The sequence below is a fragment of the Sphingobacterium puteale genome (genome assembly GCF_050986225.1).
Lineage (GTDB): Bacteria > Bacteroidota > Bacteroidia > Sphingobacteriales > Sphingobacteriaceae > Sphingobacterium > Sphingobacterium puteale.
Window position 1 is genome coordinate 403699 of sequence record NZ_CP158959.1, and the last position, 230686, is coordinate 634384.

General features: G+C 40.6%; 173 protein-coding genes and 1 pseudogene (1 of these 174 cut by a window edge). 116 read left to right on the plus strand and 58 right to left on the minus strand.

Annotated features, from left to right (window positions below):
• The 14 genes and pseudogenes from ABTV71_RS01670 to ABTV71_RS01735 all read left to right on the plus strand — a co-directional run.
• A protein-coding gene (locus tag ABTV71_RS01670) for a SusC/RagA family TonB-linked outer membrane protein (protein ID WP_433902075.1) crosses the window boundary here: on the plus strand, positions 1-2655 show its 3' portion. The gene continues 645 nt to the left of window position 1, outside the view; the window shows 2655 of its 3300 coding nt (coding positions 646-3300); its start codon lies beyond the left edge, outside the window; its stop codon occupies positions 2653-2655.
• 13 nt (positions 2656-2668) lie between these two features.
• On the plus strand, positions 2669-4438 hold the full coding sequence (locus ABTV71_RS01675; protein ID WP_433902076.1) for a RagB/SusD family nutrient uptake outer membrane protein: 1770 nt from the start codon (positions 2669-2671) through the stop codon (positions 4436-4438).
• A gap of 163 nt (positions 4439-4601) precedes the next feature.
• Positions 4602-5738 (plus strand): annotated as a pseudogene (locus ABTV71_RS01680) (transposase).
• A gap of 1456 nt (positions 5739-7194) precedes the next feature.
• Positions 7195-10158: a SusC/RagA family TonB-linked outer membrane protein gene (locus ABTV71_RS01685; RefSeq protein ID WP_433902077.1), complete on the plus strand. Its 2964-nt coding sequence runs from the start codon at positions 7195-7197 to the stop codon at positions 10156-10158.
• 18 nt (positions 10159-10176) lie between these two features.
• Positions 10177-11775, plus strand: a complete 1599-nt coding sequence (locus tag ABTV71_RS01690; RefSeq protein ID WP_433902078.1) for a RagB/SusD family nutrient uptake outer membrane protein — start codon at positions 10177-10179, stop codon at positions 11773-11775.
• Positions 11776-11797: 22 nt separating this feature from the next.
• Positions 11798-12499: a hypothetical protein gene (locus ABTV71_RS01695; RefSeq protein WP_433902079.1), complete on the plus strand. Its 702-nt coding sequence runs from the start codon at positions 11798-11800 to the stop codon at positions 12497-12499.
• 2 nt (positions 12500-12501) lie between these two features.
• Positions 12502-13527: a DUF5007 domain-containing protein gene (locus tag ABTV71_RS01700; protein ID WP_433902080.1), complete on the plus strand. Its 1026-nt coding sequence runs from the start codon at positions 12502-12504 to the stop codon at positions 13525-13527.
• Between the two features lie 35 nt (positions 13528-13562).
• Positions 13563-16718, plus strand: a complete 3156-nt coding sequence (locus ABTV71_RS01705; RefSeq protein ID WP_433902081.1) for a SusC/RagA family TonB-linked outer membrane protein — start codon at positions 13563-13565, stop codon at positions 16716-16718.
• 17 nt (positions 16719-16735) lie between these two features.
• The gene (locus tag ABTV71_RS01710) at positions 16736-18253 is read left to right on the plus strand and encodes a RagB/SusD family nutrient uptake outer membrane protein (protein ID WP_433902082.1); all 1518 of its coding nucleotides are present in this window, start codon (positions 16736-16738) and stop codon (positions 18251-18253) included.
• Between the two features lie 4 nt (positions 18254-18257).
• Positions 18258-18965, plus strand: a complete 708-nt coding sequence (locus ABTV71_RS01715; protein ID WP_433902083.1) for a fasciclin domain-containing protein — start codon at positions 18258-18260, stop codon at positions 18963-18965.
• 31 nt (positions 18966-18996) lie between these two features.
• Positions 18997-20664: a DUF5008 domain-containing protein gene (locus ABTV71_RS01720; protein ID WP_433902084.1), complete on the plus strand. Its 1668-nt coding sequence runs from the start codon at positions 18997-18999 to the stop codon at positions 20662-20664.
• 24 nt (positions 20665-20688) lie between these two features.
• Positions 20689-22416 (plus strand): LamG-like jellyroll fold domain-containing protein, encoded by a 1728-nt coding sequence (locus tag ABTV71_RS01725; protein WP_433902085.1) that lies wholly within the window; start codon positions 20689-20691, stop codon positions 22414-22416.
• A 3-nt stretch (positions 22417-22419) separates the two neighbouring features.
• Entirely contained in the window at positions 22420-24354 is a 1935-nt protein-coding gene (locus ABTV71_RS01730) for a M60 family metallopeptidase (RefSeq protein WP_433902086.1), read from the plus strand.
• 64 nt (positions 24355-24418) lie between these two features.
• Positions 24419-26110 (plus strand): alkaline phosphatase family protein, encoded by a 1692-nt coding sequence (locus ABTV71_RS01735; protein WP_433902087.1) that lies wholly within the window; start codon positions 24419-24421, stop codon positions 26108-26110.
• Positions 26111-26191: 81 nt separating this feature from the next.
• On the opposite strand, the gene ABTV71_RS01740 is transcribed toward ABTV71_RS01735, so the two are convergent.
• Positions 26192-26470, minus strand: coding sequence for a DUF4342 domain-containing protein (locus tag ABTV71_RS01740; RefSeq protein WP_121124167.1), 279 nt, complete (start codon positions 26468-26470; stop codon positions 26192-26194).
• Positions 26471-26669: 199 nt separating this feature from the next.
• Positions 26670-28904 (minus strand): glycoside hydrolase family 2 TIM barrel-domain containing protein, encoded by a 2235-nt coding sequence (locus ABTV71_RS01745; RefSeq protein ID WP_433902088.1) that lies wholly within the window; start codon positions 28902-28904, stop codon positions 26670-26672.
• 305 nt (positions 28905-29209) lie between these two features.
• Between ABTV71_RS01745 and ABTV71_RS01750 the strand changes: the two genes are divergently transcribed.
• The 4 genes from ABTV71_RS01750 (at position 29210) to ABTV71_RS01765 (ending at position 37547) form a co-directional block, all read left to right on the plus strand.
• Positions 29210-32467, plus strand: a complete 3258-nt coding sequence (locus tag ABTV71_RS01750) for a SusC/RagA family TonB-linked outer membrane protein (RefSeq protein WP_433902089.1) — start codon at positions 29210-29212, stop codon at positions 32465-32467.
• A gap of 12 nt (positions 32468-32479) precedes the next feature.
• Positions 32480-34222, plus strand: a complete 1743-nt coding sequence (locus ABTV71_RS01755) for a RagB/SusD family nutrient uptake outer membrane protein (RefSeq protein ID WP_433902090.1) — start codon at positions 32480-32482, stop codon at positions 34220-34222.
• A 126-nt stretch (positions 34223-34348) separates the two neighbouring features.
• Positions 34349-35956, plus strand: coding sequence for a beta-N-acetylhexosaminidase (locus tag ABTV71_RS01760; RefSeq protein ID WP_433902091.1), 1608 nt, complete (start codon positions 34349-34351; stop codon positions 35954-35956).
• Between the two features lie 85 nt (positions 35957-36041).
• The gene (locus ABTV71_RS01765; RefSeq protein WP_433902092.1) at positions 36042-37547 is read left to right on the plus strand and encodes an alpha-L-fucosidase; all 1506 of its coding nucleotides are present in this window, start codon (positions 36042-36044) and stop codon (positions 37545-37547) included.
• Between the two features lie 133 nt (positions 37548-37680).
• Here ABTV71_RS01765 and ABTV71_RS01770 read toward each other — a convergent pair whose 3' ends face one another.
• Together ABTV71_RS01770 and ABTV71_RS01775 are read right to left on the minus strand one after the other, a co-directional pair.
• Entirely contained in the window at positions 37681-38325 is a 645-nt protein-coding gene (locus ABTV71_RS01770) for an HAD family hydrolase (RefSeq protein WP_121124176.1), read from the minus strand.
• Between the two features lie 234 nt (positions 38326-38559).
• Complete coding sequence (locus tag ABTV71_RS01775) at positions 38560-40164, minus strand: DNA/RNA non-specific endonuclease (RefSeq protein ID WP_433902093.1); 1605 nt, start codon at positions 40162-40164, stop codon at positions 38560-38562.
• A 373-nt stretch (positions 40165-40537) separates the two neighbouring features.
• On the opposite strand from ABTV71_RS01775, the gene ABTV71_RS01780 reads away from it, so the two are divergent.
• From ABTV71_RS01780 to ABTV71_RS01820, 9 genes are all read left to right on the plus strand, one after another.
• Positions 40538-41242, plus strand: a complete 705-nt coding sequence (locus ABTV71_RS01780; protein WP_433902094.1) for a hypothetical protein — start codon at positions 40538-40540, stop codon at positions 41240-41242.
• A 5-nt stretch (positions 41243-41247) separates the two neighbouring features.
• A complete protein-coding gene (locus tag ABTV71_RS01785; RefSeq protein WP_433902095.1) occupies positions 41248-43221 on the plus strand; it encodes a DUF4836 family protein in 1974 nt (657 codons plus the stop codon).
• 177 nt (positions 43222-43398) lie between these two features.
• A complete protein-coding gene (locus ABTV71_RS01790) occupies positions 43399-44199 on the plus strand; it encodes a tyrosine-protein phosphatase (protein WP_433902096.1) in 801 nt (266 codons plus the stop codon).
• 209 nt (positions 44200-44408) lie between these two features.
• Positions 44409-46001: a DUF3843 family protein gene (locus ABTV71_RS01795; RefSeq protein WP_433902097.1), complete on the plus strand. Its 1593-nt coding sequence runs from the start codon at positions 44409-44411 to the stop codon at positions 45999-46001.
• A 287-nt stretch (positions 46002-46288) separates the two neighbouring features.
• Positions 46289-46843, plus strand: a complete 555-nt coding sequence (locus ABTV71_RS01800) for an RNA polymerase sigma-70 factor (protein WP_121124187.1) — start codon at positions 46289-46291, stop codon at positions 46841-46843.
• Positions 46844-46899: 56 nt separating this feature from the next.
• Positions 46900-47856: a FecR family protein gene (locus ABTV71_RS01805; RefSeq protein WP_121124189.1), complete on the plus strand. Its 957-nt coding sequence runs from the start codon at positions 46900-46902 to the stop codon at positions 47854-47856.
• A 3-nt stretch (positions 47857-47859) separates the two neighbouring features.
• Positions 47860-51225 carry a SusC/RagA family TonB-linked outer membrane protein gene (locus tag ABTV71_RS01810; RefSeq protein WP_433902098.1) on the plus strand — a complete coding sequence of 1122 codons (3366 nt, stop codon included), beginning with the start codon at positions 47860-47862 and terminating at the stop codon, positions 51223-51225.
• A 20-nt stretch (positions 51226-51245) separates the two neighbouring features.
• Positions 51246-52769, plus strand: coding sequence for a SusD/RagB family nutrient-binding outer membrane lipoprotein (locus tag ABTV71_RS01815; RefSeq protein ID WP_433902099.1), 1524 nt, complete (start codon positions 51246-51248; stop codon positions 52767-52769).
• 163 nt (positions 52770-52932) lie between these two features.
• Positions 52933-55404 carry a phosphocholine-specific phospholipase C gene (locus ABTV71_RS01820; protein ID WP_433902100.1) on the plus strand — a complete coding sequence of 824 codons (2472 nt, stop codon included), beginning with the start codon at positions 52933-52935 and terminating at the stop codon, positions 55402-55404.
• Positions 55405-55515: 111 nt separating this feature from the next.
• Here the strand turns inward: ABTV71_RS01820 and ABTV71_RS01825 are convergent, their stop codons facing one another.
• From ABTV71_RS01825 to ABTV71_RS01905, 17 genes are all read right to left on the minus strand, one after another.
• Positions 55516-56862, minus strand: coding sequence for a hypothetical protein (locus tag ABTV71_RS01825; protein WP_433902101.1), 1347 nt, complete (start codon positions 56860-56862; stop codon positions 55516-55518).
• Positions 56863-56948: 86 nt separating this feature from the next.
• On the minus strand, positions 56949-58484 hold the full coding sequence (locus ABTV71_RS01830) for a PKD-like family lipoprotein (RefSeq protein WP_433902102.1): 1536 nt from the start codon (positions 58482-58484) through the stop codon (positions 56949-56951).
• A 21-nt stretch (positions 58485-58505) separates the two neighbouring features.
• Positions 58506-59300 carry a DUF4843 domain-containing protein gene (locus tag ABTV71_RS01835; RefSeq protein ID WP_121124202.1) on the minus strand — a complete coding sequence of 265 codons (795 nt, stop codon included), beginning with the start codon at positions 59298-59300 and terminating at the stop codon, positions 58506-58508.
• Positions 59301-59306: 6 nt separating this feature from the next.
• Positions 59307-60758, minus strand: coding sequence for a RagB/SusD family nutrient uptake outer membrane protein (locus ABTV71_RS01840; RefSeq protein ID WP_433902103.1), 1452 nt, complete (start codon positions 60756-60758; stop codon positions 59307-59309).
• A complete protein-coding gene (locus ABTV71_RS01845) occupies positions 60758-64210 on the minus strand; it encodes a SusC/RagA family TonB-linked outer membrane protein (RefSeq protein WP_433902104.1) in 3453 nt (1150 codons plus the stop codon). Before ABTV71_RS01845 ends, ABTV71_RS01840 begins: the two co-directional genes overlap by 1 nt.
• Before the next feature lie 27 nt (positions 64211-64237).
• The gene (locus ABTV71_RS01850) at positions 64238-65362 is read right to left on the minus strand and encodes a FecR family protein (RefSeq protein ID WP_433902105.1); all 1125 of its coding nucleotides are present in this window, start codon (positions 65360-65362) and stop codon (positions 64238-64240) included.
• Positions 65363-65437: 75 nt separating this feature from the next.
• Positions 65438-65995, minus strand: coding sequence for an RNA polymerase sigma factor (locus ABTV71_RS01855; RefSeq protein WP_121124209.1), 558 nt, complete (start codon positions 65993-65995; stop codon positions 65438-65440).
• 92 nt (positions 65996-66087) lie between these two features.
• Positions 66088-67431, minus strand: coding sequence for a TlpA family protein disulfide reductase (locus ABTV71_RS01860; RefSeq protein ID WP_433902106.1), 1344 nt, complete (start codon positions 67429-67431; stop codon positions 66088-66090).
• A 12-nt stretch (positions 67432-67443) separates the two neighbouring features.
• Entirely contained in the window at positions 67444-68661 is a 1218-nt protein-coding gene (locus ABTV71_RS01865) for a thioredoxin family protein (RefSeq protein WP_433902107.1), read from the minus strand.
• A 36-nt stretch (positions 68662-68697) separates the two neighbouring features.
• On the minus strand, positions 68698-70191 hold the full coding sequence (locus ABTV71_RS01870) for a retropepsin-like aspartic protease (protein WP_433902108.1): 1494 nt from the start codon (positions 70189-70191) through the stop codon (positions 68698-68700).
• A 194-nt stretch (positions 70192-70385) separates the two neighbouring features.
• Entirely contained in the window at positions 70386-71546 is a 1161-nt protein-coding gene (locus ABTV71_RS01875) for a TlpA family protein disulfide reductase (protein WP_433902109.1), read from the minus strand.
• A 38-nt stretch (positions 71547-71584) separates the two neighbouring features.
• Complete coding sequence (locus tag ABTV71_RS01880; RefSeq protein WP_433902110.1) at positions 71585-73108, minus strand: PKD-like family lipoprotein; 1524 nt, start codon at positions 73106-73108, stop codon at positions 71585-71587.
• Positions 73109-73131: 23 nt separating this feature from the next.
• Entirely contained in the window at positions 73132-73899 is a 768-nt protein-coding gene (locus tag ABTV71_RS01885; RefSeq protein ID WP_183078672.1) for a DUF4843 domain-containing protein, read from the minus strand.
• Between the two features lie 10 nt (positions 73900-73909).
• Positions 73910-75340 (minus strand): RagB/SusD family nutrient uptake outer membrane protein, encoded by a 1431-nt coding sequence (locus ABTV71_RS01890; RefSeq protein ID WP_433902111.1) that lies wholly within the window; start codon positions 75338-75340, stop codon positions 73910-73912.
• 10 nt (positions 75341-75350) lie between these two features.
• Entirely contained in the window at positions 75351-78824 is a 3474-nt protein-coding gene (locus ABTV71_RS01895; protein ID WP_433902112.1) for a SusC/RagA family TonB-linked outer membrane protein, read from the minus strand.
• A 162-nt stretch (positions 78825-78986) separates the two neighbouring features.
• Positions 78987-80123 carry a FecR family protein gene (locus tag ABTV71_RS01900; protein WP_433902113.1) on the minus strand — a complete coding sequence of 379 codons (1137 nt, stop codon included), beginning with the start codon at positions 80121-80123 and terminating at the stop codon, positions 78987-78989.
• A 112-nt stretch (positions 80124-80235) separates the two neighbouring features.
• Positions 80236-80808, minus strand: a complete 573-nt coding sequence (locus tag ABTV71_RS01905) for an RNA polymerase sigma factor (RefSeq protein ID WP_433902114.1) — start codon at positions 80806-80808, stop codon at positions 80236-80238.
• A 403-nt stretch (positions 80809-81211) separates the two neighbouring features.
• Between ABTV71_RS01905 and ABTV71_RS01910 the strand changes: the two genes are divergently transcribed.
• The 29 genes from ABTV71_RS01910 to ABTV71_RS02050 all read left to right on the plus strand — a co-directional run bounded on the left by ABTV71_RS01910 (position 81212) and on the right by ABTV71_RS02050 (position 130639).
• Positions 81212-82198, plus strand: a complete 987-nt coding sequence (locus ABTV71_RS01910; RefSeq protein WP_433902115.1) for a LacI family DNA-binding transcriptional regulator — start codon at positions 81212-81214, stop codon at positions 82196-82198.
• 169 nt (positions 82199-82367) lie between these two features.
• Positions 82368-84719: a GH92 family glycosyl hydrolase gene (locus ABTV71_RS01915; RefSeq protein WP_121124235.1), complete on the plus strand. Its 2352-nt coding sequence runs from the start codon at positions 82368-82370 to the stop codon at positions 84717-84719.
• Between the two features lie 19 nt (positions 84720-84738).
• The gene (locus tag ABTV71_RS01920) at positions 84739-85458 is read left to right on the plus strand and encodes a basic secretory protein-like protein (RefSeq protein WP_433902116.1); all 720 of its coding nucleotides are present in this window, start codon (positions 84739-84741) and stop codon (positions 85456-85458) included.
• A 10-nt stretch (positions 85459-85468) separates the two neighbouring features.
• On the plus strand, positions 85469-87769 hold the full coding sequence (locus ABTV71_RS01925; protein ID WP_433902117.1) for a GH92 family glycosyl hydrolase: 2301 nt from the start codon (positions 85469-85471) through the stop codon (positions 87767-87769).
• Positions 87770-88414: 645 nt separating this feature from the next.
• Entirely contained in the window at positions 88415-91333 is a 2919-nt protein-coding gene (locus tag ABTV71_RS01930; protein ID WP_433902118.1) for a SusC/RagA family TonB-linked outer membrane protein, read from the plus strand.
• Between the two features lie 10 nt (positions 91334-91343).
• On the plus strand, positions 91344-92858 hold the full coding sequence (locus tag ABTV71_RS01935; RefSeq protein WP_433902119.1) for a RagB/SusD family nutrient uptake outer membrane protein: 1515 nt from the start codon (positions 91344-91346) through the stop codon (positions 92856-92858).
• Positions 92859-92871: 13 nt separating this feature from the next.
• Positions 92872-93978 carry a fasciclin domain-containing protein gene (locus ABTV71_RS01940; RefSeq protein WP_433902120.1) on the plus strand — a complete coding sequence of 369 codons (1107 nt, stop codon included), beginning with the start codon at positions 92872-92874 and terminating at the stop codon, positions 93976-93978.
• A 121-nt stretch (positions 93979-94099) separates the two neighbouring features.
• Positions 94100-95116, plus strand: coding sequence for a DUF5007 domain-containing protein (locus ABTV71_RS01945; protein WP_433902121.1), 1017 nt, complete (start codon positions 94100-94102; stop codon positions 95114-95116).
• Positions 95117-95127: 11 nt separating this feature from the next.
• Positions 95128-98286, plus strand: coding sequence for a SusC/RagA family TonB-linked outer membrane protein (locus tag ABTV71_RS01950; protein ID WP_433902122.1), 3159 nt, complete (start codon positions 95128-95130; stop codon positions 98284-98286).
• Between the two features lie 12 nt (positions 98287-98298).
• Positions 98299-99846 carry a RagB/SusD family nutrient uptake outer membrane protein gene (locus ABTV71_RS01955; protein WP_433902123.1) on the plus strand — a complete coding sequence of 516 codons (1548 nt, stop codon included), beginning with the start codon at positions 98299-98301 and terminating at the stop codon, positions 99844-99846.
• 13 nt (positions 99847-99859) lie between these two features.
• Positions 99860-100624, plus strand: a complete 765-nt coding sequence (locus ABTV71_RS01960) for a fasciclin domain-containing protein (RefSeq protein WP_433902124.1) — start codon at positions 99860-99862, stop codon at positions 100622-100624.
• A gap of 30 nt (positions 100625-100654) precedes the next feature.
• Positions 100655-102271, plus strand: coding sequence for a DUF5008 domain-containing protein (locus ABTV71_RS01965; protein ID WP_433902125.1), 1617 nt, complete (start codon positions 100655-100657; stop codon positions 102269-102271).
• Between the two features lie 16 nt (positions 102272-102287).
• Positions 102288-104027 carry a hypothetical protein gene (locus ABTV71_RS01970; RefSeq protein ID WP_433902126.1) on the plus strand — a complete coding sequence of 580 codons (1740 nt, stop codon included), beginning with the start codon at positions 102288-102290 and terminating at the stop codon, positions 104025-104027.
• Positions 104028-104043: 16 nt separating this feature from the next.
• Positions 104044-105414 (plus strand): hypothetical protein, encoded by a 1371-nt coding sequence (locus tag ABTV71_RS01975; protein ID WP_433902127.1) that lies wholly within the window; start codon positions 104044-104046, stop codon positions 105412-105414.
• A 49-nt stretch (positions 105415-105463) separates the two neighbouring features.
• A complete protein-coding gene (locus tag ABTV71_RS01980) occupies positions 105464-106507 on the plus strand; it encodes a PKD domain-containing protein (RefSeq protein ID WP_433902128.1) in 1044 nt (347 codons plus the stop codon).
• Between the two features lie 295 nt (positions 106508-106802).
• On the plus strand, positions 106803-109091 hold the full coding sequence (locus ABTV71_RS01985) for a GH92 family glycosyl hydrolase (RefSeq protein ID WP_433902129.1): 2289 nt from the start codon (positions 106803-106805) through the stop codon (positions 109089-109091).
• A gap of 112 nt (positions 109092-109203) precedes the next feature.
• Positions 109204-109584: a hypothetical protein gene (locus tag ABTV71_RS01990; RefSeq protein ID WP_183078679.1), complete on the plus strand. Its 381-nt coding sequence runs from the start codon at positions 109204-109206 to the stop codon at positions 109582-109584.
• Positions 109585-109735: 151 nt separating this feature from the next.
• Entirely contained in the window at positions 109736-110842 is a 1107-nt protein-coding gene (locus tag ABTV71_RS01995; RefSeq protein ID WP_121124264.1) for an efflux RND transporter periplasmic adaptor subunit, read from the plus strand.
• A 13-nt stretch (positions 110843-110855) separates the two neighbouring features.
• Positions 110856-115406 (plus strand): efflux RND transporter permease subunit, encoded by a 4551-nt coding sequence (locus ABTV71_RS02000; protein ID WP_433902130.1) that lies wholly within the window; start codon positions 110856-110858, stop codon positions 115404-115406.
• Between the two features lie 276 nt (positions 115407-115682).
• Complete coding sequence (locus tag ABTV71_RS02005) at positions 115683-117203, plus strand: DUF6377 domain-containing protein (RefSeq protein ID WP_433902131.1); 1521 nt, start codon at positions 115683-115685, stop codon at positions 117201-117203.
• 256 nt (positions 117204-117459) lie between these two features.
• A complete protein-coding gene (locus ABTV71_RS02010; protein WP_433902132.1) occupies positions 117460-120432 on the plus strand; it encodes a SusC/RagA family TonB-linked outer membrane protein in 2973 nt (990 codons plus the stop codon).
• 10 nt (positions 120433-120442) lie between these two features.
• Entirely contained in the window at positions 120443-121963 is a 1521-nt protein-coding gene (locus ABTV71_RS02015; RefSeq protein WP_121124272.1) for a RagB/SusD family nutrient uptake outer membrane protein, read from the plus strand.
• Positions 121964-121974: 11 nt separating this feature from the next.
• A complete protein-coding gene (locus tag ABTV71_RS02020; protein WP_433902133.1) occupies positions 121975-123468 on the plus strand; it encodes a glycoside hydrolase family 30 protein in 1494 nt (497 codons plus the stop codon).
• A gap of 11 nt (positions 123469-123479) precedes the next feature.
• The gene (locus tag ABTV71_RS02025; protein ID WP_433902134.1) at positions 123480-124814 is read left to right on the plus strand and encodes a DUF5125 domain-containing protein; all 1335 of its coding nucleotides are present in this window, start codon (positions 123480-123482) and stop codon (positions 124812-124814) included.
• A gap of 109 nt (positions 124815-124923) precedes the next feature.
• Positions 124924-125304: a hypothetical protein gene (locus ABTV71_RS02030; RefSeq protein WP_108636332.1), complete on the plus strand. Its 381-nt coding sequence runs from the start codon at positions 124924-124926 to the stop codon at positions 125302-125304.
• A 298-nt stretch (positions 125305-125602) separates the two neighbouring features.
• Complete coding sequence (locus ABTV71_RS02035; protein WP_121124278.1) at positions 125603-126547, plus strand: hypothetical protein; 945 nt, start codon at positions 125603-125605, stop codon at positions 126545-126547.
• A gap of 5 nt (positions 126548-126552) precedes the next feature.
• The gene (locus tag ABTV71_RS02040; protein WP_433902135.1) at positions 126553-128541 is read left to right on the plus strand and encodes a TonB-dependent receptor plug domain-containing protein; all 1989 of its coding nucleotides are present in this window, start codon (positions 126553-126555) and stop codon (positions 128539-128541) included.
• 34 nt (positions 128542-128575) lie between these two features.
• Complete coding sequence (locus ABTV71_RS02045; protein ID WP_121124282.1) at positions 128576-129442, plus strand: MbnP family protein; 867 nt, start codon at positions 128576-128578, stop codon at positions 129440-129442.
• Between the two features lie 174 nt (positions 129443-129616).
• Positions 129617-130639 carry a cytochrome-c peroxidase gene (locus ABTV71_RS02050; RefSeq protein ID WP_433902136.1) on the plus strand — a complete coding sequence of 341 codons (1023 nt, stop codon included), beginning with the start codon at positions 129617-129619 and terminating at the stop codon, positions 130637-130639.
• 46 nt (positions 130640-130685) lie between these two features.
• Here ABTV71_RS02050 and folP read toward each other — a convergent pair whose 3' ends face one another.
• From folP to ABTV71_RS02070, 4 genes are all read right to left on the minus strand, one after another.
• On the minus strand, positions 130686-131525 hold the full coding sequence (gene folP / locus ABTV71_RS02055; RefSeq protein ID WP_121124286.1) for a dihydropteroate synthase: 840 nt from the start codon (positions 131523-131525) through the stop codon (positions 130686-130688).
• The gene (locus ABTV71_RS02060; protein WP_433902137.1) at positions 131522-132001 is read right to left on the minus strand and encodes a DUF4920 domain-containing protein; all 480 of its coding nucleotides are present in this window, start codon (positions 131999-132001) and stop codon (positions 131522-131524) included. The genes folP and ABTV71_RS02060 overlap by 4 nt, the downstream gene beginning before the upstream one ends.
• A 241-nt stretch (positions 132002-132242) precedes the next feature.
• Entirely contained in the window at positions 132243-132821 is a 579-nt protein-coding gene (locus ABTV71_RS02065; RefSeq protein ID WP_433902138.1) for an L-threonylcarbamoyladenylate synthase, read from the minus strand.
• Between the two features lie 29 nt (positions 132822-132850).
• The gene (locus ABTV71_RS02070; RefSeq protein WP_108636324.1) at positions 132851-133669 is read right to left on the minus strand and encodes a 2,3,4,5-tetrahydropyridine-2,6-dicarboxylate N-succinyltransferase; all 819 of its coding nucleotides are present in this window, start codon (positions 133667-133669) and stop codon (positions 132851-132853) included.
• 174 nt (positions 133670-133843) lie between these two features.
• Here ABTV71_RS02070 and ABTV71_RS02075 point away from each other — a divergent pair, with 174 nt between their 5' ends.
• From ABTV71_RS02075 to ABTV71_RS02095, 5 genes are all read left to right on the plus strand, one after another.
• Positions 133844-134254 carry an RNA-binding S4 domain-containing protein gene (locus ABTV71_RS02075; RefSeq protein ID WP_108636323.1) on the plus strand — a complete coding sequence of 137 codons (411 nt, stop codon included), beginning with the start codon at positions 133844-133846 and terminating at the stop codon, positions 134252-134254.
• Between the two features lie 89 nt (positions 134255-134343).
• Positions 134344-137484, plus strand: coding sequence for a SusC/RagA family TonB-linked outer membrane protein (locus tag ABTV71_RS02080; RefSeq protein WP_433902139.1), 3141 nt, complete (start codon positions 134344-134346; stop codon positions 137482-137484).
• A 13-nt stretch (positions 137485-137497) separates the two neighbouring features.
• Entirely contained in the window at positions 137498-138928 is a 1431-nt protein-coding gene (locus ABTV71_RS02085; RefSeq protein WP_433902140.1) for a RagB/SusD family nutrient uptake outer membrane protein, read from the plus strand.
• A gap of 4 nt (positions 138929-138932) precedes the next feature.
• Positions 138933-139988 carry an isoaspartyl peptidase/L-asparaginase family protein gene (locus ABTV71_RS02090; protein ID WP_433902141.1) on the plus strand — a complete coding sequence of 352 codons (1056 nt, stop codon included), beginning with the start codon at positions 138933-138935 and terminating at the stop codon, positions 139986-139988.
• Positions 139989-140016: 28 nt separating this feature from the next.
• Positions 140017-140859: a cyanophycinase gene (locus tag ABTV71_RS02095; protein ID WP_121124295.1), complete on the plus strand. Its 843-nt coding sequence runs from the start codon at positions 140017-140019 to the stop codon at positions 140857-140859.
• Here the strand turns inward: ABTV71_RS02095 and ytxJ are convergent, their stop codons facing one another.
• The 5 genes from ytxJ to ABTV71_RS02120 form a co-directional block, all read right to left on the minus strand.
• The gene (gene ytxJ, locus ABTV71_RS02100) at positions 140860-141189 is read right to left on the minus strand and encodes a bacillithiol system redox-active protein YtxJ (RefSeq protein WP_121124297.1); all 330 of its coding nucleotides are present in this window, start codon (positions 141187-141189) and stop codon (positions 140860-140862) included.
• Positions 141190-141191: 2 nt separating this feature from the next.
• Positions 141192-141932 (minus strand): hypothetical protein, encoded by a 741-nt coding sequence (locus ABTV71_RS02105; RefSeq protein WP_433902142.1) that lies wholly within the window; start codon positions 141930-141932, stop codon positions 141192-141194.
• Positions 141933-142078: 146 nt separating this feature from the next.
• Positions 142079-142567, minus strand: a complete 489-nt coding sequence (ribH, locus tag ABTV71_RS02110; RefSeq protein ID WP_433902143.1) for a 6,7-dimethyl-8-ribityllumazine synthase — start codon at positions 142565-142567, stop codon at positions 142079-142081.
• Positions 142568-142650: 83 nt separating this feature from the next.
• Positions 142651-143322, minus strand: coding sequence for a tetratricopeptide repeat protein (locus ABTV71_RS02115; RefSeq protein WP_121124302.1), 672 nt, complete (start codon positions 143320-143322; stop codon positions 142651-142653).
• Between the two features lie 78 nt (positions 143323-143400).
• Complete coding sequence (locus ABTV71_RS02120) at positions 143401-145326, minus strand: polysaccharide biosynthesis protein (protein ID WP_183078680.1); 1926 nt, start codon at positions 145324-145326, stop codon at positions 143401-143403.
• Between the two features lie 225 nt (positions 145327-145551).
• On the opposite strand from ABTV71_RS02120, the gene ABTV71_RS02125 reads away from it, so the two are divergent.
• Positions 145552-146763, plus strand: a complete 1212-nt coding sequence (locus ABTV71_RS02125; protein WP_121124305.1) for an alanine dehydrogenase — start codon at positions 145552-145554, stop codon at positions 146761-146763.
• A 150-nt stretch (positions 146764-146913) separates the two neighbouring features.
• Positions 146914-147765: an alpha/beta hydrolase gene (locus ABTV71_RS02130; RefSeq protein WP_433902144.1), complete on the plus strand. Its 852-nt coding sequence runs from the start codon at positions 146914-146916 to the stop codon at positions 147763-147765.
• Here the strand turns inward: ABTV71_RS02130 and ABTV71_RS02135 are convergent.
• The 3 genes from ABTV71_RS02135 to ABTV71_RS02145 are packed head-to-tail and all read right to left on the minus strand — an operon-like array spanning position 147762 to position 150805.
• A complete protein-coding gene (locus ABTV71_RS02135) occupies positions 147762-148805 on the minus strand; it encodes an ABC transporter ATP-binding protein (RefSeq protein ID WP_121124309.1) in 1044 nt (347 codons plus the stop codon). The genes ABTV71_RS02130 and ABTV71_RS02135 overlap by 4 nt on opposite strands.
• A 23-nt stretch (positions 148806-148828) precedes the next feature.
• A complete protein-coding gene (gene tsaE, locus ABTV71_RS02140) occupies positions 148829-149239 on the minus strand; it encodes a tRNA (adenosine(37)-N6)-threonylcarbamoyltransferase complex ATPase subunit type 1 TsaE (RefSeq protein ID WP_433902145.1) in 411 nt (136 codons plus the stop codon).
• A 12-nt stretch (positions 149240-149251) separates the two neighbouring features.
• A complete protein-coding gene (locus tag ABTV71_RS02145) occupies positions 149252-150805 on the minus strand; it encodes a bifunctional response regulator/alkaline phosphatase family protein (RefSeq protein ID WP_108636311.1) in 1554 nt (517 codons plus the stop codon).
• A gap of 266 nt (positions 150806-151071) precedes the next feature.
• On the opposite strand from ABTV71_RS02145, the gene ABTV71_RS02150 reads away from it, so the two are divergent.
• The 8 genes from ABTV71_RS02150 to ABTV71_RS02185 all read left to right on the plus strand — a co-directional run bounded on the left by ABTV71_RS02150 (position 151072) and on the right by ABTV71_RS02185 (position 159622).
• Positions 151072-152322 (plus strand): HD domain-containing protein, encoded by a 1251-nt coding sequence (locus ABTV71_RS02150; protein WP_433902146.1) that lies wholly within the window; start codon positions 151072-151074, stop codon positions 152320-152322.
• A 33-nt stretch (positions 152323-152355) separates the two neighbouring features.
• Positions 152356-153396: a UDP-3-O-(3-hydroxymyristoyl)glucosamine N-acyltransferase gene (gene lpxD, locus ABTV71_RS02155; protein WP_121124315.1), complete on the plus strand. Its 1041-nt coding sequence runs from the start codon at positions 152356-152358 to the stop codon at positions 153394-153396.
• Positions 153397-153539: 143 nt separating this feature from the next.
• A complete protein-coding gene (locus ABTV71_RS02160; protein WP_183078681.1) occupies positions 153540-154940 on the plus strand; it encodes a bifunctional UDP-3-O-[3-hydroxymyristoyl] N-acetylglucosamine deacetylase/3-hydroxyacyl-ACP dehydratase in 1401 nt (466 codons plus the stop codon).
• A gap of 10 nt (positions 154941-154950) precedes the next feature.
• On the plus strand, positions 154951-155739 hold the full coding sequence (gene lpxA / locus ABTV71_RS02165; RefSeq protein WP_075990789.1) for an acyl-ACP--UDP-N-acetylglucosamine O-acyltransferase: 789 nt from the start codon (positions 154951-154953) through the stop codon (positions 155737-155739).
• A 23-nt stretch (positions 155740-155762) separates the two neighbouring features.
• Positions 155763-156386, plus strand: coding sequence for an ABC transporter ATP-binding protein (locus tag ABTV71_RS02170; protein WP_433902147.1), 624 nt, complete (start codon positions 155763-155765; stop codon positions 156384-156386).
• 84 nt (positions 156387-156470) lie between these two features.
• Positions 156471-157031, plus strand: a complete 561-nt coding sequence (efp, locus tag ABTV71_RS02175; protein ID WP_121124321.1) for an elongation factor P — start codon at positions 156471-156473, stop codon at positions 157029-157031.
• Between the two features lie 126 nt (positions 157032-157157).
• Entirely contained in the window at positions 157158-157733 is a 576-nt protein-coding gene (locus ABTV71_RS02180) for a 5-formyltetrahydrofolate cyclo-ligase (protein ID WP_433902148.1), read from the plus strand.
• 209 nt (positions 157734-157942) lie between these two features.
• A complete protein-coding gene (locus tag ABTV71_RS02185) occupies positions 157943-159622 on the plus strand; it encodes a hypothetical protein (RefSeq protein WP_433902149.1) in 1680 nt (559 codons plus the stop codon).
• 259 nt (positions 159623-159881) lie between these two features.
• Here ABTV71_RS02185 and ABTV71_RS02190 read toward each other — a convergent pair whose 3' ends face one another.
• Complete coding sequence (locus ABTV71_RS02190; protein WP_147430379.1) at positions 159882-160097, minus strand: hypothetical protein; 216 nt, start codon at positions 160095-160097, stop codon at positions 159882-159884.
• A gap of 57 nt (positions 160098-160154) precedes the next feature.
• On the opposite strand from ABTV71_RS02190, the gene ABTV71_RS02195 reads away from it, so the two are divergent.
• Complete coding sequence (locus ABTV71_RS02195) at positions 160155-160409, plus strand: hypothetical protein (protein ID WP_433902150.1); 255 nt, start codon at positions 160155-160157, stop codon at positions 160407-160409.
• Between the two features lie 350 nt (positions 160410-160759).
• On the opposite strand, the gene galE is transcribed toward ABTV71_RS02195, so the two are convergent.
• Both galE and ABTV71_RS02205 read right to left on the minus strand, forming a co-directional pair.
• Positions 160760-161791: a UDP-glucose 4-epimerase GalE gene (gene galE, locus ABTV71_RS02200; RefSeq protein WP_121124326.1), complete on the minus strand. Its 1032-nt coding sequence runs from the start codon at positions 161789-161791 to the stop codon at positions 160760-160762.
• A complete protein-coding gene (locus ABTV71_RS02205) occupies positions 161791-162783 on the minus strand; it encodes a UDP-glucuronic acid decarboxylase family protein (RefSeq protein WP_433902151.1) in 993 nt (330 codons plus the stop codon). Before ABTV71_RS02205 ends, galE begins: the two co-directional genes overlap by 1 nt.
• A gap of 66 nt (positions 162784-162849) precedes the next feature.
• Here ABTV71_RS02205 and ABTV71_RS02210 point away from each other — a divergent pair, with 66 nt between their 5' ends.
• Positions 162850-164094, plus strand: coding sequence for a 3-deoxy-D-manno-octulosonic acid transferase (locus ABTV71_RS02210; protein ID WP_433902152.1), 1245 nt, complete (start codon positions 162850-162852; stop codon positions 164092-164094).
• 149 nt (positions 164095-164243) lie between these two features.
• Here ABTV71_RS02210 and ABTV71_RS02215 read toward each other — a convergent pair whose 3' ends face one another.
• Both ABTV71_RS02215 and hemW read right to left on the minus strand, forming a co-directional pair.
• Complete coding sequence (locus ABTV71_RS02215; RefSeq protein WP_433902153.1) at positions 164244-165692, minus strand: glyceraldehyde-3-phosphate dehydrogenase; 1449 nt, start codon at positions 165690-165692, stop codon at positions 164244-164246.
• Positions 165693-165829: 137 nt separating this feature from the next.
• Positions 165830-167002 carry a radical SAM family heme chaperone HemW gene (gene hemW, locus ABTV71_RS02220; RefSeq protein WP_433902154.1) on the minus strand — a complete coding sequence of 391 codons (1173 nt, stop codon included), beginning with the start codon at positions 167000-167002 and terminating at the stop codon, positions 165830-165832.
• Between the two features lie 180 nt (positions 167003-167182).
• Here hemW and ABTV71_RS02225 point away from each other — a divergent pair, with 180 nt between their 5' ends.
• Positions 167183-168304, plus strand: coding sequence for a glycoside hydrolase family protein (locus tag ABTV71_RS02225; RefSeq protein ID WP_433902155.1), 1122 nt, complete (start codon positions 167183-167185; stop codon positions 168302-168304).
• Between the two features lie 143 nt (positions 168305-168447).
• Here ABTV71_RS02225 and ABTV71_RS02230 read toward each other — a convergent pair whose 3' ends face one another.
• Positions 168448-170325: a M1 family metallopeptidase gene (locus ABTV71_RS02230; protein WP_433902156.1), complete on the minus strand. Its 1878-nt coding sequence runs from the start codon at positions 170323-170325 to the stop codon at positions 168448-168450.
• Positions 170326-170485: 160 nt separating this feature from the next.
• On the opposite strand from ABTV71_RS02230, the gene ABTV71_RS02235 reads away from it, so the two are divergent.
• Complete coding sequence (locus ABTV71_RS02235) at positions 170486-171343, plus strand: hypothetical protein (RefSeq protein WP_433902157.1); 858 nt, start codon at positions 170486-170488, stop codon at positions 171341-171343.
• A gap of 77 nt (positions 171344-171420) precedes the next feature.
• Here ABTV71_RS02235 and ABTV71_RS02240 read toward each other — a convergent pair whose 3' ends face one another.
• The 6 genes from ABTV71_RS02240 to ABTV71_RS02265 all read right to left on the minus strand — a co-directional run bounded on the left by ABTV71_RS02240 (position 171421) and on the right by ABTV71_RS02265 (position 176589).
• A complete protein-coding gene (locus ABTV71_RS02240; RefSeq protein ID WP_433902158.1) occupies positions 171421-172818 on the minus strand; it encodes an MBL fold metallo-hydrolase in 1398 nt (465 codons plus the stop codon).
• A gap of 12 nt (positions 172819-172830) precedes the next feature.
• Positions 172831-173646 (minus strand): sulfite exporter TauE/SafE family protein, encoded by an 816-nt coding sequence (locus ABTV71_RS02245; protein ID WP_433902159.1) that lies wholly within the window; start codon positions 173644-173646, stop codon positions 172831-172833.
• A 58-nt stretch (positions 173647-173704) separates the two neighbouring features.
• Positions 173705-174118, minus strand: a complete 414-nt coding sequence (locus tag ABTV71_RS02250) for a DUF6691 family protein (protein WP_121124344.1) — start codon at positions 174116-174118, stop codon at positions 173705-173707.
• Positions 174119-174613: a YeeE/YedE family protein gene (locus tag ABTV71_RS02255; protein WP_433902160.1), complete on the minus strand. Its 495-nt coding sequence runs from the start codon at positions 174611-174613 to the stop codon at positions 174119-174121. It abuts the gene before it with no gap.
• Between the two features lie 148 nt (positions 174614-174761).
• A complete protein-coding gene (locus ABTV71_RS02260) occupies positions 174762-175202 on the minus strand; it encodes a hypothetical protein (protein ID WP_121124346.1) in 441 nt (146 codons plus the stop codon).
• Positions 175192-176589: a WG repeat-containing protein gene (locus tag ABTV71_RS02265; protein ID WP_433902161.1), complete on the minus strand. Its 1398-nt coding sequence runs from the start codon at positions 176587-176589 to the stop codon at positions 175192-175194. Before ABTV71_RS02265 ends, ABTV71_RS02260 begins: the two co-directional genes overlap by 11 nt.
• A 294-nt stretch (positions 176590-176883) precedes the next feature.
• Between ABTV71_RS02265 and ABTV71_RS02270 the strand changes: the two genes are divergently transcribed.
• The 26 genes from ABTV71_RS02270 to groL all read left to right on the plus strand — a co-directional run bounded on the left by ABTV71_RS02270 (position 176884) and on the right by groL (position 201277).
• Positions 176884-177564 carry a response regulator transcription factor gene (locus ABTV71_RS02270; protein WP_121124350.1) on the plus strand — a complete coding sequence of 227 codons (681 nt, stop codon included), beginning with the start codon at positions 176884-176886 and terminating at the stop codon, positions 177562-177564.
• The gene (locus tag ABTV71_RS02275; protein WP_183078684.1) at positions 177554-178936 is read left to right on the plus strand and encodes a sensor histidine kinase; all 1383 of its coding nucleotides are present in this window, start codon (positions 177554-177556) and stop codon (positions 178934-178936) included. Before ABTV71_RS02270 ends, ABTV71_RS02275 begins: the two co-directional genes overlap by 11 nt.
• Before the next feature lie 152 nt (positions 178937-179088).
• Positions 179089-180297: a porin gene (locus tag ABTV71_RS02280; RefSeq protein ID WP_433902162.1), complete on the plus strand. Its 1209-nt coding sequence runs from the start codon at positions 179089-179091 to the stop codon at positions 180295-180297.
• A gap of 36 nt (positions 180298-180333) precedes the next feature.
• Complete coding sequence (gene ureA / locus ABTV71_RS02285; RefSeq protein ID WP_046674789.1) at positions 180334-180636, plus strand: urease subunit gamma; 303 nt, start codon at positions 180334-180336, stop codon at positions 180634-180636.
• A 14-nt stretch (positions 180637-180650) separates the two neighbouring features.
• The gene (gene ureB / locus ABTV71_RS02290) at positions 180651-181022 is read left to right on the plus strand and encodes an urease subunit beta (RefSeq protein ID WP_121124356.1); all 372 of its coding nucleotides are present in this window, start codon (positions 180651-180653) and stop codon (positions 181020-181022) included.
• A gap of 6 nt (positions 181023-181028) precedes the next feature.
• Positions 181029-182879, plus strand: a complete 1851-nt coding sequence (gene ureC / locus ABTV71_RS02295; RefSeq protein WP_121124359.1) for an urease subunit alpha — start codon at positions 181029-181031, stop codon at positions 182877-182879.
• Positions 182880-182889: 10 nt separating this feature from the next.
• A complete protein-coding gene (locus tag ABTV71_RS02300; RefSeq protein WP_121124361.1) occupies positions 182890-183384 on the plus strand; it encodes an urease accessory protein UreE in 495 nt (164 codons plus the stop codon).
• 100 nt (positions 183385-183484) lie between these two features.
• Positions 183485-184171: an urease accessory protein UreF gene (locus ABTV71_RS02305; RefSeq protein ID WP_433902163.1), complete on the plus strand. Its 687-nt coding sequence runs from the start codon at positions 183485-183487 to the stop codon at positions 184169-184171.
• A 101-nt stretch (positions 184172-184272) separates the two neighbouring features.
• A complete protein-coding gene (gene ureG, locus ABTV71_RS02310) occupies positions 184273-184902 on the plus strand; it encodes an urease accessory protein UreG (RefSeq protein ID WP_120261827.1) in 630 nt (209 codons plus the stop codon).
• Positions 184903-184914: 12 nt separating this feature from the next.
• Positions 184915-185871 (plus strand): urease accessory protein UreD, encoded by a 957-nt coding sequence (locus ABTV71_RS02315; protein ID WP_433902164.1) that lies wholly within the window; start codon positions 184915-184917, stop codon positions 185869-185871.
• Positions 185864-186343, plus strand: a complete 480-nt coding sequence (locus ABTV71_RS02320) for an urease accessory protein UreE (RefSeq protein WP_121124365.1) — start codon at positions 185864-185866, stop codon at positions 186341-186343. The genes ABTV71_RS02315 and ABTV71_RS02320 overlap by 8 nt, the downstream gene beginning before the upstream one ends.
• 106 nt (positions 186344-186449) lie before the next feature.
• Positions 186450-187499 carry an A/G-specific adenine glycosylase gene (gene mutY / locus ABTV71_RS02325; protein WP_433902165.1) on the plus strand — a complete coding sequence of 350 codons (1050 nt, stop codon included), beginning with the start codon at positions 186450-186452 and terminating at the stop codon, positions 187497-187499.
• Positions 187500-187518: 19 nt separating this feature from the next.
• Positions 187519-187977: a single-stranded DNA-binding protein gene (locus ABTV71_RS02330; protein WP_121124369.1), complete on the plus strand. Its 459-nt coding sequence runs from the start codon at positions 187519-187521 to the stop codon at positions 187975-187977.
• Between the two features lie 295 nt (positions 187978-188272).
• Positions 188273-189313: a phenylalanine--tRNA ligase subunit alpha gene (pheS, locus tag ABTV71_RS02335; RefSeq protein ID WP_077438207.1), complete on the plus strand. Its 1041-nt coding sequence runs from the start codon at positions 188273-188275 to the stop codon at positions 189311-189313.
• A 114-nt stretch (positions 189314-189427) separates the two neighbouring features.
• On the plus strand, positions 189428-190003 hold the full coding sequence (locus ABTV71_RS02340) for a TetR/AcrR family transcriptional regulator (protein WP_104385291.1): 576 nt from the start codon (positions 189428-189430) through the stop codon (positions 190001-190003).
• Between the two features lie 267 nt (positions 190004-190270).
• Positions 190271-191683 carry a 23S rRNA (uracil(1939)-C(5))-methyltransferase RlmD gene (gene rlmD / locus ABTV71_RS02345; protein WP_433902166.1) on the plus strand — a complete coding sequence of 471 codons (1413 nt, stop codon included), beginning with the start codon at positions 190271-190273 and terminating at the stop codon, positions 191681-191683.
• Positions 191684-191690: 7 nt separating this feature from the next.
• Positions 191691-192089, plus strand: coding sequence for a hypothetical protein (locus tag ABTV71_RS02350; RefSeq protein ID WP_433902167.1), 399 nt, complete (start codon positions 191691-191693; stop codon positions 192087-192089).
• A gap of 152 nt (positions 192090-192241) precedes the next feature.
• Positions 192242-193003: a hypothetical protein gene (locus tag ABTV71_RS02355; RefSeq protein ID WP_147430383.1), complete on the plus strand. Its 762-nt coding sequence runs from the start codon at positions 192242-192244 to the stop codon at positions 193001-193003.
• 206 nt (positions 193004-193209) lie between these two features.
• Positions 193210-193893: an OmpA family protein gene (locus tag ABTV71_RS02360; protein ID WP_394342593.1), complete on the plus strand. Its 684-nt coding sequence runs from the start codon at positions 193210-193212 to the stop codon at positions 193891-193893.
• A 261-nt stretch (positions 193894-194154) separates the two neighbouring features.
• Positions 194155-195591 (plus strand): tRNA (N6-isopentenyl adenosine(37)-C2)-methylthiotransferase MiaB, encoded by a 1437-nt coding sequence (gene miaB, locus ABTV71_RS02365; protein WP_433902168.1) that lies wholly within the window; start codon positions 194155-194157, stop codon positions 195589-195591.
• 37 nt (positions 195592-195628) lie between these two features.
• Positions 195629-196906, plus strand: a complete 1278-nt coding sequence (locus ABTV71_RS02370; RefSeq protein WP_121124379.1) for a sigma-54 interaction domain-containing protein — start codon at positions 195629-195631, stop codon at positions 196904-196906.
• A gap of 10 nt (positions 196907-196916) precedes the next feature.
• Complete coding sequence (locus ABTV71_RS02375) at positions 196917-197432, plus strand: LptE family protein (protein WP_121124381.1); 516 nt, start codon at positions 196917-196919, stop codon at positions 197430-197432.
• 12 nt (positions 197433-197444) lie between these two features.
• On the plus strand, positions 197445-198518 hold the full coding sequence (locus ABTV71_RS02380; protein ID WP_121124383.1) for a hypothetical protein: 1074 nt from the start codon (positions 197445-197447) through the stop codon (positions 198516-198518).
• A gap of 12 nt (positions 198519-198530) precedes the next feature.
• Positions 198531-198950, plus strand: coding sequence for a preprotein translocase subunit SecG (secG, locus tag ABTV71_RS02385; protein WP_121124384.1), 420 nt, complete (start codon positions 198531-198533; stop codon positions 198948-198950).
• Positions 198951-199250: 300 nt separating this feature from the next.
• Positions 199251-199526, plus strand: coding sequence for a co-chaperone GroES (locus tag ABTV71_RS02390; RefSeq protein WP_121124386.1), 276 nt, complete (start codon positions 199251-199253; stop codon positions 199524-199526).
• 113 nt (positions 199527-199639) lie between these two features.
• Positions 199640-201277: a chaperonin GroEL gene (groL, locus tag ABTV71_RS02395; RefSeq protein WP_121124388.1), complete on the plus strand. Its 1638-nt coding sequence runs from the start codon at positions 199640-199642 to the stop codon at positions 201275-201277.
• Positions 201278-201344: 67 nt separating this feature from the next.
• Here groL and ggt read toward each other — a convergent pair whose 3' ends face one another.
• The 4 genes from ggt to ABTV71_RS02415 form a co-directional block, all read right to left on the minus strand.
• A complete protein-coding gene (gene ggt / locus ABTV71_RS02400) occupies positions 201345-203042 on the minus strand; it encodes a gamma-glutamyltransferase (protein WP_433902169.1) in 1698 nt (565 codons plus the stop codon).
• Between the two features lie 67 nt (positions 203043-203109).
• On the minus strand, positions 203110-203436 hold the full coding sequence (locus ABTV71_RS02405) for a nucleotide pyrophosphohydrolase (RefSeq protein ID WP_121124392.1): 327 nt from the start codon (positions 203434-203436) through the stop codon (positions 203110-203112).
• Positions 203437-203454: 18 nt separating this feature from the next.
• On the minus strand, positions 203455-203913 hold the full coding sequence (gene dtd / locus ABTV71_RS02410; protein ID WP_433902170.1) for a D-aminoacyl-tRNA deacylase: 459 nt from the start codon (positions 203911-203913) through the stop codon (positions 203455-203457).
• Between the two features lie 135 nt (positions 203914-204048).
• On the minus strand, positions 204049-206505 hold the full coding sequence (locus ABTV71_RS02415; RefSeq protein ID WP_433902171.1) for a TonB-dependent receptor: 2457 nt from the start codon (positions 206503-206505) through the stop codon (positions 204049-204051).
• Positions 206506-206918: 413 nt separating this feature from the next.
• Here ABTV71_RS02415 and ABTV71_RS02420 point away from each other — a divergent pair, with 413 nt between their 5' ends.
• The 3 genes from ABTV71_RS02420 to ABTV71_RS02430 all read left to right on the plus strand — a co-directional run bounded on the left by ABTV71_RS02420 (position 206919) and on the right by ABTV71_RS02430 (position 209922).
• Positions 206919-208094 carry an amidohydrolase family protein gene (locus ABTV71_RS02420; protein ID WP_433902172.1) on the plus strand — a complete coding sequence of 392 codons (1176 nt, stop codon included), beginning with the start codon at positions 206919-206921 and terminating at the stop codon, positions 208092-208094.
• 37 nt (positions 208095-208131) lie between these two features.
• Positions 208132-208413, plus strand: coding sequence for an acylphosphatase (locus ABTV71_RS02425; protein WP_121124398.1), 282 nt, complete (start codon positions 208132-208134; stop codon positions 208411-208413).
• A 72-nt stretch (positions 208414-208485) separates the two neighbouring features.
• Positions 208486-209922, plus strand: coding sequence for a lipopolysaccharide biosynthesis protein (locus ABTV71_RS02430; RefSeq protein ID WP_245971326.1), 1437 nt, complete (start codon positions 208486-208488; stop codon positions 209920-209922).
• Between the two features lie 51 nt (positions 209923-209973).
• On the opposite strand, the gene dusB is transcribed toward ABTV71_RS02430, so the two are convergent.
• The 6 genes from dusB to trmD all read right to left on the minus strand — a co-directional run bounded on the left by dusB (position 209974) and on the right by trmD (position 215611).
• Positions 209974-210969, minus strand: coding sequence for a tRNA dihydrouridine synthase DusB (dusB, locus tag ABTV71_RS02435; protein ID WP_121124403.1), 996 nt, complete (start codon positions 210967-210969; stop codon positions 209974-209976).
• A 405-nt stretch (positions 210970-211374) separates the two neighbouring features.
• Positions 211375-212157: an indole-3-glycerol phosphate synthase TrpC gene (gene trpC / locus ABTV71_RS02440; protein WP_433902173.1), complete on the minus strand. Its 783-nt coding sequence runs from the start codon at positions 212155-212157 to the stop codon at positions 211375-211377.
• A gap of 266 nt (positions 212158-212423) precedes the next feature.
• On the minus strand, positions 212424-212996 hold the full coding sequence (locus ABTV71_RS02445; protein WP_433902174.1) for an anthranilate synthase component II: 573 nt from the start codon (positions 212994-212996) through the stop codon (positions 212424-212426).
• The gene (locus ABTV71_RS02450; protein ID WP_121124409.1) at positions 212983-213276 is read right to left on the minus strand and encodes a chorismate mutase; all 294 of its coding nucleotides are present in this window, start codon (positions 213274-213276) and stop codon (positions 212983-212985) included. The genes ABTV71_RS02445 and ABTV71_RS02450 overlap by 14 nt, the downstream gene beginning before the upstream one ends.
• Positions 213273-214676 carry an anthranilate synthase component I family protein gene (locus ABTV71_RS02455; RefSeq protein ID WP_121124410.1) on the minus strand — a complete coding sequence of 468 codons (1404 nt, stop codon included), beginning with the start codon at positions 214674-214676 and terminating at the stop codon, positions 213273-213275. Before ABTV71_RS02455 ends, ABTV71_RS02450 begins: the two co-directional genes overlap by 4 nt.
• 257 nt (positions 214677-214933) lie before the next feature.
• Positions 214934-215611: a tRNA (guanosine(37)-N1)-methyltransferase TrmD gene (trmD, locus tag ABTV71_RS02460; protein ID WP_433902175.1), complete on the minus strand. Its 678-nt coding sequence runs from the start codon at positions 215609-215611 to the stop codon at positions 214934-214936.
• Between the two features lie 84 nt (positions 215612-215695).
• Here trmD and ABTV71_RS02465 point away from each other — a divergent pair, with 84 nt between their 5' ends.
• Complete coding sequence (locus tag ABTV71_RS02465; protein WP_433902176.1) at positions 215696-217327, plus strand: ABC-F family ATP-binding cassette domain-containing protein; 1632 nt, start codon at positions 215696-215698, stop codon at positions 217325-217327.
• A gap of 273 nt (positions 217328-217600) precedes the next feature.
• Here the strand turns inward: ABTV71_RS02465 and ABTV71_RS02470 are convergent, their stop codons facing one another.
• Positions 217601-217903 carry a hypothetical protein gene (locus ABTV71_RS02470; protein WP_433902177.1) on the minus strand — a complete coding sequence of 101 codons (303 nt, stop codon included), beginning with the start codon at positions 217901-217903 and terminating at the stop codon, positions 217601-217603.
• 11 nt (positions 217904-217914) lie between these two features.
• On the opposite strand from ABTV71_RS02470, the gene ABTV71_RS02475 reads away from it, so the two are divergent.
• Both ABTV71_RS02475 and ABTV71_RS02480 read left to right on the plus strand, forming a co-directional pair.
• Positions 217915-219426, plus strand: a complete 1512-nt coding sequence (locus ABTV71_RS02475; RefSeq protein WP_433902178.1) for a gluconokinase — start codon at positions 217915-217917, stop codon at positions 219424-219426.
• A 16-nt stretch (positions 219427-219442) separates the two neighbouring features.
• Positions 219443-220765 (plus strand): gluconate:H+ symporter, encoded by a 1323-nt coding sequence (locus ABTV71_RS02480; RefSeq protein WP_121124419.1) that lies wholly within the window; start codon positions 219443-219445, stop codon positions 220763-220765.
• A 75-nt stretch (positions 220766-220840) separates the two neighbouring features.
• Here ABTV71_RS02480 and ABTV71_RS02485 read toward each other — a convergent pair whose 3' ends face one another.
• Positions 220841-220996, minus strand: a complete 156-nt coding sequence (locus tag ABTV71_RS02485) for a hypothetical protein (protein ID WP_220700064.1) — start codon at positions 220994-220996, stop codon at positions 220841-220843.
• Between the two features lie 137 nt (positions 220997-221133).
• Between ABTV71_RS02485 and ABTV71_RS02490 the strand changes: the two genes are divergently transcribed.
• From ABTV71_RS02490 to ABTV71_RS02530, 9 genes are all read left to right on the plus strand, one after another.
• Complete coding sequence (locus tag ABTV71_RS02490) at positions 221134-222609, plus strand: TPM domain-containing protein (RefSeq protein ID WP_433902179.1); 1476 nt, start codon at positions 221134-221136, stop codon at positions 222607-222609.
• Positions 222610-222773: 164 nt separating this feature from the next.
• On the plus strand, positions 222774-223379 hold the full coding sequence (locus ABTV71_RS02495) for a CDP-alcohol phosphatidyltransferase family protein (RefSeq protein WP_433902180.1): 606 nt from the start codon (positions 222774-222776) through the stop codon (positions 223377-223379).
• On the plus strand, positions 223372-224217 hold the full coding sequence (locus ABTV71_RS02500; RefSeq protein ID WP_433902181.1) for a phosphatidate cytidylyltransferase: 846 nt from the start codon (positions 223372-223374) through the stop codon (positions 224215-224217). The genes ABTV71_RS02495 and ABTV71_RS02500 overlap by 8 nt, the downstream gene beginning before the upstream one ends.
• Positions 224218-224252: 35 nt before the next feature.
• Positions 224253-225284, plus strand: a complete 1032-nt coding sequence (locus tag ABTV71_RS02505; RefSeq protein ID WP_433902182.1) for a patatin-like phospholipase family protein — start codon at positions 224253-224255, stop codon at positions 225282-225284.
• Positions 225285-225495: 211 nt separating this feature from the next.
• A complete protein-coding gene (locus ABTV71_RS02510; protein WP_433902183.1) occupies positions 225496-226251 on the plus strand; it encodes an SDR family NAD(P)-dependent oxidoreductase in 756 nt (251 codons plus the stop codon).
• Positions 226233-227618, plus strand: coding sequence for a hypothetical protein (locus tag ABTV71_RS02515; protein WP_433902184.1), 1386 nt, complete (start codon positions 226233-226235; stop codon positions 227616-227618). The genes ABTV71_RS02510 and ABTV71_RS02515 overlap by 19 nt, the downstream gene beginning before the upstream one ends.
• A 95-nt stretch (positions 227619-227713) precedes the next feature.
• The gene (locus tag ABTV71_RS02520; protein ID WP_433902185.1) at positions 227714-229420 is read left to right on the plus strand and encodes a bifunctional alpha/beta hydrolase/class I SAM-dependent methyltransferase; all 1707 of its coding nucleotides are present in this window, start codon (positions 227714-227716) and stop codon (positions 229418-229420) included.
• 338 nt (positions 229421-229758) lie between these two features.
• Positions 229759-229992: a hypothetical protein gene (locus ABTV71_RS02525; protein ID WP_077438171.1), complete on the plus strand. Its 234-nt coding sequence runs from the start codon at positions 229759-229761 to the stop codon at positions 229990-229992.
• Positions 229976-230275: a type II toxin-antitoxin system RelE/ParE family toxin gene (locus ABTV71_RS02530; protein WP_121124427.1), complete on the plus strand. Its 300-nt coding sequence runs from the start codon at positions 229976-229978 to the stop codon at positions 230273-230275. Before ABTV71_RS02525 ends, ABTV71_RS02530 begins: the two co-directional genes overlap by 17 nt.
• A 206-nt stretch (positions 230276-230481) precedes the next feature.
• On the opposite strand, the gene ABTV71_RS02535 is transcribed toward ABTV71_RS02530, so the two are convergent.
• On the minus strand, positions 230482-230607 hold the full coding sequence (locus tag ABTV71_RS02535) for a hypothetical protein (RefSeq protein WP_262707638.1): 126 nt from the start codon (positions 230605-230607) through the stop codon (positions 230482-230484).
• Positions 230608-230686: the final 79 nt, after the last annotated feature.

The following is a 230686-nucleotide window of genomic DNA, read 5'->3' on the forward strand; positions in this document are numbered from 1 at the left end:
AGTTTCTTGAAAGATGCCGGAACTGCCGCTGTCTATGGTACCAGAGCGGGTAATGGCGTTGTACTGGTGACAACAAAAAAAGGAACAGCCCAAGCGCCGGTGTTCAATGTGCAGAGTAATTATTCCTTTAGCTCACCCACGCAGACCTTATTAGCTAACCTGACTACCGCTACAGATGAATTGACTTACCAGAATCGGGTTTCCCAATTCCGCTGGGAACAGGGAAGCAAGAGTACGCCTTGGGTAGCGCCGAATGGACAGCGCGAATTTGACTACTTTAAAGACAAAAATTACAATGCCAACGATGTCATCTGGCGAAACCCTTTTAGCCACCGACAATCTATTGCGGTCAATGGTGGGGGAGACAAGATTACTTACTATGCATTGCTGAGTTACAGAAAGGAAAATGGTTCTTACAAATCACTGGATCATGAAAAATTCAATCTACGTAGCAATATTTCGGCGAAAATCAGTGATGCATTTAGCATGGATTTTAATATATCGGCCAACCAGACAAACTCAAACAGGTTCTTCTGGCCATTTAGTACTTCATCCAACGATGATGATTTCGATGTTTCGGATTTTTATCGGGTTACTTTCAACTGGCCTAAAATGTATCCCTTTTATCTGACGGCAGACGGGACACCGAGCAATACCCCAACAGCTTATCCGGTGCAGACACCAATGGGAAGCTGGCAGGCTTGGAATGTAATTGACCAGGTGATCGGCGACCGGTATATCGATCGTAAGGTGCGTCAGGTAAATCCGATAATGACACTGAATTTGAAATTGGATAAGCTGTTGGAAGGACTTTCAACTAAATTGGTGGGAAGTTATGTGGCAGAAGATTATATGCGCAAGCGATATATGAGTTTCCAAAAGAATTATACATTCACCTCATTGAATCCGGATGGAAACCGTTTTATACCGGCACCGCCCTCAGAAGATAGGACCAATGTATTTACTTTCAGCCAGGCCCAGCCATTTATGGACTACAATCCACAGCGAAAATGGCAATACCAGGTGGACTGGTTTTTGAACTATAACCGCAAGTTTGGTAAACACACTGTGGATGGTCTAGTGGTTTATGAGCAGTTTAAATCGGGTAATACCAACATAACATCACGGGCAGAAAATCCAATTATTCCTTTAGATCAAATGTATATTTATCCGACCGACAGGAGTATGCGATCGACAGATGCTTTTGAATTAATGGATGCGCGACGCGGAGTAATCGGTCGGGCGAACTACAACTATGCGGATAAGTATATTGCAGAATTTTCCTTTCGTTACGACGGTTCGCCTTTATTCCCAAATGATAAGCGTTGGGGATTTTTTCCATCGATGTCTCTTGGCTGGCGCATCTCGGATGAAAATTTCTTTTCATCCATCAAGAATACGGTCAGTGATTTAAAACTACGGGCATCGTACGGAAGCTCGGGCAACTTTGTGGATGTCGACGGCAATTCGATATTACCTTATTCGTATATGGAAAAATATAGTTCGATCATCACTTCACGGACGGGAACCCGAACCCCGGTACCTGGATATATTTTTGGGGATAGCTATTACACTGGGGTAACCTATCTGGATAATCCGACAACAAATCTGACCTGGACAAAATCAAAGAGCTATAACGTAGGGATCGACTTTGGTTTTGTTCAGAATAAGCTAACGGGTAGTTTGGATGGATTTATCCGGAAGGAATCCGATATCCTCGGAACGAGGGGGATAAAGGTGCCGGATAATTATGGACGTGCGCTGGCACCGGAAAATTATGCTGCCCGAAGCTTTCGGGGAGGGGAGATTTCATTCAACTGGAACGACCGGATCGGGGAGGTTTCTTATGGTCTGAATGCGAATATGGGCTATGCGAAAGACCGCTGGGATATTTTTGATGAAGAACCCTCTTATGCAGTAGGTGGAAGAGAAAATTTCCGTTCCAAAGTAGGACGGCCTGAAAATCGTATTGTTGGTTTAGAAGCTTCGGGGCTGGTCCGCACACAAGCCGAGGCCGATGCGCTGAAAGCGAAAGGTTTTAAGACCTATGGTCGTGACCCTTATCCCGGGATGATTCTTTATAAAGATATCCGTGGACAGAATTATGCCGACCAGCCTGATGGCATTATTGATGACAATGATATGCAGTTGCTTTCAGAGAATAACACGCCTCGCATCAACTATGGATTTGGGTTTAATGCCAGCTGGAAAGGTTTCTATGTTTCGGCCTTATTTCAGGGGGTTTTGGCCTATGATCGTGTAATCAGTAATCAGGAAGGGGCCGGGATGCGCCAACATGGGGATACCTTTAGACCTTATTATCCGATCTGGACTTCAGATGTCTGGACACCTGAAAACACGGATGCCAAATACCCGCGTCCTGTAGGTTATAACTGGCAGGAATCTGGGGCCGCTTCTTCATCATTCTGGATTCGCAACGGAGCTTATATGCGGTTGCGGGATTTAAATATTTCGTATACGCTGCCACAGGCAATGATGGAAAAAATCAAAATGAAGAGTGTAAACGTATTCTTAAATGGTACCAATCTATTTGTTTTCTCACCAATGAAGGAATTTCATGATCCGGAACAGAAAATGTACGATTCTTATCCAGTGATGAAAACGTTCACCTTGGGCCTAGATGTTAAATTTTAATTGATTTTTAAAGATGAAAAAAATATTTTATCCCTTAGTTGCTCTGTTGTTGACAACGGCTTCTTGTAAAAATGTGCTGGATATTGAGGATCTTAATTCGGTGAACGAAGATAAGGTGTGGAATGACCCTAATCTCGTCAATGCCTATCTGGCTAATTTATATACCTTATTTGGGAACTGGAACAGCGCTGCTGATAATAACTCACAACAGCTGGCCGGAATCAACTTTCCCTTGAATGCCGTTACCGTTAATAATACCGCCTATAAGGCATGGGATTATACAACCATGCGCAAGATCAATACCGCCATCCAGAAGGTATCAGAAAGTACCGGATTAAATGAAACTACCAAGAAGTCCATCTTAGGTCAGGCACTTTTCATGCGCGCTTACATGTATTTCAATATGGTCAAGTATCATGGCGGGGTGCCCTACATCACCAAACCACAGGATTTGGAAAACGATGAACTGAAAGTTCCGCGCAACAGCACCAAGGAATGTTTTGATTTAATTGTAAAAGATCTCGATGAAGCGATGACCTATCTGCCTATGACAATTGGAAAGGGCGCTGCGGATTATGGACGTATTGACGGTAATTTCGCACTGGCTTTTAAAGCGAAAATATTGTTATACAAGGCTTCACCACAATTTAATCCTTCAAACCCTTATGGCAATGCCTATTGGGCGGAAGCCAACACTGTGAATAAAAAAGCTTATGAACAGTTGAAGGCACAAGGCTATAGTTTGACCGCTGACTATTACAATATTGCCTTAGTGGAAAAAGGTCCTGAGGTGATCTTTGCCGTGATCAACTCCTATCCCAACAAGGTCGCTAACTGGGATAATGGGGTGCGGCCGGGGTCTGAAAGCCGTGGAACTGCCAGTGCTGTCCCCACATGGGATTTTGTGAAAGAATTCCCGATGAAAGATGGCAAACTCTACACCGATCCAACGGGTAAATACCATAAAACAGATGAACAATTCTTACAGTCATATTGGGAGAATCGCGATCCTCGTTTTGACAAATCTATCGTCTGGAACGGAAAAATCTACGAAGTTTCGGGTAAAACCGGAAAAAGGCAATACACTTCATTGGGTATTGCGGATGCCCTGGACAATTTTGGTGAAAATCCGAAAGCCGGAACAACTTCTTCGAACAGGGATCGTTATACGGGATTCTTTATTCTAAAAAACTCAAAACTCTCTTTACGGCAAACACAGGTAGAAACCCAGTATGATGTGGATTTCGTACTGATGCGCTATGCAGAGGTGCTATTGAATTATGCTGAAACAGCGAATGAAACCGGTGATCTCGCCACAGCAATGTCGCTTTTAAAGCAGATCCGAATGCGTGCGGGCATCGAACCAGGAACAGACAATAATTATGGTATTACAGCGGGTAATAGAGCAGACATGCGGGAAGCTATACTCGCCGAACGCAATATCGAATTCTGTTTTGAAGGCCATCGCTTTTGGGACTTACGCAGATTGCGCAAGCTTGCTGTCTTGAATAATAAAACCAAACAGGGCGTGGAAGCAATCGCTATAAATTCAAACGGAACGGATATGGATCTAAAGGCAGCAGCAGATCTGGCCAAAACGTATCAATTGAAGGAAAATCAATTTAAGTATACGATACTACAGGTGCCTAGTACCGGAAATAAAATCAATCTGGTGCCCGATACGTACTATTTCTTTCCGATTGCACAATCGGTGATAGACAAGAATCCGAATATCAAACAAAATAAGGATTGGGGCGGAGAATTTAATCCAACGCTGGAGTAGTTAGGTTAAGTGTTTGTAAAGTTTGTTTAATTGAGCGAACTACAAAAAGGACCGGAGGATAAATGAGGGGCACTGAAAAAATCCTTTATTAAAAACGGGGTTGAAAATTTAGGTTTTCAAGCCCGTTTTTGTATCTTATGGTATCGAAAGGAAAGACAACAATATGTTTTGTCACCAACAAAAAATCCAATTCAGTTCTTTTTCAGGCTTGTACGATCTGATCGTTCCCAAAGATAACCTGTTGCGCAAGATCGACGATCTTATAGATTTCACTTTTATCTATGAAGAGTTGGTGACGAAATATTGTATGGATAACGGTAGGACAGCTGAAAGCCCAGTGCGGATGTTCAAATACCTGCTTTTGAAAACCATCTATACCGTTTCAAATGTTGATGTGGTGGAACGTTCGCAACATGACATGTCCTTCAAGTATTTCCTGGGGATGTCTCCAGAGGAAGGGGCATTGATCCCAGTTCTTTGACCAAGTTCAGGAAACTAAGGCTGAAAGATAACGACCTTTTAAATCTTCTTATCAATAAAACGGTTGCCATAGCCATTGAAAAAGGTATCATCCGCTCAAGGTCGATCATTGTAGATGCGACGCATTCCCTATCAAGATCAAATCCCCATTCCGCATTGGCAGTATTGCGGGAGCGCTCGAAACTACTTCGCAAAGCGGTCTATGCGATAGATGAGGAGATCAAGGCTGGTATGCCCAAAAAGAACGCAACGGACGAACTGGAAAAGGAAGTAGCTACGATCATCGGCGATGCCGCTCATTGGGCAAAGAAAACCTTGAACTGACAGCTGAAAAGGATATAAAAGTTGTAGCGAAGCTGAAACCATCAATAAGTCAGGGGGTTAGAAAAGATGGAGAGAAGTTTGACTATAATAAGGATGCGGGAATGTTTGTGTGCCCCGGGGGCATTTGGCTACCCGTCGAGCACGTACGGGGAAGAAAAATATGGGAGAGAATCAGTTGGACACTTATTACTTTGACATTGAAAAGTGCAAGGTATGTCCACTAAGGGAAAATTGCTATAGGCCGGGGGCAAAGTCCAAAACCTATTCGGTTACCATCAAATCAGGCACAGACCTAAAGCAGATGGCATTCCAGGAAACCGCAGAATACAAAGAAAACATCAAACATAGATATAAGATCGAAGCAAAGAACAGTGAGCTAAAGAACGTTCATGGCTATGCCCGTGCGATAGCCTATGGTATTGAAAACATGCAAATGCAGGGCGCATTAGCAATCTTTACCGTAAATCTTAAAAGGATCATCAAGTTGATGAACTAAGTTTTAGAAAATGATCCCAAGTTGTCCATTAAATCGGTAATACAGCTAGGTTGACTCCATCAAATCACCCAAGCAAATATAATCGGATAAAAGAAAAGCGACCAAGTAAAAGTTGCCTTTTCCTGATCGCTTTCAGAACTCATCAGTATTGAGCTACTTTTTCAGTGCCCTCCGGTAAAGCACTGGCCCTTTTTGTAGTTTTAGCTAAGTTCAACTTTTCTTTCGGTGAAAATTAACGATATGTTTGGGGTTATATCATTGGCTATGCTAAGATTTAAACTTACATTCAAGATGCTGTAGATCATATTGTTTAGGGGTAGAAATAGATAAGCTATATCAATTTTAATAGGAAAGAAGTATGATATTGAGCGGATCAAAACGATTTTCTAATAACCAATAATTTACAAAAAAGTCTTTTGATAAAATACTTTATAGCGATTAGTAATTAATTTATATTCAGAAATGCTATATTCAGTCATTGCTTTATAGAGGTCAATAGATGAACTTTTGCCTATTTTATAGCATTCACTAATAGCATTGTAGCTTATTTTGTTTGTCTCACAAGCGATTTCTAAAGCATTTAACTATTCTTTCGATGCTCTATATTCTAGAAGAGCTTGTCGACGTATCTGGTTACGTTCAACGATTTGTTTTTCTTTTTCATGCAGCAATGAATGCTTTGATAATTTAGTTAAATTGCATTGAAAACCATCTTTCGAGAGCTCTTTTCTACTAAAGAAATTCAGATAAATTCCGCCTTCGAATTTCGGAATTGGAATACATTACAGACATATTTTGAGCCGTAACAATATGTTTATATTAAAAAACTATTATATAAATAATTCCTTTTTTTGATTTTTCTTTTATAAAATTTTTTGATTACTCAAATAGTATAATCAAAAGTTTCTATATGTTGTAACATAATCCATGTTTTTTTACGATTTGATTTTATTAAAATTTATTTATAGTTAAATAATATCTCCGTTTGTTTTTAATATGTTTTTTAGGGGATTTTTTTTAATTAATGATGTTTTTTTGATTTAGTGCAATCGTTTGTGTCGATTACGCAATCGATTTCGTTTCAGATGCCTTACTTGTTTTTAAATCAAATACTATATTATTGTTTTAGACTTATAAATTATATCTGATCTAGAAACCAAAGTTTAGCTGCTGTTGCAAAGTACTTTTAAAATCAAGACCTAATCAAAATGTGAATTTAATAATCTTTAGAAAATGAAAAGAAAGACATAGTTACTATATCAAAAATTAGTGCTCCAGAAGGTTCACTATAAACATATTGATAGCTGTAAAAACAAACATCACAAAATGTTTGACTAACCAAAAAAATAACGATCAACTTACAGCATCATTGATGGAGCTTTCCTTCCATAACAAAACCTTAAATGCTTGCTATCAATAGTAGCACTATAAGTTCAAACTTAAATTATAACAAATAATGGTTAAAAATTATACAAGCCTATCATTTGCTTTGTTTTTATCTGCTGTTGGTTCACAATCTCTTTATGCGATGGATCTTGTGCCCAATTGTCGGGCTAACAGTAACAACGGCCTCCTTTATGATACTGTTGCGAATGTCTCCAATACAGATACGATAGGGCGGATGATCCAATCACTGCAAAAATTTAAGAATTCAAGGGATACAGTCAATATCCGCTCCGTAAATGTCGTACCCAATCTATCTTTACAGCAGATCGTTAAGGGGAATCTGGCGGGAGTATATGTCCAAGAATCTAGTGGTGAGCCGGGGAGTATGCAGAGTATGATTATCCAGGGGGCATCCGGACCTTTGTTCAATAAAAGAGATATGTATGCGCTCCAGCCTGCTGTATATTTGAATGGGGTACCTTTGGTACAGGATAACCCTTTCGCATTTGACATTCAAAAATATGATTTTAATAGAATAGGACCTGCTACAAATCTATTTTCTCAAATTGATATCAGTAATATTCAATCCATTGTAGTTATAAAAGACCCATACGAGCTGGCCAAACTGGGTCCGAATGCGGCGAATGGTGCCATATACATCACGACCAAAAATGCGAAGGCTGGCGTGCGGGATATAAGTGTCAATTCTTATTTTGGCTATGCAACTAAACCAAAAGTATATACAGTAAATGGAGAATATGAAAATAATTTCCGGAAACAATTCTACCAAAAGTATGCTAATCAAGAGGAATATGATAATTACGCAGCTTATCTGCGGGACTCAACTAATCTAGCCTATTTTGGGCCTTCCAATTGGAATGACCTGTATTATAAGAATACACCCACATATTCTGCGGATCTGGGGATAATCGGTGGTAGCGAGCGGGCAAGTTTCAGATTTTTTGGATCAGGAACTAAAAGTGCCGGAAATGCTGACGATACCAACCTCAAAAGATACAATGTCCTTTTTGGAATAAATATGGCTCCTTTTAGTTGGTTGACTGTTTCGAGTAATGTGAATGCGGTACGTTTGGATAGAGACCGAAATCGAAGCTTGCGTGATCGTTTTGCTGAGGCAAGATATATTCCTGATTTATCAAGTCCATTGTCTCCCAATGCGATAAATTTTGGATCTTATTTGGAAGAAAGTAAAAAAAGTGTCGACGACAATCGGACAACAGCAATAAACGGAAACCTCACCATCAGCGCAAAAATTAACGAACTCATTCTTACTTCGAGCCTCATGTTTGATTATAATGAAGGAATTCGTGATTTTTTTGTTCCATCTACCCTAATGGGCGGAATTAGTTATCTGTCTAATTATTTTGGGTATAATCAACGCCTTATTTTAAATAATTCCGCGGCTTATAAATTCGATTTTAAAGAACAACATTCTTTTGATCTTGAGTTAGGACAGACCTTCCAGGGCGATACTTATAAATATAATTATTCCCAGGCATACAACGGGCCCAATGATTATGTGAAGCTGAATAAAATCAATGGCAATCCACAGAGTGATGATTATCTCAATGCATTGGCTGCCAGTGGTTTTTATGTCTTTCGGTTTATCGATAAAGAAGTCAGCAATTTGCTGTCTTTTTATGGATCTGCCAAGTATCGGTATAAAGACATTTTAACATTAAGCGGCATTGTCAGGAGAGACGGAGCTTCAAATGGACAACCCGATAGCCGCTGGATAACTTCGCCTTCGTCCTCCGTTTCTTATAACTTGAAACAGCATTTGCTAAAAGACAATAGCACGTTCGATCAATTGAATATAACGGCCGGATGGGGAAGATCCGTTCGCGTATTCTTAGACGATAGGTATGCTGCAGGACCTCAATACAGAGCTGAAAATGGATGGTTCGAAGAACCTACAATTCCGGGGTATGGACCCGTTCTTGGGATAAATCGTCCATACGAAAGTGGGTTTATTGGTTATGGGATTAAATTGCCACAAGCAGAAAGAACCAATTTAACGGTGGATGTAAGTTTCTTGAAAGATAGATTGCATGTCAGTGTCTCTGCTTATAATCGAAACGATAATGATCAGGTAATCGGAATCCCTGTGGCTACGGAAACTGGATACAATGTGAATTATAAGTCGGGTATGAAAATCAATAACAAAGGCTTGGAACTGCTATTGAATGGACATGTCATCAAACATCAGGACGGACTTAACTGGAATACGGCGGTGAATGTGAATTACAACAAAAATAAAGTCAAGGCCCTGCCTGATGGACTCCATGAGTTGATTGTAGGCGATAATAGGCTGGAGGTTGGCAAGTCGGTAGGCAGCTTTTGGTTGTATAATAATACGGGAATTTATAGTTCAGCAGAACAGATTCAGGAGGGGCGCACTTTTAATGGCATCTCCATCAATGTCGGAGATCCTATTTGGGCAGACCACAATAAGGATAATCGGATAGATAATAAAGACAAAGTCATGGTAGGAGATCGGCTTCCCAAGTTTTCGGGGGGCTGGAACAATACGTTTTCATACAAAAATTTTGACCTTGGATTCAATTTTATTTTTGCTGCTGGGCAAAAAGCGCTCAATCAATATGAAGCAACTAAATATGGATTTATTAATCGCGAGGCTGGAAATGATATAAATTCAGTGAAAGAGGTTTCTTCTTGGCAAAAGATTGAAAATGAAAAACAATACCCAATATACAATCCCTGGAGTGATGTGGATCCATATCGGATAGATCAGGACCTTTTTCTTGAGAATGCTTCGTATATAAAACTCCGGTCGTTGTCGATCGGATATGATCTGAAGGATCTTAAGATCTTCAATCATGGCAATAAATCCTTGAGACGCTTATATCTATATGCAACTGCGACGAATTTGTTAACAATATCTAAGTTTTCGGGGGTTGATCCGGAATTGGCCAATGTCAATGGATATTATGACGGAGCTAATTTAACAATTCCTAAAACGTTTGTATTGGGCTTTAAACTAGACTTATAATAGCAATTATTACTTATCATGAATTATAAAAAAAATAAACGGAATTGGATTTCCAAATCGGCAATTGCAGTCCTGATTTTTACGATCCTTTTTGGAAATTCAGCGTGTAATAAGATCAATGATGTCTCTTCCACCAGATTGGCCACAGAAGAAACGAATTGGAAAACACTGGAAGATGCGAAAGCAAATTTGATGTCAATTTATGGGCTTTTACGATCGGCAACTGTCGCGGACAATGGGCATTGGATTATGGGCGATCTCCGTATGGGGGATTTTACGATCACAAATAGATCTGATTTAAAAGCTGTGGTAAAAGGGCAGCTTAATGCTTCCTATCCAGTCATTAATAGAATTACAAACTGGAGACGTTTTTATGCTGGTATAAATGCGGCTAGCCTTTTTATCGAACGTGCTGGTAAAATATTGGAATTGGATCAACGTTATACAAAACTAAATTATGACGTTGATGTTGCCCAAGCGAGGATGTTGAGAGCGTTCGCTTATTTTTATATGGTTCGCATCTGGGGCGACGTTCCTCTGTTGACATCTTCGCATGATGGTGATTTTATTAAATTACCGCGAACTTCGAAAGAAAAGGTATTGGCCTTTGCAACGGAAGAGCTACTCTCGGCCGCCAAAGTTGTGCCATTTAGATACGGTGGTACCGATCCAATTATGCCTGGATTATATTATGGCGAAGGCTGGCCCTCTTGGAATGGGAATATCTTTACAAGATTATCCGCTTATATCATTTTAGCGCATATTGCAGCTTGGCAAGGAAACTATGTGGATGCGGCAAACTACGCAAAGTTTGTCTTGGATAATCAGTCAACACAATACTATGTCGATGGTGCAAATCCTTTGGACTATATCAACATGGATGGCTTGACCGAGAACAATAACAGCATGAGTCCTTTCGCCTATAAAAGAGCAACGGTTATGGTTGGTTTTCCTTTTGAGTCAGGTAATGGCCTCTCTACAGCCAATGGTCATATAGAACAGTTAACGTTGGCCGCTCCCTTTATCCCAAAAACAAAACCTGAGATGTATGTTCCGAAGGATAGTATAATCAAAATATTCACAGATCCAAAGGACTTAAGATTCAGTATTGATCCAGCGACAAAGCTTTATAGGACAAATTATTTTTATGATTTTCAATCTGAGCTACCAATTTTCAATAAAATCAAAGTGATCTATACCGCAAATACCTCGGGCAATTTTACCATGTTTAGTTCTTCTCTGGTTTTTAGTAGAATGGAAGAAATTACGTTGTTGAGAGCTGAGGCATTAGCTGCTCTGGGGGATAAGGATGGTGCTTTTAGTGCATTAAATAAAGCCTGCGATCTACGTGGAATCACTTTTACATCGGAAAATACACCGGATCTTATCAAGGCGATATTCGAAGAAAGAAGACGGGAATTAATGGGCGAGGGCTGGAGATGGTACGATATGGTCAGATACAATAGACTGAAGAAATCTGAAAAGACCTTTATTGTTAAAAATGGGAAACAATTGACATTTAGAGAATTTGAGCATGAAGGCGGGATTTATTGGCCGGTATCGCAAGATGTTATTAATGCGAATACAATGATTATTCAAAACCCTTATTGGCAATAACCTAATCGTAATTGAAATGTGTATGAAAAGAATAATGAAAATAAGTAGGCTGTTCATGATCTCGGGAATTTTTTCTCTTGGTTTGTGCGCTTGCAGCAAAAGTGAATCGCCTTTTTATGACTATGTAAATACTGTACAAGTGTATAAAGGCACTGCATTACAATATCTGAAAGATCAGCCTAGTGGTACATTTGATTCGTTACTGCTGGTTCTGAAACGTTATCCCAATCTGGAAGACTCTTTATCAAAGGAGCAATTGACCGTATTTGCTCCAGTAAATAAAAATTTCGAAGCATCTATCAAGTATTTAAATATCAGACGAAAGAATATTGGAATGGCTCCGGTGTATCTCTCGACTGCCGACGAGCAGCAGCTCAGTGTCATGCTCTGCAAATATTTTATCCGAGGCAGTAAATCAACAGATAATTATATCAATGATTCAGATGGAGTTTTGGTAAGAAGTATTCTGTACAACTATCCGATGCATGTTAAATATGAAAAAATGAGCTCCTCGGGTTACGTCGAGGGTGGGGCAAGTGCTTTGCGATTCAGTGATACATTTGGCTCCTCTTTTTCCAAAGATTGGGTGCGTACAAAGGCCAATACCGTAAATATTCGGACGGATAATGCGACAATAAATATTCTTGAATCCATCCATAATTTCGGATTTGATGAATTTACCGATCGTTTATCTACTGATTTTGAAACCGATTTAGCCAATTAGAGATGATGAGACTAGTAAGAAAAAAAATTAAACGGAGTGCTGCTGTATTGTTGGGAATCCTGTTTTTGGGGTCTTGCACAAAAAATTTACCCGATGAACGCCTTTCTATCGCAAGTGACTCCAAATATATAACAACTGAATTTAGACCTGTTTTAGGGAGAAACACCTTATTTGACAAGATATTCCAATATGGCAATTCCAGCAGACCGCTTGATTTCAAAATTGTGAATATGCGAAAGTTCAATGGTGATCCAGCACCGGAGCTGAGTCAATTGTACCCCGTCACCGTATGGAAAGGTATCTATGATGGTACTGAAACCTCGATTGCTGAAATAGAAGCAAAAAGAACCACAGAAAATCATCCGCTATTTGAAATTAGGCCCCATTCTGGTGAATTTATGATGTGGCAGGCGGCGAATTCCAATATGATCAGCGCCCAGCCCGATTCAGGCTATATCTTTGATGTCGAGATGTCTAATTCAGGTGGACGAAGATATTTTCAGAATATGCGTTTGCGACCATTTAGGGAGAGACCTTATGAGCCATCTAATTTAGATCCAATCACCGGGCAGGGAACCGGGATTTCTGTTAATCCCTCCGGGATCAACATAACCGGGGAGCGTGGACAGCCATTAAATACGATCAGTGATGTTCAGGTACTGTTTAAAAAAACCGGAAATGGCAATAGTATCACCTTTAAATTTATAGACTCTTTGTCCAACCCGATAGATCCGAACAAATTTGCTACGACCGATTGGAAAAATCTGGTTCATGGATTTAATATGGTCAAAGATGACAAAAAAGTGTCTTATGACGTTGCTTATCCAATCCCGCTGAGTGCGTATCCTACACGATATACAACCCTCTCCGGTGAACAGGCGCGAACTGTATTTAGTTTTAATCGTATGGCTTTTGGCAACGTTCTTCAGCAATGTTACCTCGCGTTCAACTTTAATATCTATGAAAAGGGGGACTGGGAATTGACATTCTGGTTCAAACGTGATAAACCAAAATTTGATAATGATTAATGAATCAATGTAAACTTAAATTAATAATATTTCAAATGAAGTATATATATACGATAGTCATTTTGTTGATTATTGGTGCTCATCAAGTCGCCCACGCTCAGCAACAGGTGAAGGTGACGGGGATTGTGCTTGACGGCGCATCCAGTACCAAAGAATCTATTCCCGGAGTGAATATTTATGTTGGATCGAAATCAATTGGGACAACAGATAGGTTAGGTAAATTCATCATTACAGTTGCCAATAATGAGACATTGACTTTCAAAGCGATAGGGTATAAATCTACTACGGTGAATGTGGATAAACGTACGAACATCACTGTGATACTGAATAGCAACAATGAAATGCTACAGGAGGTGCAGGTGACTTCTGGATACCAAACCAAATCGAGAGCACTGAGCACGGGCTCGGCAGTGACTATTTCCGGTAAGGATATCCAGGGAGTACCGGCGGGAGATCTAATGTCACTACTGCAGGGACGTGTCGCTGGTTTAAATATCCAGAATAATACCGGAGCTCCAGGATTCAGAGGGAGCGTTACAATTCGGGGGATTTCTAATATCAATGTATCTGGAGATGGCAACTCGGCATTTCTTACGCCGACCTCGCCTTTGTATGTTATCGATGGGGTACCCGTGGATGACAATTCCAATTTTTCCTACGGTTTTCAGCAAGCCGGGCCGGGGGTTTCTCCCGCATCTCAAATTCCTCCGGAAGATGTTGAAAATATAACGGTGTTAAAAGACGCTGCGGCAACAGCACTGTATGGATCACGGGGAGCATATGGGGTTATCTTGATCACAACAAAACGAGGCAATTCTAAAGTTCCTATCGTTCGATATAACGGAGCGGCTTTTATGGCGACCGTACCTAAATTAAGAGCTGTCATTGGAGGTAAGGACGAACGTTTATTGCGGATAGACCAGATTATGCGCTTCGATACATCATGGACGCATGCTATTGACCTGATCAATTCAACGCCATTTCTGTCGGATAGTCTCAACGCATATTATAATAATTCTACAGACTGGCAATCCTATTTTTACAGACCAACTTACAATCAAACACACAATTTAAATGTGTCTGGTGGTGACGTTCGGTTCAACTACAAAGTCGCATTAGGTTTATATGATGAGAAGGGGATTCAGGCGAATACGGGATATGGACGTTACAACCTGAATATGAATATGATTTATAACCCAACGGATAGATTTAAGCTGGAAGCTCAGCTAAACAATTCAATCCAGCGTCAGCGAATGGGAAGTGGAAACGGGTTGATAAATACCGGTGTCGCAGATGCGGGAAGCGCTTCATCCTTATTGCCGGCACCATCTTTATATTCCTCTGTAAACGGTGTTTTAGGCGCGATGGAAATCGATGATGACAACAAAGTGTTGATAACGACCGCTACAGTAAACTTGAGCTACGATCTATTCAAGAACTTTAAAATAGGCTCTTATCTAAGTTATACAGGACAGTCCGGTACAAAGGACAATTTTACGCCGGCCATACTCAATTCCAACCAAGCGAAATACTATACTTACAACGATCGTGCGACAACGTTGTACAATCGAAATCAAATTTCTTACGTCTACTCGATTAAAGAAAATGGCGAGGATGCACATAACTTTTCTTTGTTTGGTTTCTCTGAATTACGGGCTTCTTATTTTAAGGCGGATGCTATTTTGAATAATAAAGTGGTCAATGATCAACTACGGGGTCCGTTAACGAAAATGACAAACTATTACACCTCGCTGGGCGGAACTACTGATTTTACGGATCTAAGGACGGTGGCATTTGCAGGACAGTTTTCCTACAATTATAAACAGCGATACGTTTTGGATTTCAATTATCGAATTGATGGGCTTTCTACAAATGGGCCAAATGCCGGATATAAGAAAAATCCTTCCGTAGCTGTAAAATGGAATATAGATCGCGAGAATTTTATGGAGGATGTGAATTGGTTGGATTATGGTTCTGTGCGCTTAAGCTATGGCTCAAATATTACTCCAAATGGAAACATCTATCAGGCTTACGGTAAATATTATGGTGGTGAGAAATATAATAACAAACAGACGGTTGTTACGGATCTTAACTATTTGCCAAATTTGAGTTTGGAGCCATCAAGGGCAACTACTTATAATGCCGGTCTTGATTTTTCACTCTTTAAAAATCGGCTTTCACTGGCGATAGATAGCTACTATAAACAAAATGATAATATCTTCCAGGAGAAGAAATTATCGACGTCAAATTCCTTTAATACAATTGCCTCCACAGAAATTAGCAACGTTAATTATGGATGGGAATTCCAGGCTACCGGACGGCCATTGAGTAATTCCAGCCGGTTAAAATGGACAATGTCAGCATCTTTTGCAATCAATAAAGAAATTTTGGCGGCCCTTCCTGACGGTTTGCGAGAAAAGATTTATTATGATGCTGTCAACAAACAGGATATATATTACCGCTTGGGGATCAATTCTTTGTCAAACTATTTATTCAATACAAAAGGGGTATATGCGACCAATGCACAAGTTCCAGTAGATCCATTAACAGGGCTTCCGTATCGGGTGGGAGGAAAAGGTATTCTGAACTATTTTAAAGAGGGAGATCCGATTTTTACGGATTTGGATGGTAATTATGTTTTGGATGAATATGACCGGGTTATCGCTGGTAATTCTCAACCGCAGATCACTGGTGGTTTTGTATCGATGTTACAATATAAAAATTGGAGCCTCGAGCTCAATACATCTTTCACATTAAAAAGGGATATCCTAAATAATAACCTCGCGAGTCAATTTGCTACGTTCGGGGACCCGACTAAAATGGGATACTTAGTTCCGCTTTCGCAGCTTAACTATTGGCAACAAACAGGAAACATTGCTGATTACGCTAATCCCTTAGATTTTGTTCGCTCGAAAATCATGGATCCATTTCGGTTTAACCAAACGCTCTTCCAAGAGGATGGATCATACTTTAAGCTGAATGCGATTAAAGTTTACTACAATTTTAACCAAGATCTGACTCGTCGTTATGGCATGAACCGGATCAGTATCAACTTTACTGCGGCCAATTTGGGTTATATCACGCGTTATTCTGGACCAAATCCCGAAAATGTAAGCGCTCTAGGCCGGGATTTTGGCGGTAACTACCCCTTACCAAAAACCTTTGCGCTCGGTTTAAACGTTGAATTTTAATTTTTGAAATTATGAAAATGAGAAGTTTAAAATATTTATTTCCAATAGCAGCACTCATGCTGTCCTTGTCAAGCTGTGAAAAATTTCTAAATGTGACACCTATAGATGCTTTGTCTGGTAATAATTTTTGGAAGACAAAAGCAGATGTTGAGGGGTATGCAAATGGCATTTACATGAAATTGAGAAATAAAATCGGCCGAGAGATGCTATTTCCTACCATAGATATACGCAGCAATTTCGTACGAATTGCCGTGAACTTGGACAACAATGGAAATATACCTATTAATAATTTAATTAATCACAATCTTAATCCCGTGGTCAGCGGTACAACGACTTACGACGAGAGATTAAAGTCGGTCATGACCTGGAAAGGATGGTATGATGTCATCGCTGCCAGTAATATATTGTATGCTGAAGTGGCAAATGTTCCATCGGATCAAATTTCGGAGACGGAACGCAAAAGGTATCAGGCCGAAGCAACTTTTACACGTAATCTAAGTTACATGTATATCTGCAAGCTTTTTGGTGATGCGATTTATTATACGGATGCGTATCATAGTGAAGCTTTGGCAAGAACCACGCAATTGGAAGTTGTCAAGAAATGTATCGCAGATATGTTGTCTGTAAAAGACAATTTACCGGTTAAATACGATGATTCATCCTTAATGGGGATCCGTCCTACCCGCGCAAGTGCAGTGGCATTGTTAATGCACCTGAATATGTGGGCAGCCGCTTGGGAAAATGGCGACAAAACACCTTATTATAAAGCCGTTTTGGACCTCTCGGAAGAATTAGCAAACTATAAGGATTATTATTTACTGCCTGTTTCGACAGAAAATACGAAAAGGATTTTTAAGGGAAGATCCCCAGAGAATTTATTCAGCCTATTGCAGGAATATAATTATGGAGAAACATTTGAGTCATTCGCCAATTATTCCTTTTTCTTTTCACATTATCCGTATCGCGGAAACTCTTCCAAAACGGAGAGTTATATGACTTATGAGAAGGAGTATATTGATAAATTATTTCCGGTGTCTGCGACTGATTTGCGCCGTATTACTTGGTTTGAGCGTATAGATGCGAATGGCGGAGCGTTCCAATTTAAAAAATATGTGAACACATATTCTACAGGTACGGGGAGTGCTGTTACGATGAATAGTGATGATTGTGCGATCGTCTTCAGACTATCCGATGCTTTCCTTTTGGTCGCAGAAGCAGCCGCTGAAATGAGCGATGAAACAAAAGCTAAGGAGTATCTAAACAGCGTTCGGTTAAACGCAGGGGCTGCCGCATTTGTTGGTGGGGGACAGGATTTAAAGGATGAAATATTTAGAGAAAGGTGCCGGGAATTAATAGGAGAGGGACAATTTTATTTCGACCTGGTGCGAACGAAACGGGTCATTAGCAGTGACTTTTCGAAAACTGTCATGAGTGTTGGGAATTTTAACAGTGGAGCTTGGACGTTTCCGCTGATTATCACTAGTGATGAGCGCTCGGCAAACCCTAATCTTAATGGTAACACTTTTTGGAATTAATCGCATGAAAAGAAATAGAAAAACGCTATTATTTGTATTTGTAGTCTTGTTATTGACGGCCTGTAATAAGTATTATTACGATACTGGCGTACATGAAGCAAAATATAATGGATCAACATTGGCTTACCTAAAATCAAAGGCGCCATTTTTTGACAGTACACTCATGGTCATCGATTTAGCCGGTATGAACGATGTCTTGGACAAGGAAGATGTTACATTTTTTGCGCCTCCAGGTGGATCGATTAATAAATCCATCATAGGGTTAAATAGATATCTCAAGTTTAACGGGAAAGACACGGTGTCAAGATTGGATCAAATCAAGCCAAAAGTCTGGCGAAATACGCTTTCGCAGTATATTTTTAAGGGAACCTCTCTATTAAAGGATTATCCGCAACGGGATACATTGTCGTATGTCGCCTATCCGGGGCATAATTATACAAGTTATAGCGGTCGGATTATGAATATTGGAGTTATTTTTAATGATGCGGGCGGTGTGCAATATGCGGGTTATCGCCAGCTATTTCTGGCTTATATCCCCGATTTGTCAAATCCACAGGTAGCCTTACAGAATAACCCAATAGCAACATCTGATATTCAAACAAACAATGGTGCGATCCATGTTTTGAACCGGGCTAAACATAATTTTGGTTTTAATACCCAAAAGTTCATCGATGAGGCTATTGCCGAAGGTATTGGTCCCGCGAAACCCTAATTAATTATTTATTCAATTAATCATTTAATAGATGTTAAAGTATAGAAAATACAAGGTAAGCTTTTTGGTGGCGATCTGTTGGATGGCCTTGATCGCCTCTTGTAGTAAAAGCAAAGAACTGGCGGAGGATCCTTATGCTGGCGGAAAGCAAGTCCTGCCGATCAGTTTCGTTTCGAAAACAACAGATCCAGATATAGTTGATCCAGGGTATACACTGGATCTAAAAGTTAATGGCTTGCTAAAATTTAAAGATAAGTTCAAATTATACATCAATGAAATTGAAGCAGAGGTTGTTAATTTTTCAGATTCTACGATCCGATTTATTGTGCCTGAAAAAGCCAGTACGGGTAGTATCTGGATTACGGTTGATGAGCAGACTTTTTTTGGTCCTATAATCAAGATCGGGGGGAAGGTAGCTGTGGATCAGACATTCAAAATTGTTAATGGTGCCGGCCGACTTTCGGGATCTGGTCAAGCGACTGTCTTTGATGCTGAGCAGCTGCCGAACGGAAGATTTTGGCTGGTTGGAGCCTTTGATAATTTTGAACTGAAAGGAACAGAATTAGTGCCAAACGGGGGGATAGCTCAGATAGATGGAGCCGGAGCCTATTCGACCAGCGATATTAATTTTGGGAAAGGTGTATTTGGTGGGATGAAGACTATTTACTCTATTAATCGTATTAATAATGGTACACAAAATGGTAGTTATATCATCGCAGGTAACTTTTCGGCGTACAATAGTACACGGAGCAACCGGCAGACCATTAGTAATATCACCCGTTTAACTGCCAAGGGAGAATTGGATACAATCGTAACAAACGCGATCGTAAATCCAAAACCCAGTGAAACCTGGAAAAATATAGATACGGTACCTAGTTTCAATGGTGGCGTGGACGGAGTCATCAGAAAGACGTTCATATTCGACGAAAAAATCTATGCTGTCGGAAACTTCCAGAACTATAGAAGAATATATTACCCGAATTCGACTTACGATGACAAGGTTTATGATGTGACACGTATGTTGCAAATGGTCCGGATGAACATGGATGGCTCCATGGACTCCACGTTTCATTATAATGAAAGCACGCATCAGAGCGCCATGGCAGGAAATGGTGTCATTACTGACGCAATGATGCAGTCGGATGGGAAATTAGTCCTGGTTGGAAATTTTACGACATTCAATGGGATAAGTGCCAATCGTATTGTACGGATCAATCTGGACGGCTCGGTTGATCATACTTTTCAGGCAGGTACTGGTGCTGACGGAGATATTTATTCGATTCGTTATAGTGAAAACTCCAAAAAGATCATATTGAGTGGCGTCTTCAAATCATTCAATGGGAAATCCGCATCGGGCATTACTTTATTAAATGCTGACGGATCGTTGGATAACACGTTCCGGGGCGAAGAGATCAGTGGCGGATCCGCGACATTTGCGGCGCAGCTGAACAGTGGAAAGATATTGGTGACGGGATCTTTCAATAAATATGGCGATTATTTACGCCAGGGTTTCATGGTTTTAAATCCGGATGGAACACTGGCGCAGGGTTACAATAATACGGGTGGTTTTCAAGGTCGAGTTTATGATATGATTGAGAGTTTAACTTCAGCAGGCTCACAGGTTGTGTTAGTGGGGGATATTATTCGATTTAATTCGATGCTACCACATAATGTACTTCGAATAGATATAGAAAATTAAAGCGGATATTTTTAGAAAACGAATATGAAAAATAATAATTCTAAATGGCAAATGCGGTTCTTGTTACTACTCTTGGCTACAGTTTCCCTAACAGTATCGTGCAATAAAGAGTTTGAGAATGTTTTGCCTACTTCGTATGGAAATGATACATTAAACGTAGGAGATGGTTCTCGACGTGTGCTCTACATTATTCTTGACGGAGTAAAAGGAAGCGCCATTAAGGACATTGCTCCTCAAAATTTAACAGAACTGACAAAGCGTTCGATCTACACTTACGATGGAATCGCAGACTACCAGCGTAACAATTTAACATTTGCTTCCGCTTGGACAACCATGTTAACTGGGGTTGACTATACGAAACATCAGGTGGTTTCGGAAGATTTTTCTGGATTTGACAATAGCAAAACACCGACCTTGTTCACTGTATTGAAATCCGAAATAAACAATGTTCGTTCAGTGGCCTTTTCAACGGAAAACTCATGGAACACCAAACTGGCTAAAGATGCTACGTTGGCAAAAAATCTGGCAGATGATAACGAACTAAAAACAGCTGTCGTAAATGAGTTGAAATTGGAAAATCCGAATTTGCTTGTTGCACAGTTTCATAGTGCGGACAAAGCGGCAAACAAGGACTACACCGTTAGTAATACAGCTTATGTAAACGCTATTAAAACGATTGACGGTTATATCGGGGAAATCTTGACCACATTGAGAGCACGTAAGACTTTCAGCGAGGAAAATTGGTTGGTCGTAGTCGCCTCCAGTAAGGGCGGCGGCGTTTCTGGAGGATCAGATGGATCTAACATTTATGCCGATGAATCAAGAAATACCTTTGTAGCTTATTATAATCCAAAATTTAGTCCAGTTGCCTATAAGAAACCGGATGTTGGTTCATTGCCTTATGCTGGATCATCGCCGAAATTTGTTGGCAATGGCTCGAATGCGGCGCAAACCGATGCGCAACTTGCGAATTTTGGTTCCGATAAAGATGCGACTATTCGTTTCAACATCCGCTGGGACTATGGGGCGACTTTCTATCCTAGTTTTGTGACAAAAAGAGCGAGTTTTAGCTCCGGTGTGGTGGGATGGACATTCTTTATGGAGTATGGTGGCGGTGTGGGGATAAACTTTAGTCAGTCAGGACAGGGAAATACACAACGGACGCATAGTCGTATTATCTCAGACGGAAAATGGCATAACATTTCCGCTAGGTTTTGGAAAGAAGGATCCACACGTTACGTGTCTTTGTATGTCGACGGTATTCCAGCTTCTCAAGGACGGTTAAACATTACAAATTTGGGGAATATTGATACCCAAAGTCCATTACGTTTAGGGTCTATTGGAGACAATAATGTCAATTGTATTATTAATGACCTCGCTATTTATGATGTTGCTGTTCCCGAAGATATCCTAATAGCGAATAGTAAAAAAACGCCATTAACGCCTAATAATGATCCTTATTACAACAATTTAATAGGTTACTGGAAGGGAAATGAGGGTGCGGGAACGGAAATCAAAGATGTTTTGGGTAAATCGAGCGCGTTTAAACTTTCCGAAAATACTTCATGGAGTTCATTTAGTGATATTTCACCTAATATATCACCGGAAATTTCTCCTTCGGCTTTTATGGCTGTACCCAATGGAGTGGATATTCCGGTTATGATCTATACATGGATGAATGTGACTATTCCAAGCAATTGGGGGTTAATGGGCAAATTTTATAACCCAATTATTAATTTACCAAAAGACTAATTTATGAAATTTCAACAGTTCACAATATTATGTGCGATGACGGTATTGCTATCACTATCGTCTTGTTCAAAATATGGATATAATATACCGGATGGATATCCTGACAATTCAAATAATCCAAAGGAAGGTGAGATAGACACTAACCTCCGGGAAATAGATAAATCCATGTATGCTAAGGCCCGCGTTTTTCCAGGTCTTGTTGACCAATCGGAACCCCGTGTCAAGGATGCCAAGTTTACTTTAGATTTGAATTTCACAGATCAAACTGCACAAAACTTACGGATTTCTGTTGCTCCGGAACCCCAGTATAGCACGGGGTATTATGCTGCACCGGGAGAATTGGTTAAGATTGTCGTTCCAGCGGGGATTGAAGGGCTGACCGTTCAGATCGGAGGTCATACAGACAATCTGGGCGGAAAATTTCCGCTTTTGAGAGATCCGGTAATCTATATGCGTCAACGTTTGTATGCAGGTGTGAATTATGTACGGAATCTGTATGGCGGTACAATTTATATAAGACCTAATAGAGCGTATTCTACACCGGTAGAGTTTACGATTACGAATGCATGTGTATCTCCGGATTTTATTTTGGGGAAAACGAATGACGCAGAATGGGTTCAAGCGGTGAAAGCTTCACAGGTTCCTTGGCTGGAGTTAAGGACAAAACGTGTTGTTTTCCTTATTCCACGCGATAGGGTAGTCCGATCATTTACTTCGGGCGAACCATTTACTAATCCGACGGCGGTCATGACACGCTGGAATGATGTCTTTGATTTAGATTATAATGGCTGGATGGGGCTGTCCGATAATGCCCAGGATATCAAGGATCAAAGCCCTCAGGGAGCTTGGCGAGGAGTCTTAGACATTCAACTTTCAGTTGGGTACGGACATAGTGGTTTTCCTTTTGTTGGATTAAATGATGCAGAATGGTTTGGAGGTATGACCAGCCTGAAAGCGATCAGTACAAGTGAGGGTATGTGGGGTTCATACCATGAATTTGGGCATAACTGTCAACAGGGCTCCGTCTGGAGCTGGAGTACACTTGGTGAAACAACAAATAATCTTTTCAATTTTAAGGTTGCCAATCGTATTGGTGCTAATTATAGTAATTTACACCCCGCGGTAACAAGCGGATTTCCGCAAGCGATCAGTTTTGCCAGTCAAACTGGGGTAGTTAAAAACTTTGATGCTGATGCGGCGATGGATGATCCGTTTAAAAGGATGACTCCATTTGTTCAGATCTTTGAATTATTTGGCTATGATGCGATGACTTATTTATATCGCGAAGCGAGACATGCATCACGATTAAATCCAAATGATATTACCAAGCATAATTGGGTCTATGAAAAGCTTTCAGCATATGCAAAGACAGATCTGGCTCCTTTTTTTGATGCTTGGGGGATTACCTATAGTCCTAATGTGGCGGTCGGTGTGGCTAGTAAATACCCCTTATTGAAGAAGGCCATTTGGACCTATAATCCCCTGACCAAATCAGGCGGAACAGGAGATATCGTGTTTAAAACGAGCGTTGTTTCTGTTTCCTCGCCTGCAGAAGAGGGCTCGTTTGCTAATTTGGTTGATGGAGATCCGAATACTTTTTATCATTCAAAATATAGTGGTCCTACCGCGGCGGAAACTTATCCATTTAAGTTTGTGTTTAATGCGGGTGCTATTATGCCGGTGAAAGGTATGTATTTTAATGCAAGACCGGGGGGTAACCGTGCTGGAGATGGCAAAGAAATAGAGATCTACTATAGCCAAGATAATGTTTATTACACGAAAATCGGGGCGGCTACTTTGCCTAATAATAACAGTGAGTTTGAATATATATTTCCAAATGGGAATGTAACGGCCAAGTACTTTCAGGTGATTGTGAAGAACGGTTATTCGACTAATCCCTATGTTGTATTCGGTGAAATGAACTTGATTAAACCATAATTGTTGATTTAGGATGGAAGATGTGATCCCTTTGGGAGCTATTCTCCTTCAAAAAAATATGTAGATGAAATTAAATGCTAAATTTATCGCAACAGTCTGTTTAGCCATAGTGGCGGCGGCACTATATTCAAGTTGCAAGAAATACGATAATCCTCCTCCCGTGTACGAGGAGATCAAAGATTTGACAGCGTCTCAGCGCAAAGTACTGGTCGTTAGTATCGATGGATTATCTGGCGCGGATCTTATTAAAGCTTTGCCAGCTAATATGGCGAAATTACAAAAGAATGCCAAGTTTTCTTATAATACATTGATTACCGCCTCGAGTACGGGGGGATGGGTGTCTATGTTAACAGGGACGGGTTTTTCTAAACATAAAATAAGCAATGAAAATTTTGAAAGGGAGCAGGATGGTAGTGATAATGAGCATGAGGATTTGGTGTACTTTAGAAATGTTCTCGATTATGTTACTCAATATAAATCTGTGACAACAGCGTTGATAACGCCATGGAAAAATTTGAGAGATTATGTGAAAAATTCAGATTATGCCCCTGTCGTAAATACCGATCAAGCGGTGCAGGACAGTGCTGCGTCTCTTCTCAGTAAGGTAAATAACCTCGGAACCGTTTTTGTTAATTTCAAAGATGTGGAATATGCAGGCGAAGATGGTGGGTATACGCTTTCAAATGATACGTATAAAAATGCGATTGTCCAGGCCGATACGCGTGTGGGAAAGTTATTGGAAGCATTACAAACGAGGAAAAATTATGCGGGTGAAGACTGGTTAATTATTGTGACAACCAACCATGGGGGTAGCCTTTCTGAACCTCAGAATGGATTTGTAATTGTTTATAACCCCTCGTTTAAAGAGTTTGAGCTTAAAAAATCAGGATTTAACCCTGTGTTATTTAATACAAAAACGTCCCGGGCAGTTCTGGACAAGGATAATGGCTTATATGATGCCGGCGAAACAAAAAGTTTTTCGGTACAGATGGACGTTAAATTCAATGCGACGCCTAACGGATATTCGAGTTTTTTTAGTAAAAGCACGAACCTGAGTGGGCAACGTATAACAGGTTGGCAGTGGGCCTATTATCCGGGCGGAAAATGGGTAGTTACCGTCGGGGGGACTTTAAACGGAGGCCAGGGCAAACAGGAAGCCGCATCAGCTGATGCTCCGGGAACGACGGATTGGCATACCTATACAATGACGGTAAATTATGTTAATTCCAGTACAAGGAATCTGGTTATGTATATGGATGGTAAACAGCAAAATAGCATAAATATCAGCAACCGTAAAAGCCTAAGTACAGCTGAAGCATTTCGGATTGGTCATCGTGAAGGGGATAATGATGTGGTTACCCCATTTTATAGTGCCAATTTAGCGTATTTTAATACTGCATTGAGCGAAGAAACGATACAGAAAACGATGGGATTGACTGATATCACCAAACATCCAAATTATGGAAATTTAATTGGATTTTGGCCAATGGACGAAGGAACAGAAGGGACATTCTTTAATACTGCTCCGGGGGGATATAATATGGGGTTGTCCGGTGGTTATACATGGACAAACTTAAATTCTTTCTATGCTCCGGGGACTAAACCGGAACCGATTACATCGGTTCTCTCAATTCCTTCTACAGCGAGTGATATTGCCGCATTGACCTTATATTGGATGAATATAGATATTCTTGCGGATTTTAATTATGATGGAAAACCCTATCTGAAAAACTTTGAAATTGAATTTCTAAAATAAAGGGATTTTTTCGCTGCATAACAAACGGGAGCCATCAAATTTTGATGGCTCCCGTTTGTATTAAATGATGTTAAGTACAGCTTATTTTAATTCAATCATTTTTTGTTTTTCATCTTCCTGCTTGTCTTCTTGTAAAATAGCTACTTGAAGGTTGCAAACTAGCATAAGGATAATAAGAACGACAAAAGCGATAGGAAAAATAATACCGATGATTACCGCAAGCAGTAAAGATATATTTAGGTATTCCTGCCCATTTTTGGAAGAAACCTTTAAGCGTGAGCTTTTAAATGAATCAAAAAGGTCTTGAAAAGCTTTTGTGATCGTTTTGCTGTTGATGCTGAATGTTGTTTTAGTTGCCATGATGTTTATTTTTTAATGTTTTTATTTCTTATTTGATATCTCAAAGGTAGGGGAGATTTGCTGAAGGGGGGAGCATCATTAGGCTAATCAGGAAAGAATCTCGGTAAATGACGGGCATGCGTCGGTCAGTGGCGAAAGAAGCACCAATAATACAGGGACTATTGGTGCTTCTTTTGAGTAGTGTTATGTCGTATTGGAATTAAAGACCCACATGCTCTGTTTTGGATTTTGTTGGTCCAGCGGCATTTTGTTTATAAGAGGGGTCGTAATTCCAATGAATACGATCTGTTAATACCTTTCCGTCTTTTTGTACAATCTTAGCTTCGATGGTGTTCGCTCCCTTCGTGAGCTTGACGTTATCAAAAATGTAGTGCACATCTGTTTGCCCTTTTCTAACGCCTTTGATAACAGTTCCGTTAACGGTTAAAGTTGGTTCACCTCTATTGGAATAAATAGTTACAGGGGTGATTTCATTTCCGCGATTGATCATACGGCGTTGGGTGACATACAATACCGATTCTTTGCTCCAATTTGCTTTATACCAGTAAAATCCATCTTTTTTCAATTTTCTATCAAAAGAAACCAGTCCTTTATAATTTCTTGGATTAACGTTCAGTGCGGTAATCGGTGTGGCGAAATCAAAAGTATTCCACACGTATGACCCTAGAAAAATAGGGCTTTTGGAGATTACGCCCCAATGGACTTCATGGAATTTTGTTGCATATTCTTCTGGGAAAAATGATGGATTGCTCCATTGGTTGCCGAAATTGCCTACCTCTTCCGCCTGATCTTCGGGAACTGCTTCGGCACCGTATTCAGAAAAGATAATCTTGTAGTCTTTGAACTCTTTACTTATCCGTTGCACCCAAGTGGCTACATCGTCATCCTTTGAGGATTTGTCTTCCAGTTCACCGTTATACCAGCCGAAATAGTGGTTGATCCCTTGTACATCGGCGTTGTTGTTAACCGGATGATCAATTACATTGTATCCGCTTACGGAGACGGTGTAACGATCCGGATCTTCGGATTTAGCGAGATCATTTAGTTTGGTCGTGAGTTCTACGGTGTAGGCAGACGGGGAGTAAACTTCGTTATGCATCCCCCAGATATAGATGGAAGGATGATTAAAATTTTGTCGAATTAGTTCTTTCAACTGCTGTTGGGCGTTATTGTCTTCCAATGTCGTCACGCGATTCACAAATGGGATTTCAGCCCAGATCACAAGCCCGATACTATCGCATTTGGAATAGAAATATGCTGACTGCTGATAGTGTGCCAGACGGATGGAAGTGGCTCCCATTTCTTTGATAATGGATAGATCTTCATCGTGGTCGGCGTTGCTCAAGGCTGAGCCTTTGCCCCAGCGGTCCTGATGCCGGCATACGCCATATAGAGGATACTTGATGTCATTTAAAAAGAAACCTTGGCCAGTACGCAATTCAAACTTGCGAATACCTAAAGGTGTCGTCACTTCATCGATGATTTGGCCATCTTTTTTAATCTGTGTTACCACACGGTAGAGGTAAGGATCATCCAATCCTTGCCATAGATGTGGATTTTTGACTGCAATTTGTTGTGATAATACCTGACGGCCCTGAGGCGGTAATGTATAAGCCGTTTGTTGCTTTGCTTTTATACTGCCATTTTTTTCAAAAATGGTTGTTAGCAATTCGATCGGTTGTATTTTTCCAGACTTGTTGTCAATTTTTATCTTCAAAGCGATATCCGCAGCTTTTTTCGAAACATTTTGCTGCGTGACATAGATTCCTTGGGAAGCAAAATCATTCACGGCAACATGGATATCTTCAGTAATAATAAGTTCAACAGGCCGATAAATGCCTCCGTACATGGGGAATAGAGTATGGTTGACCGGAATAACCTGAGGGCTTGCTTCGTTATTTACTTTGACCAACAGCTCGTTGTCCACTCCCGATTGAAGCATATTGGTTAATTCAAAGACAAAAGCGGAATAGCCTCCCTGATGCCGGCCAACAAAATTGTAACTGCCATTTCGTAGCGCGTTATCATAAGTGATATCATTTTTCCCCGTTTTGGCAGGAAGGGGTTTATTATTTAAATAAACCTCGGTATTTGTGTTAACTCCCTCAAATCGGATGAAAATGCGTTTACCTTTCCAATCTGATCCAGGAACAAATGTTTTGCGGTAATAAGCGTCACCAGTATAAAAGCGTTCGTTTTTTCCAAGGCTACCTGGTTTGATTTCGTTTGTCTGCATATCTGTTGCATTCCAGGTATGTGGTAAGGTAACAAGCTGCCATTTTCCATCAAACGTGAGGTTATAGTCAAGGGCTGAGCTGGAAAATGGACCTTTTTTGAACGACCAGTTTGCATTGAACGGAATGACGGTTCTGGCATGCAGGTTCAGCATCGTTATCCCGATTAAGAAGAGCGTATAAAAAATCCTTTTGATCATGTGGTTTTAAACTTAGGGTATTTGTTTCGTTTTCAAATATAACCAACAAAAAGACAATGCCTAATCCCGCCTTTTTTTTGAAAACAATTTATTGAAAACAAATTAACTTTATGTAGTTTATTTTTCTGTGAAAACATTTTTTATTTCTTTATTTATCTATTTGTATGATATACACTACAACGTTTTCGAGAGTTGCGCAAACGATTGACTGAATTTGGCTTTGGGTAATAACTTAATAATTTCTTTACAATTGCATCGGATATAGAACCAAATTACCAACACTAACAAACCTTAGAAAACATAATATGAATAGACCTTACTTGCACCAATTTAGAAAAACCAGGTTGTATTGTCATCTCGCATTCTTGACGCCGGTGGTCGCATTTTCGGTAATGGGCACTGCGCAGGCTAAAAATTCCCATCTATCAACAGTAAAAAATAACACTTCAATGTCTGCTTTTCAGCAGAAAATCAATGGTACAGTTGTTGATGAAAATGGAAAACCTATCGCGGGTGTGACGGTCTCCGAGAAAGGAACTTCGCATTCTACATCAACGGATGGTCAGGGGAAATTCTCGTTAGCTGTGACCTCCTCGAATGCAGTGCTACTTTTTAATTTTGTTGGTTACGTCGCTAAAGAAGCCGTAGCGAATCAATCATCTTTAGTGAAACTTGCGAAATCGGAAGATATGCTGGAGGAAGTCGTGGTGGTCGCCTATGGAACCCAGAAGAAAACGAATATGACCAGTGCTGTGACACAGGTAGACACCAAGGTCTTACAAAACCGTCCCGCACCGACAGTGGCAAATATGCTTCAAGGAGCGGCTCCCGGCTTGGTCGTTACCAGGCAATCGGGTAAACCAGGGGGACAGGGCCTAACGATCCAGTTGCGGGGCGCTTCTTCCGCTACGGATAATGTGCCGCCTCTGTATGTAATCGATGGTGTGATCAGTTCTCCCTCAACATTTGAAGGGTTAAATCCGAACGATATTGAAAATATCAGCGTACTAAAAGATGGTGGAGCAACAGCGATTTACGGCTCTCAATCTGCGGGCGGTGTTATTCTGATTCAGACCAAAAGAGGAAAAACTGGCCCTGGCCGTATTACTGTGATGAGCAATATGGGTATCCAGATGCCTTCGAATATGCCTGACCGTCTTTCGCTGGTTGAAGAGATGAAATATATGAATCTTGGTCGCGCAAATGCCGGTTTAGCACCAGAGTATAATGATGAGGATCTAAACTACGCGGTTAACGGTCCAACATTCGTTTTGGGCGCGAACGGACAATGGCGTACCTATAATCAAAAGAATCTAATTGATGAGGTTGCTAAGAAGTCCTATAATCTGTACAATAACAATATCCAATTTTCGGGAGGTAGCGAGAAAATTACCTACATGGCCTCACTTGGTAATATGAGCCAGGCGGGTATGTTCAAAGTGGGTGAAGATCATTTCACACGCTGGAATGCCCGTGCAAATATCTCAGCTCAGGTAAATAAATATTTAAAATTGGATATTGGGTCTGCCTATATCAATCAGGCAACCGATAATCCACAGGATGGTGGCTATGGTATTGATGGTGGTGGAAATGGAATCTTGCGCCAGTTTTACTCTTCACGTATGCGTTTTCCGCTTTATAACGAAGATGGTACTTACTATCGGAGCGGTACCTCGTCAGCTATCGGTTACGCTTTAATGAAAGATGGTGGATTTAACCGGGACCGAAAAGATACCTATTTCAATAATGTAACGGCGACGTTGAGTAATTTTGTAAAGGGCTTAAATGTCAAATTGATGTATAGCCGCGAGAACACAAACCAACAAAATCGCAATTTTAGAAGGACTGTTACCTATTATTCTGGTCCAGATCCCAAAACGGCAAGTCAATTGAATAATCCGAATAACTATGCTGTCACGGACTATAAGACATTATCGCTAAATTATCAGGCCATTGCGGATTATGATTTCAAGCTAGCAGAGAAACATAATTTTCATCTTATGGGTGGTTATCAGTTTCAGTCTTACGATTTTGGACAGATTACCGCGAGTGCAAAGAACTTGTATGTCAATGATAATCCAAGTTTAAATTTTACCTCTGATCCCTTGAATAAATCACACGAACAGCGCGCTGAACGTGGGAAGATGCAAGCATATTTTGGACGGTTTAACTATAACTATGATGAAAAATATCTTTTTGAGGCCACCGTTCGAAGTGATGAAAGTTCACGTTTATTTCCAGGTGTCCGTGTGAAGGTATTTCCATCCTTTTCTGCGGGGTGGAATATGAGCCGCGAAGCGTGGTTTGAATCAATTTCTGATGTCGTGAGTGAATTGAAGCCACGTGTATCATGGGGTAAAGTCGGTTCTCAGGTTGGGATTGGTTATTATGATTTTCTGGCGCAATTAAAGATCGGACCTAATACAGACCCAGGAAGAACTGGTGTTGTTTTGGGTGATACCAAACAATCTTATATTTATCAGGATATGCTTCCTGCTTTGGGAATTAGCTGGGAAACCGTTGAAACGCAGAATTTTGGATTAGATTTTAGCTTTTTGAAGCGTAAACTTAGAGGTTCGTTCGACTATTACAACAAATATAACAACAATATGTTGGTGGCGGTTGACCTGCCCGAAACGTTGGGTATAAAAATCCCGCGGTCAAACGATGGAAAGCTCAAAACTTGGGGTTGGGAATTCAACCTTGGCTATAGCGATAAGGTCGGTGAGGACTTCTCCTATAACGTAAATTTCAACCTCGCAGACAATCAGAATAGGTTGGTAAGATATGGAGGAGCCGGTAATATCATCAAAGCTGGTGTCAATCCACGGGTTGAGGGCTATGCACTGAATTCAATCTGGGGTTACCAGGCGGATGGCTATTTCCAAACCGAAGCAGATCTTGCACAAGCACCGAGTTATAAAGAGCTCTTGAACAAAGCAGGAGTTCCCGGATTGGGGGATGTCAGATATGTCGATGTCAATGGTGATGGAAAAATAAGCCCAGGTGGTGGTCGACTGGGAGATTCTGGTGACTTAGTATATCTGGGGGATATCAATCCAAGGTATCAGTATGGCTTTAATATCAATTTGAGCTATAAAAACTTTGATTTGGGTATGTTTATTCAGGGAATTGCCAAACGAAAATTTAAACCTAGCAATGAACTGATTCAACCTTTACTGGCTTCTTGGTATATGCCTATGTCTTTCCAAACTGACTATTGGACACCGGATAATATCAATGCAGCTTTCCCAAGACCTTATCTTGAGGGAACGCAGAATTTCCAGGAGTCAAGTAAATGGTATCTGAGCGGTGCTTATGCCCGTTTGAAAAACGTTCAGATCGGCTATACATTGACAAAAGATCAGATGAAGAGACTGCCGTTTGAACGGATTAGATTTTATGCTTCAGGAGAGGATTTGTTGACATTATCCAAAATGGGGGTATTCAAAGGTGTAGTTGACCCTGAGATGAAACCAACGAGAGAAGGTTCAACGACGGAGATCGCTTCCCCTTATCCATTTGCTCGGACAATATCGTTTGGAATAAACCTTGATTTTTAAGAATTGATTACCATGAAAAGAAAATTTATATATATACTACTCGCTTCACTTACACTTGGCTCGGTGCAATCGTGTAAAATTGATGAATTGCCAGAAACGACTGTACCAGATGTCGGTTTTTGGAATACAGTCGCTGATTTACGCTTGGCGGCAAACTATTTCTATACAACATTGCCGGGACTGACACAAAAGGAAGTAAATATGGACAACTGGTCGACTTTTGCTTATCCCAATGACAAAGGAGATCCTATTTCGGACGGCTCCCGTGTAAAACCCGCAACAAGTGATGACTACGACTACTCCAATATTTTTCAGGCAAATAAATTGATTGAAAAGTCCAAAGAAGTATTGGCAAAAGGGGGGGATCCTACACAGGTGAATTGGTATGTCGGTGAGGCTCACTTTTTTAGAGCGTGGTATTATTTTGAGATGTTCAAGCGCTTTGGCGGGGTTCCATTGATTACTAAAACCATGTTGGTGGATGATCCTGATGTCTATTTGCCAAGAGCCTCGAGAGAGGAGATACTGCAATTAATTTTTGACGATCTGGATTATGCGATCGAGGCCTTGCGTACTGCTGATGAGATTAATACCGCAAAAGAATATGGTCGTGTTTCGAAAACGGCAGCGCTGGCTTTTAAGTCGCGGGTCGCATTATTTGAAGGGACACGGGAAAAGTTTCATAAATATGGCGAATTTCAGAAACACCTTTTAATGGCAAAAGAAGCGGCAGAAGCTGTGATGAGCTCTAATATGCATGCTTTGTTTTCTCAACCGGCGACAGTAAATGGTCAAATTACAAACAATGCCTATTTCAACTTATTCCAATTGGCTGGAGAAGGCCGGGCAAACAGAGAAAATATTCTGGTCAGGGGTTATGGTATCAGTCAGGATAATAGTATCGTTTCTACGCCTGTGCAACGCTATTATGAAGGGAATTCTATTGTGCCCACCCAGAATTTCGTTGATAATTATGTGATGGTAGATGGGCTTCCTACGAATAAGTCACCCCTGTATCAAGAACCCGATAAGACGATGACACATGCCGAATATTTTAACAAACGTGATCCGCGGATGGCTTTTACTTTGTTTAAAAGAGGAGATGAATATATTTCAGGTGGTAACTATACGATTCCTAACCCAAGCAAACAACGAAGCGGGTTTGGAATCCGTAAGTATGCTAATGAGCAGTTCTGGGCAAGACAGGCATCCTATATAGATAAACCTGTTTTGCGCTATGCAGAGGTGTTATTGAACTATGCTGAAGCTGTTTATGAATTGAAAGAATCGGACGAATTTATTGATGATGTAGATTTGGATAAAACAATTAATCAGTTGAGAGCACGTTTGCCACAGGTGAATATCGGTACAGCTGCTGCACCTAATTTTGTTTCTATGGGCAAATTAACTAATGCTTTGGTCTCAAGTCATGGCTTGAATATGCGCGAAGAAATACGCCGGGAGCGAAATGTAGAATTGGCTTTTGAAGGATTTGCCTATTGGGATTTAATCCGCTGGAAAACAGCGGAAGTTGAATTGCCAAAAACGTTGTTGGGAAGTTATCTATTCACAGAGTATCTGACTGATAAAGACCAAAAATGGGATGCAAAGACTCCGATAAATGACAAAAATTATATTATTTTACAGGATGCTTCTTTAAGAAGGTTTGAGACTCCAAGAGATTATTTGTGGCCAATCCCGACTTCAGAGATTGCAAAAAATCCCAAAATTACACAGAATCCCAAGTGGGATTAAGAACGAGGAAGATATCTTTGGATATCTTCCTTTTTTTGTTTTCCGTGGATGATTAAATTTGATAAACAGTATCTCCGATGATGATATGTTGGAATATTGTTTAGAAACTTATAAAACCAAATTTTGATGAACTTAAATCGCTTCTTTCTTTTCTGTTTTTCTTTTTTTGTCTTGCAACATGTTCAGGGGCAAGTTGATATTATTCCAAAGCCTCTGTATGTGAAAGTCTCGGATAAACAGATTGTAGTAAAGAATACACTCCTTGTTTTTGCTGATCCGGTATTCGGAGCAGGAAGACAGTACTTTCAAAGACTTGTATTAGCCAAATATGGTCTGACCAGTTCTATTACAGACCAACGAGATGCTGCGAATATCTGTTTGCTAATAGACGATAAATTGGCTGAAGAGGCTTACAAGCTTTCGATTAAAGGTACAGCTATAAAAATTTATGCCTCCGGTCGGGCGGGCATGCTCAACGCTGTATCGAGTATTGACCAATTACTCGCTGCGGCTGAACACAAAGGTGATCAGATTCGATTACACACAGTAGAGATCGAAGACAAACCGCAATTTGCCTGGCGCGGGTTTATGCTGGACGAATCGCGCCATTTTTTCGGCAAGGAGAAAGTGAAATCTCTACTGGATTGGATGGCTTTTTATAAGTTGAATAAGTTCCATTGGCATCTGACAGATGAACCGGCATGGCGCCTGAGCATACAAAAATATCCTTGGTTAACTCAGGTTGGCGGGATAGGCAATTATCTTGATCCTTATGCCTCGGTACAGTATTATAGTCAGGCAGATATCAGCGAAATCATTGCCTATGCTGCTGAGCGAAATATTGAGGTCATTCCTGAAATTGATATGCCAGGACATGCAACAGCCGCAAACCGGGCTTATCCTTTTCTCTCTGGTGGGGGGAACGAAAAGCACCCCGATTTCACTTTTCACCCCGCCAAGAATACAACATATACATTTTTGACCGATGTTTTGCGTGAAGTGAAATCGCTGTTTCCCTCTGTCTATATTCATTTGGGAGGAGATGAGGTTGCCTTTGGCAGCGATGCATGGGATAATGATGCTAAAGTTCAGGAACTGAAAAAGACAGCAGGTCTAAAGTCCAACAAAGAAGTTGAAGAATATTTTATTCGCCGTATGGCTGATTCTGTGGCGGGGATAAACGGAAAGATTATTGTTTGGGACGAAATGGTGGATGCCAAGTTGGCCAAAGATCAGACGGTCATGATGTGGTGGCGTCATGATAAGCCGGAGCAGCTGAACAAAATTCTGGATAAAGGCTATCAGACTATATTAACTCCCAGGCTGCCCATGTATTTTGACTTTGTGCAACAAGAGAATCATAAGTATGGCCGTAAATGGGGGAAAGGATTTAATCCTTTGCAGGATGTGTACAATTTTGCCGGAAGTCAATTGGATAGTTTGGGCAATAGAAAAAAACAGGTTTTGGGTATTCAGGCTAATCTGTGGACAGAGACAGTGACGAATGTCAATCGTTTGGATTACCTTGTGTTTCCAAGAATAGCGGCATTGGCGGAGGCGGCATGGGTGCCGGGAACAGGTCGAAATTTTGATGAATTTGCAAAAAAATTAAAAAAGCATTTACCCTTATACCGCGATCAGGGGCTTTATTACTTTGATCCCTTTAAGGATAGTAATCCAGAGCCTGCGGTAATTAAGAAATCACAAAAACAATATATAGATCATCCAAAGTGATCTTCGGACGGGCAACATATAACTGGTTAATAAACACCGATTCAATCTTTCGTTGGGTGGAGTCGATTTTTAAAGAAATGATAAGATGAAATATAATAAATTGATCACAGCATTGATTCTCGGCAATATATTGCTTGGGATAAAAACTACTTCGGCACAGTGGACTGGTCCTCGCAAGAAAGTAGAAAACAAAGTAGACGTAAAATATGGACCTTTAACGCCCGCACATCGGACAGATGAAGCGATGGAACGGTTCCGAAACTATGGATTGGGACAATTTATCCATTGGGGTTTGTATGCTATTCCCGGTAATGAATGGGAAGGAGTGAGTGCGCGGAAAGGAGCGGCGGCATCCGAATGGATACGTACCTGGAGCGGGCCAACTGCACCGAAAGATTGGAAGAATACTTATGATAACCTTTATAAACAGTTTAATCCTACAGGTTTTGACGCAAAAAACTGGGCTAAACAGGCAAAAGAAATGGGGGCGAAGTATCTTATTTTTACCACAAAACATCATGATGGATTTGCCCTATGGCCATCTAAGTATACAGATTATACAATCAAAAAGAGCCCTTATAAAAAAGATATTGTCAAGCAGGTCGTAGATGCTTATACAGCAGAAGGAATAGATGTATTTTTGTATTTTTCAATTCTCGAATGGAATAATTCAAACTATATGTCCAAAGCACCCTCTACCTCTGAAGAGAAGGCTAAATTCAATAAATTTTTGGAATATACGCGTAATCAGCTGCTGGAACTTTTACAAAACTACCCGCAGATAAAAGGTTTTTGGTTTGATGGTACCTGGGATCAATCGTGGATCCAGGCGTATGATTTTACGTATAAATTAGAAAAGGAGCTGCGTGAAAAACATCCGGGATTGATTATCGGAAGCCGATTTAGAAATGACGAATTTGGAAAACGGCATTTCGACTCCAATGGTGAAATGTTAGGTGATTATGAACAAGGTTGGGAACGCAAAATGCCGAAGGAATTTGAATGGTTGGAGGGACGTGACTGGGACTGTGTCATGACGATCCCTCCGAATGGTTGGGGTTATATGAAAGATTGGTCTGGAATTTATACGAAGACCTCAGAAGATCTGATCGATATGTTGATGAATTGTGTCTCCATGAATGGCAATTTTGTATTGAACTTTGGGCCTGATGGGAACGGTCTTATGCGTCCGGGAGAGGATAAGCTAGCCAAGGAAATCGGGGACTGGATCAAAATAAACGGAGAAGCCGTGTATGGTGTCAGACATGCGGGGCTTGCGCCATCCAAGTTGGGGTATTTCACGAAAAAGGCCGACAACCTCTACCTTACTGTGTTTAACCGCCCTGTCAACAACATTGTACGTATTGCTGTTCCTAAAAACGCTGCGGAGGTTCCGGTGGAAGCTGTATTGTTGCAAGATGGTCAATCTTTGGATCTTAAACGTTCCGACATTGGATTGGATCTTGACAGGAATACCTACTATGATGTTGTTCTTCCGGGGACATTTCGTGCAGATCAAGCTTTTGTTGTAAAAATGAAACTAGGTAAACCAAAATCGCAAAGTGATAAATTAATGGATGCAAAGATGTAATTTCCTGCATTAGGTTGGATTTCACAATTTCATTTCATTTTAAATGCGTATGAACCCTACTCCAGCGGACGATTGGGAGTGATCGAAAAAAGCGGGATTTAAATCAGTGTTGATTTAGATTCCGCTTTTTCTTTTATACAATAGCCGACAGTTCCTGTGGATGGTGGATAATATGCTTTGCGCCGTGCTGTCTCAATTCGTTCTCCTCGCGAAAGCCCCAAGTCACACCAATTGCAGTCACAGCAGCGTTATTGGCGGTGTCCATATCAATGGAAGAATCACCGACATAGTAACAGTTCTCTTTTGCTATGCCTAATTTTCGTAGGGTTTCCAGGACAATGTCTGGATCAGGTTTGGGCGGATGTCCTGTGCGGTGACCAAGGACGAGATCAAAAGCGATCGTGGGAAAATATTGTTTAATTAAAGGAATAACCGCCTCATGATATTTATTGGATGCTATTGAGATCAAATAACCCGACGATTTCAATTCTTCTAGTAGCGGTATAATTCCGGCATATGGTTTTGTGTGCGAGACAGGCTTTTGCTCGTAATATGCTTTAAATGCAGTAAGCAAAGTAGTAATTATGTTTTCTGATCGTGCTTCTTCAGGTAATGCGCGTTCAATCAATTTTTGTACCCCATTGCCTACAAATTTCTTATAGGCGGACAGTTGATGTATGGGATAGCCGTATCGTTGAAGAATGGCATTACAGCTGTCCCCAAGATCTTGCAAAGTATCCAGCAATGTACCGTCCAGATCAAATATTATTAGCTTCATGGGCTAAATCTAATAAAAACCGCGATGGATTTATAGTGATATTCATCTATAAAATGGTGTTTTTTTAGGAATGTCAAGTTTTTTGGAGCACAAGTGGTGATACGGTTAAGTAAAAAGTCAAAGCACAAATAATCGTGCTTTAACTTTTAACAGTAGAAATCTTCGGATTTTTTTGTTTTATCCAGGCCAAACGGCTGTTTTAATCTGAATGAAATAGTATAATTAAACGATGAATTATTTCCAGATACGGCTATCTATACTCCCTTTTTTTGCGTTGTCTAAATCGGGAAAGAAAGTAAAGCCTGTTGCTTTTTCCAGTTCGCTTACCGTTAATCTGTAACTGTCAAAAGTACTTCCTGATGGCGGGGTAATATTGTCGATCTTATAGCCAATGGTATAGTATTCGTTCCCTTTTTTCATGGCCAATGCTTTGAAATAGTACTTTGGCTTTGCAATGTCTTTCCCGTCATTGTCCGTGGCAAAGTCAAGTAGGTTGTCCATCTCACTTGTAGGCATTGCTCCTGTTACAACATACATGGTGTCACACTGTGCGGTCCAGGTTCTCACCTTTGTTTCCAGATTTGCCCAGAGTCCCTGATTGAGACGGGATGCTTGTGCTGTCATATTGGTGAAGTAAAATGTTGTTTTATTCTGCGTTATATTCAGGTTTCGATCCGCGCTGGGAAGTTGATGGCCGCGGTCATAACCTGAGGGCTGAAATCCTTTAAATAGCGTTGGTTGAAATGCTGTTGATACGGCGGGGTCATATGCCCATGCATCGGTGCGATTGCCAGAGCCTAAAATATCACGGTATAACGGATAAGCAACCCAGTAAGCCATTTTAAGTGTTTTATTGTACAACATCGCATAGTTTCTTTCGGTTTTTGCGTCGGGAAGAAAGTGCTGTACAAAGACCTCATCATTACTCAGATCGTTCATTTTGGGGATTTCAAGATAAGCTTGAGAGTTGCCGGTTTCACCACTTAGTTTACCATTGTTAATGCTGATATTAAAACGATAAAGATTCCCGCCGATCAGTTTTTTTAGCTGTTCATTTTGCGGTGTTGTCCAGGTATAACGATCGCCATTCGGAGCTATAAATTTAATTGTCTTTTGGGTGATGTTCTCTCCGGGAAGAAGTATGAATTCTATTGTAGCGGTTTGCGTGCTGCTCGCCATTACGTTTGCTTGAATATCTTTTTTTTCATTCGTATTGATATTCAATTTGCCTGTTGAGAGATCAAATCCTGCTGTTGTATGTACTGATGGAATACTTACTGTGATCGGTCCGGCTTCCAAAGCGGCCGTATTTGTTATGGAAAGGTGAATAGAAATCTTGCTTAACTGTCTTACAAAATTAAGCGGGACGGTATTGTTCGTTTTGCTGATGTTTTTTGTATTGCTTGCATACATGAAGTCCAATGCCGATAGGTTCGTTTGATCACTTACATCAAGAGGATATTTAAAATCGCTAATGGGTCTGTAAGGATAATAGGCAATGAAATCTACTGGTTCATTGGGTAAATAACTGGGAGTTTTGCTTTGAAATACTTTGCCATTAATGGTAAATAGGTGATTATTAATTTCATTCATAATAGAACTTGAACTTAATGGCTGTCCGTTTCTGATCATATAAACGCCAATTTGATCATTCTTATTCCAGGGGCTTTCTATCGCATTCGTGTTTATTTGCCCCACGATGGTAGGTGTAAATTGTAGCGCAGTATGTTCAATTCGGGAATTATTTTTTTGACATGCGTTGAAGGTAAGTAATGCGGTCATCAGGTAAACTATCCGACACATGGTATGCTGTGGAATAGCCATTAGCTTGTAAATCATTTCGATCGTTAGTGTTTGTAAATAATGAGACGGCAAAAGTAACTAGAAAAACTAAACAAAAAGAGCACTAACCTGCATTTTTGCTTCAATAAATGTTTCGCAAAAGTATGTGTTTGATTCTTAGATGTAATTATTTTTTTTGATTGGCTTCAAATGGTATTCTCAACGACTTCAAGCTGTGACATTTTAGTCCTTAATTGATTTTGTGCAGGTTTTACGAACAATGATGGTTAGTGTATTATTGTAGTTTGGAGGGTATATTTTAAGGAGTTTTTATTGAAATTTTCCTAAAGAAAAGAAAATAGCACAATGTTTGCTGTTAATGCCCGAACATATATTGATTTGATAAATTATTAATCTGTACGGATAAGAAATGAAGGGAGTATTTGAATTAAAAGGACTAGTGAACAGACTTTGTATGGCTTTATGTGCATTGGTAACGGTTTTTACATTGTCCGGTTGTTTTGACTTTGTCGAACAGATTGACCTTAAGCCTAACGGTTCGGGGCATATCGCAGCAACATTGAATCTAAGTAAAAGTAAAACAAAAGTCTCATCCCTGATGAAGATGAAAAGTATTAAAGGGATACAGATACCAACGCAAGCTGAAATGGAAAAGGAGATCCGGGCTGCGGTTCAGATGCTTAAACAGACGAAGGGTATCTCTAATGTACAGTATCGAACAGATTTCACAAACTTTATTGTAAATATTTCTTGTGATTTTAGTCAGATCGAATCGTTAAATGCTTTTTCTGATATATTGGCAAATCGGTTTAAAACGAAGATCTCAAACTCAAATCGATATTATTATAATGTGCAGACCAATATATTTGAACGTAAATTTGTAGCCTCTAACACCTGGAAGGCTAAATTCAATCAGTTGGGAAGCGATAACACGGCGCAATTTGCAGATGCTTTTTATACCCAGATCATTCGGTTTGAAAAACCGCTTGCGTCACAGGAAAATAGTAAAGCAAAAGTAGCCGGAAACAAGAGGGGAGTACTATTAAAGTTATTATTTACTGATCTGGTCTATGGTAAATCTACCTTGGCAAATAAAATCACATTAACAAAATAACCTATATGAAATCAAAAATTTTATTGACCGGACTGGTATGTCTGTCCCTAATGGGGAGCGTGAAATCGCAAGATTTAATTAAGCTCATTCCCGAAGAAGCTGAAATGATCGCGGCCTTTAATGTAAAGGAGATTGTGCAGAAAGCAAATGCAAGCAAATTGAACGAATTGCTTCAGAAAGCCGGCCTCTTCAAAAAGATTGAAAAGTCGGGTGCTTCAGTTGGGAATGATATCAAAAACCTAGGTATTGACCTTACGCAGACGTCTTATTTCTATAGCAGAAAGACAGATAGCGTGAGTTTTATCGAGTTTATATTTCCGCTGTCCAATAAAGGTCAGTTTGAAAAATTATTACATGATGCGGGTGAGTCTAAACCCTTTGCCAATGGTTATTCAACGATAGCACTGAAACCGGGGAGTATGTTGGTTTATAATGACCGACTGGCACGCTTTATTTCGTCGACGATGAGTAGTACCTTCTTCGACAACGACTCCGTTGCAAACCGCTATGGAATAAAAAAAGTATCCTATATGGCCCCTGCGGCTGATGCATATTCTTCAGAGATAGATTCTGCGGCGGCAGTTGCGGATTCGGCAGCAGTGGCAGTAGAATGGGAAGAAGGGGAAAAGAAAATAGAACTACCGAGCTCGCCGATTATTGTGGAGAGTGTGCCAGATACGGTCGTGGCGAGTGTGGAGGAAGCTGTGCCAGTGCCAATGGATGTCGCTCCGGCGGAACTGCATGATCCAAGTTATTACGATTCGCTTTATACAGCCTATGCGGATCAAAATCGAAAAAATGATTCCATACGCAATGCGCTTCGTGATAAATGGTTGACAGGAGAAGCTACGCGTTTGCTGTCTGCTTCCTATAAACCGCTCTCTGTTTCGGATCAGAATAAGGTGCTGAAAAACCTGGGATTGATCCGCCTGTACGTACCGCATGTTGAAGAACTTTACCGTGGCCTTATGCCTTATAAATCGATTCCATATCTCTATATGGGCATCAATATGGATAAATTTAGAACAGGATATCAGGATGGAGTGCTCGATTTATCGCAAGAAGGAAATATAGTGAAATTAAAGGGTTCGATAGGCTTAGATAAAGATCTTGCTGAAATGTCAAAACGGTTTTATGCCAGAAAGCCAAATGGAAAATTCAGTAAATATTTGACCGATAAAACGCTTGGGTTCTTCAATTTTAATATTAATTCAGAAGCTTATTTACGGGATATGCCTGGTTATATGGCCAAATACTATGGCGGGTTATTGGGGCCTCAGCAAGATTTAGTTGAGTGGGGGCTGATGGCGCTTGAAGTTGCACTAGATGAGAAAGCCATTGCACAGGTAATGCCCGGAGATCATCTTTTTGTGGTCAATGGTTTGCGTAAATTTAGAAAAGAATATATTGATTATACCTATGACGATGATTATAATGCCACGGAAGTAAAGAAAACAAAGGATGAAACCTTACCGGTATTTATCTGGATGTTTACTTCGAAGGATCAACGTCTGATAAAAAAAGGACTGGATCTAGCGATTGCCAAAACCTTAGGTAAAACACAGGATGGTATCTATGCATTTTCTTCAAAAAAAGCAATGGATTTCCCGATGTATGTGCTGTTGAAAGATGATTTGGTGATGGTAAGTAATGATTCTTTATCGCTATTTGATATCCGCCAAAATAAGATGGCAGCCCCTGCGAATAAAGATTTTATTAAATTGATGAAACAAAATAAAATGTCAGCAGCTTTTGACCTGCAAAAGTTGCCCGCTATGCTTCAGGAGATGAGCATCAGTCCCGGAAGACAATGGGACAAAACTGTTGCACAACTGAATCAATATGGCAGTACGGCAATCACCTCGAAAGGAATCGTCGGTAACCGTATGGAGGCAGAGATGTCTTCAAAGCTTCCACAGACAAAGGAGGGGGCAATTAGTTATATGATTGACCAGATTCTACTGGAGATTGACAAATAGGAAGATTTACTGAGCATCAAACAATTTAATTGTAGAATTGTTTGATGCAAAGTTTGTAATATTAAGGTTATATTTTTATAATGTTGATATAATGTTACACGATGTTTAGACCAATAATGGTATTTTTGTGGTTTGTTATTTGCAAATAATAGGATAAAAAAACGATTTGTACTTGATATGGGGATATTTTCAAAACTGTTTGGTAACAAAACTCAAGATTCAAAAATAAAGGTTGTTGGGACACTCGCCTTTTTAGAAGTGGATATGCACAACCATATTCTCCCGGGAATAGATGACGGAAGTCAGTCCGTTGAACAATCAATTGATTTGTTGAAAGGCTTGGGAAGAATGGGATTTGAAAAATATATTTGTACACCGCATATTATGGATGGGGTGCATCCGAATTCAATCCAAACAATCGAGGATGCCAAAGACAAGTTGGTGAATGGTATAAAACACCTGCCTAATATTCCTGAGATTTATCCTGCAGCTGAGCATATGATAGATGACGGAATTGCAAGGTTGATCGATACCAACGAGCTTTGTGTAATGCCTGGGGGCTATGTGCTCATTGAAATGTCTTACCTGCAGGAATCCAAAGCGTTATTTCAAACTATTCTGGACATTCAAAAGCTTGGTTATCAGCCTATATTGGCACATCCAGAACGTTATAATTATTACCATTATAATTTTAATATGTACAAGCAGATCAAAGATGCTGGTTGTATGTTGCAATTAAACCTGCTGTCGGTCAGCAGATACTATGGTGTTGAAGTGAAATCTGCAGCTTTAACGATGATTAAATCGGGTATGTACGATTTCGTTGGGACGGATGTACATCATAACCGTCATTTGACTGCGCTGGAGGAGATTGTAGCGAAATATCCCGTACGCGACTTATTAAAAACATGTAATATCTTAAATCCGACGCTTCAGGATCATTTGGGAAGCAATGATAATGTCACCGCCGCAGGATAAAGGAAAAAAATACGATACAGAGATGCTCATAAGGCATCTTTTTTTGTTTCTGCTAAACGCTCATTCATGTCGATGGGACGAATTTATCGGGAGTTCTTTTATTCTTTACCGGTCAGATGGATTTGTCGAAATTATTTTCGTTTATGCATGTGTTTTGTAATCATGGAAATTTCGAAAATTTGGCTACTTTTGGATTTAGCATTTTTCATATGAGAGGAAACAGAATTTTTATTCAAGATTGGATTGCACATCATACTTACCAAAAAGCAAACGATATAGATAGTTATTACTTAAAAGTTGCCAATCAGATCAACGATAATTTATCGACATTATGGTTTGAAGAACCGGAAACGAATGACCTAATTCAGACTGATGCCTTAAAAACATTAAGTATTTACCTGACCTGTTATTTGGAGGATGTTATTGCCAACACAGGGATATTTGCGGCTTTTAGAACCATTCATAAAGAATTGTACAATGAGTTTCTACCCTTCTACAAGGACAACGATCTGTTGGATTACTATCCTGAGGATATCAATAGTGAAGATGTTGCTGTATTAGCCTGGTTATTTTTTAGTGAGCGCAACCCGCATCTGTTTATTGATCCTCATGGCCGTTTGATACAGTTGGTAACGGATCTTACCTATGCTATTCTGGAGGAACATTATGAAGTGGCCCCTGAGAATCCAAAGTTAAAATCAGAATATACATTGGATGAAAATGCGGATTATTTTGAGGTTCGTAATTTTATCGAAAAACTTGTCGCAACAAACTATCTGACAGCAGGAGAGTATAATACCAATCTTAACCATCTGATGCAGGTTGCAGAATTGGGAAGATATCAGCACGATCAGGCACAGTTGCAGCAAATGATCTATCGGGTCCGTGATAATCATTTCAATAATTATAGACTGCACTTATTTGCCCTTAAATCATCTGAATATGTTGCGGAAGTGGTTGGTAAGGAACATGCCCTTTATAGTTCCGTCAAGACGCTGGGGAACCGCATCCATAGCTTTTTTGACTATGTAAAAACGGATGAACAGTTTGTCCATGTAAAACATATCAATACAAAAACGGTATTCAAGATTTATAAAGATTCAATCCGGGAATTTGCAGAGCCTTCTACGACATTATCTTTTTACATGGAAATTGTTCCTTGGAAAGATGCCTGGAATCTGTCCGGAATTATGACGGTGGTCAATCCGGAGGAAGTAAATTTCGATCTGCCGGAACAATATGAGATGACCTACCGCATTGAAGCGATGGCCGGTAAGGACAAAAGCTTGAAAAAAACAGAGAAGCAATTGAAAGATATGGGTAAATTATTCCAGTCTGAGCAAAAGGCCGCTGTAGCTTTTATGGAGGGGCGAGAAGTGAAAGAGTTTGCAAGCAAATTCTTTCAAACATATCTGCAAAAATATCCAGGCAAAGAGGAATCAGCACTTCCGGAATCGAATTTGGATCTGACAGCAGATGCGAAAGTGACGGTTTTCTTCAACCCAAAGACAGGATTAGAGGTATTTGGTGGAATAGAAGATTTCTTTCCATTGGAACATAATCCATTTATTGAAAAGAAAGAGGAGGGAACCCGAGCAGACGTTCCGTTTGCCCGTTATTTCTTGAATCTTTTGGTCGAAGACTTTTTTCCGGGTGAATTGTCAAAGTACTACGCCAACTTATTCAAAACGGAGGTAGACAAACAATTCTTCTTCCCGTTGGAAGAGCCTATACTGGATTTTTTCCTTCGTTTCTATAAAAGAGGAAGTTACTTTTTGGGGCCATTCCCGCTCATAAAATAACCTTGTCTATTCAGTGCGTATACATTTTTTAATCCCATTGGAGATCCCAATGGGATTTTTTAATGAATTTAATCTTATTACAAGAATCGACTTCCTGACCTTACAACAATACCTTTATGAAAATTTCTGGAATCTGAACTACAAGGGTTAATTGTATGTAAACGGATTGTATTTAAAACGTTATGGCTACCGAAGGTGAAACCGTGCTTTGAGCGATGGTGCATTTTCATTCAAATATTTTGAAAATTTCTCCCTAAACTTGTAGCATCAATTATAAGTGATGAAGGATGCCTACTGAAAATAACAATATCCCAGATTTTAAAAAATTCTTTTTGTCTTACAAAGATAAGGTTTATAAATACGCCTTATTACATGTGAAAGAAAAGGATACTGCCGCCGATTTGGTTCAGGAGGCATTTTCTCGTATTTGGAATAAATGGAAGGAATTGGATGAAACAAGAAATCCCCAGTCTTACTTATATACCGTCGTTAAAAATCTCGTATTTGATGAACTTAGGAAGCAAAAAGTGCGGTTTCAATTTAACCTTGCAGGGATTGATGCCACCACCTTGGTGGATAATTCGAATGAAGAATCTATCCGTTTTAAAGACTTAGAACGTGTCTATCGGGAAGCAATTCAAAAACTTCCTAAAGCACGTCTTGAAATATTCTTGTTAAGCAAGGAAGAGTTTTTGGATAATCAGGAGATTGCGGATCGTTTAGGCATATCTGTCAATACCGTCCGTGATCAGCTGGTCAAGGGAAATAAGTTTGTACGCCAATATATTCTGGATAATTTTGAGATTTCAATAGCCCTGTTGATCTTCTTAACTATTTTTTAGTGTAGCGTCGTCTTATCGTTCTTTAGATACGTATATGTATTTAAAAGATCACGAAGATGATGGATCCTAAACTAGTTGCACTATACAAAAAATATTTCCTGGGGGAGTTGACTCCGCAGGAAAACACCATATTTTTAGATTTACTGACTTCTTGCGATAAAGATGATTTACCCGATTTGGAGGAGGTAATTGCATTGGATGCTCGTACCTGTGATTTGGATAATTCTATCTCGGATGATATTTTTTATTCGATCACGGGAGCTGAATTAAATCCTAAAATTCAATCAATTTGGAGCCGCAAAAGGGCGGTACTTGCGATCGCAGCAACATTGTTACTTGCAGGTTTTGTTTTTCTTTTTTCTCTTGTATTTAAACCGATACAGCGGGAAGCTAAGTTTACTGCGATTCAATATTCGAACCCAACAAAATTTGTCAAGCGTATTATTTTGTTGGACGGCACGCATATCTCCCTGCGTCAGGGAGCTAATATTTCAGTACTATCCGATTTCGCTGTTGACAGCTTACGAAAGGTGAAATTGTCAGGAGAGGCATTTTTTGAAGTCTCCAAAAATCCCAATAAGGCATTTGTTATTGTCAATTCAGGCGATTTTGATGTGCGGGTTTTGGGTACCGCATTCAATTTGAAATGTTCTCCTCTACAGACACATCTAGTTTTAAATCATGGTAAAGTTAAGGTTAACCATGGTGAACAACATGCTGTTCTTCTTCCTGGGCAGCAAGTAGCTTATGATGTACATCATAAGCAATTTAATGTCACTGCTGTTGATACCATAACAGCATCCAATTGGAAAAGTGACTTTTTATCATTCAATCAAGTTCCACTTTTGCAAATTGTGAATGACCTGAACAATCTTTATCCGGATTATAACTTAGAATTGATCGATTCCTTTCAAACAAAAAGTTTTACTGGCTATCTGCCCGCAAGTGATCTAGAAAAATCATTGAAAATTCTCAATACAGCGTTTAATCAAATAATTATCCACAAAAAGTAATTTATGAAAAGAACCAATTACTATCTAAAACTTATGGGCGGAGCATTGCTATTTCAGTCTCTGGCGCTTCAAAGTATGGCTTCCCAATTTTCTGCCAGTGAAGGCATAGGAAAGATTCTTGCCCGAATGGAACAGAAATTCAACGTCAAATTTGGTTACGATGCCTCCATCTCCGATCAAAAAATCAATGCGACGGCGAATGTCGATCACCTCAAAAAAGATCAGATTGTCCAGTTTATACAGACGATCTCAGATGGAAATCTCGAGGTGAAGAAAATTGATGATAAACTGTATGTCGTTTCCAAGAAAAATATAGCGGTTTCAAGGAACGAAAATGGGCGGACAATAAATGCCCAAAAGGAGGTGCGTGGCAAGGTTGTAGATCAGGAGACGGGTTTGCCTATTGCTGGAGTTACTGTACGGATCAAGGGGTCGAACCTAGCTTCGACAACCGACCAAAATGGTTTGTTCAAGTTGTCGCCTGCGACCGAAAGTGCCGTGCTTCAAATTTCCTATCTGGGGTATGAAACGGTAGATATTCCAGTTGCACAGGCAGGTACAGTAAAATTGGTTAAGTCCTCGGAAGCACTGGAAGAAGTTGTGGTAACAGCGTTGGGGATCAAGCGTGAGCAAAGGGCTTTGGGATATGCAACGCAAAGTGTAAAAGGAGAGGATCTAACACGTGTAAAAGGGGTCGATGTTGGAACTACCTTAACCGGACGTGTTTCGGGCGTACGGGTGTTAAATAGCACGGAATTTAATAAAACACCCGAAATACAAGTACGCGGACTGACGCCAATTCTAGTAATCGACGGTGTGGCGTACGAAAATATGGATTTGAGAGATGTTCCTGTGGATAATATACAAGATATGAATATCTTGAAGGGAGCAACTGCTACAGCACTTTATGGTAGTAAAGGAGAAGGTGGAGCAATTATGATTACCACGAAAAAAGGACTAGCTGACAAAGGAACCGAAATAACGGTTAATACCAATAATATGTTCTTTTCAGGTTACCTTGCTCTTCCCGAGGTTCAACATAGTTATTCTTCTGGCGAATCTGGGAAGTTTAACAACGATGATTATGTTTGGGGGGATAAACTGGATATAGGCCGTACCGCGGAGCAGTGGAATCCGATTACAAAAGCCTATGAAGTACAGCAATTGACTTCCCGTGGGAAAAATAATTTTAAAAATTTCCTAGAACCGGGGTTTATTTCCAATAACACGGTAAGCTTTACAAACCAAGGGGAACATGGTAGTATACGGACGTCAATTAATCATATTTACAACAAGGGACAGTATCCGAATCAGAAGCTGAATCTGACCAATATTTCGGTGACCGGGACTACTAAAATAAATGATAAATTAGATTTGGAGGCTAGATTGGGGTATAATCGGAGTTCTTCCTCAACCAATTTTGGATCAGGTTATAATGATCAGGGATATATTTATAACATCCTTGTCTGGACCGGTCCGGAATACGATCTGAGAGATTACAAGGATTATTGGCTTGTTAAAGACCAGTCGCAAAATTGGATGTATAAAGGTTGGTATGATAATCCATATTTGATTGCCCATGAGAAAATCACGCCAGAATTGATCAATAAGGTAAATGCTGCGGTGACCTTGAATTACAAAATAAATGACTGGGCAAAATTTATGTTGCGTTCGGGCTATGATTATTATGGTAAAAACAGAACGCAACGCAATCCAATTGGTATTTATGGAACTCGTGGAGGATTTAGTGATTTTAGGAACGACCTGTCTGTTTTTGGCGGATTTGATAGCAAGGGGAAATATGTCAAGGCGAATGATAATGGCTTTAGCACAACGAATGACGCAATCTTAACTGGTAAGAAGAGTTTTGGCGATTTTGGTCTAGACGGCTTGTTGGGAGGGTCTATTTTCTATAGCTCGGATCAGACACTGGTTACGGGTACAATGAACGGACTTTCGATTCCCGGATTTTACTCCTTGCGTAATTCGATCGGTCCAGTGAGTTCCGTAGAAATCCGCCCGCGTCAAATGCGTAATGGTATTTATGGGCGGTTGTCACTTTCATGGCGAAATGCGCTTTTTCTGGAAGCAACCGGACGAAATGATTGGGTTTCAACATTGACAAAAGAAAATCGCTCTTATTTTTATCCATCATTATCTGCAAGCGCGGTGGTGACAGATTTATTGGCTTCAAAACCAATGTGGCTAGATATGTTTAAGGTGCGGGCATCCTGGGCAGTAACTAAATCTGTCTTGGACCCTTATGAAGTTCATTCGGCTTTTACAGTGAAAGGCAATGTCTGGAATGGTATGCCCACGGCATCTTACCCCAATATTATCAAAGACTATTCAATTTCTCCGACCCAACGTGATTTAACAGAATTTGGGTTTGATTTTGCTATGTTGAAAAATCGGATTTACGGTAATTATACGCGTTATTATCGATTGTTGCATAATCAGATTGTTAAAGCAAAGATCTCAAAAACAACAGGTTTTGAAGAGCGTCTGATTAATACAAAAGAAGAGGAAATGACCAAGGGGCATGAAATTACCTTGGGAACAACCGCGATCAAAAGAGTGAACTTTCAATGGGATGCTACCATAAATCTTTCTCAGAACTTACGTTATTTTCACAAATTAGACCCAGAATATTCGAAAGATGCTTTGTTTGTAAAACAGGGACTTCGTGCTGACTATATTGAATATAAAGATTGGGAGCGCGCACCTGATGGACAGTTAGTTTTGAATAGTTCGGGAATGCCGATCTCGGCGCAATATGCGAATCAGCTGGTCGGTTATACCGCTCCAAAATGGTTTTGGGGATTTTCGAATCAATTCCGCTATAAGGATTTTACTTTCGGCTTTAGTCTCGACGGCCGCATAAAAGGAATGTCTTATTCAACAATGAATGCCCGTTTATGGCAGACCGGCTCGCATCCGGATTCTGATACCAAATTCCGTTATGAGGAAGTTGTTAATGGTAATAAGACGTTTATCGCTCCGGGTGTGAAAATTGTTTCGGGTACCGTGAAATATGATAAATATGGTCAGATCACTGAAGATACGCGTGTGTTTGAAAAAAATGATCAGGTTGTATCGTATGAAGGATACTATAAAAGGGCTTATTCTGGTCGTTGGAACTACTGGGATGAAACATTCATTAAGTTACGGGAACTTTCTTTAAGCTATCGTGTATCGGATAAATTTGCTTCTAAATTGAAGGCAAAAAAGGCGAGTGTTGGTTTAACTGGGCAGAATCTGCTGCTGTGGACAAAAGAATTTCGTTTCTCGGATCCCGATACCGGATCGGAAGACTTGAATTCGCCATCGATGCGTTATATCGGATTTAACGTGAACCTTACCTTTTAACCTTTTAAACACTTGTGAAAATGAAAAAAATATGGACATATCTAGCGCTGGGAGGGGTATTGCTTACAACAGGCTGTTCTAAATTTGATGAAATAAATACAAATCCTGAAACGCCTTCAACGGTACGACCATCGATGTTGGCGACACGAATTGTTTTAAATTTGGCGCGTCAGTCGAATACCAAAGGCTTCATGCAGCCATACATGCTTACTAAGGAGATTGCATGGACTGAGTTGACGGAAAGTTATCAATATAATAGTTTAGGTGAGCGGGATATCTCGATGATGGCAATTAATGACGCACATTTTATGGCGAAATTTGCAACCAGTGATGCATTAGCAAACTCCTATAATGGCTTAATGTATTTTGCCCGTGCCATGAAATTCTATGACGCAACGATGAGTGTTGGAGATATTCCCTACAAAGATGCCTTAAAAGGTGAAACGGAAAAGATCTATTTCCCCAAATACGATACACAGAAAGAGGTATTTCTTGGGATCTTAAATGAATTGGAGCTAGCTGACAAATTATTTGCTGAAGGTGTAAAGTTTGACGGGGATCCCATTTTCTCCGGTGATATTATAAAATGGCGAAAATTAGTGAATAGTTTTGCTTTGAATGTATTGATTCAATTAAGCAAAAAGGACGCTGATGGGGAGCTGAATGTCAAAGAGCGTTTTAAATCCATCTTCATAAATAAGCCGATTTTTGAAGGGAATGCGGATAATTTTCAAGTAACGCACGAAGACAAGGCTGATCAGACCTATCCATTCTATAAGGTGAGTAATAGTTTTGTAATCTATCCTATTGTGTCGACGGAGATCATAGACCGGTTAAAACAATATCAGGATAGAAGGTTGTTTTACTATGCGAATCCTTCTGCCTTACAAATCGCTAATGGGAAACAGTCTAATGATTTTAATGCGTATGTGGGGACAGATCCTTCCCTCTCTTTCAGTGAGATTGCTGAACTGAAAAAGAAGAATGATTATTCCAAATTAAATGATCGTTATACCGAGTTGGTGAGTGGTGAACCTACACAACAATATAGTTATGCCCATTTATGTTTTGTTGTTGCAGAGGCTGCTGCACGAGGCTGGGTTGCGGAATCTCCTGTCAATTGGTATAAGAAAGGCATTGCTGCTTCAATGAAATTTATTTCGGATAATACACCTAATACAGCTCAATTTACACATAATATGCCTTTAGATGAGGGCTATATTAATCTAGCAGTGACAACTTATGGAAACCAATTTCCCGTTTCTCCTGAAGGGCAACTGGAGGCGATTATAACACAGAAATATTTAGCAAGTTATTTGCAGGGAGTGATGACACCATATTACGATTATAGACGAACAGGTTATCCAAAATGGAAAATTAATCCGGCATCGAGTTTGAACTCCGTAGCGCCACAAAAGATACCTGTACGCTGGCGTTACCCGGCTCTGGAGTATAACTACAATGCGTCAAACCTGGACGAGGCGATGAAACGTCAGTATGATGGTAATGATGAAATCAATCAACTGATGTGGATCTTAAAATAGGTAATACTTTGATCTGTTGATTTTTTATCGTGAAGACTATCCCCGCGCACCATATCAATCGTGTGCGGGGATTTTTGTTAAAAACGTTACATAAAAAGCGATGGCGAATGAATATATTCGCTGATAAACCATCGAATTTATAGGAGATATAATAAATAATTTTATGGATAGTAGAAGAGATTTTATCAAGAAAGCTTCATTGCTGGCTGGGGTTTTTGGTTTACAAAGTGCTGTACCGGATGCGATACAACGCGCTTTAGCGATTGAACCAGTTGCGGGGAGTTCTTTTTTAGATGCCGAGCATATTGTTTTGTTAATGCAGGAGAATCGCTCCTTTGACCATAGTTTTGGTACACTGAGAGGGGTTCGGGGATTTAATGATCCAAGAGCCATCGAGTTGCCTAGTGGAAATCCGGTATGGTTGCAGGCTTCCAGATCGGGAAAAACATATTCTCCATTTCGATTGGATATTAAGAATTCGAATGCAGCCTGGACAGGAAATCTTCCCCACTCATGGGAAAATCAAATGGCAGCTCGCAACGGGGGTAAACACGATAATTGGATCGAAGCCAAACGTCCCAGTGGAAAGGTGCTGAGTGATATTCCATTGACTATGGGGTACTATACACGTGAAGATATCCCTTTCTATTATGCGATGGCTGATGCGTTTACGATCTGTGATCAACATTTTTGTTCTTCGATTACGGGCACAACTACCAATCGACATTTTTTTTGGACGGGGACTTGTGTGCCTGAAAAAGGCGCCAAACCATTGATTCGTAATTCAGATATTTATTTTAACCGCTGGGCCCATTGGAAAACTTTTCCTGAACGTCTGGAGGAAGCAGGTATTTCTTGGAAAGTATACCAGAATGAAGTTAGTATGGAAAGTGGCCTTCATGGCGATGAATGGTTAGGTAACTTTACAGACAATAACTTGGAGTGGTTTTCACAATACCATATTGAATTCAAGAAAAGCCACCTGGAATTTATGCGTAAGCGTGTTATCGAACTGCCTGTGGAGATTCAGGAACTTGAAAAATCCTTGGTAAATCATGGAGCCGAAAGTGTACAGAAGACCCAAAATAAACTTAAGCAAAAACAGGAACAGCTCAGCAGTTATAAAACGCGGCTAGAGCGATTGACTGAACAGGCTTTTGAACGACTTCCCAAAGAGCAAAAAGCATTGCATGAACGTGCTTTTCAGACCAATGAAGACGATGCGTTCTATCGTGAGACAGCTTCTGTCCTACATGATGGTGAAGAGATTACTGTTCCAAAAGGGGATGTACTCCATCAATTCCGGAAAGATGTCAAGTTGGGCAAACTGCCTGCTGTATCTTGGCTTGTAGCGCCGCAGTGTTTTTCAGACCATCCGAGTGCTCCGATGTATGGAGCATGGTATGTGTCCGAAATCCTGAATATTCTGACGGAAAACCCTGATGTGTGGAAGAAGACGATCTTTATATTGAACTACGATGAGAATGATGGTTACTTCGATCATATTCCACCGTTTGTAGCACCTAATCCGGCAGATGCACGGTCAGGAAAGACCTCCGCCGGATTGGATTATAGTGGTGAATATGTAAGTTTGGAGCAGGAACTTGCCAGCGGTGAGAAAAAGGAACACGCTACAGAGGGGCCGGTTGGTCTGGGCTATCGGGTGCCGTTGATCATTGCATCTCCATGGAGCAAAGGTGGCTGGGTTAATTCGGAGGTGTGCGACATCACTTCGACCATTCAATTTATGGAGTATTTCTTCGACAAGAAGCTTGGTAAGGATGTGAAAGAACACAACATCAGTTCGTGGCGCCGTGCCATTACGGGAGATCTGACTTCGGTATTTCGGAAAGCAGAAGGGGGTGTTCATGTGGATTTGCCGTTCTTGAACCGTAACCAACAGATTTATGCGATTGATCAAGCCAAATCTAAACCTTTGCCTAATAATTTCCATGTATGGAGCCAAGATGAGATGCAAGCTTTGCGATCTGCCGGAAAGGCCGCACAGTTGGCGAGACAAGAAAAAGGTCAAAAAAACTCCAATGCGCTGGCCTATGAGTTATATGCAAGTGAAACTATTGATAAGGACAGCGTAAAGCTGACGATGTCCGCTGGGAATAAGCTATTCGGAACGAAATCCCTAAGCAGTCCTTTTAATGTGTATAGTGGACCGAGCTATAAAGATGGTGTCAGTTTCTGGCCTTTTGCGGTGATTGCAGGTGAAGAATTGAGTTTTGACTGGAATCGAGCTGACTTTAAAGATGGATATTATGATTTAACCGTATACGGGCCGAATGGATTTATGCGTAGCTTTAAAGGGGATAGGGAATCTTTGTCCGTGGTCGCAACTTATGAGATCGGGAAAAAAGGTGTTCCCACGGGAAACCTGATCTTGGAAGCGAGCAATAAAGGAGACAAAGTGCTTCATGTGCAGGTGAAAGATAATGCCTACAGTTCCTGGAGGAAAGATATTGTATTGGGTGCCGGTAAAACCAACAAGTGGGTTGTAGACTCTCAGAAGATTAGCGGTTGGTATGATGTTACTTTACAGATTGTGGGAAGTAGATTTGTTCGCCAATTTGCCGGTCGTGTGGAGACAGGAAATCACTCGAAGACTGATCCACAATTGGGATAATAATCATATAAGCAAAGCTGAGAATAAGGGGGCTACTTGCTATATAAACAAAAAAAGATCCCGGTTTTATTGGAATCGGGATCTTTTTAATATACTATTCCTTGCACTCCCTTATAAAGCAAGCTGTATTTTCGCAGGGTAGATGCGATTGGGGTCTGCGAACAATGCGACACTTTCTACCAAAGCAGAAACGGTAGGTACAATCTTTTGCTGCCCTATATTTTTGTCATTATATATAATTGTGACTTTTTTGGATAGGTCGATAAGTTCATTATTGACAAAAATTGCGATTTTTCCTTTTTTCAAAGCTTGCTGCGCAGTCATATCTGGGTTTAATAATTTAGTTTTTATTGTAATGGTATTTGTCGCTTTATCCATGTCAATATCAAACCTGACACGGTCGTATTGGGGATTGTCTTTGAGGGATACCGGGGATTGTTCGATAGCGATATTGTAGAAACCTTTTCTATATCTTCCATCCATCGGAAACCAGATCCAATTGACGTATCGTGGATTTGGTTTACGTTTATATTGAACTAACCATGGTGATGTGAGTGTATAATCTATCCCATGTCCTCTCCCTTCCTGCAGGACAATATTGTGTACAAAATCTCCTGGGAATAGATGTTCCAAGCTGTCGAGCGCGTTTTTAGCGGAAAGGGTGAGTTTGTTCCTTCCAAATCCGGTATCGTTGGCACCCGTTTGAAATGAAAAGGCCAAATGTTTGAAATTTTCAGGCGGGGCATTTTTTAAGGGTTCTCCCCCGGCCATTGGCCCGGCTCCGGCGAAGTAATCGGCGTAAAAAGCTGCTAATCGCTGGCTTCCGTAGCCTCCTTCGGAAATCCCCATGACATACAGCGCATTCGGATCAATTTGCTGGTCAAGCATGGCAAGACGAAGTAGCTTTTCCCAAGCTAGCTGAACAGGCTTCAACCACCACCGATATCTTCGCTCATTGGGAATCTGTGGAATAAAATAACGTGATGGTGAATCGCGGTAACGCAGCGACCAAGCTAGCGTTGCTTTGAGTTCCATTTCTTTTGGGCCAGAACCATGGAGGTTGAGAAATAGTGGTAATTTTGTGTGACCTATCGAGCCTTTCTGGATGTAATAATAGGGTAAAGGATTTTCATTGACCAATTCCCATTGGTGTAGTTTATAGTCCTGTAGACCACGAACTGCTTGTGTTGGCAAAGGAAGTGTCTCGCGTCGACTGTTCACGGAATTCCATACAGCCCATATTTCCTGTTGTAGCGCTGTAATATCAGTAGCTTTTATTTTGGTGTTTATGGAGGTGGGGACTAGTGAATCTTCGGCGGCAACGTTTGCAAGGCGTGCGTCGAAATACGTTTCCATTTTCATAAGATCATTTTTGTGCAGCAGGGATTGCGCTTGGATCGATGGACCGATACCTATCAGGAAAATAACTTTAAATATTTTGCTGGTATAGTTTTTCATAAGTAGCTGTTTGATTTTTTATCGATTACCTTCATTGGAGCTTGGCATTTAAAGCCAAGGCTCCAGTAAAGGAAGTACTGCAGGAGCTATTCGCGGTAAGTTACCGAAGCAATTTTTCCAAATCCGTCAAAAGAAGAGGATAATGATGCAGTACCAGATAATGGTATTTGATAGAATTCCATTTTACCCGAAGTATTGGGGATTGTTTCGTCGTAACTGCACACCATTAGCTTTGCCGCATAATTTTTATAGCGGGCACTAGTTCTATTTTGTATAAAACGTTGGTATTTAATCAGGCTGATTTTTCTATTTCCAAGGTCAAGCAGCTGTTTGTGAACTTTGTTGAAAGGGTCGTATTGATAGACTTTACTTCCGACAGCGTATATCAGGTAGCCGTAGGTGGGGTCGATCGCATAAAAATCCGCCTGATCAATCTGATTGAGATTCTCCACTTCGTCATAACCCAATGGTGTAAATTTGGAACTTGAAGGTACAAAGCGATAGAGCATTAACTTTTGGGTCGTTGGGTTTTTGAGCAAAGCGTAGAACTGTTTGGTACTGGTCAATGCGCATTCAAGATACAATAAATCCTGTCCCATATTGGCTGGGTTGACGATAGTGGCATCTGTCGACGTTGGTATTACAGAGACTCTATTTGTTCCCATATGCAGCACAAAACGTCGACTATCTTTGTCGTAGTAAACAGTGTAAGCATCACGGTTTCCGTCATAACAAGCCAAAAAGGGAGCCATATTTATATTACTCCCCGAATTTAGCCTATTAATCGGCGGACCATATAAAATGGCTTGTTGTTTGTACTCGAACATTAAGATACCTTCACTATCCACAACGTAAGTTTGTGGCGTAGAGCTACTTCCCATGCCTACAATGCGGTTGGCGTGATACTTCGCTCCAGTAGAACGAAGTACTTCCGTTTTGAGATTGCGGTAATCGCTCCAGTTACGTGTATGGTTGTTGATACTATAGGTGGCAAGATCCGTGCTGATGTAGACGCGATTATTATCATTGTTGCTAAATATGTCTTTGTTGGGCGTATAATATACCTGAATTGGTTTCCCCTCCAATTTAAGATCACTGGTAGTAGATAAAAGATCAGTATAGCGATCAAATGGCAGTGTATCAGCTTTATAGTTGAGCATATCAAGCCGGCTTCCTCCATCGATTTCATTAAGAATTAGCCAGCCATTTCCCAGTTCGGATGTCATGGTAAGATTACAGGTATGTTGCCAACGTTCACCTGTGCTTTTGTCAACAAGACGATAATACAATACATAAGAACCTGTTGGCAGGGGTAAATTTATATTTAAATCTTTTGTTGTTGCCAAAGGGATCTTTTTATCTGCATTGACTGTCGCCTGCCAGTTGTAGGCAAACCACTCGAAGGTAAAGTTGGTGCTATCAATAGCTTTGCTAAACGAAGTAATAAATACGGGGCTAATGGTTAGGTTTTTCCCGGTAGCACCACTATATGCTTTTTCAATACCTCTGATACCAATGGTATCCAGACTTGTATAGTTGTAATTGCCTAGGTCTTTTCTACAGCTTGAAAGGACTACAATCCACAATGTAATGAGGAATAGGGGATAGCGTATGTTTTTCATTTTTCTAGTTTCATAGGTTTATTATTGTACATTTTTTCCCATTTTCATTGCTGTACCGTCGTCTTCTAAAATGGGTGTTCCTTTTGCTGTCATATCATTGAGATAAGCCTGGAGTCCATATCCCCAAGCAGGCAAGCTGTTACCAGGCATCACTTCCTTGGTAATCTCATTGATATCGAGGTTCAGCACACCGATTAATAGCTGGAATTTTTTTTGACTATAAGCACCAAGATAGTTGACAGTTAGATAGGCGTATTTATTTCGAGATTCATCCCAGAACCAAGGAGGACCAACGATATCGTCCGCAATAACAGAAAATCGATTGAAGTAACGTATTTGTTGTTGGTCTCCTGTCCCAATCATCTGCGATTCCATTTGCAGCGCAAAATTTTCATTGGCTCGTAAGGCTAGGTTTAAGATTCGCTTTTCTGTTTGTAGCGATTTAGATCGTTTGAGCCGAATTCGTATTGTATCCCGGAGCTGTTGTGCCTTAATCTGGAAAGTCGCATTTTCAATTTCATAGTCCTCTCCCTCTACCATCGTACTGCTAGACAGTATTTCTAAATTATACCTCCGATCGGTGGCTGCTTTTGCGCCTGTGGTTGTGACGGGGACCAGTAATAGTGTATCCTGAATAAGTTCAGAGATATAGCCATAAGAAAAGAAACTGCTGTCTATCGGACGATATACGTTGGAGACTCGTTCTCCCGGAAAATAAATGCTATTCTGAGATTGATAAAGATCGAGTGTGTCTTCTTTACAACCTGTTGCATAGATTAATGTTGCAATAAAAAGGTAAGCTAGTTTTTTCATCATGTTGGTTTATCTAGGTTCAGTTTCGACCAAAGGTAATGGAAAGGTGTACTGTGTGGTCGTTATTGTTTTCTGTGCATTGGACGTAGCGCTCAAGATAGAGGCTGTATTTGTACGTTTGTAATAATACCAAAGTTGGCCTTCTCCATAAAATTCACGACGGTATTCTTTCATGATATCAAGTGTAGCGTCTGCATATTCCGCTAATACCTGACAGTTGCGGTGTGTCCGAATTTCGTTGAGGTACGCTAGTGATTTGTTTGGGTCGGTTTCACATTCTGCGGCAATCAGAAAAATTTCACTTAGCCTAAGCCCTGCTATTGTATATCGGTAATTTGGGGCACTGGTGTTGCTGAGATCCTGATATTTAAGGAAGACATTGTATGATTTGCCGCCAGCTACCTGCCAGTTGAGACTGTATCGATAATCATTGGGCCAATTGTCAAAGATAGCATTCAAGAAAGATGGGCTTGTTCCGGCCGTTAGAATGGTATTGTCCGCTAGTGCGGGATTATAGAGGTTGTTGTATATGCCATACAAGTTACGGTTTTCAAAAGCAAAAAGAACTTCGGTGGAGTAAATACGATTTACTGTACTGGGATCGCTGATATCTGTACTTTGTACCCATGGAAATTTGCTTTTATTTTGAATAATAGTTTCGGCTGCCGCTAATGCCTCTGTTTTCTGGTCTGCATATAATAGTACACGTGCCTGTAGTCCTTTAACTGCATAGTAATTGAGGTGATAATTACGCGCCTGCAGGTATGGCTTTTTGCCATAGTCAATAGTACCTGTGGTCTGATCTACTTTTGTCATTGTAAGTGCAGGATCTGACGTTTGCAGTAATTGTTCTGCAAGTTGGAGATCGTCAAGGACATTGGAGATGACTTCCTTGGTGGTTGAGTATGGGGCCGATTCATAGCCTGTATGTTCGTAATAAGGAATTGTCGCGGCTTCTGGAGCTACTGTGTAAGCTGGGGCAAACATGCGGACAAGGTCAAAGTAAAGATAGGCCCGGAGCGCGTGCGCTTCGCCCGACATAATGGCTTTGGACTGCTCGTCCAACACCGAACCATAGGTTTCGATGTTTTCCAGAAATTTATTGATATTGGTAATGTTGACATAAAGATTTGTCCAGATTGCACTGATGCGGTTTTTTGGTCCTGCTTCATCGTAATTGAAATTTGTGAGAGCTTGTATTCCAAGGTCATGTGTAGAGGACATGTAATAATATTGTGCCAGGAGGTCAGGCACTTGTAGCGTTAGTTCGCTGCCATAGAGGTTGTCGGCGCCCAACTTGAGGTAGATGCCATTGAGTCCGTCAATGAATCCTTGAGGGGTCTGGAAGACTTCATCTTCGATAAACTTATCTTCGGGCTTTACATCTAGCCATTTGTTGCAGCCAGTTAATGCGTATGCACAAACGAAAAATGGGATGAGTATTTTTTTTAGCTGTTTCATTATTTCAGTGTTGCGTTTAAACTTAGGGATATTGATCTTGTGAAGGGATAGTCTATACCACGTTCGCGTTTGACGGTCGAGGTATAAAATATATCATTCATATAGGCTGAGAGCCGTAGATTGGAGAGTTTGGCCTTATCCAGCCAGTGTTTGCCTCTAAATTCGTAGCCGAGATTAATGGATTCACCACTAAATGTGTTTTCGTCTTGTACAAAACGGGAAGAAATAGGGGTTGAACCGGTAATGGCTATTGCTTTAAATTGTGCAATGTCGCCTGGATTTTTCCAACGTTCGTATAATGCCCGCTTATCCTGATTGTTTTCGACATTATTGATCGATATATTCTCTACTTTATTATACAGTGCGGAATTGAGATAGTCACTTTTCAGCTTATAGCGGATAATGACACTTGCTGTAAATCCTTTATAGCCCAAGGTACCGCGCAGGGTTCCTTCTGCCAAAGGCTGTGAACTTCCGACCACGACAATATCATTGGTGTTATAATTAAAGGTTTGCTGGCCATCTTTTGATAAGAAGACTTCTTGCCCAGTTGCTGGATCTATGCCCAGAGAACGTACAGCCCATAAATCGCGGGGGCTATAACCATCTTTGAAACGAACAAGAGACTGGCTGGTTTGCATTTCTTCGTTGAGAGCATTGAGCTTATCGTTAAAATTGTCATACCGTTGCTTTGTGATGGCTCCTGTGAGACCAAAGGTTAGCACGAATTGATCTTTCGGTCGATATATGGGCGAATAGTTGACGATTGTTTCTACTCCTTTGACGTCCAATGTACCCGCGTTAAAAGGATAGTTGGAAAGCCCTGTGGAGGCAGGTAATGTGACAGCGACGACGAGCGGATCTGTGTATTTGTCAAAAGCATTGAATTGTATGTTCAGTTTGTTTTTGAAAAATGTACCGTCCACACCGATGCTGGTCTGCCGTGTGCGTTGCCATTCGAGATCTGGTGCGCCTAAAGCGGAAAGGAAAATACCTTGACCAAAGCGGTTGACATTGCGATCGTAGTCAAATATGGACTGGCTGACATTGCCGAAGCTTTGATTGCCCGTAATCCCTATATTTCCGCGAATCCTTAAGTTATTGATCCATGTATTGTTTTTGAGGAACTTTTCTTTATGTGCATTCCAGCTCAAACCGATGGAGTAGTAGGGGGAATAGAGATTGTTGGACCCAAAACTTGTCGAACCGTCTATATTGTAATTAAAATCCGCATTGTAACGTTGGTCATAGGAGTAGTTGACGGAAGCGACAATGGAGTTTCGGCGTGCGATTCTGGTCGCTACGCTCGGCTTTGAACCAGTTTGATAACCAAAGGCGAAGGATGGATTTCCGTTACTCGCTGAAGGAAATCCCACGGCAATGTACCCATTGGATCGACTATTATTTTCATTGATTTCGCCACGTAAGTTAGCTGTTAGGCTATGCAGTTTTTGAAAAACCTTTGCATAGGTCAACATGGCATTGGCTGTATAGCTAAATGATTCAGCTCCGCGATAGGTAAGCTTCCCTTTGAGGTCATTGGTCACTTCATCAAATTGGGTATCCAATGGCGAGGCAAAGGTATTTGAATTGGTTGTGCTTTTGCTGATCTGTGCTCCGGCTGTTATACGTAAAGCGGGACTAATAGAATAGGTCAGCTGTAGGTTGTTGCTAATCGTATAATTTTTGGTCCTATTATAGCTGGACAATGAAGCGTTATAAAGCGGGTTGGCTATTGATAAAAAAGCACCCGGGCTATTGGATTCTGTACGGGCTAGATATTTTTCATCGGCTGATTTGAATTCATAATACGGATTTGTGTTTACCCAGAGAGAGAAGCTACCATAAGGTGATTCATTACCTGTATATCCTGAAGCAAAGGCTCTATTGGCAATATTTAGTTTCCCCGTCCGATAATTTAAATTAATATTGGCCCCCCAATCTTCCCTTCCAGAGCCGATCATGGCTCCTTTTGTTGTTCTGTAGTTGCCCCCAAGGTCGAAGACTACAGCTCCCTCACCTCCTCTGGCGCTTAATGAATGACGTTGTGAATAGGCTGTCTGAATAGGTTTGTCCAACCAGTATGTATCTACCCCTCGCAAGACATTTTGTAAACGGATATTATAGATATTGTCTAAGGCTATTTGTTGTTCAAAGTTATTTGAAATTGCTGTATATCTTCCAGACAAGCGTTCGAACTCCAATTTTTCTGCGGCGTTCATCATATTGTAGCTGCTTAAGTCAGGGAACTCAAGATTCAGATCTGAGGTATAACTTAACCGTACTTTTCCGGCAACAGGTTTAATGGTTTCAATGACGACGACACCGTTGGATGCTCTGGAACCGTATATCGCTGTTGAAGCAGCATCTTTTAGGATGGTGGCCGACTTGATAATATTCATATCAAGACTCATGATGGTTCGTAGATCGGATTCAAAGCCATCGAGAATAAATAAGGGCTGATTGGGGTCGGACGAAAATTCATCGCGAAGTGAGGATGTGGCAATACTGGTTTGTCCCCGCAGTTCGATTGTAGGAAGCGCATTGGGATTGGAACCTATACTGTTGTTTTCAATTTGGATAAAGGAAGGGTCAAGTGCGCGCAAGCTGGCCACTATATTTTGGTTGTTGACCATTTTGAGTTCTTCGCCAGTGAAGCTTGCTGTTGCCCCAGTGAAACTTTCCTTTTTGCGCTCCATCATACCGGTTACAATTACTTCGTCGACAACACGTTCAATACGTTTCAGTTTGATGAGCAGACCTGTAGATGTTTTTTTTGCCGTGAATTCACTGTCTTCAAAACCAAGCATAGAAACTAGTGCCTGCTGTCCATCCGCTGACAATGGAAGAGAGAAATTTCCATTGGACATGGATTGGACGGCTTTTCGTGAATCGCTTTTGAGCCGTATTGTAGCACCTATTACGGGAAGCCCAGTTTCATCTACGATACGCCCTGTAATTGTGATCTGATCAGTTCGGTTATTGTTATTACTGGATGTTGCTTTCTTCGGAATGGATTTAATAACAATGGTTTTGTTGACGATTTCATAATCTAGACCATTTGGCTCGAGAATAGCTTTTAACGCTTCTTTAAGGCTTGTGTCCTTGAGTATAATTTTATTGGTCCGAATCTTCTCCATATCGACGTCTTTATAGAAGAAGCTGTACCCCGATTGCTTTTCCAATTGCTGGAAGACCTGCCGGATACTGGCGTTTTGGGTATTGATGGAAATTTGTTGAGCGCTTAGTGAACCGTATACATGTAAAAGACCGGCAGTTAATAACGCTGGTAACAGGCGAAAATTTGTATTATTTCCCCCAAACGGCTTGTGTTTAATACTATGGTGGTCGCTTGTCTGCTGCTTGCTCCAATAGGCGGCAGTGAAAATTTGGGCTGTGGATAGGAGGGGTACCCAAGGTACCCGTGGTCTTGTTTTGTTAAATTCTTTCATGAAAGGTAGGTGTAAATTCGTATTTAGTTAGTTTGCTAAACGGATCATTCTTACGTTGTTGTTATTCTTTTCAATTCTAATTGATATACCAGCGATCCTCAACACTTCAAGCACCTCTTTTAGATTAGTTTGTTTCAGGATCTTACCACTGAATTTTTCACTGACATTTGAATTGTCCAGTTCAACGCGTAGATCATACCAACGCGCCAGTTGGCGCATTATTTCGTTGGGGCTGGCGTTATTAAAGGTAAAGTAACCTTCGCGCCATGCAACGTATTCCGTGGCATCTACAGACTTTTTGCTGATCGAGGAGGCATTGGATAGCGCCTGTTGATTGGGGTATAGGACAAGTTTTTGATTTCGCTGTTGCACTTCTACTTTCCCCTCGACTAGGGTTGTTTTGGTCAATGGCTCATTGTCGTAGGCTTGTACGTTGAAGTGTGTTCCAAGGACTTTGATGTCTTGGCTCGATGTTTTGATGATAAAAGGTTGTGCAGGATTTTTGGTTACTTCAAAATAGGCCTCACCATGCAGTTCGACCAAGCGTTCGGTTCCGGTAAATTTAGATGGATATGTTAATGAACTATGGGCATTCATCCACACTTTGGTACCATCGGGCAGCGCTATTTTGAATAGCTGCCCCCTAGGTGTCGATAATGTATTCTGGACAATCTTATCTGCCTGATTATTATAAACAATTTCTCCGTTTTTGATTTCCTGTATACCCTCTATGGCCGGTACGGATTTTCCTGTTTTATCCAATATGATGACTTTACCATCCTCAAAAGATAGTTTTACCTTTTCTTTGGCAGGTTGTATAGCGGCCAATTGAGCGAGAGGAACTGGATTGAAGACAAAGTTGTTTCTATAGTAAATATAGCTTAAGCTCGCACTTACGATTATGAAGATACTGGCAGCTGCCTGTAATTGGAGGCGGTGCTTTTTGTGAAAAGGAATTACCTCGATAAATGCAGGATGCCCCGATAGGCGCTCGCGGACCCGTTTTTGACCACCTTGGATAATATCCTCGGCAGGAAGCTGTAATGAAGATAGTTCGTCAAAGGCATCCTTTAAAGTGTGGTATTCTTCCTTTGTCTCGAAACCGAGCAGGTATTTACGTATTAATGCGGCGAATGAATTAGATATGTTCATTATTTCTTTTGGTTAGCCTTGTATAGATATAGTCACCGAAAGAATAAAAAGCACCTATGTAAAAATAAAAAAAAATTAAAAAAATGAAATAAAGAGGTGAAAGTCTTTGGTTATGAGGCGTAAACGTTTAAGGGCTTTATTGATTTGGTTTTCAACTGTACTCTTGGATAGCCCATATTCAAGGGCAATTTGGTTGATGGATTTGTTGTTGACGCGACTTTCCTTGAAGATCAGTTTGCATCGTTCGGGCAGGTTTTCAATTTCCTCTTGGATCAGGTCGAGTAGATAGCGGTAATGTAAACGATCTTCGATGGGGGCATCGTCTAGAATAATGTCAACCCTATCGATGTCGACAGCATATTGTGCATTGTTTTTATTAAGGTACGTGAAGCTTAGATAACGTGCACCGGTCTTTAAGTAAGATTCAATATTATTGATTTCTTGTACTCTGTTTCGGTTTTTCCATATGCTCAAGAAGAGGTCATGTAGGATATCCTCGGTGGCTTCGGTGTTTTTTATTCTCTGATAGACCTGTTGGTATATTGGTTTCCAAAAGTGGTTGTACAATGCATCAAATGCCGTACGATCGCCTTCTGCGATCTGCTGTAGCCAATATGCAATATTGTTTTCCATTTTCGGGTAGTTACCATACAAAAGTATTTAAAAAATGAATAAATAAAAATAAGTTAGGGCATTCATATTGTTACCCTAACTTATTGTGATCCTTATTTTTTACTCCATTCTTCAAGTAATGTTTTCAATTTTGGGTCGCTAGGTCTCGGGCTATCTGCGGAAATTAGGTTTCCCGCCTTATCGATCAGAATATAACGTGGTATACCATTTACTTTATACGCATTTGTTAACTCATTTCCCGGTCCGGCGTGTAATTGAATTCCTTTGATATTTTTCTCTTTAACATAGGTTTCCCATTTTGGTTTGTCCTGGTCGACAGAAATACCAACAAATGCGATAGGTTTTCCTTTAAACTCCTCGTTAAGTTTTTCCCAATGTGGTTCTTCCGCACGACAAGGTCCACACCATGTAGCCCACATATCGACCAATACCACCTTACCTTTAAGATCGGCGAGATTTGTTTTCTTGCCACTAAGATCGGGATAGCTAAATTGGAAAGCTGGCACACCTGTTTTTGTTTCTACCAGTTTTAGCTCGATGGCCTTTACTCGCTCAATCTGTTCGGGTAAAGTGAAATATTTTTTATAAGTGTTGTTCATCTCCTGAAAGTCGCTGTACGAGCGAACTCCTTCTAAACGTTGCAAAATATATTGTCCTTTAAGCACATCGGGGCCGATGGTAGACACCAGCTGCTCTACAGTCGGTTTACTTGCTAAATCAACTTTTCGATACACCAGATTGGTTAAGAAACGATCACCATAAGGGAGTTTCAATAGAGTCGGTGTAAGATACCTGTCTGCTTTGAATGCGGTATAATAGTCACTCATTTCCTCTTTGCTCGGATGTGCTGTTCGTGGCATTTGCAAGTAGGATGTCGCATAATAGGCAAAATCATAGTCTATCAGCTCGGAGAACAATTTGTCAAAATTTGCATTTCCTGTTTTAGCTTTTTTCTTGATGCCATCCAATTTTCCTTTGAAATCTTCTACTTCTGGAAAGAAGTCCACGTATGTGCTTCTACCTCCAGGTGTGAGTCCTTTGTCGTGAAAAGACTTGGACTGTTGATCCCATGTGTATAATGCTTGATTTTCCGGACTATTTTTTCCTGTCAATTCGTAGGCCCCTTGGTCTAATTTGAGGTTTAATTCTTCGTTACCTTTGAAATAGAAACGAAATAATCCTTGTTGGCTTTGTGGGTTTCCACTCCCCAGCGCATATAGACCTTCATATTCTGGAGTGAACCGAAATCCGAATCGGCCTTGTCCATCCGGTACGGCAGTAGCGATTTCTTTCAGGCGGCCATTAAGGACTTTAAAGAGCCCGATGCGGTTTAATTTTCCGGGAGTTATTGAGCCATTGATGTTACTTGGCAATTGGGCTAATGCGGCGAACGATGTCAGTGCTGCTGTAATTAATAAAAGGGTTTTTCTGATCATAGTAAAGTTCGTTTAACTTAGTTTAACTGGAATATTTTTTTTTATGTCTTTGGCTTTAAATAGTGTATTGTCTTTCTTCTCAATTGCTTTTTGTAGTGCGAGAAACTCATTTTTATTGGGTGAGAAATAGGGTGAAGTTGAGGTGTTAAGTACAATCGCTATGGATTTGGCAGCGTTATCATAATCTTGTAGATAATAATGCAAAAGAGCTAGCCGATAGTTGTCAACTATATCTAAAGGCTGTTGTTGTTCTAGGTATTGTGAGCGAATGGCTTGTAAAATCGTCGAATTATTTGACTGGTCTATAATAATTGGCCCTAAAGCATTGCTTCTTTCATCCCAGGTCGGATATAATTTATACTGGTCGATTAATGCTAAATAGCTTCGGGCATCTTTGGAGCCCGTGTAATAGTTTGTAATAAAGGATGGTAGAAATACATCCCATAATCTATCGGTGAAGGTGGGGCGTATGTATTTAAACATATTGTGGAGACTATCCAGCTGTTGTCTGTTACCGAACTCCTTGCTTCTTGCTTTTGCTATGTTTGTAATTTTGTTTCGCAGTAGATTTCCCCCGTACATATTGATCAGTTTTGGCAGGTTATTGTAAGCCCAATTGTTGTACTTGGTAAATCCGGTAACGGAGTTGGCTAAGATAGCCGTTTCATTGAAAAGATCTTCTTGTTGGTCTAGATAGCTTTCTAATTCAGCAAAATCATGTTTTTCTCCAGTTTTGATAAACCGTTCGCTGTAAGCAGCGGGGTATGGATTGTCCAATGTCTTGTTAAATGCTAAATACTGTTGCGCTTTATCTCGTTGCTTAGCTTCCTGTAAGAGGGCAATCAACCTATTCACTGAAAAGAAGCCGGATTCTATCAAAATGGTTTGGCCATCGGGATTCACGACGACAAACGTTGGGAAACCGGGCGCACCATATTTACGTGCCAATTTTTTGCCATCCATTTCCTTCATTACATCGGTTTTGTAAAGAAGATAATTTTTGTTGAGCTCTTTGATGACATTAGCATCCGGAAACACTTCCTTATCCATCTGCGCACAAGGGATGCAGCCAACAAAGTAGAGGTCGATAAGGATCAATTTATTATCTTTTTTAGCTTGGGTCTGGCATTCGGCAAACGTTCCTTGAAAAGCTTTTTCCTGAGCATTTAATGCCTGTCGATAAAAAATGCCCATGCTAAGAATTGCCAAATAAAGAAAGATTTTTTTCATTTTGTTGTTTTTAGGATTTTCGTACTGGTTGTATACTTATAGCGTTATTTGGGTGTTGTCCTTTAGCATGATCGTGATTTCATTTTCTTTGGCTTTTAGCCAAATTTGGTCGATCAATCTGGGGTTTTTCTCGAGTTGATCGACGTAATAGCCATCAATCTGTTGGATGAGATCACCATTTTTCAGCGGGCTTTCATTTGGAGGAGTACCAACGGAGCCAAGTGCTTTTAACAGTCCGGTATTATCCCAGCCAAATTGATGGTTTCGAATCAGAAAGTCTTGCGGTAGTGCATGTAGTTTATTTGGTGCAAAAAAGACTTCGCTTTCTGCGAGGTTGATGGTCATATTGTATCTGCTCAATAGACGGATACCAATAGATCCGTCAACGCCGGGCTGCCATTGTTCGTTATCAGCAGTACCACCCATCAATGTTATAGGTAGGCCTGCCATTGGGGGAAGTGGTGAAATCGCAAATTGGTGGCTTTTACCGAGAAATGTAGGTGAGGAAATACCCATGCTGACTGTCGCGGCTTGGGCCTCGGGTTTGAAACCGCTGACGAGTAATTTGTTTTGGCGTACAAAAGGTCTGAAACAAATGAGGTCGTACGAAGCTCCTGTATCGAAAACAAAACGACCGGCGTAGCTTTTGCCTTTCGTGATATCGAGCTGTCCGGGAAGTACCATGACCCCGGAGGGCATACTGATTGGCACTAGAGTGCCTTGTCCACTGTATTGAAAACCACCGAATTCATAGAGAGACAGGAGATTATTGTCGTAGTCAATATGGGTGATGTATCGTCGAATTATGGTATTGCCAATGATGCCATCACCATCGCGGCCCATCTCTGGAAAAATGGCAATACTTTGTTTTTCAATGTTGAGGGTATCTAGACCAACCGTGTTGTTTTCAGAAATTTGGATTTTAGCATGCCCGCCTACCACAGACGCATTTTTTTCTCTTGTTATTTTTAAACCGATGCGATCAGCGAGTTGCTGGCTGACGGCCATGCCATCCGCTCCTGTGTCGAAAAGTAGGCGTAGTGGTTTGTCGTAGCCGTTGATTTTGACTTGTAGATAGATGGAGCCATTGTGGTTTTCGAAGGGAATGGCAGCCCGTAACTTTGCTGAGTCCATACGTTGCATTCCATAAAGCTGGTCGAATAGCGACAGGTGGACCAATTTGTCTGTTGTATCGAATAATGCTTCGGCATTGATCGATTTGTTTACTTTATCTAGGATAGCTAATTGCATGACGTGCCCTCTTTTCACTTTCCTATCTGCTTTGATGTCAATTTTTGAAATTTGGTAATTTTTGACAATTTGGTCAAGACGGAATTTAGCTCCAGCGTCTGTGTGTCCAGCAATGGAAAAGTTGGATGCCAACTCGCCAGTTAGGAAGGCCGTGTCTTTTTGCTGGAACGCTTGAAAAAGTTTTTGAGCGAATGTAGCACTGGATTGGGCATAACTGCTGAATAGCACTAAGGTACATACTCCAGTTAAAATTGATTTTTTAGTTTGTGTATACCACATAAAATTGGTTATCATTTTTAATAGTCCCTCAAAGAGAGGAAAGAAGGTGATCTATTGGTGTCTTTTAGACAAAGCATAACACATTTGTTTTTTTCATTGTTCTCTCTGGTTGCCATGTAGAAGTATAGTTGTAAAAAGTTTGTCAAGCACCTACGTGTAAGCTGAAAAAAAGATGAAAATTGTTATAACGCTTATTAAAATCCGTAGATTTCTTTCAGGGCGACGTCGATATCGTCTGTAGCGGAAGCAATAACACGTAAGAGAATATTACCATTTTCATCCACTAGAATTTTCGTTGGGAACCCACTTATTTGGTAAGTTTTTACGATATCCATCTGCTCTTTCTTTTCATTATTGAGTACATTGATCCAAGGTAAGTGGAGCTGCTGTATAGCTTTGTTCCAAGTTTTTTTGGAGTCTTCTAGGCTTTTTCCATGTTCGTGGGCGATACCTACAATTTCAAATCCCTTTTCTTTGTAGCGGCTATAGAGCTCTTGGAGGTGGGGCATACTAGCCCGACAGGGACTACACCAGCTCCCCCAAAAATCCAATAAAACAACTTGCCCACGCAAGTTTTCCAACTTAAAATGTGTTCCCGTTGAAGTAGGACGTTCGAAAAGGGGCGCAGCTTTACCTTTTTCAGTCACTAATTCTTTTTCGATACGAGCTTGTACCGCCATTGCAATGCTCGTTGATTTGTAGGTATTGGACAATTCATCAAAGGCCGTTTTGTAATCTGCAGACGTATAGCTAGATCTCATTCTGTAGAGTAGAAATAAGCTACTGTACAAATGGGGATGACGCTTTACGAATTCCTTGTGAAGCTGGTTTTCTTTTTTACCGAGCTGACTGATTTGTTGAAGTATGCTTTTCCCTTCTGGCGATTCAGTAGAGATTTTGTTTGTTAAGATTGGGGTATAACGTGTTTGTTTTTGTTTAATAAAAATTGCGGTAGACTGGCGTAAACTATTGTAAGCATTGTTTTCTTCTCCACCTTCGACATCTGCAAATTGGAGCTCTTCGTTATCGGATTTAATGCTGATATTATCTTCTCCAATGAATAAGTTAAGCGGTGATTGCATCGGATTCGTAGCGGTCATTTGGTCTGCTGTACGTAACGTAGCTTCTACTATTTTTGGTTGTTTGGGCACCTTGAATTCAAATCCTCCGTTAGGAATTGTCTGAGAAAAAACTTGTTTCTTGTTGCTGTTGTCGGTAAAAGATAGGATGATCCTATTGACGGAGTTGCCAACAACTGTATGAAGTTGTCCTTTTATGGTGATACTATCCCCCTGTGCCAACAAAGCAAGGGGGGATAGTATAAAACATAAAAGAAACAGCTGAAGTTTGTTCATGATTAGTTTTCCTTTAATATTGATGTTCTGATGTAGGTTTAACGTTCACGGTAGGTTAAACTTTTGATCCGGCCAAATCCCGTATAGGATTTATCCAACGCAATATTTGCATTTAGACCAGGGACAGTATATATGTTTAAGCTGCCTTCTGTGCCATCTGTTTTGCTTGGATCATAAAGACCAACCATAAGTTTATTTCCATCGGTATATTTGGTGGAATTCTTGAATTCATAGAAATTCAAATAGCTGACTTTTTTGTCACCTAGATCAACCATCAATTTGGACGTTTTATAGGTCATATCGTATTCATAAATTTTACCTCCGACGCTGTAAAATAGGTAGCCAAATTCGGGATTAAAGGCAAAGAATTCTGCTTTATCGATGTCCGTACCTGTTATTTCGCTGTAGTAAGTCTGTGCGGTGCTAACAGCGTTGAATCGTGCGAGGTATTTTTTTGAGGCCTTAGGTTCTTTTAGGATGGAGAAGATCTCGCCGCCATTGTATGCCATCCAGCGCATGTATACCATGTCCAGTCCAGTATTAAAGCTGAATAACTTAAGATCTTTTTCCGGGTCGATAAGCGTGGTGCAAGTTGAGGCAGTAGATACATGACGCACAAATCTTCGATTGGTTTTATCATACAATATAATAGGGTTGGAAATGTCCCTATGCCATCCACCTATGAAGGGGGCTACCTCAAAACTTTTTTCCTCAGCTGCGATGTAATTGATCGGGGATGAGTAGAATATATTCATTGGGCGATCATAAAAGTAGGCGTTTCCACCGCCTATCAAATAGGAAGACGAGCCATTTCTTTGTTGGATGACGTCGGCATAAAATCCGGCGGGAATTGCACCAATCATTTCATATGATAGTTCCATGGTATTGGTCCATTTGAAGGTGTTGGGATCCACTTTTGTTGTACCGTTATCTGTGCCGAAATATAAACCGTAGCTGATCTTGTCAGGCCCGAGTAGTAATCCTGTAGCATATGTATAGGTCATGACAGGTTTGCCTGTTAATGTAAGCTCCGATCCCGTATAAGCTAAAATGTCGTTATAAACATCAAAGGTGTTGGATGCATTTAAGACGAGCATATCGACTCTGGCCTTACCATTGGCTTCGTTCATCATAATCCAACCTTCATTGATTTCGTTGACGACTTTGAGTTTGAATGGACGTGTATATTTTATTCCTGTCTGTTTTTCTGTGACAGAAAAATAGGCTTGATAGCTTCCCGCAGTAAGATTTATTTTAATATTCAGATCTTTTTCTTCACTTAATGAGAATATCGTCTGGCCTCCGAGGCCGTTGGAACCGATATAAGTCCACTGGTACTGATAATTATCTTCAATAAATTTGCTGTCTTGTGTGAATTGGATTTTAGGCGTCAATTGGAGGTCTTTACCGACAAGAGCAGTGACTTCGTTGGGTAGTTCTGCGATCGTATCCAATTCATTTATTTGAACATAATTATAATTTCCAAGATCTTTTTTACAGCCCCCCAAGAACATACATGTCATCAACAGGCTAATGATCGAATATGAGATATTTATTTTCATTTTTTTCGTTTTAAGTTTACAGGCTATTGAGCAGCACTCCCCATACTCATTGGTTGGCCGTCTTCGTCCAAGATAAGGTTGCCAGCCGCCTTTTGTTCATTCAGATACCGCTGCATAAATTTGCCATAGGCTAATGTTTCAGCAATTGAGATATTGGTATCCATATACTGGGGGTCGACATTCAGGACTTCCACCATTAAGTTGAGCTTTTTACGCGAAAAGGTTCCGAGATAGAAGTCCAGCCAACGGGTTGGCTTTTTTATTATATCATTGATAAACCATCTATAATTAATGAAATTCAGTCTTTGGCCTGTAGTTTGGTTCGTCACCTTATACTGCATGTCGACCGAAAAGCTTTCATTTTCAAGAAGGTCAAAGCTGAGCAGGAAATTTTGGTCTTTCATGTCAGAAGTTCGCATAAATCTGAGCCATATGGTATCCCGAAGTTGATTCTTTTTGATCGAAAAATCCTTGTTGATGATTTCGTAGTGTTTGCCCTCAATTGCAGTAGATGATGCATTTGGGACGATTTTATACGGTCGGTCGTTATCTGTTGCGTTTCCCATGGTGGCAATGACCATATGCACAAGGGAGTCGACTATTGCCTCTTTGGTCAGACTGAAAGAGATCAGGGTAGAATCTTTAAGGACCTCAGAGGAATAGGCGAGGGGCCGGGCCGTTTCATTAAAATAAATGGTTGGCTTTCCTTCATACTTGTGAAGTTCTTTCTCACATGAACTGAGACAAGTAATAGCTGCGAGAGCTAATAATAAGTAGCATATATTTTTCATGTGTAGCATTTTATTGTCTATAAATTGATTCAGAATCTGGCAAAGGAACGTTATAATTTATCGTTACGTTACCACTTGTCGAAGAGCCATTGGCTACAGAGGTTACGTTCCTTCGTTTGTAATAATAAAAAAGCTGGCCTTCTCCGAAAAGGTCCTTCTGATACTCTTTTTGAAGTTCGGTCGAGATGTTTACCGTCGTTGCCAAGGGCAGTAAGCCTCTGTTGGCACGCACAATATTCAGCAAGGTTATTCCGTCGGCAGCATTGGGCTCGCATTCGGCAGCGATGTAATAGATTTCGCTTATTTTGAGCAAAGGAATGCTGAAACGAAAAGTTCTGGTTTTGTCTACGACATCGGCATATTTAAGAAACGTTTTATAAGGTTTGGAGCCATTGGATGGCATCTGCCAGTTCAGATTATACCTGTAATCATTTTCATTGTTTTCGTATACGGTAGCTAGCCTACTTGGCGTAGGTGCTAATATTTGCCTGTCACTAAGAGATGGATCGAACCAATTCAGGTAGCGATTGTATAGCTGGGAATTCATCACGCCAAATAGCATTTCTGATGAAAATACGCGATCGGGATTTTGCTTTTCAACCAAAGCATTGGCAGAAGTTGTCCAAGGAAACTTGCCGCTTATAGCGATCACCTCTTTGGCCGTGGTTAAAGCATTGGCTTTGTCGCCACGATAGAGGTATACCCGTGCTTTGAGACCTTTTATGGCATAATAATTAAAGCGGTAGTTTCTGTTATTGCTTAGAAAGTCAACTAAGTCTTCTGGTTGGGCAATATTTACACCAGTCGTGATGATGGGATCGTTTTGTAGTAAAGTTTCAGCAAGATTTAAATCAGCCATTACATTATCCATAAAATCATTGGCTGGTAATAAAGGATTTACTTCGGTTTTCGCGTTTCTATAATAGGGCAAACTCTGTTTTGTAGAGTCTACAGTTGAGTAGCGAGGGCCATATAGCCGTAATAGATCGAAATGCAGGAATGCGCGCATGGCGATTGCTTCGCCTCTATACATGTTTTCTGTGGATTGATCGACAACACCTTTGTATTTATCGAGATTTTCCAAGAAGACATTAATATTTAGGATCGTCGAATAAGCGGCCGACCAGATATCCTCCATACGATCCACCGTTGGTTTATCTTTGTAGGCATAAGTGGCTGTCTTATATTGGTTATGTTCAGTACTGATATTATAGCGCTGACCGAGGATTTCGATGGTAGAAAGTGTTAGGTTATCTCCGTATAACTGGTTTGCTGCGAGGTCCAGATAGATTCCATTGAGCACGGATCGAATGCCATTTTTGGTGCTATATAACTGAGATTCTGAAACCTTGTCTTCCGGTTGAACATCCAGGAATTTTTTACAGGAGAAAAAAGAGACAGTTGTCAGCAGAATTAGAAGTATTTTAATAGTGCGTTTCATAAGTCAATAATTAAAATGATGCTCTGAAGGAGAAGGCAAAAGTTCTGGCATAAGGGTAGGATATACCACGCTCTCTTCTGACGGTGGAGAAATATAGGAAGTCATTTGCCATCAGGTTGACGGACAAGGTCTTCAATTTCATGCTCTCCAGCCACGGACTTTTGTCAAATAGATAGCCAATGTTTAAGGTTTCACTGCTGAGTGTGTTCAGCGATTGGACAAATCGTGATGATATCGGTGTAGTTGCCGTTTGGGAAATCGCCTTAAATTGTGCAATATCCCCTGGATTTTGCCAGCGGTCGTATAAGGCACGTTTGTCCTGGTTGTTCACAACGTTCGTGAAGTTAATATTCTCCACTTTGTCAAATAATGCTGTATTAAAGATATCACCACCTAATCTATAGCGTAGGCCCAGTCCGAATGTAAATCCTTTAATCCGAAGGTTCGTGGAAATTACACCCTCGACTTTAGGTGCTGTATTTCCGACATTGGCTACGTCAGCAGCGCTGTAATCAAATGTATATTGTCCATCTTTAGTCAAGAAAACTTCTTTTCCGGTGGTTGGATCAATTCCCAAGGATTGGGTCGCCCAAATGGCTTCAGCGCTATTTCCATCTATATATCTGACCAAGGATTTGGATGTTTCCTGCTGCTTGTTAAGGGTTCGCAGGATGTCGCCAAATCCACCGTATTGGCTTTTGTAACTTGCTGCTGTAAGGCCGATATTCCAAGTGATACCTTTTTCAAGGTTATAGATCGGATAAATTGTTAGCTTAGTCTCTAATCCTTTATAGGTCAGGTTGCCGATATTATAAGGATAGGAAAACACGCCAGTTGAGGACGGTAAGTCTACGGGAACTATTAATGGATCTGTTTTCTTGTTGTACGCATTGATATAACCTGTAAAACGATTGTTGAATAGGCTGAAATCTAAAGAGGTACTGATCTGTTGTGTCTTTTGGGGTTCTAGATTGGGATTGCCCAGCATATTAAGAGTTACGCCCTGACCGAACTGATTGTAATTTGTACTCGTATAATTGTATAGCGAAATTGAGCTGATATTAGCAAAATTCTGATTACCTGTGATACCCACATTTCCTGTTAGTCGTAAAGAGTTTATCCAAGGCATTTTTTTTGCGAATGCTTCTTTGTGGATATTCCAGCCTAAACCGACGGCATAATAAGGAGAGAATTGCTTGTTACTGCCATAAGCCGTTGAGCCATCCAATCTGTATACAACATCAAACAGGTAGCGGTTATCATAGGAATAATTAGCACTTAGCGTTGTATTAACCGATCTATATGTGCTACTGGATGCTACCGGAGCACCATCTAGTAAATAACTATAGGCAAAACGTGGGTTGCCCGTGTTCCCTGCAGGAAATCCTTCAGCTACAGTTGTATAGGCGTCGTTTTTATTTTCAGCTATTGTATTGCGCCAGTTGGCATTTAATTGATGCTTTTGTGCAAAGGTTTTATAAAAGGTCAACATAAAATTTCCCTGATAGGAAAAATTGTTATTCCGATTGTCCGTATATCTTCCTTTCCGTAAGGTTGGTGTCTCAAAGAAATCGCTCATTTCGGGCGACTTATAGATTTTACCTTCTGTTGTCCCCTTAGTCATTTGTAGCGCAGCATTCGCTCTTAGATAACTCGTAATGTCATAGTTGGCATTAAAGTTATTCTGAACCTCCAAATTTTTGGATTTATTATATTGCGGCAGCATGGCATCATATAATGGGTTGGAAATATAGAAATCGACAGAAGAGTTGGATTTTCGACTAATTTCCAGAAAGGGGTTTTCCCAATTTTTTTCATAATATGGATTTGTATTTACCCAAGTAGAAAATAAGCCATATTGCGATTCGGTTGTCTTGTTGCCTCTGATATAGGTAATATTGTTAATATTTACCTTATTTTTTCGATAAGTTAGGTTGATACTACCGCTATAACTATCCCTCCCTGATCCAATCATGGCTCCTTTTCCTTTCCGGTAGTTTAAGCCAAGATTGTAGATAAAAGTCTCATCGCCACCGGCTGCATTGATCGAGTTGTTCGTCGAGAAGCCATTTTGTAGCGGTTCACTTAGCCAGTAACTATCAACTCCTTTTTTCACAAATGAAAGATGTTGATTGTATAGGCTATCGAGATAGACTTGTTGTGTAGGACTTGACGATGAGTTGTAACGTCCGGAGAGTCTTTCAAATTCTAATTTTTCAGTCGCATTCATCATATTGTATGCGGACAAATCGGGCATTTCGAATCTAAAGTCTTGTGTGTATGTAAACTGTAACTCACCAGGTTTGGGTTTTACAGTCTCTATAACAACAACACCATTAGATGCTTGTGAACCATATAGCGCCGTGGAAGCAGCATCTTTAAGTATCGTTACTGATGCGACGCGATTCATGTCAAGATCAACAATAGTTTGTATTGTTGTTGGAAAACCATCTAATACAAATAGCGGTTGATTGGGATCGGCCCCAAACTGGTCCGTTAGCGTGGAACTAGGAATACTACTCTTGCCACGGACTTCAATCACCGGCATGACGTTTGGATTTGATCCTGCTAAATTGTTCTCAATTTGTAAAAACGAAGGATCCAATGTCTTCAAACTCTGAATAATATTGTTGTTGCTTACTGCTTTTAATTCTGCACCGGAGAATTTTGTGGTCGTACCGGTAAAGCTATCTTTATTTCTATTGATCCCTGTTCCTGTAACAACGACTTCTTCAATCGTATTGTCCTTCTTGCGAAGTTTGACCAGCATTCCACTGACGGACAATGTTGCTTTGATTTCTTGGTTTTCGTAACCTACGAATGAGATAACGAGAATTTCATTCAGTGCTGTGATTGGCAGGTTGAATACCCCGTCAGCATTGGTTTTAACAGATCTTTTTTCATCGTTTTTTTGACGTATTGATGCGCCTTCCACGGGGTTACCTTGCTCATCTACAACTCTACCTTTGATTCCGTGTTGGATACTGGTGTTGACAACCTTTTCGGGCGAAATGGTCGTTATTGCATGAAGCGATGGCGCTGTAGTTCTCTTTTTAATGACTACTGTTTTGTCGAAAAAATCGTAAGAAAGATTCGCTTTGTTAAAAATGATATTCAGTACCTGTTTGAAGGGCGCTTCCTTTATATCAGCAGATAAATCAATGACTTGATTGATCTCATTTTTCTTGTAAAAAAATGTATATCCACTTTGTTTTTCAATTTTTTTCAAAATAGCTTCGAGGCTCGACTTTTGCTTTTTGAGGGTGATCTGTTGTGCATAGGTGTTTGCATCTACTTGAGAAAGACCTAGGCCGATCATTAAGGTAATTAGGTTGATCCTCATAAGAGATCTTGATAATGGGCGCGCAAAAAAAGGGCTGTGTTTTTCATAGGAACGCCACGGATTGGGTACGGCATTTGCCGCCAAGGTGGTCGAATGAAAATCTTTCTCCCTCTTATTGAACGGAGTTAGTGTAAATTTCATTAAATTCGTTTGGTTTTAACGTGTTAATAATTTAGAAGTTAGACGATACTTTAATACCAACAAACTTGACGGGTTCTGCGCCAACAGAATCCGTCTTTTTATTGATATTACGGATCTGATCAAGGAGGAAATTTTTTACTTTTCATAGTTCAGCAATTTTGGTTATGTAATGATTAAGTTGATTTTATTGTCTTTATCTAGCACTGCCTTTGTATTTAAATCAGCAAAATTCAACAGCTTGATTAATTTATCCAAGCTGAGGTTACGGGGAATTTTTCCGGAATATTGCTCCTTATTGCTATTCGCTTTATAAGTAATCGTAATATTATACCATCGGGCAATCTGTTGAAGTACCTCGGCCGTATTATTTCCATTGAAATAGAATTGACCATTTTTCCAGCTCAACGCTTCTTCTATGTCGATTTTATGAACACGCAATCCACCCTGTTTTAGTACGGCTTGTTCATTGGGCAGGAGCCGAACACTTGATTTACTGTTTTTTTCTAAGGAAACAAGGACGGAGCCTTCTTCCAGACTAGTTTGTGTCTTTCCAGTTTCTGGATACGCATTGATATTGAATTGAGTTCCTAAAACTTCCACCTGTTGGTCTTTTGTCTTAACAATAAATTTGCTTTTATTGCTCGTCTTGCGTACGTGGAAGTATGCTTCTCCTTGTAGTTCTACGACTCTGTTTCCCTGACTAAATGTGGTGGGATAGGTAATTTTGGAATCGGCATTTAAGGTAACTAAGGTGCCATCAGAAAGGGTCAAGTCATACGTGGCGCCCTTGGGGGTATGCATGCTGTTTATTTGAACTATTGGCTTGTTGCTTTTCGCATCATGATAACTTACCTGCCCATTGCCATCCTTAATAATGATAACATCACCGGTTTGAATGCGCTGATTTAAATTCAGCTGTTCGAGGTCGATCTTTTTTCCGTTACCTAAAGTAATGATTGCTCGTTCTTTTCCAGCTGGGACAGAAGCCAATAATTCTTCAGAAGCAATATTTTCGGTTGAGGGCCATAAGTTGTAAGCGAAGAAACCAATTAGTAGTACAGCAGCGGCAGTACCGATATATTGCACATATTTTAGTGTAGTGGACGTTCTTTCAGTTGTCCCGATTTCGTTCAATAAACGATTTTTGACATTCTTTTGGATGTCCGAAAACTGCTCTTCTGATATTTGATCGGCCGATTGCTGATCAAACCAATCAAAAAGCTGTTTACGTTCCTCGATATTTTCGGCTCGGTTCAGAAAGCTGCTTATCAATCTATATAATTCTTTCACTTGCTTCATAAATCGCAACGTTATACTGGTTGGTTATAATACAAGTGATGTAAAAGAAGAGGAGCTTCTACTCAAAAAGTAAAAAAAAGTTTTTTTTATTGAAATTGACGATTACTGACAACTAAAAGAATAAGATAAAGTGGAAAAGGTGGCTTGTTGCTGTACGTAGATGTCGGATGGCTTTGTTAATATGTTTTTCTACCGTGGATTCGCTGATTTCCAATTTTATAGCAATCTCTTTGTTACTCATATAATATTCCCTGCTCAATTTGAATACTTCCCGACATTTTTGAGGAAGATTTTCTATTTCTCTGGTAACTATATCGATAATATAACGGTAATAGAGTCGATCTTCAATGTTTATGGATTGATCTTCACACTCAAAATGTTCAACGTTTTGGGTAACCTTTTTTTTCATCTCTTTGCGGTAATGGGCAAGCACCAAATACCGGCAGGAACTAAATAGATATGCTGGAAGAGACTCTATTTCTTCAATTAACGCTCTATTTTTCCATACTGAAATAAATAGGTCATGCAGGATATCTTCGGCTACTTCGCGGCTGTTGATCTTTTTTGCAATAAAAGAAGTAAGATCAGGGGCAAATAAATCATACAATGCCGAAAAAGCACGCTGATCCCCTTGCTGTATAAGGGGGAGGAGATCTTGGTAGTGATATGATCCAGTGTTTTTCATAAGGAGCTAGTCGCCAGTAAATTTAAAAAAAAATTAACATTCTCATTACAAGATTGACAAAGTGGCGCTGTTTTTTGCATTCATTTTTGTGTTTTTATTAAAATTCAACAAAAATTTATATTTTTTAATATGAATTGACCAATAACTGCTCATAGACAAAATAGGCTTCCAGTAGGTTTGAAGTATGGCTTAGGTATTGTTATCGTATTACAATGAAGCTACTTTAGCTAACTTAAAATGTTGTTATCGAAAAAAGTTTGTTTGTTATTGCGCAATGTTGTGGGAACAACGAAAAGTACTGATTTAATTCGCGCAAACGGTTGTGTTGATATTCATTGGCTTCAGTAAGAGCGTATTCTTCATTTTATTTTCTAATTTCACTTAATTTTACGAAATAGCTCGCATGGCCAAATCTATTAAAGAAATTGCACAGGAACTTAATGTATCCAAATCTACCGTTTCGTTGGTGATCAATCATAAAGCGGAACAGGCTCGTATCAGTAAAGAGCTTGAGAAGCGTGTGCTGGATTACGTCAAGAAAGTTGGGTATAAACCCAACTCACTAGCAAAGAGTCTGGCTACGGGCCGTTCGAATACCATTGGCCTTATTGTAGAAAATATTGGTGATTCCTTTTTCGGCCCTTTTGCGCTATATGTTGAAGAGCTTTTGCGCAAGAAGGGTTATCATGTGCTCTATAGCAGCACTTTGGGAGATCCTCAAAATGCGCAGGATATCATTGATTTTATGCTTGAAAAGAAAGTTGAAGGAATACTTCTGGCACCTACTGTAGATCTGGAAGAACATCAGCGAAAGATCTTGGAACATAAAGTCCCTTTGGTTGTTTTTGACCGAAATTCGCCAGAAGTAGCCACACATTATGTGCATATTGACAATGGAGACAGCAGCCTGAAGGCCTGCTCACATTTGAAGTCGATCGGCTGTGAAAACTTTGGATTGGTTACAATTGATTCGGACCAACCTCAGATGCTAGCGCGTAAAAATGCCTATTTACAATTTTGTGAGGAAATAGGAATGCAAGCGCGGATATTACATTTGCCCTACCACAGTTTGCGACAGAAGGGTATGACGACCTTAAGGAATTGGGTATCGAAAAATACCGAATTGGATGGTTTATATTTTACGACCAATTATCTGTGTATCCTTGGCCTGAAATCGCTACGTACAGAGGAAGGGAAAATTTTCGATTTCCCGTTGTTTTCCTTTGATGATCATGAGCTGTTCGATATACTGAATCCTAAGATTTCCTGTATCCGGCAGCCACTGGAACCGTTAGCAAAAACATGTGTAAAGGTCTTACTAAAAGAAATAGACCGTGGCATTTCCATTCCCAGAGAATATGTGATTTCAACAGACTTGATTAAAAGATAATATACTGCTTGGAGCTTTTATCCACTTCGGATTGCCCCTATGAACGTAAGCCCAATTGTAAAAATCATAAGACGGACACCTTAGAAAGTATCGAGTTTTTTTTAATTCATATTCTTTTTATATCTTTACTAATACGTTTTAGTAGAAATATTTATATATATCCTAAATAATGAAGAAATCATTAAATGTTTTTCTAGGGTCATTATTGTCCTTGGGTTTGTTTTGCGCAAAACCGGTTTTGGCTCAGAAGTTTAGAGGACAGCAACTAGAAGCTGTGGATCTGGTGAATCCTTTAATGGGTACGGAATCCAAATTTGAGCTTTCCAACGGGAATACTTATCCTTCCATTGCAAGGCCCTGGGGGATGAATATGTGGACGCCACAGACAGGTAAAAATGGCGATGGCTGGCAATATCAGTATACAGCTGATAAGATCCGTGGATTAAAGCAGACTCACCAGCCATCACCTTGGATGAATGATTACGGTGTTTTTTCTATTATGCCTGTGACTGGAAAGCCTGTATTTGATCAAGATGAGCGTGCGAGCTGGTTTTCACATAAAGCGGAGATTGTAAAACCGTATTATTATTCGGTTTATCTAGCAGATCACGATGTGACTGCAGAGATGACACCAACAGAACGCGCAGCCATATTTAGGATCTCGTTTAATAAAACAGACGATGCTTATATTGTTTTGGATGCATATGAAAAGGGATCTGAAGTTCAGATTATTCCAGAAAAAAATATGATAATTGGCTATTCTTCGAAATATGCACGCGGTCCACTACCTGCTAATTTCAAGAATTATTTTGTTTTGGTTTTTGATCAACCTTTTGCAAGTGTTGCTACTTGGGAAGGCAAAGAGAAGAAGGATGGGCAACTTCAGATCAAAGGTGATCACACAGGTGCAATCGTAGGGTTTAAGGTAAAAGACAAAACGAAACCAGTACAGGTGAAAGTAGCGTCTTCCTTTATCAGTGCCGAACAAGCTTTATTAAACTTAAATGAATTAGGTAACAAATCTTTTGATCAAGTAAAAGAAGATGGACGTCAGATCTGGAATTCTACCTTAGGAAAAATTAAAGTAGAAGGTGATGATATCGATCAGTTGCGTACATTTTATTCGACCATGTATCGAACCTTATTTTTCCCGAACAAGTTGTATGAGATTGATGCAAAAGGACAGCCTGTACATTATAGCCCGTATAACGGTAAGACGCTTCCGGGATATTTATTCGGCGGGACAGGTTTTTGGGACACATTCAGAGCCTTGTATCCATTCTTAAACTTTATGTATCCTTCCATAAATAAGGAAATGCAGGAAGGTCTTCTCAATGCCTATCTGGAAGGAGGTTTTCTACCTGAATGGAGCAGCCCGGGATATGCTGACATCATGGTTGGTAACAACTCCGCTTCGGTCGTTTCGGATGCATATATGAAAGGTCTACGTGGTTATGATATCAACAAATTGTATGAAGCCTTGCAACATGGTGCAAATAATGAGGGACCAATGACTGCTGTCGGGCGAAAAGGTGTTGAATATTACAACAGGCTGGGGTATGTTCCTTATGACGTTAACATCAATGAAAATGCTGCCCGCACATTAGAATATGCTTATGATGATTTCACCATATACCAATTGGCAAAAGCATTAAATCGCCCTAAGGCCGAGATTGACTTATATGCGAAACGTGCCCAAAATTATAAGAACTTATTTGATCCTTCCACCAATCTGATGCGTGGTAAAAATAAGGATGGTAAATTCCAGGCACCTTTCAATCCACTGAAATGGGGTGATGCATTTACTGAGGGAAATAGCTGGCATTACTCCTGGAGTGTTTTCCACGATGTGCAAGGACTGATCAATTTAATGGGAGGCGAAAAGACGTTTGTCGGTATGTTGGACTCCGTATTCGTTCAATCGCCAGATTTTGATGATAGTTATTATGGCGGTATTATCCACGAAATTCGGGAGATGCAGGTTGCCAATATGGGGCAATATGCACATGGTAATCAGCCAATCCAGCATATGCCATATTTGTATAACTACGCCGGCCAACCTTGGAAAACACAATATTGGGTTCGCCAGGTCATGGACAGAATGTACAAACCGACACCTGACGGTTATTGTGGCGACGAGGATAATGGCCAAACATCAGCTTGGTATGTGTTTTCAGCTTTAGGTTTTTATCCTGTTTGTCCGGCGACAGATGAATATGTGCTCGGTGCTCCATTGTTTAAAAAAGCGACCTTAACTTTTGAAAATGGTAAGACATTGACCATAGATGCGCCTAAGAATTCCAGTGAAAATGTTTATGTGAATGCTTTGCAGTTTAACGGAACAAATTATGGTAAAAACTGGTTGAGTCACAAGGCTCTTCATGAAGGTGGAAATCTTAATTTTGATATGGCCGTTAAACCGAACTATAATAGAGGGGCTACCTTGAGCGCAGTTCCATATTCGATGACGAATGAATTGAAGGTGGGTGTGAATTCAACAAAATCAAAGAAGAAAAAATAGGTAAATTATAACTCTGATTATGAACTTTAGTTTTTTGAAACAAGCATTGGCCATCGTAGGCCTGCTGTATTATTTTTCAGTTTCGGCACAGGATAATTGGCAACATACCGAAAATGACCGTAAGGCAGCGGTGGATGTTGATAGCATTACCAAAAATGGATACACCTTGATCTGGATTAATAAAGACAAGGATTTTAATCCAGCCTTAAAGGATAGATTGGTGGCTGCGTATTTTACTAATTACCCCAAGCTGGCAAAAAAATATAATAACAAGACCATAAGAAAAGTGTCTTTCGTTATTGATCCAGATTACAAAGGAGTAGCTGCAACAGCAGGGGGAATTGTACGGTATAGCCCAGACTGGTTTGCTAAAAATCCGGGCGATATAGATGTTGTAACGCATGAAGTCATGCACATTGTTCAGGCGTATCCAGATGGGGCCGGCCCTTGGTGGATTACCGAGGGAATAGCCGATTTCGTGCGGTTTGATGAAGGAATAGACAACGCTGGTGCAAATTGGAAATTGCCGGAGTATACAGAGAAACAAAAATATACGGATTCATATCGTACGACGGCAAGATTCCTTTATTGGATTAACAAAAATGTGAAAAAGGATTTTGTTAAAAAATTGGACGGAGCAATGCGCAGTAAAACGTATACTGATGATTTTTGGAAAGAGCAGACAGGCAAGACGATTGATGAATTATGGAGTGCTTATAGTAAAAACCCTAAGATTTAATCCTTAAGTGATGAACGTAAGAAATTTACTTGGTGTCGGTTTACTATGTATTCCATTTTTTTTAAGGGCACAGGAAACCAAATTAATCCAATATGTCAAACCGCTTATAGGAACGGCACGAATGGGCCATACTTTCCCCGGTGCGACAGTTCCTTTTGGGGCAGTGCAGCTTAGTCCGGATACAGATACGTTATCGTATGCCGTAAATGGACAATACAATGGCGATGTGTATAAGTATTGCGCCGGCTACCAGTATAGCGACCCCACGATTGTGGGTTTTAGCCATACCCATTTTAGTGGTACTGGCCATTCTGATCTTGGCGATATTTTGGTCATGCCAACCCAAGGGAAGGTACAGCTCAATCCGGGAACGGCGGATAAACCTCAGGAAGGATATAGGTCACCTTATTCACATGCAAATGAACGGGCGGAGCCAAACTATTACAGTGTTTTGTTAGACAAGCATCAGATTAAGGCCGAATTAACGACGACAACTCGTGTGGGAATCCATCGTTATACCTTTCCCCAATCAGATGCATCGCATCTTGTCGTGGATTTAACGGCTGGAATTTATAACTATGATGGTAAAAATGTCTGGACGGTTGTCAAAGTTTTAAATGACTCAACTTTAGTAGGCTATCGCCAGACCAATGGTTGGTCCCGGACACGTACCGTATATTTTGCGATAAAGACGTCCAAACCTTTCAAAAACTACGGTGCGAAATATGAAGATGGAAAATCTGTATACAATGGCTTTTGGCGTAAGTTTGACCAGCAGCATAATTTCCCCGACCTAGCAGCCCATAACATTAAGCTGCACTTGGATTTCGACACCAAAGCGCAAGAATCTATCCAGATGAAAGTTGCGCTAAGCCCTGTAAGTATGAAGAATGCGCTCAGCAATATGGGGAATGAAGCTCCGGATTGGGATTTTGACGCATATGTACGCAAAGGACAACTGGACTGGGAAAAGGAACTCCAAAAGATTGAAGTGGATATGTTGAACAAGGAGGATCTCGTCAACTTCTACACCGCGATGTACCATGCCAGTTTGATGCCAACCATTTACATGGATCAGAACGGCGAATATAAAGGATTGGATCAGGAGATACATCAGGCTAAGGGATTTACGAACTACACCTCGTTTTCGCTCTGGGATACGTTTAGGGCATTCCATCCGCTGCTGAACTTAATTCATCCCTCCCGCAATTCAGACATTGTCGCTTCAATGATGGCACATTACGATCAGAGTGTGTTGAAAATGCTGCCTATTTGGTCGCATTATGCAAACGACAATTGGTGTATGAGCGGTTATCATTCTGTATCCGTCATCGTTGACGCGATATTAAAAGGTGTCTATAAAGGCGATCCGGAAGCTGCTTTAAGGGCTTGTGTACAAACGGCAAATACCCGTAATTATGAAGGAATTGGCGCTTATATCGATAAAGGATATGTCCCGGATGATGTGTCAGGTACTTCGGTATCCAATACGTTGGAATATGCTTATGATGATTGGTGTATTGCTCAATTGGCAAAGAAGCTGGGTAAAGAAGATATCTATCAGACTTTTTCAAAACGGGCGGAAAGCTGGCGGGCGCTTTATGATCCGACGATTGGTTTTATGCGTCCAAAAAGCTCCCAAGGGAAGTTTAAGGAAAAATTTGATGTCCTAGATACACACGGGCAGGGTTTTATAGAAGGGAATTCTTGGAATTATAGCTTGTACGTGCCGCATCAACCCAAAGAGATGATGCAAGTTATGGGCGGCCCAAAAAAACTGGAGACCTATCTGGATTCTTTATTCACAATGGAACTGCCTGATAAATATTTTGAGCATACGGAGGATATAACAAGGGATGGTATTATTGGCAATTATGTACATGGAAATGAACCTTCTCATCATGTGGCTTATCTGTATAATATTACCCAAAGCCCTTGGAAGGCGCAGGCAAGATTGCGTCAGATTATACGGAATCAATATCATAATGGGCACGCTGGTTTAGGTGGAAACGATGACTGTGGACAAATGTCTGCCTGGTATCTCTTTACTGCACTTGGATTTTATCCTGTTGCGCCAGGAGATGATGGGTATTGGATCGGTAGCCCATTAGTGAAATCCGCGAAGATTAAACTAGAAAACGGGAAAAGTATCCAGATCACTGCGCGTAATCAGTCTGAAAAGAATGTGTACGTCAAATCTGTGACATGGAACGGTAAAGTGCTGGATGATTTAAAATTATCGTATAGCGCGTTGATAAATGGTGGTGAACTGGTTTTTGATATGACAAGTAAGCCCAAGAAAGGGAAGTAGCCGTCCAGTAAACCATAACTTTACTATTGGGAGAGACCGATCATTTACTGATCGGTCTTTTTTTGTTAACGTCCGTGTTGCTTGTCTTTAATTTTGGACTGCATTTTCAATAGAGATATTTTATACGCATTTTGTATGGATAGTTGGGGGGCTTTTAGTCGCCAAGACGGAGCGGAGTGTTACAATTTGTAAAAAAAATAACTCATGAGTTTTTTTAGCAAATCTTAATTTTGGTGGTCAAAAATCGAGTTTTTTCGCATAAAACAGCTTAATGTCGCATACTAAACCAGTTTAGCAAAACAAAAAAAACGGAGAAAAAATTTTTTTTTCTCCGTTTTCTATATATCTTCAATATAACCGAAAGCGATAAGTGCTGACCAATTAAGCAAGTAAACCAGTTTTGACAGAGAGGTATTTCCTGTTATGCTAAAACGTTTTTTATATACACTTTAAACCTTAAATTATGATGGTACTTCTATTTGATACTGCATAACGTGTTTTGAGAAAGAATAAGCCAATTTTCTTGTCTCGAAGACCCTATACACAATTGGCCCCTGATTCAGGGGTGCTATAACCAATTTAAACTAGAAAAGTAAAATAACCTAATTATATATCATTCTTATGTACATGATTAAAAAGAGGTGTTTGAGTGGACTCGTTGTCTTGGGATGGTCCTGTGCTTGCTGTTCTCTTGTTTCTGGTCAGGACAATAAGCAATTGACTCCTTCGGATAGTCTTAAGCTTCAGATTGGAGCTGTAAAATTAGACTCCATATTTCAGACCAAAGTTAGTCAGGTCAATCCGATTGAAATCAAGAAGCAAGGCTTGTTACCTTACACCTCCCTTCAGCAGTATTTAAAAGGGAACAATACGGGACTTTATGTAACCGAACCCTCTGGCGAACCTGGAACTAAACAGCCCATGTATTTTCGTGGTATTTCTAGACCATTGCTTTCTGACATCGATGTTTTTCAAAATCAGCCATTAGTTGTGATTGATGGCATTCCATTGGTGGGAGAGCATCCATTCGCTTATGCTGTACAAACCTATGACCTTGAAAGAATTGGTCCGGCAACAAATCTCTTGGCCAATATCAATATCGATATGGTCAAGTCTATTGAGATCCTTAAAGATGTTGCAGCAATAGCCATGTACGGGCCTAATGCTGCCAATGGAGCAATTGTCGTCCAAACGAAAGAATACCAATCCGATAAAACCAATCGTATAGCCGTCAATATGTATACAGGGGTGGCACAACGTCCACAAGTGACGACTATCAACGGTGACTACGAGAATAAATTCAGAAGGCAATTTTATGATTTGTATACATCGAATGGTAAATATGACGATGGTGATTCTTATCCAGTATATCTAAGTGATTCACTCAATATGAATTACTTTGGTAAGTCGGATTGGAGTGATTCCTATTATAACAATGGTTTGGTATATAATTTAAATGCCAACCTTTCTGGTGGTGGCCCACGGGCAAATTTTCAATTTGCAGCCGGATCGACTCAGGATAAGGGTATTTCGGAGAAAGTAAAACTAAATAAGTATTACGCCTTATTTGGGTTGAATATGCGGCCACTGACTTGGTTGACATTCTCCATGCAGGCGAATCTCACTAGACTTGATCGTAACAGAAACTTAAATCTGAGAGATCGTTTTGCGCAGTTAGCCTATTTCCCCGATTTATCGGCTCCATTGTCTCCTAATAAGGACGTCTATAATGAGTACTTGGGCTTTTACAAAAAAGGATTTGACAACAACAAGTCAAATATTGTACAGGGCTATGGTAAACTACAGTTCGATTTTGGCAATTTTCATTTTCTTTCCACCGGTATGGTCGACTATAATGAAGGTTACCGGGATCAATTTTATCATAGCAAGCTAATGGAATCCAATAATTTTGCATCCAATTATTATGGTTATAATCAACGTGCTGTATTTGATAACAAAGCTTATTATGACTGGAAAATTGATACTAAAAATAACTTGAATCTATTGATCGGAAATAGCTTGCAATGGGATACGTACCGCTACAATTATGCTTACGCTTACAAAGGAGTAAATGATTTTATTAAAGTGAATCTTTTGGAAGATGATATGAATGCTTCTAATTATTTGGAAGCTACGGCGTACCCTAAGGCGCTTATTTTTAAATTTTTAGATCGTATCCGCCATAATTTAGTCTCTTTTTATGGAAAGGCAACCTATAATTATGACAAAAAGGTTGATGTCTCTTTACTGCTGAGATCCGATGGATCCTCTAACGCTCAGCCCGATGCAAGATGGCTGTTTACACCATCGCTTTCCGTAAATTGGAATATCAAAAACAGTTATTTCAATACAAATAGAAGCCTGAAAGACCTGACAGCTCGATTGAGCCTGGGACGTATTGGAATAAACAATGTATTTGATGATTTTGCACAGGGACCTAACTATGTCGCTCAAATGGGCTTTACAGGCAATCAGTTGATTGCTGGCTATAATGCGATCGCGGGACTGGTGCGACCTTACGAATCGGGATGGGTAGGTTATAATATTCCCTGGGCCTACACTGATCAGGGCAATTTAGGTCTTGACTATGCAATCGAAAAAAAGAACTTTCATGTCTCCTTGGATCTATACCTGAAACAGACTAAAAACCAACTGATCAATATCCCTTCTTTTAGTGAGTACGGATACAAATCAAGTTATTCCGCAGGAATGGATGTTCAAAATGCCGGGGCGGAATTAACAGTTGGGCTTGATCCGATCCAATCCAAAACATTTAAATGGTCTACGGCACTTAATGTGTCTCACAATCGAAACAAACTTAAAGCATTGCCAAATGGACTTGATCGATTGGTTATCGGGAATAATTTATTGGAAGTTGGGAAGTCACTGGATCAATATTGGCTTCTTTCCAATGAAGGGATTTACAAGACAGATGCGGAAGTGCCATCGGGAATGACCTATAATGCTATTCAGTTGCGAGCAGGTGATCCCATTTGGAAAGATCAAAATGGCGACAATACCATAAATGATGATGATAGAACTTTGCAGGGCCATCGTCTACCGGCCATTTTTGGAAATTGGTACAACAACTTTGTATTTGGGAAGTGGGATCTAGGCATCAATATGTACTACAATATTGGCCGTGAGCTCATTAATCAAGAGATGGCAAATCGTTTTGATTTTATTAATAATGAAGGTGCCCGGAAGTTGGATGCGGTCAAAGAGATTACCTATTGGGAGAAAAGAGGCGATTATAGTAAATATCCGTTGTATAACCCTTGGAGTTCGGTCATCGCTTATCAGGCCGATCAGGATCTGTTCTTGGAGAACGCTTCTTTTTTAAAGATTCGCGCAATCACTTTGGGCTATAATCTGACGGCTTTGCTCGGTGGACGTACACAGCGCATTAAAAATGCCTATGCCTATGTTTCTGCGAATAATGTCGCAACCATAACATCTTATAGTGGTGTGGATCCCGAGATTGTAGATTATACGGGTTACGATATTGGGTCCAAATTGCGCATTCCCCGAATTTACACCTTAGGTATTAAAGTTGATTTTTAAAAGAATAGACATGAAAAGATATTATTTCATTATTCGTGTGTTACCAATTTTCTTGCTAGCCCTTGGCGGGTGCAAGAAAATGCTTGATATAGATTCTTCGCGGACGGTCAAAGAAGAAAATATGTGGAATGCTTTGGAAGATACGCGTGCTGGGCTGATGGGGATCTATGGTTTAACCAAGGCCGCATTGGACGATAACAACGGATACTGGCTTTACGGAGATGTACGGTCCGGTGATTTTGAAAGTCCAAATCGACAAGACCTGAAAGCCATTATAAAAAATGATCTTAAAGCGAATTATGAATCGCTAAATGCATTATCCAACTGGCGGCGCTGGTTTGCGGTGGTCAATGCCGCCAATATATTTATGGAACGCGCTCCGGAAGTACGGACAAAAGATCTGCGCTATACCGAAAATAACCTGGTAGTAGATGTTGCCCAGGCGAGATTTTTACGTGCCTATGCCTATTTTAATATGGTACGTATCTGGGGTGATGTCCCATTGATTTTAAATTCCCATGATGGAAATTTTGAAAATAAACCTCGCGAAGATCGTTTAAAGCTCTACGCCTGGATCGAAAAAGAAATGTATGACGCGGCGCAACTGCTGCCTTATTCCTATAGTACTGGCGATGAACAACAGATTGGGAATTATTATAATGAAAACTCTTCCCGGTGGAATGGTGCATTGGTCCGGAAGCTTTCCGCTTATGCGATCTTAGCCCATTTGGCTGCCTGGCAAGCGAATTATGCTGATGTCGCATCTTACACCAAATTTGTGATGGATAATTATTCAAAAGGAGGAGCTTATTATTTATCGTCTTCTTTCCTGACAGATGGCAATGGTTTTTTCTTTGAAAAACGGTCCGAACAGATGTTTTCCTTCCCCTATATCTGGGCACATGTCGAAGCTTCATTTACAGGCCATATTGAGGAACTTACACTGGCTGCGCCTGTAGTGAATAAATCTGTGCCCGATATCTACATGCCTAAAGAGACGATTTTAAAGACATTCAGTGAGAAAAAAGATCAGCGTTTCAGCATAGATACCCTGGGCAATCCGAACACGGAAGTCTACTTCCGGAATTTCAATGGTAAATACCCGATTTTCAGTAAGATCAAATGTATTATGGGGGGGACTTCTGATCCCACTTTTCGGATTTTTACAAGTGCGACAATTTTAACCCGCTTGGAGGATATGGCTCTTTTGCGGGCGGAGTCCTTGGCTGTACTTGGTGAAAAATCGGCCGCTATCGAGCTGTTAGATGAAATTCGGGAAAGAAGAGGCCTTAAAGCATACACCGAAACTGCCAATGGTGATTTGGTTGACGCGATCTTTTTGGAGCGGAAACGGGAACTGATGGGAGAGGGGCATCGTTGGTATGATATGATCCGCCGTGAGAAGATCAAACATGACAATCCGAAATTGGCACAACTGATTGCCGAAGATGGAATTTACTGGCCGATCGCAAAGGAAATCCTCTCGCAGAATAAGTTAATAGAACAAAATGCTTATTGGAAGTAAAGAAGTAACAGCTATGAAAAAGAACTTATTTATACGGTGCATATTCGCATTGGCAGTTACATCTCTGTTGTACGCCTGTGCCAAAGATAAAGGTTACTATTCGCCCATGGCTAAGGAACCTGTTTATAAGGGTAATTTATATAGTTATCTGAAAAGTAAGCCTGGGGTATATGATTCCTTGGTTAAAGTTATCGACCGGATCGGACTGCAAAAGAAACTGCAAGATAGTACAGTCACTTTGTTTGCACTGACAAATGCTAACTTCCAATTGGCGGTTCAGAACCTGAATAATACATTGAATGTGTCCGACAAACCGGCCCAGTATTTAAATTCTGTGAAATATGAAATACTGGATTCGCTGATGTGCCAGTACATTATCCAGGGAAGGATTTCCAGTGATTCACTCACAAATCAAGACGGGAAGGATGTGTTGGGAATACGCTACGGTTACCCCATGCACATCGGTCTTAATAGACAGGCCTCATCGGGATATATGAATGGAGGCCCGACAATAGTTGATTTCTCCGACACAAGAAGATCCGTATTTAATCGCAATTGGGTGACGACGGAAACAAGTTCGCTAAATATCCAGACAGATAATGCGGTGGTCCATGTGCTTAATTCTGACCATGTTTTCGGTTTTAATAAATTTGTCAGTCAGATTATCTATATCCCACCACCTGAAAATTTATTTAAAACAATTGGCGGAGCAGGATCCGCATCAAAAGAAGCATCTGGAGGTCCGAATGCTGTGGAAGCATCCAAGTATGTATTCGATGGCAATCCAGAGACCAAATTCTTCCTGTCAAGCCCCGGACAATTTTATATCCAATGGGATTTTCCAGTTGCGGTTGCTGCAAACAGCTATACGCTTCGGTCAGCGAATGACATTCAGCAGCGGGATCCCACCGATTGGACCTTACAGGGATGGAACGAAGAGACTTCCAAATGGGATCTTCTAGACACCAAAAAAGATGAAGCTTTTGATGAGCGTTTCCAGTTAAGGGTATTCTTTTTTACCAATACCAGAGCATATAAAATCTATCGTTTGAATATCGCGCGCATGTATGGGGGCAGTGATTTCCAACTTGCAGACTGGACAATGAACCGAAATCAATAACCAATTTAAGAATGTCTAAGCAATGAGAATTTTTAAAAAATACAGAATACTGGACAAGGGACTATGTTTTTATGGTAGTCTACTTGTTTTAATGTGCGCAGGCTTAAATGGGTGTAAAAAGATGTATAATTTGCCCGAAGAGAAGGAATTTTTAAGTGTAAATCTGACTTACGACGGGAAATCCTTCTATCCCATTTTAGGACGAACCACACGTATGGGGATAGTGAATACAGACCATTCGACAACGCCGTTAAAGTTTGAAATTGTCAATCCGCGTTACGGCGATGGAAGACCTTATACGGATCTTTTTCAGGTAAAACCCGTCTATGAGTGGATTTCGCGGTACGATGGAACGGAGAAAAACCTCGCAGAAATCGAAGCCAAAAGAAAACAGGTCAACAGACCACTCTTTGAGGTCGATTCAACAGGGACATTTATTTTATGGAACTCTTCAACGAATGAGCTGATCGCGCCGAGGGCCAAAGATAGTATTGATCTGGTGCAAAATGTTCGCTATTTCGATCTTAAAGTTTCCAATTCAGGGGGGACTACCATTGTTAAAGATTTTATGATCCTACCATGGCGAGTACAGGATTATGAACCCTATTCGGATAAAAATCCGTATAATGGTGAGATAGCACCTGACCCTAAGGATCCTAAAAATCCCAAGAAGCAAAGCTATATCTGGCCTTCCTATATGAGTAATATTTATGGAGAATCCAGTAACCAATTGTTACGAACCAACGATGAGTTTAAAGATCTAGTGGTTTACATACGCCCTTTTACGGGTGGAAATGGTCATAATTTAAGATTTGTTTTTTTAAACAAAGATAAAAATCCGATCAACCCCGATAATTTCAACGAAACAAATTGGAACGAACTGATACATGGTTTTAACATGAAAAAAACGGAGAGTTATGTTCAATATGACGTCGCCTATCCCATTCCCCTGACAAATTACCCGACTAAATATACAAATGGCGGAAGCGCAAAGGTAGATTTTAGTTATTCCAGAAGAGGATTCGGAGGGACGTTGATTACAGCCGGTTTCGGATTGAATTTTAAATTATTTACAAAAGGAGACTGGGAAATTGTTTTTCATTTCCAAAGAGAGAATCCACGATTTGATAACGAATAATAGAAATAGTTATGCGATTAAAGATAATTTATAATAGTTGTGTTCTCTTGATATTGTGCATGTTCATGTCGTTGGAGGTATCTGCACAAGCGATCATTATGTCGGGGAAAGTGACTGATGAGAAAGGACGGGTATTGAGCGGAGTAACGGTGCGTTACGGAAAAACAGCGCGAGAGGTAACATCCACAAATTCATCGGGCGCATTTAGTGTAACTGCGGTCTCGGGATCATCCATTTCGTTTAGACTGATCGGTTACGACGGCGTTTCAATCACCATACGTGCAGACCGCAATGTCAGCATACGCATGAAAGAATTGGATAATCAGATGGATGAAGTTGTTGTTCGTGGTTATGTTAAGCGACCTCGGGAAACAACAACGGGAGCCTCGACCAAAATCAGTGGAAAAGAGCTTCAAGATATTCCGGCGGCAAATGTGGAGAATCTACTCCAGGGTAAAGTTGCGGGTTTGAATGTACAGGTGAATACAGGTGCTCCAGGATTTAGAGGGTCTACACAGATTCGGGGGCTTTCAACAATTAGTGTCACAGGTTCGGGAGATCAGTCATTCTTGACACCGACTTCGCCTTTGTATGTGATCGATGGGGTGCCGATGGATGCGGATCGTGCCAATGAGCTCGGCCTCAGTCAACAGGGACCCGGTATTAGCCCCCTATCACTCATACCTCCCGAGGACATAGAAAATATAGAGGTATTGAAAGATGCACAAGCAACTTCTTTATATGGTTCATTGGCAGCTTATGGTGTTATCATTATTAACACAAAACGTGGAAATTCAGAAGTGCCCCGTGTACGTTATACAGGAAACTTCTTCCTGAAAACACCACCAAAATTAAGAGAAACTTTGGGTGGTAATCTCGAGCGTAGGCTTAAGTTATTGCAAATTTATGGTAATGCACTATCGCAGGATGACTGGGATCGAATATCACAAACACCCATACTTTCGGATAGCTTAAATGCTTATTTTAACAATTCGACCAATTGGCAGGATTTATTCTATGCGACAACCTATAATCAGACCCATAACGTTGCAATAGACGGGGGGAATCAAAAGTTAAATTATAAAGCCAACTTAAATTATTATAATGAAAACGGAATTATAAAAAATACGGGTTTTGACCGTTACATGGCCAATATGCGATTTGAGTATTATCCAAATGAGAAGTTTAGATTCACGGCTCAGGTCAATGCTTCGCTCGGGTCAAAGAGTAAAGGTGATGGATTAGGGATTTTGCAGTCCGGCGTGGCAAAAAATGGTATGGCTTCAACTCTATTGCCTGGCCCTTCGTTTTACTTAGCCTCTTCGGGGTATAATTCAGCGCTAAAAACAAGGAATGATAACTCTTCTAAATCGATAAAACCTTTTATCGAAGCATCGTATGAATTTATTCCGGGTTTACGGGCAACCACGACGGTAAGTTATGAATCTACGTCCGACAACGAAAGTACATTTACTCCGGCGGAAGCAAACGGTCAGTTTGCGCAGGTTTATGCTTATTATGGACGATACAATTCATTATATAACCGGAACTCCATTAACTATAGCCGGACGTTTAAAGAAAAGCATACGGTGTTTTTCAATCTGTTCAATGAGATCCGTACGTTGGAAAAGCAAGCAAATGCGGCATTGCAGGCGCGTACACCGAATGATCAATTTGAAGGACCACTAGGGTTTGATGGTTACTTTTCTAAAGGCGGTGGATTGCTGCGCCGAGGTTTCGGAAAGGAGCGTGGATTGTCTTTTGCAATTGCCGGTACCTATGATTATATGAAAAAATATGTTGTGGATCTTTCTTACCGTATGGACGGTTCATCACAAAATGGTTTTGGAAATCTATACACCAAAAACCCCGCCGTTGGGTTCCGTTGGAATGCTTACCATGAAGACTTTTTAAAAGAAGTGGACTGGATCAACTTATTGTCGATCCGCACCAGCTGGGGGGTAAACGTTATGCCTAATAGTACCTTGGAACGGGTTTATGGAAAATATGATATTACAGGCGGGTATAATGATAAAATCGGTATCGGAATCAATTACGAACAGATTCCTAATCCAGATTTAAAACCGACAACCACCAGTCAATATAACCTGGGTTTGGACATGGCGTTCTTCAATAACCGGTTTGAACTGACCTATGATACTTATTACAAGAAAGTAGATAATATCTTGTTTGAGGAGAAGTTATCTACCTCATTGGGCTTTGACAAAGTGAACAGCAATTCAGCCGCTATTGCTAACTATGGCCATGAGCTCGCTGTGATGTATCGACCATTTACCGAAGGTCGCTTTACCATGTCCGTCGGTGTAAATGGTGCCTTTAACCGGGATGTATTGCTCAAATTGCCAGAACATTATGGCGGTCAATTTGTTCGCTGGGATTATACTAATGACCTGAGACAGCATATTGTTTTTAGAGTAGGGACATCGACCATGTCAAATTACATGTTATTAAACCAGGGTGTTTATAGTACCGATGCGGATGTTCCTGTGGACCCTGTGTCAGGCCGCCGGTATCGCATGGCTAATGGGACAGAATTTCAGGCAGGAGACCCGATTTTTGCCGATCTAGATGGCAACTATATTTTAGATGAAAACGATTATGCGAGAACAGGTAATTCTCAGCCGCTCATCACTGGAGGTCTACAATTGAATTTAAATTATAACCATGAGACTTTAGGAACGTTTGGCTTAAATGTGTATGGCTCATACACAGCTAAACGTACGATCTTAAATAATGCGCTTGCGGAGCGGCTGCGTCTAATGAATGATCCTTATGGAAGTCAGGCTGTCGTTCCGTTGGACGACATTAATATGTGGATGAAGCCGGGAGATATCGCGAAGTATCCATATGCCTACGATTTTAAACGTTATTCGAGTATCGATCCATTTCGCATGGACCAAAGTTTATGGGCGGAAGATGGATCCTATTTCAAATTCAACAGTGTTACCCTGTCCTATATGTTTACGAAAAACGCAGTTAGACGCTACGGTCTGGAACGTTTAAGGGTATATGTAACGGCTGAAAACGTCGCTACCTTGTCAAAATACAGTGGACCGAACCCGGAAAACGTGAGTAGTATGGGAAGGGACGCTTCAGGTGGATATCCTGTTCCAAGGCAATATAGTGTAGGTGTTAATATAGATTTCTAATCGCTAGGTGTTATGAAAATTAAAAGAAATTTTACAAGAATCGCATTTGTTTTAAGCCTATGCGTCATATTGACCGTTGGCTGTAAGAAATTTTTGACGGTCGAACCCATTGATCGGCTTACAGGAAATAACTTTTATCAGTCAAAAGAAGATGTAGAGGCAAATATCGCGCGCATATACAGTCAATTTTTTGAGAAGATAAATGAGTCTTGGGTAATGGGCGCAATAGGAGAGGCCAGATCTGGCGAGATTTTCCCTTCGCCCACTTCATCAAATGATCGTATGATTCTGAGGGATCTTGGAACGAACAATATGAATGCCGTTTATGTCAATACCTTGTCCGGCGGGCGCTCCAGTGGTTATGCCATGTACAAGGTGTCGAGCTGGGATACCTATTACAAGGTTATTCAGAGCTGCAACATTTTGATTGCTAAACTGGAGGAAGGAATTCCGGGGTTATCGGCGGCAGACAAAGACCGTTACAAAGCAGAGGCGACTTTTATGCGTTGTTTCAGCTATTTTTGGATGGTCCGCCTATATGGTGATGTGGTCTACTATACGGAAGCCTACTTTGCTAAACAGCTGGCACGTGAAGACATGGTTTCTGTGATCAGTAAATGTATTTTGGATTTGGAATCTGTCAAAGATATCATGCCTTGGTCGTTTGGTGACGCGTCGCAGCGTGGTGCAAGGGCGAGCCGCGGTAGTATTATTGCACTGTTGATGCATATGAAAATGTGGAATGCCAATTTTGATTCACCTAATGCAACAAAATATTATGAAAGTGTGGCAGCATTGGGCAAGGAGCTGAGAACAAGTGGCGTTCATTACCTTTATGCTTTAACACCGGAAAATTGGGCAAAAGTCTCCAAAGGACGAACAGAAGAATCCCTTTTTGAGTTTTATCGGACCATTAACTACGGCGATCAAAATAATGCTTATGCACCGCTTTGGGATCATTTCCTGCGATGGCCCTATAAATTTCCCCGATACAACCAGCAATTTAGTATCGCATATTATTCATCTGTTTTTATGTACCGTATCTACCCGCTTAATGGACCCGCGGATAAGCGGAAGGAACTCTGGTATGAGGATATGTATGCCGATAATGGCCAGTTTGTACTTAAAAAATTCGCGGCCAACGTCTTTGCTTCTGGCAACGAAGATTCTAACCCCGACAACACTTTTATGATATTTCGCTATGCCGATGCTCTTCTGCTGGAGGCGGAGGCCTTAGCCAATCTTGGGACGTCAAGGGAAGCCGAAGCTATTGCTGTACTCAATATCGTTCGGGACCGTGCCGAAGCAACCCGTTATTCAGGTGGTGGAACCGATCTTAAGAATTTTATTTTCGAGGAGCGCTGCCGTGAATTAATTGGTGAAGGTATGCGGTATTTTGACCTAATCAGAACAAAACGGATATTAAATCCACAGTGGACCATGACACCGATGACAATTGACCAATACAATCGTCGTGCATGGACCTGGCCGCTGGATCCTTCAGCGAAGAATTTCAATTCTAAGATCGTGTTAAATAGTTATTGGACTGGCGGAAACTAAATCTATGTGTATTATGAGAAGATTTAAAATTAGAGGCTACATTTTTATGATCACCGCATTGCTCTTGAGTATGGGATCCTGTAAAAAAGATGATTATTACGAAGATGGTGGTTTAGCTCAGGCAAAGTTCGATGGCTCAATCATGGAATATTTAGATTCAAAACCAAGGGAATTTGATTCCATCGCACAGATTATTCGGCTTGCGGGACTGGAAAATGATTTTCAGACCAAAGAGTTTACTTTTTTCGCTCCCAGAGATGAGAGTGTCCGAAAATTAATTGGTCTGGCGAAAGGCAATGCCCAGCGGGGTGCATCCGGGGTGAATATGCTGTTGTATCTTCTTGGGCGGGATACGGTAAAAACATTGGCAGACGTTGACAGTACCATCTGGCGAAAATATCTATTGCGCTATATGTTCAATGGCAAACGCAAGTTGATGGATTACCCACAGCTTGATCTTGACTTGCTGAATGTATTTAAAGGCCAAAACTATACCTCCTTGGGAAATACTGTGTCTAATATTGGAGTGGTATACAACGATGCGATCAATGATTCGGATAAAAATAACATCACCAGGCTAAAGTATATGGGCTATCGTCAGCTTCATATTTCTTATATCCCGGATATCAGTAGACCTATGGAGTGGTGGACTTGCCCTATCGCTTCTTCGGATATACAACCTGACAATGGTGTTGTGCATGTGATTGATTATACAAAAGCTGATTTCGGTTATAGATCGGGAGAGATTATCGCTGATATTTTGGAAAGTAAACGTTAAAAACCAGTTGTGAAATAAATTATGAAAGTTATGTACAGAACGACGTGGAAATATATTGCTTTATTATTCTTTATTCCATTATTATTTGGATGTAACAAGGACAATAAGACTTTTTCGGCGCCCTATGAAGAGGGCTTACCGCCACTGGATATCGAAATAAACCCAACGGATAAGATGCAACCTGAATCCGGGAAAACTGGTGCCGAGACCGTGATGCGGATAAAGGGATTGGATAAATATAAAGATAAGGCCGTTATCAGATTTAATGGGGAAAAGGCGGAAGTTGTCGAGTTGACTGCGGATCATGTGAAGCTAAAAGTTCCCCCATTTGCAAGTACTGGTGTGCTTTCGGTTACTATAGATGACATTGTGTTTTTTGGACCACAGTTTACTGTGTTGGGAAATGTTGCTTTGGATGCTACATTTCAAGTCGGGGTGGGGACAAACAATACGGTTTCGGATGTGCTCTTCCTGGAGGATGGCAAAATGATCTTTGCGGGATCATTTACCAATTATAATAACAAAGGCTCCATACGGCCGATCAATCGATTAGTAAGAACATTTGCAGATGGTACTTATGACGCAAGCTTCCGTATAGGTACCGGAGCTAACAATTCATTGAACAGCATCCTGAAATTAGGCAACTATTACTATTTGGCGGGTTCATTCTCTGGTTATGGTCAACGAAATGCCGACATCAGCAATCTGACGCGTATCTATTTGACTGGAGCCATTGATACAATGGGGATAAAGCCATTCCGGAGGCCCGGTCAGCAGGATACCTTAAAATATTATCCGACATTTAATGGCGGTTTTGATGGCAATGTGGGTAATATTTATGAATCTGAAGGAAAGGTCCTAGCGACTGGAAATTTCCGATATTATATCCACCGGACTTATGGAAAGCCTAACAAATTGGAAACAAGGGATACGGTTATCTTGGATAGTACGGAGATTAGACATGTTGCGCGAATGAATCTTGATGGTAGCCTGGACAAAACATTTCGATTTGGATCAGATGGTAAAGCATTTACCGGGGGTAATGGAGCGGTAAATACGGTTTATCATCCGATAGGTGCACAGAAAGGAAAAATTTTAGTGTATGGAACTTTCAACCGTTTCGATGGTGAAGCAAAAGGTTATATTACAAGGTTGAATGCAAATGGAACGCTGGATCCAACATTTAATGCCGGGGGAACAGGTGCAGATTACAATGTAAATTCAGTTACTTACAATAGTGTAACGAATAAATATATCGTCGTTGGGGCGTTTAGTAAGTATAATGGAGCAACGAGTGTCAAGATCATGATGTTGAACGCGAATGGCACACTGGACACGTCTTTTCAACCCAAAATATTTGATGGAGGTAACCCTTCCTACGCGGTACAGTTGGACGACGGTCTAATTGTTGTTGCTGGTGATTTTGTGCGATATAACAATATTGCCCGCAATGGTTTTATGATTTTAAATCCAACCGGAGAGCTCAATGCGGCTTATAATACCTCGGGATATTTTTCTGGGTACGTGAATAAAGCGGTGGAGACAAGAACAGAAGATGGCAAACGTGCTTTGTTGATCATGGGGTCCTTCAGCCGATTTAATAATGAGCAAGTCAATAATCTGATTCGAATTAAATTGGAACAATAACCTAAATATTACACTGATGAGAAGTCAAGATAATTTTCGATATATATATATGTGGCTACTGTGTTTAATTGTTTTTTTCGCAGTAAGCTCTTGTAAGGATGAGTTTGGGCGATTGTTACCTGATAACACAGGCGCACAGGACACTGTGGATTTGGTATATGGTAAGCCTAAAGTATTGTTGCTAATTGCGGATGGTGCCCGGGGAGAATCCGTACGCACCGCCAATATTTCCACCATCAACGGATTGTTGGACCATTCCATTTACTCCTGGGTTTCATTAAGCGAGGAGCATACGGATATCAATTCAACAGGGGCAGATTTGACAAATATTATTACCGGCGTAAGTGAAATTAAACACCTGGTCGTTGGAAATAATTTTAGCAATAATAACTTGCAGACCTTTCCCACTGTTTATACCCGCATAGCGGCGAATATAAAAACACCTGAATTTAAAGTTTATAGCAGTTCACAATTGTTTGTGGATCATTTAGCCCCCGTTACCGCGGCAAAATTTGAAAGTTCAGATGAAGCTGTTGTTAACGGTGTTAAAGAGGGGCTGAAACAGCCTGAACTCACCATGTTAACCGCTCATTTCACAGCAATAGACAAAGCTGGAAAGGCGAGCGCCTATGACAATAGCAGTGCCACCTACAAAGCTGCGATAGATAACTTTGATAAACAGGTCGGCGAAATTCTCAAGGCCTTGGAGCAACGTACTACCTTTAAAAAGGAGAACTGGCTAGTTATTATTACATCAAGTAAAGGCGGACCTTTTGAAATTCCGCCTGCACAAAATGACAATACTATTTTTAGCAACCCTAATGTCAATACCTTTACAATTTTCTACTCTCCAAAATACAATTCGCGTTACATTAATAAACCTTATTTGGGAAGCCGTTTTTCAGGTGATTTTCTACGGTTTAAGGGGGGCATATTTGCTGAAATGACCGAAGGGGATAATTCACTTTTTGATCTGGGAGATAAAGATGAAGAATTTACCATCGAATTGAAAGTCAAGAAAAATAAAGGACCAAATAATACGTATAGATTTCCTAATTATCCATCTTTTATTGGTAAACGTGAAAAATGGGAATCTGGTGCACCTACAAATGGCTGGATTATGGCCTTCAAAGATGACTATTGGATGTTCAATGGGAGGGGTCCGAATGGAAGTGGTGAGGTAAATGGTCCGAAATTAAATAATGCGACATGGAACAACGTGACCGTGGTAGGAACGGTTACAAGCGATGGTAAAAGGCTGATCAAAACCTATACCAACGGTCTTCCGGGAAATGAAATAGATGTCAGTGGCTGGGGAGCCATCAATAGTCCGGCGAAGTTTCGATTGGGCCTAATGAATGGAAATAGTAATTGGAATGAAGGAGATTACTACATCGCTGATGTACGCTTTTGGAAAATCGCGCTACCTGAGTCGGTGATTTCCCAATATAACTGTCAGGTAGGTATAAGCGATGATCACCCTTACTATCCTAACCTTGCGGCAAATTGGCCGGTTGTCGGTACCGTGACCAACGGTTTGCTTTACGATGAAGGGCCTTTTGGAAATACCTTAAAAGTTGGGAATTCAACTTATGAGATTTCAAAACTCAATGATTTCTTATGTGCGCCTTCAGTAGAAACCATTAGTACCCTGGTACCCAAAAATACCGATATAACAGCGCAGATCTTCAGTTGGTTGCAAATTGCTAGGCAAGAAAGCTGGCAATTGGATGGCCGAGTTTGGGTGGATAAATAATCTTAAAAGAGATATTATGAAAAGACTTTTTTATTTTCTAACAATGATTTTGATCTATAGCCAATTTATGGGCTGTTCAAAAGATAAGCTTGAGGCCTTTGATTTACTGGGGAACAATCCCGTACAGGTTATTGCCGAAGGTGGTGGGAAGGATTTGGTGAAGACAAACGACTATGTCCAGATCCCCCTGAAAGTTAAGTTAAGCAATCCGGCATCCAAAACCTTCGATGTAGAGCTGCAGTTGAATACGGACACCGTAATCAAATTGATCGAATCGGGAGCCTTAAAAGATGTTGTCACACTGCCCAATCAGGCATTTTCTTTTCCAAATGTGGTGAAATTCCAATATGGATCCGATACGACATCATTTGTGTTAACCATTTCCCGAACGGAGATCGAAAGGATATATGGGAAAAAATTTGCGCTTTCTTATAAACTAATAAACCCTGGAAAGGGTAATCAATTGGGAAATCCAAATAGTGTTATTGTGACCTTTGATTCCAAGAGCTTATTGACTCCGACCGATATTCATTACCTGTCGATCACCAATTCTCCGGCGAGTATAATTCTCGCGAGCAAACATACCAATTATAATACAACACCATCGGGAATTGAAATCCCTTTGGGCGTTTCTTTGGCATCCTTTCCAAGTAAATGGTTTTATGTAGAAATACGAGGTACAACAGATTCGATCTCAAATTGGATTTCAAAGAAGGTGCTGCCTGTGAATACCGTGGGAATGAAGGAAAATGAGTATACGCTGCCGTCGCGTGTACAAGTCCAAGGAAATAAATCATCTGCTGACTTCAGTATTTCTGTTCCCTGGGATATTATCGCAAAAAATAAAGATAAATTTCTTGCGCTAACCGTCTATCTAAAGGACCCAACACTGCATGTAATAAATCCACAAAAAAACTATACCACTATTTTGATTGACTGCGCCAATGTGGTCGAGTTTGATGTAACCAAAGAAGCGGTATTAACCGTCAATAGAGATAACAATGGTGGACCAAATGCAGGCGAAGGAAGTCTGAAATTTGTAGATGACCTGACAAGCACTAAATTTTTACAAAGTGCATTTACAGGTGATCTCCAATGTACATTGACATTTACAAGAACATTAAAAATTGGAGCTTATACGCTTACATCCGGAAATGACGCCATTGAGCGTGATCCAAAAAGCTGGTTCCTGGAGGGGTCGTTGGATGGTACCAATTGGGTTATTATTGATACGAGAACAAATGAAAGCTTCCCAAATCGGATCCAAACGAGACGATTTAATGTTCAGAAACCGGGCAGTTATAAATTTTATCGCCTCAATATTACAGAAAATGTTGGAAGTAGTCTATTCCAATGTTCGGAATGGCGGATGATCGAGTTTTTATAGGATGTATTATGGTAGGTTATTTTTTATATAATAATGAAATTTTATGGCTATGAAATTGGAAAAACACGTGTATAGTTTATTTTTGCTATTCGTGTTGTTGGGCTGCAGTAAAAGTAAGGAAGTTGTGGTTGAAGAACCTGAACTTCCTAATCCAGTATCGGCTTTTTCAATAAAGCAGGTCGCAAAGGATGATCCTTTTACATTTGAATTCACGAATCAGTCCAAAGATTATACGGAAACGCGGTGGAGTTTTGGGGATGACAGTACCTCTTCGACGGCATCTCCAAAGCATACATTTTTAAATACAGGGAGTTTTGTTGTGAAACTGATGGTGCTTAATGAAAATGGAAATTGGGCACAGCGCGAAGAAGTCATTGACATTGACGCGGAAAAGTTGATTCGCTTCAATGCCGAAAAAAACGGAACCGGTAAATTGATGCTTAGCTACGATAGTGATATTGCAGTGAAAGGCGTCACCTGGTCTGTTATGACGGATAAAGATAAATACCAACAGGTTTCTGATCAGGCAAAAGCCGATGTGTCGGTCGCTGTAGGAACTTTTGCGACTTATCGGCTTAATGTTACTACCCCTAAAGGTTCCAGCGTCATTATTTCTAAACTCCTCACGGATTTAGGTATTGTAAAGGATTGGACAAATATTGATAACACATTCCGGATTTCTCAGGATAATTCCAGCGGACCTGATGCTGGTGAAGGATCAAAAAAATTGATTGATAATGATCTAACCTCCAAATTATTTATTGGTGGATATCAACCGGGCATGTATTGGCAGTTCGCCTTTTACCAACCGCAGGTAATTAATGCCTATACCATAACGACAGGAAACGATTCGCCTGAACGGGATCCCAAAGATTGGGAAATACAGGGGTCTAATGATGGCGAGACTTGGGTGACTTTGAATACTGTCACAGGTTATAGCTTTGGTACAGCGCCCACAGACCGAAGAAGATCGCAACCGTTTACGTTCTCGAACACAAAATCTTATAGCTATTACCGCTACGTTGTGAAAGCTGTATCATCAGGATCAAACTTTCAAATGACAGAGTTCAGGTTATTAGAGTTGCCACAATAACGAAAAAAATAATTTTAGCTGCAATCGAATGTATGCACGCTAGAAAAAGTGGGGTGATTTTTAGAAAACAGTATTGAGGTTTACAGGTCATAAAAGACCTGGACTTCAATGCTGTTTTTTTTATAAAAAAACAACAAAAATAAGGATCAGAACTCCCAGATAATCGGGTTTGAATTGTAACCATCTTGTGAAAAACAGGGGCTTTATTGCTTATATTTAAAATTCTTAATTATATTTACTAATACGTTTTAGCGTTTAGGTTGTTTTTTAGGCAGCATCAACCAAATCAATAATTATGTTCAATATTAAAAAAATAACAGGCGGCATTCTATTTCTTTTTGCGGCTCAGCTGAGTTTGGCACAGCAAGCTTCACCCGTAGACTATGTAAACCCATTGATCGGTACAGAATCTAAATATGAACTGTCAAACGGAAATACATATCCGGCGATAGCACGTCCCTGGGGAATGAATTTTTGGACACCACAGACGGGGAATATGGGCGACGGATGGGTGTATACCTATACTGCGGATAAAATCAAGGGATTTAAACAGACGCATCAACCAAGCCCCTGGAATAATGATTATGGCCAATTTTCTTTGATGCCCATGACGGGCAAACCACAGTTTGATCAAGAAAAACGCGCGAGCTGGTTCTCGCATAAAGCTGAAATCGCGAAACCTTATTATTACAGTGTTTATCTAGCGGATCATGATGTAACGGCCGAGCTTACACCTTCACAGCGGGCAGCGGTATTTCAATTTACTTTTCCCAAGACAGATCAGGCGTACGTGATTATTGATGCCTTTGACAAAGGGTCGTATATTAAAGTTATTCCACAGGAAAATAAAATTATCGGTTATTCGACAAAAAATAGCGGTGGTGTTCCGGACAATTTTAAGAATTACTTTGTCATTACTTTCGATCGGCCTTTTTCCTACAAAGCCGGTGTAACGAATGGTAATATTAAAGACAATCAGCTGGAAGTTCGGGATGATCACGCTGGGGCGATCGTAGGTTTCCCTTCGTTAAAAAGGGGTGATAAAGTAGTCGCTAAAGTTGCTTCCTCCTTTATTAGCTTTGAACAGGCCGAACTTAATCTCAAGGAGGTGAAATCCAAAACATTTGCACAGGTTGCTGATGAGGGTAAAGCGCAATGGAATGAAGTATTGGGCCGTATCCAGGTTGAAGATAACAATATAGACCGTTTACGCACTTTTTATTCTTGCCTTTACCGTTCGACATTATTTCCCCGGGATTTTTCAGAAATTGATGCTTCCGGAAATAGAATCCATTATAGTCCCTACAATGGACAGGTTTTGCCTGGTGAGATGTTTACGGATACAGGTTTTTGGGACACGTTCAGAAGTTTGTTTCCACTTTTGAATTTATTGTATCCGTCGATGAACGACCGTATGCAGGCCGGCTTGGTGAATGCTTATAAGGAAAGTGGCTATTTGCCTGAATGGGCATCACCAGGGCACCGCGCATCTATGATCGGTAATAATTCTGCCTCAATAGTAACAGATGCTTTGATAACTGATCGAAAAGGTTATGATAAAGAAGTGCTTTGGGAGGCCCTAAAACACGGAGCGCATAATGCATATCCCAAACATTCCTCTACCGGACGCTTTGGCCATGAATATTATAATAAATTGGGCTATATTCCAGCAGATGTCAAGGTGGACCAGAATGTAGCACGTTCCTTAGAATACGCTTATAATGACTGGTGTATTTATGAATTTGGAAAGGCGCTGGGGAAACCAAAATCCGAAATAGCCATTTATGCGCAACGTGCGATGAATTACAAGAATCTTTATGACCCAAGTACAAAGTTGATGCGGGGCAAAAAATCTGATGGATCGTTTGTCACTAATTTTGATCCAAGCGCCTGGTCGCGTGAATATACTGAAGGAAATGCCTGGCATTGGAGCTTCTGCGTATTTCATGATCCACAGGGATTAATAGATTTGATGGGCGGAAATAAATCATTTGTTTCCATGTTGGATACGGTATTTGCTATTCCAAGTTATGAGGGAATGAAGAGCCGTAGCATGATCCATGAGATGCGTGAAATGCAGGTAATGAATATGGGACAGTATGCTCATGGCAATCAGCCTATCCAGCACATGCCTTATCTCTACAATTATGCGGCACAACCTTGGAAGGCACAATATTGGATCCGCAAGATAATGGATAAACTTTATTTACCTACTCCGGATGGTTACTGTGGCGATGAAGATAATGGGCAGACATCTGCATGGTATGTCTTTTCTTCGCTGGGATTTTATCCTGTTTCGCCGGGCTCCGGAGAGTACGTTATTGGCTCTCCTCAGTTTGAGAAGGCTACCTTAAAACTCGAAAATGGAAAAGAAATTCATATTTATGCAAAACAGCAGGGCCCAGACCAAGTCTATGTAGATCGCCTTTCCTGGAATGGAAAGGTGTATGATAAAAACTACCTTCGCTACGCCGAGCTATTAAAGGGAGCGAAATTGGAGTTCAATATGAGCGCAGAGCCGAATAAAAACAGGGGGATCAAGAAAGAAGATGCACCCTATTCTTTCAGTAAGGAAAAGCGTTAAAATGGCGTGTAATCCTTTTTTAATATGGTAAAAGCCATGAACAGGAATTCGGTTGCTGTCATGGTTTTTTTACATTAATAAAATAATCTTAGCAGTTTAAAACCATACCTTTGTGGTTCGAAAATTCGATATGTTAGGTAAATTATTCCATCTTCTAACACTCTTTGCGTATCTCAATCTCTTGACGTATGAGTCATTCTCATCAGCGACAGGACAGGTGTTGCATGCGGGGGAAACTATCGTGGAATATTTTTTGGATGATGTATTGGATTTAGAACCTATTCATTCTTCACAGGAAGAAAAAGTGCTGTTACAGGACGATTATCGTATATTTTCTGTTAATAGTCAGGTACTATCCATCTTTATATTTGTTTTTGGTATTGTATTTACTGCGTTGTGCTTTTCGAAAGATAAGGTGCATCCTTTTTATCGGTCAAAGACGCTCTGTCGACCGGGATATTACGAGTTCTTGTATAGATTCCGGCCTTTCTAGGTATTTTCCTTTTACTTTTCTATCGGAGTCTATAAAATCTACTGTTTTTTAACTCTTGTTAATGATGTCACAGGGCAGTGGTTTCCTTGCGTTGTTATGCAATATTATTGTAGCTCCCATCTAGTTTAACATTTTATTTTTTATCGTTTTTATGAAGAAATTACTTGCGCTGTGCCTATTATTGGGTACGGTAGGGATGCTGGCTTCTTGTCGCTCCTCCAATGCGAATGCCGAGCAAAAAGAAGAAATTAAAAATATACCCGTTACACCCTTGATTGTAATGGATACAACAGTCTACCAAGAATATATTGCAGATATTCAGGCTTTGAAAAATGTAGAGATCCGGTCCAAGCTGAATGGTTTTTTGGATAAAATCTTTGTGGATGAAGGGGCCTGGGTAAAGAAAGGTCAGGTCTTGTTCAGATACAATAACGAAGAATATCGTTCGGAACTCGCCAAAGCGAAAGCGCAATATGATAACTCCATTGCTGAAGCGCAAAAAATTAAGCTTGAGATGGAAAGAACCCAGAAATTGGTGGATAAAAATATTGTGAGTCCTTCAGAATATAATCTATTGAAAATTCAATTAAAGGCCGCCAATTCCAAAATCGAGGAAGCGCGTGCTTTAGTTAATCAAGCTCAGACAAGATTAGATTATACGGTGATCCAGGCACCATTTGATGGTCGGATAGACCGGATTTTATTAAAGGAGGGATCACTACTGACAGAAGGAAGTCTTATCACCACGATTTCGGATTTAAGCCAGGTCAATGTATATTTTGATATTTCTGAACGGGAGTATCTAACCATGATGCAGGATAAAATGAATGGTAAAGAAACCCGTAAAACTGTAAAACTGATCTTGGCGAATGGGGTCTTATATCCACATGAAGGCGTTGCTCATATTGTAGAAAGTGAATTTGAAGCAAATACAGGATCAATTTCCCTCCGTGTACAATTTCCCAATGCAGAGCATATCTTAAAACATGGAGCTACCGGCAAGATTGCCGTACCAATGGAAACTGGAGAGCATGCATTTGTACATCAAAAATCAGTATTTGAAATACAGGATAAAACATATGTCTATACCATGCAAGCTGATAGTACAGTCAAGATGACACCCTTTATTGCTGGGGCTCGTGTGGGGCATTATTATATTGTTGAAGGCGGTCTTGATCCCAATGTTAAAGTGGTCTATGAAGGTGTGCAAAACTTGCGTAACGGTATGAAGATTAATCCAAAATTGAGGAAGCTGTAGCGGAGGATAAATTATGTTTGAAACATTTATAAAAAGACCTATATTATCACTGGTCATATCGGTTTTTATTACACTCTTGGGTTTACTGGCATTATTTACATTACCGATTACGCAGTTTCCGGATATTGTTCCGCCTTCTGTGGTGGTGAATGCCAATTATACGGGGGCAAATGCAGAGGTAAGTACCAATGCGGTGGCCATCCCACTTGAAAAAGCAATCAATGGTGTTGCCGGGATGACTTATATGAACTCCGTATCGACCAATAACGGAAGCACGGTGATCCAGATTTTCTTTGAGGTGGGAACGGACCCGGATATTGCTGCGGTAAACGTACAAAATAGGGTAACGACAGTGCTCGATGAGTTGCCTGAAGAGGTTATTAAAGCCGGGGTAACGACAGAGAAGGAAGTCAACTCGATGCTGATGTACCTGAATGTGTTCACCGACGATGAAACTGCTGACGAACGCTTTATCTATAACTTCGCCGATATTAATATCCTGAAGGAGTTAAAACGTATCGAGGGGGTTGGTTTGGCCCAGATTATGGGTATGCGTGATTATGCGATGCGTGTATGGGTAAAACCGGATCGTATGGCTGCCTATAATATCTCTGCAGAAGATGTGGTGGCGGCTTTGCGCAAACAAAATATTGAAGCAGCACCCGGACAAACTGGGATAAGTTCCGACAAGATGCGAAATATGCAGCAGTACGTTTTGCGTTACCCTGGAAAATTTACAGAAATTGACGAGTATGCGAATGTACCTATTCGTGCAAATTCCAACGGTTCCATTATTCGTATCAAGGATGTGGCCGATGTCGAGTTTGGTTCCCTGGATTATGAAATGGTCTCCAAGACTGATGGACGGCCATCGGCCTCTATTATGTTAAAACAGCTTCCCGGATCCAACGCGCAGGAAGTGATTCAACGGGTAAAAGATCGCATGGCGGAATTGAAGCAGACTTCATTCCCAGCCGGCATGACCTATACTTTGGGCTATGACGTGTCCCGTTTTCTGGATGCTTCTATTTCATCTGTAATAAAGACGCTATTGGAAGCATTTCTATTGGTTTTCATTGTCGTGTTTATCTTTTTACAGGATTTTCGAGCGACAGTTATCCCGATTTTAGCCGTACCGGTCTGTCTGATCGGAGCTTTATTTTTCATGCAGATGTTGGGATTTTCAATCAACTTACTTACTCTATTTGCACTAGTATTGGCGATCGGAATTGTGGTCGATAATGGGATTGTGGTCGTGGAGGCAGTTTACGCTAAAATGGAAGAAGAACATTTGCAGCCTATGGAAGCGACTTTGGAAGCGATGAAAGAAGTTGGTGGTGCGGTTGTGGCAATCACTTTGGTGATGTCAGCCGTGTTTGTTCCTGTTGCTTTTCTGTCGGGGCCAGTGGGGATATTCTATAGACAGTTTTCACTAACTCTGGCGGCGGCTATCGTGATTTCAGGTATTAATGCCTTGACATTGACACCGGCACTATGTGCGCTTTTCCTTCGGTCACCACACGACCGCAAACCGTCTAATAATTGGTTGGACCGTTTCTTTAAACAATTTAATAAGGTTTATGATCGTACAGCTTTCGGTTATAAGGGAATATTGGTGAAAACCAGTGCCAGACGTGGGCTTACACTGTTGCTTTTAGGTGGGTTCTTCGTAGCAACTTGGGGAAGTAGTGCAATATTGCCATCGGGCTTTATTCCAACGGAAGATCAAGGGATGATCTATGTCTCCGTAACGACTCCTCCCGGTGCGACAGTAGACCGTACTGAGCGCGTATTGGATAAGGTTGACTCTGTGGCGCGCAAACTTGATATTGTTGAAACCGTTTCAACGTTATCGGGATATAGTATCGTTACCGAAGTCTCCGGGGCTTCTTATGGCATGGGGATGATCAATCTTAAGCCTTGGAAAGAACGTAATCAGACGGTCGATGATGTGATCAGAGAACTGCGTGAGAAAACAAAGGACTTTGTTGATGGGCAGATTGATTTTTTCCCACCGCCGACAGTACCTGGTTTTGGTAACTCTTCGGGATTTGAACTTCGTCTGTTGGACCGTAGTGGTAATGAGGATCTGAATAAGACTGCGGAGGTACTGGAGAAGTTTATGGAGGATATGGAGAAAAGTGAAGTCATTCAGGACATCAACTCCAGCTTTGACGTTAACTTCCCGCAATATATGCTGAAGGTGGATTATGATATGGCCGCAAAGAAGGGTATTTCTGTTGAAAATGCGATGAATACCTTGCAGACGTTGATGGGAAGTCTCTATGCTACAAATTTTATCCGTTATGGTCAAATGTATAAGGTGATGGTACAGGCCGGGCCTGAGTACCGCCAGCGACCTGAAGATGTACTCCGACTATATGTCAAGAATGAAACAGGGGAGATGGTACCCTACAATGCCTTTATTTCCATGGAGCGTATTTATGGTCCTGAACAGATTACACGATACAATATGTTTAGTTCGGCGATGATTACTGGTCAGTCTTCTCCAGGATTCAGCTCGGGACAGGCAATCGAAGAAGTGGAAAAGATCGCTTCATCTTTGCCGCAGGGCTATAGTATTGAATGGTCCGGTATGACGCGTGAACAGAAGATTTCAGGAAATCAGGCGCTGTATATTTTTGCGCTCTGTCTATTATTTGTTTACCTGTTGTTGTGCGCTCAATATGAAAGCTTTTTATTACCATTACCAGTGCTACTCTGTTTACCTGCCGGAATTTTTGGAGCGTTTATTTTCCTAAAAATATTTGGTTTGGAAAATAATATTTATGCCCAGGTAGCTTTAGTCATGCTAATCGGTCTTTTGGGCAAAAATGCCATTCTAATTGTGGAATATGCCAATTTAAAATATAAGCAAGGAATGGATATCGTAACGGCTTCAATTGAAGGCGCTGTCGCTCGTTTACGTCCTATTTTAATGACTTCTTTTGCCTTTATAGCTGGATTGATCCCATTGATGATAGCTAGTGGTGCCGGGGCTTTGGGAAATCGAAGTATCGGTACTGCTGCGGTCGGCGGGATGCTTATCGGGACGATATTAGGGGTTATTGTTATCCCGGGGCTGGTGATCTTATTCTCGAAAAAATCGAATAAAAAACAGGTTATCAAACAGACCGCATTGGTGATTGCTGCGCTCATTCTTTTTGGTAGTTGTTCCGTCCCGAAGAAGGCGGCACAGCCTGAGAAAATTGCCGTACCGACCGCCTTTGCGGAAAGGACTGCCATTGATAGCGTAAATGTAGGGAATCGGTCCTGGCGGGAAATCTTTAAGGACCCCCTTCTGGTCGCATTGATTGATTCCGCTCTGAAGAATAATATCGATGTCCGTCAATCCATCTTACGATTGGAATCTGCACAAGCTTATTTTAAACAGCGTAAAGCTGCATTGGGGCCTACAGTGGAAGCTGCTGTCGAGGGCGGGATACGTAAGTATGGTCACTATACGGAATCGGGTATCGGTAACTATGATTCAAACTTTTCAGATAATTTAAAAAGTGATGAAAAGCTGCCTGAACCATTTATTCCCGATTATTTTATTGGACTTCGTTCTTCCTGGGAAATTGATCTATGGGGTAGATTAAAAAGTCAAAAACAAGCTGCTTATTTTGGTCTTTTGGCCGAACAGGAAGGGAAGCGTTTGTTGGAAACGGAATTGGTGTCCAACATTGCAACAGCCTATTATGAGTTAATGGCTTTGGATCAAAAGATCAAGGTGTATAACCGCAATATTGAATTGCATACGAATGCCCTTGAAGTGGTGGAGGTAAAAAAAGATGCCGGTTATGCCACGGAGCTGTCTGTTCAACAGTTTAAAGCGCTATTGGCAAATTCCAAATCTGCTCAAGAAAAATTGAGTCAGGAGATTGCACTTTGGGAACATCATATCAATGGATTGCTGGGACGATATTATCAACCTATCGAGCGCAGTGCATACGTTGAGAACACCAATCTCTATCATGCAATGACCTTCGGTACACCAGATGATCTGGTCAACCAGCGTCCGGATATCAAAACAGCCTATCTGAAGATGATGGCTTCTTCAAACAGCCAGGAAGCATCCCGGCTTGCTTTTTTGCCTTCGGTAGCTATTAGCCCTTTTGTTGGTTTGCAGAGTTTCAGTTTCAACAAGTTGTTTAATCTGGACAAGTCCATTGCCTATAATTTATTTGGCGGCATTACACTACCTATATTGAATCAAAGACAATTGAAGACGCAGTATGAAATTGCAAAGGCTGATTATGGAATTGCTTTTTTAGACTATGAGAAAACTGTTGTAAACGCCTATAATGAAGTATCTAATGTCATCATGACCCAAGAAGCGATCAGCAAACGGCGAACGTTTGTGGATGAGCATGTAAAGGCGTTGGATCTATCCATTGAGGCCGCACAAGAACTATTTATTGCTGGACGGGTGACATCGTTGGACGTCGTTACGGCACAGAAAGAATCTTTGGAGGCCCAGATCGGAAAAGTCGAACTGGAGAAGGAAAATACCCTGAACCAGATTTTACTTTACAAAGCTTTGGGCGGTGGGTGGAAATAAACCAAATGTCCAACTAATTAGGAAAACTATTTTTCATGCGATAAAGAATTAACTTGTTAATTCTTAGATCCTTAATCGGGTCAGGGAAAGAGGCCGTCGTGAGATGTCCTCTTTTTTATTGTTATTTTTATGTAGTTTAGCTTTGACTATGTTGAACTTGGCTTTATTATGTTGCAGCGCATTTTTGTTTTCATTTTTCTATTTCATTTAAGTTTTATACTATCTGCCCAGAACTATTCGGATAGTACCAAGATTTTTCAAAGGTTAGAATATCTAATGGAAAATCAGAAGATGTATGCTAAGAATCGGGAAGATAAATTGGATAAACTAAAGCAGGAAGCAAAATCACTGGAAGCTGATGAGAACCGTTTTTTTCAGAAGAATTATGAAATTTTTGAGAACTACAAAAAATTCGATTCCGACGCCGCACTTACCTATATCACGCTTTGCCAAAAATTAGCTCCGGCCAACAATGATTCACTGCATACAGTTATTCAATTAGATTTAGCCTGGGTTTATTCGACGATTGGACGTTATATTGAAGCGTCAAAATTGTTGAATGAGATTAGTCCCGCAGGCCTTGGTACCAAACTTTTAGCCAAATATTACGATACCTATAGCTCATTTTATAGTCATTATGGACAAAGTAACAACCGTCAGGAATATTATCAGGCGAGTGAACGTTATCGCGATTCACTATTACAGGTTTTACCGAAATCTTCCTTGGAATATCGGACGACCATTGCGATAAAGACCTTATTTAACGGCAGTCGGGAAGATGCAAAAAAGCAATTTTTCAAGCTCTGGACGGAAAATCAGAAAGACTTGGAGCAGCGCGCCTTATTGTCCTATTTTATTAGCTTGATCTATAAATATGAAAAAAATACGGCCGGTCAACTTTATTATCTGACTGTGTCGGCAAGTGCGGATATTGAGATGGCGAATCGAGACAATGCATCATTTCATGATTTAGCGCTAACTTATTATGACAAACAGGATTTTGATCGTGCTTTTCGCTATATAGAAAAGGCGATTGATGACGCGATGCTGTGTAAAGTACGTTACCGTATTATTGAAGGTACTTCTTCCTACCCGATCATTAATGCGGCGTACCAACAGAAAATCAATAGCCAGAATAAGCAATTGATCGCATTGGTTGTTGTGGTCAGTATTTTGTTGATCGGCGTAATTATCGGCTTGATCGTGATCTATCGTCAAGTACAGCATTTGCGCAGGATCAGGTCTGAATTGTCCGGAACCAATCAGCAGTTACGCGCATTGAACACAGAAATTAATCAAACAAATCTTAAACTCTCGGAGTCTAATCACATTAAAGAGGAGTATATAGCGCAATTTTTTGATATGTGTTCAAGTTATATCGACAAAATGGAGGATATACGAAAAGCTTTACTAAAAAAAGCATCCAATCAACAGTGGGAAGCAATTCGGGAGCAATTGAAATCGACACAGATGGAAGAAAGAGAAATACAACAGCTTTATATCAATTTTGATCGCATCTTTTTGAACCTTTATCCAACTTTTGTCGATGAATTTAATGCCCTTCTTCAGGAGGACGAGAAGATATATCCGAAGAAGAACGAACTGCTCAATACGGAACTGCGGATCTTTGCTCTGATTCGTTTAGGAATAGATGATTCGGTTAAGATTGCCAGTTTTCTGAGGTACTCCCTTCGTACAGTTTATAACTATAGGACCAAGGTACGTAACAAAGCAGCTGGTCATCGCGATGACTTCGAGGCTTCTGTTTGTCAAATTGCAACTATTGATCGATCTTAATAAGTGGTGAAATTACCCGAAAAGTAACAATACTGGAGTGGATTGGATCTCTTTTTGGTACTTTTTATCCTGTTTTTGTTTTTACAAATTATTGTTTTCCAGTAATTTGTGTTTTTTGTTAGGTACTTTTTGAGTACCTTCACTTTTTTTCCTGTTTAGGTCCTGCTAGTTTTGTTTTGAGCGATGGAGCAGGGGAAACTCCTCGCAATTTTGGAATAACCAAAGACAAAACAATAACCAATTTTTTTTATTTCATATGATTTACTTTACTCGAAAAGTAACCTTTTCCATGGGGCTGATTTTCTTGTGTACCTGGTTGAATTCGGTATTTGCACAGGACCGTATTCAGGTCAGTGGACGGGTGCTGGATGCGCAGGATCAGAAACCGCTCACAGGCGTAACGATAACACAGAAAGGTACCAGCAATGCGGTTTCCAGTAATGGAGAAGGTCGTTTCCAGATTTCGGCTCCACAAGGCAGCATTCTTCAATTTAGTTTTATTGGCTATGACAACAAAGAATTGCCGGCCAATAGTACCATGACTGTTCAGCTGAATTCAGCTACTAATGTCCTTGAAGACGTCATTGTCATCGGCTACGGTTCCGTAAAAAGGAAGGATGTAACCACTGCGATTTCTTCTGTGTCTACCAAAGATTTGGAGAAGAGGCCGGTTGTAAGTTTGGGGCAGGCCATACAAGGAAAAGCAGCAGGAGTATCTGTGATTCAACCCAATGGTGCCCCAGGTGGTGAAATGTCAATTAAAGTCCGTGGGACGACGTCTTTTAATGGTTCAAACGATCCGCTTTATGTTGTCGATGGATTACCTGTAGAGGACATCAAATTTTTATCACCGAGTGATATTACGGATATTCAGATTTTAAAAGATGCTTCTTCGGCAGCTATTTATGGGTCGCGCGGAGCAAATGGTGTTATTCTTGTGACCACAAAATCCGGAAAAGCAGGGGAAGCAAAAATTACCTTAGGAGCGCAGGCGACAGCAAATGTGGTTAACAATAGCGTAAAAGTCCTGAATACCGCACAATACAAGGAGCTGATGGATGAGACAGGTTATGTTAAGCTACCAGAAGGGCTTACTGATCAGACAGACTGGTTTAAGGAAACCTATAAAACCGGAGTTCAACAGAATTACCAATTATCAATCTCCGATGGTAACGAGAAATTACGCTATTATTTGGGTGGGGGCTATCTGACAGAGAAAGGCACACTGCAAGGTTCATTCTTTAGACGTTATAACTTCAAAGCGAATATAGATAATCAAGTAAAAAGATGGATGAAGGTTAATGCCAATTTATCTTATGCAGATTACAATACCAACGGGATTATCTCGGGCAACGGATCTAATCGTGGCGGAGTGGTTACTTCGATCATTAATACGCCAACTTATGCGCCAATATGGGATCCTCTGTTTCCTGATCGGTACAATACCAATTTCAATGGGCTAAATATTAACAGCCCTTTAGAAAATCTTGAACGAACCAAGAATAACAATAATCGTGAGAATAGGTTGTTGGCGACAGGAAGTGTATTGATCGCTTTTATGCCCAATTTAACCTGGAAGTCTTCGTTTTCAATGGACAGACGCTCGGGCGTACTGACCACATTTTTAGATCCTTGGATTACGCAACAGGGCAGAAATCAGTTTGGGGAAGCTTCTGACGTCCGTAATACAAACACGGTATTGACCTGGGACAATGTGCTGACTTACAGCAAAAGCTTTGGAAAACACAGCTTGGAAGCGATGGCAGGTTCATCCTGGACAGATTCGAAATATTCCAATAGTTATATTTATGGTTCCAATTATGCTAATGGTATCATACAGACACTCAATGCGGCAAACAAGATTTCATGGAATGGAACCGGATCCGGAGCATCCAATTGGGCAATCCTATCCTATTTTGCCCGTGCGATGTACAATTACGATGGGAAATATCTTTTAACTGCAAATATGCGTGCGGATGGATCGTCTAAATTGAGCCCTTCCGGTCGCTGGGGATATTTTCCTTCCGTGTCGGCAGCATGGCGCTTATCGGCGGAAGATTTTATGAAAGATATAGATTGGATCAATGAGCTGAAAATACGTGGAGGATGGGGGCAGACTGGTAACCAATCCGGACTTGGTGACTATTCCTATCTTTCGTTCAATGTGATTCAGCGATTACCTTGGTTTGAGGACAAATATCAATATTCCCCGCCGAATATTGGGAATTCGACTACATTGAGAGCGACAGATTTAAAATGGGAAACGACGACCCAGGCAAATGTGGGGATTGATTTTTCTACATTAAATAACAGATTGAACCTGACCTTAGATTACTACCATAAAAAAACAACAGATATGTTGATGGAAGTGAGCTTACCTACAGGATCTTCTTCGGCGAGTACAATTAAACGGAACGAGGGCGAGATGACCAATAAAGGATTTGAGATCGGAATCAACTCCAAGAATCTAACAGGAGATTTTACATGGAATACAGATTTTAATATCTCCTTTAATAAAAACCGTCTGGACAAGCTCGTCTTTACAAAAATCTACAATGATGCGGTTACAAATAATCTAGTCAATGCAACTGTAGTTAGGAATGAACCCGGAAGACCTTTAGGTGGATTTTACGGTTATATCTCTGATGGTGTAAATCCGGAGACAGGCGAACTAATGTATAGAGATTTGAATGGTGATGGCAAAACATCTCCTTCCGATCTGACTTATATTGGAGATCCCAATCCAAAATTTGTATATGGATTGACAAATAGCTTTTCCTGGAAAAATTTTGACTTAAGTATATTTCTTCAGGGTACTTATGGTAATGACATTTTCAACGCGAGCCGAATGGAAACAGAAGGAATGTATGATGGCCGTAATCAAACAACCGTCGTACTCGATCGCTGGCGCATTCCGGGACAGATTACACATGTGCCCAAAGCAGGCTTTGATATTAAAAACTCATCTTATTTTGTGGAAGATGGAAGCTATTTGCGCGTAAAAAATATTTCATTGGGTTATTCCATCGCACCTGAACGTTTGAAAAAGATTGGCATTCATAAGATTCAGCCTTATTTTTCGGCAAGTAATCTATTTACGCTGACTAAATATTCAGGCATGGATCCGGAGGTAAACCAGTGGGGAAATTCGGGAAGAGTACAAGGCCTCGATTGGGGAACATATCCGCAAAATAGATCTTTTGTACTTGGTGTAAATGTAGAATTTTAATTGAATTGTGATGAAAAAAACTAATATTAAATACGTTTTACCGTTGTTCATGACAGGCTTGTTGCTGGCTTCGTGCTCGCTAAATCGTGATCCACTGGACAGTTATACAGATGTGAGTCAGGGTAAAACTGAAAACGGAACACAGATCGTCTTCAAAAACAAAAGCGAGGTTGATAATTTTCTTTCCGGGATTTACCAACAGATGCGCGATAGGCAAGAGCATTGGTACCTGGATCTATTGCTAATCGGCGATTCCCATGCTGATAATGCGTACGCGGGAACAACAGGTGCAGAAGTTGTACCATTTGAGAATAATTCCATTGAGGGATCGAACTCCGTTGTTGATCGAGACTGGGCACGTTATCTTGAAGATATTGCGCGGGCCAACCGTCTAATAATCAATGTCGATAGTGTTGCGGATAAATCCATTAGTGACGCTGACATCAAAGTCTACAAGGCGCAGGGTAAAATCTTTCGGGCATTGGCAATGTTTGATATGGTGCGCATATTTGGATCGATCCCGGTCATTACAACACAGGGTAGAGACATTACGGCAGAAAATATCGAAGAAGTATACCCGGAGTACTTCCCGAAACAAGCAACTGAAGAGGAAGCGCATAAACAGATCGAGAAGGATCTTTTGGAAGCCCTGGTTGATGCCCCGGTCAATAACAATGCGAATAAGACCTTGTTTACAAAGTCTGTAGCCCGGGCAATGTTGGTAAAGCTATATGCTGAGAAACCGCTCAGAGATTATAATAAAGTGATTCAGTATGCGGACGCATTGGCAGGAGATGGATTTGATTTGAATCCCAATTACGGCGATCTATATGAATTGAATGCGGCCAAGACGGACTTAGCGCAGCGAAATACAAAAGAATCAATTTTAGAGGCGCAATTTATGCCTGGATCTGGAAACTGGGCGACTTGGATGTTTGGCCGCGACCTATCCAATTACGACAATGCATTTACGTGGGCCAAATGGGTCACACCATCGCGTGATTTGATACAAGCATATACGAATGAGGCAGACCAAATTCGTATGGAGCAAGCGATTGTCTACTATACAACAACCTGGAGCAACTATTACCCGTCGAACCATTATCCTTTTATGTTTAAATTGCGTTCGGGTATGAGCAGCATTGTCAAGCTACGGTATGCCGATATTTTATTGCTAAAGGCTGAAGCCATGATTCAGTTGGGATCAAATCTTTCCGGTGCAGCTGACATTATTGATAAGATCCGTACACGTGTAAAATTGCCCAAATTACCTGCGGGAATTCGTTCCAACAAAGATGCTTTATTGGAAGCATATTTGAAAGAACGCCGTCTGGAATTGGCCTTCGAAGGACAGCGTTGGTTTGATTTGGTTCGTTTGGATAAGGTGGAAGCAGTTATGAATGCCGTGTATGCGAAGGACTCAGGAAGAAAGGCGCAAGTATATCCTTTCACAAAGAATTCCTATCGTCTGCCAATTCCACAGCCGAAAATTGACCAGAATCCTAACTTAGTTCAGAATCCAGGATACTAACTATTTTAATTATGAAACGTAATAATAACACTATGATATATACATTCTTGTTGTCCTGTTTGATCACAGCAACATCTTGTAACCGTGATAGCTTCACACCATCACAAGGTGATGATATCAAAAACTCTGGCGATGTCACTATCGTGATGACGAATACAAACCGCGCCTATGATCTGACCAAAAAATATGTCGATTTTAGTACAAAGTTTAATATGTCGCCCAACACAATTACCTTAAATCCCACTCAGAAGTTTCAGACAATGGACGGATTTGGTGCGGCTATCACCGGTTCTACCTGTTTTAATCTGATGAAAATGAGTAAGGAGGATCGGACGAAATTTCTTACGGAGACTTTCTCCGATAAAGATGGTATGGGTATGAGTTACATTCGTATTGCTATTGGATGTTCTGATTTTTCATTGAGTGAGTATACCTGTTGGGACAAAGAAGGAAAGGAAAATTTTGGATTGCAGTCAGAAGAAAAGCAATATGTTATTCCTGTGCTGAAAGAGATTCTAGCTATCAACCCAAACGTCAAAATTATGGGATCGCCATGGACTCCGCCAAAATGGATGAAGGTCAATAATCTGACAGATTTGAAACCTTTTGATTCTTGGACTAGCGGTCAATTAAATCCAAAATACTATCAGGATTATGGTTGGTATTTTGTGCAATGGATTCAGGCAATGAAAAAAGAGGGCATTAATATTTATTCAATTACGGTTCAAAACGAACCATTGAATCGGAAAAATTCTGCTTCTATGTACATGTCATGGCAAGAACAGCAGGCATTTATCAAACAATCGCTGGGACCACAGCTCAAGGCTGCAAGTATTGCGACGAAGATCTACGCATTTGACCATAACTATAATTACGATAACATGGCCGATCAGCAAGATTACCCTGTTAAAATCTATAATGACGCCGGGGCGGCTTCCTTTATCGCTGGAGCAGCTTATCACAACTATGGGGGAGATAAAGCCGAACTCATCGATATTCATAATCAACGTCCGGATAAGGAGTTGGTCTTTACAGAGACATCCATTGGCGAATGGAATGACGGGCGTAACCTTAATAAGCGTTTGATGGAAGATATGCGCGAAGTGGCACTAGGGACTGTAAACAACTGGAGCAGAGGTGTTATTGTTTGGAATCTGATGTTGGATACCGATAAGGGACCGAATCGCGAGGGTGGTTGTCAGACCTGTTATGGTGCTGTCGATATTAACAAATCAAATTATAAGAGTATTACACGCAACTCGCATTATTATATTGTAGGACATCTTTCATCTGTGGTTAAGTCTGGAGCGACACGAATTGGTGCCACAGGATATACCGCTGAAGGACTGGTTTATAGTGCCTTTCAAAATACGGACGGAACCTATGCTGTGGTGTTGTTGAATGAATCGAATGATAATCGGAAAATTACACTGGCAGATGGTAAAAATCATTTTAGCTACGAGGTTCCCGCAAATTCAGTTGTCTCTTATCGTTGGAAAAACTAAATATCGGGGTTATGAAAAGATATCTCATCAATATAATACTATTGGGAATAATAGCCGTAGTAAGTTCTTGTAAAAAGGATGAAAAATATGTCTATCAAATTGGGGATCCCAAAATAGAATTGAAATCAGACGTTTCTGCTGCTCATTTTGGTGATAGCTTAGTGTTTAATGTTCGTGTATCGGATAGCGAAGTCGCTTTGTCTACGCTGAAAGCTCAATTATATTTTACAGATGACAAGGTCGCCGAAACGACGATCCGTACAAAAGAGAATGGCGACTATAGCGGAAAAATTTACGTTCCTTTTTTGAAAGACATCCCAGATGGGAAAGCGACCATCAAGTTTGTTTTGCAGAATATTAGTCAGAAAAAAACCGAACAATCCTTTGATATAGACTTAAGCCGTCCGGATTTTCCTTATCTCACTTTGGTTACTGAATCAAAGTCCTATCGGATGGAGAAAACCGGACGGAATCAATATGCCGCCAAGGAGAATTTTTCGGCCGAAGTAAAGGGCTATATCCAGGCGCCAAAGGTTGGCGAACAGGGTAATGCCATGAGTTTTGGATGGGTTAATAGTGCTGTCGATTTGGGTTCTACAGCTGAAATACCGTTTTCAAATTCAACATCTGGCGTATACCCTATACAATTTAATACATTGACGTTTCAAGCCTCGCCATTTATTGTCGTATTGCTTAATGGATCGCTGTTCAGCCGTCTTGATGACACGCATTCCAAAGTTGAACTGATATTGAATCAAGGAGAGACAGCAACTTTTGAAGGTATTGCGGATCTACAAGATTGGTGGATTGATCCTGATTTCTTTACGCGAGCCGCCGATGGGGTTATATCGTTTAAAGGAATAACAGGGAAATACCGAGTTACTGCAGACTTTGCCCTAAAATACTTCGTGGTTGAGGCCATGGCCGGAAATGATCTTGCTAAATTGCAGGAAGATGGTACTGGAGCCGTATGGATAATTGGGGAAGGCGTTGGAAAACCAAAAGTATCCAGTAATCAGGTGGGCTGGAATACTGATAAAGCACTTTGTTTAGCTCCATTGGGAAATAAAAAGTATCAAATTACAGTAAAGGCAGGGGAGTCTATCAACACCGATAATATCAACTTTAAGTTTTTCCATCAGAAGGGCTGGGGTGGAGAATTTGGCGGTACGGATGTGACAACTCCGAGTGATCTGATTTTTATCGGTGACGGTAAAAATGGACGTGACTCCGGAAATCTGGGTATCAAAACGGGTAAAACCTTAGAAGCTGGAAAAACGTATCTTTTTACGCTGGATTTAACAGCGGGTAATAAAAAAGCGGTTCTTACGGTTGTACCAAAATAAGCTACTTTTAATTTTTCAGGCCCTGGGTAAGACCTTACCTAGGGCCTTTATTGTTTCTGTTGAATTTGTGTATTCGGGGATTCATTTATATATTTGCTGAACTCACAAGATGAAAGCTAAACAGTTCATATGGATTTTATTGCCTTTGATGCTCCTCCAGAGCTTCTCAACAGTATGGCTATGGTCCATTTTTGAGCTGAATCGAGATTACATTGCCCGTTACGAATGTATCAACCGTTTCAACGAAAAGGCACTCTCGTGTAGAGGACAATGTATCTTGATGAAGAAAATGCGTGAGCACGAAGAGAAGGAGCAAAAGAACCTGGAATCACGTATTATTGATGTTGTTTTTATCAATAATACCCAGAATTTTGATTTTAAGATTTCTTCTTTATTTCAGGAAGATGCTGCGGAACGCCCGTTCCCAGAATACAACGAAAATTATTCTTACAGACCAATCTTCACAATTTTTCACCCTCCATTAGTTTAAATCCATTTTTTAGAAATCATCATCGCGTGTATGTCGCTAGCTGATAGTGATATGTATATGCTTTGATCGCTTCATCGCTACTGAATAAAGAATTTAAGCGGATGAAAATTTTATTTGAACAGGTCGTCGGTTTTTGGACGATGGGTTGCGGGTAATTTAGAAAAATTTCTATGATAGGATATGTATTGTGGCTGCCTTTCTGATAGCTGCGGGCACTGTCTATATTTCGTTTTCTTCTAACCATGCTTGAACCTGTGTTATAAACCTTACCTGTTAACTAAGCTAACATGGTATTTTTATGAAGGTAAGTATATTGATAAAAACAATAGTTTTTTATGCTGCTCTTGCGTGTGTGTTTCTTGGATCATGTACAAAGGGAAAAACAAATTATGAAGCCGAAAGGGGAGAAGTAATTGAAGAGAATAATGAATTTAAGGAGGTTTCAAATGTTGTAACCTCTGCTTACACGGTCAGTATAGAAGCGCTGAACGGTGTATTATATCGCGGCTATAATGATATCCGTGTAAGGATTAAGAACACGCAAACAAATACTCCCGTGGAAGTGTCGGGTCTTACATTTCTGCCCGTTAGGACCACTGTCATGGGAGAAAAGAATTCGTGTCCAAATCAGTATGATTTTGATTATAAATCAGAGGATAAGTATTTTTCAGGTTATACCGTTTTCACCAGCGAAAGTGGTACCGAGGGGAGTTGGGCTCTCCACATCAATTTTACCGTGGGCAATCAAACCTTCTCCCTGATAAAAGAGGTGCAGGTTAAACAACAGTCGAATAAGAATCTGAATATGACGATGTTCACAGGAGTGGACGAAGAGCAGTATGTCATAGCATTGATTGCTCCGCAGAAGCCAAATGTCGCCGAAAATAAATTGGTCGCCGGCATCTATAAATTGAATAGGATGCTCGATTCCTCAGGAAAAGGCCCCGCTGGTCAACTGCAACTTTCCTATTCGCAGGTTGAGCGTTATACGTTAAAGTTAGACCCGCGTATGCCTGAACCTTCCATGGGCAATCACTCATCTCCTAACAATAAGGATTTGATTCAGGATAAGGACGGTTTATACCATGGTGTTGTAAATTATACCATGACGGGAAATTGGACATTAAATTTCATCCTGTTGAACCCAGAGGGAAAAGTGATCCGTGGTACTGAAGTCCCAAAGGATTTTACACCGGGAGTGGAAGGACGTAAAAGCGAGCTACATCTCGATATTTTATTCTAAGAGTCATGAAGAAATTAAGTCTAGTTCTTTTTATTATTTCTCTTGGGTTGGATGTTAATGGACAAATTGTTCCGGTAAAAAGAGATACAACGAGACGTTTGGGGGAAGTCAAAGTTGACGCTACGATCAAACGAAAGATCGAAAACGATATGAAGATGGCTGTCTCAGTTGATGAGTTTTTGGCTTCATCTGACAATATCAGCTTTATCAAGCGTGGAGCTTATGCATGGGAACCTTTACTGAACAACATGAGTACGGAGCGTTCTACGATCACGATTGATGGTATGCATGTTTTTGGTGCCTGCACGGATAAGATGGATCCCATTACTTCCTATGTGGAGAGCAATAACCTGTCCTCCATTGATATCAAGTCTGGTCAGGAGGGAAATATGCATGGGGCTACGGTAGCAGGAAGTATAGATCTAAAAAGGAGAAGTACCCCCTTTGGTCTACCTCAAAAAATAGGCGGAGCTTATCAGACAGGTTTCGAGTTTAACAATAAGCAAACATTTAACCTTGGAAGTCTATTCTATTCAACAGACAACTTTGTGGCTGATGGTAGTATTGCCTTTCGTAAAGCAGGTAATTATTATGACGGAAACAATAAGGAAGTACTGCACTCACAATATAATAAACTGAATGCATCATTGGGCTTAGCCTATAAGACAAGTGCACTTTCTGCTGTCAGGGTAGATGCGATATTTGACCGAGCAAAAGATGTTGGATTCCCGGCTTTGCCGATGGATCTGTGGTTATCACGGGCGATTATTACATCCGCATCCTATAAGCAATTGTTTGAGCAAGGTCTGGTAAAAGTATGGGATACCAAAGTTTATTTCAACGCTGTGGAACACTATATGGATGATACGACACGGCCGGAGAATTTGGTACACATGGATATGCCCGGATGGAGTACGACGTATGGATTGGTGTCAAAAATAAATTTAAAGAAAGACCGATATTCTTCAGAGGTACAGTTAAATGTTTATGATAATCTTTCGATAGCGGAAATGCGGATGTACCCTCAGGATCGTTCCAAACAGACCATGTTTGCTTATAGCTGGCCTTGGGTAACAACCCGTTTTGCAAGTGTCGCAACGAATAATTCCTGGGAAATTTCAGAAAGGAGTAAAGTGAATCTCGGTGGTTCGTTAGGCTGGAACTACAACTATTCCAAATATGTGGAATTTAACTGGATTTTTCATCCCGGAGCACCACAAAAAAAGAATAGATGGCTTCCGGGCCTACATGCCAGTTATGAGTTAAACTTAAATCAGTTTGATATTTCGTTAGGGACGGGTTTTGGCCATCGCGCGCCTTCCGTCTCCGAAGCTTATGGCTATTATATCTACAATAGCTTCGACCGTTACGATTATATCGGAAACCCCGATCTAAAGAATGAGATCTCTTATGAGGCCAATGCCAGTGTTGGATTCAAGACCGAGAAGCTAAGTATTGCTGCGAAAGTTAACTATTTCTACATCAACAATTATATCATCGGGCGAATTTTGAGTTTAGGAAGCCCCATGAATTATCAATCCGTGGGTGTAAAGGGCTATACTTCTTTAAATAAGGCTACGCTGTTTAATGCGGCTGTTAACGTAGGTTATAAAATCCTGGATAACCTGCATTGGAAAGCCATGTTCACCTATGCAAGAGGAAAGGATGATGAAGGCGGGAATCTACCTTTTATACGTCCGCTGAGTTATCAGACTTCACTGCATTATGGGTATAAAAGACTCGGCTTGCGGACCTCCTTAAACGGAGATTTTGCACAGACCAATTACAGCCCGATGTACGGTGAAGATCTAACGGGCGCCTACAAAATATGGAACCTATCTGCCGATTACACTTTCAGTCTCGGTAAGTTCAAGTCTGTCTTTCAGCTTGGGGCCGAGAACCTATTAAATGAATATTATAGTACCTATGCGGATTGGGGAAATATCCCCCGGATGGGACGGAACATTTTTACATCCCTAAAAGTCAATTTTTAAAAAAAAAATCAATCACATTCAAATAACGCATATCATGAAAAAATTAATGAACTATCTAATTTTATCTGCTGTTTCATTCGTAATGATTTCTTGTAGCAAAAATGATAATAATCCTGTTGCAAATAATGTCAGTTTACATTTTAACAACACATTTAAAGATAAAACCATTGTCCTTGGCGGAGCGACCTCCACTGATGCGTCAGTTAATACATCCGAAAAGGATCAGGTACACCGCCTATCCGAACTCAAATATGTTATCAGTAATATTCGGCTTGTCAAAGCTGATGGAACCGAGATTCCTTACAATGTAAATGACCTTGATAAAGGAGCTACTGTTGTGAATCAGGCCAAACCAGCTAGTCTGGACTATCTATTGACAAACATACCTGTAGGCGAATATCGTCAGCTCAAATTCGGATTAGGGGTAAAGCAAGAAATCAACACATTGGATCAGGTCAGGTTCCCGGTATTCTACGAAGCAGCGGGAGCCAACGATACCGATATGATGTGGCAATGGGCGACCGGCTATCGTTTTACAAAGATCGAAGGATTCTATGGTGTCGAAAATATTGCATTTAAGATCCATACGGGAAGTACCTTGAATGGAACTGGCGGTCAGCCTGAAACATATACACAGGGTGTAGATGCTTATCGCGATATCACCTTGAATCTAACGACTACTGCTTTTGTTGGGAATAATACTCCTAAGATTAAAATAAAAGCGGACTTTGATAAACTGTTGAGTGGCAGAACGAAAATAAGCCTAACGGCCAAAAATGCAACGACTCCGAGCAAGCATAGCGGCATGGAAGCAATGGAAATATTTGTAAATAATATAGGTGGTGATGGAAAAGAGGATAAAACCGGCATGTTTTCCGTCGAAAGTGTTGAAAATGACTAGCGGAAATATAAATTAACTACAAGGCCATCGGGAGCCGGGAAATTCAAATTTAGAACGCTACCCGATTCAGATGGTGGCCTTGTCTTGCTATAAAAATCTGCCCGCGCCCTGCTCGTCGATAGGGAACAACGATGGTATACTTGTCCTATTCCTATAACAAAACAATTTATTCCAATGAAAACAGTCATGTGTATCTTAAGTGTGTTGTTGATTGCATTGTCATGCAGTAAAGACGGTATGAAGGAATCCGTTGAAGCGGATAATCCTGAGATTTTTCTGCATATACCAGCCGGATTCCCCGGATTAAATAGTTCTGTTGCTGAGAATAGACCTACAAAATATGGCGTTGAATTGGGGGAGAAATTATTTCATGAAAAGAGGTTCAGTGGAAATAACACCATTTCATGTGCGAGTTGTCACAATCCTGCTCTTGCTTTTTCAGATGGAAAACAGCAGGCAGTTGGAATTTATGAACGGGTGGGACTTCGGAACACGCCCGCTGTTCAAAATATGGCGTTTATGAAGTTTTATAATTGGGATGGAAATATCCTGCAATTGGAAAAGCAGCCCCTTGTTCCGATCATAACACATGAGGAGATGAACTCTTCAATTCTGGAAGTGATCGGTAAGATTGGTACTGACGCCGATTACAGGGAATTATTTAAGAAAGCATTTGGCGATGCAAGTATAACAGCTGATCGAATTTATCGCAGTATTACACAATACGAGTACACCCTGATCTCTGCCAATAGTAAATATGATCGGGTAATAAGGAATGAAGGCGAGCGATTTACGGACATGGAAGAAATAGGATATGCAACATTCAAAAATAAATGTGCAAGTTGTCATGGCACCGCATTGTTTACTGATCAGAGTTTTAGAAATGTGGGCTTTCCAATGAACCCAAATCCTGAGGAGGTAGGCCGTGGTCGGGTTACCGGGCGTAGTGCTGATCAAATGGCTTTTCGTGTTCCCTCCTTAAGAAATGCTGCTTATACAGCACCTTATGGGAGTTTTGGCCAATTCCCGACCTTAAGATCCGTTTTGGATTATTTTGATAAAGGCGTACTTGAGGCAGAAAATCTTGATCCTATCCTAAAGGAAAATGGCAATCGCATTCCGTTAACGGAAAAGGAAAAAAAAGCTATTATCGCTTTTTTAGAAACTTTAAGTGATCCGGCATTTATTGGAAAGTAAAAACTGCTTACCTCAAATCATGTACATATTGATCATGCCTACCTCTCTAATAAAAGAGATCAATGAGCTGTTTTGCTTCGGCGACATCGTGGACACGCAATAGCTGTACCCCTCTTTCCAAGAGTAATGTATTCAATGCTGTCGTGCCATTGAGGGCATCCTGTGCTGTAATCCCCAATTTTTTATAAATCATGGATTTACGTGATATGCCACCTAAAATTGGAAGACCAAAATAGTGGAGCTCATTGACGCGGTATAATAATTCATAATTTTGGTCAATCGTTTTCGCAAAGCCGAATCCGGGATCCAGGATAATGTCCTTTACTCCCAAATCCCTTAACTTTGCTACACTTTCTCCTAGAAAGGTAGCAACATCTGTCACAATATCCGTATACTCCGTTTGCTTCTGCATATTTTCGGGAGTACCACGCATGTGCATGAGGATATAGGGCACTTGGTATTTGGCTACTGTGGCAAACATTTCCTCATCCAGCGTACCTCCCGAGACATCATTGACGATGTGTACACCTGCGTCAATAGCTTCGGCAGCGACATCTGCCCGAAAAGTGTCTATGGATAAGATGGCTTCTGGAAAAGCTTCTCTGATTGCCAGGATAGGAGGTAGTGCTCTGTCCATTTCTTCCTGGGAGGAGATTAATTGGGCACCCGGACGTGAAGAATAGGCTCCTATATCGAGGATTTGAGCACCCGCTGTTAAGAGACTACTTGCTTTTTCTAAGGCTTTCTCCACAGTGGTATTATCCCCACCGTCATAAAAGGAGTCGGGCGTAACATTGAGTATGCCCATCACAATAGGTTTCTCAAATGTCATTAGTTTTCCACCTACATTGATGGCTGGGGCAGTTGCTGTATGAAATTTTTTCATCTAATCACAAGTACGCCGTCAGCAACAATATTAATATCGTTTTTTGGCTGAGTAATCTGATTTATTTCGGATGGAGATTTACCAAGATCTTTTGCGGCATGTTGCAGTGATGCCACTGAGGTTTCTTTCTTTTTGGCTACACCTTCAACAACGACTGTTTTACCGATGATATCAGCAGGCATAAAGAATCCGTAGTCTTTAAAACGAACCATAATAGGTTCTTGCCCATCGCGCTGTAAGGTCATGAAACAACCCTTTTTCTTACAAACCTCGACTACCTTACCCTCAATTTTGCCAGTGAAAATACTTTTGTTACTTAGCTCTTTTTCTAGTTTACCAACAGAAATCGCCTTATCTGCCTGAATTTCCTTTCCATATTTTACGCCGGGCTTTGCGGAAGGAATCTCCTTTTTTTGCGCGTGTAGTTGTGTATTTATAGCAATTGCCAGGGCAAAAAATAAAATGATCTTTTTCATCCGTTTAAATTATTTATAATCTTTGGTCTCATCTGTATAAATGAACCCGTTTACCCGTTAAATTGATATTTTTAAGTATTCGTGAGCTCACATCGTTCGGTTCATGCCGCCTTTGACGGCTTCATCTTTACTTCGTTAGCACAAGCGTAATTTTCATGGTCTGTTTCTTTTAAGTCGTATTCAAGATCACAAAAACTGTTTCTTGCATTTCTACGTGTTAAAAAAACAGGAGAACTTTCTACTATTTTCGAATAAATTCAAATTTACCGCTCGGATCCAGTTTCATGATGGTAGACGATTTACCATCGGTTTTTACATGTCTATCGTAAGCGACAATATAGTCTACACCGGCCTTGATCTCCTCAGCGATTTCGTCAAAATCCTTGGCTGTTGGCTCACCACTGATATTGGCTGAAGTGGAGATGATAGGCTTACGGAAGCGCTGTAGAAGTTGCTCACAAAAAGGATGTTTGACAATTCGAATGCCAATCGAACCGTCCTCTGCGATGGCATTGGGGGCGAGATTTTTGGCATTCGAATAGACAATTGTCAATGGCTTGTCCGTATATTCGATAAGCTGATAAGCAACGTCCGGGATTTCGTTCACATAACTTGCCAATTGGTTGTCGTTATGTAAAAGGATGATCAGACTCTTGGATTTATCTCTTCCCTTCAATTGAAAGACTTTCTCTACAGCTTCCGGATTAGTAGCATCACAGCCTATTCCCCAGATCGTATCTGTTGGGTATAGGATTAATCCACCTGCTTTCAGCGTTTCCAACGCTTTGTTTAAATCCTCACGATCCACGAATGCGCTCATTTTTTTATTTCTTTAGTTCTGACGTGAATTTAGACAGCGACATTATGCTCACGTAAAGCATCATTCAATGAAGTTTTTTTATCGGTAGATTCTTTGCGTTGACCAATGATCAATGCACAAGGAACCTGATATTCGCCCGCAGCGAATTTTTTGGTGTAAGATCCAGGGATGACAACCGAGCGTGCAGGAACATAACCTTTATATTCGACAGGTTCAGGACCAGTAACATCAATAATTTTGGTTGATGCGGTCAATACGACATTAGCCCCTAATACTGCTTCTTTTTCTACACGGATTCCTTCAACAACGATTGCTCTTGATCCGATAAATACGTTGTCTTCAATGATAACAGGAGCAGCTTGAACAGGTTCAAGTACACCACCGATACCAACGCCGCCACTTAAGTGTACATGTTTACCGATTTGCGCACAGGAGCCTACTGTCGCCCAGGTATCTACCATTGTACCTTCATCGACATAGGCACCGATATTGACATAAGAAGGCATCATGATCACTCCTTTAGCTAAATACGCGCCCAGACGTGCAGAAGCACCTGGAACAACACGTACACCCGTGTGTTTGTAATCCGTTTTTAACTTCATTTTATCATGGAATACAAAAGGACCGGCCGTCATTTCACGCATATCATTGATCGGGAAATACAAGATCACAGCTTTCTTGATCCAGTCATTAACATGCCATCTCGTTCCGATCATTTCCGCTACCCGGATTTCACCGCTGTCCAGCTTCATGATCACTGTACGAATTGCTTCAGTATATTCTTTATACTCCAATAACTGTCTATCTTCCCAAGCTTCCTCAATCAATTTTTTAAGTGGCTCTACCATATTATTTGTTTGCTTATTTGAATTTGTTTATTTTGATGTACAAACTTAGATAAAGTTGCTTTTAAAAGCAACTTTATCGATCTCTCCTGTCATGAAGAAAATATTCGTCGGGGAAATATGTTAATTTTCGGTGGAAATACCACGATAATTCGCTAATATAACTATTTTTGAACTATGGCTGCAGCATCAGAAAAATTGAGAATTGATAAATATTTATGGTCGATAAGATTGTTTAAGACGCGAACTTTGGCAACTGAAGCCTGTAAGGCGGGCAGGGTCAAGCTGAAAGGTCAAAATATTAAACCTTCTTACGAAGTTAAAATCGGTGATGTCTATCATATTCAAAAAGGAATAGAAAAGAAAGTCGTTCAGGTGACCGGTCTTCTTGAACGTCGGGTGGATGCAAAAACTGCTGTTCAGTTTTATGAAGATCAGACCCCGGTGGAAGAGACCGTAGGCTACAAATCGGTGTTTCAGGCACCCGTACTTAAACGTGACCGCGGAACGGGAAGGCCCACGAAGAAAGATCGGCGTGAAATAGATGATTTACAGGCTTCAGACTGGTGGGATAAAGAAGATGAATAAGGCAAAAAACATTTCATTTCTTCGATAATTATTTGCATTTTAGGTTAGCTAAAGCTCTCTTCATAGGAGAGGCTTTAACACTGACCAAAATGCAAATTATTATGAGAGGTAGCATGCACGCACAAGCGCTGATGACACTAGCGCTCACCCTAAATCTATCACCGACTATTGCCAAGTCTGGAAATTCCATCTCCTCTGCCAATTACGGATATTCATTTTTAGGATTGCAACAAACTATTCGAGGAAAAATTCTCGATGAGCAGGGGCAGGCCATAGGTGGTGTCACCGTCAGAAATTTGACGGCAGGAACAACTGCACAGTCTGCTCCGGATGGCAATTTCAGTATTGCTGCAAAACCGGGAGATCAATTGGAGTTTTCCTCCATAGGCTTTGATCGGCAGACAGTATCTGTCAATGGTTCGGCTCCCTTAGCAATTACATTGGTAAATAGGAGTACGGTATTGGAAGATGTGACCGTGACAGGTTATACGAACTACTCCAGAAAGCAATCTGCCAATGTCTCAACCACTGTAAAAGCAAAAGATTTAGAGCAGGTACCTATGGCTTCGGTGGATCAGATGCTGCAGGGGCGCGTTCCGGGGATGAGTGTAATGGCAAGCTCGGGGCAACCTGGCGCTACCGCTTCTGTTGTCATACGGGGCGTCGGCTCGATAAACGGTATCTCGGATCCACTTTATGTGATTGATGGAATTCCTATTGCCACATCGGAACTGAAGAATTTTAGCGCAAATGATTTTGAATCTGTGAATGTACTGCGCGATGCAACAGGAAAATCGCTATACGGATCCAGAGGTTCAAACGGTGTCATTGTTATCACCACAAAAAAAGGTAAATCTGGTCAGTTAACGGTGAATTTTAATTCTCAATATGGTCTTTCCAAACTGACACGGCCTAAATTCCAGATGATGAATACGCAGCAACGTCTGCAATTTGAAGAAGAATTGGGGGCGTTTGTCGATCCGGATAATAATGAGGGTATAGGTCCTGGATGGACCTATTCGCCTAAAAATCCCGACGTAGCGGGTGGGACTGCAGCTTATAAAGCCCGGGCCGCTCAAATTTTGGATAGTTTGAGAGGAATTAATGTTGACTGGCGTGGTTACTTCTTTCGCAACGGAAAGTTTATGGATCAGCAGGTGAATGTCAGTGGAGGCGGGGAGCATGTACGGTTTTATAGCAGTGCGGGATACTATAAACAGGAAGGTGTTGCCGTTCGATCTGGTCTTGATCGTTATACCTTGAAAAATAACCTAGATTTTGACAAAGGGAAGCTTTCAGGGGGGGTAAATGTAACCCTAGGCTATACAAATTCGAAATTTACTGAAGGTGTAGGAGCTTCACGCGTCGGATCGTCTATGGCATCAGTTTATTATGCACTACCTTATGAATATCCTTATGCACCGGACGGAACGCTCATTCATTTTGGTAACGAAGATGATTACTTTATTTTAGATCAGCGTGAGGGGAGTGCAGGATTGGAGCGTCTGCTCAATTCAAGTAGTTCTTCTGAATTATTTAATACCAATGTTGGTCTCAACCTAAATTATCAGTTGCTACCAACTTTAAAAGTCCATACGCGACTGGGGATAGATTATAATACAACTACCGGCCAAGATTATATCAATCCGGATTCTTATTACGGATCAAGGGATCGAGATCCGACACTTGGTGGAAAGGGACTATTCGCAGAAGACAATCTCCGCTCTACCAATGTGATCAGTACCACAGGATTAACCTATCAAAATACTTTTTACGAAAGGCATAATTTGGAGCTCTCGGCTTATTTTGAATATTTATATCGCCGTAACCGCGCCTTTGGCTACAAAGGTTACGGCATTGACAGTCGTCTGCCCGAGAATCCGAACGGTGTAACCGTAAGTCCGGCCTATTTACCTGCAATTTTGGGCGGCCGTACGAAATACGCATTGGCTTCATATATGGCCTTGGGAAGGTATACCTATGACAATCGTTATTCGTTGACGGCAAGTTATCGTTATGATGGCTCTTCCCGTGTAGCGGAGGCGAATCGTTGGCATGGTTTCTATTCTTTCGGCGCCAATTGGAATATCAAGGAAGAAGAATTCCTGAAGTCCAATGAATTCATACAAGGTCTATCCCTACGGGCGAGTTATGGCACCACGGCCAGTACAATCAACGGTGATTTCAATTATTTAGCAACTTTTAGAAAGGATATTACCTATGGCGGTGAAACAGCAATTCGTCCTTATGATCCCGGAAACCCAAATTATGACTGGGAATATGTGGATGAATTCAATGCTGGATTTGATTTGGAGCTTTTTCCATCAAAGCGGCTTCGTGTTGCCATGGATTATTATAATAAAATAACCAAGAATATGTTTTTTGATCAGCCGATTTCCCTGACATCGGGATTCTTGGATCGTAAGCTACCATTGAGCACGGGCAAGATGCGTAATAGGGGGCTGGAAATGAGCTTGTCCGGTGATGTTGTTAAGACGGCAGATTGGGGGCTGACGTTAGGAGTCAATGCCTCCTATAATAAGAATACCATATTATATCTTTCTGATGCATTGACAGAGGTTTTAGATGGAGATACACGTATCATGCGCGTTGGACTGCCTTATGGGACCTACTATGCGCCCGAGTGGGCAGGGGTTAATCCCCAAACGGGCGATGCGCAGTATTATAACCGTGACGGTAGTATCACGACCGAATACGACGAAACTGCACAGGCGGTTACAAAATCCGGAAGCATGTTTCCAAAATGGGTGGGGGGATTTAACACAACTATCCGCTGGAAAAACCTTTCGTTGGACGCCTTGTTTGCATTCGTTAGTGACGTTCGCCGTTGGAATAACGAGGATTTTTATAACGAAAATTCCGGCTATATGACGAGTAATCAAAGTATACGCATGCTGTCGGATCGCTGGAAACAACCGGGGGATAATGCCATTTTACAGCGAATTGATATACCGCGCAATTATACTTCGAAGGATATCCAGGATGCTTCTTTCCTAAGGTTGCGGAATGTGAATTTGGTTTATCAGTTTCCGAAGACTTTGTTTGGGGACCAAAAGGTAATTAAAGGAGCCCGAATTTTCTTTCAGGGGCAAAATTTATTGACCTGGACGTCCTGGAGGGGGCTTGATCCCGAAAATAGTGAAGGGATAAGTCGTTTTAACTATCCTGCTCCAAGAACATATACAGCAGGATTCAGTGTTAACTTTTAAAAAGATTACGGTAATGAAATCATTTAAAAATATATTAGTAATCGGCCTCTTTACTGTTGGTTTGTCGACTTTCTATTCCTGCAACAAATTAGATCTGAAACCTTCAGATACCATTGATCCTGAAAAGGCTTACCGTAATCTGGAAGACATCGATATGGCCATCAAAGGAGCTTACGCAGGGATGACCTATACGATCATCGGAAATAGCGTGGTTGTCTCGGACGAAGCGATTTACCCCTCGGAAAATACAGTTGGCAATGTGAGTGCATACCGCTGGCAGTATACTGCTTCAAGTTCCTCTGTGACGAGTGCATTTGGCGAGTATTATGTTGTCATAGATCGCGCGAACCGCGCTTTGGCAGGACTCGAAAAATTAGAGAAAGTGGATGCTGATAAGAGGAAGCATTACCAGGGCGAATTGCTTGCTATCCGTGCTTTTGCTCATGTTGAGCTTTTGAGAGCATATGCAGCAGGCTATGAGCCTACAGCATTGGGAATTCCCTATATGTTGAAGTCTGAAATTGGACATCCCCCACGCAAAACAGTTGCCGAAGTCATCAGCTTGGCCCAAAAGGACATTAATGACGCTTTGGGCTTAATTGGCGATGAAGAGGCTGTTTACCGCTTTTCTAAGACTGGTTTGTATGCATTGCAGGCAAGAACAGCTTTATATGCAAAAGATTGGACCTTGGCAATTGCTGCTTCATCAAAGGTCATCGCAGAAAAACCATTGGCTGACAGGAGCTCCTTTCCGAAAATATGGTCGGACGAGAGCTCCAATGAGGTTGTTTTTTCGTTGCGTAGGACAGCCGCTGATCTCCCCAAAGACGACGATTCTCCGGCTGAAGGACCTATTGGGGCGATGTTCTTTAGGCAGGATGGTGAAATAGCACTTTATACACCTTCAAATAAGTTACTTGCTCTATTTGATAAGAATAAAGATATACGTTTTAGTAGTTATGTCCTCAACGATCCCAATCGGGGAGCTGGTAAACAACAGTATTTAATAGGAAAGTACCTGGGGCGTAAAGACGATGATGCGACGGCAGGTTTGGTTGACGTAAAACTATTTAGAACAGGCGAGATGTATTTAATCCGGGCGGAGGCCAATGCGGAGACGAATAAGCTCAATGAGGCAAATAATGATCTGAATGTGTTGCGGAAAGCTCGAATCCAAGATTATCAAAATCAAGTCATCGCTTCCAAAGATGAACTTATTGACGCTATTTTAGTGGAACGTTATAAGGAGCTGGCATTTGAAGGACATCGTTTTTTTGATCTAAAAAGAAGAAAAATGCCTGTCCGTCGAGGGGCGCAAGATGCTGTAAATACCGCGGGAGCACTATTGTTGGAGTCAACAAAAGCGCAATACAATTTTCCTATTCCTGCGGATGAAATATTTGTCAACAAAAATATGGTTCAAAATCCAGGTTATACAAAATAATAAAATGAAGATACATGCAATGATGGCGGTGATTATGGGTACTGCTGCGGCGACGCTTTCCTGTAGTCACAATGATAGAATGGAAACACAAGATATGGCGAAAGAACAATTTGTTCTGGCAATTCATGGTGGGGCTGGGACAATTTTGAAAAAAAATATGACTGACTCCATGGAGCGGGCTTATCAAACAGTTTTGGAGCAGGCTTTACAAGCTGGTTATAAACAATTAAAGCAAGGAAATTCAAGCTTGGACGCCGTTGAACAGGCTATTCATGTGATGGAAGATTCTCCCTTGTTTAATGCGGGAAAGGGAGCCGTTTTTACGAACGCCGGGAAAAATGAACTGGATGCTTCTATTATGGACGGAAAGACCTTAGCTGCCGGTGCAGTTGCTGGAGTTACAACCATCAGAAACCCAATTTCCGCAGCGCGTGCGGTGATGGAAAAATCTGAACATGTCATGATGGTAGGCAAAGGAGCCGAAGAGTTTGCCAAAGAAGCGGGTTTGCAGCTGGTGGATCCATCTTACTTCTGGACTAAAATGCGTTGGGATGCATTGCAACAAGTTAAAAAAGAAGACAGTACTAAAATGCAGCTAGATCATGATCAAAAGCAGAGTTCGCGTTTGGGGATTCTTAACAGGGATTCTAAATTTGGAACGGTCGGTTGTGTCGCATTGGATCATCAGGGAAATTTAGCCGCGGGGACTTCAACAGGCGGAATGACAAACAAAAAATTTGGACGTGTAGGCGATTCTCCAATTATTGGTGCTGGAACTTATGCAAATAATATGACTTGTGCTGTTTCCTGCACTGGATGGGGCGAATTCTATATTCGTAATGTTGCGGCATATTCTGTTTCTGCTTTAATGGAATATAAAGGAGACAATGTATGGCAAGCTGGTCAAGCGGTCATTGACAGGATCGGCAAGATGGGCGGCGATGGTGGAATGATCGTTATGGATAAAGAGGGGCATGTCGCGATGCCATTTAATACTGAAGGGATGTATAGAGGAACTGTAACCAAGGATGGTAAGATAAAAGTAGAAATTTATAAATAATCAAACATATCATAGAGGGATAGCTGTCATGAAAAAGTTATTGTGTATTATAGTGGTCGTGGTGCTGTGCTCTTTCACCAGCCAAAAGTCAAAGATTCCACCTAAAGGGACACTGTTTGTTATCGGTGGCGGGCATAAGGATGAGCACCTGATGGAAGCTTTGGTGCAGGCGGCCCAGCTCTCGTCAAAGGACTATATTATGATCTTGCCAATGGCTTCAACTTTGCCCGAAGAGTCTGTTGAGGATATGGTAAAGCAACTGAAGGAGGTGACAAAAAATAAGGTTACCAGTATCAATTTTTCAAAATCAGATGCGGAAAATAAGCGTCTGGTTGATTCTGTCCGTAACGCTAAATTGATCTATATCACCGGCGGAGATCAAAACCGCTTCATGTCGATCGTCGCGAATACGGCGTTGTTCGATGCGATCCATGCGGCCTACCAGCAAGGGGCATGTATTGCCGGCACAAGTGCTGGTGCTGCTATTATGAGCGAGACAATGATTACGGGGAATCAATTAAAAGATACGGTCTATCGACCTACTTTCAATAGGTTGGAACATCAAAATTTAGAGACCGCCAAAGGTCTGGGCTTGATTAAGACTGCGATTATAGATCAGCATTTTGTAAAGAGAAGTCGATATAATCGACTTTTTACCGCCTTAGCGGAGTTCCCTGACAAGACCTGTATCGGGATTGATGAGGGAACTGCTATTATAGTTCGGCAGAATACGGTGAAAGTGGTTGGAGAATCCCTAGTCATCGTTGCCAAAAATCCGCGTGGATTAAAGAAGAAATCCAATGGAATGATCACTTGGGATAATCTCACGCTGAGTGCCTATGATGAAGGTGCAATGTTTAAGCTAAAATAACTAAAGGTATTTTTCGATTTCATCAAATTGAATATCCCCATGTGACGCATCGTAAAGACTGTTTTTACCCTCGACAATAAGGAGTTGGGGAGATTGATGCTCAATATTCCACCGTTGTGCAATTTCATTCGAAAGGGCGCGGTAGCGCAACAGGTCTAACAGGTAAATGGAATATTCCTGATCAGATGTATTTGACATACGTTCTAAACTGCGTTTTGCCATGTTGCTGATCCCGCAGGTTGTGCTGTGTTTAAATATAGCGGTGACTTTATTCGAACGATAAAGTTCCTGTAATTGTTCTTCTGTATTTAATTCTATCCAATTAATCATAACTATAGTTCTTTAAATTTTTTCTGTTCCACTTGTACAAACGAAGATATAGAAGAAAATACGCACGTTCTCTTATCATTGTTTGTGGAGTTGAATAAGCTGGGTAGGCGAATGCCATCACCGATCTCTTTGTATTTACTTACCTCATAACTGATTTTTTCAGTTTTATAGGTGTAATCATAACGCGTAATCTCACCGGTATTTTGATCGACATAAACTAAACCATCTAGTTTTAACCCAAAGATTGGCGCCGATGAGGTAATACTTGCGACGGTTAGCTTTTGTCCCCCAACAAATTGTTCTTCCTGATTTTTAAGCTGGATGCTTTTTTGCTCAATAAGTGTTGGTAACAATAGTAGATTTAAATCGGTAAAGAGCTGATTTTTTATAGCTTTCTTTACTTCCTGACCATCCGTTGCGACATTGCCACCAATAAAAAGCTTATCTGTGCCGCTGCCTTTGAAATTGAATAAATAGGTCACCTGATCAGAGCCATTATACCCATCGAATCTACATTCCCCAGTTGTCCGGTTAAAGAGGAATTTACGTTCTTCATTGGACAGCTCTTCAGATACGGTATTTCCCTTCGCTGAAAAAGCCAAGAATTGCAGGGAATCCCATTTGTCTTGGCCACCAATACTACGCCAGATCTGTTTGTTTAAGCTATCATCCTGAGCCGACAGATGTGCCTGGCAGAGTATTGATAGCATAAATATCAAAAGTATGTTCGATAATGTTTTCATAATCATATCTAAAAAATAAAAATCGATTAATAAGATATTACCATACTTTATTAATCGATTTATTTAAAATAAAAGTACTTGTGCTTTTTAATGTTTTGGCCCAAAATACTTTTCATGACTGAATACTAGACAAAATTGATACCAAACTAGACTTTTTTAGCAATGGCAGCCATCTGTATTGCCGTAATAGCAGCTTCTTCACCTTTATTACCATGTTTGCCACCGGCACGGTCCAAGGCTTGTTGAAGGTTGTCCGTAGTAAGTACACCGAAAATTACGGGCTTGTTATACTTTAGTCCTACATTTGAAACGCCATTGGCAACCGCATGACAAATAAAATCAAAATGTCGGGTTTCTCCCTGAATGACACAGCCCAGACAGATGACAGCATCAAAACTTTGATTTCTCAATGCCAGATCTGCTCCAGAAGTCAACTCGAAGCTTCCCGGAACTTCAATGACTTCAATATTACTTTCTTTTGCGCCGTGTTTTTCTAAACCTGAGATTGCGCCGTTCAATAATGCACCAGTGATTTCTGCATTCCACTGTGCAACCACAATTGCAAATTTGAATAAACTTGCATCCGCAACTTGGATATGCGAAAAGTCTGATAGATTTTTAATGCTACTTGCCATAATAGATACAAAGATAATGAATTTAGATGGTCACAAAAAAAGAGGCTACGAAATAGCCTCTTTTTTTGTGTATTTATGATCCCTTATAAATGTGCTTGCACTCTACCCAATAGACCATCGATAGTAGATGCTTCCTGGCTTTCAGGGAAATCAGTTTTGATTTTTTTGTATGCTGTTTCAGCACTTTTATAGTCGTTCTGTGCTTCGTAAACAAGTCCTAATTTTTTTAGAAATAACGGTGTTGTGTACGAATTGCTTGATTTTTCAGAAGCTTGTTTATAATAATCAGCGGCTTTTTTATAGTCTTTAAGCTCTGAATAGGCATCTCCTGTTAAACCGATGACCAACGGATCCAAAATTTGACTTCCCGTTGGTGAATATTTTTCCAATGCTTTTACTGCATCATCAAATTTACCCTGACGTAAATAAAGACCTCCTAAGTATGCATTTGCAATATTTGCTGATTTTGTGTTTGAATATTCATCGGCAATTTGTTTAAAACCAAGGAATGCTCCGTCACCTGCAATTGCTTTATTCTGCAAAGAGTCAATTGTAACAAGCTGCTCGGCTTTATACATGCGATTCGACGCTTCTTCCGCTCTTGGCTGCAAGTAAAGTTTCTCGTACCCAAAGTACAGCAAAATCAATACAATGATACCACCGAAAATAAACGCGACGCTTTTTTGGTTATCTTGAAAAAAAGATCCTTTTGAAGGTTTTAAACCTTGATTTGTATTATTTGTATTTTTAGACATTACTAATCAGTAAAATATGGATTGCAAAAATACACTTTTCGAGCAAATTTGCAAGTATTTTGGAAATTTTAAAGTGAATTAACTTTTGTTTTCGGACTCATTTGATAATTCGATTTCTTTGTCCAGCTGTTCATAGATTGAATTTTTACTTTTAAATTCTGGAACGATAAGCTTCATCTGGTAGACAACCTCATTTTTATTTTGAGAGGCTAACCTTTCTTTTAATTCAGCCAATTTTAGACTGACAATATTATAATTATTTTCACGGACTTTGGCGATCATTATTTTCTCGTGATGTGTCGGAAGGGTATTCTCGAGGTCATTTAGTAACTCTTCGTATAGTTTTTCTCCTGGTCTTAAGCCGGTGAATTTGATTTCTATATCTTCATTCGGTTTAAATCCGGAGAGACGGATCATCTTCTTGGCCAGCTCTACTATTTTTACGGATTTACCCATGTCAAAGACAAAGATCTCTCCGCCTTGTCCCATTGCACCGGCTTCAAGAACAAGTCGACATGCCTCGGGAATAGTCATAAAATAGCGCGTAATTTCAGGGTGGGTTACTGTAACAGGGCCTCCTTTCTGGATCTGATCTCTAAACCTCGGAATGACGGAACCATTAGAACCAAGCACGTTTCCGAATCGTGTCGTAATAAATTTAGTGTTCACTTTTCCATCTTGAAGGCTTTCCAGATGATTGTTTAACGATTGAACATATATTTCGGCAATTCGCTTTGTCGCACCCATAATATTTGTTGGATTGACCGCTTTGTCCGTTGAGACGAAGACAAATTTTTCGACCTGGAATTCCACGGCTAGGTCAGCTAGATTTTTAGTTCCCAGGACATTGGTCTGTACCGCTTCCAAGGGATGATTTTCCATCATGGGGACATGTTTGTATGCGGCCGCATGATAGACATAATGTGGTTTAAATGTTTCAAAGAGCAAGCGCATTCTTTTTGTACTTCTGATATCAGCGATATAGGTATGATACACCTGATCCGGAAATTCGTCCTGCAGATCCAATTGTAAATTATGTAATGGTGATTCTGCCTGGTCACATAGAATAATCATTTGGGGCTCATATTTCCCCAATTGAGAAGCAATTTCACTTCCGATTGACCCTGCCGCACCAGTGACAAGTATTCTTTTACCTTTTGTCTGGCTTAGAATATGATCGTCATTGATTTTGATTGGATCTCTTTCCAATAGATCTTCAATTTTTATTTTCTGGATCTGATTGGGATTAAGATCTCCATTCATGATTTTTTTAACGGGCGGTAGTGTTAAGATGCTTACATTCCGTTCCAGGGCAATATCTGTAATTTCATTCTTGCGTTCCGAAGGAATATTGTGTGATGCAATAATGACCTCCTCCACATTGAGGGTATTGATAAGATGATTAAACTTCTTGGAAGAGAAAATTTTGGTTCCATCAATCACTTTATTGATTTTTTGGTCGTTATCATCCAAGAAACCAATAATGGCATTTTTCGATCGAACGTCATGGTCCAAAGTTCTTTTTACCGCAATACCTAGATCGCCGGCACCGTAGATTAAAGTTTTCTTTCTACTGCCGTTGACCTTTTTAGTATATAAAAAGAAAATTTTGATAATGGTTCGATAGACCGTTAATATTAAAAATGAAAAAAGCGCAAAGAAGATAATTAATGCCGTCGGAATATTTCGCTCGATTTCGTTTGCCTGGATAATTAATTTGAGTACCAGAAGTATGAATACGCTAAATACTATGGTAGATAATATTCGTATGGAGTCAATGGCACTTGTGTAACGAATTATCCCCGTATACATTTTGAATAAGTAGAATGACAGGGAGCAAACGCTTATAAACAAAATATATCGTATGCTGAAATCTATATCAAGGAGAAAGTCGAAGTTAAAATCGTAATAAATAACATTTGCAAGGAGATAGGCTATAGAAACACTGAAAATGTCTAATAAAAAAATGATCCATCTGGGTACGATACTGATTTTACTTAGCATGGTATTAAGTCTGATTAATTTAGACAAATGTAGATAATTTTGTATCATTCCAATGGTCTTTATAAGTATTAATCTTTTATAATGTATAATGGTTCATGAGGGCGTATTGGTACACTAAACATCGCGATGTTACTTGTAAAATGGCGGAGTCGTTGCAGCAATTTTATCTTCGTTTGATTAGATTGATTATTTATCGTAATTTTAAACTAAAGTCAATTTAACAAAATGAATGAGTTAGGGAAGCTTGCGAGTCAGGCCATGATGTCTCCGAAAGAGATGCTTTTTGAGAAGAAGAAGAATGCAAAAAGTCTTTTTATTGGGATTCCAAAGGAGACCTCACTTCAGGAAAAGCGTATATGCCTGACGCCCTTGGCTGTGGCATTATTGGTCGAGAATGGTCATGAAGTATTAATTGAGACCGGAGCTGGCGCTGGAGCTAATTTTTTGGATCACCATTATAGTGAACAAGGAGCTCGGATAGTGTCTTCGAGAGAAGAAATCTATCAGGCCGATTTGATTATTAAAGTTGGCAGCCCTACCGTGTCAGAAGTTAAATTGATGAAGGAAAGGCAAGTGCTGTTATCTTCGCAGCAACCTTCGCTAATGAACGTGGACGTATTAAAGGCGCTTATGCATAAAAAGATTACCGCAATCTCTTATGAATACCTTAGGGATGAGGGTGGTTGTTTGGCTGTGGTGCGGGCAATGAGTGAAATTGTAGGTGCAACAGCGACTTTAATAGCCGGAGAATATCTAAGTAACGCATTTGGCGGAAAAGGGCTCATGCTAGGCGGTGTTACCGGAGTGGCATCTACGGAAGTTGTTATTATCGGTGCCGGGACGGTAGGGGAGCAAGCGGCACGGACTGCTTTGGCTCTAGGGGCTCAGGTAAAGGTCTTTGATAACTCGATTTACAAACTTCGGCGTTTGCAAAACAACCTTGGGAGCAGGGTGTTTACTTCCGTTATTCAGCCCATTATCCTGAATAAGGCCGTAATAAGTTCGGATGTTGTCATTGGTGCATTAAGAGCGGAGAATGGCCGCTCTGCTTGTGTGATTTCCGAAGAAACTGTCTCGAAGATGAAACCTAATTCGGTTGTCATTGATGTCAGCATTGACCAAGGGGGAAATTTTGAAACATCGGAAGTAACTTCACACGATAAACCGGTTTTTCGAAAATTTGATGTCATTCACTATTGTGTTCCCAATATCGCGTCCCGGGTGGCGCGCACGGCAACCTATGCGATGAGCAATATCTTTACATCCATTTTGTTGGACTTTGCCGAATTGGGTGGGTTGAGAAATGCGATTTGGAAAAGTCCGGGAATAAGAAGTTCAATCTATTTATACCAGGGTAACCTGACCAATGCCGATATGGCTTCCCGATTTAATATGACTGCAAAAGATTTGGATTTATTAGTCGTTTCGTCGCTATAGCGTAACGTGGGTAGCTTCGGCTCTACTGATTAGAAGAAGAGAAGCTGTTCAAGCGGAGCAAAGAGTCCAATATCCATTGCCGGTGTCGGATTGTATGGTGCAAAAAAAATACCAGTAGGAAAGACTGAAACCTAACATTATATAATACAGATGAGAAAAATTCTTATGATCTTATGTTCTTTGATTTCGCTTGCAAAGGCTCAGGAAGCGATTAATCTTTATCAAGATTCTATTCCAAATGCAGCTGATAAGGCTCAAGCTCTTTTGGAAAAAAATATCCCTAAATTATTTACCTATACGCCAGATAAAAATACAGCTAAAAATATTGCTGTGCTTGTGATCCCGGGAGGAGGGTACTCGCATATTGCTATGGATCATGAAGGACATGCGGTCGCTAAGGAGCTTGTAAGGAATGGCTATTCGGCATATGTATTGCAATATAGATTGCCTTCGCCAAATATTATGCGGGATAAGAGTATCGGGCCGCTTCAAGATGCGCAACGGGCGATGCAGTTGATTCGTAGTTCCAACCCGCAATTAAAAAAAGTTGGTGTAATTGGTTTTTCAGCGGGAGGACATCTTGCATCAACCCTCATGACCAAGTTTAAGAAAGCATATATTGCCAATCCGTCACATGTGTCACTGCGCCCTGATTTTGCGGGACTGATATATCCAGTGATTTCAATGGAAAACGATGTGACGCATAAAGGCTCAAGAATTAATCTCATTGGAGAAAATCCATCCGAAGAACTTGTCCGGTTATTTTCTTCGAATCTACAGGTTTCTCCCGAAGTATGTCCCGCTTTCTTTGTTCACGCCAAAGATGACACAGCTGTTCCTATCGAAAATAGTTATCGAATGATGGCTGGGCTGGATAGGGTAAATGTTCCAAATACGCTCTATGTCTTTGATGAAGGTGGCCATGGCTTCGGGTTAATCAATAAAACTTCGGAAAAAAAATGGTTTGATGCATTTCTTTCATGGCTGTCGACCTTAAATTAATCGAAAGCGATCCAATTGGAAATTGTTAGATCAACGGCTTGATTTTTCTTGGGGATTAACTGCGAAGTGGTGATGCAGTGCAGGTCAACGGTATTATTGGAAATCAAAATTTCATAATAAAAACCTCTGAATTTGCTGTCTTTGACAAAGAAAGACGATTCTTCTGTGGTAGAAATAGAAATCCATTCCTGATGAATTGCGATGGACTTTTCACTTTCAATACCCAAAGTTTGCGCCTGTTCAGGATTTAATATATTACTTTTTGCAAGCAGCAGTGCCGTATAGGGGTGTGATGGCTCACTATATAGTACATGTGGGTTATTTTGATCCAATATTTTACCTGATTTCATGACAATAAGATTGTCCGCAAGTGCGAGCACCTCGGTGGGATCATGCGAAACTAAAATTATCGTCAGTCCTGTATCTCTGACAATATCTTTTATGTCCTGTTGTAAGGTGTCCCGAAAAGATGCATCGACTTGATTAAACGGTTCATCCATCAACAGGACTTCAGGTTCATTGATCAATGCACGGCAGATGGCAACGCGCTGTTTTTCTCCGCCACTGATGTCAGCGACCCTTTTTTTTGCCAAATGATCTATGCGCAAGCGTTGTAAAATCTCGGCGGTTTTATCCTGTTTACGTTTGATATCTGTATTAGGTAGCTGTGAAGCGACATTATCCCATACATTTGCATAGGTGTTCAAATCGTCAAATCCTTGTGACACAAGTTTCATGGAATCATGTCCGGGTATTAGTTTGTCTTTGCGTGTAGGAACTTGCCAGCCTTTGTACCGCACGGTGCCGCTGGTTGGTTCCAACAAACCATAGATTAATCTTAAGAGCGTACTTTTTCCGCTTCCGGATTCACCGATAATAGCGGTTATCTTTCCTCCTTCAATATCAAAAGAAGCATTTTCGACGGCAAACTGCACATTGTTTTCATGGAAGGAAAAACTTAATTGTTCGGCGTGAACAGCTGCTAATCCGGGTACGTGAGTATCAGATGGAATATATTGACAAGACGATGAATGAGCCATAATGGAGGGTGATAAATGCTAGGTTAACGGATAGATATTTTACGTGTATCGGGATCTACGATGCTGATCTGTATTTCCTTTGCTTCTTCAGGCAATAGATTGGGGATTTTTTCTGGCCATTCAATGAAGCAATACGCTCCCGAATAGAAATATTCCTCATAGCCAAAATCAAATGCCTCCTGTTCATCTTTAATCCGGTAAAAATCAAAATGATAGATTAGACCATTGTCAGAGTCATACTCATTGACAATGGAGAAGGTCGGACTTGAGGTACTATCCTTTACGCCCAACTGTTCACACAAATATTTTATAAAGGTTGTTTTCCCCGCCCCCATTGGGCCATACAACAAAAAAATTCGATCCTTTGGAAACCTGTTCAAAAGAGTTTGGGCTGCAGCAGAAAGGTCTGCCGTTGTGTTTACGATAATTTCCATGTTGCAAAATTACTATTTCGGCAAGTATGTCGCAAAGGGGATGATCATTTCTTCCAATGATATTCCTCCATGTTGGAATGTGCCGTTAAAGTAATTGACAAATTGGTTATAATTGTTCGGATAAACAAAGTAGGAATCCTCTTTGGCAAATACATACGTTGAGCTAACATGGAGTTTGGGCAACTGCGCATCATGGGGATTCTTGATCGTAAATACATCTTTTTCAATGTAGTTTAGATTTTTACCTTGTTTATACCTCAGGTTGGTATTCGTGTTTCTATCTCCGACGATTTTACTTGGTTTTTTGACCCTGATCGTTCCATGGTCGGTGGTGATAATAATACGTACTTTTTTCTGTGAAAGCCATTTTAAAGCTTCTAAAAGAGGTGAATGTTCAAACCAGGATAGTGTTAGCGAACGGTACGCTGCTTCATCATTCGCCAGTTCACGGATCATCGAACTATCTGTTCGAGCATGGGATAACATGTCGACAAAGTTGTATACCAGGACATTGAGCTGATTGTGCATCATGTTGCCCAAGTTGTCCAAAACATCTTTGCCTTGTTCAAGCGTTAAAACTTTAGTGTAAGAATGCTTTATAGGTTTACGATATAGCCTTTTGATCTGATCATCCAGGAACCGGTCTTCATATAAATTTTTGCCCCCCTCATCCTCATCATTTTGCCATAACTTAGGAAAGCGTTTTTCCATTTCCAATGGTGTTAAGCCGCTGAAAATTGCGTTTCTTGCATATTGAGTAGCTGTTGGCAGGATGCTGAAATAATTGATCTCTTCTTCCAGTCTAAAATAATCTGTAATCACCTCGTTGATGATTTTCCATTGGTCAAAACGCAAATTGTCTATTAGGACGAAGAAAGTCGAGATATTATCCTCAAGGACTGGAAATACTTTCTTTTTAAACAATTGATGGGATAAAATAGGACCATCCTCTGGACGGTTGATCCAATTGATGTAGTTGTTTTCGACAAATTTTGAAAACTGCATATTTGCCTCGGACTTCTGCATCGTCAATATTTCATGCATATTGTTGTCTTCAAGCTTTTCGAGTGATAATTCCCAGTAAACAAGTTTTTTATATACTTCTGACCATTGCATGAAATCTAAGTTGTCATTTAATATCATGCCTAGATTGCGGAAATCCTGCTGGTAGGCCATGGAGGTTTTCTCGTTGACGATACGTTTATTTTCAGTAAGTTTTTTTATTGTCATCAAAATCTGCTTAGGATTTACAGGCTTGATGAGATAATCATCTATTTTAGAGCCAATGGCATCCTCCATAACATGCTCTTCTTCATTCTTGGTGACGAGCACGATCGGAACGGTTGGATTAATGGATTTGATGATCGCAAGTGTTTCGAGTCCGGTCAGCCCCGGCATGTTTTCATCCAGAAAGATCAAATGAAAAAAACCATTTTTAAAGGCTTCAACCGCATCGTTTCCATTGTTGACGGTATCAACTTTATACCCCTTGCTTTCTAAAAATAAAATATGAGGTTTTAGAAAGTCAATTTCGTCATCAGCCCAGAGAATATGTGTTTTTTGCATCTTGTTATATATGTCTACTATAAGAGAGGTTGGTAGTGTTACTCAAATTTGAAGTGTAACAAAAGAAAATACCTCGTTTATTGAATGGATTTCAATATCATGCTAACATAAGCAAATATCGTGCTTTAGATTTATTTTTAACATTTCTTAACGATGAACTAACTATCTTTGTTTTAAGTTTATATTAGTGATAACCATAAGTTTGTGTTTTAAAAACTAGGGTTTCAATTTAATATGTTGAAAAGTAGCATTAATTTATCGCCACATTGAACAAAAATAAAATCATCAATGATCCTGTGTATGGGTTTGTTGCCATTCCGACGGGATTGGTATTTGACCTTGTACAGCACCCCTATTTCCAGCGACTTCGTTATATTAAACAGGTGAGTATGACTCATTTGGTGTATCCTGGAGCATTGCATACACGGTTTCAGCATGCAATAGGTGCTATGCATCTCATGTCGATGGCATTGGAAACCCTTCGGAGTAAGGGGATCGAAATTTCTGTGCTTGAAGAAGAGGCGGTCTTAGCGGCTATTTTATTGCATGATATCGGTCATGGTCCCTTTTCTCACTCTTTAGAACATAGTTTGATTGTGGGGGTTTCGCACGAGTTGCTTTCCTCCTTGCTAATGGATCGTATAAATCAAGATCTAGGTGGGAGATTAAGCTTGGCCATTGCTATTTTTAATAATCAATACGAGCGAAAATTCCTTCATCAGCTTGTTTCAAGTCAATTGGATGTAGATCGGATGGACTATTTAAATCGAGACAGCTTCTTCACGGGAGTGTCCGAAGGGGTCATTTCATTCGACCGGATTATAAAGATGTTGAATGTTGTGAATGATGAGATTGTCGTTGAATATAAAGGGCTTTATTCCGTAGAAAAATTCCTTATTGCGCGGAGGCTAATGTATTGGCAGGTCTATTTACACAAGACCGTTATCGGAGCAGAGCAATTATTGATTAAAATTTTACAAAGAGCGAAAGACCTGACCGCATCTGGTAGGGAACTTTTTTCCACGCCGGCATTTCATTGGTTTTTGAGTCAGCAGGTTGATCGCACAAATTTTTTGGATGACCCGTTGCATTTAGACTGGTTTACCCGTTTAGATGATACGGATATTATGTCCGCAATAAAAACATGGGAACGGCATGAGGATGAGATTTTGAGTAAGATGTGCCAGCGAATTATGAAAAGGGACCTATATCGTTCAATAATGAGCAATAAGCCCTTTTCTACAGCATACCTTGAACTGGTAAAAAGCAAGGTGCAAGAGTTCTTGGGAGTAAGAAGGGAAGATATCCATTATTATGTATTTACGGAAGAAATCCACAATCGTGCATATAACCCCTCAAACGATCAAATCAAGATATTATTGAAATCGGGCGAACTCATTGATATTACCGAAGCATCGGATCTTGGAAATTTAGAAGCATTGTCTAAAAATGTATCCAAATATGCGTTATGTTATCCAAAAGAGGTGGGATATATTGCAATTCCTTCCGCCGGATAGTTATTTTTTAATAAAAAAACATAGATTTGTACCATGCAATTTACTGCTCAACAAATAGGGACATTATTAGAAGGAAGGATTGAGGGGAATCCAGATGTTACTGTAGGTAACCTTGCCAAAATTGAGGAAGGTAAAAAAGGCGATCTTTCTTTTTTGTCAAATCCAAAATATGAGCATTTTATTTATAACACGGATGCTTCCATTGTCATTGTGAATGAAGATTTGCAATTGATGCAAGATACCAAACCCACGCTCACGATTATTCGTGTGAAGAATGCGTATGCGGCTTTCTCTACCATTCTGAATATGTATAACGAATTTCGTCTTGATAAAAGCGGACGTGAAGAACCGTGTTTTATACATCCTGAGGCAACAATAGGCACAGGGGGGTATATTGGGGCATTTGCCTATATCGGTAAAGGAGCGAAGATCGGCGATCATGTGAAAATTTATCCACAGGTTTTTATAGGAGACAAAGTGTCTATTGACGATAATACAACGTTGTATCCGGGAGTGAAGATCTATCATGACTGTAAAATAGGTAAGAATGTCGTTGTTCATTCGGGAGTTGTGATTGGTTCGGATGGTTTTGGTTTTGCGCCGCAGGAAGATGGTACTTATAAGAAGGTTCCGCAAATAGGATACGTTCAGATAGAAGATAATGTCGAGATTGGCGCCAATACGGTGATCGATAGAGCGACAATGGGGGCTACGATTGTGCGTGACGGCGTCAAATTAGATAATTTGATTCAGATAGCACATAACGTTGACATTGGTAAGAATACAGTTATTGCTGCCCAGACAGGGATTTCCGGAAGCTCAAAAATTGGAGAGCGTGTGGTATTGGGTGGTCAGGTTGGTGTTGTGGGGCATATTGTTGTGGCTAAAGGCTCGCAAATACAAGCTCAATCCGGCGTTAACAGATCAATTAAAGATGAGGGGAAAAAATGGGGTGGGACGCCGGTAATGCCGTACCAGCCTCAGTTAAGATCCAATGTCATTTTTGCTCGTCTTCCAGAACTGGAGAAACGTATCCAGGAGCTAGAAAAATTAATAGAATTGAAGTTAAAATAATCTTTTTTCATTGAAATAAACTGTTATTTAATTGTAATGAAGCTATCATGAGCGGTCCTAGTGTGCTGCTAATTCGATAAAATATTATAATCTCATGATGGTTCCGTCAAAAGAAGTTTTGATTTAAAAATATGTTATTAGAAATGAATGTAAAACAGAGAACCATCAAAAACGAGGTTGAAATTTCCGGGGTAGGTCTTCATACAGGGAAAATTGTATCGATGACGATCAAACCTGCTCCGGAAAATCACTGGTTTAAGTTCAGACGTGTGGATTTAGAAGGTCAGCCGGAGATTTTGGTTGATGCAGATAACGTCACGGACACTTCCCGAGGAACTACTATTTCTCAAAATGGAGCAAGTGTTAGTACAATCGAACATTTAATGGCATCATTAATTGGTCTGCAGATTGATAACGTCCTGATTGATATTGATGGTCCTGAAATTCCAATATTGGATGGGAGTTCAGCAATTTTTGTAAAATTGTTGGAAGAAGCGGGGTTTGAAGAACAAGATGCTGATCGAGATTATTATGAGATATCCAATAATATCCATTATGCTGAACCAGATCGTAAAGTTGAGATCCTGGGAATGCCAATGGATGGTTATCGGTTGACTTGTATGATTGATTTTAACTCACCGGTTTTGGGAAGTCAACATGCTGCGATTACTTCTATTGAAGATTTTAAAGCTGAAATTGCTTCTTCTCGTACGTTTTGTTTTCTGCATGAATTGGAAATGTTAGTCGACCATGGATTGATTAAAGGCGGAGATCTAAGCAATGCGATCGTCATTGTTGATAAGGAAACTTCTCCGGAGGAGTTGCAAAAACTGGCCCATCTTTTCCATAAAGAAACTGTCGCTGTAGCAAAAGAGGGTATCCTGAATAATAATCAGTTGCGTCATCAGAATGAGCCCGCCCGACATAAACTGTTGGATATGGTTGGTGATTTGGCACTTGTAGGTAGACCTTTGAAAGGCCATATTATGGCTGCCCGCCCCGGACATGCTGCAAATGTTGCCTTTGCAAAGAAAATTAAAGAGCAGATTAAGAAAGATAAAACACGTAAAAAAATAAAAGTTTACGATCCAAATATGCCGGCATTGTACGATACCGTTGAAATCATGAAAATTCTTCCGCATCGTCAACCAATGCTTATGGTCGATAAAATTTTAGAATTAACGGAGACCCATGTGGTAGGGTTAAAGAATGTGACCATGAATGAAGACTTGTTTATGGGACATTTCCCAGGAGCTCCTTTATTTCCGGGTGTGCTGCAGGTCGAAGCGATGGCACAGACTGGTGGTATCTTGGTCTTAAAGACTGTTCCTGATCCTGAAAATTGGTTAACATTATTTCTCAAAATCGAGAATGCACGCTTTAAAGCACAAGTAACCCCAGGAGACTCTGTTATTTTTAGATGTGATCTGATGGAACCAATCCGGAGAGGCATCGCTAAAATGAAAGGTGTGGCCATGGTGGGAGAGAAAATTGTCTGTGAGGCTGAACTTATGGCACAGATCGTAAGAGTAAATAACAACTAAAGAAGTATAGATGATACAGCCATTAGCTTATATTCATCCAGAAGCAAAGATTGCTAAAAATGTGGTCATTGAACCATTTGTAACCATTTACAAAGACGTTGTCATTGGAGAGGGGACTTGGATCGGTTCAAACGTGACCATTATGGATGGAGCTCGAATTGGAAAAAACTGTAAGATATATCCCGGTGCCGTGATTTCTGGTGAACCTCAAGACTTAAAATTTGATGGTGAAATTACAACAGCAGAAATTGGTGATAATACAACGATTCGTGAATGTGTGACAATTAATCGAGGAACAAAGGACCGATACAAAACTGTCATTGGTAAAAATTGCCTGATTCAAGCTTACAGCCACGTTGCACATGATTGTGAAGTGGGCGATAATTGTGTGTTTTCGAATAACAGTACACTTGCGGGACATATTACCGTTGGGGATTATGTTGTTTTGGCGGGGATGGTGGCTGTACATCAGTTTGTGAAAATTGGTTCACATGCATTTGTCACAGGTGGATCTTTGGTGCGTAAAGATATTCCCCCGTTTGTAAAAGCGGCCCGTGAGCCGATTTCTTATGCCGGAATTAATTCTGTGGGATTGAGGAGAAGAGGGTTTTCGGAGGAGCAGATTGCTGAAATTCAAAATCTTTACCGTATTCTATTTGTTCAGAATAGAAATCTAGCTAAGGCAATAGAAATTATAGAAGCGGAATATCAGGCAACGGAAATCCGTGATGAAATTTTGGATTTTATCCGAAATTCTGGACGTGGTATCATGAAGGGTTTCAATAATAGAGCAATGTAATTGCATTACCGAATCGGTTTACTTTGGAAATAACATTAAAGGATATTGGTCGAAGATATAACAGTGAATGGATTTTCAGGCATATTAATTATCGTTTTGAGCCCGGAAAGAGCTATGCTGTTCTCGGACAAAATGGTTCTGGAAAATCCACCTTGTTAAAAGTGCTTTCCGGTAGTCTGTCGTCTTCCGAAGGCGAATTGATTTATACGGATGGGGAGCGCATCATTGGGATCGATCAGATTTACAAACAACTGTCTATTGCCGCGCCCTATATCGAATTGATCGAAGAGTTTACCTTGCGTGAACTGTTCGATTTTCATTTTCAGTTTAAACCTTATCTCCAAGGTTTTGATAAAGGAAGTGTTTTGAATCTGTTGGGGTTAGAAAATGCCTTAGATAAAGAAATAAAATACTTTTCATCGGGTATGCGACAACGGGTTAAATTAGTTTTGGCCTGCTGCTCAAATACAGATTTGGTATTATTGGATGAGCCAACAAGTAATCTGGATACAGCAGGAGAGGAATGGTACCTGGATTTAATAGGCCGTACCAAGCGCGATTTTAGGTTGTTCATTATCTGTTCAAATCAAAAAAAAGAATACGAATTTTGTGACGAAAGGATTTCTATCATCGACTTCAAAAAGTAGCGAATGAAATTTTAATAACACAATTAGTTTTTGTATTTTTGACGACTCAATAATGAGATAACCGTTTAAAGTTCAATTCAAAGAATGGCTAAGGCATCAGAGGTAAAATCAGGAAATATTTTAAGATTTAATGGAGAATTGGTCTCCGTAGAAGAATATATACACCGTACACCAGGTAATTTGCGCGCTTTCTATCAAGCAAGAATGCGTAACGTGAAGACGGGTAAATTAGTTGAATATCGTTTTAGAGTTGATGAGAGTGTTGAGATTGCACGTGTGGAAACAAATGATTATCAATACTTATACGAAGATGGGGAGTTCTTTGTTGTGATGGACAACAACTCATATGAACAATTCAATATTCCCAAATTCTTATTTGGTGATTCAGCGCGTTTCTTAAAAGAAGGAATGACTGTAATTATTGCTTTTGAAAGTGATGAGCCGATCATGGCAGAAGCACCCAAAAGTGTTGAATTGGAAATTACATATACAGAGCCCGCAGTGAAAGGAGACACTTCTACAAATGCGCTGAAGAAAGCTACTGTAGAAACAGGAGTAGAGATTATGGTGCCTCTATTTATCAATCAAGGAGAGAAAGTAAGAGTTGATACGCAAACAGGTAATTATATCGAACGCGTAAAATAATATAAGATTTTAGGTTTAGGTTGATTATTCGGTCTTGATAGCGCTCGCTACAAGGCCGTTTTTTTTGCTCTATCTTTGCTCACCTGTGATCAGCTAAATCATGGAATAAAAAATTTATATTTAAGCATGAAATCGAAAAAGGAATTAAGACAGGAGTTTAAGATGAAAAGATGCTGGCTTTCCAAGCAAGAGGAGGAGCGTCTTAATCGTGATTTACTGCTACAATTTCAGAAAATAGATCTAACAGCAGTTAAATTTATGCATGTGTTTCTTCCTATCGAAAAATATCATGAGCCAGATACGTATTCCATCATCAACTATGTGAATGAGTTTTTTTCGAATATTGTCCTTGTCGTATCCAGATCAAATTTTTCGGACTATTCCATGCAGCACTATATTCTGGATTCCCAAACTGTGTTTGAAAAAAATGAATGGGGCATTCTGGAACCTGTTTCGGGGGAGGAGGTCTCACCGTTGCTTATTGATTTTATAATCGTTCCTTTGCTGGCATTTGATTTGGATGGTCATCGGGTAGGTTATGGAAAAGGATTTTACGATCGTTTTTTTGCGCTTTGTGCTGCAGAAGCCCAACGAGTAGGATTATCTTTTTTTGATCCAATTGAGCGAATCGCTGATCGAAATGAACACGATGTCATGTTGACAAAAGCGATTACGCCCTATCATATTTATAGTTTTGTTTAGCGTAAATAAGCTAATAGGAGCTCTGTTGTACGCTTTATTTTATTGATTCAGCTCATTAATTTTTATTTATATGCTGATTTCGGTACATGCTGATTTAATTAAAATTATTTTTTATTTTTAATGTGAAATTCTACTTATATGCGGCTATGCTGAGATTTTTTCTTATACTTTTTTTTGCGGCTATAATTCCCAATAGCGCTGTTCTCGGAATGGATATAATGGATTCCAATTCCTCTGCAGAAGAAAAAGAATTTTACGAGACGATCATCCGGGAGTCGCAAAAGCACCGAGCTTCCAGTGCAGCATTGAGTAGATACCTAACGCCTTATTTTAACCAGGGAATCCGAAAAAACGATAACGCCTTGCTTGCAATTTATTATTGCTTATTAGCAGATCAGTCTTTTGATAATGAGGGTGGTAGAAATAGTTTCAGTGATAAATATTACCTTAAAGCCCTAGATCTGCAAGAGGAGTACAATTATCAAAACGTGAAGGCATGGGTAAAGGTGATGTACGGGTTTTATTTGTATAGATGTTTAAAGGCTTCGGAAGCACTTCCATTGTTATTGGAGGGTGAAAAAAGCCTGGAGGATATACCTAGAGAACTGGTGTTAGATCTTACACAGACCTACAAAAAGCTGGGCTATTTCTTCGGAACTTTGGGAGATTATCGTTCGGGAATTAAGTATCTGGAATTAGGCCAGCAACAGGCGGGCATTGCTCTGCAATTGAAAGCAGAGATCTTAGACAACTTAGGCTTATTGATTTTAAAAAGTGGTGGGGATACCGTGCAGGCAATGAAAAACTTTGACCTTGCTCTGCATTTGGCGCTTTCTGAGAAGGATTCTCTTCGCTATGCGAAGATTTTGGGCAATCAGGCGCGGATTTATGAAGGTATGAAAGATTATCAAAAAGCACTGTCACTTTTGGATAAAGACCTGGAAATTTCGAGATCCCTGGGGAACAATAAAAATACCATTTTTGCCTTAATGATGCGGATTCGCTTGCGTATTGCTATGGGAGCAAATCAAGAGGTCCGTCAACTGATCAATGAAACCGAACATCTGTTGGAAGGCGCCGACGATAAAAAAACAATACTTGAGTTGGAGGGGCATAAGTTGAATCTTGCCATTCAAAACCGTGATTTGACGCAAGAGCTCAATGTGCGGCGCCGGATTGAACAACTTCAGGATTCATTGCGCTTCTTGGACGGAGATCCTGTTTTATCGCAATTGAAATTTATGGCAGATAAACAAAAATATGCCGACAAATTATCCTTGGCACAAGCGCTAATAAAAAAGAAACGTGCCGAAACGAGATTGTGGGTTATATTAAGCTTGTTTCTATTGGTGCTATTCTTTTTTATCTACAATACTTTTAGATATCGTTCGAGGAAGCGCATGCAGGCATACGAATATCAGTTGCTGAACCTCAAGTATACCAAAGCTGAACTGGATAAAGAATTGATGAGTTCCAAAAGTCAGATTGAGGAATACATGCTGTATCTCAAACGTAGTAATGAACAGATAAATCTTCTTTCTTCAATGCTTGATGAGATGGGGGAAACAAGTATTAAAGACCGGGATGAACTTAAAACTCTTTTGCAGTCTCATCTTATCACGGATGAGAAATGGCAGGAATTTAAGTTCTTGCTTACCAAGGAATTTCCGAACCTGCTGCATGATATTCAAGGTAAATTTCCTGATATTACAGAGTCTAATCTGCGTGTGATTGTCCTCATGAAAATGGGACTGAATAATAGAGAAGCCGCTAATGTTCTGGGCGTTACTCCCGACGCAATCAAAAAGTCAATGCAACGTTTGAAAAAGAAACTCGGTGGACAAGCCGGAATATTGATGGAATATATTTCGGATAAAGAGCTTGTGTAAGAGGTGATGATTGCTCGATCGTCTATATCTTTTACTCAGTTAAAAGCCGATGATTGAGAATAACCGAAAGATAAACTTCCATTAACCCTCTGTTCGTACATTCAGCTTGTTTTATGTTATGTTTTTGAAATATTTTTTATTTTATTATTTTTTGAAGTGCCCCTTTCTTTGCTTGTATCTGATATTTATATTAGCTGTTTCTCCGTAAATTCATGCGTTTTAGGGGTATTCTCCATTATTGGTTACTGGACAAATTGAGCTACCAGCGCAAAGGTTGTGGTTTCCGGACCTCCCAGCCTAGCGGTACCATCATTGAAAATTGAAATCGCTCCAAATAGGTCGGCTGATCAAAGACACATGAGCGCTGTTCGATGCTGCTTGCGCTGAGGAAGAGTTCGCGAGCACTACCGAAGAGCTTTTGTTCTCCTTTCATGAAGTTCCATGCTGCGCTGATGATATTTCTTGCTCTGCCCAAGTGAATGCATAGCGCTCGCTGTAGCTATTTTGAACACTCAATAGGTCTCCTGGAGCTGTGATCGAATTTCTTGCTCTTCTTCTTTTGATCTGTTGGAAACTGAATACATCCTGTTGGTTGATTGTGTCATTTACTTGTTCATGTGAAGCGTATGTGTTGACTGCGGAAGTGTATCAATGCCAGGCTCATGATATTCTTTTGATGACCGCAGTGTTCTCGAGGGCTGCCCAAGCAACTTCGTACAGTGCCGAAGTGTATTATTCCTTAGACGATAGTGATCAGTCGGCGGGCAATGAATTCTCCTCGCTATAGAATAGCGACCTTTAGCTCATCCATCCAAACACTTCCGAGGTCGAAGCGATTTAATCGTCTCAGCACATACTCCTTTGCGCATCTGAATGGTTTTCTTGGCACTCGCATGTGTTCTTGGTTTAGAAGGATCGGTTCTCGATCTGTGCGGAAGAGAACACCTAACGCGGTTCTTTGTGAAGGTTTGCTAACAAAGATAAGCCGATTTCGCCCAGATTTGCTTCGTCACAAACAAGAGGTAGTTTTTGCAAAAAGAGAAAGGATGTAGACAATTCAATTCACTATTACCAAAAATATGACCGTCTCAGTTTCCTGGACGGTCATATTAAGTGTAGAGCTCAATGGGCTCCTATTTAATCCAATGGATTTTCTTTCAGATTTTTTTCCCATGCCCAAGCTGAGGCCATCATCTCATCAATGCCCAGTTCGGCTTTCCAATGCAATTGATCTGCTGATTTGGTCACATCACCATATACCTTGATGATATCACCATCCCGACGCGGGCCAATTTCATAATTCAATTTTTGACCAGAAGCTTTCTCAAATGCTTTGATGGCTTCAAGTACTGAATAACCATTACCGGTTCCCACATTGAATACGTCATATTTACCGTTAGGGTTTCCTTTTTCCAATAATTTGATTGCAGCGACGTGGGCTTTTGCTAAATCAACCACATGAATATAATCACGTACACAAGAACCATCAGGCGTATCATAATCGTCTCCGAATACTGTTAATTTCTCTCTTTTCCCGATTGCTGTCTGTGTAATAAATGGTAATAAGTTTTGAGGTACACCATTTGGCAATTCGCCTATCAATGCAGACTCATGCGCACCTACCGGATTGAAGTAACGCAGGGCGATAATCTTATAGTTATCGTATGCATTAGCTGTTTCTTCAAGAATTTCTTCAGCAATCTGTTTTGTATTTCCGTAGGGTGAAGCCGCTTTTTTAACCGGTGCACTTTCATTAACAGGAAGTGAGTCTGGTTCGCCGTAAACCGTACAGCTCGAAGAGAAAACAAAATTGATTGGCTTCTCACGGTATGATTCCAAGATGTTAATCAAGGAGAAAAAATTATTGTGGTAGTATTTTAAAGGATTTTGAACCGATTCACCTACAGCTTTGGATGCAGCAAAGTGAATAATTCCGGAGATATCACTGTTATTTTTTACAAATTCATTTACTTTATCGGTATCACAAAGGTCGAATTGATGAAATTCGGGTTTAATCCCGATGATTTTTTCTATTTGATCCAATATCTTGATATTTGAATTGGAAAGATCATCAACGATTACAGGAATATATCCTGCCTGATGTAGTTCGACAACGGTGTGAGAACCAATATAGCCTGTTCCGCCTGTGACTAATATTTTTTTGCTCATTATTTTTGATTATAGTATGTAAAGTCTTTATGTGATAATGTTTCCAAAGGAACCTTTCTGTAAAAATCTATGGTTTTTTCTAAGCCTAATTTTCGGTCTATTTTGGGCTGCCAATTCAATTTTGCCTTCGCCATACCAATATCCGGTTTACGTTGTTTAGGGTCGTCTATGGGCAATGGTCTATGGCTGATCTTACTTGAGCTACCAGTTAGTTCTATGATCTCCTGTGCCAACTGCAATAGTGATATTTCATCGGGATTGCCTATGTTTATGGGTTTTATACAATTTGAATGCAACAACCTATAAATGCCTTCGATTTGATCATCGATATAACAGAACGACCGTGTTTGTGAACCATCACCAAAAAGAGTAATGTCTTCGCCTCGAATAGCTTGTGCTATAAACGTTGGGATGGCACGCCCGTCATTGAGACGCATTCTCGAGCCGAAAGTATTGAATATTCTGACAATGCGTGTATCAAGTCCATGCGCATTATGGTAGGCCATCGTAATGGCCTCCTGAAATCTTTTGGCTTCATCATATACCCCTCTGGGACCGACAGGGTTAACATTTCCCCAATAATCTTCTGACTGTGGTGAGACCAAAGGGTCGCCATAGACTTCTGAGGTCGATGCTACTAATATACGGGCCTGTTTAGCCCTTGCCAGGCCAAGGAGATTGTGGGTGCCCAAAGAGCCGACTTTGAGTGTTTGAATCGGAATTTTAAGATAATCGACAGGACTTGCTGGTGATGCAAAATGGAGGATATAATCCAAATCTCCCGGAATATGCACAAACTTCGAAACATCGTGATGATAGAAGTCGAAATTCTCCAGCTTAAATAAATGTGCGATATTCTGTAGGTCGCCAGTGATCAGGTTATCCATGCCAATAACATCGTAGTCTTCGGCAATAAAGCGATCGCAAAGGTGGGAACCAAGGAAGCCCGCTGCTCCAGTGATCAAAATCCGTTTGCGTTGTCTATTTTCCACTCAATGGTTCCTTATTAATGAAATGGGTTTGATATCTTTGACTAAGATAAACATTATTTTTACAACATGCGTTTGCTTTATTCAATTGGAATCTTTCTTTATGGACTCTTATTGCGTATTTTGGCCCCTTTTCATGCCAAAGCGCGTCTCATGGTGACAGGACGAAAAGACTGGTATTTACGAATGAAACAATCGGTTGATTCCAACCAAAAACATATTTGGTTTCACTTCGCTTCCCTAGGGGAATTTGAGCAGGGCAGACCTGTTTTGGAAGCCGTAAAAAATAATTATTTGGATCATAAAATAATTGTAACATTTTATTCACCTTCTGGCTATGAGATAAGAAAGAATTCCAATCTGGCGGATCATGTTTTCTATTTACCTTACGACACGGCTCAGAATGCACGACTGTTTTTAGACTTGATCAATCCCACTTTTGCCGTTTTTACGAAATACGAATATTGGTATTATTATTTTGAAGGATTGCATCGGCGAGGGGTACCTTTATTTCTGATTGCGGCAATTTTTAGACCGGAACAGATTTTCTTTCAGGCCTATGGATCCTTTTTTCTTAAGATTCTGGGTTTTGTAACTTATTTCTTTGTACAGAACGAGGAAAGTGTGCGTTTATTGAAAGAATATGGAATTCGAAATGCGGGATTGGCAGGTGATACGCGTTTTGATCGTGTGATTGATTTACCTAAGACTCGGAAAGACATCCCATTAATAGCAGATTTTGTCGGAACCGCTCCTGTTTTGGTGGCTGGAAGCACCTGGCCTGAGGATGAAAAATTATTGAAAGAGTTGTTCCAACGGTTTCAAGATTATAAGCTGATCTTAGCCCCGCACGAAATCAATGCGGGCCATATTGTCAGTATATTAAATCTATGGCCTGCAGCCCTTCGCTTTTCAAAAATCACGGAAACGGAATATGATATGGAAACTTTAAAGGGAGCAAAAGTATTAATTATAGATAATATCGGGCTGTTGTCTTCTTTGTACGCTTATGGTCAAATTGCCTATATTGGTGGTGGATTTGGAGTAGGGATACATAATACATTGGAAGCAGCGACTTATGGGATGCCGGTGCTGTTTGGACCTAATTTTAAGAAATTTCAGGAAGCGAAAGATCTGATTGAGCAAGGGGGAGGTTTCTCGTTTTCTAACAGCGAGGGGCTTGCCGCTGTATTTGAACGATTGCAGGATCAATCCAAACGTGTGGAAGCAGCGAAATCAGCACGCCAATATGTACAGCAAAAGGCGGGAGCGACACCGATTATCATGAAATATCTGAAGAATGCCAAGCTATGATAAATGAAAAAGATTGGCGCAAAAAGTAGAAGTTAACTATCATAGAAACGGAAAGCTGAAAAGACCGGCTAAATGCAGATGAACGGGGTGAAAGAAAAATAGGGCTCCGTTCATTTTGGATACCCTATTTTTATATAGAAAATTGGATTTTAATAGTATGTGTATCTTCTTACACCTGCAATATGTCGCGATAGACGCATGACCTGGTGGGAATAGCCATACTCATTATCATACCATACATAGAGTACAATATTTTTACCATCAGCTGAAACAATAGTTGCTGGTCCATCAATGACAGCGGCTGCTGTTGTACCTATTATATCTGTAGAGACAAGCTCATCATTGCTTGAGAATTTAATCTGTTCAACAAGACTGCCTTCCAATGCACTCATTTTTAAGATTCTATTTATTTGTTCCAAAGATATTGCGGAGGTCAATTCTAAATTTAATATGGCTAATGACCCATTAGGGACAGGTACCCGGATTGCGTTGGAAGTGAGTTTGCCTGTTAATGTCGGAAGGACTTTTGAAACAGCACTGCCAGCCCCAGTCTCCGTAATGACCATGTTCAAGGCTGCAGCACGACCTCTTCTGGATTTTTTATGCATATTATCTACCAGATTTTGATCATTCGTATAGGAATGGATAGTTTCTATATGGCCTTTCAGGATACCTATTTTCTCTTCGAGGACGGTCAAAACTGGTGCAATAGCATTTGTGGTACAGGAAGCAGCTGAAAAAATAGCATGTTTTTCTAGATCTATCGTGCTTTCGTTTACACCGTAAACAATGTTGGGAACACCTTTTCCAGGGGCCGTCAACAATACTTGCGAAGCGCCGTTAGAGGCTAAATGGCGTGCAAGTTCTTTTTCATCACGAAAGGCGCCTGTATTATCGATAACCAATGCATTATTGATGCCGTATGCTGTATAATCAATATCTTCAGGTTGCTTAGCAGAGATAACGTTGACCGAGATACCATTAATAATAAGCGCATTTTTTTCAGGATCGGTATAAACTTCGCCCTCAAATTCGCCGTGTATAGAATCGCTTTTCAGGAGAGCGGCTCTTTTTAACAATGATTTGGCATCATTGGAGTCTCTGGTGACTATTGCCCGTAGACGAAGTTGCATGCCAGAACCCGATTTATTAATTAGTTCGCGTGCGAGCAGGCGACCAATACGACCGAAACCATAGAGCACAACATCGCGAGGTGTTAATTCCTGCCATTCGGCGATTCCCTCTAATTCATTGAAAATAAAAGAAGACAAATCCTCCACATTGATCTGGTCGTTTGTGGCTTTTGTTGCAAGTTTACCGATATCAATTCGAGCGGGAGCCAGATTTGATTTTTCCAATACACGGGCAACATTCAATAGATCGAATATGGTCAGTATATTGCCGGTAAGGAAAGTGCTTTCCCGGAGGTGGTTGAGAATCACACTTACTTTTTCATCAACAAGCTGCTCTCTGAAGAGAACGAGCTCAACGGTATGGTTATACCAAAGATTACTAATGATTTGAATCAGTTCAACAGCTGCATTTTGCTGCTCTCTGTAACTTTTGATTTCTAAATCAAAAGAACGACTATGTAACATAATATTTTATAATAGATTATGCTGCAAACATAGTATAAACAGCGCTAAAAAAGTGATTTAATTTTCATTTTCGTAATTATTGAAATGAAAACATGCTTATTATTATTGTTTTGATAATTTTTTAGATTGTTTTGTTGTTAATTTTCAATAATAAATAATTCGGACATGATATGATCCGCCATTAATTTACCAGAATCTGTTAATCTTAATTTATTGTCGTCTAAAATTAATTGTTGCTGCTCGAGAAATGGTGCGGCATCTTCTATTATTTTGCTTTTAACGGAGTAATCAAAATTCTTTTCTAACTGCCCCAGATCCAGGCCCCACATGGTGCGCAGTGAGGTCATAATACACTCATTGATCTGATCGCGAACAGATAGATGCTCGATTTCCAAGGGAAGCTGGTTGGTCTGTATGGAGCCGATATACTTGGCGTTATTGGCGATATTCCACGATCTGGAATGACCATTGAATGAATGGGCTGAAGGGCCGATACCTAGGTAATGTTTGCTTTTCCAATAGTTTGTATTGTGACGTGCATATAAACCATTTTTAGCAAAATTGGAAATTTCATATTGTTCATAACCCGCACCTTTCAATGTTTCGATCAGCAGATTCATCTGATCAGCCGCCTGATCTGAATCAATGGCTGGACTCATGCCCTTCTTGATGAAATGATCTAGTGCTGTTTTAGCTTCCACAGTCATTGAATAGGAAGAAATATGGGGGATCGCAAAATCGATCAGTTGTTGCATATTGTAGCGCCATTTTTCATCGGTCAACAAGGGGTAGCCATAAATAAGATCACAGGTGATATTCTCAAATCCTGCATCCTGTACACGCATGATTGCTGCGGATGCTTCCTGTTGGGTATGCGCCCGATTCATCCATTTCAGATCTTCCTCAAAAAAAGACTGTACCCCTATACTGAACCTGTTCACGGGAGTTGATCTTAATGCATTCACTTTTGCGGCATTAAGATCATCTGGATTAGCTTCCAACGTAATTTCAGCATGATCACTTATGTCAAATTGTTTGGCAACAGCATCAATGATCCTTGTAATTTCGTCCGTCTCCAACAGAGAGGGAGTCCCACCACCAAAATAGATGGATTCAACTTTTCTGTCTTCCAAATACGGAGACCTAAGTTCGATTTCTCGCAAAAGGGCATTGACCATTTCGGTCTTGTATTGCAGTGAAGTACTGAAATGGAAATCACAATAATGGCAAGCTTGTTTGCAGAACGGGATATGGATGTAAATCATGGGCACAAATATACCAAGACTGGTCCAACTTCGTCGTTTATTCACATTTTTTCTTCCATTTGGGCAGTCGTTTCCCCCATTCTCTTGGATATTTTTATTGGCGAGCAATACCCGATGTTATGTCACGTCAATGTTGAATGCGGGTATTTTTAGAAATAGTATCTTAAAAATATATTTTCTATCTTGATGGTCAGGTTCATTTTACATAATCAAAAAACTAATCTTATGAAAATATCCTCCCGTCGTGACTTTCTGAAGAATGTCATTGGTGCATCGAGTATGCTGCTGCTTTCACAGCAAGGCTTCGCTTTGGATAAACCTTATGAAGAAGCATTTATTGATAAGTTGCTCCCAGCACCAAAGGGCGGCGGATTTGCCATGGCAGACTATTGGATATGGGATCCTTCAGTGATTAAGGGGGAGGATGGTCGGTATCATATGTTTGCGTCACGTTGGAGCAAAAAATATGGCTTTGGTAATTGGGTAACCAATTCGGAAGTTGTTCGCGCAATTTCCGATACCCCAGAAGGACCCTACGAATTTGTTGAGGTGGTATTGCCTGCCCGCGGGAAAAAGTATTTTGATGGTTGTACAACCCATAATCCCCGGATCGTTAAAAACGGTGACTATTATGTGCTTTATTATTTTGGAAACAATTATGAGGAGCCCAATCCTGGTTATTCCGAGAATGTTTGGGAATCGGGTTTGGGACAGAAGGCCTGGATGCATAAACGCATCGGAATGGCCTATTCAAAGTCGATATCAGGTCCTTGGAAGCGCGTCGATCAGCCCATTTTGAATCCGAGGAAGGGCGAGTGGGATGCTTCCATAACATCCAATCCTTCTCCGGTAGTCCTGCCAGATGGAAAAGTATATCTGATCTATAAATCATCACCGGTGAATTATAATCCCCCTCTACTATTGGGCGCGGCACAAGCTGATTCGTTCCTGGGGCCATATCTTCGTTTGTCCAACAAGCCTATTTTTTCTTTCCATACTGATCAAAATCATGAAAATGATGTGGAAGATCCTTTCGTATGGCATAATGGTCAGCATTTTGAATTGATTATGAAAGACCGCTATGGCAAAATCTGTGGGGAAGAGGGCGGCGGCATCCATGCATATTCGAAAGATGGAATCGATTGGCATCTGTCAAAAGCCGTCAAAGCCTATTCCAAGACGATCCGCTGGAATGATGGGACTGTCAGCCATCAAGCTAATTTTGAGCGGCCATTTTTACTATTTGAAAATGGGAAACCGACACATCTTTTTGCGGCTACAGGAGATGGATCCGAGTCCTATCAGTTTGAACGGACCTGGAATATGGTCATTCCATTGAGAGGATAGTATTTTACCGTTCCCTGGACAACCTTCATTCCGTTCAAATAAAAATAAGCCCTGATAAATTGCAATTTATCAGGGCTTATTAAGTTCTCAAAAAGTAGTTCTTTTATATAATCTGCTGCAATGCCTATCTTTCAGTATTAAAATCAGCGTGTCAGACTATTGTTCGCTGATTCTACATCCGCAAGTCGAAGCGAAGGATCTATTGTGATGGTTTTAGGGGCCTTATTGACTGAGATTTTATATTCAGGGTTGGTCCAGAACCAATCTTTCAGTACAGTGCGTTTTATACCCTTATAGATTTCAAAATTTTCCGCCGGTTTTTCACCGCGCATTTCACGTAAAGGGATGTAAAATAGCTCTTTGCTTCCATCTTGATATTCTACAAGTATATCGAGTGGCATCGCAAAGTTTGATTTATTGAGCAGTTGAATTTCTGAATCGGTAACATGACCGATTGCATAATCAATTTGACGTGTGGTATTGATAAATAAATTGAAATACCACTTCAGGTTTATGCCTGATACCTCCTCTGCGACACGCTTGAAATCATTAGGTGTCGGGTGTTTGAATTTCCAGCTATCGTAGAATTTCAAAAAGGTTTTCTCTAGATTTTCTTGACCGATAATATAGCCTAATTGCTCAGCCAGAACAGCACCTTTATTATAAGCTTCGTTACTATAGCCATAATTTGTATTATAATAGTCCGCAAGCAGGCTCATCGGCTCTTCCTTGCCTGAAAGTGCTAATTTATAATAAGCGCGATAAGCATCGATAAGTGGATTGGATGCAATGGCTCCCCGTTTTTCAAAAAGATGCTGCATCGCTAATTCTTCAACATAGGAAGTGAATCCTTCGTCAAACCATTCATCAACGGTTTCATTGATCCCGAATAAATGCTGATACCAGGAGTGAGCAGATTCATGGAAGATAACGCCAACAAGGCTTTTTAGATTACGGCCACCGGTAATTAACGTCGCGGTGCCATATTCCATGCCGCCATCGCCCCCCTGAATAATGGTATAAGTCGGCCAAGGATATTTACCGAATTTAGCACTACAGAAATCGAAAAACTCAGTTGATAGGCCGAGAGCTGTTTTCCAGTTTGATATAACTTCTTTGTCAGTAGGGAGATACACCGTGTAAACTTTTATGCCATTCTTGCTTGAGGCGGAATCTACAACGAATTTGGGATCTGCAGCCCAGACAAAATCATGGATGTTTTCGGCTTTGTAATGCCAGGTCGCTTTGTCCTGATTGGTTTTTATTTTAGCTTTTGCCTGATAGCCTTTCACCTCATTTGGATTTTGAAGAACACCTGAAGCACCGACAACATAGTTTTTGTTGAGGTGTATAGTGACGTCAAAGTTGCCGAAAGGTGCGATAAACTCGCGGCCGATATATTCATCAAGGTGCCAGCCGAATTCATCAAACTGTGCCATCTTCGGATACCATTGTGCCATTGAAAGTGCTACACCTTCTGCCGAGTTACGGCCTGACCTACGGATCTGCTCAGGTACCTGTGCTGTCCATTCCATATTAAAATTTGCTGTTTCTCCGTCCTGGATCGCAGTGGGTAGGGTCACTTCCAATATCGTCCCATCAATCTTATAGCTTGTATTGGACCCATTCATGCTGAGGCTTTTAATTTTTTGGTAACCGATCTGGTTTGGTTGTAACGTTTCGATACGGCTTTGCAATATTGGTTTTTCTTTGGTGCCAATATTGGATACCATCCGTTTATCTGGATCACTGATATTTTTCAATCGGTAATCCATCATTGATCCTGGTTGGAATGCGTTAAAATATAAATGAAAATAGACTTTTTTTAAGGATTGGCCTGAATTGTTGCTATATTTCAAAGCCATTTTTCCATCATATTGATAAGCTTTTTCATCCACGTTGACATCCATTGTATAGTCAACCTTCTGCTGCCAGAATCCTTTTCTCTGGGCCTTTACTTCCTGTCCTCCAATATTTATGACACATATAAGCGCTAGAAAGGACAATATTTTGATTTTCATGCTCCAAACTTACAAAATTGTCTCAAGAAATGCCGATTAATCAACCTAATCGAGGTAAATGTCATCAAATCTTGACGAAAAGTGATTTGATTATTAATAATTGGCTTGGTTTTGGTTAGAAAATTTATCTGTTGAGTTAACAAATATTGCAAATAAATTTATGGAAAATCTGTATTATAAGCCTTCGGGGAAGGCGCCTGCTTCAGCATTAATCGGTTCACTTGTGTTAGGTATTGTCGGAGCGGTTGTTCTGGCCATTATCTACATTGCTTTACAATGGTTTATTCCGATCGTCTATTTCAATGTATTTATCACACTTGGGTTTGGCGCCGGACTGTTCTATCTGCTCAATTTTTGTTTCAAACAATGGAAGTTAAGAAATAAAGGCGTCGCGATTATCATCACTCTGATTGTTGCCCTAGTTGGTTTTTATGCACAGTGGGCGCTGTTCGTTTCGTTGATGTATAATGCTGAAGGTACCATGGGTGGTGACACTTGGGTAAAATCTTCTTTTAGTCTGGAAGGTTTTAAAGCATTTTTTATGCATCCATCATTTATCTGGGAGGCGCTGCAGGGGCTAAATGAGGTTGGTACTTTTACCTTGAAGAAGTCGCCAGTTTCCGGTGCGATGCTCTGGGCCGTCTGGGCTATTGAAATGGCAATCATCCTGATTACACCTATTGTTATGGCTTTTAGGGGCATTACCATTTATCCTTTTTCAGAGAAAGACGAAATGTGGATGAAAAAGAGAATTTTGCCTGGAAGATTAAAGTTTGTTGAGGATAAAGATGCCATGGCAAATACGTTGGCAAATCATGATTTTGCCTATGTCTACGATCATCTTTCCGATGAAGAAGAGCATTTTTCTTTTGCAACTGCAGAGGTGTACGAATCGGATACCGATGACCATCAATACCTGACCATCTATAATCATCAATTTGTCGAGAAGAAAGGGAAGATGGAAGAGAAGAAGGATGAGGTTATTGAATTTCTGCGAATTAATAGGAACAGTCTATAAAAGCCCTTTAATAACTACAATAACAGAAAGACAAAATAGCTCCAGGATTTGTTTCTGGAGCTATTTTATTTAGTATCCTACTTAACTAATATTCCCCCTTTTGCAATCCAGTCGTTGATGGAAGCACTGTAAATCTTAACGTCTTTAATCCCGTTTTTAGCTAATATTGAGGCTGCAATTGTCGCCCGGTCTCCAGATTGACAATGCAGGTATAATTCTTTTGTGCGATCAATTTTGTCCAGATTGTCTTCAATTGTTCCAACAAAGAGATGTGTGGCATGTGGCAGATGTCCTGCTGTAAATTCGGCTGTATTCCTGACATCGAGAATCTGAACATTCGGATTCTCCAGTACAGCATTCATCTCTCGGAACCCAATAAGCTGCTGTTGTTCCAAGGGAATTCCCAATTGAGGAATTGTTTCCAGAGTAATATATCCGGCAACATGATCGAGGCCGATGCGCATTAGCTTGCGGGCAATCTCTTCCTTTTCGTTTTCATCCATGATAAGTACAAAAGGTTTTGTGTAATCCAAGATCCAGCCAGCCCAGGTATTGAATGTCCGATTATGCTGTATGTTGATGCTGCCTGGAAGATAGCCTTTGGCGAAGTCAAATTTATGCCGTGTATCAATGATCGTTGTACCTGCCTGATATAGTTTGTTGAATTCTGCCGTTGAAAGTTTCGGGTACTGAGGCACGCTTGTTTGTAGTGGTCGCTTGATTTTGTTGAGCTTCTTCATCTGGGCAAAATAACGCGGTGGCTCAGGTTGTCCTTCTAAAAGTTCAGTTATAAAACCACTTTCATTATTTTGGTATTGCAGCGCCCAGTTGCGTATCCGTTCATAACCAACCGTTGAACTAGGTACAGCACCCAATGCTTTGCCACATGCTGATCCAGCGCCATGGGCAGGCCACACTTGGATATAATCTGGTAAAGTCAAAAAATGCTGTAAAGACTTAAACATCTGCTGTGCACCTATTTCTTTGGTGCCAATGAGTCCAGCGGCATTCTCCAAAAGATCTGGACGGCCAATGTCTCCAACAAATACAAAATCACCTGTAAATATCATCACCGGATCCATTGTGGCTGGCGTATCAATTAAAACAAAACTAAGACTCTCAGGCGTATGTCCAGGGGTATGGAGCACCTTAAAAATTAGATTTCCAAGATGGATCTGATCACCATCTTTTAATCCGATATGGGGAAACTCATATTGCCAATCTTTGCCTCCTTCGTCGGAAAGATAACATTGGGCGTCTGTTAGTTCAGCTAATTCCAATGTTCCGGAGAGATAATCAGCATGGATATGTGTTTCGGCAATATGTGTAATTTTTAAATTGTTTTTTGCTGCAATCTCTAAGTAAGTGTCGACATCTCTTTTGGGGTCAATTACCATGGCAACACCTTTGGCCTGACAGCCAATTAAATAACTTGAATGTGCTAAAGATGACTCAAAAATGTGTTGAAAAAACATAATATATGATTTTTAGTGATTTACGAATTGAATGATTTCGAAAGTGAAAATTAGGATACCGATACTGATCAGAAAGTAACCGAAGATCCCCTGTAGTCGTACTACCTCCAATTTGTCCTTCCATTTGGAACCAATCTGAAGGCCTATTAAAGTGATTAACGTAAAAGTAAGCAATATCGGCCAATTCATGTGGTTCAAGAGTTGGTAGTTGGCGACCAGACCAAAGGACGCGTTTAATCCAATAATGAATAACGATGTCGCAATTGCTTGCTTCAAGGGGATCCCCAGCAGAAGCACCAAAGCGGGTACAATAATAAATCCGCCGCCAGCGCCGACAAGCCCCGTCAAGATACCCACCAGTAAACCTGCTGTGACAACTTTGAGGACTTGACCTATATGTATTGTAATGGCTGGTATTTCGACCTGTTTCCTTCTGCGGATCATTGCCAGTGCGGAAATTAGAATAACAATCGAAAACAGCAACATAATAACGTGATTTCTGGAGATCGCTATTTCTGCAAGATGAAATTGCGCTGGTATGGCAGCCAACAAGTGTCGCTTGGTCAAGTAGACCGACAGTAAAGACGGAATTAAAAAGACTGCTGTGGTCTTTAGATCTATTTCACCTCTGGCCAGGGGGGTGATTGAGCCGATTATGGCCAGTATTCCAATGGAAAACAGGGAATAATCAAGCGCATATTGGGGCTCAATATGAAATAGGTACACGAAGATCGGTAGTGTTAAAATACTGCCGCCACTCCCCATCAAACCCATTGATAGCCCAACCAATATCGCCAATAAAAAGCCAATTATAAATAGTAGTTCCATTCTTGCTAAATCAAATGCTATCGTTATACCCACAGGCTCATGATCATCTATTCTCGGCTTAATGAGGCAGCTTGTGTCTAATTAAACCATAGATCCATGTCCCTAGGATGGCGAAGATCAGTACAATGCCCAATGTCCAATAGCCTGAGCCGATCAATGCAAACATAGGTCCCGGACAGGCTCCTGACAATGCCCAGCCCAGTCCGAAAATGGTGCCACCGACAAGATAGCGTGTGATGCTTTTGTCTTTTGCCTGAAATGCGATCTGCATGCCATTGCTGTCTTTAATCTTTTTCCGTTTGATAATTTGTACAATGATAATCGCTGTTGTGAGTGCCGTACCGATCATGCCATACATGTGGAAAGAGCGGAACTGAAACATCTCATAAATGCGATACCATGAAGCTGCTTCTGATTTGTATAAAATGATCCCAAATAAGATCCCGATCAATATAAATTTTACTGCTTTCATTTATGCGAAGATTAAAGGAAATAAGAAGTGAACCATGATGATGCCACCTATAAAAAAGCCAATGACTGCGATTAGAGAGGGGAGCTGGAAATTACTGAGTCCTGAGATGGCGTGTCCAGACGAGCAACCCCCGGCATATCTTGTCCCGAAACCGATCAATAGTCCGCCAATGCTCAGTATTAGAAACTGAAGCCAAGAGCCGTTAAAAATAAAGATAGATTCAGGAAGATAGCCCTGTAGATGATCTATTATGCCCAGTTCCTTTAAATCAGCGACACTTTTTGCATTGATTTGCGCAGCGGCCCCGTCACTTAAAAAGTAATGGGCGATGAATCCTCCAATGGCGGTCCCGAGTACCACAAGAAGATTCCAGGCTTGCGTCTTCCAGTCGAAGCGAAAAAAAGAGGATGATTTACCGGCACCTAATACCGTACACATTGTCCGCAGATTGTTCGACATGCCGAAATCCTTCCCCTGTTTTAACAACAAGTACATGACTAATGCAATTAAAGGCCCTGAAATATACCAAGGCCATGGTTGTTTGATGTATTCCAATAACATAGCTTGTTCTAAAGTTATATGACAAAGGTACATAGCGCTATTACAAAAAACGGTAACAAATGTTACCGTGGAATGTGCGTTATTACATATCGTAATATTCAATGTTGGCTTCCTTGAGGGCCTCGACTAATAACGGTAGGTCATCTTCTTTTTGGAATAATTTATTGCGCCAGGTACGAAAAGCGGAACCTTTGTTTTGGTTTATAATAATCAAATTGCCACCGGAGCGCCTGAGATTTCGGATATGTGAAATGTTGCTCAATGGGAATTCAATTGTCTTTTTTGAATTGCTGATGCGCAGCGTACCCGTGTCCAATTGCCATGTTGACTCCAGTGTAGAACATTTTATCGCTAAATACAGTGCCAATGGGACCATTAGAAGAGCAACGATGATCTTGTAAATTTCCTGAATTGGAACTTTAGACATCCCTGTCCCTATCAATAGAATCGAGGTCAACAGAATAAACATGTATTTTCCGCGATGCAATGTTGAAAGATGGAATGTTTGTGGGTTACTCTTCATACTTTTTTATAAACTTTCCTTTTGCATTAATATAGTAAAAATTCTCCAGGTCTTCACTGACCAAGGCTAAACCATTTTCAAAGGGTTGTGCATTTTGGAATTTAGATGGAATGACCACTTTTCCACTGTAGTCTATATATCCATAGGTATTGTCTTTAAATACCAATAGTAATTTTTCGCCAGCGAAAGATAGGAATTCATTACCTGTGGGTAATAATTTTTTACCGGATTTATCAACCAACTGATAGATCTGATTTTCGATAATGAGTGCCATATTGTCCCGGTACTCAGTTATTGTCTCATATTTCGCAGGAATCAATATGTTCCCTTTTAGATCGAGTACACCAGTCAAGTCTCCTTCGTTATATAAGGCATGGCTCAAACTTGGGACGGAGATGAAGTCATATTTTGCAGCAAGCAATAGTTTACCGCTGTTATCCAACAGACCATACTTCTGATCTTTCATAAATACTAATGGTGCACCTTCCGTATCTAAACTTAACGATTCGTATTGACAAGGGATAACTTCTTTTCCCTGTAAGTCAATCAGGCCAAACATCTGAGCTGCATCGGTGACGATAGCATAATCACCTACGTACGCATATATGGAAGCATATTTTGCTGGCGTGAGTTTATTGCCTAAGCTATCCTGTACGCCAAAAAATTCAGTATTGGGATCTTGATACCAAGATAAATGATCATTTAGAGCAGAGTCGGTCGCAGTTTCTTCTGCTTCTCCTTCTTCATAGCCTGCTGGAATCTCAAATAATGTAGCGTCATAAGGTATTTCTTCGACTTTAGTTGCCTGAACTCCCAGGCCTTCTGCTCCGATATATAATGCTGCTCCTGGTACTTTTTCTAGATAATCGTAGGTTCCCCAATATAATTTTGGTAAATGTTCCGCATACCACACGGTGATTTCAGTTTGTTTATCTTTACTGCCAGCGAGATTAAATGTCGCTTTTTTGCAGGACAAGCCGGCGATAATTTTCTTCTCATTCGGAATTAAGCTGATTTCAAAATCACTAGAGTAGGCGTAATCACTACCTTCTGAGGTTTCAATAAGCTTGCCGGACGCAAGATCGGTCGGTGTGTAGGTTTTGCTGTTTTCATCTATCAGATAGGAGGTCTCTTCTTTTATATTGCTAATTTGTACTGATTTTCCAAAAAGTAGTGTTTCTACGCGCATTTGGTCGTTGCAGATATAGGCATGCATCAACGCCTCTCCACTACCGGCCAATATTTTGATAAATTCGGAACTTGATGTGTCTGTACCTGTTTCGGGATCTGCAAACTGATAAGTGATTTTGAATAGTTTTTGTTGTGCCGAACCTGTTTTTACAAAAATTAATGTGAAAAACGCTATGCAAAGGAAAAAATGTTTCATTAGGAATACAAATTAAAATACGAATGTATTGAAATTTGGCTGGTTTGTGAAATAATCTTTTGTCATTTGAGAAAAATCATGCAAAAATTTTGATATTATTGTGAGCGAATGCCATTTTGTAAAATAAGTGGTAAAAATCAGACCGTAGGTAACTCTGCTGCTTGTATCATCGTAAAAAGTATCATATAAAAGTCAAGAAAGATCGAATTTTATGATATACAACGGTTTATATAAGACCTCTGCTGATATTTTTGTATTTTACAAACCTTAAATTTACTTTTTAAAACAATATCTGTGGAACTATTGCTTATAGAAGACGAACCGTCGGTCATATCATTAATAGAAAGAGGACTAAAGGAAGAAGGCTATAACATTAGCATTGCAATGGACGGCTATACTGGGTTGAAAATGGCCGGCTTAAATCATTATGATCTCATTTTGCTGGATGTAATGCTGCCGGGGATGAATGGTCTGGATGTATGCAAAAACATCCGTATGTCCAATAATGAGATTCCTATAATTATTCTGACAGCATTAAACCAAACAGAAGATATTGTTGCGGCTTTTGAACGTGATGCTGACGACTACCTCACCAAACCGTTTCGTCTGGAAGAACTAAAGGCCAGGGTCAATCGCTACAGCCGTAAATCCAAAACCGTTAGCGAACAAAAGAATGTGCTGACGTTCGACGATCTGCAACTGGATCGGGACAGTAAATCGGTACAACGAGGAAATACGCCCATCATACTCACAGCTACGGAGTTCCGTTTATTGGAATTCTTAATGCTCAATCGAAATAAAGTATTAACACGGATAGATATCCTGGAGGAAGTATGGGGAATGGACGTCGATCTGAGCACCAATGTCGTGGATGTGTATGTCAATTATCTTCGGAAAAAAATTGACAAACAGTTTGCCCGTAAATTAATCCATACGGTTATCGGTATGGGCTATGTCATCCGTCATGAAAATTAGGACCAAGATTGTACTCTTATTTTCAATCATCAGCACGCTTTTGCTTGTTGTCTTTGCCCTCTATGTTTCTTATTTTACCTACGATAGTTTGCAGACTAAGTTTTTTCACCGTTTAGAAGAAAATGCAGTTATCGTTGGAGATCATATAGTCCATCAAAAAGAAGAAAACAAAGAATTATATATTCAGGTAAAACGCAAATACCTCAAGCAGCTGTCCGAAGGGACAGACCATTTGCTGCGGGTGGTGAAAGGTAGCGACAGTATTCGGTTTAAACCCAATTTACCCATGCCCATGAGCTTTTATAAAGAAGTTATTAAGAATGGCAAAGGCAGATATATGCATAACAAGACTGCATTTGTTGCGGTATTCTTTAATGACAATCTCCATCACGACAACCTTATAGTCGTATCCGAAGGTATAGATGAGTATGGCCATGATGAACAACGACAATTAGATCATACCTTGATTACAGGTGGATTCTTAGCAATTCTATTGATTATCCTCATGTCATTTTATTTTGCAGATCGACTACTAAAGCCTATAAAAGATATCAACAGTGATTTGGGGAAAGTGGATATTGCTAATCTGGACTATAGACTATCCAGTAAATTCAGCAATGCTAAAGATGAGCTAGGGGTATTAATTGCTAACCTCAACTCGATGCTCAGTCGTTTGGATATTTCTGTACAGTCGCAACAGAGTTTTATCGGAAATGCATCCCATTCATTAAAGACACCGCTAACAATTATTGGTGGTGAGGCCGAACTTGCACGAAATCTAATCCCAAAAGAACACGAAGCCTACTATTCTTTGGAGACGATTGCGAAATATGCGGATAAGATGGAACTCATTATTAATAATCTCCTTCAATTATCCCGTATGGGCTTTAAAGGAGAGGTAGATAATAAGGTGCTCATTCGCATTGACGAATTGCTCTATGAAATTTATAAGGCTGAACGAAGCATTCATAAAGATTTCCGGTTGTCTTTTGACCTTACTCAAATCCCTGAGGATAGCGATGAGTTAACTGTATTTGCTAATCCCGATCTGTTCTATATCGCATTTAGCAATATTATCTCCAATGCGTATAAATATGGCAATGGTGAGCAGGTTCAGGTCGCTATTAGCTGTGATGACCGAAATATTACAATTAAAGTATTTGATAAAGGGATCGGAATTCCGCAGAAAGATCAGCCCCATATTTTTACTTCCTTTTATCGCGCTTCCAATGTCGGGGATATCTATGGAAATGGCCTGGGGCTTGTTTTAGCCAAGAATATCTTCGATCTCCATGGTGCTGAGCTCAATCTTTATTCAGCAGAAGGGCAAGGTACCCAGGTTGTTGTCACGCTGCCTAAAATTGCTTTCTAATCTCATTTTAATCTCATCCTTATTCCATTTTTAATTTGCCATGATATACTTGTACCAGAGATAGGTATATCATATGAAACCATCACGATTTATTCAAACTATAAAGGAATAAATCTGATAGCTTCATCACCAACAAAAAGCAAGTTATACGGATGAAAAAAACACTTTCACTTATTACAACGTTGGGTTTGGGTATTGCGGCATTACATGCGCAGGAACAGGCTCCAACAGATTCCATTCCAGCAGAAAGAAATAACTTATTATCCAGAAGTAGTTTATTGTCAAAAGAACCAGCTAGGGCAAAATCATTTCAATTGGATGTTTTGCTGCGTGCGGGGCTGCAGGCTGATAACAGCGATGGCTCCAGTCAGGCAAAAGCAAATTTGGACGATGCCCGCATCTTGATGAGCGGTGATTACAACGAGCAGCTTTCTTATAAAGTACGTTTTCGCCTGAATAGATCATTTGCACCGACCAGTCAGGACAATGGTTCAAGAGCATTGGATATGGCCTATATCAAATACAAATTCGGCAAGGATCTGAAATGGTCGGTCACAGCGGGTAAGCAGAGTGCTATTGTGGGGAGCTACGAATTTGAAAACAATCCAATTTACGAATATAAATTCACGGATTATGTTGATCGCATCCTGAATTTATTTGTAGTCGGCGGTACATTGTCCTACGAAGTTAATCCCAATCATTCCTTACATGCACAAGTATATAATACCACAAACGATAGTTTTATGGATGTGCATACTAAAAATGGCTTTGCAGTAGGTGATTTGGAGCGTTCGGCTGTACCCATGGGTGCTTACTTCACTTGGGTAGGAGCCTTTATGGATAAAAAGATCAATACCAAATGGTCTTATAATATCTCGCAGTTTGCTAAGGGGCATACCAACCACTCGGTCTCCCTGGCCAACAAGTTTAAAACGCCAAAGCAGATGGTTTATTTAGACCTACAATATTCTTATCTGGGTGTTGACCATGCTTTGATCGCTTCATCCGCTATCAATGACTTTTATGGACGCACGGGTACAGCGCGCATTTTGGCAAAGGATGTCAGTTATACCTCCGCAATCCTTCGTTATGATCAATTTTTAAGTGAAAAATGGGAGGTCGCTCTGAAAGGTGGCTATGAGACTGCCGGATCAAGAGATGACGATCAAGTTGGAAAAAATTTCCGTCAAAACTGGACTTACTTTGCTGCGTTGCAACATAAGCCTTTTCATAATCAGGATTTACGATTTTACCTAGGGTACGTGGGGAACACGGTAAACTACAAAGGACTCATGAATATGGATAAAAGTCAATATAACCGTGTTGCTTTTGGCGCATATTTTACCATTCCGGTGCTGTAATAATTCCTTTAACAAAATAACAAATAATTATTTTTTATGCGTTTAACACCAAGAGAAACAGAAAAGCTGCTATTGCATTTAGCAGGAGAATTGGCAGCAAAGCGACTAAAGCGTGGGGTGAAACTAAATTACCCTGAATGTATTGCCTATATCAGTGCTCAGATTATGGAGGAAGCAAGAGACGGCAGATCTGTTGCGGACTTAATGTCTTACGGTACGACTTTATTGAAAAGAAGCCAGGTGATGGAAGGTGTTCCTGAAATGATCCATGATGTACAGATTGAGGTTACTTTTCCGGATGGTACCAAGTTGGTCACTGTTCATGATCCTATTCGTTAATAAATCTTAAACATATGATTCCAGGAGAATACATTTTAAAAAAAGAAGAAATCAAAGCTAACGTGGGACGTAGAACCACTAGCCTTGTTGTAAAAAATGAAGGCGATAGACCGATCCAGGTGGGCTCGCACTATCATTTTTTTGAAGCGAACAAATTGCTTTCGTTTGACCGCGAAAAGGCATTTGGTATGCGCTTGAATATTCCTGCAAGTACGGCTGTACGGTTTGAACCGGGGGAACAGAAGTCTGTTGTGCTGGTTGAATTTGGCGGAAGTAAAGAAGTTCACGGTTTCAATGGATTGACAAATGGCAAGTTTACAGACCAGAATGTCAAATCGAAAGCTGTTGAGAAAATGAAAAAATTAAAATTCAGACAATCTAAATAAGATAGAATGGGAGGATGGAATAGACGCGAATGGATTAAGGTTGTAGGGCTCACTACATTGGGAACTACCGTTGGTCTGCATGCGCTTGGTTTAGATAAACTAGGTTTAGACAAATCATCTGTTAAATATATTGATGGGGAGCTTTATATCCCTAGAGAAAAATATGCTGCTCTTTTTGGCCCTACCACGGGTGATAAGGTGCGTTTAGCTGATACGGAGTTGTTTATAGAAATTGAAAAAGATTTCAACGTATATGGCGAAGAAAATAAATTCGGTGGCGGTAAGACAATCCGTGATGGTATGGGGCAATCTGCCCGTGCCCTGCGTGATGAGGATGTTTTAGACTTCTGTATTACCAATGTGATCATTATTGACCACTGGGGTATTGTGAAAGCTGATGTTGGTATTAAGGATGGTAAAATTGTTGGTATCGGAAAAGCAGGTAACCCTGACGTACAGGATGGTGTAACCAAAGGAATGGTCATCGGAGCTTCGACAGAAGTGCATGGTGGCGCGGGTTATATCCTTACTGCCGGCGGTATTGATACACATATTCACTTTATATCGCCACAACAGATCGAAACTGCGTTATACTCAGGTGTAACTACATTTATCGGCGGTGGTGCCGGTCCGGCAGATGGTACACTGGCAACGACGGTCACTTCGGGCAAATGGTATATCGAGCGTATGTTTGAAGCGTTTGAAAATTTACCGATCAACGTTGGTTTCTTCGGTAAAGGTAACGTCTCAACAACCAAACCGATTGAGGAACAAATTGAAGCTGGTGCATTAGGAGTAAAAATCCACGAGGACTGGGGTGCTACGCCTGCGACCATCGATGCAGCGTTAAAAGTTGCTGATAAATACGATGTACAAGTAGCTATACACACGGATACGCTGAATGAAGCAGGTTTCTTGGAAGATACCGTTGCCGCAATCGATGGTCGTGTTATCCACACGTTCCATACAGAAGGAGCTGGTGGTGGACACGCGCCTGATATCATTAAAATTGCGATGTATCCAAACATTCTCCCTGCATCGACCAACCCGACAAAGCCGTTTACAGTAAATACCGCAGAAGAGCATTTGGATATGTTGATGGTCTGCCATCACTTGGATAAAAATGTAAAAGAAGATGTTGCCTTTGCAGATTCACGTATCCGTCCACAGACGATCGCCGCTGAAGATATTCTTCAAGATATGGGTGTATTCTCTATTATGAGTTCGGATAGTCAGGCTATGGGACGTGTGGGTGAAGTTATCTCGCGTACATTCCAGACGGCACATAAAATGAAGATACAACGCGGTCCTTTGGCTGAAGATAAGGGTAAAGATAATGACAACTTCCGTGTAAAACGTTATGTGTCCAAATTTACAATCAACCCTGCAAAAGCGCATGGTGTTGATAAATATATTGGATCCATTGAGACGGGTAAATATGCCGATTTGATCTTGTGGAAACCAGAGTTGTTTGGTGTGAAGCCAGAGTTGATTATCAAAGGCGGTATGATCCTAGGTGCGAAAATGGGGGATGCGAATGCTTCTATCCCTACACCACAGCCTATCATCTACAGACCGATGTTCGGAAACTATGGTAAGGCAGTGTCAAAATTGTGTTTCAACTTCGTTTCAAAAATATCGATAGAGAATGGAAATATCCAAAAATTGAATTTATCACGTAAATGTTTGCCAGTAGAAGGTTGTCGTACAGTGATGAAAAAGGATATGGTACATAATCATGCCACACCAAATATCGTGGTCAATCCAGAAACGTATGAAGTAACAGTGGATGGTGTATTAGCTACTTGTGAGCCATTAAAAGAGCTTCCAATGGCACAACGTTACTTCCTGTTCTAATTCCGCATATATGATTTTAGCAAGAGACATTAAAGGCAATATTTGGGCAGATGGCAAGGAGCAGGATGCTGCTGAACTTGATTTTTTAGAGCTTGAATGGTTTGATACCGAGCGACGTGTCATTCGGGGATTTACCGTTCAAGGCCGGGAGATCGGATTTAAAAATCTGGGTGAAGACTCCTTGTTCGATGGTGATATCCTTTTCGAAACAGAAGAACTCCGTATCGTTGTCCGAATATTGCCCTGTCCTTGTTTAGTCGTACGGCCAAAAAATAGAATGGATATGGCGAGAGTATGTTTAGAAATAGGCAATAAGCATATCCCTGTTTTTATAAACGCAGCTCATGAAATCATAGCGGCTTACGAAAATCCGCTGTGGGAACAATTACTGCGGGCGGGATTTACACCAACGAAAGAGTCACGGGTAATTGAACGCACGCATACATTGCGCATACATCAGTATGCCGTCGTGCAAAATAAGATCACGCTAGCAAAGGGGGTATAAATCTAATGATCACAAAGTGTGGTCAGGCGATTGCCAGCAAGAGTGATCGAACAAAGTAATCCGGATATTCCATATGACCATTAAAAAAAATAATTTACATATGAATCCATTGTTGACATTGATGCAGATCAATGATTCCGTTTTTCCGATTGGAGGATTCACACATTCCTATGGATTGGAAACCTATATAACCAAAGGTCTTGTACACGACTCGAAAACTGCCAAAGAGTACGCGCAGACCTTATTGGAACATAGTTTCTATTACAACGATGCGGCCTTTTTTCATAAGACTTGGCAATTATGCGAAACAAAGGCAACAAAGAAGAAGGTAGCAGAATTAGATGCCTTGATCACGGCCTTTAAAGCGCCTTATGAAATTCGGGATGCAAGTAAAAAATTGGGAATACGCTTCTTGAAGCTGACTGAAAAATTGCAGCCGGTTAAACGTTGTTCAGCTTATTTAAAAGCAATAAATACACAAGAATTGCATGGGCATTACGCAATGGCATTTGCCATGTTTGCACATGCGCAAGGGATTAGTTATTCAGATGCATTGAGTGCTTTTTATTACAATTCACTCAATGGTATTGTGACCAACTGCGCGAAACTGGTCCCTATTAGTCAAATGGATGCACAACAGATTCTGTTTAAGTTGCAACCATTAATCAATAAGTTGGTTATCGCGCAACCAGTGTTGGAAGAGGATTTAATCGGTAATTGTTGTATCGCACAAGATATCCGTTGTATGCAACATGAAAAGTTATATACACGTATCTATATATCTTAAAAGCAAGATTACTGCTATACTTAAAATTTATTTAATCTGATTGAGCAAGGTAAATTTTAAGCATCATAAACTTCACTAAGCGATGAAATAAATAGTTAAGGATGAAAAAGACGTCAAAAAGAAATTATGTAAAAATTGGTGTTGCCGGACCTGTTGGATCGGGCAAGACTGCTTTGATCGAACGATTGACACGTTCGATGTCCGCAGATTACAGCATTTGTGTTGTTACAAATGATATTTACACACGTGAAGATGCGATGTATTTACAGCAAAATTCGGCATTACCAGCAGAACGTATCATTGGTGTAGAGACTGGTGGTTGCCCACATACCGCGATCCGCGAGGATGCATCGATGAATATTGAAGCGGTGGAGGAATTGGCCAACCGTTTTGAGGATGTGGAGCTTATTTTCGTTGAAAGTGGGGGAGATAACCTGACAGCAACATTCAGCCCGGACTTGGCGGATTTAACCATCTTTGTTCTTGATGTTGCCGAGGGTGAAAAAATGCCGCGTAAAGGCGGCCCTGGTATCACACGCTCAGATTTGTTATTGATCAATAAAATTGATTTAGCGCCCTATGTACATGCAGATTTGGAGGTCATGCGCCGGGATACATTGCGGATGCGTGGAGAACGTCCTTTTATTTTTACGAATCTGATGACATTAGAAGGGTTGGAAGATGTAAAGAAATGGATCAAAGAATACGCTTTATTAGAACAAGTAGGTTAAAAACAACGGGATATGGATAGTAAGATCGTATTAAATGTAGCCAAAGAGGACGGTAGAAGCAGACTAAAAGAAAGCTACCATAATGCTCCATATAAATTGACACATTATGGAGCAGCGAATCTAACTGATCATCTGGAAATGATTATCATGAGTGCATCACCCGGTATTATGGATACAGATCATCTTCATATTGATGTCCATGTAAAGGAAGAGGCGCAATTAAAGCTGTTTACGCAGTCTTTCAATAAATTGCACCCGATGAAAACCGGTGCTAGCCAACATACAGATGTAGAGGTGGCTTCGGGGGGAATATTGCATTACATTCCGCATCCGGTCACGCCCTTTAAAGACTCCATATTCAAGGCAACCAATCATATTCATTTGGCCGAAGATGCGGTTTTGATGTGGGGTGATATTATCAGTGTCGGACGGATCTATATGAAAGAAGCATTTGAATTTGATCGTTTGCATACACAGACTAAGATTTTCAGATCAGGAAAACTGGCGTTCATCGACAATCAGCTGTTGCAACCCAAAAAACAGCCAATCCAGAAAATGCTCTTCTTTGAAGGTTACACCCATCAAGCGACTTTTATATTCTCCGCTCTTTTCGCGCAGGAATTAAAGAATGAACTTGACGAAATATTGACAGTAGAATATAATGACATCTCTTATGGATTTACACAGGCTTCATCAGATGTCGTTATTTTACGAGCGCTGGGTTCTGACGGTGAATTGCTGTATGATTTTCTGCAAATGTTAGGGCAATTGTGCTGGGACTTTACTATGCATAAACTGTCGGAGTCGAAAGAAGTTGAAGTCATCGAAAATGAGGCGACCGAGACTTTGCCGGTTGTGACAGAAGCGGTTTTGACTGAAGTTGTTGTTGCTGACAAGAAAGGCGCAGCCAGTCCGCGGAAAAAGAGGGTAAGCAAGAGTACTACGGAGGAAGGACTGAAATATGCGTAAACCGAAAGAGCCTACCGAAATCCTCATTGAGTCCATTCCCAATTTTGAGCATGTTAAATTCAATCGTGAATCGGATATTTTGGATCTTTCCTACTTTGAAGTGAATAAACGTGTTATCCACCGCAAAACGCGTAAGGGAAATATGGTAAAGATACAACGGGATGACAGCACGGCCTTACAGTCGGGGCAATGTATCTATCATAGCGAAGATCTATTTATACAGGTCAATATCTTGCCCTGTCTTTGTGTATTGCTTGACAGTCAGGATCTTTCTGTGGTCGGAGAATTCTGTTTTGATGTAGGCAATCGTCATTTGCCCGTGTATCTGAAAGCTGATGGGCGCTTTGCTGTCTCCTATGACGGACGCTTGTATCAGGCATTAAAAGAAAAATATAATGGTTCCATTTCCTTGGAAAATGCCATTTTAGAACCAGATGAACAGATTACGTCGCTTCGCAATGCGAAAAAATAAGAGGTGAGTATTTGAACGTTTGTTTTAGGTTTTGATTTGATAGCGGGAGCCGATCTTTGTTTGTGCGCTGCTTGAAAATGTTGAAAAATTGTGCATTTTTGTTGTTATGACATTTGGTGCGGAATTGCAGGGATGGTATCTACAGCATAAGCGTGATTTACCATGGCGGGAAACAAGAGATGCCTATAAAATTTGGCTCTCTGAAATTATCCTGCAGCAGACTCGAGTAGAACAAGGGCTGCCTTACTATTTACGATTTGTGGAACGGTTTGAGACAGTCGTTGACTTTGCCAACGCAGAGGAAGATGATATTTTACACCTTTGGCAGGGATTAGGTTATTATTCAAGGGGACGAAATATGCATAAGGCTGCACGAATCGTCCGTGACGAATATAACGGCATTTTTCCTGTAGACTATAAGACCTTGCTAAAGCTTCCCGGTATAGGTGAATATACCGCTGCCGCAATTTCATCCTTTGCCAATAATGAGGCGCAGGCAGTATTGGATGGGAATGTGTTCCGTGTGCTTTCGAGATATTATGGCATAGACACAGCGATTAATTCTACTGAGGGAAAGAAAACTTTTACGGCTATCGCTCAGGAAAATTTGGATCAGGACCATCCGGCATTATACAATCAGGCCATTATGGATTTTGGTGCAATTCATTGTAAGCCGAAGCAACCTTTGTGTATTACTTGTATGTTTAATACATCTTGTTACGCCGTGCTACAGGGAGAAGTTGATCGATTACCAGTTAAACTTAAAGGCAAAGCAAGCAGAGAACGGTATTTTAATTATTTTATTCTTAAAGATGAAGCGCAAATTTTGATGTCAAAGCGCGGAGAAGGCGATGTCTGGCAGAATTTATATGAGTTTCCCCTTATCGAGTCCGATCGGACATTAACGATACCGGAGATTCTAATAGATGAACAATTTGTCCGGTATTTCGGGGATAAGGCGGAGATCAAACTCCTGCAAAAACAAACTAAACATATTCTGAGCCATCAGAATATTTATGCGACATTCTTTGAAGTGCGGTTAGAGGGCGGTCTAAAACAAAAAAAATCCAGTTGGGATTATGTATTTTTAAAAGATTTAGATAAATTAGCTAAACACAAGTTGATCTTTACCTTTTTGGAAAGATCCAATTTTTAACCATTTATGCTTTTAAATTATGTCAGGAGTTAACAAAGTTATTTTAGTGGGACATCTTGGAAAAGATCCCGAAATTCGATATTTAGAAGGCAATGTCTCCGTTGCCAGTTTCCCATTGGCAACTTCAGAAACGTATAACAAGGACGGAAAACGGGTCGAACAAACCGAGTGGCACAATATTGTCATGTGGCGCGGTTTGGCAGATGTGGCGGTAAAATACCTTACTAAGGGCAAATTGGTCTATATCGAAGGTCGATTACGTACGCGTACCTACGAAGATAAAGAGGGGATCAGACGTTATGCTACTGAGGTGGTTGCTGAGACATTTACTCTTTTGGGACGGAAATCGGATTTTGAACCAGCTGGAACTGCTAATGCGGGAACTGCTGCAAGCACCCCCGCGCAGAAGGCCGAGGATAAAGAAATCGAAGTTGATTTTACCGAAAATGATCAGGAAGATAATCCGCTTCCATTTTAATCGAACTCGAAAGCAGCTTTGAATATTGAACGGATATTACTTTACATTAATATAGTTATGAGCAAAAGAGCAGATGAAAGTCTGCTCTTTTTGATTTTTAGTATACTCTTGCTTGCTTCTGACAAGGATGAAAAGATCATCTTACCGGTGTTTTTATGCGCAATGAGTTGATAAAAAATAGGTTTATTCTGGTTGATCTAGATCGAAATTTTGCAGGCAGGGGTGTTTTCGAAGCCGTTTGAGAGATGGCTAAAATTTCTTTTTGGCGGAAATTTTGGCTATGTTTGTCGTAATTATGTTGCAAGATAAAATTACGCAGTATACTGAAGAAATTAAGGCGTTTGCGCCATCTTCTTCAGCCGATGTAGAAAATTTCAGATTGAAGTTTTTGGTTTCCAAAGGGATTGTAAAAAATCTTTTTGATGAATTCAAAACAGTTACTCCTGAAGAAAAACGTACTTTGGGGAAAGTACTGAATGAATTTAAGCAGTTGGCGGAAAATACCTTCAAGGAAGCACAGGAGAAATTTGGTTCCGGCGAGAAACAGAAGTCTCAGCAAATCGAGGGTGATTTAACATTGCCCGGTAATGGATTTCAGTTGGGATCCAGACACCCAATCTCATTGGTACGCAAGGAAATCGTTGAGATCTTTAAAAAGCTGGGCTTCATCGTTTCTGAGGGACCAGAGATTGAAGATGATTGGCATAATTTCTCCGCGTTGAATTTCCCGCCTGAGCATCCGGCGCGTGATATGCAAGATACATTCTTTATCAAAAAACAGGAAGGTAACGATATTACACTCAGAACACATACATCTTCTGTTCAGGTTAGACTCATGGAAGCTGGTAAGCCACCTTTCCGTGCGATTATGCCCGGTCGTGTTTATCGGAATGAAGCTATCTCGGCTCGTGCACATTGTTTCTTTCACCAGGTAGAAGGATTATATGTGGATGAAAATGTTTCGTTTGCTGATTTGAAGCAGACTTTATACCATTTTGTTCAAGAAATGTATGGTGAGGGCACTAAAGTGCGTTTCCGCCCTTCGTATTTCCCATTTACAGAACCTTCTGCTGAGATGGATATTTCTTGTACAATCTGTAAAGGTGCTGGGTGTAATCTTTGTAAATATTCGGGTTGGGTAGAGATTTTAGGATGCGGCATGGTAGATCCGAATGTACTTGAAAATTGTGGAATCGACAGTAAAAAGTATTCGGGTTTTGCCTTCGGTATGGGCATCGAACGAATCACAAATCTTAAATATGTGATCAAAGATTTGCGACTTTTCTCTGAAAATGATACGCGTTTCTTAGCTCAGTTTGAGACTGAATTAATATAAATCAATGCTAATAAAGACTATTGAAACTATCACACTATTGCCAAGCCTTACGTGTGTCTTATTCGATCCGGGTGTTGGAAATAGTGTGATGTGTGGTAGTCTTATCTGAAGAATATGGAACCAGATCATATCATTGAATCCATAAAAAGAACAGCACGGGAACTCTTTCGTCAAAATGGTTATCATAAAACCAGTGTAAACACGTTGGCCAAAAAAGCTAAGATTGCTAAGGCGACGGTTTATAAATACTTTGATAGTAAGGAAATGATCTTGCATGCCATTTTGATGGATTATCTGCGGGCAAGTCTGCTGGATATCTTAAAGACCACAAAATATGAGGATGATATGGCCTCTTTTTTGGCTTCCACCATTCTTCGTGTCAGCCGACTGACTTATACGGCATGCAATGAATTGATTGGCTGGGAATTTATCCGTGAGTCGGCCAATGCACAGGAATATCTAAAAACACTATCTGAGGATCTGGAATTCCTGCTTTTGAGTACATTTATCCAGAATGAAAAGATCAATGAAGCGATCAGTGAGGAAAAACTGACATTTCTGATCAAATCAAGTAAGAGCATTGTATTCTCTTTTGCTTTTACTGCCGTTTCGGATGCCGATGTACGTAAAAACTTTATTTCTTTTCAAAAAGAGATTCTTCCGTACCTTGTTCAGGCAACGATTCTCTAAGTGATTATGGGTTCTGTTGTTTATTGCCGCCTATTATCCACCTATTCAATAATCTTCCTTTTGCTAATGTTCTAACGTTTCCTTTTTTTCAAGGAAGTATGTCTGAATTTAGACCTTTTTATAGGCATTAAACAATGCTGCATATCCGCGAATAATAAAGGAAATTTGCCTGATCAAAATCGATTATTGCGCTATATGAAAGGTCTTTTTTCTAAGACAATGTAGGCCAGTGAAAAATCATTATAAAAAATTGTATTTTTGCGAACTATGAGTAGAAGAATTCCGCAAGAAAAGAAGTTCTTGAAAGATATCGCAATCATTGATATTGCCGAAGAAGGTAGAGGTGTGGGGAAAACCGATGATCTGGTTTTGTTTGTCGAAAAAGCTGTCCCGGGTGATGTTGTCGATGTGGAGTTAATGCGCAAGAAGAAGAATTTTGCTGAGGCTCGGGTGACGAGTCTGAAGGAAGCTTCTACTTATCGCGTAGATCCTTTTTGTGAGCATTTTGGTGTCTGTGGAGGCTGTAAATGGCAGCACATGAGCTATGAATCCCAATTAAAATTTAAACAACAGTCTGTTGACAATGCTTTATCCCGGATCGGGAAAGTAGATACTTCCGCCATGGAGGATATTTTGGGATCGGCTCAGACGGAGTATTATAGAAATAAATTAGAATATACATTTTCCAATAAGAAATGGTTGACTTCGGTTGATGAGGATGCATCGCAATTGGAAATGAATGCTTTGGGCTTTCACGTACCGGGGCGATTTGATAAAATTCTGGATATTGATCATTGTTTTCTTCAGCAAGACCCTTCCAACGAGATTCGGAATACCATACGGGACTTTGCGCTAAGCAAAGGAATGACTTTTTATGATCTCCGTGAGCATACTGGGGTATTACGCAATCTGATCATCCGTATTTCGTCTACTGGTGAGATGATGGTGATTGTGGTTTTTGCTTATCCAGAGGAAGGCCAGGTGGAATTATTGATGAATTTCATCAATGAAAGGTTTCCTCAGATTGCTTCGCTTTTGTATATCGTGAATCAAAAGCGTAATGATACCATCTTTGATCAGTATATTCATGTATATGCAGGTCGTGATTTTATTTATGAGGAGATGGAAGGTCTTCGCTATAAGGTTGGACCGAAATCCTTCTATCAGACCAATTCAGCACAAGCATACGAACTCTATAAGATCACGCGCGATTTTGCGGATTTAAAAGGAGATGAGCTCGTGTATGATTTATATACGGGGGCTGGTACAATAGCAAACTTTGTCGCTAAGAAAGCAAAAGAAGTCATCGGAGTTGAGTATGTCCCTACTGCAATTGAAGACGCGAAGGTAAATTCGGCGATCAATAATATCAACAATACGAAGTTTTATGCTGGGGATATGAAAGATGTGTTGATTCCTTCTTTTATTGCTGAGCATGGGAAACCAGATGTAGTGATTACGGATCCGCCAAGAGCAGGTATGCATGCGGATGTTGTGGCCCGTTTATTGGAGATGGAATCCCCTAGAATTGTTTATGTCAGTTGTAATGCTGCGACACAGGCGAGAGATCTAGTTTTATTGGCTGAGAAGTACGACGTGAAGCGTATTAAACCGGTAGACATGTTTCCGCATACACAGCACGTAGAAAATGTCGTTCTATTGGAACTTAAAAAATCATAATATATATATGGAAGTAGAGGATTTATTTTCAGGCGGAGCAAGGGAGGAAGCCACGCAATCTACTGGGCAGAGTCCATTGAAAAGTTTGCAGGTTGATCTTGATTTTTATAGTGAGTCAATCCGTGAGGTTGCGATGGAAATCATTGAGGAAGGCTATTCTTCCTATCCGATTTTTGTGGCACATCAACATGAGGTATCGGTAGGAGAGATAATCTTGGACCGTACTGAACTGGAGACAAATTGGACAATCAATGCCTCTACGTTGGAGGAGTTTGTCGAAATGGATATCATTCAGGAAGACCGTAAAGCTACTTTTATTCAGAATTATAAATCTGCTAAGGATTTTATGTGCCTGTTTGTGGTTGTTGCCGAAGGAGCCAATTTTGTCTTTTACCCCTATAAATGAAGAAGTAATATTTAAACTTTTTTAACAATACAATTGTCAAACTATTACTATTTTTAACGAAATAGGCTGGAAGCATGACGCGGAAATAAAGCCGGAACGCTAAGGGCGGCATGGGGTTGTAAAGCTTGGCGTGATAATAACAATATATTCCAATGAGAAGAATACACATACATATAGGAGGGCTTTTAGGCGTATTGATGTTGGTTTTGACGGCATTCGGAGCAAAGGCACAACATATACAGCAAGTGTCAGGTATGGTGATGCAGAAGGGGACTGCCAATAGAGTTGGCGATGTGGTTGTGCTAAATTTGCGGACGAGCAGATCGGCGCTGACAAACTCTTTCGGTGTCTTTACGATTGACGCTTCGGTGGGGGATTCGCTTTCTTTCACTAAGGTCGGATTTTCACCGGTAAAGACAGTGTTGACAAACCTGAATGAATTTTATATTGAAATGCAGGAAGGGATAAAGCTTGAGACAGTAATCGTAGAAAGGAAGTCGAAAGAGGCCGAACTAAATGAGGCGATGGGAAACTACTCCAAAAAAGGAGTTTATAATGGGGGGAAAAATAAATTTGGGACCTATTTAGGAAGTCCTGCTACCGCACTTTATAATCTTTTTGGACGGGAAGCAAAAAATGCGAAACGTTTTGGACGTTTTATGGACCGGGAAAAAGAAGAATTACAGGTCGACCGTATTTTTTCACGCGCGGCGGTCCAGAAATTAACAAAATTGGATAGTGCCGATTTAGATGCTTTTATGGTACGTTATCGTCCTTCATTTGATCTCGCCGAGCACTGGGGACAATATGATTTGATGAATTATGTGCAACAGTCTTTGCAGGATTTCGAAGCAAAGGGCCGCCCAAAAGGGGCGTTGTTGCCAGATATCGAAGTTAAGACGCAGGAGAAGTAAAACAATTTCCTTTCCATACTGTTAGTTCTTGTGAACATTGGTCATCGGGATTATTTGTAGTGGATCGTCTTCATTTATACGTGTTATAATGCTTTTTTGAGCATATCGTTACAAAAAAGTTGAAAAAGGTTGCTTTTGGCACTTTGTTTGATTTTAACATGGACAGTATTTAGTTTGAATATTAAAAGTCTTAGATAGATATGAAAATGAATAGAAAATTAGCTGTATTTGGTTTGACTGTTGCAACCTCGGCTATGTTATTTGGAAGTTGTTCTACAATCCAAAATACAAATAATACGACTAAAGGCGGTGTAATCGGTGGTGTAGCGGGTGGTGCTTTAGGTGCATTAATTGGCGGTAAGGCTGGTAATACGGCTATTGGTACATTAGCAGGTGCGGCCATTGGTGGTGCAGCCGGTGTATTGATCGGTAAGAAAATGGATAAACAAGCTGCTGAGATTTCTAAAACCGTCGAAGGTGCTGAAGTAACTCAATCCGCAGAGGGTATTGTTGTGAAATTTGATTCAGGTATTTTATTCGATTTCAACAAATCTGATTTGAAAGCCACTGCAAAAGATAATATCGCTAACTTGGTTACCACTTTAAATAAGGAACAAGGGACAGAGATCTTGGTTATCGGACATACAGATAATGTAGGTACGTTAGCGGCGAATGACAAAGTTTCTTTGGACCGTGCAAATGCGGTACGTGCGTTTGCTGTATCCAAAGGACTGGCTTCTTCACGTATTAAAACTGAAGGAAGAAACTTTTCAGAGCCAATTGCAAGTAATGATACAGAAGCAGGACGTGCACAAAATCGTCGTGTGGAGATCGTTATCGTTGCTGGTGATCAAATGAAGAAAGAGGCAAAACAACAAGCTGGTCAATAAGCAACTGAATAGCTGGTTCCTGTGGAATCGGTTGTTGTTAGCGTTTCGCTAAAAATCGTTTGTTGAGTTTCAAAATATACAGGCACGGAAATTTATCCGTGCCTTTTTTGTAAAATCTCCATGCATAGGGATATAGTGCGGTTGGACCGCGCAGGAGTATTTAGCGCTAAAATTTGACAAAGCATAAACTATATTTCTGGCTGACAAACTGTCATTATATGGATTTTAATTTCTAACTTTGTAGTCTTTGAAAATTGAGCTATGTTAGATTTAACACATACAACTAAGGAACACGACGAATCTCGTCAGGGTGAAGCATTGTTATTAGAACAGGATCCAAAGATAAGTAATGGACGTAAACTGTATATTGAAAGTTACGGTTGTCAAATGAACTTCTCGGATAGTGAGATCGTTGCTTCTATTTTGTTGGATAAAGGTTTTGAGACGACAAAAAATTATCAGGAAGCAGATGTTGTCTTTATTAATACCTGTTCAATCCGCGAGAATGCAGAGCAGCGTGTTCGTAATCGACTGAAAGAATTTGAGGCGGCTAAGACCAGGAATCCTGGAATGATCGTCGGTGTGTTGGGCTGTATGGCTGAGCGTTTAAAATCGAAGTTTCTTGAAGAAGAAAAATTAGTTGATGTTGTGGTAGGTCCTGACGCATATCGTGATCTCCCTAATTTAATTGATAAGGTCGATGACGGTGCAAAGGCAGTGAATGTCCTGCTATCACGTGAGGAGACTTATGCCGATATTAATCCGGTTCGATTAAATTCAAATGGTGTGACAGCCTTTATTTCCATCATGCGCGGTTGTGATAATATGTGTTCGTTCTGTGTGGTTCCATTTACCCGTGGACGTGAGCGCAGCCGTGATCCTCATTCTATTGTGAAAGAGGCGCAGGATTTATTCAATGCGGGATATAAAGAAGTGACTTTATTGGGTCAAAACGTGGATTCCTATAAGTATACTGTACCCGTTGCAGAAGGTGAAGCTCCGGGCGAAACGGTAACGTTTGCCAAGTTATTGACCATGGTGGCTGAGGTGAGCCCGCTTTTACGCGTTCGTTTTTCGACTTCCCACCCAAAAGATATCACAGATGAGGTTTTATATGCGATTGCCGCGCATGAAAATGTTTGTAACTATATCCATTTGCCAGTACAATCCGGAAATTCCAGGATATTGGAACTGATGAATCGTACTTACGATCGTGAGTGGTATATGGAACGTGTAGACGCTATCCGCAAGATTATTCCAGATTGTGCGATTTCAACTGATGTTATCACGGGTTTCTGTACAGAAACAGAAGCAGAACATCAGGAAACATTATCCATGATGGATTATGTGAAATATGACTTTGCGTATATGTTTGCTTATTCCGAAAGACCGGGGACATTAGCTGCGAAGCGCTATGCGGATGATATTCCGGAGGATGTCAAAAAACGTCGTTTGACTGAGGTAATCAACAAACAACGTGACCATAGCTTATATCGTTATCAACATTTTATTGGAAAGATATGTAAGGTGCTTATAGAAGGTTTTTCAAAAAGATCTGAGTTTGATTTTTGCGGTCGTAACGATCAAAATGCCTTGGTTGTATTTCCGATAGACCCTCGGTACAAACAGGGAGATTACGTCAATGTACGTGTAGAATCATGTACATCAGCAACCTTGTTAGGTAAAATTGTCGATTAAGAAAACTTAATATAAATTTATTTCCAACTGGAAATTTATGGATAATCAAGATATAAAAAATAGGTTTGGAATCATCGGTAACTCACCGTTGCTAAATCGGGCGATAGATATCGCCCGACAGGTGGCTCCAACTGATATTTCTGTATTAATACAAGGTGAGAGCGGTAGTGGTAAAGAAGTTTTTTCGCATATTATCCATCAATTGAGTTCCCGCAAGCATGGGCCGTTTATAGCAGTCAATTGTGGTGCAATACCAGAGGGGACAATAGATTCTGAATTATTTGGGCATGAGAAAGGTTCCTTTACCGGTGCTCACGAAGCACGTAAAGGTTATTTTGAAGTAGTCGACGGTGGAACAATTTTCTTGGATGAGGTCGGGGAGCTGCCTTTGGGGACGCAAGCTCGATTACTACGTGTTTTGGAGTCCGGAGAGTACATTCGTGTAGGATCATCGAAAGTTCAGAAAACGAATGTACGTGTGGTTGCCGCGACAAACGTCAATATGTTTGAAGCAGTCCAAAAAGGTAAATTTCGGGAAGATTTGTATTACCGTCTGAACACCGTGCCGTTGCGTGTTCCTTCGCTTAGGGAACGTCCTGAAGACATCAATTTATTATTTCGTAAGTTCATTGTCGATTTTTCGGAAAAATATCGCTCTCCCGGAGTGCAATTGACTGAAGATGCACAAAATATGCTGCGCAACTATAATTGGCCGGGCAATGTGCGTCAATTAAAAAATGTGGCCGAACAGATTGCTGTTTTAGAGAAAGAACGTGTTGTTGATGCGCATACCCTGCAAAACTATTTGCCAAATGAATCGCGGACGAGCTTACCGGCCATAGTTTCATCAAATAATAGCGCAAAAGAAGATTTTTCAGAAAGAGATTTACTTTATAAGGTTCTTTTCGATATGAAGAAAGATATGGTCGATCTCAAAAAACTCGTTGTTGAGCTGATCCAGAAGGGTGTGGATTCTACTACGTTCGATCAAAATTCGCCTTATATTAATCAGCTTTATCAGGAAATTGAACCACAGATAAAATCTGATGCCGAAGGATACGGTATTGCGCCAACACTGACGATACATTCGCCTAATAACAATACGGCAAATGTCTTGAAGAATCCCGCTACCCAGGATGAATATCTGCAAGATGCACAGGAAGTGGAAGAGTCTTTGTCCTTGGTGGACAAGGAATCTGATCTTATCAAGAAGGCCTTGAAAAAACACCGCGGCAAACGTAAGGCAGCGGCACAAGAATTGGGAATTTCCGAAAGGACTTTGTATAGGAAAATTAAAGACTTAAATTTAGACTAAGGTTTTGCAGATGTTGTCAAGAAGAATTTTATATACCTTGCTCACGACCACTTTTCTATTCTTAATGAACAGTTGTGGTGTGAAATATGGATTTACGGGAGGATCTATTCCAGAAGGGATGAAGACAGTCAATATTCAATATTTCGAAAATATTGCGCCTTTGGTTTATCCGACTTTAAGCCAGAATTTTACGGAGGCATTAAAGGAGCGTATTCGAAATCAATCCCGATTAAGTCAGGTCAACCAAGATGGTGATGCTACTTTTGAAGGCTTCATTACAGATTATACGATCAGCCCAGCAGCTGTTGAAGCAGGGACGGATCGGGCTGCAATGAATAGATTGACCATTACCATTAAAGTTTCTTACCACAATAAGATTAACCCTAAAGACGACTTTGAGCAGCCTTTTACACGCTTCAAAGAGTTTGCTGGAAATCTTCAGAGTGCACAGGAGGAGAGCTTGGGTAAGGAGGTTATCCAGATGTTGACAGAGGATATTTATAATAAGGCGTTTGCCAACTGGTAATCCTTTCCCAAGATGAATATGACTATGCCACTATCGAATAATGAACTTTTTTTTCGAACGATCAATCACCCAGAATCTGTTGATGAAGAAGTGATTTTAGGCTTGATCGAAAAATATCCGTATGCGCAAAGTTTACGATTTATTTATGAGCGTAAAGTTTTTGGTGAAAGCAAACCTGTTCAGAATTTATCGTCTACATTGCTTTATGCTTCGTCTCCAAACTGGTTGTATGAATTTATGCATAGTAGGCCAACGGTGGAGAGGGAAGAAATCCAATTGGAGGACATCATAATTCTTGAGGACGACCTTGATGAAGATGTTGAGGCAACAGTCGTGGCTGAGACTGAAGTTGAGGCGGTGAAAATTGAAGTTGAAAACGTGGTGGAGAAGACAGATGAACTGGACCGTTTGATTCAAGCAGGTGTAGCGCAGGATTATTTTCGTTCGAGTGAAGCAAAACAACAGGTCACCTCGGTTGAGGAACCAGAAATAGCTGAACCGGTATCTTCTGAAACAGCTATTCGGTCACTCAAGGATACACAGGAGCGTGTCTCGGTCTATGATGATGATACCATGCCCTATAGTTTCTTGTGGTGGTTGCACAAAACACGACTTGAATATGCTGAAACCTATCAGCCCTATGTAAAGTCACCTTTGGGTCCTATGGCACCATCAAATGATGATATTGCCAAGATCCATGAAAAATTGGATAGCCAGCTATTGGATCAACAGATTCGGGAGAATATTTTCCATCTGCAATCACCGGAGGCAAAACTCAGTGATGAGGTGAAAACAACAATTGCCTTCCAGATTCCGCGCAAAACGGATGAGGTAATCGAGAAATTTATCCGCGAGGAGCCTATGATCCAACCACTACAGGCTGAAAAGTTGGATTTGGAGAATAAGGCTAGAAAAAGCTCGGAAGATCAGCATTCATTGGTAACGGAGACCCTTGCAAAAATATATACCGAACAGGGTTTATATCCTAAAGCAATAGAGGTTTACGAAAAATTAGTTTTGAAATATCCAGAAAAAAATGCTTACTTTGCGGCACGCATAACAGAATTAGAAAAGAAATTAAATTAATTACATAAAGAGATGCAAGGATTATTAATTGGTCTTATCATATTAGCTAGTATTATTTTAGCATTTTTGGTTTTAATCCAAAATCCAAAAGGTGGCGGTTTATCATCTGGTTTTTCCGGAGGAACAAACCTAATGGGTGTAAAACGTACAGGAGACTTTTTGGAAAAAGGTACATGGATCATGGTTATTGCTATTATGATTTTTAGTTTGGGGGTTAACATTATGGGGACAGCGCCAAGTACATCTAAAGGAGGCTTGGGTGGTCAAATTGAAGCCCCTGCACAACAACAGGGACCTTTGAACTTGGGTACGCCAGCACAGAAACCTGCAGGTGCTCCAGCAGGACAAGAGCAAGCTGCTCCAGCGCAATCAGAACAAAAAACTCCGGCGACAACGCCAGCAGCTAAGCCAACTGAAGAAGCTAAGAAATAGTTGCGAAGAAAGAAATTCAAGAGGCCTCGTCTATAATTTAGACGAGGCCTTTTTGCTATACGCGGGTTTGTCAGTTTGCTTATCAACATGTGGTCGGAATGGCGAATACGGTTATGTAAGGATGTCATATAAACAGTGACAGTGTGACAGCAAAATCCGCTTTTATTTATTGACATGTTAAGTTTTCGGTGAAAAATTGTCTTATACATCACCTTATCTACAATTGGCATAAAAGATGATGTGTCTATAACGATTATAACATAAAAATAAATTCAATAACAGATAAAAAGTAAATTAATTATGGCATTAAGTATCAAACCTATCGGAGATAGAGTAGTAGTAGAAGCTGCTCCAGCAGAAGAAAAAACAGCTTCAGGGTTATATATTCCCGATACAGCAAAAGAAAAACCATCTCAAGGTATAGTAGTTGCTGTAGGTACTGGCAAAGTTGACGAGCCGTTAACTGTAAAAGTAGGTGACAAAGTATTATATGGTAAATATGCAGGTACTGAAATTACTTACGAAGGGAAAGAGTATTTAATTATGCGTGAGTCAGATATTTACGCTGTTATCTAAGAGTTCAAAAGTCAAAATTACAAAGTTAAATTTAAAAAATGAGGCGGTTCGTAGCTGCAGACTTGTCATATTAGAGTCTCACTACCAAGATCTCAATACTCAATACTAAAGAAATGGCAAAACAAGTAAAATATAACGTTGAGGCTCGTGAGGCCCTTAAAAAAGGTGTAGACACTTTAGCTAATGCTGTTAAAGTAACATTAGGTCCAAAAGGACGTAACGTAATTATTGAGAAAAAATTCGGTGCACCGGTAATCACTAAAGATGGTGTTTCAGTTGCGAAGGAAATCGAATTGAAAGATGCTTTAGAAAATATGGGTGCTCAAATGGTAAAAGAGGTTGCTTCCAAAACTGCTGATCAAGCTGGTGATGGTACAACTACGGCTACTGTATTGGCACAAGCGATCGTTGCTCCGGGTATTAAATCTGTAGCAGCAGGTGCTAATCCAATGGATTTAAAACGTGGTATTGACAAAGCTGTGGCAGCTGTTGTTGCCAACTTGAAATCTCAATCTCAAGAAGTTGGTCAAGATAATAACAAAATCAAACAAGTAGCAGCTATCTCTGCAAATAACGACGAGGTAATTGGTTCTTTGATCGCGCAAGCGATGGAAAAAGTTGGTAACGATGGTGTTATCACTGTTGAAGAAGCAAAAGGTACTGAAACAGAAGTAAAAACTGTAGAAGGTATGCAATTTGACCGTGGTTATTTGTCACCATACTTTGTTACGAACTCTGACAAAATGGAAGCAGAATTAGATAACCCTTACATTTTGATCTACGACAAGAAAATCAGCAACATGAAAGAGTTGTTGCCTATTTTGGAAAAACAAGTTCAAACTGGTAAACCATTATTGATCATTGCTGAAGACTTGGACGGTGAAGCTCTTGCGACTTTAGTCGTCAATAAAATCCGTGGTTCACTGAAAGTGGCGGCTGTAAAAGCTCCTGGTTTTGGTGATCGTCGTAAAGCGATGTTAGAAGATATCGCTATCTTAACTGGTGGTACAGTAATCTCTGAAGAAAGAGGTTTCAAATTGGAGAATGCGGAGTTATCTTATTTGGGGCAAGCTGAAAAAGTTCAGGTTGACAAAGATAATACGACAATTATCAACGGTGGCGGTAACGTAGATGATATCAAAGCTCGCGTTGCTCAAATCCGTTCACAAATCGAAACAACAACTTCTGACTACGACCGTGAGAAATTACAAGAGCGATTGGCAAAATTGTCAGGTGGTGTAGCTGTATTGTACGTAGGTGCTACTACTGAGGTTGAAATGAAAGAGAAAAAAGACCGTGTTGACGATGCTTTACATGCGACTCGCGCTGCAGTTGAAGAAGGTATCGTTGCTGGTGGTGGTGTTGCATTTATCCGTGCTACAGAAGCTTTGGTAAACCTTAAAGGTGAGAACGAAGACGAGCAAATCGGTATCGATATCATCAAACGTGCTATTGAAGAGCCTTTACGTCAAATCTGTAATAACGCAGGTATCGAAGGTGCAGTGATCGTTCAGAAAGTAAAAGAAGGTACAGCTGACTTTGGTTACAATGCGCGTACTGACCGTTACGAGAACTTAATCGCGGCTGGTGTAATCGACCCAACTAAAGTATCTCGTATTGCTTTAGAAAATGCAGCTTCAGTTGCTTCAATGTTGTTGACAACAGAATGTGTATTAGCTGATGAGGCTGAAGAAAACCCTGTAGGTGCTGGTGCTCCTCCAATGGGTGGTGGTATGGGCGGCATGATGTAAGATCATCCGAACTATATAATATAAAAAGGCTCATCTGGGATTCCAGATGAGCCTTTTTATTTGATGATTAATATCCTTTTGCCGTATCGTCTCCACGGGGATCGGCTCCGGTCTGTAATTTGCCGTTTGGAAGGACAAGAATATTTTCTACACGTCCTATTGCCCCGCGGGGATTTATTGCATAGCCATCCTTTGTCAATTTGTCTCGCAATGTTATCTCAATCGCACCTTGCTCCACATCGATGCGGTCAGGTAACCACTGGTGATGGAATCGGGGTGAACTGACAGCGGATTGTGCATTTTGACCAAAGTCGATTACATTTAATATGGTCTGGAAAACGGAGGTAATAATCGTTGATCCGCCCGGTGTTCCTACCACCATAAATAGCTTGCCATCTTTTTCTAAAATGGTCGGTGTCATGGAACTCAGCATTCTTTTTCCGGGCTGAATTTCATTTGCTTTTTCTCCTGTCAAGCCATACATATTAGGTACGCCGGTCTTTACCGAGAAATCATCCATTTCGTTGTTCAATAAAAATCCTGCACCATTCACGATGACCCCAGAGCCATAGGAATCATTGAGTGTTGTGGTAATGGCAACAGCATTTCCCTGCTCATCAACAATATTGAAATGAGTTGTCTGCTCACTTTCATAACCCGGAATGACATCCGCATTGACGTTTTTGCTTAAAGTCGCCTGGCGAAAATTAAACGGGTTCAGTTTAGCTGCATTTTTCGAGGAATCTATCAGTTGCTGCACAGGGACATTGATAAAATCGGGGTCTCCTAAATACTTTGCCCTATTTGCATACACATAACGTTCTGCTTCAACGATGACACGTATTGCGGAGTCCGTCTGAAAACCCCAGCGTTGAAGGGGGAATTGCTCCACAGACTTTAATAAAGCCAGTAGGGAAGTTCCGCCGCTCGATGGCGGTGGCATAGAAACAACCTTGTGACCTCTATAACTTGATGCAATAGGGGTACGCCAAAGTGCCTTGTAGCCTGTGAGGTCCTCATGGGTAATGATTCCTTTGCCTCTGTTCATCTCGGCAATAAGCAAATCAGCCGTTTTTCCTTTATAGAAGCCATCACGTCCCTCATTGGCGATTCGTTCGATGGTATTGGCAAGATCTTCCTGTACAAATAGGTCACCGGTTTGCCATGTTGTATTTTTGATAATTGCTGCTCCCGTAGGATTCAGCTTGACAAAACGTTCCTTATGACTCTCAAATTCGTTGGCTTGTCTTTCACTGATTTTAAAACCATTTTTGGCAAGTTCAATCGCTGGGGCAAGAAGCTCTTTCCACGTCAGTTTTCCATATTTCTGATGTGCTTCCCACATGCCGGCAACAGAACCGGGAACACCGGATGCTAACTGACTGTATAAGCTCAAATTGGGAATAACATTCTTTTGTGCATCAAGATACATATCCCGGTGCGCCTTTCTGGGAGCAGTTTCCCGGAAGTCCAAGGCATCGTATTGACCTTGGCTATTGCGATATAGCATAAATCCACCACCACCGATATTGCCTGCATTGGGATAAACAACAGCAAGAGCAAACTGCACGGCGACAGCAGCATCAATTGCATTTCCGCCCTTTTTCAAAATCATTACTCCGACTTCGGAGGCCAGAGGGTGGGCAGTGACCACAGCAGCTTTGTTGAAGGTGGCAGGGCTGGTCCTATGTGAACCAAACTGCCTGCTGGAACACGAAGCGAATAGTAAACTTCCTACTAACGAATAAATAAATAGTTTATTCATAATATCTGCTCTAAAATTGTGCGTAAGATTAATATTAAACCTTGGACACCGATGGAATACAAAGGTGTTATTTTAATTTTTCATTGTTTTTATGACGGTCTGCATCCCGAATGGATTTCTTTTGAAGGTTCTTTTCCAGTGCATCGGTCAGATCTATACCCGTTTGATTTGCAAGACACATTAAGACAAACAATACATCGGCCATTTCATCTGCGAGGTTAACTTCTCTATCGGATTTTTTGAACGATTGCTCGCCGTACTGTCTGGCCATAATCCGGGCGACTTCACCAACTTCTTCCATGAGCATGGCTGTATTTGTCAGCTCATTGAAATAACGTATTCCTGTTGTATTGATCCATTTATCAATTACTTCCTGTGCTTCTTTAATTGTCATTTTTTCGGATTTAGTAGTTTAAAAATTGTCCTTATCTTTTGTATCCATAACGATGGTAACGGGACCATCGTTCAATAGATTGATTTTCATGTCCGCCCCAAATAAGCCGAGCTGAACCGGCTGATCAATCAGTTTGGAAAGCAATTTGGCCATTTCTTCATAAAGGGGTTTGGCGGTATTAGGTTTGGCTGCCCGAATAAACGAAGGCCGATTTCCCTTTTTTGTCTGAGCGAATAAGGTGAACTGGGAAATCAGTAAGATATTACCGCCGATATCCTGTATGGATTTATTCATTAGTCCCTGCTCGTCTTCAAAAATCCGTAGGTTAACGAACTTTTGCCCCAGCCATTTTAAGTCTTCAATTGTATCGGCTTCTTCTATTCCCAATAGGATCACCAAACCTTTTTGAATCTGTCCAGTGATCTGTTCGTCCACTGTACAGGAAGCATGTTTTACCCGTTGTATTACTGCACGCATAATAAAAAGTATAAAACCAAAGTTAAAAATTCCCATCGTCAAACACGATCCAATCTAACATTTATTGCTGCCAAAATAAAAAGCCGCCTTATTTTGAATAGATAAGGCGGCTCTTGATATATAGAATCTTAACTGTTAGAATTTGATATTCAGGCCTAACATAAAATTTGCAGGTGCCTGTGGAAAGTAGAAATTATAATATTTTCTGGTATTACTGTCCATTCCACCAAAGGTGTAGCCATTGGTTTCATACTTCTCGTTGAGGATATTGTTGACCAGTAAAGTCGCACTAATATTTTTGATGCCTAACGCCGTAAAATTATAGTTTGCCAGCAAATTGTTGACGAAATAAGAGGAAATGCTTCTTTCTTCTGTGGATGAGTTGTCGAGGTATTGTCGTCCTACGTATTTTGACAGCAACGAAAATGTAAGCGGCTCAATAGGGCTATAGGAAAAATTGCTGGATATAATCGTATTTGGAGACAGGGCAATATCTGTCTTTGGATAGAAAATTTTGGTATCTGGGCTTACACCGTTTATATCTTTCACAATTTCTTCAAAATTCTTAATTCTGTTTTGACTGAAGCTGGCTGTCGCCTTCCAGTTCAATTGCTTACTGATGTTCCAGGCTCCGTCAAATTCCAGTCCGATTCGATAGCTGTCTTTTACATTTTGTCGGATAGGAGCACCCGTATCACTGATCTCGCCTGTTGGAATCAACTGGTCTTTATAAAACATCCCGTATCCATTTAATCCAATATTGAATTTGGTATTGGTGAATCTATATCCAATTTCAATGTCCTGCATTTTTTCTGGCGTAGGATCCGGAAGTTTGCTGTTCTTCTCTATGAAATCTTTTCGGACGGGTTCTTTTTGAGCGAAAGCGTAGGAAGCATAGATGTTTGCATGATCATTTAACAGATAGGTTGCTCCGGCTTTGGGATTTAGAAAATTGAATTTTGGGTGGTAATTATAATTTTTGACCTTATCATCATCCCCATACATGTTATAGTCTACATTTCTGTACTGGACGTCGGCCATTAAGATCCATTTATCCAATTTGTAATCTACCTTTAGGAAGTTGCTGAAATCATTTTTCTGCGATTTTCCGAAGTAATATCTATCATCTATAAATCCGTTGGAAGCATACTGTGCCCAGATTACTTCACCGTAATGTTTTCCCCGATATTGATTGTATGCTCCACCCCAGGTAATTTCAAGTTGGTCATTCGGTTTGTAATTCAATGCATAGGTCATGCCATAGAAATAATTATCTAACCATCTTCTGCGGATCAGATCTGTTTTTTTTATGGTATCACTACCGAGGATGACATCGGGCAAACCATATTTACTTAATTTATCACCGGGTCTCATCTCTTCATAGTAGCCATAACCTCGTGTATAATGTAAGGCTGTATTAAGTGTTAATTTTTCGCTTAGAATGTTGGTGTAATGAAGTTGATGATGTTTTTGCGTATAGTTGTCCGTCTGATTTCGATAAGTATACAGATTATAGTTTCGGCCGGCGTTCATAAATCGGTCTTTTTCTGTGCCTGATACGTATAATCCATTGTCAGCGTAATCATCCATGCGAGATCTATCACCCGTGATCAAAGGTTCCGGTACGCCGTTCCAGGCTTGGTAGGTCTTTTCCTTTCCCCAGAATACGATTCCTTTTAAAGTCTGTTTTTTGCCATAATAACCTCCATCAATATAGAAGGACTGCAGGTCTGAGGAGCCTCTTTCGATATAACCATTACTGCTGATCCTGGATAAGCGGGCATTGAAAGCAAACTTGTCATTGATCAAACCGGTTCCGAGTTTTACCGTATTTTTCCAGGTATTATAAGACCCGAATGAATTATTGAGTTCGGCATAAGGTTTCTCCGCTAATGTGTTGGATTGAATATTCAGGGAAGCTCCGAAGGATCCGGCCCCGTTGGCAGATGTTCCGATTCCCCGCTGTACCTGGATGCTTTCCGTAGATGAGGCGAAGTCAGGAAGGTTGACAAAGAATGAGCCCATACTTTCAGCATCATTTAGTGGAATTCCATTAAGAGTTACATTGATGCGCTGGTTGTCAGATCCCCGAATGGTCATGTTTGTATATCCTATGCCGGCTCCTGCATCGGAGTTTACCTGAACAGAAGGTGTCTGATTCAAGAGATAGGGAATGTCCTGTCCCAGATTATTCCTAGAAATCTCTTCTTTTGAGATGTTCCTGAATGTGGTCGGTGAATTCTTTTTAGCTCTGGTGGATACCACAAGAGCCTCTTCGGTACGAATTGTTTTTGGATCGAGCTGAACGGTCAATTCCATATCCCGTTGGAGGTTTAGGTTTTGAGTCCAGGTTTGATATCCGACAAACGAGACTTGAATGGTATGTTTTCCATCTGCGATATTATATAATTTGATCAAGCCATCTTTGTCCGAATTGGTTGTAAATGAAGCCTGTCCGTCTATGGATATCGTTGCATTGTGTAGTGGCCTTTGTGTATCCTTATCTACGGTTTTAATCGTCAAATTGTGCTGGGCAACAGCAATTTGGCTTAAAGTAGTAGCTAAAACGCTACAAATCAAAAATTTGATCATGTTGATGTATTTTGTTTAAGTTAAACAAATCATAGCAAGGGGTCACTATGACCGTTTTATTTAACTAACCTCTCCCTCCGCCAGCATTACCTGGATCAGGTGCACAGAACTTAATCTGTTGGGTATGATCTCAGCCTTTATTTGTGTTTCTGACAAAACAAGGCACCCCTAATCGACGTTGCGAATATATAAATTAAAATCGGAATGGTATATAAAGATGGTGTTTTTTACAAAAAGTATACTTCTTGGAAAATATGTGGTAATTTCCTTATGGTTTAAAATTTTACGTTTAGGCTTGTTTTTGGTGTTTATTGTTCTTTTTAGGTACCTTGGTATAGAATTTTCTACTGTTAGTATGTATTCATATTCAGTCAAAAATTTTTTAGTTACTAATTTGAGAGTGAGGAGATAAAATGTTAAAGTATTTAAGCGCAAATTATATTCTACCGATTACCTCAATGCCAATAAAAGATGGTATTGTAGCGGTAGACGAGGAGGGGGTAATTCAAGGCATCTATGACCCTGCTTCATTCACACAGACTGATAAAGTCGAAATCGAGAGGTATGGGGGAATAATTATTCCGGGTTTTATCAATGCCCATTGCCATCTTGAATTGTCACATATGAAAGGCGTGGTAGCTAAAGGTACCGGTCTTCCAAATTTCCTTAGCCAGGTAATGACTTCACGTAGTGCGTCTATGAAGAAAATGGATGATGCAATGGCGAAAGCGGATAAAGAGATGTATGAAAATGGGATCGTAGCGGTGGGAGACCATGCGAATACGGACAATTCTTCTAAGCAGAAGGAAGATTCAAAAATACTTTATCATACCTTTGTGGAGGTCATTGGGGTTGAACCCGAAGAAGCTGATTTTAAACTAAAAGAAGCCAAGTCTTTAACACAAGAATTTAGAAATGGTCATGTGTCCATTACGCCACATGCACCTTATTCGTGTTCGAAAGTTCTTTTTAAGAAATTTAAAAAATCGGTGCCTGAGACTAATATCATTAGTATTCATAATCAGGAGAGCGACGAAGAGAATAAATTGTTTAGATACAAAACAGGTGAATTTCTGGATTTCTATAAGAGTATCGGAAAGAATGCGGATTCTATAAAAGCGCAAGCCCGAAACTCCATCCAGTCTTATTTACCTTACTTGCCTTATCCGAATAAGTTGTTGTTGGTCCATAATACCTATACTTCATTAAAAGATCTCGATTTTGTAGAACGAATGGACCGTGATGTTGTATGGTGCCTGTGCCCAAAGGCAAATTTATATATTGAGGGGAACCTTCCTAAGGTTCAGAACTTTATAAGCGCGGGACAACGGTTAGTGATTGGTACGGATAGCCTAGCGTCGAATGATACACTTTCGGTATTGGAAGAACTGAAGGTATTGCATGAACATTTCGAAGATTTGGATTTCTTGCAAACAATCCAATGGGCAACGATCAACGGAGCTGTTGCATTGAATATTGAGGATGAATATGGATCTTTGGAAATCGGCAAAAAACCGGGGATTGTCCTGCTTGAGGGTATGGAAAACTTTCGTTTAACTGATAAAGTTAAAATCAAACGTTTAGCGTAGTATTTAATTCCACAAAAACTTCTGTACTTTTGCTCTTATGAAACATTTGAATATTTCAATAAGAGGTAAAGTACAAGGAGTCTTTTTTCGATTGACGGCCAAAGCTGTTGCGGATCAGGTCGGTGTGAAAGGCTTTGTACTCAATCAAAAGGATGGGGCTGTCTATATGGAGGCCGAGGGGGACGATTTTGCACTTGATTCATTGTTGGACTTCTGCCAGGAAGGTCCGGAGGATGCAAATGTTGAAGCTGTTGAAGTTACGGAAGGCGAACTGAAAGGCTTTTCTAATTTTGAAGTGATTAAAAGAGTTCAATCCTAAAGCCTAGTGTCGACAATTAAGAAATTTCTCAGCGATACCGTTATTTATGGTGTGACTACTATCGTTTCAAGAATGATAGGATTCCTGATGACCCCACTCTATCTCCGTAAATTTAAGGATGCAGGGGTCTATGGAGTTTATTCTAATTTTTATGCTTGGATGTCCATGCTAAATGCTATTCTGGCATTTGGAATGGAAACAACGTATTTCCGTTATTTACAGAAAGTTGAACCACAGAATAAGAATAAAGTTTACAACAATAGCTTCTTTGTAACTTTATTTACTTCAGGATTATTATTGTTGTCTGTATTTGTTTTCACAAGACCTATCGCTTCTTGGTTTGCGGATGGGGGGGATGTGGATCTATATGAACAGTACATTAAGTATTTTGCTTTTATCCTTGTTGCTGATGCGCTAGCTGTTGTCCCGTTTACAAAGCTACGGGCAGAGGGCAGACCTTATAAATACAGTGCATTGAAATTTGTTAATATCGGTATTACCGTGATTTCAAATCTATTTTTTATTTTGTTCTTGCCGGATTGGGTACATAAGTATACATTTTGGGCGGATTTTGCCGGAACATGGTTCAAAGAGGGATGGATCGGTTATGTCTTTATCTCCAATCTTTTTGCAAGTATTGTCACATTAATTCTATTGCTACCTGAACTGTTAACTTTCAGATTCAGCCTAGATAGAAAATTAATGAATGAAATGTTAAAGTATAGCTTCCCAATTTTAGTCGCTAATATTTCATTTATTATTAACGAGAATCTAGACAAAATGTTCTTTCTGAAATTGATCCCTGGAAAGACGGGGAAAGATGAGTTAGGTATTTATGGCGCAGTTGCTAAATTGTCCGTATTTCTAAGCTTATTTGTGACAGCTTTTAGATTGGGGGCAGAACCGTTCTTCTTTTCATATTCAAAAAACCAGAACGCATCGAAAACCTATGCCCTAATCATGGAGTATTTTGTTATCCTTATGGTTATTGCAATGGTCGGATTGACAGTGAATCTGGATTGGCTGAAGTATTTTATTGAAGGTAATGAAAAAGAGGTCGCAACATATTGGACTGGGCTTAAAATTGTCCCCATTCTTTTATTCAATTATGTGCTACTTGGAATATATATGAATCTATCGATTTGGTATAAATTGACTGATCATACACGATATGCTATTTACATTTCGGGAATAGGGGCGCTAATTACAATTATGCTCAATGTGTGGCTTATCCCAACTTATTCCTATGTTGGAGCTGTTTTATCAACAACAGTAGTATATCTGGTCATGATCGCTTTTTCACTTTACTGGGGCCAGAAGTATTATCCCATACCATATAAGATGATCAAGATCGCTGTCTATCTTGGAGCAGGGCTGTTGATTTCGTGGTTGAGCTTTCAGGTTTTCCATAGTAATATTTGGATAGGAAACACCATGTTATTACTGCTGCTCGGTGTTACTTTTTTCTTTGAGAAGAATGGGCTGATGAAATTAATACGAAGAAGATAATTTCATATTAAAACAAATGCGGTAACTGTTAGGTTATCGCATTTGTTATTTTTAGATGAATTCAGGCATGAACGAATGTTCAATCTCATGAAGAACTTCAAGTATATCTGCTTGATTTTGAAGACTAACCAGTTTCATCCTGTATTCTTTGAAATTCGGAATTCCTTTAAAATAATTGGCGTAATGTCTCCGCATTTCGAAGATTCCTAATTTATCACCTTTCCATTCAATGGATTTGTTTAAGTGTGTTCTACAAACCTCAACGCGTTCAGCAATTGTAGGCCCCTCCAAGCGCTGGCCTGTTTGGAAGAAATGCTTGATCTCTCTAAAGATCCAAGGGTAACCAATAGCCGCACGGCCGATCATAATGCCATCCACTTCGTATTCCTGTCTCCAGGCCGCTGCTTTTTCGACTGAATCCACATCACCGTTACCAAAAATTGGAATCTGAATGCGCGGATTACGTTTGATATCACGGATCATGGACCAGTCAGCTTGACCTTTGTACAATTGTGCACGTGTACGTCCATGAATTGCGAGTGCTTTGATACCGACGTCTTGCAACCTTTCAGCTACTTCGTATACATTTTTGGTATTATCATCCCAGCCAAGCCGTGTTTTTACTGTCACAGGGAGATGAGTTGCTTCAACAACAGCTTTAGTCATCGCAACCATTTTATCAATGTCTTGCAATAAGGAAGAGCCGGCTCCCTTACAGACCACTTTTTTAACTGGACAACCGTAATTGATATCGATGAGATTCGGATTTGCTTTTGTGCAGATTTCAGCTGATTGACGCATACTTTCAATATCTCCACCGAATATCTGGATACCGATAGGTCGTTCATATTCAAAAATATCAAGCTTTTGAACAGATTTAGCTGCATCACGGATTAGTCCTTCTGAAGAAATAAATTCAGTATACATTAAATCAACACCATTCTGTTTGCATACATAGCGAAACGGTGGATCGCTTACATCCTCCATAGGAGCTAATAATAAAGGGAATTCACCCAAATCAATATTTTCACCAATCTTGACCGACATCTTCGATAATTTTTTACAAAGGTACAAAATTTGGTATTAGAATAAAGTTAGCTAACTGTCATGAGTTTAGAGGCGATTTTTTATGTATTCAGAATGCATATCGCGTAGCGCTGGTGTATTCCGCGAACCACCGAAATGGTAGCTGAAAGATAGGGCTGTTGTCGGGATTGAATTTTCCTATGAAAGCAAATATACCTTCCCAGTATTGAAGGTATATTTGCTGAGAACTGGCTTTATCTATGCATAACCTCTTTTTTTGAAAGAGCCTGTTTTCTATTGGTCAGAAAGAACCATCAGTTGATTTTCATCGCTGGTCGTGCGTCTGGTCATGAAGGTTTTTTCAAGATGTCTTTCTTGCATATAATCAGCAAGGACACTTTTATCCAGATTTGTTTTTGAATAAAATCAAATTTCTTTTACGAAATCTTTGATTGCTTTCCCTGGGTCTGTGGTTTTCATAAAATTTTCACCGATCAGAAAACTTTGGAAACCAGCCTTTTTCAATGCTTTAATTGTCTTGGGATCAGAAATGCCACTTTCGGATACTTTGATGTATTCGGATGGAATCTTATCCAAAAGATCATACGAATGTTGTAGATCGACGGTGAAATCTTTTAGGTTTCTATTGTTGACACCAATGGCATCAATATCATCGAAAAGATTGTCCAACAGTTCCTGCTCATTATGTACTTCAAGCAATACATTGAGCCCGATCTGATGGGCGTAGGCGGCAAACTCCTGAACTTCTTCCTTTTTGAGGCAGGCTGCTATTAAGAGGATAACATCGGCACCATAAGCCTTGGCTTCGGTAATCTGATACTTGTCGACAATAAATTCTTTGCGCAAAATTGGAATGCTAATAACTGCCCGAGCTTTGGAGAGGTCTTCCAAATGGCCCTTGAAAAATTCGCCGTCCGTCAGAACGGATACAGCCGAAGCGCCAGCTTCTTCATAGGCCTTGACAACATCTTCAACTTTTGCTGTACTATTGATATCCCCTTTTGAGGGAGATGCTCGTTTATATTCAGCAATAATCCCTGTTTTTTCAGGGTCTAAAATAGATTCCCGTAACGAAAGACAGGCTACGTTGAAATAGGGATAGTTCAACAGTTCCTCGAATGGAACTAAGGCCTTCGCCTTTTCTACTTCTATTCTTTTTCGTTCAATGATTTTATCGAGTATTGTCATTTGTAGTAGTAAGATATTAGTATTGAGTATTGAGATTTTAGTACTTTAAGCCTTCGGCTGACATATTTTCTCTATTTTAATTTTTTAGTATTGCAGTTTAAGTATTGAGACTTTGGTGCTTCAAGCCTTGGGCGGATGCGAAATCTCTATTACGCTTATACGCTTTTCATTGCTGTATTCCTGTACATAGGTGATCATTTACATGACTCAGTGAGACGTAGCCTCGTAAAGGTAATGTCTAAAGACTCCTATCTCAATATGCTATACTAAGATAACCAGTTTTCAATTAATTTTTTCCCATTTGTTGTTAGTACAGATTCTGGATGGAACTGCATGCCTCGCACATCATACTCCGTATGTGTCAGTGCCATGATGATACCATTTTCATCTACAGCCGTAACTTTGAGCGTGTTTGGCAAGGTATCTTTGTTTACTGCCCATGAATGGTAGCGACCTATTTTCGAATCTTTCGGAAAATCCTGAAATAGCTTTTCGGATTCATCGGTTACGATAATGCCCGTTGCAACACCATGCAGGGGTTTTTCCATGTTAAATAATGTACCGCCAAATACTTCAGCGATTGCTTGTTGACCAAGGCAGATGCCCAATATACTTTTGTGCGGCGCATAGGTGCGGATCACGTCAAGCAATAGACCTGCCTCTTCCGGAATCCCGGGACCTGGGGAAAGAAGTATTTTATCGAATACTTCCAGCTCTTCCAGTTTGAATTTATCATTTCTCAATACCACATAGTCCTGTCCCAACTCCTGGAGCAAATGAACCAAATTGTAGGTGAATGAATCGTAATTGTCAATGACAACGATTTTATTGTTGCTCATAACCTCTTGTTGTATAGTCCTGATTAAAGTAATTATCTATTTCCTGAAATATCGCCCGGACAAATTCTACGGGCAGATCAAATCTCTTTGCCAATGTTGCCTGATTGCTGCTGATATTTTTTATCCTATTCTGTTCATTATCTGTATCATCCTGCAATACTTTTGCCTTATTGAGATAGGTCTTCCGTAAGGCTAGCAATTCAACGATGCGGTTGTCGATGGTATCTATCGAAGCATTAATATGCTGGGTATTGACACAATATTCTAATGGTCTAATCATAACGTTTCTGCTAATTGTAATGCTTTTCGCAAAGCAGCTATTTTATTGTTCACTTCCTGGAGTTCCATTTCCGGATCAGAATCCAGTACGATTCCGCCGCCGGCCTGATAATGTAAGGTGTTTTGCTTGCTCAGGAACGAGCGAATCATGATGGCATGATTGAAATCCCCATTGAAACCCATAAAGCCAATTGCTCCAGAGTAGAACGAGCGTTGCAATCCTTCGTAGCGGTCAATGAGTGTCAATGCCATGTGCTTAGGAGCTCCCGAGAGTGTTCCGGCAGGGTAGGTATCTCCCACAATATCGAATGGATTGATATTATCCTTTAATACCCCTGTTACCTTCGAGACCAAGTGGATAATATGCGAGTAGTATTGTGGTTCCATATACGATTCTACTTTAACCTGGGTACAGTGTCTGCTCAGATCATTACGGGCAAGGTCTACCAACATCACGTGCTCGGAGGTTTCTTTTGGATCCTGCTTTAGCCTAGAGGCAATTTTTTGGTCTTCTTCCATGTTCCCGGTTCTCTTGAATGTTCCGGCAATTGGGAAGATCGTAGCCTGCTTGCCATGGATGCGCAATTGTGCCTCGGGAGATGAACCGAATAGTTTAAAGTCACCATAATCAAAATAGAATAGGTAAGGCGAGGGGTTAATGGAACGTAATGCGCGGTAGACATTAAATTCATCGCCCGAAAATGGGGTCCGGAAACCACGGGAGGGAACGATCTGAAAGACATCACCACGTTGGATATGTTCCTTCATCTTCTTGACCAGTTGACGGTGTTCCTCATCGCTACGATTGGAACTTTCCTCTCCCGCTAACTTGAATGTGTACTCTGGAAAGTTTTTGTTCTGGATCAGAAATTGCATGCGTTCCAGCTCGGACTCCTCATCTTCCAAAAGGTGTTCGAAGATATAAAGCTGATTACGGAAATGGTCGATGGCGATCACATATTTGTAGACGTGATACTGCATAAACGGTATTTTCCGTGCCGGATCGATAGCTGTTGTCAGTTTGATATCCTCAAAATGTTCGATGCAGTCAAATGTAAAGTACCCGAATAGCCCGTTTGAGATTAGGTTTAATTCGGCTACCGTCGAATCTTCAAAGGAATTCCTAAAGTCGGAGACTTCCTGACGCAATTCGATTTCTTGTGCTTTTTTGACAATCCGTTCATTGCCGGGATAGGTTAATGTTAACTCGCGCTCATCTAGTTGAATCCCAGCAATGGGCTGGCAACAAATATAGCTGATATTGTTGTCACGACTATGGTAGTCGGAACTTTCCAATAGCAGTGAATTTGGAAAGATATCCCGTAATCGAAGATAAATACTCACCGGTGTTGTTGTGTCGGCGAGCAGCTTTCTGCTCTGTGTTTTGAATTTATACTTCATTTTATTCTTTTATTCGCTTTGATAAATTTTATACATAAAAAAACCCGATACTGGTTAGCATCGGGTTTGGAATTTCCATAAATGGTTTTGGTTGATTATGAAATATTATGACAATACCAATTGATTCCCGATGCTTATTGCTCCAGGCCACCACCAATTTGTATTTGTATATCTTCGTGTCATTATTACACAAATTTATAAAAAAAAATAAATAAGCAAACTTTTTGTGATAAAAAAACAAAAATTCACCGTATTTCTTAATCATTTAATAAATCGGGACGTCTTTCCTGTGTTCTTTTTAGCTGTTGTTCATGCTTCCAGGAAGCGATGTTTGCTTCATGTCCACTGAGTAGAATGTCGGGTACTTTGTGCCCTTTCCAGTCTGCGGGGCGTGTATAGATCGGTGCATCGAGCAATCCGTCCTGAAAAGAATCCGAAAGTGCGGAGGTCTCATCGGACAAAACTCCGGGGATCAGACGGATAATCGCGTCTGTAACAATTGCTGCCGGAAGTTCACCGCCAGACAGCACATAATCACCCACCGAGATTTCCTTTGTCACGTATATATCCCGGATGCGTTGGTCTATACCTTTGTAGTGGCCACAGAGAATCATCATGTTACTTTTGGTCGAGAGCCCGTTGGCAATATCCTGATTGAACGTTTCACCATCGGGAGTCATATAGATGATTTCATCGTATGTCCTTTCGGCCTGCAATTGTTCAATGCACTTGGCGAAAGGTTCGATCTGTAGCACCATGCCGGAACCACCCCCATAGGGGTAATCGTCCACACTTTTGTGCTTATTTGTTGAGTAATCTCTTAAATTGTGTACATATATCTCCGCGAGGCCTTTATTCTTTGCACGTTGCAAAATAGAGTGTGCAAATGGACTTTCCAAAAGGTCTGGTAAGACCGTAATAATATCAAAACGCATGGCGCAAAGATACACAAAAATGATCCATTGTCTATTTATAAGATTGATTCGCTTATCTTTGTGGCAAATTTAAGTGTACATACAGTGATTGACGTAAATAATATTTCTGTTTCCTTTGGGGGAACGACTCTTTTTTCGGATGTATCTTTCTCGATCAATGAGAATGACAAGATTGCATTGATGGGTAAGAACGGCGCGGGCAAATCTACCCTGCTAAAAATTATCGCTGGCGTGGGCAAGCCTACAACGGGTAATGTCGCGGGCCCAAAAGACGCAATTATTGCATACCTGCCGCAGCATTTGCTGACCGAGGATAATGTAACAGTCTTTGAGGAGACCTCGAAAGCTTTCGAGGAGGTCTACGGCATGCGGGATGAATTGGAGCAGCTGAACGAGCAGCTGAATATCCGTACGGATTATGAGTCGGATGATTATATGCAATTGATTGAGCGGGTGTCGGAGCTGAGCGAGAAGTTTTATTCGATCGAAGAGGTCAATTACGATGCGGAGGTGGAAAAGGTGCTGAAAGGGCTTGGTTTTGAGCGATCGGATTTTACCAGACAGACCTCGGAATTTTCCGGAGGATGGCGTATGCGTATCGAACTAGCTAAAATATTATTAAAAAAACCGGATCTGATTTTATTGGATGAGCCGACCAACCATATGGATATCGAGAGTATCCAATGGCTGGAGGATTTCCTTGTCAATTCGGCCAAAGCAGTTATTGTTATTTCACACGATAGGGCCTTTGTCGATAATATCACCAACCGTACTATTGAGGTGACGATGGGGCGTATTTATGACTATAGAGCCAAGTATAGTCATTACTTGGAACTGCGTCAGGAAAGACGTCAGCATCAATTGAAAGCTTATGAGGAGCAACAACGTTTTATTGCTGACAATCAGGAATTCATTGATCGTTTTAGAGGTACTTACTCGAAGACGTTGCAGGTGCAATCGCGAGTAAAGATGTTGGAAAAGTTGGAAATTATCGAAATTGACGAAGTAGACACTTCAGCATTGCGTCTGAAATTTCCCCCTTCACCACGCTCGGGGCAATATCCTGTGATTGTGGAAGATCTTAGCAAAGCATATGACGATCATGTCGTATTCCAAAAAGCCAATATGGTGATTGAACGCGGAGAAAAAGTTGCTTTTGTAGGTAAGAACGGTGAGGGTAAATCAACCATGATCAAAGCGATTATGGGCGAAATAGATTTTGAAGGTACGCTAAAGATAGGTCATAATGCCAAAATCGGTTACTTTGCGCAGAATCAGGCCGCTTTATTGGATGGCGAACTGACTGTTTTTGATACCATCGACCAAATCGCTGTAGGCGATGTACGCGTCAAAATGAAAGATCTTCTGGGGGCTTTTATGTTCAGCGGGGATGACACAACGAAAAAGGTTAAAGTGTTATCCGGTGGCGAGCGAACCCGTCTAGCGATGATAAAACTGCTTTTGGAGCCCGTGAATGTGTTGATTCTCGATGAGCCGACCAACCATTTGGACATGAAGACCAAGGACATTATCAAAGATGCCTTAAAGGATTTTGATGGTACATTGATCCTTGTTTCACACGATCGTGACTTTTTGGACGGCTTAGCGGAGAAAGTATTTGAGTTTGGAAATAAGCGTGTCCGTGAACATTTTGAAGATATCAAAGGATTCCTGGAATATAAGAAAATGAACAGTTTGAAGGATATTGAACGATAGCTTCTAAATCATCGAAGTGTAAATGTAGGTGGTTAATCTATAGCAATATAATCATAAGCTACAAGTTGTTGTCCAATCCCGATATCTGTAGTACAGAAATCAGAAACTTTATCTGTAGTCTGTTGAGCTCAGCTGGTAGAGCAAATGACTTGTAGCAAGTAGGTCATTGGTTCATCTCGATAGGAGAATCAGTTATAAAAAGCGGCTTTTTTATATAAAGCCGCTTTTTAGCGTTTAAAACAAAGATCAAATCGAATATTCAAGCTTTTTCCCTTAATCCCAAAGTGTGTGAAAAATACCTTCCTGATCAATACGTTCATAGGTATGTGCGCCAAAATAGTCACGTTGTGCCTGTATAATATTTGTAGGTAATTTTTTGGATCGGTAAGCATCAAAATAAGAGGTGCGTTTATGTATCCGGGTACGGGTATCCCGTTTGAGATGGCATCTTTCAATACCTCGCGAAACTGTTGTCGGCGATGTATGAGGCGCTTTTCTCGCTTCAATTACTTCGCTGGTATTGAGTGTTTTGTTGTAAACTAACAGATAATCCGTATATTGAACTCTCCTAAACATCAATTTTATTTATGATCATTGGATTAGACATTGGGACATCATCTGCGAAGGCTGTTGCATTTGACTACGAAGGTAACATCTTGTCGCAGCATAGTATACCCTATCCCATATTAAACCCCTCAGAAGGCTGGTACGAGCAAGATCCGGAGATTGTTTATGCTGCATGTATTGAGTCTATTAGGTATGTCATGATTAGCTTAAAGCAATCTAGTGCCGAGATACCGAAACCCGTATGCATTTCGGTGAGCAGTGCTATGCACGGACTGATCGCTGTTGACTCAGCTGGAAAGCCACTTAGCCATTGCATGATATGGGCAGATCGCAGAAGCGAGGATATTGCGGTAGCCTTGGAGGCAAGTGAGACTGGCAGGCTGCTTTATCAACAAACGGGTACACCAATACATCCCATGTCTTTGCTCTGCAAATTAATGTGGATAAAGTCTAATGATCAAAAATTATTTGCGCAGTCGTACAAGTTTATCGGTATCAAAGAGTTTCTTTTTTACCGGCTTTTTGGCGTTTATGTGGTCGATCATTCCATTGCATCTGCAACAGGGCTTTTCGACATACATCAATTAACATGGTCTGATCAGGCGTTAAGATTGACGGGCATATCGGAAGAGCAACTAGCATTGCCAGTTCCGGTCAATTATATTTTAAATATGCCTAGCCGAGAAATTGCGGCCTTGATGCACATCCCTCAAGATACACCTTTTGTAATAGGTGGTAGCGATGGTTGTTTGGCTAATCTCGGGGTAGGGGCTATACGTCCTGGGGTAGCTTCTATAACTATTGGTACCAGTGGAGCTATTCGCGTGGCAAGTTCGCAGGCAAATCAAGAAAAAAAACAAAGGCTATTTACCTACCTACTGAGACCAAATGAATATATAGTTGGTGGCGCGGTTAATAACGGAGGTGTATTACGCAACTGGTTTCGAGATAATTTTTTGCATGAATTTACCCAAACGGAAACGGATGGAGATTCTTCTGCCGCGTTAAATGCTTTGGTCGACTCCGTCGTTCCCGGGGCAGAGGGCTTAATATTCTTGCCCTATTTGACCGGTGAACGGGCTCCACATTGGAATTCCAATGCAAAAGGAGTTTATTTTGGAATACAGCTGCATCACGGCAGGGCGCACTTTGCACGGGCTATGATGGAAGGGATGTTGTTTGCGATTTACAGTGTAGGGATCGCATTAGAGGAGAACACCGGCCCCATTCATACAATTTATGCAAGCGGCGGCTTAGCACGTTCATCGTTGTTGGTGCAAATGCTTGCAGACATTTTCAATAAACCTGTATTCATTAAAAATACGGTAGAAAGCTCTGCATGGGGAGCAGCATTGATAGGCTTGGAAGCATTGGGTATACAGGCGGGTGAGCCTACAGTAAAAAACAAGCAAGCGGCGGGAACACAAGATATCGAGCACTATTACAAACCGAGTGAAGAGAACCACGCCGTATATATTAAAAACTTCCAGAAATTTGAACACCTGTACCGCATATTGGAAGGTGAGTTTTAACTAGTTGTAAATTATTATGCCTCTAATCATCGTTATTTTGGGAGTAGCTTTACTACTTCTTTTAGTCACTGTCGTCAGGTTAAACACGATATTTTCATTACTGATAACATCTGTTGCGGTCGGTTTTGCTATGAATATGAATGCCGTCGATATCCTTAAATCTGTTGAAACCGGAGTGAGTAGTACTATGGGCCAGTTGGCGCTTTTGTTGGCCTTCGGGTCTTTACTGGGTAAATTGATGGCGGAGGGGGGCGCTGCAGAAAAGATTACAACGAAACTAACGGCAGTATTTGGCAGAAAGAACTTACCTTGGGCAATGGTTCTCACGGGCTTTTTAGTAGGAATTCCTTTATTTTACAATGTCGGCTTTATCGTCTTGGTACCGTTTGTTTTCATGGTATGTGCTTCCAATAAGATGCCCTTGCTTTACGTAGCTATTCCACTGCTGGCAGCGCTGTCCGTGACGCACGGTTATTTGCCACCGCATCCGGGAGCTACAGCCATAGCGGTTACTTACAATGCGGATATAGGGTTGACAATGGCCTATGGCATTGTGGTGGCAATCCCTGCCATAATTATCGGTGGACCACTCTTTGGCAGGATGCTTAAGCGTATTCCGACCAACCCACCTGCCGAGTTTTTTCCTGAGCACAATCAAGCAGATAAGAAAGAGCTTCCCGGATTTGCAATTAGTATATTTACGGGACTGTTTCCAATAATTTTAATTGCTTTTGGTTCATTTGCACATCTAATATTCCCAGAAGGCTCCGCTTGGCTGACGACACTTCGTTTCTTGGGTGACCCGGTGGTGGCTTTAATGATTGCATCTCTGGTGGCGATGTACACGATGGGAATCCGCCAAGGTAAAAGTTTGCGGGAGCAGTCAGAAAGTGTGGAAGAAGCAATCCGTGGGATAATGATGATCCTTTTTATCATTGCAGCATCAGGTGCCTTCAAGCAAATTTTGGTAGATAGTGGTGTCGCGAACTACATCGCTGACTTAACCGCAGACCTTAGCCTGTCGCCTCTTGTGCTTGCCTGGTTAATAGCCGGTATCATTCGCCTCGTTATCGGTTCGGCAAGCGTTGCTGGACTCACGGCAGCGGGCATTATGCTCCCCATTGTGCAAGCGGGAGAGGTTACTCCTGAATTAATGGTGCTAGCGACCGGAGCGGGCAGTCTCATGTTCTCACACGTCAACGATCCAGGGTTTTGGATGTTTAAATCTTATTTTGGAGTGAGCGTGAAGGATACGTTTCGCTCTTGGACGGTGATGGAAACGCTTGTTTCTGTTATTGGATTGATCGGTGTCTTGATTTTACACTGGCTTGGTCATTGACAGCGAAGGAGAAAATAATTTTTAAAGTTGCCGCAAGACCAGCTCCATTGACCATCGCTATAAAATAAATATGGTTCATTTTGAGGGCTGCTTGGTTTTAGATTCGCCACCGGGAAGGAATAAGTCACCCACCTTTAAATCGGCTTTTGTACCATGATAAAACTGTCCCTTATCAGAAGGTGGCTGTCGAAACCGCAAGGCGAACCCCGCATTCTCGATTGCCTTTTTCATCAAACGAATATTGAATTATATAGACCCATAATCGGTTGATTATGGGCTTTTTTTTGATGAAAACCTTTGTTTGATTTTTTTTTCTTAATATCGTGACAATGAACCAAATTTTTGTTGTTTGAGTTATTCTGACAAATATGCATAGATCACAACAGCTTTATCTATATATCTTATTTTGCCTGAGTTGCTGCTTGGGTGTCGGGCCTGTTTTTGGCCAATATACAGTTGATAATATACCTAGCCCAAAGCAGAAAGGACAGGACTATTTTGTCTCCAATCCTGATGGGATTCTGTCTTCGGGTACTGTGGCTGAATTGGATGGTTTATCCACACAGATTGAAGCTGCTACCAAAAGTGAGTATGCCATTGTATTGGTCAATGACTATGTGGGTGAGAGCGATTTTGAATTTGCGTTGAAGCTATTTAATACCTGGGGTATCGGTAAGAAGGAAAGCAATAATGGTCTATTATTGTTTATTGCCAAAGACCGGCGGGAATATCGCTTTATTACAGGTTATGGCATGGAAAGCACCTTGCCTGATGCCTATCTAAAACGAATCGGCGAAAAATATCTGGTACCTAATTTTCGAAATGGGGATTATGATCAAGGCGTGCTGGAGGCTTCGCGGTTTATCAAAACCATTCTGACATCACCTGACAGTAGGGCCGAACTGGAACGTTTGATGCCTGAAGCAACTCCAATTTGGAGTTTAAGAAGTCCTATCTTAAGAAATTCGCTTTTGGTACTGGCTTTATTTGTCATCTGCTATATCTGGCTGGGTGAGGTGACCCGTGCGATCAAGGGAAAGCTGACAAAAAAAAGTAAGTATTTTCCACCACTGGTGAGCGGTTGCGGTTGTATGGGAATGCTGATGTTTGCCAGTGTATTTATATGTGCTTTTGCGCTGAACAACTTCGAAGTTGTTTATCAATGGAAGAACCTACCTTATTTTGTTTTTATATTTGGCAGCATTACGCTGGCGATGAAATATAATGCGAGCCGCACAGAGATTGTCAATTCCTACCGTGATGAAGAGAATATCCAACAGGCTTTGCGTAAGTTTCGCGTTTGGGGACTTGTCCCTTTATTGTTAAGTCCTTTGGCACTTTTTGATCTTTTTGGAATAAATAAACGTATCCGAAGGAATGAACTTCGGCTGACTCCCCCGGATGGCTCGGGGCGTTGGTTGCGCATGAATAAGGATGATGTGGCTACCCGGGAAAGCGTATACTTGGATCAAGGACAGCTCTTGGAAGAAAAAATCGGCAGCAGGTCTTATGAGATCTGGGTGGATCAGACAAGCAATGAGACTAAGTTGGTTCCTTGGGATGAAAATGCAGGGTATATAGATTGTCCACAATGTCATTACCGTACGTTTGAAACGGGACTTACACATACGATCCGTTCCGCAACTTACAGTTCGCAGGGGTTGGAGGAACGTTTTGATAAATGTAAGAACTGTGGTCACCGTGTGTCCCATGGCGAGCACAGCATACCTGTTAAAGTACGCTCTTCATCAAGCAGATCTGGTGGGGGAGGCTCTAGCGGTGGCGGCGGCGGAAGTTTTGGTGGCGGTTCGTCCGGTGGCGGTGGGGCTGGCGGAAGATGGTAATTCCTAATTTAGGGGCAAAAAAAAGGTTTTCAAACGGGGAGAATGAAAACCTTAAATAACCAATTATAAACCTAAATTATGATGACACAAATATAGTGTATTTTTTACACTATCAAAATTTTTTTTTAAAAAAAATAAAAAAAAGTAAGTTACATAGCGCATATATGATTTCTGTTTATAAATTAAAACCAAAGTTCCAGCAGTTATTGATGCCGGTTCTGAGCTTTTTGAATCGAAAAAAAATAACGGCCAATCAGATTACGGTTGGTTCGGTGGTCTTGTCTCTGGTCATTGCGATCTTGTTCTGGAATGCAGACTGCAGCTCAATTTTATTTCTGGTATTACCGATTGGTTTATTATTGCGCATGGCTCTCAATGCACTGGACGGGATGATGGCCCGCCTTTTCAATCAGACGAGTAAGATGGGGGAAGTCCTGAACGAGGTGGGCGATATTGTTTCTGATGTCCTGATTTTCTTTCCCTTGCTGAAATTTCATCCCGAGAGTTTATATCTGGTGGCAGGTTTTATTGTTTTGAGTGTCATCAACGAATTCTGCGGACTGATCGGAAAAGTTGTTGCCAATGATCGTCGTTATGATGGCCCTATGGGTAAAAGCGACCGTGCACTGTTGCTGGGGATATACGGAATTTTGAGTTTATTACATATTTCGATTACTGTATTTTCGGGCTATATTTTTGCTGTGCTATGTTTGTTATTGGTCTTGAGTTCCATGACGCGATTGAGAAAGGCATTGGTGGTAAATGAGTGAAGTATCCAATCCGAAAGACAAGTTTGCTGACGTACCTGTCCGAGTCAGAAGCTGGGGCTATATTGTGCTTGTACTGGCGATTGCCTTCGTTCCGCAAATAACATCATGGTTGTTTGTTTGCTGGCTTAGCTTCCAGGGCATGCGCGAATTTATGAAGATGTTTGTGCCCAATTTTAGTCTTGCATTGCCCTTTGCTATTGTACTTGCTCTATTGCAGTTGATCCTTTTAACCTACTGTTCATATAGCGGCTATCTATTCTGGGCGACACTATTGTGCTTAGGGATTGGGTTGTTTTTCTGGCTGGGACAGAAAACAGCGATGGGTGCTGCTATCGGAATGACCTTTGGAACAGCTGCCTGCCTACTAGCATTCAGCCAGCTGGCTTTTATCCGGGCAGTAGAAATTCATCAAAATGAGTGGATGGGATTGCGGCTTGTGGCCTATATCATCGTTTTAACGGAACTGAACGATGTATTCCAATACCTCATGGGTAAATTCTTTGGTAAACGAAAGATCGTTCCGCGCATCAGCCCAAATAAAACTGTTGCCGGATGTATCGGCGGTATCGGGCTGACGGTAATATTGAGTAATATCTTGGGCTATCTGTTATTGCCATTTGGAGATTTTATCCGCTTTTCGTTGCTAGGTCTGCTCTTCGGTGTTTTAGGATTTTGCGGTGATGTGCTTTTATCCTTTTTGAAACGCAGGACGGGAGTCAAGGATACGGGGACATTAATCCCCGGACATGGTGGCTTATTGGATCGGATAGATAGCCTGCTGTTTAATGCGCCTGTTTTCTATGGTTTGATTTGTTGGATAGAAATGACGAATTTGTAAGTAAAACCAGAATCTCATATCTAATATATCGCGAAATGAATTATCAACGGGCAGTTTTATTTTCAGGAGGCGGTACTCGTTTTGGCTTGTACCTGGGTATGTATGCCGCGTTGGAAGAACTGGGACTAAAACCAGACCTACTAATTGCTAGTTGTGGTGGATCATTGGCTGCTGCGATTATTCAGGCTTTTGCAAGGGATTCAGAGCGGAAATCCTATCTCCAGTCCGAAGAGTTTTATCGCTTCTTCTGTGGACATCAGCTTACGGAGCAGCGTCATCTTGGCAAATTGGGTTGGTATGTGCTAAAAAAGCAGTGGGAAAAACGCTCCGCTCCTTATCTGGAAGATGTCTTTGATCGTTATCTGGTCAAGATGAATCATGATCTTTCGCCCTTATTACCGACTTTGAACCGACCATTTTCGGAGGAAATACCGTCGATTATTATTGGTTCGAAAATGCTTTTTGACCGCTCAGCAGTTGGGGAGAGACGCGGCGAACGTAAGCTTTATCAGAAAATCCTGATGGGGAATACAATTGCACTATCAAACGTAAATCTAGATAGCATCCAAATCCAAGGTGTAAATTATGATAAAAGTGCCGTTGCGCCAACAATAGCAATAAATTCGACAGTAACATTGTTGGAGGCTGTTCGTATTTCGATGTCCGATATGTTTTATATTGAGCCTGTACAGCGGAAGGGGGAATATTATGCCGGCGGAGCCATTGATCTGGTGCCTGTGGAGCTAGCGCAGTCATTGGCGGCGGAAGTGATCTGTGAGCGGAAGCAGCCATATAAACTGCAGGAAGAAGGATTGGTCAGAGCGGTATTGGGCTTTAGCGGAAACCAACGCCTGCGGGATATTGATCAGCAATTCCAGAAAATCCGATGGATCGATACAAGGGATGCTGCAGAGCAGCTGGCAGGAAACTATTGCAAAAAAGGTATAGATTGGCGTAGATTTGAAATAACATTGTCACTTCCGACAGGTCTGGATGAATTTGCGGCTGCCATGGAAGCACAATGGAACTATGGATATCGTAAGACGATGGAGCTGCGCATGACCTAGTACACAATGTTTCGAAATACGAGGAGTTAAGAAGACATTGTACAAGTGGAGCGATCATACACGCTGTACATAAATTATAAAGTTCAGTGGAGTTTGGAAATGTTTATCATTTAATACTGGACTGTTTTAGAATTTAGTTGACAGAAATAGAAGGATTATTTGTTTGCAAGATAGCCCGGACAGCGGGTAATATTAGCACTATTTTTTTATTATGAAGGTATTTATCGCAGGCGGAACAAGCGGAATAGGCTTGGCACTAGCACAAAGCTACCTCCAACAGGGGACTGAAGTTGCGGTATGTGGTCGGAACCTGTCAAAGTTATCTCATCATCCAGCATACGATGCGCTCATCAAGTTTGAAGTGGATGTATGTGATCGGCATGCTTTGGCTGATGCCGTTCATTCCTTCTGTCATCAGGGGACATTGGATCTTTTTATCAATTGTACAGGAAGCTATGCCGATGACGTGGCACAACGCATCAGTTACGAAGAGGCAAGTGCAATGCTCCAGGTTAATATGCTCGGGACGATCAATTGTTTTGAAGTCGCCCGCGAAGTCATGCGCGGACAATCAAAGGGGCAGATCGCAACCATAGCATCCATTTCGGGGACGCTGGATTTTCCGAATTCAAGTTTGTACAGCAAAACAAAGCGGGCAGCAATCCAAGTGGCTGATGCTTATCGGCGGGCATTGCTTCCGTATGGGATTGCCGTGACAGTCATCGCACCGGGGTATGTGGATACAACCAAGCTCCGTCAACTTAATCAGCAGGATCTCTCCAAAAAGCCCTTTTTGATCAGCGTAGACGATGCCGCACAACGCATTTTAAAAGCCATACAGCAAAAGAAAGAAATCGTGATTTTTCCGAAGCGTATGAAATGGCTGATGGGATTTTTAGGCCTGCTCCCCCATGTATTATTAAGTAAAATCATGTTTAGGAAAGCCAAATGGATGAAAAACGATTAAATAAGTTAGGGGGGCAGCTCCTTGTTGTCATCTATTGCCTGTTACTTTTTCAACTTACCTATTCTTATACAGCAGCCTACGCCTCTAGTTTAGCTGCGGTACCTTCCTTTGTATTCGATTTTGAACAGCATATTCCGTTCATTCCCTGGATGATCTTGCCTTATATGAGCAGTGGACTGTTTTTTTGCCTCGTGCCGTTTTACTGTCGACAAAAAGGGGAGCTCCTGTGCTATGCAAAGCGATTTACGTTTGTCACCCTGATTGCTGTACTATGTTTTCTTCTTTTTCCGCTGCGGTTTTCTTTTGACCGACCGCAGGTCGAAAATCTTTTATTTACCAATTTCTTTTCCTTCTTAGAGAAATATGATTCACCTTTTAATCAGGCGCCCTCCCTGCATGTCGCTTATGCCTGTCTTTTTTGGTCGGTGCTGCGCTGGAAGTTCAACGGATGGAAGAAAATAATCTTGGGCATCTGGCTCTTGATGATGGGACTAGGGACATTGACGGTATATCAGCACCATGTGATCGACCTATTGACAGCTTGCCTACTGGTTCAGGTCAGTTTTATCCTCTTTCCGAACGCCATTGAACAGCAACATAATTCACCGCAGAAATCAGGTTTTTATACCCAAAAACTTGATAGTCGTCTTCCGGCGATCCGGAACCAACAAGTAACGAATAGTTATTACCTCATTGGGTGGCTATTCATGCTACTGGCACTGCTCTGCGAGGGATATTTATTGCTGCTGATTGCTTTTGCTTGGGTAGCCTTCGACTGTTTTGCAGTTGGTTACAATTACCTATGCGGTAATACAGGTTTTTTGAAGGATAATCGGGGTCGAATCCCGTTGATAAAGAAAGTATTTTACGCTCCTTACCAACTTGCATACTGGTTGATGTGGCGTTTTTTTAGAAAGAGAAATAATCCACCGCTGATGGAGTTACTGCCACGCTGTTATGTGGGGCCAAGGTTGGACGCATCGGAACTAATAGCTTTGGGACTGGATCGCAATCTGGTGGTTTTTGACCTCGCAGCTGAGCTGGAGGACGTAAAACTCTTAGGGACCATGGAAAAGTATTATTCTTTTCCTTTGCTGGATATCGCGAAGGTCGATGTGGAAGATGCGCATCTTATCATAGACGCCATGCTATCTGCTTACCGGAACTTGGATGAGCATGAAAATATGGTCATTCATTGTACGATGGGCTATAGTAGAAGTATGATTTTTGCTATTCTGATAATGCAGGAATTATTATCTTTAGATTTAAATAAAGCTATTGATCGAGTGAAGTCGATCAATAGGCATATGGTACTGCGGGCTCATGCGATCCAGTTGATGAAAATTATCGTCGCTGGCCGATCCTGATCAAAAAGGTGGCTTGGTCTTTGTTTTTAATAGCGACAGCTGAATAGATACAGAAATTACATGCCCATTGTATAGATGGAATAAATTATAAAAAGATGAAATCAGGTTATTTTAAGAGTTTCGATCAAGGGGAACTGCTATATCGTGTTTGGAATTATCAAAAGGGACAAAAGACTTTGGTTGTATTGCACCGTGGGCATGAACATTCGGGACGCCTGCAGGAGATGGCTACCGATCCACAGTTTGCCGATTATTCCATCTTTGCATTTGACCTGCGCGGACATGGTTATACCAAAGTACCGGTATCGCCCGTTTTCATGGATAATGTGCGCGATCTGGATTGTTTTGTGTCCTATATCCGCCTGGAATATGCGGTTGAGACAAAGGATGTTTTCGTCATCGCCAATAGTATTGCTGGGGTCATTGTGAGTGCTTGGGTACATGATTTTGCTCCTCCGATTGCAGGTATGGCTTTATTGGCCCCTGCCTTTGAGATTAAACTGTATGTACCATTGGCCAACCAGATGATTGCGCTTGGAACCAAGCTGAAAAAGGACCTTGTTATCCAAAGCTATGTCAAGGCGAAGGTCCTGACCCATGATGTCGAGCAACAACAGGCTTATGATGCTGATCCCCTAATCTCAAAATCCATTAACGGCGCTTTATTGGTCGACTTATTGAAAGCCGGTGAGCGTATCGTTGAGGATGCTGCCGCAATCGATATTCCTGTGATTGTGCTATCCGCCGAAAAGGATTATGTGGTTAAAAACTCGGTGCAAAAGCAATTCTTCGTGTCCATTGCTTCTAAGCTGAAGACATTTATTACCCTACGTAATTTTTATCATGGTATCCTGTTTGAATCCAACAGGAAGAAAGTCTATACCTATTTAAAAGATTTTATTACCAAAGCCTATGCAAGGCAAAAGCCTGAACAGGGGCTGGAGCCTGACGAGTTTTCGGTAAAAGAATATGAAAAATTGTATCATAAGGTGATGCCTGCGGCTGAGAAGCTAAACTATGCTTTTCAGAAATGGACTTTAGGCAAGATCGGATCATTGAGTCATGGGATGAACTTAGGGCTTCAGTTTGGTTTTGATTCAGGAATTTCATTGGATTACGTCTATCGCAATGAGCCGAAGGGTAGGTTGGGGTTAGGGAAAATCATTGATAAAGGATACTTGGAAGCGATCGGCTGGAAAGGGATTCGTATACGTAAACAGCATCTATTATGCCTATTGGAAGAGAATATTGCGCAGGTCAAGTCTACGGGGCGACCTGTGAAAATCTTGGATATCGCTGGCGGCACCGGAAATTATTTATTTGACATCAAAGAAAAATACCCGGAAGTGGAGATCGTGATCAACGAGTTTCTATTGCCCAATATTGCAGTGGGGGAGAAAATCATCAAGAAGAAAGGGCTCCAGGGAATACGTTTCACTAATTACGATTGTTTTGATACCGAGACTTACAACAAACTGGATTTTGTACCTAATATTGTGGTGATCTCCGGTATTTTCGAATTATTTGGCAACAATGAAATGGCGAGCAGGGCGGTACATGGCGCGACTTCCATTTGTGAGGAAAACAGCCATCTGGTCTATACCGGACAACCATGGCATCCGCAATTGAAAATGATCGCTTATGTGTTGAACAGTCATCAGAAGAAAGACTGGGTCATGCGCCGACGTTCGCAGAAAGAACTGGACCGGATTATGGCGTATAATGGGGTGATCAAGGAGCGGATGCTTATTGACGATTATGGGATATTTACCGTTTCTTCGGGAGCTGTGAAGGTCGGATAATCGTGTTTTCGAATGATCTGTAGACAGAACCGTAGCCAAGTAAGTTGTTGAATTTCTTGTAGTTGTGTTAAATAGGATGGGGGTCAAATTGCGCCAAATTTATAGCTTTCAGGTTATGGATTTGGCGCAATTTGATCCCCTGTTTATTGTTCTTATTGCAGATATGATGATATAATGGTAGTACTGAGGGTCCTGATCACCGCTTGAGGCTGAGATATAGGATTGTATATAATGAGTTTCTTAAAATTACTGTTGAAACTTTTGAAGATGAAGTTTGTAAAACATTGAGCATAAACTGGAAGAAAATTGCTAAATTTGAATAGTAAGTGTTAAAAGTTATGAATGCACAGACCTTAAATAAAAAATTAGAATTAATTCAATGGTTAGCGACGTTGGAAGATAGTTCTATTATCGAAAAACTACTAAAGTTTAGGGAAGAGGAGGTAAAAGACTGGTGGGATTCGGCTTCTGAGGCAGAGAAGATTTCAATTGAAAAGGGCGTTCGCGAGGCAGATAATAAAGATCTAAAAAATCATTCTTCAGCTCGAAAGATCTATGAAAAGTGGTTATAATATTCTATGGACTCCAAATGCATTAAACGAGCTAGAGAAGACAATAGAATATCTTGAAGAGAACTTTAGCGAAAAAGAGATCAGAAAATTAGCTCAAAAGATTGAAAAGATCGCAGTATTGATTTCTCAAAATCCTTATATTTTCCCTAAATCTGAGCGTCAAAATATCTATAAAGCAGTTATTCTGAAATTTAATACGATGTATTATCGTGTGCGAAATGATAACGTAGAGATTATTTCGTTCTTTTCAAATAGACAAAGCTTGACAAGAAGAAAGATATAGCAGTTATATACAATAGGCTTCACCTAACCTATATTACTTTTTTTATAAATCCTAATTCAACTTTTATTTCCGGCGGAAATGTTTTTCCTTAAAAAATTCCAAAGAAATGGAATTTCCTGCACTGAATTGATCCATACTTTCTTCAATACATCTTTCGATATGCTTTGGAATACGAATTCCCTTAGATTCGAAGGCTCCTTTAAAGCTTAAAAAATTGCTTTGACCGTTTCGGGCTGTACCTGATATTCAGTATGTGTTGTAGAAGCTTCCATAATGATGATATTGACTTTAACAAAGCTGCTGAAATTATTGGTCTCTTCTTTTCTATTCATCAGCAATCATAGAATAATTTATTTAAAAATTTTATAATTGTATAGATTATCTTTATTTTTGTTTTGAAATATCAAATAA

Excerpts from the sequence above, each read along its gene's own strand:
- ABTV71_RS01900 (WP_433902113.1), bottom strand. The coding sequence starts at position 80,123 with ATGAAGCAAGTGAAAGAATTATATAGATTGATAAGCAGCTTTCTGAAC.
- ABTV71_RS02445 (WP_433902174.1), bottom strand. The coding sequence starts at position 212,996 with ATGAGCAACAATAAAATCGTTGTCATTGACAATTACGATTCATTCACC.
- ABTV71_RS01860 (WP_433902106.1), bottom strand. The coding sequence starts at position 67,431 with ATGATCAGAAAAACCCTTTTATTAATTACAGCAGCACTGACATCGTTC.
- ABTV71_RS02355 (WP_147430383.1), top strand. The coding sequence starts at position 192,242 with ATGAGAAGAATACACATACATATAGGAGGGCTTTTAGGCGTATTGATG.
- ABTV71_RS01785 (WP_433902095.1), top strand. The coding sequence starts at position 41,248 with ATGAAATCAAAAATTTTATTGACCGGACTGGTATGTCTGTCCCTAATG.
- ABTV71_RS01765 (WP_433902092.1), top strand. The coding sequence starts at position 36,042 with ATGAAATATAATAAATTGATCACAGCATTGATTCTCGGCAATATATTG.
- ABTV71_RS01730 (WP_433902086.1), top strand. The coding sequence starts at position 22,420 with ATGAAATTTCAACAGTTCACAATATTATGTGCGATGACGGTATTGCTA.
- ABTV71_RS01910 (WP_433902115.1), top strand. The coding sequence starts at position 81,212 with ATGGCCAAATCTATTAAAGAAATTGCACAGGAACTTAATGTATCCAAA.
- ABTV71_RS02370 (WP_121124379.1), top strand. The coding sequence starts at position 195,629 with ATGGATAATCAAGATATAAAAAATAGGTTTGGAATCATCGGTAACTCA.
- ureB (WP_121124356.1), top strand. The coding sequence starts at position 180,651 with ATGATTCCAGGAGAATACATTTTAAAAAAAGAAGAAATCAAAGCTAAC.
- ABTV71_RS01880 (WP_433902110.1), bottom strand. The coding sequence starts at position 73,108 with ATGAAAATAAATATCTCATATTCGATCATTAGCCTGTTGATGACATGT.
- ABTV71_RS01980 (WP_433902128.1), top strand. The coding sequence starts at position 105,464 with ATGAAATTGGAAAAACACGTGTATAGTTTATTTTTGCTATTCGTGTTG.
- ABTV71_RS01970 (WP_433902126.1), top strand. The coding sequence starts at position 102,288 with ATGAGAAGTCAAGATAATTTTCGATATATATATATGTGGCTACTGTGT.
- ABTV71_RS01750 (WP_433902089.1), top strand. The coding sequence starts at position 29,210 with ATGAATAGACCTTACTTGCACCAATTTAGAAAAACCAGGTTGTATTGT.
- ABTV71_RS01995 (WP_121124264.1), top strand. The coding sequence starts at position 109,736 with ATGAAGAAATTACTTGCGCTGTGCCTATTATTGGGTACGGTAGGGATG.
- ABTV71_RS01755 (WP_433902090.1), top strand. The coding sequence starts at position 32,480 with ATGAAAAGAAAATTTATATATATACTACTCGCTTCACTTACACTTGGC.
- ABTV71_RS01905 (WP_433902114.1), bottom strand. The coding sequence starts at position 80,808 with ATGAAAAACACTGGATCATATCACTACCAAGATCTCCTCCCCCTTATA.
- ABTV71_RS02105 (WP_433902142.1), bottom strand. The coding sequence starts at position 141,932 with ATGAAAACATTATCGAACATACTTTTGATATTTATGCTATCAATACTC.
- ggt (WP_433902169.1), bottom strand. The coding sequence starts at position 203,042 with ATGAATAAACTATTTATTTATTCGTTAGTAGGAAGTTTACTATTCGCT.
- ABTV71_RS01925 (WP_433902117.1), top strand. The coding sequence starts at position 85,469 with ATGAACGTAAGAAATTTACTTGGTGTCGGTTTACTATGTATTCCATTT.
- ABTV71_RS02500 (WP_433902181.1), top strand. The coding sequence starts at position 223,372 with ATGAGTGAAGTATCCAATCCGAAAGACAAGTTTGCTGACGTACCTGTC.
- folP (WP_121124286.1), bottom strand. The coding sequence starts at position 131,525 with ATGAAAAAATTTCATACAGCAACTGCCCCAGCCATCAATGTAGGTGGA.
- ABTV71_RS01945 (WP_433902121.1), top strand. The coding sequence starts at position 94,100 with ATGTATAATTTGCCCGAAGAGAAGGAATTTTTAAGTGTAAATCTGACT.
- ABTV71_RS02510 (WP_433902183.1), top strand. The coding sequence starts at position 225,496 with ATGAAGGTATTTATCGCAGGCGGAACAAGCGGAATAGGCTTGGCACTA.
- ABTV71_RS01855 (WP_121124209.1), bottom strand. The coding sequence starts at position 65,995 with ATGGAAAACAATATTGCATATTGGCTACAGCAGATCGCAGAAGGCGAT.
- ABTV71_RS01760 (WP_433902091.1), top strand. The coding sequence starts at position 34,349 with ATGAACTTAAATCGCTTCTTTCTTTTCTGTTTTTCTTTTTTTGTCTTG.
- ABTV71_RS01815 (WP_433902099.1), top strand. The coding sequence starts at position 51,246 with ATGAAAAAAATATGGACATATCTAGCGCTGGGAGGGGTATTGCTTACA.
- ABTV71_RS02000 (WP_433902130.1), top strand. The coding sequence starts at position 110,856 with ATGTTTGAAACATTTATAAAAAGACCTATATTATCACTGGTCATATCG.
- ABTV71_RS02470 (WP_433902177.1), bottom strand. The coding sequence starts at position 217,903 with ATGTTTAGGAGAGTTCAATATACGGATTATCTGTTAGTTTACAACAAA.
- ABTV71_RS01850 (WP_433902105.1), bottom strand. The coding sequence starts at position 65,362 with ATGAACATATCTAATTCATTCGCCGCATTAATACGTAAATACCTGCTC.
- ABTV71_RS02490 (WP_433902179.1), top strand. The coding sequence starts at position 221,134 with ATGCATAGATCACAACAGCTTTATCTATATATCTTATTTTGCCTGAGT.
- ABTV71_RS02225 (WP_433902155.1), top strand. The coding sequence starts at position 167,183 with ATGAAAATATCCTCCCGTCGTGACTTTCTGAAGAATGTCATTGGTGCA.
- ABTV71_RS02040 (WP_433902135.1), top strand. The coding sequence starts at position 126,553 with ATGAAGAAATTAAGTCTAGTTCTTTTTATTATTTCTCTTGGGTTGGAT.
- ABTV71_RS02240 (WP_433902158.1), bottom strand. The coding sequence starts at position 172,818 with ATGTTTTTTCAACACATTTTTGAGTCATCTTTAGCACATTCAAGTTAT.
- ABTV71_RS01835 (WP_121124202.1), bottom strand. The coding sequence starts at position 59,300 with ATGATGAAAAAACTAGCTTACCTTTTTATTGCAACATTAATCTATGCA.
- ABTV71_RS01875 (WP_433902109.1), bottom strand. The coding sequence starts at position 71,546 with ATGAACAAACTTCAGCTGTTTCTTTTATGTTTTATACTATCCCCCCTT.
- ABTV71_RS02350 (WP_433902167.1), top strand. The coding sequence starts at position 191,691 with ATGGAAGTAGAGGATTTATTTTCAGGCGGAGCAAGGGAGGAAGCCACG.
- groL (WP_121124388.1), top strand. The coding sequence starts at position 199,640 with ATGGCAAAACAAGTAAAATATAACGTTGAGGCTCGTGAGGCCCTTAAA.
- ABTV71_RS02390 (WP_121124386.1), top strand. The coding sequence starts at position 199,251 with ATGGCATTAAGTATCAAACCTATCGGAGATAGAGTAGTAGTAGAAGCT.
- ABTV71_RS02320 (WP_121124365.1), top strand. The coding sequence starts at position 185,864 with ATGCGTAAACCGAAAGAGCCTACCGAAATCCTCATTGAGTCCATTCCC.
- ABTV71_RS02405 (WP_121124392.1), bottom strand. The coding sequence starts at position 203,436 with ATGACAATTAAAGAAGCACAGGAAGTAATTGATAAATGGATCAATACA.
- ABTV71_RS01720 (WP_433902084.1), top strand. The coding sequence starts at position 18,997 with ATGTTAAAGTATAGAAAATACAAGGTAAGCTTTTTGGTGGCGATCTGT.
- ABTV71_RS01940 (WP_433902120.1), top strand. The coding sequence starts at position 92,872 with ATGAAAAAGAACTTATTTATACGGTGCATATTCGCATTGGCAGTTACA.
- ABTV71_RS02275 (WP_183078684.1), top strand. The coding sequence starts at position 177,554 with ATGAAAATTAGGACCAAGATTGTACTCTTATTTTCAATCATCAGCACG.
- efp (WP_121124321.1), top strand. The coding sequence starts at position 156,471 with ATGGCTAAGGCATCAGAGGTAAAATCAGGAAATATTTTAAGATTTAAT.
- ABTV71_RS02475 (WP_433902178.1), top strand. The coding sequence starts at position 217,915 with ATGATCATTGGATTAGACATTGGGACATCATCTGCGAAGGCTGTTGCA.
- ribH (WP_433902143.1), bottom strand. The coding sequence starts at position 142,567 with ATGGCAAGTAGCATTAAAAATCTATCAGACTTTTCGCATATCCAAGTT.
- ABTV71_RS01885 (WP_183078672.1), bottom strand. The coding sequence starts at position 73,899 with ATGAAAAATATATGCTACTTATTATTAGCTCTCGCAGCTATTACTTGT.
- ABTV71_RS02230 (WP_433902156.1), bottom strand. The coding sequence starts at position 170,325 with ATGAAAATCAAAATATTGTCCTTTCTAGCGCTTATATGTGTCATAAAT.
- ABTV71_RS02260 (WP_121124346.1), bottom strand. The coding sequence starts at position 175,202 with ATGAAGAGTAACCCACAAACATTCCATCTTTCAACATTGCATCGCGGA.
- ABTV71_RS02005 (WP_433902131.1), top strand. The coding sequence starts at position 115,683 with ATGGAAAATCAGAAGATGTATGCTAAGAATCGGGAAGATAAATTGGAT.
- ABTV71_RS02115 (WP_121124302.1), bottom strand. The coding sequence starts at position 143,322 with ATGTCTAAAAATACAAATAATACAAATCAAGGTTTAAAACCTTCAAAA.
- ABTV71_RS02515 (WP_433902184.1), top strand. The coding sequence starts at position 226,233 with ATGGATGAAAAACGATTAAATAAGTTAGGGGGGCAGCTCCTTGTTGTC.
- ABTV71_RS01820 (WP_433902100.1), top strand. The coding sequence starts at position 52,933 with ATGGATAGTAGAAGAGATTTTATCAAGAAAGCTTCATTGCTGGCTGGG.
- ABTV71_RS02020 (WP_433902133.1), top strand. The coding sequence starts at position 121,975 with ATGAAACGTAATAATAACACTATGATATATACATTCTTGTTGTCCTGT.
- ABTV71_RS02520 (WP_433902185.1), top strand. The coding sequence starts at position 227,714 with ATGAAATCAGGTTATTTTAAGAGTTTCGATCAAGGGGAACTGCTATAT.
- ABTV71_RS02255 (WP_433902160.1), bottom strand. The coding sequence starts at position 174,613 with ATGTACTTGTTGTTAAAACAGGGGAAGGATTTCGGCATGTCGAACAAT.
- ABTV71_RS02235 (WP_433902157.1), top strand. The coding sequence starts at position 170,486 with ATGGAAAATCTGTATTATAAGCCTTCGGGGAAGGCGCCTGCTTCAGCA.
- ABTV71_RS02125 (WP_121124305.1), top strand. The coding sequence starts at position 145,552 with ATGAATGAGTTAGGGAAGCTTGCGAGTCAGGCCATGATGTCTCCGAAA.
- ABTV71_RS02495 (WP_433902180.1), top strand. The coding sequence starts at position 222,774 with ATGATTTCTGTTTATAAATTAAAACCAAAGTTCCAGCAGTTATTGATG.
- ABTV71_RS02060 (WP_433902137.1), bottom strand. The coding sequence starts at position 132,001 with ATGAAAAAGATCATTTTATTTTTTGCCCTGGCAATTGCTATAAATACA.
- ABTV71_RS02050 (WP_433902136.1), top strand. The coding sequence starts at position 129,617 with ATGAAAACAGTCATGTGTATCTTAAGTGTGTTGTTGATTGCATTGTCA.
- ABTV71_RS01710 (WP_433902082.1), top strand. The coding sequence starts at position 16,736 with ATGAGAAGTTTAAAATATTTATTTCCAATAGCAGCACTCATGCTGTCC.
- ABTV71_RS01870 (WP_433902108.1), bottom strand. The coding sequence starts at position 70,191 with ATGTGGTATACACAAACTAAAAAATCAATTTTAACTGGAGTATGTACC.
- trpC (WP_433902173.1), bottom strand. The coding sequence starts at position 212,157 with ATGACAATACTCGATAAAATCATTGAACGAAAAAGAATAGAAGTAGAA.
- ureG (WP_120261827.1), top strand. The coding sequence starts at position 184,273 with ATGAAAAAGACGTCAAAAAGAAATTATGTAAAAATTGGTGTTGCCGGA.
- ABTV71_RS02025 (WP_433902134.1), top strand. The coding sequence starts at position 123,480 with ATGAAAAGATATCTCATCAATATAATACTATTGGGAATAATAGCCGTA.
- ABTV71_RS02145 (WP_108636311.1), bottom strand. The coding sequence starts at position 150,805 with ATGCAAAAAACACATATTCTCTGGGCTGATGACGAAATTGACTTTCTA.
- ABTV71_RS01895 (WP_433902112.1), bottom strand. The coding sequence starts at position 78,824 with ATGAAATTTACACTAACTCCGTTCAATAAGAGGGAGAAAGATTTTCAT.
- ABTV71_RS02160 (WP_183078681.1), top strand. The coding sequence starts at position 153,540 with ATGAATGTAAAACAGAGAACCATCAAAAACGAGGTTGAAATTTCCGGG.
- ABTV71_RS02130 (WP_433902144.1), top strand. The coding sequence starts at position 146,914 with ATGAGAAAAATTCTTATGATCTTATGTTCTTTGATTTCGCTTGCAAAG.
- miaB (WP_433902168.1), top strand. The coding sequence starts at position 194,155 with ATGTTAGATTTAACACATACAACTAAGGAACACGACGAATCTCGTCAG.
- ABTV71_RS02265 (WP_433902161.1), bottom strand. The coding sequence starts at position 176,589 with ATGAAACATTTTTTCCTTTGCATAGCGTTTTTCACATTAATTTTTGTA.
- ABTV71_RS01965 (WP_433902125.1), top strand. The coding sequence starts at position 100,655 with ATGTACAGAACGACGTGGAAATATATTGCTTTATTATTCTTTATTCCA.
- ABTV71_RS02450 (WP_121124409.1), bottom strand. The coding sequence starts at position 213,276 with ATGATTAGACCATTAGAATATTGTGTCAATACCCAGCATATTAATGCT.
- ureA (WP_046674789.1), top strand. The coding sequence starts at position 180,334 with ATGCGTTTAACACCAAGAGAAACAGAAAAGCTGCTATTGCATTTAGCA.
- ABTV71_RS01890 (WP_433902111.1), bottom strand. The coding sequence starts at position 75,340 with ATGAAACGCACTATTAAAATACTTCTAATTCTGCTGACAACTGTCTCT.
- ABTV71_RS02300 (WP_121124361.1), top strand. The coding sequence starts at position 182,890 with ATGATTTTAGCAAGAGACATTAAAGGCAATATTTGGGCAGATGGCAAG.
- ABTV71_RS02035 (WP_121124278.1), top strand. The coding sequence starts at position 125,603 with ATGAAGGTAAGTATATTGATAAAAACAATAGTTTTTTATGCTGCTCTT.
- ABTV71_RS01830 (WP_433902102.1), bottom strand. The coding sequence starts at position 58,484 with ATGAAAAACATACGCTATCCCCTATTCCTCATTACATTGTGGATTGTA.
- ABTV71_RS02095 (WP_121124295.1), top strand. The coding sequence starts at position 140,017 with ATGAAAAAGTTATTGTGTATTATAGTGGTCGTGGTGCTGTGCTCTTTC.
- rlmD (WP_433902166.1), top strand. The coding sequence starts at position 190,271 with ATGAGTAGAAGAATTCCGCAAGAAAAGAAGTTCTTGAAAGATATCGCA.
- ABTV71_RS02375 (WP_121124381.1), top strand. The coding sequence starts at position 196,917 with ATGTTGTCAAGAAGAATTTTATATACCTTGCTCACGACCACTTTTCTA.
- ABTV71_RS01800 (WP_121124187.1), top strand. The coding sequence starts at position 46,289 with ATGCCTACTGAAAATAACAATATCCCAGATTTTAAAAAATTCTTTTTG.
- ABTV71_RS02280 (WP_433902162.1), top strand. The coding sequence starts at position 179,089 with ATGAAAAAAACACTTTCACTTATTACAACGTTGGGTTTGGGTATTGCG.
- ABTV71_RS01950 (WP_433902122.1), top strand. The coding sequence starts at position 95,128 with ATGCGATTAAAGATAATTTATAATAGTTGTGTTCTCTTGATATTGTGC.
- ABTV71_RS01675 (WP_433902076.1), top strand. The coding sequence starts at position 2,669 with ATGAAAAAAATATTTTATCCCTTAGTTGCTCTGTTGTTGACAACGGCT.
- trmD (WP_433902175.1), bottom strand. The coding sequence starts at position 215,611 with ATGCGTTTTGATATTATTACGGTCTTACCAGACCTTTTGGAAAGTCCA.
- tsaE (WP_433902145.1), bottom strand. The coding sequence starts at position 149,239 with ATGGAAATTATCGTAAACACAACGGCAGACCTTTCTGCTGCAGCCCAA.
- ABTV71_RS01690 (WP_433902078.1), top strand. The coding sequence starts at position 10,177 with ATGAATTATAAAAAAAATAAACGGAATTGGATTTCCAAATCGGCAATT.
- ABTV71_RS01740 (WP_121124167.1), bottom strand. The coding sequence starts at position 26,470 with ATGGCAACTAAAACAACATTCAGCATCAACAGCAAAACGATCACAAAA.
- ABTV71_RS01695 (WP_433902079.1), top strand. The coding sequence starts at position 11,798 with ATGAAAAGAATAATGAAAATAAGTAGGCTGTTCATGATCTCGGGAATT.
- ABTV71_RS02075 (WP_108636323.1), top strand. The coding sequence starts at position 133,844 with ATGGCTGCAGCATCAGAAAAATTGAGAATTGATAAATATTTATGGTCG.
- lpxA (WP_075990789.1), top strand. The coding sequence starts at position 154,951 with ATGATACAGCCATTAGCTTATATTCATCCAGAAGCAAAGATTGCTAAA.
- ABTV71_RS01935 (WP_433902119.1), top strand. The coding sequence starts at position 91,344 with ATGAAAAGATATTATTTCATTATTCGTGTGTTACCAATTTTCTTGCTA.
- ABTV71_RS01775 (WP_433902093.1), bottom strand. The coding sequence starts at position 40,164 with ATGATTTACAAGCTAATGGCTATTCCACAGCATACCATGTGTCGGATA.
- ABTV71_RS01825 (WP_433902101.1), bottom strand. The coding sequence starts at position 56,862 with ATGAAAAACTATACCAGCAAAATATTTAAAGTTATTTTCCTGATAGGT.
- mutY (WP_433902165.1), top strand. The coding sequence starts at position 186,450 with ATGACATTTGGTGCGGAATTGCAGGGATGGTATCTACAGCATAAGCGT.
- ABTV71_RS02180 (WP_433902148.1), top strand. The coding sequence starts at position 157,158 with ATGAAATCGAAAAAGGAATTAAGACAGGAGTTTAAGATGAAAAGATGC.
- ABTV71_RS01915 (WP_121124235.1), top strand. The coding sequence starts at position 82,368 with ATGAAGAAATCATTAAATGTTTTTCTAGGGTCATTATTGTCCTTGGGT.
- ABTV71_RS02015 (WP_121124272.1), top strand. The coding sequence starts at position 120,443 with ATGAAAAAAACTAATATTAAATACGTTTTACCGTTGTTCATGACAGGC.
- ABTV71_RS02380 (WP_121124383.1), top strand. The coding sequence starts at position 197,445 with ATGAATATGACTATGCCACTATCGAATAATGAACTTTTTTTTCGAACG.
- ABTV71_RS02070 (WP_108636324.1), bottom strand. The coding sequence starts at position 133,669 with ATGGTAGAGCCACTTAAAAAATTGATTGAGGAAGCTTGGGAAGATAGA.
- ABTV71_RS01705 (WP_433902081.1), top strand. The coding sequence starts at position 13,563 with ATGAAGTATATATATACGATAGTCATTTTGTTGATTATTGGTGCTCAT.
- ABTV71_RS02250 (WP_121124344.1), bottom strand. The coding sequence starts at position 174,118 with ATGAAAGCAGTAAAATTTATATTGATCGGGATCTTATTTGGGATCATT.
- ABTV71_RS01770 (WP_121124176.1), bottom strand. The coding sequence starts at position 38,325 with ATGAAGCTAATAATATTTGATCTGGACGGTACATTGCTGGATACTTTG.
- ABTV71_RS01715 (WP_433902083.1), top strand. The coding sequence starts at position 18,258 with ATGAAAAGAAATAGAAAAACGCTATTATTTGTATTTGTAGTCTTGTTA.
- ABTV71_RS02485 (WP_220700064.1), bottom strand. The coding sequence starts at position 220,996 with ATGAAAAAGGCAATCGAGAATGCGGGGTTCGCCTTGCGGTTTCGACAG.
- ABTV71_RS01735 (WP_433902087.1), top strand. The coding sequence starts at position 24,419 with ATGAAATTAAATGCTAAATTTATCGCAACAGTCTGTTTAGCCATAGTG.
- ABTV71_RS02430 (WP_245971326.1), top strand. The coding sequence starts at position 208,486 with ATGATAGGATTCCTGATGACCCCACTCTATCTCCGTAAATTTAAGGAT.
- ABTV71_RS02030 (WP_108636332.1), top strand. The coding sequence starts at position 124,924 with ATGAAAGCTAAACAGTTCATATGGATTTTATTGCCTTTGATGCTCCTC.
- ABTV71_RS01700 (WP_433902080.1), top strand. The coding sequence starts at position 12,502 with ATGATGAGACTAGTAAGAAAAAAAATTAAACGGAGTGCTGCTGTATTG.
- ABTV71_RS01685 (WP_433902077.1), top strand. The coding sequence starts at position 7,195 with ATGGTTAAAAATTATACAAGCCTATCATTTGCTTTGTTTTTATCTGCT.
- galE (WP_121124326.1), bottom strand. The coding sequence starts at position 161,791 with ATGAGCAAAAAAATATTAGTCACAGGCGGAACAGGCTATATTGGTTCT.
- ABTV71_RS02425 (WP_121124398.1), top strand. The coding sequence starts at position 208,132 with ATGAAACATTTGAATATTTCAATAAGAGGTAAAGTACAAGGAGTCTTT.
- ABTV71_RS01975 (WP_433902127.1), top strand. The coding sequence starts at position 104,044 with ATGAAAAGACTTTTTTATTTTCTAACAATGATTTTGATCTATAGCCAA.
- ABTV71_RS02340 (WP_104385291.1), top strand. The coding sequence starts at position 189,428 with ATGGAACCAGATCATATCATTGAATCCATAAAAAGAACAGCACGGGAA.
- ABTV71_RS01920 (WP_433902116.1), top strand. The coding sequence starts at position 84,739 with ATGAACTTTAGTTTTTTGAAACAAGCATTGGCCATCGTAGGCCTGCTG.
- ABTV71_RS01985 (WP_433902129.1), top strand. The coding sequence starts at position 106,803 with ATGTTCAATATTAAAAAAATAACAGGCGGCATTCTATTTCTTTTTGCG.
- ABTV71_RS02315 (WP_433902164.1), top strand. The coding sequence starts at position 184,915 with ATGGATAGTAAGATCGTATTAAATGTAGCCAAAGAGGACGGTAGAAGC.
- ureC (WP_121124359.1), top strand. The coding sequence starts at position 181,029 with ATGGGAGGATGGAATAGACGCGAATGGATTAAGGTTGTAGGGCTCACT.
- ABTV71_RS02090 (WP_433902141.1), top strand. The coding sequence starts at position 138,933 with ATGAAGATACATGCAATGATGGCGGTGATTATGGGTACTGCTGCGGCG.
- ABTV71_RS01745 (WP_433902088.1), bottom strand. The coding sequence starts at position 28,904 with ATGATCAAAAGGATTTTTTATACGCTCTTCTTAATCGGGATAACGATG.
- pheS (WP_077438207.1), top strand. The coding sequence starts at position 188,273 with ATGTTGCAAGATAAAATTACGCAGTATACTGAAGAAATTAAGGCGTTT.
- dtd (WP_433902170.1), bottom strand. The coding sequence starts at position 203,913 with ATGCGTGCAGTAATACAACGGGTAAAACATGCTTCCTGTACAGTGGAC.
- ABTV71_RS01840 (WP_433902103.1), bottom strand. The coding sequence starts at position 60,758 with ATGAAACAGCTAAAAAAAATACTCATCCCATTTTTCGTTTGTGCATAC.
- ABTV71_RS02185 (WP_433902149.1), top strand. The coding sequence starts at position 157,943 with ATGGATATAATGGATTCCAATTCCTCTGCAGAAGAAAAAGAATTTTAC.
- ABTV71_RS02330 (WP_121124369.1), top strand. The coding sequence starts at position 187,519 with ATGTCAGGAGTTAACAAAGTTATTTTAGTGGGACATCTTGGAAAAGAT.
- ABTV71_RS01725 (WP_433902085.1), top strand. The coding sequence starts at position 20,689 with ATGAAAAATAATAATTCTAAATGGCAAATGCGGTTCTTGTTACTACTC.
- ABTV71_RS01960 (WP_433902124.1), top strand. The coding sequence starts at position 99,860 with ATGAGAAGATTTAAAATTAGAGGCTACATTTTTATGATCACCGCATTG.
- ABTV71_RS02455 (WP_121124410.1), bottom strand. The coding sequence starts at position 214,676 with ATGAAGTATAAATTCAAAACACAGAGCAGAAAGCTGCTCGCCGACACA.
- ABTV71_RS02245 (WP_433902159.1), bottom strand. The coding sequence starts at position 173,646 with ATGGAACTACTATTTATAATTGGCTTTTTATTGGCGATATTGGTTGGG.
- ABTV71_RS01845 (WP_433902104.1), bottom strand. The coding sequence starts at position 64,210 with ATGAAAGAATTTAACAAAACAAGACCACGGGTACCTTGGGTACCCCTC.
- ABTV71_RS02045 (WP_121124282.1), top strand. The coding sequence starts at position 128,576 with ATGAAAAAATTAATGAACTATCTAATTTTATCTGCTGTTTCATTCGTA.
- ABTV71_RS01790 (WP_433902096.1), top strand. The coding sequence starts at position 43,399 with ATGGGGATATTTTCAAAACTGTTTGGTAACAAAACTCAAGATTCAAAA.
- ABTV71_RS01865 (WP_433902107.1), bottom strand. The coding sequence starts at position 68,661 with ATGAAAAAAATCTTTCTTTATTTGGCAATTCTTAGCATGGGCATTTTT.
- dusB (WP_121124403.1), bottom strand. The coding sequence starts at position 210,969 with ATGTCGGTCAAGATTGGTGAAAATATTGATTTGGGTGAATTCCCTTTA.
- ABTV71_RS02535 (WP_262707638.1), bottom strand. The coding sequence starts at position 230,607 with ATGAATAGAAAAGAAGAGACCAATAATTTCAGCAGCTTTGTTAAAGTC.
- ABTV71_RS01955 (WP_433902123.1), top strand. The coding sequence starts at position 98,299 with ATGAAAATTAAAAGAAATTTTACAAGAATCGCATTTGTTTTAAGCCTA.
- ABTV71_RS02525 (WP_077438171.1), top strand. The coding sequence starts at position 229,759 with ATGAATGCACAGACCTTAAATAAAAAATTAGAATTAATTCAATGGTTA.
- ABTV71_RS02065 (WP_433902138.1), bottom strand. The coding sequence starts at position 132,821 with ATGAGCGCATTCGTGGATCGTGAGGATTTAAACAAAGCGTTGGAAACG.
- ABTV71_RS02305 (WP_433902163.1), top strand. The coding sequence starts at position 183,485 with ATGAATCCATTGTTGACATTGATGCAGATCAATGATTCCGTTTTTCCG.
- ytxJ (WP_121124297.1), bottom strand. The coding sequence starts at position 141,189 with ATGATTAATTGGATAGAATTAAATACAGAAGAACAATTACAGGAACTT.
- ABTV71_RS01780 (WP_433902094.1), top strand. The coding sequence starts at position 40,538 with ATGAAGGGAGTATTTGAATTAAAAGGACTAGTGAACAGACTTTGTATG.
- ABTV71_RS02480 (WP_121124419.1), top strand. The coding sequence starts at position 219,443 with ATGCCTCTAATCATCGTTATTTTGGGAGTAGCTTTACTACTTCTTTTA.
- ABTV71_RS02135 (WP_121124309.1), bottom strand. The coding sequence starts at position 148,805 with ATGGCTCATTCATCGTCTTGTCAATATATTCCATCTGATACTCACGTA.
- ABTV71_RS02080 (WP_433902139.1), top strand. The coding sequence starts at position 134,344 with ATGCAAATTATTATGAGAGGTAGCATGCACGCACAAGCGCTGATGACA.
- ABTV71_RS02010 (WP_433902132.1), top strand. The coding sequence starts at position 117,460 with ATGATTTACTTTACTCGAAAAGTAACCTTTTCCATGGGGCTGATTTTC.
- ABTV71_RS02215 (WP_433902153.1), bottom strand. The coding sequence starts at position 165,692 with ATGTTACATAGTCGTTCTTTTGATTTAGAAATCAAAAGTTACAGAGAG.
- secG (WP_121124384.1), top strand. The coding sequence starts at position 198,531 with ATGCAAGGATTATTAATTGGTCTTATCATATTAGCTAGTATTATTTTA.
- ABTV71_RS01810 (WP_433902098.1), top strand. The coding sequence starts at position 47,860 with ATGAAAAGAACCAATTACTATCTAAAACTTATGGGCGGAGCATTGCTA.
- ABTV71_RS02360 (WP_394342593.1), top strand. The coding sequence starts at position 193,210 with ATGAATAGAAAATTAGCTGTATTTGGTTTGACTGTTGCAACCTCGGCT.
- lpxD (WP_121124315.1), top strand. The coding sequence starts at position 152,356 with ATGCAATTTACTGCTCAACAAATAGGGACATTATTAGAAGGAAGGATT.
- ABTV71_RS02210 (WP_433902152.1), top strand. The coding sequence starts at position 162,850 with ATGCGTTTGCTTTATTCAATTGGAATCTTTCTTTATGGACTCTTATTG.
- ABTV71_RS02420 (WP_433902172.1), top strand. The coding sequence starts at position 206,919 with ATGTTAAAGTATTTAAGCGCAAATTATATTCTACCGATTACCTCAATG.
- ABTV71_RS01805 (WP_121124189.1), top strand. The coding sequence starts at position 46,900 with ATGATGGATCCTAAACTAGTTGCACTATACAAAAAATATTTCCTGGGG.
- ABTV71_RS01795 (WP_433902097.1), top strand. The coding sequence starts at position 44,409 with ATGAGAGGAAACAGAATTTTTATTCAAGATTGGATTGCACATCATACT.
- ABTV71_RS02530 (WP_121124427.1), top strand. The coding sequence starts at position 229,976 with ATGAAAAGTGGTTATAATATTCTATGGACTCCAAATGCATTAAACGAG.
- ABTV71_RS02415 (WP_433902171.1), bottom strand. The coding sequence starts at position 206,505 with ATGATCAAATTTTTGATTTGTAGCGTTTTAGCTACTACTTTAAGCCAA.
- ABTV71_RS02120 (WP_183078680.1), bottom strand. The coding sequence starts at position 145,326 with ATGCTAAGTAAAATCAGTATCGTACCCAGATGGATCATTTTTTTATTA.
- ABTV71_RS02505 (WP_433902182.1), top strand. The coding sequence starts at position 224,253 with ATGAATTATCAACGGGCAGTTTTATTTTCAGGAGGCGGTACTCGTTTT.
- ABTV71_RS02085 (WP_433902140.1), top strand. The coding sequence starts at position 137,498 with ATGAAATCATTTAAAAATATATTAGTAATCGGCCTCTTTACTGTTGGT.